This window comes from Xanthomonas boreopolis (assembly GCF_046529185.1).
GTDB lineage: Bacteria > Pseudomonadota > Gammaproteobacteria > Xanthomonadales > Xanthomonadaceae > Pseudomonas_S > Pseudomonas_S boreopolis.
On sequence record NZ_CP097162.1, the window covers coordinates 1,187,993 to 1,415,197 of the forward strand.

At 68.2% G+C, this 227,205-nt stretch carries 204 protein-coding genes, 2 tRNA genes, 2 pseudogenes and 1 riboswitch (2 of these 209 only partly in view); of the genes and pseudogenes, 125 read left to right on the forward strand and 83 right to left on the reverse strand.

Going from position 1 to position 227,205, the window contains the following annotated elements; genetic code table 11:
* Together M3M27_RS05245 and trmB are read right to left on the reverse strand one after the other, a co-directional pair.
* Positions 1–56 carry the beginning of an SLC13 family permease gene (locus M3M27_RS05245; RefSeq protein ID WP_140719365.1) on the reverse strand. Its footprint begins 1,807 nt before the window's first position, so only the first 56 of its 1,863 coding nucleotides appear in the window; the start codon lies at positions 54–56; its stop codon lies off the left edge, out of view.
* A gap of 107 nt (positions 57–163) precedes the next feature.
* Positions 164–901, reverse strand: coding sequence for a tRNA (guanosine(46)-N7)-methyltransferase TrmB (gene trmB / locus M3M27_RS05250; protein WP_434027384.1), 738 nt, complete (start codon positions 899–901; stop codon positions 164–166).
* Between the two features lie 222 nt (positions 902–1,123).
* On the opposite strand from trmB, the gene M3M27_RS05255 reads away from it, so the two are divergent.
* The 5 genes from M3M27_RS05255 to M3M27_RS05275 all read left to right on the forward strand — a co-directional run bounded on the left by M3M27_RS05255 (position 1,124) and on the right by M3M27_RS05275 (position 9,514).
* Positions 1,124–3,622 (forward strand): TonB-dependent receptor, encoded by a 2,499-nt coding sequence (locus M3M27_RS05255; protein WP_434027385.1) that lies wholly within the window; start codon positions 1,124–1,126, stop codon positions 3,620–3,622.
* Between the two features lie 11 nt (positions 3,623–3,633).
* Positions 3,634–5,100 carry a CehA/McbA family metallohydrolase gene (locus M3M27_RS05260; RefSeq protein ID WP_434027386.1) on the forward strand — a complete coding sequence of 489 codons (1,467 nt, stop codon included), beginning with the start codon at positions 3,634–3,636 and terminating at the stop codon, positions 5,098–5,100.
* A gap of 253 nt (positions 5,101–5,353) precedes the next feature.
* Positions 5,354–7,174, forward strand: a complete 1,821-nt coding sequence (locus M3M27_RS05265) for an autotransporter outer membrane beta-barrel domain-containing protein (protein ID WP_434027387.1) — start codon at positions 5,354–5,356, stop codon at positions 7,172–7,174.
* Between the two features lie 101 nt (positions 7,175–7,275).
* Positions 7,276–7,349 (forward strand) — tRNA-Gly (locus tag M3M27_RS05270).
* Positions 7,350–7,588: 239 nt separating this feature from the next.
* Complete coding sequence (locus tag M3M27_RS05275; RefSeq protein WP_434027388.1) at positions 7,589–9,514, forward strand: tyrosine-type recombinase/integrase; 1,926 nt, start codon at positions 7,589–7,591, stop codon at positions 9,512–9,514.
* A 27-nt stretch (positions 9,515–9,541) separates the two neighbouring features.
* Here M3M27_RS05275 and M3M27_RS05280 read toward each other — a convergent pair whose 3' ends face one another.
* Entirely contained in the window at positions 9,542–10,165 is a 624-nt protein-coding gene (locus tag M3M27_RS05280) for a LysR family substrate-binding domain-containing protein (RefSeq protein ID WP_032972513.1), read from the reverse strand.
* A gap of 104 nt (positions 10,166–10,269) precedes the next feature.
* On the opposite strand from M3M27_RS05280, the gene M3M27_RS05285 reads away from it, so the two are divergent.
* The 4 genes from M3M27_RS05285 to M3M27_RS05300 all read left to right on the forward strand — a co-directional run bounded on the left by M3M27_RS05285 (position 10,270) and on the right by M3M27_RS05300 (position 12,730).
* Positions 10,270–10,569 (forward strand): helix-turn-helix domain-containing protein, encoded by a 300-nt coding sequence (locus tag M3M27_RS05285; protein ID WP_434027958.1) that lies wholly within the window; start codon positions 10,270–10,272, stop codon positions 10,567–10,569.
* A 120-nt stretch (positions 10,570–10,689) separates the two neighbouring features.
* Positions 10,690–11,139, forward strand: a complete 450-nt coding sequence (locus M3M27_RS05290; protein ID WP_032972743.1) for an Rrf2 family transcriptional regulator — start codon at positions 10,690–10,692, stop codon at positions 11,137–11,139.
* The gene (locus tag M3M27_RS05295; RefSeq protein ID WP_032958332.1) at positions 11,136–12,059 is read left to right on the forward strand and encodes an NAD(P)/FAD-dependent oxidoreductase; all 924 of its coding nucleotides are present in this window, start codon (positions 11,136–11,138) and stop codon (positions 12,057–12,059) included. Before M3M27_RS05290 ends, M3M27_RS05295 begins: the two co-directional genes overlap by 4 nt.
* The gene (locus tag M3M27_RS05300) at positions 12,056–12,730 is read left to right on the forward strand and encodes a class I SAM-dependent methyltransferase (protein ID WP_044061254.1); all 675 of its coding nucleotides are present in this window, start codon (positions 12,056–12,058) and stop codon (positions 12,728–12,730) included. The genes M3M27_RS05295 and M3M27_RS05300 overlap by 4 nt, the downstream gene beginning before the upstream one ends.
* Positions 12,731–12,795: 65 nt before the next feature.
* Here the strand turns inward: M3M27_RS05300 and mobH are convergent, their stop codons facing one another.
* Positions 12,796–14,592, reverse strand: coding sequence for a MobH family relaxase (gene mobH, locus M3M27_RS05305; RefSeq protein ID WP_032958330.1), 1,797 nt, complete (start codon positions 14,590–14,592; stop codon positions 12,796–12,798).
* Positions 14,593–14,926: 334 nt separating this feature from the next.
* On the opposite strand from mobH, the gene M3M27_RS05310 reads away from it, so the two are divergent.
* Genes M3M27_RS05310 through M3M27_RS05320 form a run of 3 tightly spaced genes read left to right on the forward strand, consistent with a single transcriptional unit; the run spans position 14,927 to position 15,992 of the window.
* Positions 14,927–15,145: an AbrB/MazE/SpoVT family DNA-binding domain-containing protein gene (locus tag M3M27_RS05310; protein WP_006489017.1), complete on the forward strand. Its 219-nt coding sequence runs from the start codon at positions 14,927–14,929 to the stop codon at positions 15,143–15,145.
* Positions 15,146–15,156: 11 nt separating this feature from the next.
* Positions 15,157–15,558 carry a putative toxin-antitoxin system toxin component, PIN family gene (locus tag M3M27_RS05315; protein WP_434027389.1) on the forward strand — a complete coding sequence of 134 codons (402 nt, stop codon included), beginning with the start codon at positions 15,157–15,159 and terminating at the stop codon, positions 15,556–15,558.
* Between the two features lie 56 nt (positions 15,559–15,614).
* Positions 15,615–15,992, forward strand: coding sequence for a DUF3742 family protein (locus M3M27_RS05320; protein ID WP_062737770.1), 378 nt, complete (start codon positions 15,615–15,617; stop codon positions 15,990–15,992).
* 17 nt (positions 15,993–16,009) lie between these two features.
* Here the strand turns inward: M3M27_RS05320 and M3M27_RS05325 are convergent, their stop codons facing one another.
* From M3M27_RS05325 to M3M27_RS05355, 7 genes are all read right to left on the reverse strand, one after another.
* Positions 16,010–17,527 carry a conjugal transfer protein TraG N-terminal domain-containing protein gene (locus M3M27_RS05325; protein ID WP_434027390.1) on the reverse strand — a complete coding sequence of 506 codons (1,518 nt, stop codon included), beginning with the start codon at positions 17,525–17,527 and terminating at the stop codon, positions 16,010–16,012.
* A 13-nt stretch (positions 17,528–17,540) separates the two neighbouring features.
* On the reverse strand, positions 17,541–17,891 hold the full coding sequence (locus M3M27_RS05330; RefSeq protein WP_043223422.1) for a hypothetical protein: 351 nt from the start codon (positions 17,889–17,891) through the stop codon (positions 17,541–17,543).
* Positions 17,888–19,285 (reverse strand): integrating conjugative element protein, encoded by a 1,398-nt coding sequence (locus tag M3M27_RS05335; RefSeq protein WP_434027959.1) that lies wholly within the window; start codon positions 19,283–19,285, stop codon positions 17,888–17,890. Before M3M27_RS05335 ends, M3M27_RS05330 begins: the two co-directional genes overlap by 4 nt.
* An 11-nt stretch (positions 19,286–19,296) precedes the next feature.
* A complete protein-coding gene (locus M3M27_RS05340) occupies positions 19,297–20,247 on the reverse strand; it encodes a TIGR03756 family integrating conjugative element protein (protein ID WP_434027391.1) in 951 nt (316 codons plus the stop codon).
* Complete coding sequence (locus M3M27_RS05345; RefSeq protein WP_434027392.1) at positions 20,244–20,681, reverse strand: TIGR03757 family integrating conjugative element protein; 438 nt, start codon at positions 20,679–20,681, stop codon at positions 20,244–20,246. The genes M3M27_RS05340 and M3M27_RS05345 overlap by 4 nt, the downstream gene beginning before the upstream one ends.
* A gap of 311 nt (positions 20,682–20,992) precedes the next feature.
* Positions 20,993–21,145, reverse strand: a complete 153-nt coding sequence (locus M3M27_RS05350) for a hypothetical protein (protein ID WP_155271661.1) — start codon at positions 21,143–21,145, stop codon at positions 20,993–20,995.
* Between the two features lie 136 nt (positions 21,146–21,281).
* Positions 21,282–22,202, reverse strand: coding sequence for a sulfite exporter TauE/SafE family protein (locus M3M27_RS05355; RefSeq protein ID WP_434027393.1), 921 nt, complete (start codon positions 22,200–22,202; stop codon positions 21,282–21,284).
* A 34-nt stretch (positions 22,203–22,236) separates the two neighbouring features.
* On the opposite strand from M3M27_RS05355, the gene M3M27_RS05360 reads away from it, so the two are divergent.
* Positions 22,237–22,977: an AraC family transcriptional regulator gene (locus M3M27_RS05360; RefSeq protein ID WP_434027394.1), complete on the forward strand. Its 741-nt coding sequence runs from the start codon at positions 22,237–22,239 to the stop codon at positions 22,975–22,977.
* Between the two features lie 102 nt (positions 22,978–23,079).
* Here the strand turns inward: M3M27_RS05360 and leuD are convergent, their stop codons facing one another.
* Genes leuD through M3M27_RS05375 form a run of 3 tightly spaced genes read right to left on the reverse strand, consistent with a single transcriptional unit; the run spans position 23,080 to position 26,093 of the window.
* Entirely contained in the window at positions 23,080–23,781 is a 702-nt protein-coding gene (leuD, locus tag M3M27_RS05365; protein WP_223850484.1) for a 3-isopropylmalate dehydratase small subunit, read from the reverse strand.
* A complete protein-coding gene (leuC, locus tag M3M27_RS05370) occupies positions 23,778–25,196 on the reverse strand; it encodes a 3-isopropylmalate dehydratase large subunit (RefSeq protein ID WP_043223483.1) in 1,419 nt (472 codons plus the stop codon). The genes leuD and leuC overlap by 4 nt, the downstream gene beginning before the upstream one ends.
* An 18-nt stretch (positions 25,197–25,214) precedes the next feature.
* On the reverse strand, positions 25,215–26,093 hold the full coding sequence (locus tag M3M27_RS05375) for an alpha/beta fold hydrolase (protein WP_062737774.1): 879 nt from the start codon (positions 26,091–26,093) through the stop codon (positions 25,215–25,217).
* A gap of 103 nt (positions 26,094–26,196) precedes the next feature.
* Here M3M27_RS05375 and M3M27_RS05380 point away from each other — a divergent pair, with 103 nt between their 5' ends.
* From M3M27_RS05380 to M3M27_RS05390, 3 genes are all read left to right on the forward strand, one after another.
* Positions 26,197–27,090, forward strand: a complete 894-nt coding sequence (locus M3M27_RS05380; RefSeq protein ID WP_434027395.1) for a LysR family transcriptional regulator — start codon at positions 26,197–26,199, stop codon at positions 27,088–27,090.
* A gap of 504 nt (positions 27,091–27,594) precedes the next feature.
* Positions 27,595–28,284, forward strand: a complete 690-nt coding sequence (locus M3M27_RS05385) for a glutathione S-transferase (protein WP_009618127.1) — start codon at positions 27,595–27,597, stop codon at positions 28,282–28,284.
* A gap of 83 nt (positions 28,285–28,367) precedes the next feature.
* Entirely contained in the window at positions 28,368–28,943 is a 576-nt protein-coding gene (locus M3M27_RS05390; protein ID WP_434027396.1) for a TetR/AcrR family transcriptional regulator, read from the forward strand.
* A gap of 141 nt (positions 28,944–29,084) precedes the next feature.
* Here M3M27_RS05390 and M3M27_RS05395 read toward each other — a convergent pair whose 3' ends face one another.
* The gene (locus tag M3M27_RS05395) at positions 29,085–29,993 is read right to left on the reverse strand and encodes a LysR family transcriptional regulator (RefSeq protein WP_434027397.1); all 909 of its coding nucleotides are present in this window, start codon (positions 29,991–29,993) and stop codon (positions 29,085–29,087) included.
* Positions 29,994–30,140: 147 nt separating this feature from the next.
* On the opposite strand from M3M27_RS05395, the gene M3M27_RS05400 reads away from it, so the two are divergent.
* Positions 30,141–30,929 (forward strand): alpha/beta fold hydrolase, encoded by a 789-nt coding sequence (locus M3M27_RS05400; RefSeq protein WP_434027398.1) that lies wholly within the window; start codon positions 30,141–30,143, stop codon positions 30,927–30,929.
* A gap of 102 nt (positions 30,930–31,031) precedes the next feature.
* A complete protein-coding gene (locus M3M27_RS05405) occupies positions 31,032–31,274 on the forward strand; it encodes a hypothetical protein (RefSeq protein ID WP_052754977.1) in 243 nt (80 codons plus the stop codon).
* Between the two features lie 128 nt (positions 31,275–31,402).
* Here M3M27_RS05405 and map read toward each other — a convergent pair whose 3' ends face one another.
* The 3 genes from map to M3M27_RS05420 all read right to left on the reverse strand — a co-directional run bounded on the left by map (position 31,403) and on the right by M3M27_RS05420 (position 33,014).
* Positions 31,403–32,170 (reverse strand): type I methionyl aminopeptidase, encoded by a 768-nt coding sequence (gene map / locus M3M27_RS05410; protein ID WP_001554377.1) that lies wholly within the window; start codon positions 32,168–32,170, stop codon positions 31,403–31,405.
* Positions 32,167–32,379, reverse strand: a complete 213-nt coding sequence (locus M3M27_RS05415; RefSeq protein ID WP_001554376.1) for a ParD-like family protein — start codon at positions 32,377–32,379, stop codon at positions 32,167–32,169. The genes map and M3M27_RS05415 overlap by 4 nt, the downstream gene beginning before the upstream one ends.
* Before the next feature lie 242 nt (positions 32,380–32,621).
* The gene (locus M3M27_RS05420; RefSeq protein ID WP_001554375.1) at positions 32,622–33,014 is read right to left on the reverse strand and encodes a nuclear transport factor 2 family protein; all 393 of its coding nucleotides are present in this window, start codon (positions 33,012–33,014) and stop codon (positions 32,622–32,624) included.
* 99 nt (positions 33,015–33,113) lie between these two features.
* On the opposite strand from M3M27_RS05420, the gene M3M27_RS05425 reads away from it, so the two are divergent.
* From M3M27_RS05425 to M3M27_RS05445, 5 genes are all read left to right on the forward strand, one after another.
* On the forward strand, positions 33,114–34,013 hold the full coding sequence (locus M3M27_RS05425) for a LysR family transcriptional regulator (RefSeq protein ID WP_230589615.1): 900 nt from the start codon (positions 33,114–33,116) through the stop codon (positions 34,011–34,013).
* Positions 34,014–34,365: 352 nt separating this feature from the next.
* A protein-coding gene (locus tag M3M27_RS05430) for an IS5 family transposase (protein WP_130531530.1) occupies positions 34,366–35,171 on the forward strand; the annotation gives its coding sequence in 2 pieces (ribosomal slippage) (positions 34,366–34,696 and positions 34,696–35,171; 807 coding nt in all).
* Positions 35,172–35,235: 64 nt separating this feature from the next.
* Positions 35,236–36,041 (forward strand): IS5 family transposase gene (locus M3M27_RS05435; protein WP_130531530.1). Its coding sequence is split into 2 segments (ribosomal slippage): positions 35,236–35,566 and positions 35,566–36,041, totalling 807 coding nucleotides; the frame shifts between segments, so codons are not numbered across the junction.
* A 67-nt stretch (positions 36,042–36,108) separates the two neighbouring features.
* Positions 36,109–36,717, forward strand: coding sequence for a hypothetical protein (locus tag M3M27_RS05440; protein WP_434027399.1), 609 nt, complete (start codon positions 36,109–36,111; stop codon positions 36,715–36,717).
* A complete protein-coding gene (locus M3M27_RS05445; protein ID WP_434027400.1) occupies positions 36,717–38,423 on the forward strand; it encodes a UvrD-helicase domain-containing protein in 1,707 nt (568 codons plus the stop codon). The genes M3M27_RS05440 and M3M27_RS05445 overlap by 1 nt, the downstream gene beginning before the upstream one ends.
* A 99-nt stretch (positions 38,424–38,522) precedes the next feature.
* On the opposite strand, the gene M3M27_RS05450 is transcribed toward M3M27_RS05445, so the two are convergent.
* From M3M27_RS05450 to M3M27_RS05510, 13 genes are all read right to left on the reverse strand, one after another.
* A complete protein-coding gene (locus tag M3M27_RS05450) occupies positions 38,523–38,924 on the reverse strand; it encodes a single-stranded DNA-binding protein (protein WP_032963659.1) in 402 nt (133 codons plus the stop codon).
* A complete protein-coding gene (locus tag M3M27_RS05455) occupies positions 38,921–39,460 on the reverse strand; it encodes a DUF3158 family protein (protein ID WP_044061217.1) in 540 nt (179 codons plus the stop codon). Before M3M27_RS05455 ends, M3M27_RS05450 begins: the two co-directional genes overlap by 4 nt.
* Positions 39,457–40,233: a PFL_4669 family integrating conjugative element protein gene (locus tag M3M27_RS05460; RefSeq protein ID WP_434027401.1), complete on the reverse strand. Its 777-nt coding sequence runs from the start codon at positions 40,231–40,233 to the stop codon at positions 39,457–39,459. The genes M3M27_RS05455 and M3M27_RS05460 overlap by 4 nt, the downstream gene beginning before the upstream one ends.
* Positions 40,234–40,356: 123 nt before the next feature.
* Entirely contained in the window at positions 40,357–40,548 is a 192-nt protein-coding gene (locus M3M27_RS05465; protein WP_009618207.1) for a hypothetical protein, read from the reverse strand.
* 28 nt (positions 40,549–40,576) lie between these two features.
* Entirely contained in the window at positions 40,577–40,864 is a 288-nt protein-coding gene (locus M3M27_RS05470) for a type II toxin-antitoxin system RelE/ParE family toxin (RefSeq protein WP_241286820.1), read from the reverse strand.
* Positions 40,851–41,150 (reverse strand): type II toxin-antitoxin system RelB family antitoxin, encoded by a 300-nt coding sequence (gene relB, locus M3M27_RS05475; RefSeq protein ID WP_009618210.1) that lies wholly within the window; start codon positions 41,148–41,150, stop codon positions 40,851–40,853. The genes M3M27_RS05470 and relB overlap by 14 nt, the downstream gene beginning before the upstream one ends.
* A gap of 127 nt (positions 41,151–41,277) precedes the next feature.
* Entirely contained in the window at positions 41,278–42,471 is a 1,194-nt protein-coding gene (locus tag M3M27_RS05480; RefSeq protein WP_434027402.1) for an STY4528 family pathogenicity island replication protein, read from the reverse strand.
* Positions 42,472–42,473: 2 nt separating this feature from the next.
* Positions 42,474–43,034 (reverse strand): DUF2857 domain-containing protein, encoded by a 561-nt coding sequence (locus M3M27_RS05485; RefSeq protein WP_004255086.1) that lies wholly within the window; start codon positions 43,032–43,034, stop codon positions 42,474–42,476.
* A 17-nt stretch (positions 43,035–43,051) separates the two neighbouring features.
* Positions 43,052–44,710 carry a ParB family protein gene (locus M3M27_RS05490; protein WP_434027403.1) on the reverse strand — a complete coding sequence of 553 codons (1,659 nt, stop codon included), beginning with the start codon at positions 44,708–44,710 and terminating at the stop codon, positions 43,052–43,054.
* Positions 44,703–44,951 (reverse strand): hypothetical protein, encoded by a 249-nt coding sequence (locus M3M27_RS05495; RefSeq protein ID WP_434027404.1) that lies wholly within the window; start codon positions 44,949–44,951, stop codon positions 44,703–44,705. The genes M3M27_RS05490 and M3M27_RS05495 overlap by 8 nt, the downstream gene beginning before the upstream one ends.
* On the reverse strand, positions 44,935–45,801 hold the full coding sequence (locus M3M27_RS05500; protein ID WP_062737801.1) for a ParA family protein: 867 nt from the start codon (positions 45,799–45,801) through the stop codon (positions 44,935–44,937). Before M3M27_RS05500 ends, M3M27_RS05495 begins: the two co-directional genes overlap by 17 nt.
* 41 nt (positions 45,802–45,842) lie before the next feature.
* Complete coding sequence (locus tag M3M27_RS05505) at positions 45,843–46,061, reverse strand: AlpA family transcriptional regulator (RefSeq protein ID WP_009461157.1); 219 nt, start codon at positions 46,059–46,061, stop codon at positions 45,843–45,845.
* A 110-nt stretch (positions 46,062–46,171) separates the two neighbouring features.
* Positions 46,172–46,933, reverse strand: coding sequence for an ATP-binding protein (locus tag M3M27_RS05510; RefSeq protein WP_434027405.1), 762 nt, complete (start codon positions 46,931–46,933; stop codon positions 46,172–46,174).
* Between the two features lie 704 nt (positions 46,934–47,637).
* On the opposite strand from M3M27_RS05510, the gene M3M27_RS05515 reads away from it, so the two are divergent.
* Complete coding sequence (locus tag M3M27_RS05515) at positions 47,638–48,048, forward strand: helix-turn-helix domain-containing protein (RefSeq protein WP_434027406.1); 411 nt, start codon at positions 47,638–47,640, stop codon at positions 48,046–48,048.
* Entirely contained in the window at positions 48,048–49,292 is a 1,245-nt protein-coding gene (locus tag M3M27_RS05520) for a type II toxin-antitoxin system HipA family toxin (protein ID WP_434027407.1), read from the forward strand. Before M3M27_RS05515 ends, M3M27_RS05520 begins: the two co-directional genes overlap by 1 nt.
* Before the next feature lie 21 nt (positions 49,293–49,313).
* Here M3M27_RS05520 and M3M27_RS05525 read toward each other — a convergent pair whose 3' ends face one another.
* From M3M27_RS05525 to M3M27_RS05545, 5 genes are all read right to left on the reverse strand, one after another.
* Complete coding sequence (locus tag M3M27_RS05525; RefSeq protein ID WP_434027409.1) at positions 49,314–50,519, reverse strand: DUF3322 domain-containing protein; 1,206 nt, start codon at positions 50,517–50,519, stop codon at positions 49,314–49,316.
* The gene (locus M3M27_RS05530) at positions 50,516–53,893 is read right to left on the reverse strand and encodes an ATP-binding protein (protein WP_251864626.1); all 3,378 of its coding nucleotides are present in this window, start codon (positions 53,891–53,893) and stop codon (positions 50,516–50,518) included. Before M3M27_RS05530 ends, M3M27_RS05525 begins: the two co-directional genes overlap by 4 nt.
* Positions 53,890–54,564: a DUF4194 domain-containing protein gene (locus M3M27_RS05535; RefSeq protein ID WP_040436294.1), complete on the reverse strand. Its 675-nt coding sequence runs from the start codon at positions 54,562–54,564 to the stop codon at positions 53,890–53,892. Before M3M27_RS05535 ends, M3M27_RS05530 begins: the two co-directional genes overlap by 4 nt.
* Positions 54,565–54,595: 31 nt before the next feature.
* A complete protein-coding gene (locus M3M27_RS05540; protein ID WP_434027960.1) occupies positions 54,596–56,065 on the reverse strand; it encodes a DUF3375 domain-containing protein in 1,470 nt (489 codons plus the stop codon).
* Between the two features lie 101 nt (positions 56,066–56,166).
* Positions 56,167–56,778, reverse strand: a complete 612-nt coding sequence (locus M3M27_RS05545; RefSeq protein WP_048939786.1) for a type IV toxin-antitoxin system AbiEi family antitoxin domain-containing protein — start codon at positions 56,776–56,778, stop codon at positions 56,167–56,169.
* 321 nt (positions 56,779–57,099) lie between these two features.
* On the opposite strand from M3M27_RS05545, the gene rimK reads away from it, so the two are divergent.
* The 4 genes from rimK to M3M27_RS05565 all read left to right on the forward strand — a co-directional run bounded on the left by rimK (position 57,100) and on the right by M3M27_RS05565 (position 60,696).
* Positions 57,100–58,008, forward strand: coding sequence for a 30S ribosomal protein S6--L-glutamate ligase (gene rimK, locus M3M27_RS05550; protein ID WP_434027410.1), 909 nt, complete (start codon positions 57,100–57,102; stop codon positions 58,006–58,008).
* A 155-nt stretch (positions 58,009–58,163) separates the two neighbouring features.
* A complete protein-coding gene (locus M3M27_RS05555) occupies positions 58,164–58,637 on the forward strand; it encodes a hypothetical protein (RefSeq protein ID WP_434027411.1) in 474 nt (157 codons plus the stop codon).
* Positions 58,638–58,661: 24 nt separating this feature from the next.
* Positions 58,662–59,339 carry a response regulator transcription factor gene (locus M3M27_RS05560; RefSeq protein WP_140719353.1) on the forward strand — a complete coding sequence of 226 codons (678 nt, stop codon included), beginning with the start codon at positions 58,662–58,664 and terminating at the stop codon, positions 59,337–59,339.
* Entirely contained in the window at positions 59,332–60,696 is a 1,365-nt protein-coding gene (locus M3M27_RS05565) for a sensor histidine kinase (protein WP_140719351.1), read from the forward strand. Before M3M27_RS05560 ends, M3M27_RS05565 begins: the two co-directional genes overlap by 8 nt.
* 44 nt (positions 60,697–60,740) lie before the next feature.
* Here M3M27_RS05565 and coaE read toward each other — a convergent pair whose 3' ends face one another.
* The 3 genes from coaE to M3M27_RS05580 are packed head-to-tail and all read right to left on the reverse strand — an operon-like array spanning position 60,741 to position 63,503.
* Complete coding sequence (gene coaE, locus M3M27_RS05570; protein ID WP_434027412.1) at positions 60,741–61,361, reverse strand: dephospho-CoA kinase; 621 nt, start codon at positions 61,359–61,361, stop codon at positions 60,741–60,743.
* 12 nt (positions 61,362–61,373) lie between these two features.
* Complete coding sequence (locus tag M3M27_RS05575) at positions 61,374–62,237, reverse strand: prepilin peptidase (RefSeq protein ID WP_434027413.1); 864 nt, start codon at positions 62,235–62,237, stop codon at positions 61,374–61,376.
* Positions 62,238–62,243: 6 nt separating this feature from the next.
* On the reverse strand, positions 62,244–63,503 hold the full coding sequence (locus M3M27_RS05580; RefSeq protein WP_434027414.1) for a type II secretion system F family protein: 1,260 nt from the start codon (positions 63,501–63,503) through the stop codon (positions 62,244–62,246).
* Between the two features lie 365 nt (positions 63,504–63,868).
* On the opposite strand from M3M27_RS05580, the gene M3M27_RS05585 reads away from it, so the two are divergent.
* From M3M27_RS05585 to pilB, 5 genes are all read left to right on the forward strand, one after another.
* Complete coding sequence (locus M3M27_RS05585; protein WP_434027415.1) at positions 63,869–64,333, forward strand: pilin; 465 nt, start codon at positions 63,869–63,871, stop codon at positions 64,331–64,333.
* A gap of 74 nt (positions 64,334–64,407) precedes the next feature.
* The gene (locus M3M27_RS05590) at positions 64,408–64,821 is read left to right on the forward strand and encodes a pilin (protein WP_434027416.1); all 414 of its coding nucleotides are present in this window, start codon (positions 64,408–64,410) and stop codon (positions 64,819–64,821) included.
* A 115-nt stretch (positions 64,822–64,936) separates the two neighbouring features.
* On the forward strand, positions 64,937–66,046 hold the full coding sequence (locus tag M3M27_RS05595) for an isoprenylcysteine carboxylmethyltransferase family protein (RefSeq protein WP_434027417.1): 1,110 nt from the start codon (positions 64,937–64,939) through the stop codon (positions 66,044–66,046).
* Between the two features lie 154 nt (positions 66,047–66,200).
* Positions 66,201–66,959: a serine hydrolase domain-containing protein gene (locus M3M27_RS05600; protein ID WP_434027418.1), complete on the forward strand. Its 759-nt coding sequence runs from the start codon at positions 66,201–66,203 to the stop codon at positions 66,957–66,959.
* Positions 66,960–67,017: 58 nt separating this feature from the next.
* The gene (pilB, locus tag M3M27_RS05605) at positions 67,018–68,727 is read left to right on the forward strand and encodes a type IV-A pilus assembly ATPase PilB (protein ID WP_434027961.1); all 1,710 of its coding nucleotides are present in this window, start codon (positions 67,018–67,020) and stop codon (positions 68,725–68,727) included.
* Between the two features lie 75 nt (positions 68,728–68,802).
* Here the strand turns inward: pilB and M3M27_RS05610 are convergent, their stop codons facing one another.
* Positions 68,803–70,185: a sigma-54-dependent transcriptional regulator gene (locus M3M27_RS05610; RefSeq protein WP_434027419.1), complete on the reverse strand. Its 1,383-nt coding sequence runs from the start codon at positions 70,183–70,185 to the stop codon at positions 68,803–68,805.
* A gap of 88 nt (positions 70,186–70,273) precedes the next feature.
* On the reverse strand, positions 70,274–71,887 hold the full coding sequence (locus tag M3M27_RS05615) for a sensor histidine kinase (RefSeq protein ID WP_434027420.1): 1,614 nt from the start codon (positions 71,885–71,887) through the stop codon (positions 70,274–70,276).
* Between the two features lie 280 nt (positions 71,888–72,167).
* Between M3M27_RS05615 and sucC the strand changes: the two genes are divergently transcribed.
* The 4 genes from sucC (at position 72,168) to M3M27_RS05635 (ending at position 76,996) form a co-directional block, all read left to right on the forward strand.
* The gene (gene sucC / locus M3M27_RS05620) at positions 72,168–73,340 is read left to right on the forward strand and encodes an ADP-forming succinate--CoA ligase subunit beta (protein ID WP_434027421.1); all 1,173 of its coding nucleotides are present in this window, start codon (positions 72,168–72,170) and stop codon (positions 73,338–73,340) included.
* Positions 73,341–73,520: 180 nt separating this feature from the next.
* On the forward strand, positions 73,521–74,396 hold the full coding sequence (gene sucD / locus M3M27_RS05625) for a succinate--CoA ligase subunit alpha (RefSeq protein ID WP_140719331.1): 876 nt from the start codon (positions 73,521–73,523) through the stop codon (positions 74,394–74,396).
* A gap of 565 nt (positions 74,397–74,961) precedes the next feature.
* Complete coding sequence (locus M3M27_RS05630) at positions 74,962–75,342, forward strand: endonuclease domain-containing protein (protein ID WP_434027422.1); 381 nt, start codon at positions 74,962–74,964, stop codon at positions 75,340–75,342.
* A gap of 13 nt (positions 75,343–75,355) precedes the next feature.
* Positions 75,356–76,996: an NAD+ synthase gene (locus M3M27_RS05635; RefSeq protein WP_140719327.1), complete on the forward strand. Its 1,641-nt coding sequence runs from the start codon at positions 75,356–75,358 to the stop codon at positions 76,994–76,996.
* Positions 76,997–77,371: 375 nt separating this feature from the next.
* On the opposite strand, the gene M3M27_RS05640 is transcribed toward M3M27_RS05635, so the two are convergent.
* Positions 77,372–78,250 carry an outer membrane protein assembly factor BamD gene (locus M3M27_RS05640; RefSeq protein ID WP_140719325.1) on the reverse strand — a complete coding sequence of 293 codons (879 nt, stop codon included), beginning with the start codon at positions 78,248–78,250 and terminating at the stop codon, positions 77,372–77,374.
* Between the two features lie 115 nt (positions 78,251–78,365).
* On the opposite strand from M3M27_RS05640, the gene rluD reads away from it, so the two are divergent.
* Together rluD and pgeF are read left to right on the forward strand one after the other, a co-directional pair.
* Complete coding sequence (gene rluD, locus M3M27_RS05645; RefSeq protein WP_434027423.1) at positions 78,366–79,349, forward strand: 23S rRNA pseudouridine(1911/1915/1917) synthase RluD; 984 nt, start codon at positions 78,366–78,368, stop codon at positions 79,347–79,349.
* A gap of 1 nt (position 79,350) precedes the next feature.
* Positions 79,351–80,127 carry a peptidoglycan editing factor PgeF gene (gene pgeF, locus M3M27_RS05650; protein ID WP_434027424.1) on the forward strand — a complete coding sequence of 259 codons (777 nt, stop codon included), beginning with the start codon at positions 79,351–79,353 and terminating at the stop codon, positions 80,125–80,127.
* Between the two features lie 278 nt (positions 80,128–80,405).
* On the opposite strand, the gene mqo is transcribed toward pgeF, so the two are convergent.
* From mqo to M3M27_RS05675, 5 genes are all read right to left on the reverse strand, one after another.
* Entirely contained in the window at positions 80,406–82,100 is a 1,695-nt protein-coding gene (mqo, locus tag M3M27_RS05655) for a malate dehydrogenase (quinone) (RefSeq protein ID WP_434027425.1), read from the reverse strand.
* 143 nt (positions 82,101–82,243) lie between these two features.
* The gene (gene otsA, locus M3M27_RS05660; protein WP_434027427.1) at positions 82,244–83,614 is read right to left on the reverse strand and encodes an alpha,alpha-trehalose-phosphate synthase (UDP-forming); all 1,371 of its coding nucleotides are present in this window, start codon (positions 83,612–83,614) and stop codon (positions 82,244–82,246) included.
* On the reverse strand, positions 83,611–85,407 hold the full coding sequence (locus tag M3M27_RS05665) for a glycoside hydrolase family 15 protein (RefSeq protein WP_434027428.1): 1,797 nt from the start codon (positions 85,405–85,407) through the stop codon (positions 83,611–83,613). The genes otsA and M3M27_RS05665 overlap by 4 nt, the downstream gene beginning before the upstream one ends.
* A 14-nt stretch (positions 85,408–85,421) precedes the next feature.
* Positions 85,422–86,174 carry a trehalose-phosphatase gene (gene otsB / locus M3M27_RS05670; RefSeq protein WP_434027429.1) on the reverse strand — a complete coding sequence of 251 codons (753 nt, stop codon included), beginning with the start codon at positions 86,172–86,174 and terminating at the stop codon, positions 85,422–85,424.
* Positions 86,175–86,527: 353 nt separating this feature from the next.
* Positions 86,528–88,948 carry a TonB-dependent receptor plug domain-containing protein gene (locus M3M27_RS05675; RefSeq protein WP_434027430.1) on the reverse strand — a complete coding sequence of 807 codons (2,421 nt, stop codon included), beginning with the start codon at positions 88,946–88,948 and terminating at the stop codon, positions 86,528–86,530.
* Between the two features lie 278 nt (positions 88,949–89,226).
* Between M3M27_RS05675 and M3M27_RS05680 the strand changes: the two genes are divergently transcribed.
* From M3M27_RS05680 to M3M27_RS05705, 6 genes are all read left to right on the forward strand, one after another.
* Complete coding sequence (locus M3M27_RS05680; protein ID WP_434027431.1) at positions 89,227–89,706, forward strand: DUF3574 domain-containing protein; 480 nt, start codon at positions 89,227–89,229, stop codon at positions 89,704–89,706.
* Between the two features lie 11 nt (positions 89,707–89,717).
* Positions 89,718–90,200 (forward strand): GNAT family N-acetyltransferase, encoded by a 483-nt coding sequence (locus M3M27_RS05685; RefSeq protein WP_434027432.1) that lies wholly within the window; start codon positions 89,718–89,720, stop codon positions 90,198–90,200.
* The gene (locus M3M27_RS05690) at positions 90,197–91,051 is read left to right on the forward strand and encodes an XAC2610-related protein (RefSeq protein WP_177497539.1); all 855 of its coding nucleotides are present in this window, start codon (positions 90,197–90,199) and stop codon (positions 91,049–91,051) included. The genes M3M27_RS05685 and M3M27_RS05690 overlap by 4 nt, the downstream gene beginning before the upstream one ends.
* A 130-nt stretch (positions 91,052–91,181) precedes the next feature.
* The gene (locus tag M3M27_RS05695; RefSeq protein ID WP_434027433.1) at positions 91,182–91,874 is read left to right on the forward strand and encodes a class I SAM-dependent methyltransferase; all 693 of its coding nucleotides are present in this window, start codon (positions 91,182–91,184) and stop codon (positions 91,872–91,874) included.
* Positions 91,875–91,996: 122 nt separating this feature from the next.
* Positions 91,997–93,613, forward strand: a complete 1,617-nt coding sequence (locus tag M3M27_RS05700; RefSeq protein WP_434027434.1) for a hypothetical protein — start codon at positions 91,997–91,999, stop codon at positions 93,611–93,613.
* A 214-nt stretch (positions 93,614–93,827) separates the two neighbouring features.
* Positions 93,828–94,640, forward strand: a complete 813-nt coding sequence (locus M3M27_RS05705; RefSeq protein ID WP_140719296.1) for a DUF3014 domain-containing protein — start codon at positions 93,828–93,830, stop codon at positions 94,638–94,640.
* A 25-nt stretch (positions 94,641–94,665) separates the two neighbouring features.
* Here M3M27_RS05705 and M3M27_RS05710 read toward each other — a convergent pair whose 3' ends face one another.
* Positions 94,666–94,953 (reverse strand): GIY-YIG nuclease family protein, encoded by a 288-nt coding sequence (locus M3M27_RS05710; protein ID WP_140719294.1) that lies wholly within the window; start codon positions 94,951–94,953, stop codon positions 94,666–94,668.
* Positions 94,954–95,375: 422 nt separating this feature from the next.
* Between M3M27_RS05710 and clpB the strand changes: the two genes are divergently transcribed.
* Positions 95,376–97,961, forward strand: a complete 2,586-nt coding sequence (clpB, locus tag M3M27_RS05715; RefSeq protein ID WP_434027435.1) for an ATP-dependent chaperone ClpB — start codon at positions 95,376–95,378, stop codon at positions 97,959–97,961.
* Between the two features lie 52 nt (positions 97,962–98,013).
* On the opposite strand, the gene M3M27_RS05720 is transcribed toward clpB, so the two are convergent.
* Positions 98,014–98,451 carry an Lrp/AsnC family transcriptional regulator gene (locus M3M27_RS05720; RefSeq protein ID WP_434027436.1) on the reverse strand — a complete coding sequence of 146 codons (438 nt, stop codon included), beginning with the start codon at positions 98,449–98,451 and terminating at the stop codon, positions 98,014–98,016.
* A 122-nt stretch (positions 98,452–98,573) separates the two neighbouring features.
* Here M3M27_RS05720 and M3M27_RS05725 point away from each other — a divergent pair, with 122 nt between their 5' ends.
* The 6 genes from M3M27_RS05725 (at position 98,574) to cbiB (ending at position 105,158) form a co-directional block, all read left to right on the forward strand.
* Positions 98,574–99,476, forward strand: coding sequence for a DMT family transporter (locus M3M27_RS05725; protein ID WP_434027437.1), 903 nt, complete (start codon positions 98,574–98,576; stop codon positions 99,474–99,476).
* A 122-nt stretch (positions 99,477–99,598) separates the two neighbouring features.
* Complete coding sequence (locus tag M3M27_RS05730) at positions 99,599–100,651, forward strand: sterol desaturase family protein (RefSeq protein ID WP_434027438.1); 1,053 nt, start codon at positions 99,599–99,601, stop codon at positions 100,649–100,651.
* A gap of 105 nt (positions 100,652–100,756) precedes the next feature.
* Positions 100,757–100,978, forward strand: a riboswitch (cobalamin riboswitch).
* Between the two features lie 115 nt (positions 100,979–101,093).
* Positions 101,094–102,971 (forward strand): TonB-dependent vitamin B12 receptor, encoded by a 1,878-nt coding sequence (gene btuB, locus M3M27_RS05735; protein WP_434027439.1) that lies wholly within the window; start codon positions 101,094–101,096, stop codon positions 102,969–102,971.
* Positions 102,972–103,045: 74 nt separating this feature from the next.
* On the forward strand, positions 103,046–103,630 hold the full coding sequence (locus M3M27_RS05740; RefSeq protein ID WP_434027441.1) for a hypothetical protein: 585 nt from the start codon (positions 103,046–103,048) through the stop codon (positions 103,628–103,630).
* Positions 103,627–104,238, forward strand: coding sequence for a cob(I)yrinic acid a,c-diamide adenosyltransferase (gene cobO, locus M3M27_RS05745; RefSeq protein WP_140719279.1), 612 nt, complete (start codon positions 103,627–103,629; stop codon positions 104,236–104,238). Before M3M27_RS05740 ends, cobO begins: the two co-directional genes overlap by 4 nt.
* Before the next feature lie 5 nt (positions 104,239–104,243).
* A complete protein-coding gene (cbiB, locus tag M3M27_RS05750; RefSeq protein ID WP_434027442.1) occupies positions 104,244–105,158 on the forward strand; it encodes an adenosylcobinamide-phosphate synthase CbiB in 915 nt (304 codons plus the stop codon).
* Positions 105,159–105,160: 2 nt separating this feature from the next.
* Here the strand turns inward: cbiB and M3M27_RS05755 are convergent, their stop codons facing one another.
* Positions 105,161–105,466 carry a PsiF family protein gene (locus M3M27_RS05755; protein ID WP_434027443.1) on the reverse strand — a complete coding sequence of 102 codons (306 nt, stop codon included), beginning with the start codon at positions 105,464–105,466 and terminating at the stop codon, positions 105,161–105,163.
* A 125-nt stretch (positions 105,467–105,591) separates the two neighbouring features.
* On the opposite strand from M3M27_RS05755, the pseudogene cobD reads away from it, so the two are divergent.
* The 6 genes and pseudogenes from cobD to M3M27_RS05785 all read left to right on the forward strand — a co-directional run.
* Positions 105,592–106,569, forward strand: a pseudogene (gene cobD / locus M3M27_RS05760) (threonine-phosphate decarboxylase CobD); the annotation flags it as partial.
* A gap of 141 nt (positions 106,570–106,710) precedes the next feature.
* Entirely contained in the window at positions 106,711–108,177 is a 1,467-nt protein-coding gene (locus tag M3M27_RS05765; protein WP_434027962.1) for a cobyric acid synthase, read from the forward strand.
* Positions 108,165–108,686: a bifunctional adenosylcobinamide kinase/adenosylcobinamide-phosphate guanylyltransferase gene (cobU, locus tag M3M27_RS05770; protein ID WP_434027444.1), complete on the forward strand. Its 522-nt coding sequence runs from the start codon at positions 108,165–108,167 to the stop codon at positions 108,684–108,686. Before M3M27_RS05765 ends, cobU begins: the two co-directional genes overlap by 13 nt.
* Positions 108,683–109,765 (forward strand): nicotinate-nucleotide--dimethylbenzimidazole phosphoribosyltransferase, encoded by a 1,083-nt coding sequence (gene cobT, locus M3M27_RS05775; RefSeq protein ID WP_434027445.1) that lies wholly within the window; start codon positions 108,683–108,685, stop codon positions 109,763–109,765. Before cobU ends, cobT begins: the two co-directional genes overlap by 4 nt.
* A 5-nt stretch (positions 109,766–109,770) precedes the next feature.
* Positions 109,771–110,331 (forward strand): histidine phosphatase family protein, encoded by a 561-nt coding sequence (locus tag M3M27_RS05780; RefSeq protein ID WP_218569469.1) that lies wholly within the window; start codon positions 109,771–109,773, stop codon positions 110,329–110,331.
* Entirely contained in the window at positions 110,328–111,053 is a 726-nt protein-coding gene (locus M3M27_RS05785) for an adenosylcobinamide-GDP ribazoletransferase (RefSeq protein ID WP_434027963.1), read from the forward strand. Before M3M27_RS05780 ends, M3M27_RS05785 begins: the two co-directional genes overlap by 4 nt.
* 165 nt (positions 111,054–111,218) lie before the next feature.
* Here the strand turns inward: M3M27_RS05785 and M3M27_RS05790 are convergent, their stop codons facing one another.
* Complete coding sequence (locus M3M27_RS05790) at positions 111,219–112,019, reverse strand: AraC family transcriptional regulator (protein WP_140719265.1); 801 nt, start codon at positions 112,017–112,019, stop codon at positions 111,219–111,221.
* Between the two features lie 76 nt (positions 112,020–112,095).
* Between M3M27_RS05790 and M3M27_RS05795 the strand changes: the two genes are divergently transcribed.
* Complete coding sequence (locus tag M3M27_RS05795) at positions 112,096–113,298, forward strand: MFS transporter (protein WP_434027446.1); 1,203 nt, start codon at positions 112,096–112,098, stop codon at positions 113,296–113,298.
* Between the two features lie 77 nt (positions 113,299–113,375).
* Positions 113,376–114,254, forward strand: a complete 879-nt coding sequence (locus M3M27_RS05800) for an AraC family transcriptional regulator (protein ID WP_434027447.1) — start codon at positions 113,376–113,378, stop codon at positions 114,252–114,254.
* Between the two features lie 91 nt (positions 114,255–114,345).
* On the opposite strand, the gene ybaL is transcribed toward M3M27_RS05800, so the two are convergent.
* From ybaL to M3M27_RS05825, 5 genes are all read right to left on the reverse strand, one after another.
* A complete protein-coding gene (ybaL, locus tag M3M27_RS05805; protein WP_140719259.1) occupies positions 114,346–116,019 on the reverse strand; it encodes a YbaL family putative K(+) efflux transporter in 1,674 nt (557 codons plus the stop codon).
* Between the two features lie 508 nt (positions 116,020–116,527).
* Positions 116,528–118,897 (reverse strand): TonB-dependent receptor plug domain-containing protein, encoded by a 2,370-nt coding sequence (locus M3M27_RS05810; RefSeq protein WP_434027448.1) that lies wholly within the window; start codon positions 118,895–118,897, stop codon positions 116,528–116,530.
* Between the two features lie 201 nt (positions 118,898–119,098).
* Positions 119,099–120,010, reverse strand: a complete 912-nt coding sequence (locus tag M3M27_RS05815; RefSeq protein WP_434027449.1) for an alpha/beta fold hydrolase — start codon at positions 120,008–120,010, stop codon at positions 119,099–119,101.
* Positions 120,011–120,028: 18 nt separating this feature from the next.
* Positions 120,029–120,418, reverse strand: a complete 390-nt coding sequence (locus tag M3M27_RS05820; protein WP_140719253.1) for a tautomerase family protein — start codon at positions 120,416–120,418, stop codon at positions 120,029–120,031.
* A gap of 32 nt (positions 120,419–120,450) precedes the next feature.
* Positions 120,451–121,509 (reverse strand): NAD(P)H-dependent flavin oxidoreductase, encoded by a 1,059-nt coding sequence (locus M3M27_RS05825; protein WP_434027450.1) that lies wholly within the window; start codon positions 121,507–121,509, stop codon positions 120,451–120,453.
* A 100-nt stretch (positions 121,510–121,609) separates the two neighbouring features.
* Here M3M27_RS05825 and M3M27_RS05830 point away from each other — a divergent pair, with 100 nt between their 5' ends.
* On the forward strand, positions 121,610–122,515 hold the full coding sequence (locus M3M27_RS05830; protein ID WP_140719249.1) for a LysR substrate-binding domain-containing protein: 906 nt from the start codon (positions 121,610–121,612) through the stop codon (positions 122,513–122,515).
* A gap of 60 nt (positions 122,516–122,575) precedes the next feature.
* Here the strand turns inward: M3M27_RS05830 and M3M27_RS05835 are convergent, their stop codons facing one another.
* Positions 122,576–124,975 carry a TonB-dependent receptor plug domain-containing protein gene (locus M3M27_RS05835; RefSeq protein ID WP_140719247.1) on the reverse strand — a complete coding sequence of 800 codons (2,400 nt, stop codon included), beginning with the start codon at positions 124,973–124,975 and terminating at the stop codon, positions 122,576–122,578.
* A gap of 270 nt (positions 124,976–125,245) precedes the next feature.
* Here M3M27_RS05835 and abc-f point away from each other — a divergent pair, with 270 nt between their 5' ends.
* The 5 genes from abc-f to M3M27_RS05860 all read left to right on the forward strand — a co-directional run bounded on the left by abc-f (position 125,246) and on the right by M3M27_RS05860 (position 130,379).
* Positions 125,246–127,192, forward strand: coding sequence for a ribosomal protection-like ABC-F family protein (abc-f, locus tag M3M27_RS05840; RefSeq protein ID WP_434027451.1), 1,947 nt, complete (start codon positions 125,246–125,248; stop codon positions 127,190–127,192).
* 78 nt (positions 127,193–127,270) lie between these two features.
* Positions 127,271–128,068: a MipA/OmpV family protein gene (locus tag M3M27_RS05845; RefSeq protein ID WP_434027452.1), complete on the forward strand. Its 798-nt coding sequence runs from the start codon at positions 127,271–127,273 to the stop codon at positions 128,066–128,068.
* 58 nt (positions 128,069–128,126) lie between these two features.
* A complete protein-coding gene (locus M3M27_RS05850; RefSeq protein WP_434027453.1) occupies positions 128,127–128,813 on the forward strand; it encodes a response regulator transcription factor in 687 nt (228 codons plus the stop codon).
* Positions 128,776–130,167, forward strand: a complete 1,392-nt coding sequence (locus M3M27_RS05855; RefSeq protein WP_434027454.1) for a HAMP domain-containing sensor histidine kinase — start codon at positions 128,776–128,778, stop codon at positions 130,165–130,167. The genes M3M27_RS05850 and M3M27_RS05855 overlap by 38 nt, the downstream gene beginning before the upstream one ends.
* Positions 130,164–130,379, forward strand: coding sequence for a hypothetical protein (locus tag M3M27_RS05860; RefSeq protein ID WP_434027455.1), 216 nt, complete (start codon positions 130,164–130,166; stop codon positions 130,377–130,379). The genes M3M27_RS05855 and M3M27_RS05860 overlap by 4 nt, the downstream gene beginning before the upstream one ends.
* Before the next feature lie 5 nt (positions 130,380–130,384).
* Here M3M27_RS05860 and ampR read toward each other — a convergent pair whose 3' ends face one another.
* Positions 130,385–131,254: a LysR family transcriptional regulator AmpR gene (gene ampR, locus M3M27_RS05865; protein WP_434027456.1), complete on the reverse strand. Its 870-nt coding sequence runs from the start codon at positions 131,252–131,254 to the stop codon at positions 130,385–130,387.
* A gap of 97 nt (positions 131,255–131,351) precedes the next feature.
* On the opposite strand from ampR, the gene bla reads away from it, so the two are divergent.
* A complete protein-coding gene (gene bla / locus M3M27_RS05870; protein WP_434027457.1) occupies positions 131,352–132,251 on the forward strand; it encodes a class A beta-lactamase in 900 nt (299 codons plus the stop codon).
* Positions 132,252–132,261: 10 nt separating this feature from the next.
* On the opposite strand, the gene M3M27_RS05875 is transcribed toward bla, so the two are convergent.
* Positions 132,262–133,149: a LysR family transcriptional regulator ArgP gene (locus M3M27_RS05875; protein ID WP_434027458.1), complete on the reverse strand. Its 888-nt coding sequence runs from the start codon at positions 133,147–133,149 to the stop codon at positions 132,262–132,264.
* Between the two features lie 227 nt (positions 133,150–133,376).
* Between M3M27_RS05875 and M3M27_RS05880 the strand changes: the two genes are divergently transcribed.
* The 3 genes from M3M27_RS05880 to M3M27_RS05890 all read left to right on the forward strand — a co-directional run bounded on the left by M3M27_RS05880 (position 133,377) and on the right by M3M27_RS05890 (position 135,614).
* Entirely contained in the window at positions 133,377–133,979 is a 603-nt protein-coding gene (locus M3M27_RS05880; RefSeq protein ID WP_140719230.1) for a LysE/ArgO family amino acid transporter, read from the forward strand.
* A 61-nt stretch (positions 133,980–134,040) separates the two neighbouring features.
* The gene (locus M3M27_RS05885; RefSeq protein WP_434027459.1) at positions 134,041–135,300 is read left to right on the forward strand and encodes a cation:proton antiporter; all 1,260 of its coding nucleotides are present in this window, start codon (positions 134,041–134,043) and stop codon (positions 135,298–135,300) included.
* Positions 135,301–135,332: 32 nt separating this feature from the next.
* Positions 135,333–135,614, forward strand: a complete 282-nt coding sequence (locus tag M3M27_RS05890) for an FmdB family zinc ribbon protein (protein ID WP_434027460.1) — start codon at positions 135,333–135,335, stop codon at positions 135,612–135,614.
* Between the two features lie 105 nt (positions 135,615–135,719).
* Here the strand turns inward: M3M27_RS05890 and M3M27_RS05895 are convergent, their stop codons facing one another.
* Positions 135,720–136,472 (reverse strand): DUF3011 domain-containing protein, encoded by a 753-nt coding sequence (locus tag M3M27_RS05895; RefSeq protein WP_434027461.1) that lies wholly within the window; start codon positions 136,470–136,472, stop codon positions 135,720–135,722.
* Positions 136,473–136,628: 156 nt separating this feature from the next.
* On the opposite strand from M3M27_RS05895, the gene aspS reads away from it, so the two are divergent.
* From aspS to M3M27_RS05910, 3 genes are read left to right on the forward strand one after another with little or no spacing between them, the layout of a single operon-like run.
* Positions 136,629–138,380, forward strand: a complete 1,752-nt coding sequence (aspS, locus tag M3M27_RS05900; RefSeq protein WP_434027462.1) for an aspartate--tRNA ligase — start codon at positions 136,629–136,631, stop codon at positions 138,378–138,380.
* Between the two features lie 48 nt (positions 138,381–138,428).
* Entirely contained in the window at positions 138,429–138,680 is a 252-nt protein-coding gene (locus M3M27_RS05905) for a DNA primase (protein ID WP_434027463.1), read from the forward strand.
* 3 nt (positions 138,681–138,683) lie between these two features.
* Positions 138,684–139,196, forward strand: a complete 513-nt coding sequence (locus M3M27_RS05910; RefSeq protein WP_140719218.1) for a GNAT family N-acetyltransferase — start codon at positions 138,684–138,686, stop codon at positions 139,194–139,196.
* A gap of 201 nt (positions 139,197–139,397) precedes the next feature.
* On the opposite strand, the gene M3M27_RS05915 is transcribed toward M3M27_RS05910, so the two are convergent.
* A complete protein-coding gene (locus M3M27_RS05915; RefSeq protein WP_434027464.1) occupies positions 139,398–140,339 on the reverse strand; it encodes a DMT family transporter in 942 nt (313 codons plus the stop codon).
* Between the two features lie 95 nt (positions 140,340–140,434).
* Here M3M27_RS05915 and M3M27_RS05920 point away from each other — a divergent pair, with 95 nt between their 5' ends.
* The gene (locus M3M27_RS05920; protein WP_140719214.1) at positions 140,435–141,286 is read left to right on the forward strand and encodes a LysR family transcriptional regulator; all 852 of its coding nucleotides are present in this window, start codon (positions 140,435–140,437) and stop codon (positions 141,284–141,286) included.
* A gap of 244 nt (positions 141,287–141,530) precedes the next feature.
* Here the strand turns inward: M3M27_RS05920 and M3M27_RS05925 are convergent, their stop codons facing one another.
* Complete coding sequence (locus tag M3M27_RS05925) at positions 141,531–142,475, reverse strand: AraC family transcriptional regulator (RefSeq protein ID WP_140719212.1); 945 nt, start codon at positions 142,473–142,475, stop codon at positions 141,531–141,533.
* A gap of 252 nt (positions 142,476–142,727) precedes the next feature.
* On the opposite strand from M3M27_RS05925, the gene M3M27_RS05930 reads away from it, so the two are divergent.
* The 19 genes from M3M27_RS05930 (at position 142,728) to M3M27_RS06020 (ending at position 160,773) form a co-directional block, all read left to right on the forward strand.
* Positions 142,728–145,928: an efflux RND transporter permease subunit gene (locus tag M3M27_RS05930; RefSeq protein WP_140719210.1), complete on the forward strand. Its 3,201-nt coding sequence runs from the start codon at positions 142,728–142,730 to the stop codon at positions 145,926–145,928.
* The gene (locus tag M3M27_RS05935) at positions 145,925–147,055 is read left to right on the forward strand and encodes an efflux RND transporter periplasmic adaptor subunit (RefSeq protein WP_434027465.1); all 1,131 of its coding nucleotides are present in this window, start codon (positions 145,925–145,927) and stop codon (positions 147,053–147,055) included. The genes M3M27_RS05930 and M3M27_RS05935 overlap by 4 nt, the downstream gene beginning before the upstream one ends.
* A gap of 63 nt (positions 147,056–147,118) precedes the next feature.
* Positions 147,119–147,766 carry an esterase/lipase family protein gene (locus tag M3M27_RS05940; RefSeq protein ID WP_434027466.1) on the forward strand — a complete coding sequence of 216 codons (648 nt, stop codon included), beginning with the start codon at positions 147,119–147,121 and terminating at the stop codon, positions 147,764–147,766.
* A 38-nt stretch (positions 147,767–147,804) separates the two neighbouring features.
* A complete protein-coding gene (locus M3M27_RS05945) occupies positions 147,805–148,536 on the forward strand; it encodes a YebC/PmpR family DNA-binding transcriptional regulator (RefSeq protein WP_434027467.1) in 732 nt (243 codons plus the stop codon).
* A gap of 111 nt (positions 148,537–148,647) precedes the next feature.
* Positions 148,648–149,169 (forward strand): crossover junction endodeoxyribonuclease RuvC, encoded by a 522-nt coding sequence (gene ruvC / locus M3M27_RS05950; protein ID WP_140719202.1) that lies wholly within the window; start codon positions 148,648–148,650, stop codon positions 149,167–149,169.
* 55 nt (positions 149,170–149,224) lie between these two features.
* Positions 149,225–149,812, forward strand: coding sequence for a Holliday junction branch migration protein RuvA (gene ruvA, locus M3M27_RS05955; protein WP_434027468.1), 588 nt, complete (start codon positions 149,225–149,227; stop codon positions 149,810–149,812).
* 59 nt (positions 149,813–149,871) lie between these two features.
* Positions 149,872–151,791: a potassium transporter Kup gene (locus M3M27_RS05960; RefSeq protein WP_140719198.1), complete on the forward strand. Its 1,920-nt coding sequence runs from the start codon at positions 149,872–149,874 to the stop codon at positions 151,789–151,791.
* A gap of 151 nt (positions 151,792–151,942) precedes the next feature.
* Positions 151,943–152,968: a Holliday junction branch migration DNA helicase RuvB gene (gene ruvB / locus M3M27_RS05965; RefSeq protein ID WP_434027469.1), complete on the forward strand. Its 1,026-nt coding sequence runs from the start codon at positions 151,943–151,945 to the stop codon at positions 152,966–152,968.
* A 43-nt stretch (positions 152,969–153,011) separates the two neighbouring features.
* A complete protein-coding gene (ybgC, locus tag M3M27_RS05970) occupies positions 153,012–153,470 on the forward strand; it encodes a tol-pal system-associated acyl-CoA thioesterase (protein WP_140719194.1) in 459 nt (152 codons plus the stop codon).
* Between the two features lie 10 nt (positions 153,471–153,480).
* Positions 153,481–154,257 (forward strand): protein TolQ, encoded by a 777-nt coding sequence (gene tolQ / locus M3M27_RS05975; protein WP_140719192.1) that lies wholly within the window; start codon positions 153,481–153,483, stop codon positions 154,255–154,257.
* Positions 154,258–154,367: 110 nt separating this feature from the next.
* A complete protein-coding gene (gene tolR, locus M3M27_RS05980; RefSeq protein ID WP_140719190.1) occupies positions 154,368–154,805 on the forward strand; it encodes a protein TolR in 438 nt (145 codons plus the stop codon).
* Entirely contained in the window at positions 154,795–155,859 is a 1,065-nt protein-coding gene (gene tolA / locus M3M27_RS05985) for a cell envelope integrity protein TolA (protein WP_434027470.1), read from the forward strand. Before tolR ends, tolA begins: the two co-directional genes overlap by 11 nt.
* Positions 155,860–155,863: 4 nt before the next feature.
* Positions 155,864–156,283 carry a cell envelope integrity protein TolA gene (locus tag M3M27_RS05990; protein ID WP_434027471.1) on the forward strand — a complete coding sequence of 140 codons (420 nt, stop codon included), beginning with the start codon at positions 155,864–155,866 and terminating at the stop codon, positions 156,281–156,283.
* Between the two features lie 125 nt (positions 156,284–156,408).
* Positions 156,409–157,728, forward strand: coding sequence for a Tol-Pal system beta propeller repeat protein TolB (gene tolB, locus M3M27_RS05995; protein WP_434027472.1), 1,320 nt, complete (start codon positions 156,409–156,411; stop codon positions 157,726–157,728).
* A gap of 60 nt (positions 157,729–157,788) precedes the next feature.
* Positions 157,789–158,304, forward strand: coding sequence for a peptidoglycan-associated lipoprotein Pal (pal, locus tag M3M27_RS06000; RefSeq protein ID WP_434027473.1), 516 nt, complete (start codon positions 157,789–157,791; stop codon positions 158,302–158,304).
* 6 nt (positions 158,305–158,310) lie between these two features.
* Complete coding sequence (gene ybgF / locus M3M27_RS06005; protein WP_434027474.1) at positions 158,311–159,123, forward strand: tol-pal system protein YbgF; 813 nt, start codon at positions 158,311–158,313, stop codon at positions 159,121–159,123.
* Between the two features lie 48 nt (positions 159,124–159,171).
* Complete coding sequence (queE, locus tag M3M27_RS06010; RefSeq protein ID WP_140719177.1) at positions 159,172–159,861, forward strand: 7-carboxy-7-deazaguanine synthase QueE; 690 nt, start codon at positions 159,172–159,174, stop codon at positions 159,859–159,861.
* A 108-nt stretch (positions 159,862–159,969) separates the two neighbouring features.
* Positions 159,970–160,644 (forward strand): 7-cyano-7-deazaguanine synthase QueC, encoded by a 675-nt coding sequence (gene queC / locus M3M27_RS06015; protein ID WP_434027475.1) that lies wholly within the window; start codon positions 159,970–159,972, stop codon positions 160,642–160,644.
* Between the two features lie 53 nt (positions 160,645–160,697).
* Positions 160,698–160,773, forward strand: a tRNA-Lys gene (locus tag M3M27_RS06020).
* Positions 160,774–160,993: 220 nt separating this feature from the next.
* Here the strand turns inward: M3M27_RS06020 and M3M27_RS06025 are convergent.
* The 4 genes from M3M27_RS06025 to M3M27_RS06040 all read right to left on the reverse strand — a co-directional run bounded on the left by M3M27_RS06025 (position 160,994) and on the right by M3M27_RS06040 (position 165,168).
* Positions 160,994–161,926, reverse strand: a complete 933-nt coding sequence (locus tag M3M27_RS06025; protein ID WP_434027476.1) for a cyclase family protein — start codon at positions 161,924–161,926, stop codon at positions 160,994–160,996.
* Positions 161,927–162,041: 115 nt separating this feature from the next.
* A complete protein-coding gene (locus M3M27_RS06030; protein ID WP_140719171.1) occupies positions 162,042–162,506 on the reverse strand; it encodes a hypothetical protein in 465 nt (154 codons plus the stop codon).
* 119 nt (positions 162,507–162,625) lie between these two features.
* Positions 162,626–164,431 (reverse strand): DNA helicase RecQ, encoded by a 1,806-nt coding sequence (gene recQ, locus M3M27_RS06035; protein ID WP_434027477.1) that lies wholly within the window; start codon positions 164,429–164,431, stop codon positions 162,626–162,628.
* A gap of 191 nt (positions 164,432–164,622) precedes the next feature.
* Complete coding sequence (locus M3M27_RS06040) at positions 164,623–165,168, reverse strand: Dps family protein (protein WP_140719167.1); 546 nt, start codon at positions 165,166–165,168, stop codon at positions 164,623–164,625.
* 86 nt (positions 165,169–165,254) lie between these two features.
* Here M3M27_RS06040 and hrpA point away from each other — a divergent pair, with 86 nt between their 5' ends.
* A complete protein-coding gene (gene hrpA, locus M3M27_RS06045) occupies positions 165,255–169,370 on the forward strand; it encodes an ATP-dependent RNA helicase HrpA (protein ID WP_434027478.1) in 4,116 nt (1,371 codons plus the stop codon).
* 57 nt (positions 169,371–169,427) lie between these two features.
* On the opposite strand, the gene M3M27_RS06050 is transcribed toward hrpA, so the two are convergent.
* Together M3M27_RS06050 and M3M27_RS06055 are read right to left on the reverse strand one after the other, a co-directional pair.
* A complete protein-coding gene (locus M3M27_RS06050; RefSeq protein WP_434027479.1) occupies positions 169,428–171,197 on the reverse strand; it encodes a chloride channel protein in 1,770 nt (589 codons plus the stop codon).
* A 6-nt stretch (positions 171,198–171,203) separates the two neighbouring features.
* Positions 171,204–171,713: a hypothetical protein gene (locus tag M3M27_RS06055; RefSeq protein WP_140719161.1), complete on the reverse strand. Its 510-nt coding sequence runs from the start codon at positions 171,711–171,713 to the stop codon at positions 171,204–171,206.
* 250 nt (positions 171,714–171,963) lie between these two features.
* Between M3M27_RS06055 and M3M27_RS06060 the strand changes: the two genes are divergently transcribed.
* Positions 171,964–174,102 carry a RelA/SpoT family protein gene (locus M3M27_RS06060; protein ID WP_434027964.1) on the forward strand — a complete coding sequence of 713 codons (2,139 nt, stop codon included), beginning with the start codon at positions 171,964–171,966 and terminating at the stop codon, positions 174,100–174,102.
* Positions 174,103–174,300: 198 nt separating this feature from the next.
* Positions 174,301–175,716, forward strand: coding sequence for a hypothetical protein (locus M3M27_RS06065; protein WP_434027965.1), 1,416 nt, complete (start codon positions 174,301–174,303; stop codon positions 175,714–175,716).
* Positions 175,717–175,727: 11 nt separating this feature from the next.
* Here M3M27_RS06065 and M3M27_RS06070 read toward each other — a convergent pair whose 3' ends face one another.
* The gene (locus tag M3M27_RS06070; RefSeq protein WP_434027480.1) at positions 175,728–177,827 is read right to left on the reverse strand and encodes a glycosyltransferase; all 2,100 of its coding nucleotides are present in this window, start codon (positions 177,825–177,827) and stop codon (positions 175,728–175,730) included.
* Between the two features lie 174 nt (positions 177,828–178,001).
* Between M3M27_RS06070 and mrcB the strand changes: the two genes are divergently transcribed.
* From mrcB to tsaB, 4 genes are all read left to right on the forward strand, one after another.
* Entirely contained in the window at positions 178,002–180,416 is a 2,415-nt protein-coding gene (mrcB, locus tag M3M27_RS06075; protein ID WP_434027481.1) for a penicillin-binding protein 1B, read from the forward strand.
* 3 nt (positions 180,417–180,419) lie between these two features.
* On the forward strand, positions 180,420–180,938 hold the full coding sequence (locus tag M3M27_RS06080; RefSeq protein WP_434027482.1) for a tetratricopeptide repeat protein: 519 nt from the start codon (positions 180,420–180,422) through the stop codon (positions 180,936–180,938).
* 401 nt (positions 180,939–181,339) lie between these two features.
* A complete protein-coding gene (locus tag M3M27_RS06085; RefSeq protein ID WP_434027483.1) occupies positions 181,340–183,400 on the forward strand; it encodes an ATP-dependent DNA helicase in 2,061 nt (686 codons plus the stop codon).
* Positions 183,401–183,490: 90 nt separating this feature from the next.
* Positions 183,491–184,210 (forward strand): tRNA (adenosine(37)-N6)-threonylcarbamoyltransferase complex dimerization subunit type 1 TsaB, encoded by a 720-nt coding sequence (tsaB, locus tag M3M27_RS06090; RefSeq protein ID WP_140719149.1) that lies wholly within the window; start codon positions 183,491–183,493, stop codon positions 184,208–184,210.
* A 55-nt stretch (positions 184,211–184,265) separates the two neighbouring features.
* Here the strand turns inward: tsaB and M3M27_RS06095 are convergent, their stop codons facing one another.
* Positions 184,266–185,141 carry an energy transducer TonB family protein gene (locus M3M27_RS06095; RefSeq protein WP_140719147.1) on the reverse strand — a complete coding sequence of 292 codons (876 nt, stop codon included), beginning with the start codon at positions 185,139–185,141 and terminating at the stop codon, positions 184,266–184,268.
* The gene (gshB, locus tag M3M27_RS06100) at positions 185,138–186,088 is read right to left on the reverse strand and encodes a glutathione synthase (RefSeq protein ID WP_140719145.1); all 951 of its coding nucleotides are present in this window, start codon (positions 186,086–186,088) and stop codon (positions 185,138–185,140) included. The genes M3M27_RS06095 and gshB overlap by 4 nt, the downstream gene beginning before the upstream one ends.
* Positions 186,089–186,316: 228 nt before the next feature.
* On the opposite strand from gshB, the gene pilG reads away from it, so the two are divergent.
* The 7 genes from pilG (at position 186,317) to M3M27_RS06135 (ending at position 197,720) form a co-directional block, all read left to right on the forward strand.
* Positions 186,317–186,718, forward strand: coding sequence for a twitching motility response regulator PilG (pilG, locus tag M3M27_RS06105; RefSeq protein ID WP_057646033.1), 402 nt, complete (start codon positions 186,317–186,319; stop codon positions 186,716–186,718).
* 21 nt (positions 186,719–186,739) lie between these two features.
* Positions 186,740–187,102, forward strand: a complete 363-nt coding sequence (locus M3M27_RS06110) for a response regulator (protein WP_140719143.1) — start codon at positions 186,740–186,742, stop codon at positions 187,100–187,102.
* Positions 187,102–187,632, forward strand: coding sequence for a chemotaxis protein CheW (locus M3M27_RS06115; protein ID WP_140719141.1), 531 nt, complete (start codon positions 187,102–187,104; stop codon positions 187,630–187,632). The genes M3M27_RS06110 and M3M27_RS06115 overlap by 1 nt, the downstream gene beginning before the upstream one ends.
* Before the next feature lie 34 nt (positions 187,633–187,666).
* Positions 187,667–189,706, forward strand: a complete 2,040-nt coding sequence (locus tag M3M27_RS06120) for a methyl-accepting chemotaxis protein (protein WP_140719138.1) — start codon at positions 187,667–187,669, stop codon at positions 189,704–189,706.
* A 97-nt stretch (positions 189,707–189,803) separates the two neighbouring features.
* Positions 189,804–196,022 (forward strand): Hpt domain-containing protein, encoded by a 6,219-nt coding sequence (locus tag M3M27_RS06125; RefSeq protein WP_434027484.1) that lies wholly within the window; start codon positions 189,804–189,806, stop codon positions 196,020–196,022.
* Complete coding sequence (locus M3M27_RS06130) at positions 196,009–197,235, forward strand: chemotaxis protein CheB (protein WP_434027485.1); 1,227 nt, start codon at positions 196,009–196,011, stop codon at positions 197,233–197,235. Before M3M27_RS06125 ends, M3M27_RS06130 begins: the two co-directional genes overlap by 14 nt.
* A 14-nt stretch (positions 197,236–197,249) precedes the next feature.
* Entirely contained in the window at positions 197,250–197,720 is a 471-nt protein-coding gene (locus M3M27_RS06135) for a chemotaxis protein CheW (RefSeq protein ID WP_140719134.1), read from the forward strand.
* A 115-nt stretch (positions 197,721–197,835) separates the two neighbouring features.
* Here M3M27_RS06135 and M3M27_RS06140 read toward each other — a convergent pair whose 3' ends face one another.
* Positions 197,836–198,567: a 16S rRNA (uracil(1498)-N(3))-methyltransferase gene (locus tag M3M27_RS06140; protein ID WP_434027486.1), complete on the reverse strand. Its 732-nt coding sequence runs from the start codon at positions 198,565–198,567 to the stop codon at positions 197,836–197,838.
* Positions 198,558–199,976 carry an adenosylmethionine--8-amino-7-oxononanoate transaminase gene (gene bioA, locus M3M27_RS06145; protein WP_140719130.1) on the reverse strand — a complete coding sequence of 473 codons (1,419 nt, stop codon included), beginning with the start codon at positions 199,974–199,976 and terminating at the stop codon, positions 198,558–198,560. The genes M3M27_RS06140 and bioA overlap by 10 nt, the downstream gene beginning before the upstream one ends.
* A gap of 50 nt (positions 199,977–200,026) precedes the next feature.
* Here bioA and nudE point away from each other — a divergent pair, with 50 nt between their 5' ends.
* From nudE to M3M27_RS06200, 11 genes and pseudogenes are all read left to right on the forward strand, one after another.
* Positions 200,027–200,575, forward strand: a complete 549-nt coding sequence (gene nudE / locus M3M27_RS06150; RefSeq protein ID WP_140719128.1) for an ADP compounds hydrolase NudE — start codon at positions 200,027–200,029, stop codon at positions 200,573–200,575.
* Positions 200,572–201,378: a 3'(2'),5'-bisphosphate nucleotidase CysQ gene (gene cysQ / locus M3M27_RS06155; RefSeq protein ID WP_434027487.1), complete on the forward strand. Its 807-nt coding sequence runs from the start codon at positions 200,572–200,574 to the stop codon at positions 201,376–201,378. The genes nudE and cysQ overlap by 4 nt, the downstream gene beginning before the upstream one ends.
* A 275-nt stretch (positions 201,379–201,653) precedes the next feature.
* Positions 201,654–202,487 (forward strand): annotated as a pseudogene (gene mazG, locus M3M27_RS06160) (nucleoside triphosphate pyrophosphohydrolase); the annotation flags it as partial.
* Positions 202,488–202,495: 8 nt separating this feature from the next.
* Positions 202,496–202,819, forward strand: a complete 324-nt coding sequence (locus tag M3M27_RS06165; protein WP_140719122.1) for a YnfA family protein — start codon at positions 202,496–202,498, stop codon at positions 202,817–202,819.
* A 48-nt stretch (positions 202,820–202,867) separates the two neighbouring features.
* Entirely contained in the window at positions 202,868–203,128 is a 261-nt protein-coding gene (locus M3M27_RS06170) for an Mpo1-like protein (RefSeq protein ID WP_434027488.1), read from the forward strand.
* 96 nt (positions 203,129–203,224) lie between these two features.
* Positions 203,225–204,190, forward strand: a complete 966-nt coding sequence (locus M3M27_RS06175) for an SPFH domain-containing protein (protein ID WP_140719118.1) — start codon at positions 203,225–203,227, stop codon at positions 204,188–204,190.
* Between the two features lie 3 nt (positions 204,191–204,193).
* Positions 204,194–204,625 carry an NfeD family protein gene (locus tag M3M27_RS06180; RefSeq protein WP_140719116.1) on the forward strand — a complete coding sequence of 144 codons (432 nt, stop codon included), beginning with the start codon at positions 204,194–204,196 and terminating at the stop codon, positions 204,623–204,625.
* Positions 204,626–204,896: 271 nt separating this feature from the next.
* The gene (gcvT, locus tag M3M27_RS06185; protein WP_434027489.1) at positions 204,897–206,003 is read left to right on the forward strand and encodes a glycine cleavage system aminomethyltransferase GcvT; all 1,107 of its coding nucleotides are present in this window, start codon (positions 204,897–204,899) and stop codon (positions 206,001–206,003) included.
* A 142-nt stretch (positions 206,004–206,145) separates the two neighbouring features.
* The gene (gcvH, locus tag M3M27_RS06190) at positions 206,146–206,541 is read left to right on the forward strand and encodes a glycine cleavage system protein GcvH (RefSeq protein WP_434027490.1); all 396 of its coding nucleotides are present in this window, start codon (positions 206,146–206,148) and stop codon (positions 206,539–206,541) included.
* 105 nt (positions 206,542–206,646) lie between these two features.
* Positions 206,647–207,042, forward strand: coding sequence for a hypothetical protein (locus tag M3M27_RS06195; protein WP_434027491.1), 396 nt, complete (start codon positions 206,647–206,649; stop codon positions 207,040–207,042).
* 315 nt (positions 207,043–207,357) lie between these two features.
* Positions 207,358–207,747, forward strand: a complete 390-nt coding sequence (locus M3M27_RS06200) for a hypothetical protein (RefSeq protein WP_177497529.1) — start codon at positions 207,358–207,360, stop codon at positions 207,745–207,747.
* 151 nt (positions 207,748–207,898) lie between these two features.
* Here M3M27_RS06200 and M3M27_RS06205 read toward each other — a convergent pair whose 3' ends face one another.
* Positions 207,899–209,275, reverse strand: coding sequence for a serine hydrolase domain-containing protein (locus tag M3M27_RS06205; protein WP_140719110.1), 1,377 nt, complete (start codon positions 209,273–209,275; stop codon positions 207,899–207,901).
* A gap of 328 nt (positions 209,276–209,603) precedes the next feature.
* Here M3M27_RS06205 and M3M27_RS06210 point away from each other — a divergent pair, with 328 nt between their 5' ends.
* Both M3M27_RS06210 and M3M27_RS06215 read left to right on the forward strand, forming a co-directional pair.
* On the forward strand, positions 209,604–210,947 hold the full coding sequence (locus M3M27_RS06210; protein WP_434027492.1) for an NTP/NDP exchange transporter: 1,344 nt from the start codon (positions 209,604–209,606) through the stop codon (positions 210,945–210,947).
* Between the two features lie 19 nt (positions 210,948–210,966).
* Positions 210,967–211,320 (forward strand): DUF1304 domain-containing protein, encoded by a 354-nt coding sequence (locus M3M27_RS06215; protein ID WP_434027493.1) that lies wholly within the window; start codon positions 210,967–210,969, stop codon positions 211,318–211,320.
* A gap of 10 nt (positions 211,321–211,330) precedes the next feature.
* On the opposite strand, the gene M3M27_RS06220 is transcribed toward M3M27_RS06215, so the two are convergent.
* The 3 genes from M3M27_RS06220 to M3M27_RS06230 form a co-directional block, all read right to left on the reverse strand.
* The gene (locus M3M27_RS06220; protein ID WP_434027494.1) at positions 211,331–211,807 is read right to left on the reverse strand and encodes a hotdog fold domain-containing protein; all 477 of its coding nucleotides are present in this window, start codon (positions 211,805–211,807) and stop codon (positions 211,331–211,333) included.
* A 64-nt stretch (positions 211,808–211,871) separates the two neighbouring features.
* Positions 211,872–214,346 carry an acyl-CoA dehydrogenase gene (locus M3M27_RS06225; RefSeq protein ID WP_140719106.1) on the reverse strand — a complete coding sequence of 825 codons (2,475 nt, stop codon included), beginning with the start codon at positions 214,344–214,346 and terminating at the stop codon, positions 211,872–211,874.
* Positions 214,343–215,200, reverse strand: coding sequence for an alpha/beta fold hydrolase (locus tag M3M27_RS06230; protein WP_434027495.1), 858 nt, complete (start codon positions 215,198–215,200; stop codon positions 214,343–214,345). The genes M3M27_RS06225 and M3M27_RS06230 overlap by 4 nt, the downstream gene beginning before the upstream one ends.
* Before the next feature lie 201 nt (positions 215,201–215,401).
* Between M3M27_RS06230 and M3M27_RS06235 the strand changes: the two genes are divergently transcribed.
* Positions 215,402–216,010 carry a TetR/AcrR family transcriptional regulator gene (locus M3M27_RS06235; RefSeq protein WP_434027496.1) on the forward strand — a complete coding sequence of 203 codons (609 nt, stop codon included), beginning with the start codon at positions 215,402–215,404 and terminating at the stop codon, positions 216,008–216,010.
* Between the two features lie 156 nt (positions 216,011–216,166).
* On the opposite strand, the gene M3M27_RS06240 is transcribed toward M3M27_RS06235, so the two are convergent.
* The 3 genes from M3M27_RS06240 to M3M27_RS06250 all read right to left on the reverse strand — a co-directional run bounded on the left by M3M27_RS06240 (position 216,167) and on the right by M3M27_RS06250 (position 221,246).
* On the reverse strand, positions 216,167–219,055 hold the full coding sequence (locus M3M27_RS06240) for a TonB-dependent receptor plug domain-containing protein (RefSeq protein ID WP_434027497.1): 2,889 nt from the start codon (positions 219,053–219,055) through the stop codon (positions 216,167–216,169).
* Positions 219,056–219,326: 271 nt separating this feature from the next.
* Positions 219,327–220,175, reverse strand: a complete 849-nt coding sequence (locus tag M3M27_RS06245; RefSeq protein WP_140719102.1) for a hypothetical protein — start codon at positions 220,173–220,175, stop codon at positions 219,327–219,329.
* Between the two features lie 168 nt (positions 220,176–220,343).
* Positions 220,344–221,246, reverse strand: coding sequence for an Hsp33 family molecular chaperone HslO (locus M3M27_RS06250; protein ID WP_434027498.1), 903 nt, complete (start codon positions 221,244–221,246; stop codon positions 220,344–220,346).
* Positions 221,247–221,408: 162 nt separating this feature from the next.
* Here M3M27_RS06250 and mtgA point away from each other — a divergent pair, with 162 nt between their 5' ends.
* From mtgA to M3M27_RS06265, 3 genes are read left to right on the forward strand one after another with little or no spacing between them, the layout of a single operon-like run.
* Positions 221,409–222,140: a monofunctional biosynthetic peptidoglycan transglycosylase gene (gene mtgA, locus M3M27_RS06255; RefSeq protein ID WP_434027499.1), complete on the forward strand. Its 732-nt coding sequence runs from the start codon at positions 221,409–221,411 to the stop codon at positions 222,138–222,140.
* Entirely contained in the window at positions 222,137–223,165 is a 1,029-nt protein-coding gene (locus M3M27_RS06260; protein WP_140719099.1) for a glycosyltransferase family 2 protein, read from the forward strand. Before mtgA ends, M3M27_RS06260 begins: the two co-directional genes overlap by 4 nt.
* Entirely contained in the window at positions 223,122–223,553 is a 432-nt protein-coding gene (locus M3M27_RS06265) for a CBS domain-containing protein (RefSeq protein ID WP_140719098.1), read from the forward strand. Before M3M27_RS06260 ends, M3M27_RS06265 begins: the two co-directional genes overlap by 44 nt.
* A 6-nt stretch (positions 223,554–223,559) precedes the next feature.
* Here the strand turns inward: M3M27_RS06265 and M3M27_RS06270 are convergent, their stop codons facing one another.
* The 3 genes from M3M27_RS06270 to M3M27_RS06280 all read right to left on the reverse strand — a co-directional run.
* Positions 223,560–225,509 (reverse strand): AsmA family protein, encoded by a 1,950-nt coding sequence (locus tag M3M27_RS06270; RefSeq protein ID WP_434027500.1) that lies wholly within the window; start codon positions 225,507–225,509, stop codon positions 223,560–223,562.
* A gap of 54 nt (positions 225,510–225,563) precedes the next feature.
* Positions 225,564–226,208, reverse strand: a complete 645-nt coding sequence (gene trhA / locus M3M27_RS06275; RefSeq protein ID WP_140719096.1) for a PAQR family membrane homeostasis protein TrhA — start codon at positions 226,206–226,208, stop codon at positions 225,564–225,566.
* A gap of 129 nt (positions 226,209–226,337) precedes the next feature.
* Positions 226,338–227,205 carry the 3' portion of a peptide chain release factor 3 gene (locus M3M27_RS06280; protein ID WP_140719095.1) on the reverse strand. 737 nt of this gene lie beyond the right edge of the window, so 868 of the gene's 1,605 nt are visible here — the last part of the coding sequence; the start codon falls outside the window, past its right edge; the stop codon is at positions 226,338–226,340.

A 227,205-nucleotide genomic window follows, 5' to 3' on the forward strand; every position in this document is an offset into this window, starting at 1 on the left:
CCGACCAGCCCGAGCACGAGCTTCATGTCGTTGGTCAGCGTCAGCGCGGTATCCATGAGTGGCCGTGATTGGTGATTGGTGATTCGTGATTCGTCAGAAGCGGGGAGGCGGCGGATCATGCATCCGGAGCGGTGATGCGCTGTTGCGAATCACCAGTCACGAATCACGAATCACGGTCGTAGAGCAGGTCCCACACGCCATGGCCCAGCTTCTGCCCGCGCGTCTCGAAGTGCGTCTGCGGGCGCCATTCCGGCCGCGGCACATGGCCGCGCGGGCCGGCCCGGTTGACCAGCCCCGGGGTTGCGTCGAGCACGTCCCACATCTGCTCGGCATAGTGCTCCCAGTCGGTGGCGGCATGCAGGCGGCCGCCCGGGCGCAGCTTGCGCACCAGCAGCCGGGCGAACTCCGGCTGGATCAGGCGGCGCTTGTTGTGGCGCTTCTTGTGCCAAGGATCGGGAAAGTAGATGCGGACTTCGTCGAGCGCGCCATCGGCGATCTCGTTGCGCAGCACCTCGACGGCGTCGTGGTGGTACAGGCGCACGTGGCGGGCGTCGTCCTCGGCCAGCGCATTGAGCAGGCGGCCGACGCCGGGCGCGTGCACTTCCACGCCGATGTAGTCGCGCGACGGGTCCTGCTGCGCGGCGAAGCGCAACGCGGCGCCGTTGCCGAAGCCGATCTCGAGCACCTTGGGCGCATCGCGGCCGAACAGCGCGTCCAGGTCGCGCCGCTGGCCCGTGTAGTCCACGCCGAAGCGCGGCCAGCGCTCGTCGAACGCGCGCTGCTGGGCAGGGGTGAAGCGCCCCTGGCGCAGCACGAAGCTGCGGACCGCGCGGTGGCCTTCGGTGACGGTGAAGGGCTTGGGCGGCACCTTGGCGCCGTCGCTGTTGAAAGGATCGGTCATGCGGCGGCAACCCCGCCGGAACGGCCGCCGGGGGGCCTGCGCGGCCCGGTGGGAATGAAGGTCTTCATGGCGGAATTATGGCCTCTTACGGCCACGCGCGGGGAGCAGTCACGGGCCGGGCGAGCGCGGAGTCACGGAAATGGAACATTGCTGCGCCAGCATGCGCGGCTGTCGTTGCCAGGGGAGGTGGCGAACCGTTTCCATCATTTCGAGGTACTTGCGATGCTCATTGCGCTCCCGTGCGGCCGGAACCGGCTGCATCTCGCCCTGCGGCTGGTCCTGGCTGCCGCGCTCGCCCCCACCGCCGCCCTGGCCCAGCAAGCGCCCGCGCCCGGCCGCAGCCAGGTCCAGGACCTGGACAGCATCGTGGTCACCGGCCGCGCCGGCACCGGCGTGCGCACCAAGGCCGAGACCAGCTACTCGGTCACCAACATCGAGGAAGAAAACCTGCGCCTGCAGGCGCCGACCAGCGTCACCGAGGCGATGAAATCGGTGCCGGGCTTCTGGGTCGAGGCCTCCGGCGGCGAGGCCAGCGGCAACATCCGGGCGCGCGGCGTGCCGGTGGACGGCTTCGGCTCGGTGCAATTGCTCGAGGACGGCATGCCGGTGCAACACGATCCCGCGCTGGGCTACCTCAATGCCGACCAGGCGTTCCGGCTCGACGAGACCATCGAGCGCATCGAGGTGGTGCGCGGCGGCCCGGCGCCGGTGTTCTATTCCAACGCGCCGGCCGGCGCGATCAACTTCATCCCGCGCCAGGTGGGCGACAGTGCGGAAGGCCTGGTCAAGCTGACCGTCGGCCGCGACGACCTGTACCGCACCGACTTCTGGTACGGCACGCCGGTGGGCGATGGCGCCTGGAAGCTCGGCGTGGGCGGCTTCTACCGCAGCGAGGACGGCGTGCGCGACCTCGGCTTCACCGGCAACCAGGGCGGCCAGCTGCGGCTCAACCTGGCCCGCGAGCTGGAGAACGGCCGCATCAGCTTCGACGTCAAGCGCCTGGACGACAAGGTCGCGTTCTACACCGGCATCCCGATGCGCACCGATCGCGACGGCGAGATCCGCGCGGTGCCCGGCTTCGACGGCCACTACGGCACCGTGGCCGGCCCGGAGACCGCGCACGTGCGCATGGTCACCGGCGGCGGCGGCGACTACGACTTCGACAACACGCTCGGCACGCAGGTCAAGCGCACCCAGTTCAGCGCAGGGGCGCAGTTCGAGCTGGGCGACGGCTGGCAGCTCAACGACCGGCTGCGCTACAGCGACACCGAGACCCAGCGCAACGGCGTGTACCCCAATACCCTGCAGAGTGCGAGCAGCTTCCTGGCCAGCCGCGCCGCCGACCTGGCCTCGGTGCCGGGCGCCAGCGCCCTGCAACTGCGCTACGTGACCTCGCCCGGGCAGGTCTACGACGTCGCCAACCAGAACGGCAACGGCCTGGTCATCCTCGGCGGCCTGCGCGGCATCACCATGCCGGTGAAGGAACTGGCCAACGACCTGCAGTTCTCGCGCGTGTTCGAGGCCGGCAGCCAGCGCCACAACGTCACCTTCGGCTACTACTACGCACACATCGAGGAGGACTTCGACCGCTACTCCTCCATCGCCCTGCTCGACGTGCAGGACAACGCGCGGCTGCTGGACCTGGTGGCGGTGGATGCCGCCGGCAACGTGCTCAGGCAGTTCACCGACGATGGCATCACCCGCTACGGCTACGAATGGGAGCATGCGGCGGGCAAGCAGACCACGCACGCGCTGTACCTGGCCGACGAATGGCAGATCGACGATGCCCTGCGCATCGACGCGGGCCTGCGCTGGGAACGCATGAACACCCACGGCTGGGTCGAGCAGAAGAAGACCGTCAATCTCGGCACGCCGGCGACCTCCAACATCCTCACCGGCAACGGCACCTACGCCGACTACGACGACACCTTCAGCCGCGTGGCCTGGACGGTGGGCGCCAACTGGCAGTTCAGCCGCAGCCAGGGCCTGTTCGCGCGCTACACCTCCGGCAACCGCCTGCCCAGCCTGGGCAACTACATCACCAACGCCGGCGCCACGCCGTACGTGCAGACCATGGACCTGGCCGAGATCGGCTACAAGTACTCGCAGCCGCTGCTGGACGTGTTCGCCACGCTGTTCTGGACCAAGTACGACAACGTCTCCTTCAGCAACTACGTGTTCAATGCCGACGGCGCGACGGTGGAGGAACCGCACTTCGCCAGCACCCGGACCTTCGGCCTGGAACTGGAGACCGCGCTGCGGCCGGTCGACTGGTTCGACGTCAGCGCGACCGTGACCTTGCAGGACCCGGAGTACCGCGGCCTGACCTACCTCGACAAGACCGGCACGCTCAACGACTACGACGGCAACCAGTTGATCCGCGTGCCCAAGACCAGCGTGCGCCTGGTGCCGGGCGTGAACCTGATGCAGGGCCGGCTGCGCCTGCAGGCCGCCTGGGAGTACCAGGGCAAGCGCTACGTCGACACCGCCAACTCGGTGCGCCTGCCGTCCTACGACGCGGTCAACTTCAGCGCGCGCTACGAGGTCAACGACCGCCTGTCGCTGTACGGCTACGTCGACAACCTCACCAACTCGCTCGGCCTGACCGAAGGCAATCCGCGCGCCGGCGAACTGGCCAGCGCCGACCGCGGCGCTAACACCTTCATCGCGCGGCCGCTGCTCGGGCGCAACTACCGCCTGGCGTTGATGTACAAGTTCTGATGGGGCGGGATATGCGCAAGACGATGTGGTACGCATGCCTGGGCCTGTTGCTGTGGCCGCTGTGGGCCGCCGCGCAGCAGGCCGTGGTCGTCGAGGGAACGCTCGACGACCACGATCGCCAGCATTACGTGCAGGTGCCGTTCGACGTCCCGGCGGGCACTGCCCGGATCAGCGTGGACTTCGATTACGACGACCAGGGCAGGGCCGTGGTGGTCGACCTGGGGTTGCAGGGTCCGGCCGGATTCCGCGGCTGGAGCGGCGGCAACAAGCGCAGCTTCACCGTATCGGCCAGCGACGCCACGCCGTCGTACCTGCCCGGGGCGATCGAGCCGGGCAAGTGGCACCTGCTGCTGGGCGTGCCGCACCTGCGCCCCGGCACTCGCGCCCCTTATCGCGCCCGCATCGAGTTCACGCCGGTCGAGCGGGCGGACGCCTTGCCGGCGTCGCGGCAGGTACGCCTGGACGGCGCCGCGCGCTGGTATCGCGGCGACCTGCACATGCACAGCGGCCACAGCGACGGTACCTGCGCCGCGCAATCCGGCGCGCGCGTTCCCTGCCCGTTGTTCATGACGCTGCAGGCGGCGGCCGACGCCGGACTGGACTTCATCGCCGTGACCGAGCACAACACGATTTCGCACGTGCAGGAACTGGTGGCCGCGCAGCCGTACTTCGATCGCCTGCTGCTGATCCCGGGCATGGAGATCACCACGTTCCAGGGCCATGGCAACGTGTTCGGCCTGCGCGCGCCGTTGGACTTCCGCGCCGGCGACGGCACCGACTGGGCGGCGATCGCCCGCGAGGCGCATCGCCGCGGCCTGCTGTTGTCGGCCAACCATCCCGGCAATCCTTCCGACGAAACCTGCATGGGCTGCGGCTGGACGCCGGCCGTGCCGCTGCCGCCGGGCAGCCTGGCGGCCGTGGAAGCGGTCAACGGGCTCGACGCCGATACCCCGACCTCGGGCATCCCGTACTGGGAATCGCTGCTGGCGGCCGGCGAGCGCGTGACCGCGATCGGCGGCAGCGACAACCACGACGGCACCCTGCGGGCCGGCGTGCGCGGGCGCAGCCGGATCGGGGTCCCGACCACCGTGGTGCACGCCACCGGGCTGAGCGAGCGCGAGATCCTCGACGGCATCCGCGCCGGCCGTGTGTTCGTCGATGCCGAGGGCAGTCGCGACCGACTGCTCGACCTGAGCGCCCGGGCCGGCGACCAGCAGGCGAACATGGGCGGCGGGTTGGCCGCGCCGAACGGTACCCCGGTCCGGATCGGCGTGGACGTGGCCGCGCCTGCCGGCTCGCGGCTCGTGCTGAAGCTCGACGGCAAGCCGTTGCCCGCATGGACGGCGCCGCTGGGCGCGGCCCGCGAGCGGCGTGATTGGACCTGGACCAGCGATGGCGCCCGGCATTGGCTGCGTGCCGAAGTGCGCGCGCCGGATGGCCGCTTGCTGCTGCTCGGCAACCCGGTCTATCTCAACTGACCTTCCCGATCGGGTCGTGCCGGCGCTCGCCGCGACGTGGCCCGGTGGGCGCCGCACTGCCACGCCATGCCGGCTTCGTGACATCATGTCCGCATTGCGCGCCGAGGGCGCGCGATTTGTTTGGGCAAGGCACCGCGTGTGCCTTGCCGCAATGCAGCGTGAGCGGTCCGACCGGTGGTGGAAAGATGTGACCATTCGCCGGCGTACGCCGGCGTCGGCATTTGTTCCCATCCTCCACAAGGGAAGTAATCCCATGGCTTCTTCGATCCGCCCGATCCGTTCCCTGATGGCCGTCGCCATCGCCCTGGCCGCCGCGCCGGCGATGGCCGAGTCGGCCTACGACCAGACCGTCTTCTTCGGCGACAGCCTGACCGACAGTGGCTATTTCCGTCCGCTGCTGCCGGCCTCGGCGCAGGCCGTGACCGGCCGCTTCACCACCAACCCGGGCTGGACCTGGGCCGAGTACGTCGCCGATTACTACGGCACCAACGCCTCGGCCCATGGCAATGGCCAGACCGGCGACAACTACGCCGTCGGCGGCGCTCGGGTCGCCGTCGACGCCACCAATGCCCAGCTCGGCGGCGTCGCGGTGCCGTCGCTGGCGACCCAGGTCAACGGCTACCTGTCCAGCAATGGCGGCAAGGCCAATCCCAATGCGCTCTATACCGTATGGGGCGGCGCCAACGACCTGTTCGCCGCCGCGGCGGCGCCGGCCCAGGCACAGAGCATCATCGGCAGCGCGGTGACCGCGCAGGTCGGCATCGTCGGCACGCTGGAGAATGCCGGTGCGCGCTACGTGCTGGTGCCCACCATTCCCGATGTCGGCCTGACCCCCAGCTTCAACGGCAGCGCGGCTACCAGCGCGCAGGCCACGGCATTGGCCGCGGCCTACAACAACGCGCTGTTCTCCGGGCTGAAGAGCGCCGGCCTGCGCGTGATCCCGGTGGATACCTTCCACCTGCTGCAGGAAGTGGTCGCCAACCCATCGGCGTACGGCTTCGTCAACGCCACCAACGCCGCGTGCACCACCAGCTCCTCGCTGACCTGCAACCCGACCAGCCTGGTCGCCGCCAATGCCGCCAACACCTACGTGTTCGCCGATGGCGTGCACCCGACCAGCGCCACCCACCAGGTGATGGGCCAGTACGCGCTGTCGATCCTGGAAGCGCCGCGCCTGCAGCAGGTGCTGACGCACTCCGCGCAGGTGGTCGGGCGCGCCCGTGCCGACCAGGTCGCCTGGCACATCGGCGGCAAGCCCGAGACGGACGGCCTGCGCTGGTGGGGCAGCGTGCGCGGCGACATGCAGCGCTACGACCATGCCGACCTGTACGACGGCACCTCGCCCGCCGGCCTGTTCGGCGTGGACTGGACCCGCGGCGACCTGGTGTTCGGCGGCTTCGCCGGCTACGGCCGCCTGGACGCCGATTTCGGCAACAGCCGCGGCAGCTTCAAGCAGACCGACACCACGCTCGGCGGCTTCTTCGGCTGGTACACCGGCCCGGTCTGGGTCAACGCCCAGGTCAGCTACACCTGGCTCGGCTACGACGTGGACCGCAAGGTCCAGCTGGGCGCCGCCACGCGCACCCACAGCGGCTCGCCGGACGGCAGCAACCTGACCGCGGCGATCAATGCCGGCTACGAGCTGGGCCAGGGCGCGATCAAGCACGGTCCGGTGGTCGGCCTGACCTGGCAGAAGATCAAGCTCGATGGCTACGAGGAAAGCAACGAGAGTTCCAGCGCACTGGGCTACGGCGACCAGGACATCGACTCGCTGGTCGGCCGCGTCGGCTGGCAGGTGCGCCTCGACGGCGCGGCGGTCAAGCCGTACCTGCAGGTCACCTACGACCACGAGTTCGAGGACCCGAAGGAAGCCAGCGCCTGGCTGCAGTCCATGCCGGAGGTCGGTACCTATCGTGTGCCGGGCCTGGACCTGGACCGCAACTACGCCACGGTGGTGCTCGGCGCCCGTACCGGGGTGTGGGGCCTGCAGAGCAACTTCGGCATCACCGGCACCACTGCGCAGAAGGGTGCGCGCGACGCCACGCTGTTCGTCAACTTCAGCGGCAGCTTCTGAGATGCCGCGGCAGCGAGGGGCCGGTGCGCCGGTCCCTCGCCCGGCCGCCGGCACCTCTCTTCTCAAAGGGCATGACTCGCTCTAGACTTGCCCCACGCCGCGCGGGCGTAGCTCAATGGTAGAGCTGTAGCTTCCCAAGCTACTGACGTGGGTTCGATTCCCATCGCCCGCTCCACTTCAACTTTCCACGGTGTTCCAAGGACCTCCATGGAGTGTTGCAAGTCATTGTCACGGTTCGATTTTTCCAGAAAATCCGTTCCAGTGACGTCCAGCGAAATCTACTGACAGCCGGTCAAAACCGGTACATTAAGTGGTACATCTCAATGCGGAGCTTCCCGATTCCGCATTGTTGCTGGGGGAGCCGGGGCTCGATGGGAAACATGGCACTCAACTCGCTTTCAAGGAGTTGGGATCATGCTTTCGGACCTCACGGTTCGCCAAGCCAAGGCGACCGGCAAACCGTACACCCTGGCCGACACAGACGGCCTTTCCCTCTTTGTTTCAGCCACCGGTGCAAAGGCGTGGCACTTCCGCTTCTCGTGGGGCGGCAAGCGCGACCGCATGTCCTTTGGCACGTATCCAGCGCTCTCGCTGAAGGACGCCCGCGCGCTGCGCGATGAAGCCCGCTCGCTGCTCGCCAAGGGCGTCAATCCCCACAGCGAACGCAAGCGCAAGCGGCACGCGATCGTCCTGGCCGGCGAGCACACCTTCATGGCCGTCTACGAGCAATGGCTGGCCCATCGCCGTCTCTCGCTGGAGGAAGGACGGCAGACCAGCCTGGAGCAGATCGGGCGCGTCTTCAAGAAAGACGTGTTCCCGTCGCTGCGGCACCTGACCATCTACGAGATCACCCGCGCGCACCTGCTGGACATCATCGGCAGGGTGGAAAAGCGCGGCTCGCTGTCCGTGGCCGAGAAGCTGCGGACCTGGTTTACCCAGTTGTTCACCTACGCCACGGTGGCGATTCCCAACATGGGCGAGAACCCGTCCAGGGACCTGGAAGTGGTCGCGCTGCCATTGCCGCCGGTCGAACACAACCCGTTCCTGCGCATGCACGAGCTGCCAGTCATGCTGCAGACGCTGCGCAAGTACCGCGGTCGCCTGAACACGCAATTGGGCTTGCGGTTGCTGATGCTCACCGGTGTGCGCACTGGCGAGTTGCGCTTCGCCACGCCCGATCAGTTCGATCTCGACCGGGGCCTGTGGATCATCCCCGTGGCCAGGCTCAAGCAGCGCAAGCTGCTCACCAGGAAGAAGCGCAAGCGCCTGATCGACATCCCGCCCTACATCGTGCCGCTGTCGGTGCAGGCGCAGGAGATCGTTCGCCACCTGTTGGACCAATGCAAGCCTGCCCAGGTCCATCTCATCCCAGGCGACTGGTGCCTGAAGAACCCGATCAGCGAGAACACGCTCAACGCCGCGCTCAAGCGCATGGGCTACGAGGACCAGCTCACGGGGCATGGCATCCGGGCGACGATCTCGACGGCGCTGAACGAACTCGGCTACCCGAAGAAATGGGTGGATGCCCAGCTATCGCATGCCGATCCAGACAAGATCAGCGCGACCTACAACCATGCCGAATACGTCGAGCAACGCCGCGTCATGATGCAGGACTGGGCTGATCGCCTGGACCTGTTCGAGCAGAACCAGGTCGAGGTTGCCAGCCGGCATCTGACCATCACGCTCCAGGGCCTGCCGACCATCGCCGGCCAGGCGGCCGTGCAGTCTCCGGTGGTCGACCTCACTGCGCCGCAACTGATCGTGACCGCGCCAACGCCCGACCAACTTGAAGCGCCGGCATCGGTGCAGCGGCTGTCGGCCGTGCGCATGCCCGAGTACGCACGGCCGCGCCTGTCGGAGGCGCAGCGCGAACGCCTGCAAGTGCTGGAGACCTTCGAGGCACCACACAACCTCTCGGTGGCGGACTACGCCAAGCTCGCGGGCAAGTCGCGCCGCTGGATCACCTACGAGATCCAGGCCGGCAACCTGCTGTCGATCCACATGGGGCATCGCGGGCAGCGGGTGCCGGACTGGCAACTCGATCCGCTCAAGCGCAGGCTGGTCCAGTCCGTCCTGAAGCAACTGCCACGGGGTATCGACACCTGGGACATCTACCACGCTCTTCTGCGCTCGTACGAGGCTCTCGGGACACGGCCGGCCATCGAAGCCGTCAATCCAACGAACCTGCACCTTGCCGCGCGGCTGGTGGCCGCACAGTGCACGCAGGCGAGCGAGCCAGCCGTGACGACCGAGTTCCCTGAGCCGGTCCGGCAAAGCGTGCAGCGGCTGGTGCGCGAAGCCGTCGCTGCCGATGCCGCCGAAGCGACGGCCGGAGATTGATCAAGCCAGGGTCGCGCCGAGGTTCGGTCAGGCGCTTGCCTGGAGCGCTTGGAAAAACGGCTCCAGGTGGGTGCTGTCCGTACTACGACGGCTCAGGAAGTACGTGGTGAGCGTCAGCGCGCCCTCTTGCAAGGGACGCTGGACAACGCCAAGGGAACGATGACCCTCGATGCGGGCGGCGGGTGCGAGGCAGACGCCGTAGCCGGCGGCCACCAAGGTCATCATCAACCCGAACGATGTGGCCGTCGTGACGGCCGAGGGAACGACGCCGGCCGCCGTCAGCAGTGAGTCGATCTGCCCGCAGTAGCCCACACAGCCGCGCCCATCCAGGGCGATCCAAGGGTGGTCAGCCGCCTGCTCCAGGGACACTGACGCGAAGGCCAGCAAGGGGTGATGGGCCGACACGGCCAATGCCAGCGTGTCGCGCCAGACGGGGCGCACATCGATGCCTTCCGGTGCTGCGGGCGACTGGCAGAGGCCTGCCTCGAAGGCCCCCGCGAGCAGTCCTCGATGCAGATCCACCAGGCGTTCTTCATGAAGGCGAATGGGGTGGTCCGGATGGCGCCGGCGATGTTCCGCCATCGGCACCGACAACCGGGGATAGGCCAGGCAGTCCGACAGGGCAATGTTCAAGGGATCGGGAGCGATCATCGTGTCACCTGCACAACGCCGACACTGGGAAAAACCGGGCGCGACCGGTCGATGAGATAAGTTTAACGTGGTTTAGATTCGCTTTGCGCGTGACGCTTCTGTTGATGCAGAAGCGATCGGTGCAACGCGGGAGACCCGCAGGGACAAGAACCTATGAAAGCGAGCCAGCGCGCGCTTTCGGCGTTGCCGTGCGCGAGGCCCGGTCCGCGCAGGGGCTGGCGCAGGAGGTGCTCGCGGAACAGGCGGGCATCGCCCGGTCGCACATGGGCAAGATCGAGCGCGGCGAGCACATGCCCACGCTGGTGTTGATCCTGCGGATCGCGAAGGGGCTGGGGTGCTCGGCCGCGGCACTGATGGCCGCGACCGAGGCGCAACTGTCCGAGGAAGAGAGCGGCACCGAATAGCCATGCCGTCATGGCGGTGAGGTGTCAACAACGTTCTTGTACGTCAAGGCTGTGACTTGCCAGGTGTTCATTGCCACCTCGCATTTGACACGCGGCCTTTTTCGTAACATCATTTGTTTCATGAAAAGAGACAGCCGCCTCTCGTCTGTCCTGCATGCGCTGCTGCACATGGCCGAGCAGGATGGACCCGTTACCTCGGAAACCTTGGCGCTGTGCCTGGGCACCAACCCGGTCGTCGTTCGGCGCACGATGGGATACCTGCGGCAAGCGGGAATCGTCACCTCCGAACGAGGCCACGCAGGAGGATGGCGTATCCACGCCGACCTTGGCAGCGTCACCCTGCGTCAGTTGCACGAAGCCCTGGGAGAGCCGGCGACGTTTGCCATCGGCAACCGCAACGAGACACCGGAGTGTCTGGTCGAGCAGACGGTCAATGCGGCACTCGAAGGCACGTTTGCCGAAGCCGAGGCGCTGCTGCTCACGCGGTTTTCGGAAATCACCCTTGCCGATCTGGCCTCTGACTTCGCACGCCGGCATGCGGCCTTACGACACTCAAGGAATAAATCATGAATCACGACGTGATCGTCGTCGGCGGAAGCTACTCAGGCATGGCCGCGACCCTGCAACTGGTGCGCGCACGCAGGTCAGTGCTGGTGATCGATGCGGGCCAGCGGCGCAACCGCTTCGCCAGCCATTCACACGGATTTCTCGGCCAGGATGGTGTGCCGCCAGGTGAAATCGCTGCAAACGCACGCCGCCAGCTCGAGGCCTATCCAACGCTGACCTGGCTTGAAGGTCGGGTGGAAGCGGTCGCCGGGCAGGCGGACGAATTCACCGTCACGACGGCCGATGGCGAGTCGCACCTGGGGCGACGCATTCTATTGGCGACGGGGGTGACCGACCAGCTTCCAGCCATCGACGGACTCGCGCAACGCTGGGGGAAGACGGTTTTTCACTGCCCGTACTGCCATGGCTATGAACTTGGACAGGGACGCATCGGCATCGTCGGTGCCAGCCCGATGTCCATCCATCAGGCTGAGCTGCTGACGGATTGGGGGGATGTCACCTTGCTCGTCAACGGTGCATTGGAACTCAACGAGGAAATCAGGTCCACTTTGGAACGCCGAGGCGTGGTCATCGACGAGGCCCGCATCGACAGGATCGAGGGACATGCCGACGTGACGATGGTGGATGGGAGGCGACTGAGCTTTGCGGGCCTGTTTGTTGTAACGCGAACCGCCCCCTCCAGCCCTTTGGCCGAGACAATCGGTTGTGCACTGGAAGAAACGCCCATGGGCATCCAGATCCGCACGGATGCCGAGAGCAAGACCTCGGTGCCTGGGGTCTTTGCCTGCGGCGACGCGGCACGGTTTCCTCATTCGGTGTCGCTGGCCGTGGGCAACGGGGCCATGACGGGATTTCACATTCACCGGTCACTGCTTTGGCCCGAGACGATCGAGCCAGCGCAAGCGGAAAGCCGCGCTCTATGACGTCGTTCTCCGACCCGGCGGCTGTATCGGGCTATGCGGAAAGAACCGCGAGGATCGTGCCGGGCCTGTGCGACCTGCACCGGATGGCGGGCGTGCTGCTGGCCGAACGCGCACCGGCCGACGCGCGCATCCTGGTGCTCGGCGCCGGCGGCGGGCTGGAACTGAAGGCCCTCGCTGAAATGCAGCCCGGCTGGCAGTTCGACGGCGTCGATCCTTCCGCAGAGATGCTCGAACTCGCCCGCACGATCCTGGGCCCGATGGCGCCTCACGTGCGCTTGCACGAGGGCTATATCGACAGCGCCCCCAAGGGGCCCTTCGATGGCGCGACCTGCCTGCTGACATTGCATTTCCTGCCTCCAGCCGAGCGCCTGAAGACGCTGCAGCAGATGCACCTGCGACTCAAGCCCGGTGCGCCCCTTGTCGTCGCGCATCACAGCTTTCCCGGCGAAGATCCCGGTCGGGACAGATGGCTCTCGCGCAATGCGGTGTTCGCGGCTATTTCCGGCGTACCCGTGCGTCAAGCCGAAGGCAGCATCGCGGCGATCAAGGAACGGCTGCCCGTGCTTTCGCCCGTGCAGGATGTCGATCTGCTCCGCGAGGCTGGATTCACGGACATCGACCTTTTCTATTGCGCGTTCACCTTCAAGGGTTGGGTCGCCCATCGAGCATGAGGGGGTATCGACGATGCAAGACATAGGGTCGGCAGGTGCGCTGCCCGTGTGTGGCGAGGAGACTCCTAGCCGCGCGCCAGGGACAGGTAGGGGTTGTCCGGCGGGACTTCCGCGAACAATGCCGAAGGCGCCGCCAACAGATAGCCGTGCAACCGCCGCGACTTGCGCGGTCCTGTGACATCGCAGGTCCAGATGTTCAGGCCGCTGTCCTGTTTGCGGTGCAGCCCCAGCTTCTCGAAGCGCTTCTGCACCCATTGCCAGTCGTGCAGATCGTCCTGTCGGGCCAGCGCCTGGATCTCCGGATGTTCCTGCACGTAGCGCTGGAAGACGCCGGGGCTGACCAGGTACGCCGTGCCATCGACGGTATGCACCAGTGCCTTCGCATCGTTGATGATGAGCTTGCGCGACTCGATGCCTTGCCTGAGCCAGGCGATGAAGGCTTCCCCGGACGGCGTGGCCTTCGCGGGAGCCGGCATCGTGGCAGGACCGGTCAGCGCCGAATGGGTCACTGTCACAGTTGCTCCGGCGGATGGTGACGGCGGTTCCGCGCCGGCGGACGATGCACCGGCGGTGGCTGCGCCGGATGCATCGAGCATCGACAGCAGATCGGAGACCGGGTCCGCGAGCCCGGCCGGGGAATCCGCCACCCCAGGGGGCGGTGAGGTGGCCGGGATGCCGTCGGAGCCCGGCGCTGCCTCATCGCCAGGGAGGGGCTCTTCCGTCGTGACCGTGCCGGCGAACGGTGCGGGACGCTCGCCCGACTCCCAGATCAAGGCCGGCGACAGGCGCAGGAAGGTAAAGCTGTGCGACCAGCCGGTGCCGCTCGTGACGGTCGCCCGCCAGATCGCCTTTCCATCCGGGGCGGGCTGCACGATGCCATGGTCCTGGAGCACCGAGAAGACGGCGGTGTTGTTCGATGGGATGCCTTCGATGCCCTGCGACAGGAGATGCGCGCGCAGTTTGTCGCTGACCGTCTTGCTGACGAGCCAGAGTGCGTCCTGGGTCAGCCATCCATCCGACGGGCCGCCGGGCTGGTTCAGCTTGAACTCCTCGCGCAGCAGGTAGCGCAGGCCATCCAGCAGCTTGCGCTGCAGCGCATGCTTCGGCGCCGCCATGGCCCTGGCCGGATCACCGCCGAGCGCCAGGGCCACCGATGCCTGGTCGGCCTTGACGACCAGCTCGCCCAGCGTGCCGGCATGCTCGTACTGGCCCGCCAGGACGTAGAGCAGCGCCGACCATAGATCGTGGTAGTCGCTCAGCCAGTCGAGGATGCCGGCATCGAGCACACGGGTGTAGAGCAGCCCAGTGGCGGCGCCATGCAGCCGGTACTCGCGATCCGTCCGGTAACGAAAGCGGTACGGCTGCCGCAGCGGCCCGTGCCAGGGGTGCCAGACCAGGCCATCGGCCTGCTCGACGTGCAGGTCGACCGCGATCTTGCCAATGTCGTGCAGCAGCGCGGCGTAGGCGGTACCGGCGGTCCAGGCCTCGGCTTGCGCGGCCTGGGCCTCGGGCGAGGCGCCGGCCGGGAGCAAGTGGGACTGCCTCAGTTTGAGCGCGTAGGCCACGATCTCCAGGCCGTGGTCCAGCATGCCGCCCGGCCAGGCATGGTGATGCGCCTCCGAGGCCGGGAACTGCTGGACCAGCTCGGCGTAGCGCTCCAGTGGCGCCAGGTACAGCGAGCGGAACTGCCGACGCGACAGCGAGGTGCGCTGCCAGATGTGTTCCAGCAATCGCTGCCGGCGCGGCTCCGCCAGCAGCGATGTGGCCGACTGCGGCCGGGTCAACCCTTTGGCAGGCTCGACGGGAGGCGGCGCCGCGGCGTTGGCCAGCGGCACCCGTTTGCGCTGGAACAGCGAAAGCATGGCGACATCCTGGTGATGGGCTGGCCGGAGGAGCCTTTTGGCCTTTTCGGGTAGGGCCTTTCCCGTTGAGGCCATTCCCTTGCCCCTTCCCCAGCCCTTTGGCCTTCGACAAGCCCTTTGGTATAGGGGCAGTTGGCTTCGTGTGCCGCAATCAATGCGGAGCCCATGCGCTCCAGGATTGGGGATCGGAACAGGCGCTGTGTTTTCACCGGATCAGGCCGCTTCAACCGGCGCTGAAAGCACGGCAGGTCCTGAAATCCATGCGCCCGAAGGCATGCTTGTCGGGAATGAAGTAAGGAAGTAAGATTTCCTTTGAAACTTACGGAGGCTTCCCATGCTTGCCAAGCTCACTTCGAAAAACCAGATCACGCTGCCCAAGGCGGCCGTGTCCGGCGTGGATGCGGCGGAGTACTTCGACGTGACCGTCGAAGGCGGTCGGATCGTCCTGACCCCCGTGCGGGTCCAGAAGGCCCAGGCCGTGCGCGAGAAGCTGGAGCAACTCGGGATCACCGAGCAGGACGTCGAGGATGCCGTGGCCTGGGCGCGGCGCTGATGCGCAGGGTCGTGCTCGACACCAACATCGTGCTGTCGGCGCTGGTCTTCAATGCAGGACGCCTGGCCTGGATACGCCATGCCTGGCAGCAACAGCAGTTGCAGCCGCTGGTCTGCCGGGAGACGGCCAGTGAACTCCTGCGCGTCCTGGCCTTTCCCAAGTTCAAGCTGTCGACCTCGGAACAGCAGGAGTTGCTGGCGGACTTTCTGCCCTACGCCGATGTGGTGGAACTGCCGGCGCCATGGCCAGACCTGCCGGCCTGCCGCGACGAGAAGGACCAGGTGTTCCTGGTGCTCGCGCATGTCGGCAAGGCGGATGCATTGATCACAGGCGATGCGGACATTCTCGCCATGCGAGAGGACTTTCCCGGCTTGATCATGACCGCCGAAGCATTCGCGGCGCGGCAGGCATGAAGGAGAACGGCACCGCCTAGCCCAACGACCGTGGAACGACCATGAGGTAGCCAACCATGAAGCACACCGCACGCATGACCACCGCAGCGCGACTCGGCCGCTGGCTGGGCGGTGTATGGGGCGTTTGCCTGCGCGCGGAGCGTCGGGCGCATCGGTGGCTGGTGGCGCAGGCACTGCCGGCGGGCGGTGCAGCGGTGCTGATCTGGGTGATCAAGCTGGCGGTCCTCGGGGTGTTGCTGTACGTCGCATTCTGGGTGGCGCTGATACTGGTCGCTCTCGTTGTGGCAGCCAGGATGGCGGAGCAGACGCCGGGGGGCGACGACGATTTTGACCTGCAATTTCCTGCGAGTCTGGATGAACTACGTCAAACGCCTGGCTACGATCCAAACCTTTACAACGACACCTCTCACGTGATGTACAGCGAAGAAGATTGAAGCCGTTCATCGCTGAATCATTTCAGCTTCCTCGACATGACGCCTAGCCCCTTGCCGCCCGCGTTGCCCGCGTCTTTGGTGCCTGCCGAGAAAGCATTTGCGACAGTTCCGGCCCTAATCCCAGCCCAAGTCAATGCGCCAATCCAGAATGCCGGGAGCACTAGGAACATCGTCGCCATCACGAAGTTCAGCAGCATGTCTCCGAAGGTGTTGTTGAGGCCCACCAGCGGATCGAAGTTCGTGTGCGGCCGGTTCCAGCCCCACCCCCAGCCGTAGAGCGCATCCAGGATCGTCGAGTCGATCCAGCGGGCGAGCTGAAACCAGAATTCGGTGAAGAACAGCGCGAACTGCACCACGCTCACCGTGACCATGGTCTTGAGGTCATAGGTGCCGATTAGCAGCACCAGCGGGATGCAGATGACCAGCGCCATCTTGAGCAGCGACAGCACCATCGGCAGCGCCTGCCGCACCACGTCCATCGCCGGGAAATAGCCCAGTGATCCGACGGTCAGCCCCACGTCGCTGGCGGCGCGGGTGACGATGTTGGGCAGCGTCATGTCGATCTGGCCACCGTAGTCCGTGTAGACCGCCCCCCGGTTGAGCTTCTGTTGCCGAGGGCTCGCGACGGCGCGGATCACCGAGTCGTTGACCTCGGCCTGGCTCAGGAAGCCCGCCCAGCCGGCCAGTCGCGTCAGCAGGTTGGGATCGACCTGGGCCAGCAGTCGTGCCCGCAGGCCCTGGCCGCCGTCGGACCACCACTGCCGGCAGGTCGGGTAGCCGCCCCCGCCGGGCACCTGGGCCAGGCCGGCGTCGCGCGTGGCGTCGAACGGCCAGGCATCGCGCGGTGTCCTGGAGCGGTAGCTGTCGTAGAAGCCGGCCGTGTCGACGAAGTAGCTGGAGCCGATCCAGGTGACGTCGTGCATCTGCTCCTCGCTCAGGCTGGGCCGGGTCATGAACAGCTTGGCGCGGGCGGGGCCATAGCAGTCGCGGGTGAAATCGCTGACCTCCTGGGCCAGCACCGGGTCGTCGATGCGGGTCGCGTCGATGTCCATGCGGATCTGCCGCAGGTCGGTGCCGCAGGGAATGGCCGCGACCGAGGCGCCGGTGATCGCGCGCGAGATCGCGTGCATGGCGAACCACCACACCGGCACCTTGGCCGACTGGTTGTTGATCGTGCTGAACGATTGCGACCAGCCGGTATCGGTCGGCTCCGGGACGCTTACCTGGCATTGCGTCGAGCGCGAATGGTCGTAGCGGATAGTGTTGAGATCGACATCGATGAAGGGAATGCCCGCGAACATGATCACCACGATGGCGACGAAGACGCGGCTCTCGATGCGAGCCGAGGACAGCACGCCCTTGTTGCCTTCGTCCGCGCCTTCCGCGCGGGCTTTCAACCATTCCTGGATGACGATCGCCAGGAACGGGACGGCGAACATGCCGCTGGCGACCAGCACCGACCAGATGCCGTTGTGGACCACCCAGGACACCAGCGTCAGGTAGTACTCCAGGTAGTCGGTGGTGTACAGCGTCATGGCGAACCCCGCGCTACCGTGCCTGCATCAGCAGGCTGGCTTCCAGCACGATCACGGCGACGATGGCCGCAATCTCCGCGTGCAGCAGCCGCTGCCCGGCAGCGTGCTCCGGTTCCCGTGCGCGCAGGCGACGTCGCATCCAGAGCCAACCCCAGGCGGTGGCGGCGTAGAGCAACAACCGCCAGGCCAGGAAGGCTCCGGATTGCGCTGCCATCCATGCTTGCCAGCCGTCGATGCCGCCTGCGATGCGGATGCCGACTGCATTCACGACGGTCGCGGCGATCAGCAGCAGCAATGCCCACAACAACGCCACGCCGACACGCCGGCTGGACAGCCAGCGCAGGCGCCACTTGCCGGCGTTCATGGATGGCTTCCGCCGGACGGCGGCCGCTGGAGTTCATCGACGCGGTTGCGCACCGGATCGCCCTCGTAGATGCCGCGCGAACCCGCCGCTCGGGTGCTGTGCCGCTGGATGATCGCCATCGGCGAGTTGCTGGCCAGTTCGCGGCGCAGTTCCAGTTCGGTCTTCAGGTTGTGAATCTCGCGATCGAGGATGTCGCTTTCATGGGTGACGGCCTTCTGGGCCAGTTCGTTGGCGGCCACGTTGGGCTCCTTGCGCCCGGTCAGCAGCGTGCGTTGCAGCAGCAGCGCCTTCTCCAGCACGCTGGCCAGCGCAACCTCCGAGGCCAGGCGCCGAGCCAGGATGTCCTGGTCCGTCTCGTCGCGCAGCGCCTCGATCACGCCACGGGTGATGGGCAGCGACGCGCTGCCCGCAGCCTGCAGGTTCTGCGCCGTGGTTGGACGGCTGCCGGCGACCAACTCCTGCAGGGCCTGCAGCTTGTCCTCGTATTCCTCCTGGATCAGCGGGGTCAGGCCAACGCCCGGCGTGGTGACGGTCTTGGTGCATGCATCGCAGGTGCGCTGTTCCTGCTCGCCCAGCACGCGAACGGCCCAGGCCGCGGCGGCATCGGGCGAACTCCAGGTCTGGCAGGCCATGTTGCCGCCGCAACTGGCTTGCGGAATCGAACTGGCATCGCCGACGCCACGGCCATTGAGCAGGTTGTAGCCGGCGCGGGTCACGTCGCCGACCACACGCACCGGGCGTTGGCCCGCGCCGCCGGCGTTGTCTCCGCCGACCCACGGAACGCCATTGTTGCCACGGTTCGCCTCGGCGTCGTCGATCGCCGAGACCGCATCGGTGCTCGCGAGGGCCTGCTTCAGCGCCATGCCTTCGGCAAGCTGGTCCCAGCCGAGTTGCCCACCCGCCATGTCGGCCATGCGATTGGCGATGGCACGGCAGGTCAGCTTGCTGCGATCGAAATCCAGCCTGGCTTGCAGCACCCCATTCGTCAGCAGGTTGTACAGCCCTGGGTCGGCGCGCTGGATGATCAAGGCGGGCAGCGACGCCACGGCAGCGGTGGCGTTCTGGATCACCGAGGACATGATGGCCTGGAAGCCGTTGGTGATGCCGTTCAACTGGTTCTGCAGCGTGGTGGTGATGCTCATGTCGCCACAGATCAGGTTGCTGTTCCAGCCGACGCCAACACCGATGGAGTGCATGCTGGCCGCACCGCTCATGGACACCGCGCGGCCGCCTCCAATGCTGTAGAGCACGTCATCGCCGATCACGCTGCCCTGATGCTGGACGCCGTACTCATTGACGCTGGTCTGTGCCCCGGCGCTGGAGCAGCACAGCGATGCGACAACGGCCAATGCGACGTGCAGAAATCGACGGGCGTTCGGAAATGAAGTCGTCATGGCATCGGGCCTCACAGGAAATCGACGCTGCCGAGGAATATCTGGCCGCGGCGCTGGCAGCAGCTATAAGGACGCCACAATGCCCAGGCGTAGTCGCCTTGCCGGGCCTGCACCTTGGCATTGCCGTGGGGGAATACCGCGCAACTGCGGGACAGCGTGGGGGTCAGCTCCTGCCACTTGCCCGTGGCGGCATCGGTTTCCATCAGGGCACCGGCCGGCCAGTAGCCATCGCGCGAACTGGCGAGCAGCGGTTGGTAGACGTGGATCTGGTTGCGGCGCGTCACGATGTCACCCGCGCGCTGGGCGACTACGGCTGCGGCCTTGTGGTCATCCACCTGGTGCAGGAAGCCGCCACGCGGATAGACGTTGCCCCAGAGATTCATGGCCGTGCGCGTGCCGATCTCGCGCCGGCCGGGAATCAGTGCTTCCGGATACAGCGCCTCGGGGATGTTGTAGCGCCATGCCATCGTGTCGAGCGTGCTCAGCAGATAGGGCATGAAGGCGGTGCCGGCGCCCTCGCAGGTGTAGCCGGAGGCGCTGGCGAACTGGCTGAACACATGGCCACCGGGATGGCCTATGACGTCGGCGTTCTTGAACTTCGCCAGGTTGTTCTCGTGATCCTCGTTGGTGGTGCCGTCGCCGCCGGCCTTCGCGGTCGGGTTCGGCAGGCTCATCGCCCGCACCTCGACCCAAGGGTTCTCGCCGGTGTTCGAGTAGCTCGACACCACGGCATCCGGGATGTAGTGGTGCACCTTGATCGAGGTGCGCACGGTGCATCCGGTCCAGGTGCAATAGAGCCAGTAGCAGATGCCGGTGACGCGGTACTCCAGGCAATCCGGCGACAGGGTGGAGGCCACGATGGTGGCGGTGTTCAGTGCGAAGGACGATGCGGAACACCCCAGCAGCAGCGCTGCGATGGCCAACCGCTGGCGCCGGGATGGCGCGAAGGGACGCCTCGTCATGGCTGCGTCCTCCGGTATTGGTCGATGCGGGCTACCGCATGGCCCACGTCCGTCTCGCCATAAACCACGTATCGGCGATCCACCACGATGGCCGGAACCTTGGTGACGCCAAGGCTCCAGGCGTCGGCAATGCCCTGGTAGGCGGTGCCGATCCTTCGCTGCAGGTCTGTAGCGCCCAGCTTCAGGCGTTGCTGGACGATGGCGCTGGCGCGCTCAGGATCGGTGGGCAGGTTGTCGGCCAGCTCCGCTTCGAGCACCGCGGCCGCGTCCAGGATGAGGTGTCGGTCAGCCTGGCCAAGGACCGGATGATGCGAGTCGGTAACGACCCAGACTTCCGCCGCGGCGGCGCGGGTGGCCAATGTCAGAATGGCGATGGCCGTAGCAATCAATGCTGGGCGAGCGCGAGCGGCATGAGGAACAGCGCAAGAGTTCATGGGACAACACCGGAGGGAAGCCAATCCGGTGGCAGTCGAACCGAAACCAGTCCTCGACGCGACAAACAAAGCGGAGACCACCTCGCCCCGTTTTCACCATCCTTGTCTGCCCCGACTCGCTGATCCGGACCTACGCGCGTGCCATGAGCTGACTGTGTGCAGTGGATGGGTATGGGCCGATCCGGCCCCGTGGCCCAAGCTGTTCACATCGGACGCCGATGTGGCTTGATTGCTGGCCGAGATTGATATCGGCGATGACAACGGCCACGTATCTGGTTGTTGCGACTTGAGCCTAGACGATGTCCCCAGTCCTACTGGATGTCCTCGGCGGAAGGAATGCCGCGGCAGACCACATGGTCGCGGGAGGCGTTGAGCGCATAGACGTACCCGTACTGCCCTTTGCTGGCCGGGAACGCTTTGAGCTCGTGGGCGATGAGGCCAACGATCAGATCGTTGACCTGCATTGTGGACTAGTTGTGATCTCTCAGTAGGTTGTTCATCCGGGGCATCTCTGGAAGATGGGGGTTACGAAGCCAAACCAGCCCCCAGGAGCCCCGGATGAACAACCTACTGAGAGATCACAGCTAGAGGCAGAGAAGACTAAGCCACCAGCATCACCAGCAGAACGACGCACAGCAGCGTGATGTATGCCTTGGCGTGAATGGTATCGGGAATCCGGCCAATCCACCTCGATGTGGCCCGGATACCCAGCCATGAACCAACCGCCAAGACCGCGCAAGCGCGCAAGTCGATGTAACCCGCGTGCCATGCACCCAGCGGTGCATCGTTCCACGCCAGCAGCGCATAAGTCGCCGAGCCGACCACGGCCATTGGCAGCGACAGTGGGTTGGCCGCTGCTGTCGCAGCGGTCATGCTGGCGCCGCGGCGGCGCATCAGCGGCACGGTCATCACGCTGCCGCCCACGCCCAGGAAGGCGGCGATCGCACCAATCGCCGTGCCTGCGGCAGCGGTCATCCACCGTCCCCATGGACGAATCCGCGCAGCCGTTTCCTGGGTGAAGCCCGGCCGCAGGATGCTGTCGAGGATCGTCAACCCCAGGTAGAAGATGAAGGCCCAGCGTACCCAGTCCCCGCTCAATGCCAATGCGGCAGCCGCGCCCGGTATTGCGCCCACGGCGATGTAGCCCAGTAGCGGGCGCACCTGATCCCACGGCACCGTGCCAGCTTTGTGATGGCGCATCGTCGCCAGCCCCGCACCGAAGATCATCACGCAGGTGGACGTGGCAACGGCCACGTGCATGGCGGCGTCGCCCACGGCGCTGCCGCCATGCGTAGCCAGGAGCACGGAATACAGCACGGGCACGACGACGAAGCCACCGCCGAAGCCGAACAGCACGGTCGTTATCCCGGCGAGGAAACCAAAGAACAAAAGCAGGAAGTACATGGCGGAAACCGCATCGTGAGAGGACGAAACTTCACGATAGGGTGCGCCGAATTGGCTGTCTCTCGCTGATTGGTCAATAATCCTTTTGTTTAGGCCATCCATTGCCATGCGCAACATACCGCTGGACTCCGTGGATGCCGTGGCGCGCCCCGTGCTGGCCATCGGCACCGATTACCCGCCGGGCACCTTGCTCGACACCCATACGCACCGGCGCGCCCAGGTGCTGTACGGCATGAGCGGGGTGATGGAAGTGGAAACGGACGATGGCGCATGGGCCATTCCACCGTACAGCGGCGTGTGGATTCCCGCCGGCAAACCCCACCGCGTGCGGATGCAGGGTGTGAGTACGCGCAGCCTCTACATCGAGCCGGCTGCCGCGCCGCGCCCGGCAGATCACTGCGAGGCGCTGGTCATCTCCCCTCTGCTGCACCAGTTGCTGCTGGCCTCGGCGGACATGCCCGCGCTGTACGACGAGGACGGGCGCGACGGTGCGCTGGCGCAGTTGCTGCTGCACGAAGTGCGCCAGACGCAGACGATGCCCCTGTTCGCGCCGATCCCCCAAGACCGCCAGCTTGCACGGCTGTGCAAGGCGTTCCTGAAGTCGCCCAGCATCCAGGCCACGCCGCAGATGTGGGCGCAACGGCTGCACAAGAGCCTGCGCACTTTCACCCGGTTCTTTCACCAGCAGACGGGCATGAGTTTCGGGGCATGGCGGCAGCAAGCCTGCCTGCTGGCGGCGCTGCCCCGGCTATCGGCTGGGCAGTCCGTCACGCAGGTGGCGCTGGATCTGGGCTACGACAGCCCCAGCGCGTTTTCCACCATGTTCAAACGGCGGCTCGGCAAGACGCCGATGAACTTCATCAGCGAATCCGACACGGCCGCATCTCGGTAGGGGGTTCCGTGTCCCTGTCGTGAAATACACATCGCCCAGCCGCCGCAAGCAGGCAGTGGCTGAACGTTAACCATCCGTTCCCCATGATCGCCATGTTCATCGCTACCTTTCCTTTTCGGAGGACAAGGCCTGTCCTTGGCTGCGTACGGAATTCAAGCCCGCACCGCGTTTTCTTGCCCGCGTCCTGGCGATATCGACACGGCACCAGGGACGTACCTGCCAATGCTCAGCTTCGAACCGGTCGATGGCTGCTGCATCGCGCAAGGTCATGCCGATCATGTCCAAGCCATCGACCAGCATCCGCTTCTGCCTGGGTTGCAAATCGAAGGGATATTCATCGCCCTGCGGCGTGGAAACGATTTGCTTCTCCACGTCGATGGTCAGGCGCTTTTCCTGGCCATGCGCCACGCTGTCCATCAACGCCTGGACCTGCTCCGGCGGCAAGGTGACAAGCAGCAGGCGATTGTTCATCGCATTGAAATAGAAGATCTCTCCGTAACTCGGCGCGACGACAGCATCGAACCCGGCCTGCTGCAATCCCCATACCGCGTGCTCCCGGCTCGATCCGCAGCCGAAGTTCGCCCCGCCCAACAGAATGCGCGCGCCGCGATATTCCGGACGGTTGAGCACGAAGTCCGGGCGAAGCCGACCTTCGGTGTCGAAACGCAGGTCATGCAGCAGTCCGTCTGCCAATCCGCTCTTGTCGATCCCCAGCAGGAACTGCTTGGGCATGATCTGGTCGGTGTCCAGGTTGCCGATTGGCAATGGCGCCGCCACGCCTGTGATACGGTGCGTTTCGCTCATGCACGGAACTCCTTGCGAATGTCGACGATGCGTCCGGCGATTGCGGCAGCGGCAGCCATGGCCGGACTCATCAGATGCGTGCGGCTGCCCCGGCCCTGCCGACCCTCGAAGTTGCGGTTGGTCGTAGAGGCGCAACGCTCGCCCGGCGCGAGTACGTCGTCGTTCATCGCCAGGCACATCGAACAGCCCGGCTGTCGCCATTCGAACCCTGCCTCGACCAGCACCTGCGCGATCCCTTCGCGTTCGGCCTGGTCACGGACCAGCCCGGAGCCAGGCACCACCATCGCCCGCACGCTTGGTGCAACCTTGCGCCCCTGCACCACCCGCGCCACCTCGCGCAGGTCCTCGATGCGGGCATTCGTACACGAACCGATGAACACGCGGTCGATCGGAATACCTTCGATCGGCGTGCCAGGCGCCAAGCCGATGTAATCCAGCGCCTTGTGCCAAGTTGCCTTCTCGATATCACCCGAGGCGTCGCTCAATGGCGGCACGGTGCCATTCACCGGCAGCGCCTGGTCGGGACTGGTCCCCCAGGTGACATAGGGGGCGACCTCGGAAGCATCGAAGCGATGCTCGGCATCGAAACGCGCCGATGCGTCCGTGCGGAGTTGCTTCCATGCCGTGTGCGCGGCCGCCAGCGCAGCGTCGTCCATATCGCAGATCCGCTCGGACACGTAGTCGGATGTGATCGCGTCAGGCGCGATCAGCGCCGCGCGGGCACCGGCTTCCACGGTCATGTTGCACAAGGTCATGCGCGCCTCGGCGGACAGTGCGGCGATAGCTTCGCCGACATACTCGACCGCATAGCCACGCGCGCCTTGTGCTCCGATCTTGGCGATGATGTGCAAGATCAGGTCCTTGGACGTCGTCCCCAGAGGCAGTCGACCATCGACTTGGATTCGCATGTCCTTGGCCACGCGGTACACCAGAGTCTGCGTGGCAAGCACATGCTCCACTTCCGACGTGCCGATCCCGAACCCGAGTGCCCCGAGGGCACCGTAGGTCGTGGTATGGCTGTCGCCGCATAATACGACCATGCCGGGACGGATCAGGCCAAGTTCCGGCGCGACGACATGCTCGATTCCTTGCATCGGATCACGCACGTCGAACAGCTCAATCCCCTGCTCAGCACAGTTGGCGGCAAAGTTCGCCGCTTGCCGTGCGGCGGGGGCGATGTCGATCGTACGCGCCGCGATCGGCACCGGGCGCGTGGGGATGACGTGATCGACCACGCCCATTTGCTGGTGTGGGCGCCGCACCCGCAATCCACGTTGCGCCAGTCCTGCAAAAGCTTGTGGGCTGGTGTATTCGTTCATGATGTGCAGGTCGACATATAGCAGCACGTTGTCGACATCCAGGCGTTCGACGGTGTGCGAATCGACCAGTTTTCGGTAAAGCGTCGTCGCTGGCATGGGCAGGCTCGAGGACATTCATGAAGGCAGGAAGGCGAGGACGTGATCGAGCAACACCTCGGGTGCTTCCTCCGGGATGTAGTGGCCGCAGGGCAGCGCCATACCCTTTACGCCGGGATTCCAGCGGCGCCACTCGGCCAGAGGGTCGAAGCACCGTTCGATCACGCCATCGCGTCCCCACAATGCCAGGAAGGGACATTGGATCTGCTTGCCCGCGGCAAGATCGGCCTGATCGTGTTCGAGGTCGATACCTACCGAGGCACGGTAGTCCTCGCAGATGCCATGTGCGGTTGCCGGATCGGACAGGCAACGCAGATAGGCAGCATAGGCCTCCGGCGCGAAAGGCTTCAGGCCGGCACTGCGGGCTCCCATGGTCTGCTTCAGGTAGAGATCCGGGTCGGCCCGGATCAACGTCTCTGGGAAAGGCGACGGTCGCACGAGGAAGAACCAGTGCCAGTAGGCGTGCGCGAATTCGAATGAGGTCTGCTGGTACATCGCCAGCGTGGGTGCCACATCCAGCGTGACCAGGCGGGATACCACATCTGGATGATCCAGCGCCATCCGCGCCGCGACCCGACCACCCCGGTCATGACCGATCACCGCGAACGTCGGCAGGCCCAGCGCCTGCATTAATCGCACTTGGTCCAAGGCCATCCGACGCTTGGCATAGTTGGCGTGGTCTGGCTCGCCTGGCGGCTTCCCGCTGTCGCCATAGCCGCGCAGGTCCGCAACGACAACCGTGAATTGCCGCGCCAGCGTCGGAGCCACCTTGTGCCAGATCGCGTGTGTCTGAGGGTGTCCATGCAGCAGAAGCAGCGCCGGCCCGGTGCCGGCCATCAACGCATGAATCTTGATGCCATCGACCGTGGCGGATACGTCGGAAAAGCCTTCGAACATCCCTTGCCTCCATGTTCCGACGGCCATTCTATTCCTGCATCAGAACGGCGTTATTGAATTATATTTATTCAATTCATAACTTATAAGAACGAATTGGAGCATCATGTCCGAGTTCTCCGACATCCGCCTTTTCACCCTAGTGGCGCGCCATCGCAGCTCGGCTGCGGCCGCGCGCGAACTTGGCGTCACCCCGCCAGCGGTCAGCAAGCGCCTGGCGCATTTGGAAAAGCGGCTCGGCGTGCGCCTGACCCATCGCACGACACGACGCCTGACACTCACGCCGGAGGGCGAACGCTACCTGGCCGAGGGATCACGCCTGCTCGGGGAATTGCAGGAACTTGAGCAAGTGCTGATCCGCGGCCATGCCGAACCGGCCGGACTGCTCCGTGTCAATGCCTCATACGGTTTCGGTCGTGCGCGGGTGGCACCGGCCATTTCGGCGTTCGTTGCCCGCTATCCCGCCATACGGGTGCAACTGCAATTGACCGACCAGCCCTTGAACCTGCGCGAACACGGTTATGACATCGGCATCCGCTTCGGCGATCCCCCCAGCACCCGGATCAATGCAAGGTTGTTGCTGCGCAATCACCGTCTTTTATGCGCTTCGCCGGCCTATGTTGCCCAGAACGGTAAGCCGAACGTTCCGCACGACTTGGTGCGTCACGCCTGCTTGATCGTTCGGGAAAACGATGCGGCCTACGGCGCTTGGCATTTCCGCCGCGGAAAGTCCACCGAGACGGTCAAAGTCGACAATGTGCTATCGAGCAACGATGGCAACGCCGTGCTGCGCTGGACGCTGGACGGCCATGGCATCGCCATCCGCTCAGCATGGGAAATCGCACCCTACCTGGCCCGGGGCGAACTGATTCCATTGCTGGGGGATTGGAAGCTACCCAACGCCGACATCTACGCGACCTACCTGGAACGCAGCGAGGTGTCGTCCGCCAAAGTGCGCGCGTTTCTTGACTTCACGGCAAAATACTTGGCGACGAGTTGAAACGCCATCAAAAGGCAGCAATAAGCATTTCCAGGGGAGGAGTCATCGTGACGCCAAAGGCGATCACGCACTCGAGAGGCCGATGCCAGGCGGATCACACATCGGCACTGTTGCAATGCCCCATCAACAACGCCGATTCCACCATCCCCGGCAGCAGACTGCGCTGGGCGAGATCGCGCTTGAGCCCTCGCCGAGGTTGCGCCGCCAGAGTCCAGCAACAGCCGCGGCAGCGGACTTCAGTGCTTCATTTGTGATGCGCACAATCTCGTTGACGAACCTCATCCCGGCGCGCTTGGTCACGCATGAATGCAACCCAGCGGTCGGAGGCGAATGAGGTGTCGCTGGGGAGTGCAAACGATCACATGGCTTGACCGGCAGGTGCGACGGCGATGCAGTTGACATCGCCATTGCTACGGAATAGCATTCTAACTAACGATCGTTAGGTATTCTCGGATCGTTATCGGTTGTTGACCGATACGAATTCACCACATGGAGAGTTCTCGAATGAGTGCGGTTGCAGGACCAGTCGATGGTGAGGCGGGATTTCCGCTGAAGATCTACGACTTCCCTCGGGGCCCTTACCCGACGCGTGTCCGGATCGCCCTAGCAGAAAAAAACCTCCAGTCACGCGTGGAGTTCGTGATGGTTGATCTCCGCAAGGGGGAGCACAAGGATCCCAGGTTCATCTCGGATAAAAACTACTCCGGAACGGTTCCGGTGCTTGAGCTTGCGGATGGAACGTGCATTGCCGAGTGCACCGCCATCACGGAGTATCTCGATGCGCTTGTCGGCGGTCCGGTTTTGACGGGCTCCACAGCGTTCGAGAGGGGAATGATTCACATGATGAGCAAGCGCGCCGAACTGGAGCTGCTTGACGCCATCAGTGTTTACTTCCACCATGGAACGCCGGGTTTGGGGCCACTGGTGGAGCAATACCAGAACAGGGAATGGGGACTCAGGCAGCGCGACAAGGCCTTGCGAGGCATGCATTATTTCGACGATGTGCTTCGCAAGCGAGCTTATGTTGCCGGCGACGCGTTCTCCATGGCCGACATTACGGTCATCGCCGGACTGATATTCGCTGATATCGTCGACTTGGCGGTACCCGCCGAATGCACGGCGCTCTTGGCATGGTACGAAAGGATGAAAATGCGCCCCAGCGTAAAGAGCCAACCCGCATTTGCTCGCAGGTAGGCCGTTCGACGTACTCGTAACCAGACGGTCGCAAGACAAGATACCGCAGTGGAGCGTCATTACACAAGTCGAGGGCGACAGCCGTGGAGAGTCAGAGAAACACGAACTCCAGTGACAAGATCTTGTCCATTGCAACACGAATCGCCCAGGCGCACGGTTACGGTGGCTTGAGCGTTCGCCGCTTGGCCGAAGAAGTCGGTGTCAAACCTGCAAGTCTTTACCATCATTTCCCGAGCAAGGCGGCTCTTGCTGCTGCAGTTGCCAGACGATACTGGGAAAATTCGTCGACGCAATTGGAAGAACTGTTGAATCGGTTTCCGGACCCCACAGATTGCTTGCGCAGATATCCCAATATGTTCAGGAAGGCGCTGGAGAACGACAACCGCATCTGCCTGTGCAGTTTCATGACGGCTGAATACGATGACCTTCCCGAGAATGTGAGGCAAGAAGTTCGAACATTCTCTGATGTGCATATCACATGGCTGGCTAAGGTTTTGGCGAGCGCCGGGATTGTCAATCCGAACATCGCGAAAGAACGCGCGCAGGCCATCTATGCTGCAATCACAGGAGCGCAGCTGATGGCACGTGGGCGTTCCGACTTAAGTCTTTTCGATACGTTGATCACGAGCTACAGGGCAACCGGGCTTCTGCCGGCCTAGAGGCGAGGCCAGCGGACGCACCACGAAGACAAGCGCTCGACTGCTGTTTGAGCAAGGCAACCGCCACGCTACGTTTGGGGCGCGTCCAACGCCCGGCATTCTCAGGGCTGGGGCTATGCATTCCAGGGCTCAGGGGCAACCTCAAGCCGTAGTGCTCCTATGCATGAGATCCCATGGCTGCGTGTCGCCGAAGCTCATGCTCAGATGCTCGATGAAGCGGCGAACTTTCAACGACACATGCCGCTTGCTCGGATAGATGGCATGAATCGCCAAATCAGTTGTTTTGTGGTCGGCCAGCAGGACACGAAGCGCACCGCTGGCGATGGACTGCTCGAACACGAAGCTGGGGCCGTAGACCACCCCCGCCCCTGTCAGCGCTGCCGCTAGCAGCATCTGCATGTTGTTTGCAGCGAGCCGGATCGCACCATCAATGTGATGGGTCTGGCCGTTAGCATCCGTGACGCTCCAGTCTCCGGCTGAAACCGCCTGGGAGAAAGCGAGCCGAGGTGCCTGGCGGAGCTGTTCGACGGTTTTCGGCTCGCCATGTCGTGCCAAAAAGGATGGCGCTGCGCAGAACATCATGCGACACGAGGCGAGCCGCCGAGCAACGAGATCGGAGTCTTGCAGACGGCCGATGCGGATAGCAATGTCGATGCCATCTGCCAGTAGATCGACATAGCGATCGCTCAGCGTGGTCTCGATCGAGACATCGGGGTATTCAGCCAGATAATTCGATACAACGCGACCAAGATGCAGTGCCCCAAAGGTTGTCGGCGCAGCCACGCGCAACATTCCACGCACACTCTGTTGCGCGTCCTGGGCTTCGCGATTCGCGTCCTCGTACTCTTCCAGTAAGCGCTTGCATCGCGTGTAGTAGGACCTTCCTACATCCGTTAGCGTCAACTTGCGCGTGCTGCGTTGAAGCAACCGAACTTTCAGCTGTTCCTCGATCGCGGAAACGTGCTTGCCCGCCATCGAGGGTGACAGGCCAAACCGTCGAGCGGCGCTTACCAAGCTGCCTTCTTCGACTGCGGAGACGAACACCGCCATGCTGAGCAATCTATCCATACCACCTCATTCGATATCCTGATTATCAGGTGGTGATAAATCTAGGCCTATTATCGTCCGAATGGAATGGGTCTAGCCTAGCACTGTAGCCAGCCGATCCCCGGTGGGCTTTAGCAAAAGGATGTTCCAATGAAGATCGAATCGAACAGCATAGAGATCCATGTCGAGGAGCAAGGGCAAGGCGATCCGTCACTCGTTTTTCTGCATTACTGGGGCGGCTCCTCCCGCACTTGGAAGCACGTCTGCTCCAGGCTGGCGCCGAACTTCCATACGCTTGCTCTCGATCATCGCGGCTGGGGTCAATCCGACGCGCCTTCGATGGGCTACGGGCTGGCAGACCTTGCAGCCGATGCAGAGGGCGTGATTGCAGCGCTGCACCCGAAGCGCTACGTTCTGATCGGTCACTCGATGGGGGGCAAGGTCGCTCAGCTTATGGCGTCGCGGCGGCCTGCCGGACTGGCCGGGTTGGTTCTCGTCGCTCCTTCACCGCCATCGCCAATGATCTTGCCGAAAGAGGCACGCGAAATGATGGCAGGAGCCTACGCAAACCGTGAAACAGTGGAGGCGACTATCGATAACGTGCTGACGGCCCTCCCGCTGTCAGCGGAGGATCGCGAACAAGTGATCGCGGACAGCTTGCGTGGCGCGCCAGCGGCCAAGCTAGCTTGGCCCAGAGCGACCAGCTTGGAAGACATCACTGGACAGGTAGGTGCCATCGACGTACCTACGCTTGTTATTGCAGGCGAGCGGGATCGCGTGGATTCGCCCGAGGTACTGAGGAAAGAATTACTTCCCCGCGTATCGCAAGCCGTCATGACCGTAGTACCAGATGCAGGGCATTTGCCTATGTTAGAAACACCGGATGCATTGACTCCATTGATTGAGAATTTCTGCCGTTCACTGCCAGGGAAGGGGTGAAGCGGACATCGCGGCGGTGCGCAATCGAAGCGCCTCGCAGCTAATACGCGGCGAAAAGCTCGCCCCCCGAAGGGCGTTGCACGGACGTGGGCGGCGCAGTTCGTGCACTGGTACAACCACGAGCACCTGCACAGCGGGCTGCGCTTCGTGGCCCCGGCCGTTCGCCATGCCGGTCAGGATGAGGTCCAGTTGCAGGCACGCAGATGGGTATACGAGCTTGCCCGCCAGCGTCATCCGCAGCGCAGGACCGGACCGACCCGCAACTGGAGCCGCGTTGGCGCCGTCACCCTCAATCCCGACCGCGATGCGGGCGCGCCGAGGCAAAGCCGACAGCATGACAAGTAACCGATTAGCTGCATGAGATCAGGCGACAACTACCTTGACACGCACCGAGAGCACGCCGGCAACGGCGTGTTCTTACCCGAAGGCAAAGTCAGGTCCTGAGCGAAAGTCCGTATCGCTACCACACTGGATCAGTGCAACGCCTTTTCGCCCGGGCGCAGCGTCAAGACACGCACACCGTTCCCGGTGACAGCAACGGTATGCTCGAACTGAGCCGACAATTGCCCATCGCGCGTAACCACCGTCCAGCCGTCGTCCTCAGTTCGAATGGCACGTCGTCCTTGGTTCACCATCGGCTCTATGGTGAAAACCATGCCTTCGCGCAGTACTAGCCCCGTTCGCGGCTTGCCCCAGTGCAAAACCTGGGGGTCCTCGTGCATTTCACGACCGATACCGTGCCCACAGTATTCCCGGACGATCGAATAACCATTCCTGCGGGCATGCCGCTCGATGGCGTGGCCCACGTCACCGAGCGTGGCACCTGGGCGGACAGCCTGGATGCCTTTCCACATCGCTTCATAAGCCACTTGCACGAGCCGCCGTGCCGGCTGCGACACCTGGCCCACCAGATAGGTCTTGCTGGAATCGGCGATGTAGCCATTCTTCTCCAGCGTGATGTCGAAATTGACGATGTCCCCGTCCTGCAGGATGTCCTCGGCGGAAGGAACGCCGTGGCAGACCACATGGTTGCGGGAGGCGTTTAGCGCGTAGGCGTAACCGTATTGCCCTTTGCTGGCCGGGCGTGCGTTGAATTCATGGACGATGAGGTCATCGACCAGATCATTGACCTGCATCGTGGACATGCCAATCAGATTCAGCCGATCAAGATGGCTGAACACCTGTGCCAAAAGCTGGCCTGACTCCGCCATCAGCGCGATTTCTTCTGGCCGTTTGGTCATGACGCCCCCATCTTGATGGGTTGCGCCACAACGCCCGCGGCCCGCAGTTCACGAGCAACGATATCGTTGAAGCTTTGCGTTGGATTCATTTCACACAGCATGCCGATCCTGATCCAGAAGGCTGCCTGTGCGTTGATCGACCGGCACGATACTGCGCTGGCCTTGCGCAGTTGGTCATGCAGATCGTCGTCGATGTTCACGATACCCATGTGTCTAGTTGTATATGAAACGTATACGAATCATATAGGCGTCATGGCCGTAGCGCAAGTGAACTGCGCTGACGTGACCAAGTCGACGCCATGATGGTTTCCTAGGAGCCGGTAGCGCAGGCCTGACTCGGCGCGATAGCAATGGCGGGCCGAGTTCGCCGATCGGGCTATGACGGCATGGGCATCGGCAAGCTCGGCCAAGCTCCACTCTCGACCGAGGGCGTCGCCTTGACCTCGAACCTTCAGTCCCTGGCAAAAAAGGCATTCATGCCCGGCAGGTCGGACAGGTAGGTCTCGATAGCAGCGATCTTGCCATCGCGCAAGGTGCAGACCGTAGCCAGATGCTCGTCCAGTACGAGGTCATTCCGGCGTGCAGTGTTATGCAGCGAGAGCGCGACATTATCCCGGCTTACCAGAATGTGCTTGAGCTCGAAATTCAGGCCGAAGCTGGCAATTAGCTCAGCTCTGGCAACGACTGCTTCCGCACCGACCGCTGGACCAGAGATCTGATTGTCTCCGGGCAGAACCCAGGTGGCATCGTCGGTAAGAAGCTTACGGATCGCCTGCCAGTCGCGGCGGGTCAGTGCGGCATGAAACTGCTTGGCCAAAGCAAGCTTTGTTTCGTAGGTATGCATGACTATTCTCCTGTAGCAGGGTGTACAGCGAGATTAGACAGCGCCAGGAATGGATCTGTAAAATTGATATTTGATAGTAGCTAGCAATAGATTAAAGTTATGAAGAAGCACGACATGGGTCTACTGGTGTCGTTGGATGTTCTGCTTGAAGAGGCCAACGTCACTCGTGCAGCACGACGCTTAGCCATCAGCCAGCCTGCACTCTCAGCCCAATTGGCCCGCTTGCGGCAGGTGCTTGATGATCCTTTGCTGGTGCCGGCCGAGCGCGGCCGAGGTATGCGGTTGACGCCACGTGCAGCGCAGCTGAAATCACCCCTGCATGAGTTGCTGACACGGCTTGAGGATCTTGTCGAGGCGCCCTACGCTTTCGATCCCAGCACGGCCAAGCGCGATTTCACGATCGCCCTCAATGACAATGCCGCGATGACGATTGGACTGGATCTCATCGAGTGCATTCGGAAGCAGTCGTATGCAGGCATTAGATTGGCCATGCTCCAGATACCCCGGGATGAGGTCCTGGATCTTGCAGCTCGCGGCCGCATCGACCTGGTGATCGGCACCCGAGCCTTCATGCCCCCTGGTTTGCGCACCCATGATCTGGTCGACGACAGGTTTCAGGTGGCCCAACGCAAAGGGCATCCTCGCGGCACGGCTGCAATGACGCTGGAGCAATACTGCGCTTATGAGCATGTGCTGGTGTCTACCAATGGCAGTTATCACAGTGGGATCGATGATTTTCTTGCAGAGCTGGGGCATTATCGACACACCACGGTATCCGTGCAGTACTACACAGCGGTGCCACCGATACTTGAGCGCACGAACTGCCTGGCGACGTTGCCTGAGCGCTTCCTACACCGCTTTGATCACATGATCGACCGCTTCGACCTCCCATTCGCATTCGATCCGTTCCAGCTGCAGGTCGGTTGGCATCCGCGCTTTGACGAAGATTTAGGACATCAGTGGCTGCGTGAACAGCTGATTGCGGTGAGGCCCTTCTAACGCATGAAATGACGGGTACTCAAGGGGCTCGAAGCCCACGGGTAGTTGAGTTTCGCATCGGCCGAGTTTGCAGGCAGGAAACCGTGACCCGATGGAAAGCATTCCTGGGGCGTATGCAGGAAATTGTGCCGTGGAAGCTGCTGGCGAGTGTGATCGAGCCGTTCCAACGGAGGGCTGTTGAGTTCCATGCAGGGCATCGTCCCATTGGCTGGAGCGGATGCTTCTCATGGGCGCAACTACGTCCACCGCAGTCAATTCTTGCCGGAATAATAGCCGGAGGCAGTCGCGTGCAAGTTAGAGCGGCTAACAAAACCGCCTTGTACACCTGAGCGGTGATGACAAAATCGCCTGCATGGCACGTCGCAAAGAGATTCCCGCCGCGCTGTGGAAGCGCATCGAACCTTTGATCCCGCCCGTGAAGCCCTCGCCCAAGGGAGGGCGACCGCGCGTGAGCGACCAACAAGCCCTCAACGGTATCGTCTATGTCCTGCGCACCGGCATCCCGTGGGAGGAGTTGCCCCAGGAACTGGGCTACGGCAGCGGCATGACCTGCTGGCGGCGGTTGCGCGACTGGCAAGCCGCCGGGGTCTGGCATCGTCTGCATCAGGTCCTGTTGGCCGAACTGCGCCGGGCCGACAAGCTGGACCTGAGTCGAGCCAGCCTGGACGCGGCCAGTGTGGCCGCCCCCCGGGGGGCGCCTACACCGGGCCGAACCCGACCGATCGCGGTAAGCTCGGTAGCAAGCGGCACCTGATCACCGACTGCAACGGCATTCCCTTGGCGTTCTGTGTCACCGGAGCCCACCGGCACGACTCGGTGGTATTCGAGGAGTTGGTTGATGCACTGCCCCCGATCGCTGGCAAGCCGGGGCGTCCGCAACGCTGGCCGGGCAAGCTGCACGCCGACAAGGCCTACGACATCGACCGCTGCCGCGATCACCTCAACCAGCGAGGTATCACCCCGCGTATCGCCCGCAAGGGGATAGAACGCAACGATAGGCTGGGACGCTATCGTTGGGTAGTCGAGCGCACTCATGCTTGGTTCGCGGGCATGGGCAAGCTGCGCATCCGTTTCGAACGCCGGATCGATATCCATCTGGCCCTGCTGTCTCTCGCCTGCTCGGTCATCTGTCTTCGCCATCTTCCCGGGTTTTGTTAGCCGCTCTAAGAGCGGCTAACAAAACCGCCTTGTACACCTGAGCGGTGATGACAAAATCGCCTGCATGGCACGTCGCAAAGAGATTCCCGCCGCGCTGTGGAAGCGCATCGAACCTTTGATCCCGCCCGTGAAGCCCTCGCCCAAGGGAGGGCGACCGCGCGTGAGCGACCAACAAGCCCTCAACGGTATCGTCTATGTCCTGCGCACCGGCATCCCGTGGGAGGAGTTGCCCCAGGAACTGGGCTACGGCAGCGGCATGACCTGCTGGCGGCGGTTGCGCGACTGGCAAGCCGCCGGGGTCTGGCATCGTCTGCATCAGGTCCTGTTGGCCGAACTGCGCCGGGCCGACAAGCTGGACCTGAGTCGAGCCAGCCTGGACGCGGCCAGTGTGGCCGCCCCCCGGGGGGCGCCTACACCGGGCCGAACCCGACCGATCGCGGTAAGCTCGGTAGCAAGCGGCACCTGATCACCGACTGCAACGGCATTCCCTTGGCGTTCTGTGTCACCGGAGCCCACCGGCACGACTCGGTGGTATTCGAGGAGTTGGTTGATGCACTGCCCCCGATCGCTGGCAAGCCGGGGCGTCCGCAACGCTGGCCGGGCAAGCTGCACGCCGACAAGGCCTACGACATCGACCGCTGCCGCGATCACCTCAACCAGCGAGGTATCACCCCGCGTATCGCCCGCAAGGGGATAGAACGCAACGATAGGCTGGGACGCTATCGTTGGGTAGTCGAGCGCACTCATGCTTGGTTCGCGGGCATGGGCAAGCTGCGCATCCGTTTCGAACGCCGGATCGATATCCATCTGGCCCTGCTGTCTCTCGCCTGCTCGGTCATCTGTCTTCGCCATCTTCCCGGGTTTTGTTAGCCGCTCTAAGTCCAAGACGTTCCGCGTCGAACGGCGTCAATTCGCCGAGGCAATTCTGAGCCGGGCGGTGCTGGTCGTGGAGGGATCGACGGAGGCAGCCCTATTTCCGGTAGCTTCGTCGATCATGGAGGCGTCCCTCAATCCGGAGGACTACACCCACCTCGATCTGGCTGGCGTCAGCATTTTCAATGCCGGCGGGGATGGCTCGGTACCGCGTCATGGTCCGGTGTTTTCGGCGCTCGGAAAGCTCGCCTTCGGTTTCTACGACAAACCCAACGCCCCGCTGAACCAGGATGCGATGGACAAGCTGAAGAGCTATACGCAGGTTTGGGAGTCCCCCGAGAAGGGCATTGAGGAGCTGCTCGTAAAGGAGACGCCCATCGCAGTTGTGAGGCGGTTTCTCAATGAGGTGAAGGATCGACCCGACTATCCCAGTGTCGGCGTCTATGATCCGGCGGCGGGCGATGGTGAGGTAACTGCATTGGCGACGAAGGTTTTGAAGGCGCGCAAGGGCGACGCTTACGGCTATGCCGCCATGATGATCAGCCAGTGCCAGCACGCCGACCAGCTACCGGCGACGATCCGAGAAATCCTTGAAACCATCCACAAGGCGCTGAGCGCCGTTTCCGAAGATGTCGCAGCACCGCCGCCGGACGACTTGGAGGATCTCTTCTAATGAAGCTGGAGCTGTGCGAAAAACGCAAGGCGGTCATCGCACAAGGCGGACACCTTTTGGTCCTCGGCGGGCCCGGCTCCGGCAAGACCACGATCGCCCTGCTGAAGGCCCAGCGCCAGTCTGCGACGCTCAAGCCAGGACAGGGAATCCTCTTTCTCAGCTTCTCGCGCGCTGCCATCCGCCAGGTTCTCCTGCGCTGCAAGGAGATCCTGACGCCAGCCGAACGGCGGGCCGTCACCGTCCAGACCTATCACGCCTTTTGCATGGAGATTCTGGAAGCCCACGGCCGCCTCCTGCACGGCCGGCCGATCCGCTTTCTCTACCACGGGGAGGAACGTCTTCAGAAATCGGCGTTCGATGGGGATTGGATGGTCGAGCGACGACGTCTGGCATCGGAGCAAGGGCTCTACTGCTTCGATCTCTTCGCAGCGGGCGCGGCAGACCTACTGGAGGGATGCGCGGCGCTGCGCGACCTCATTGCCGATCGGTTTCCGATGATCATCGTCGACGAGTTCCAGGACACCGACGACAACCAGTGGCGGATCGTTCGCGCTCTGGCTGAAGTCACGGACGTGTTCTGCCTTGCCGATCCAGAACAGCGGATCTTTGATTACCGGGATGATATCGATCCGCGCCGGCTGGATATTCTCCGAGAGGATATCCAGGTCACCGAGTTCGATCTGGGCGGGGAAAACCACAGAAGCCCAAACGCGGGAATCCTTCAGTTCGCCGACGCAGTACTGCACAACCACAGTCCGCTGCCGGCCACCCCAGACATCAAACAGGTTTCGTACTGGCAGAACACGTTTGCCGCAACGGTCCATGCAGCGGTGATATGGACCTTCAGCGCGTTGCGGAAGAAGGGGGTCGAGCATCCGAGCGTGGCGGTGCTGTCGAGAAGCAATTCGCTCATCGCCGACCTTTCGGTGATCCTGTCGGAGACGCACACTTACAACAAGCAGACCCTACCCGTCATCGAACATGATGTCGTTTGGGATGCTGAGCTTTCCGCGGCGGCGGCGGTGGTCGTGGCGTCAATCCTAGAATGGCCGACCGGCCCGGCCGAAGAGACCCTTGCGCGGACGCTCCGGGTCATTGCTGGATATTACAAGCTGAAGAACGCGGAGGAGCCGACCAACGCCGCGGCGGAGCACGCACGTAAGTATGACGAGGCGGCAGCCAAGGTGGCGACGGGCGAAGGACCGCGCATCAATGCCGCGAAAGCCCTCGTCGCGGTCTACAAGGCTGGCATCGATCTGGTCGGAGAACCTGTCGCGGACTGGAAAGCGGCGCGCTGGGTGCTTCACGATATTCCAGCGCTGAATGAGCTGTTCCGCGAGGCCCGGCTAGTGCGGCTGTTCAGGGCGACCGACGCTCTGGCCTCCGGACTCGGCGAGCGTTGGCTCGCCTTGAGCAGCTATGCAGGTGCGAGCGAACTAGTCAAACGTATCCTCGAGCAGGAGCGGCTCGTGGCAGCCGAGCGCGACCCCCAAGGCTGCATCCTGATGAATATGCACAAGGCCAAGGGAAAGGAGTTCGATGGGGTCGTTCTCGTGGAAGGCGCTTTCAAGTCGAGCTTCTTCGATGAGAGGAATGAGCAGCCGCCGTTTGAACGTAGCCGCCGGCTGCTGCGGGTCGGCCTGACGCGGGCTAGGACGCTAGTGACGATCGTGCGACCGCAGAATGCCCGGCCGCTGGTCGATTGAGCGGATCGGTGGCCAGTCTGACGAACAAGGCGACCGATGACGCGACCGTCCTCGTCATCAAGCTGAACGGGAACAGCCGTGGGGATCCTGCTTGGCTGGTCAGGATTGCGGCGCACCACTATCAGATGCAGAGGGCTTCGCACCCAACGTCACCGCCTCAATGCGATACGGCAGAATGCCCACGCGCCGCGCTTCGATCTTGAAGGTCACCCGTTCGTTCTCGTCGGCGTCCTCCCATTCGTCGCGCACGGTGCGGCCCTCGACCAGCACCCGCATACCTTTCTGGTACAGCGTCTTCCAGTGCTCGGCGTCGCGGTGCCACAGCTCCACGGGCGCCCAGAAGCCGCCGCGATCTTCGTACTCGCCGTCCTTCTTCGGGATCGGGTTGTCGAAGTAGACGTTCAGGCGAAGCAGCCGGCGCGGCTCGTCGTTGCCGTTCGGAAATTCGCGGTAGTCCGGCGCAGAACCGATGTTGCCCTCGCCGACGAAGTGCGTGCTCATGGTGACTCCTTGGTGGTGGGTGGAACGGACGCGGTATGCCCGTGGACGCGCCGCAGGTAAGCCGCTTCGGCCTGCGCGGCCTTGTTGGCGCATTCCAGGGCTTGGCGAGCGATGCTGTGGGTCAGGCTGATCTGCATGTTCAGCACGATGCGCTGCAGTTCGATCGCGTACAGCTCGTCGATCAGCGAGGCCGGCGTCGCGGGGTTGGCCAGCAGGGCCTCCCACAACGCCACGCCCATGGAGGAACGGTCGAGGTTGCGCCAGCGCAGGAAGGTCGTCCCTGCACCAGTGGCCTGCTGGGCCAGTTGCACGTCGAGCAGGCTGAAGGGGTAGGCGCGCGCCTGGGGCAGCACGCGCCGCTGCGCCAGGCCAATCACGTCGTCGCGCAGCGCTGCGCACTGGTTGGCCCAGGTCTCCAGACTCCCCTTACCCTTAAAAGGCTGTAAAAGGCCTTTTAGGTAGCCTGCGTGTTCCAGCCGCTGGAAGTCCGCCTGTTCCAGCGGAACGAAGCGCGCGGAAGGAGTCAATGCCGTCATGCCGCGGCATCCTCGTCTGGTGCCCCATCGGCTGCGCCATCTTTCGGTGCCAGCTTCACCGCATCGGCGGCAGGCGCCGCAGCCGGCGCACCGGGCCGGTTCGCCCGCCGTGCGATGGGTGGCGCAAAGCGGGAGCGGCGCGTGCCTTCCAGCACGTCCTGCGGCAACTCGCCGAACTTCTCCAGCGCCGCTCGCGCCGCGGCGTTCTTCGCCGCGAAGTCGTCGCGCGTCGTGCCCGAGTAGCGGTACTGCTGGGCCAGCGAGAACAGGCTGCGCAGCGCGTGCGCGCCGTCATTGAGCCAGCGCTCCAAGGTGCTGCGGTCGATCAGCGCCGTGTGGTGCGCCAGGATGAGTTTGCGTGCCAGGTCGTCGTAGTCGGCCAGCAAATACACCGCCATGAAGCCGAGTTGGGCATTCACGAACAGCGGCAGCTTCACCGGCTGCACGTTCATGTTCTCGCCCAGCGACAGCGCCGGGGGTACACCGGCCAGCGCCTGGTCCACCTGCTCGCGCAGCGCCTGCAGCGTGCTCTTGGTCTGCTCCAGCTTGTCTTCGATACGCAGCATCCAGAAATCGGAGTACGGATCGTCCTGTTCGGCGCCGCGCTTCATCTTGTTCATGGCGCTGATGAAGCCGTTGAGACCGATGATGCCGGCGCGTCCCTCGGTCGGCGCCCGGCCGTGCCAGATGCGCGAAGCGTGATGAGTGTGCAGCGTCAGCGACATCGCGCTGCGCAGCGAGCCGAGATTCAGTTGCAGGGGTTCATTGGCCATGGGTGACGACTCGCATTAACGGAACGAGTCGCCAGCATCGGCACCGACCGGAAGGCCGTCAGTCAACAAACCGCAATCGGCGTGCGCCCGGTTTGTCCGTGGCGGGAAGGCTGGCTGTCCCAGCTATCCCCTGGGGATAGCCTCGCGGCGGGTAGCGACGGCAAGCGCCGCCTGCTGTCCCAACTGTGCAATGAAACCTTCGAGTTGGCCGTCGGCGACATCGGCATGGCGGCCGGCGGTGATGTCGGCCCAGCCCATGCAAGCTGCTTCCTGCAGCGCCTTGAGTTTGGCTGCTTCAGGCTCCTTGGCATTCATGGTGAATCTCCACTGATGAAAACCGCCTTCACTCCCGTGCTGGCGGCCACTGCTGCGCGGCGTGCAACACGCGCAGGATGGACACCGCGCGGGTGTCCTCCATGTAGATCACCACGTAGTTCGCACGCACGACCATCTCCCGCGTGCCGGCCACGCGGCCAGGCCGGTAGAGCTTCGGGCGCTCCGGCAGCTTTGCGGCCTTGGCCTCGATGTCGTCCTTCAACCGCTGCGCGGCATCGGGGTTGTCGTCCGAGATGTAGTCAACAATCGCCAGCAGGTCGGCGCGGGCAGCTTCCCGCCACTCAAGTACGCGCACGCCGCTTCCTGTCGATCAGGGCCTGCGCCTCGTCCATGACCTGCTGGTGCGGCACCGGCGGCCGTGTGTCGGCCAGCGCCTCCTGGACCTTCGCCCGGAACCAGGCATCGTAGGCCTCCGGGTCGGCCGTGAGGCCAGCCGGCAGCGCGCCTTCCTTGACCACACGGGTCAGCAGGATGCGCACGGCGTCCGAAACGGTGAGGCCGACCCCGGCGAGCTTCTCGGCGGCATCGGCCTTGAGCTTGTCGTCCACACGGATGTGCAGCATCGAAGTCTGTGCGGCCATCGTTGCTTCTCCTGTTATGCATTAGTCCCTATTTTGTATCTCAATTGAGACCTTGGCAAGGATGTAGCCGGATTGACCCGCCGGAAGGCTCCCTGTCCCAGCTATCCCCTGGGGATAGCTCGGCCGGTCACGGGTCGCGCAGAGCCGCCCGCAGCCGCGCCAGGTGGGCGCGCGCCACTTCGGGGGATACCGGCGGTGCCGATGGCGCCGGTGCCGGTGCGGGTGGACGGGAAGCAGGCGGCACCGTGGCGCTGTCGCCCGCCCAGGCCTTGAACTCCCCACGGATCGCCTTCTGGATGATGCCGAACAGGTAGCCAGCCGGGTTGCGCACCGCGCTGTTGCAGCAGCGCGCCTCCCATTCGTCCAGCACCGCCTGCCGCAGGGCTTCGTCCACCTGCCGCAAGGCCACCAGCGCGCCGGACTGCTGCTCGTGCTTCAAACGCTGGAAGCGGTCTGGCAGCCGCAGGTTCTGCAAGGCCCTCGCGCGCGGTACTGTACGTACTTCATTCATACGATCATTACGTACTGTACGGTCCTGCTTCGGAATCCGAAGATGGCCGTCCTGCGCGGGTTCCAGCCCTGCTTCGGATTCCGAAGCAGGGCGCACGCCATTCCGAAGAAGGGCTTCCTGGCCTTCTTCGGATTCGTGGTCGGCACCCTCCTGTGGATAATCTGGCGTCGTCCAGCCATGCCGCGCCATGCGCTGCGCCAGCACCTGCAATCGGGTCGGCAGCGTTCGGCCGCTGAGCAGCGGGTCTTCGGCAATCTCCTTGAGCGTGTTCATGCCCACGATCTGCACCGCCTTGGCGGCATGGGTCAGCGCCTGGCTGACCAGGCCGAGGTAGTCGGCATCGAGCTGCATCGCCTCGAAGGGCGACAGCGGTTCGTCGTGCAGCACATAGAGGTTGCCTTGGATGCGGCCGGTCTTCGGGTCGCGCCGCCGCCGCACCAGGCTCAGCCAGCGCGTCAGCCGCAGCAGCGTCAGGGCGCGCGCCACGGTCTCGTGCGATGCCTGCGCCGCGCAGGGCATCGAGGCCAGGTAGGGGCGCAATTGGTCGTAGGTGGGAAAGGCGGTCACGCCGTCGTCGCTGAGCTGCAGGCGGAACACCTGCCAGGCGTTGCGCTCCAGCGGCGTCAGGCGCCGGTCGAGGAACAGTCGGCGCGGCACGCTCTCATGGCGGTTGCCGCTGTAGAGGAAACCGTCCTGGTTCGGCGCCGTGCCCTGCGCCAGTTCCTTCGGCTCAAGGTGCCGCAGCGCCTCGTCGAACAACGCCGACAGCGCAACCGGGCCATCGCGCCGTGGTGCGCCGCACGTGGCCATGGCTACACCAGCCCCTGGTCGATCCAGTTCCGTATCGCCGACCAGATCACCGACATGGGCAGGGTCATGGCCTCGGCCAGGTCCATGGTCAGCGCCAGCATCGCCATGTCGTCGGTCAAGGCGATATGGCGCTCGGCGACGCCGGCCTTCCAGCGTTCCCACAAGGCCACGTCCTGCGCCTCGTCGAGCACCGGATGCCGGCCCTTGCGCTTGGGCAGCCCGAGGATGTCGCGGCGCAGCGCCACTTCCTGATGCGTGAGGCCGTAGAACTTGCTGACCATCTCCGTGCTCGCCCCCAGGCGCAGCATGCGGTCCACCGTGGCGATCTCCCGCTCCACGTCGTGCACCTGGCTCAGCAGCCGCTTCAACACTTCCCGGTTCACCGACACCGAACACCACGACACCGTGGCATTCACCAGCATGCTCACGAGTTCGGGGTGCTTCAGCGCATCCAGTTCCTCCTCGCCGAAGCCCATGGCCTTGCAGCGGCGCAACTGGCCGTTGCGCAGGTCATGCAGGGCCTGGGCGATCACGGCCTGGTTGAGCGGGTGCGGTGCCGACATGCGGGAGCCTCCTGCGCTCAGGAATCCTGGCTCGCTACGCCGGCTTCCAGATCCAGCAGCCGGCGCGCCAGGCGCAGCAGACGGAACAGCTTCACCAGCGCAGCATCGCTCAGGCGTGTGGCCGAGCCGCCATGGCCATGGAGCAGCGCCGCCAACTCATCGGCCAGCCGCGCGCGGTCCAAGCCGTTCGCGGCGGGTGGCGCCGAACTCAGCGCATCCAGCAGGGTCAGCACCGCCCGCGCGAATGCCGGCAGCGCCTTCGCCTGGCCGACGGCCGGCGCCACGCAGACGAAGCCGATGCCGCTGACGCTGGCCTCGATGTGGTCGGCGACCGCCGCTTCCTCGCCGATCTCGCGCGCGAACTGCGCGATGTGCACGCGCAGGCGATCCGGCACGTCCAAGCTCGGCTCGATGTACCAGACGTCCGAGATGGGATAGAGCCCGCCGACCTGCACGGGGATCGCACGCAGCGCATCGGCCTCGAAGTCGGGCAACTTGTCGCCGAGCTGGTCCGCGACCATCCGTTGTATGGACTGCAGGCGCTCGGTGGTCGGTGCCGGTGTCACGATGTGCCCTTGCAGGCGATCGTCGTGTGGTCCGTGCTGGTCCTCCAGCGCTTCGGACGATGCAGGCGATGTCGCTGCTGGCGCCGAAGGCGCGACCGGCGTGGTGTCGCGCGGTACGGACGACCCGGGTGGCTGCTGAGGCGCGGAGACCGGTGCGGAAGTAGCAGCAGGCACGATAGGCGCTGCCGGAGGCGTTAGCGCCGCCGGTTCGCTGGTCAGCGCACGCTGGCGGTTTTCGCTGTCGTCGATCTCCAGCGCCAGCGTGTCGTAGTCCGTCTCCAGCAGTTCGGCCATCTGGCCCACCAGTTCGTCCTGCACCCGCTGCGGCGAGAAGTCATCCGGCTGCGTGTCGAACTGCGTCAGCACATCCTGAAACAGCGTGGCGAAGTCCACGGCCACCGTGCGGCCCAGCGTACGCCGCTCCCAGGTGCGCTCGCACGCCTTGCGCAGTACCGCGATCCGTTCCACCTGATGTCGTCCCAGGCCGCCGTAGAGCAGGTTCGGTATCGCCGGCAGCAGGTAGCGCACCGCATCGTTCATGCGGCTGATGTGTGACTGCGGCACCGGATAGCCGTCGGCCGTCAGCCGCCGTGCGAGTTCGCTCTGTGACAGCGCCTGGCCGCTTTCTTGCTCGTAGAACTCGCGCGCCTTCTCGATGCCCAGGGCGCGCTCGATGAAGGTCAGCCCACCGCGCAGTTCGTTCTCGGCCAGGTGCCCGGTCAACGCCACGATTTCGCCGCGCGCCGGCCACGGGCGGAACAGGCACGCGATCCGGAAGAAGCGGTCTTCCTTGGTTTCGCTCCACAGTTCGCGCAGGATGGCGAGCCGCGTATTGCCACCGTTCCTGATGATGTAGTGCGCCTCGCCCGGCCGGCGGGTGATCGCGGGCGGTGCGTCCAGCCCGCGCTCGCGGATCGAGGCCTTGATTTCCTCGTAGGCCGGGTTGCGCGTCACGCGTGGGTCATGTTCATAGGGACGCAACTCGTCCAGCGTCACCACCATCGGCGTATCGGCGATGGGGTCGGTCAGGGCAGCGGCCGAAGGACCGCTGCGTTCGAAGCCGGTGGCCAGCAGCTTGGCGGCCATGTCCTGCGGCGTCGACTCAGCCATCGCTGCTCTCCCGAGATGCCACCGGTGCCTGTCGATCGGCGCGGCGAAGCTGCGCGCGAGCGTTGCGGCTGGCGCGGTGATCGCTCGCGGTCGAACTGGTGTAGATCGCGGCGCAGCCGGGCTTGGTGAACATCAGGTGCCCGCCGCGCGTGCGTTTCACGTGCCAGCCTTCGCCCAGCGCGAACTCGATCAGCGCGCGCAGCCGCGCATGGCCGCGGGCCAGTTCATGCGCGTTCGGCATGACTGGTTCCCCCTGCGCGGCCTCTGCCGGTAACGCACGCGAAGCGCTCCCGCCATGCCGGGAACAACTCGCCAGCCAGCGCACGCATCGTCTCCAACGCCGCAGGGGCAGTACGGCCCACTGGTTGCCGGTACTCGACGCGATGCACCGGCAGTCCTCGTGTTGCGGCACGTGGGTAGGCTTCGATGGCCGGGATGTCGGTGTTCAGGACCTGTATGCCAGCGTGCGCCTGGAACACTTGTCGCAGGGCCTGCTGGATCAGTCGGGCGTTCGACGAAACCGGATGCACGCGGTTGATGAGCAAGCGCAGCGGCGGTGGCTCGATGCCGAGGTGCCGATACGGAGCGATGTCCTCGATCAGTTGCAGCGTGCCGCGCCTCAGCTCACGCGCCGCCAGGATTTCCGGTGTCACCGGCGACAGCGCCAGGCTGGAGGCCAGTACCGCCATCTCCAGCAGCACACTGCGCGCTCCCTGGGTATCGATCAGCAGCAGGTCGTAGTGCGATGACAGCGCGGGGAGCAGGTGACGCAGGCGCAGCCGGCCGTCGGGTGCGTGCAGCAGCAATGTGTTCAGTTCGCCGCGGTGGTCGTTCGACACCACCAGGTCGAGACCTGCCACAGCGGTCTGCGAAGCCAATTGCTCGATACGCTGCTCGTTGAAGGCCAGCATCTCGTAGATACCGGCAGGCGCATGCGTGCCGAGCGTGAAGTAGCTCGACAAGGTGGGCTGTACGTCCAGGTCCAGCAGCAGCACGCGCAGCCCTGCATCGGCGATGAAGCCGCCCAGGTTCGCCGCGGTGGTCGTCTTGCCGACGCCACCCTTGGTCGAAATGATGGATACCACCTGCATGGCGCGACTCCTCGTGGAAGGGATTCCGACGGAGCGCGGGCTCACGCCCGTTCCCTGAGTCGATCGGTGATCCACTGATCGATCTCCACCGAATCCCAGCCGATGGCGCGTACCCCGAGGCGCAGGGGCTTGGGAAACTTGCCCTCCTTGATCAGGTTGTAAATGTGGGCGCGCTTGAAGCCGGTCTTGGCCTCGACTTCCGCGCGGCGCAGGATGCGGTGTTCGTTCGGCGTCGCGGTGGCGATGGTCTGGGCAGTCACGAGGGGCACTCCTTGGCGCTGTGTAGCGGCGGTGATGGACGTGCCCCGTATTCAATAGCGCGGTTCCCGCGCAGTCACCGCAAGTGCAGGCTCGGCGTCTGCACTTGCAGTCAGCGGTCCTGGGTGGCGAGATGACGCTTGGCTGCCGAAAACTTCGCCCACAGCGTTCGCTCGCTGATCCCGGACTTGTCGCCGTAATGGGCAACCAGCGCACTGATGACCGATTCCAGCGTCTCGAAGGACGAATAGGGAACGCCATTGGGCGACTTGCCCAGCAGCAGGGTCAGAAGACCGCCAACGATGTTCAGGTAGGTGGACTCACTGCGGGCGCCCGGCACCCCGGAACGCTTCTCGCGCTCCGTGCGCGCCTGGTGCTCCTGGCTGAGCGCCTGGAACTGGGCATAGAGCGCATCCCAGGCTTGCACCCTGTCGGCAAGCTGGAGCTTCAACGCCTCGCGATCCATGACCAGTGCCTGCACCGCATCGACACTGACGGCCGGGTGCAGGTGACGCTCGAAGGCATCGAACAGGAAGGCCGGTCGCTGGTCGGGATAGAAACGGATCATCCAGGCCTTCAGATCGACGTGGCGAATTGTGAGGCTGGGGTCATCGAGCAAGGCGGGGTCGTTGCTCGTGATGCCGTCCTTGCCGTAGGGAAGGTCGAGATGCACCAGTGCGTCGTAGATCCGTTCCGCGTTCAAGCGAAGCTGTGGCCAGCGTGCCAGTTCGGGGTGCTCCGGCAAGCGGTTCATCCCCTTGGTGACATCGAGGATGCGGCGCTCGAAACGCGACAGTCCCGCCCACTGGATGGCCGCCTCGATCGGACGGTAGAAGACTTTGGCTTGGACGTCGGATGAAGGTGGCTTTCGCATGGCTGCTCCCTGGTAACAGGATTCAGGACATCTGTTTCCTCTCGTTGATTGGAATCGCTGCCGGGACGCGCCTTCACGGCGCGAGACGGTGGCGGCTTGGCTTGTGGGAAAGGCCGGGATGACGGATGTGCACCAGAGCAGCCGCCTGTCGATATGGCGCTTGTCCACCAGCACCGAGCCTCTGCGTGGCGGTATGCTTCAAGCGGTTGACTGCACATGGCAGGATGGCTCGATAGCGAGGTTTTGCTACAGACGCCATCGCGGCGAAAGACGGATTCGGTCTTCTCGCGTTCGAGCCAGGGCGATACCGGCGTGCAAGACAGCGACGGTCTATCAGCAGACGCAGTGCAGGCGGAAACAGGTGTGGCGATGCCGCCTCGACGGGGTGCGGCGAGGTTTGGGGCAAGACGCGAGGGGTCTTCCCCCAGATCGACAAAGCATGACGCCCCGTTTCTCTCACGTGCGTAGGAGCCGTTTGGTGGCTCCTGCGAACAATCGAGCGGTGACGAGGTGAGATCACCTGCCGGATTTCATCGGGAGTTGGCAGCCCGGTGACACCTCTCACGAACAGGACGGCTGGCAATGGCGCAGCGCGGTCACCAGAACTGCAAGGGCAGACATGGACTGGGTTGACTGACCCCCATTTTTGCATTCAAATATGAATGCTTATTTCGAGAATAACTTCATATTTGAGGCCCTAAAAGATGTCTTCTTCCGAGCAAAAGCGCTCCGGTGCGCAGGTGGCGATGCCGCAGCCCGTCGCGCGTGCGCTGCGCCGCCTGGGACAGGACATCTCGGCGGCGCGGCGCATGCGCCGCCTGAGCCAGGAAGACCTTGCTCAGCGCATCGGCACGTCCCTGAGCACCGTCAGGCGCATGGAAGATGGCTATCCCGGCACCGCGCTGCACACCTTCCTCCGCGCGCTGCATGTGCTGGGCCGGCTCGATGACCTGGCCCAGGCGATGGCCCTGGAGAACGATGCGCTCGGCATGGAACTGGTGCGGGAGCAACTGCCGCAGCGGGTACGCACCTCTGCCGGCAGGAAGCGGCAGGCAGCACCCGTCGTTGACAAAGGCGATGCGCCCGCGCCTGCCGATGACCTGGAGGGCTTCTGATGGCAACGCCTCGGCCCACACGACGTCCGGACCTCGAAGTCCACCTGGGGGCGAGCGGCTTGGTCGTGGGGCGCCTGCATCTTGGCAGCGGCCGGCGCAGCGCGTTCAGCTACGACGAAGACTGGCTGCGGGATGCCCGTTTCTTCACGCTGTCGCCCGATCTCCAGCCGGTGGCCGGCGTGCAGCATCCCCGTCAAGTGTTCTTTCTCGCGCTGGAGGACACCGCGCCCGACGCCTGGGGCGAGCGCGTGATCCGGCGCGCCCATGCCAGGTTGCGGCAGGAAGACCGCGACACGCCCGCATTGGACCCGGTGGACTTCGTGATGTGGGTGGACGACGAGGCGCGTGTCGGCGCGCTGCGCCTGTTCGATCCGCAATCTGGCGCGTACCTGCGTGCCGGTGGAGCGAACCGGCATGTACCGCCCCTGGTGGAACTGGAGAAGGTGCTCCACGCAGCCCGCGCCCTGGAAGACGGAACGGAAAGCGCGCAGGACCTGCGCTACCTGCTGGGGCAAGGCACGTCGCTGGGTGGTGCCAGGCCGAAGTCCACGGTGCGGGACACCGATGGACGCTTGGCGGTCGGCAAGTTTCCCAGCCAAGCTGATCGGCGCGACGTGATCCGGGGCGAAGTGCTGGCCATGCAACTGGCGGCCAAGGCCGGCATCCGCGCGGCGGCGGCCCGCGTGGAAGTGATCGGCGGCACGGAGGTCGCCATCATCCGGCGTTTCGACCGCACCGACGATGGCGGCCGCATCCCTTACGTGTCGGCCGCGACGATGCTACAGTCCGATGGCCGCGACGCGACGCATGCCTACACGGAACTGGTGGATGTGCTGCTTCAGTCGGGCGCCGATCCGATCGCCGACATCCATGAGTTGTGGCGCAGGCTGGTCTTCAACTTCATGATCTGCAACACCGACGACCACCTGCGCAACACCGGCTTCCTGTACGACGCACGCCAACGAGGCTGGCGCTTGTCGCCGGCCTTCGACCTGAACCCGATGCCGGGCGACCGCCGGGAGAGCAAGACCTGGCTGACCGAGGACACAGGCGTCATCGACAGCCGTGACATGCTGATGAGTGCTGCGCCGTATTTCAGGCTGGATGCTGCGCAAGCGCAGGCGATCTGGAGCGAAGTGGCCCAGGCCGTGGCGGGCTGGCGTGCATTGGCCCGGGGATTGGGCATGCGCGGTACCGACCTGCTGGATTTCGAGCCGGCGTTCGTCGAATCGACCACGCCCTGACGACATCGGCAGGACATACCGCTACGGCCGAGAATCGTCCTGGGCTGTTGTCGCCAACGCCGCGCATAGCCAGCGATAGCCGATGCGTTCCTGTTCCAGCCGCAGCTGTGGCCGGATTCGGTCATTACGCAAGTCGTCGTAGAGAGCTGCCTCCTCATCGACCAGTCGGGGCAAGGGCAACATATGGCGTTTGTCGAGGGGCTCCTCACCCCATTGGAGTGCGTGGGCCATCAGGGTAGAGCGGTCCATGAGGAACGAAGCGGCTAGCGGGAAATACTTGCGCAGGCTGTCCAGAATGGCAAAGCCATGGGTATCGATGTCTCCCCAATAGTGCAGAGAGGCGCGATGCAGCCAGTTGGCTCGGGCAAGTGCTCCCCAGCCATAGCCGGCACCGAACACGACGATGGCACCGGAGACCGGTGGGAACGCCAGGAAGTTCACCTCGTTTTCGGTGATGAAAACACGCTGCGCAGGCAGGGCGAGCGTGGCGAAGCTGTCCTCATCCAGGGTGATGTCGGTCAGTCCCGTGCAGCCGGGAAGCTGGAGCAGCTGCGGATCGAGCAAGCGCAGGCGGATGCGAACGGGCTTCTCCAGAAAGCCGTAGCGACGGGCAAACCCGGCCATCCCGGTTGCAGCAGGCTCGATGGCTTCAGTCGGCAAGGCCAGGTCCAGCCATTGGCCCAGTATGCCGCGATGCGCTTCGATGAACTTGCTGTCCACGCCCGGCGCGTCGACCTGCCGAAGATAGACGCCTGGGCGCGGATGGGCCTGCACCCAGGCTACCACGGCCAGCAGGCGCGGCCAGTGTTCGGCCAGTGCCAGGGTCTGCAACGGTGATCTGTGCAGCCATGGCAGCAGTGCGGGTTGCGCTTCGGCAGTTTGCTGCCAGAGTGCCTGGAACCGGCGGCCATCTCCGGTCTTGCCGATCATCGCCAGCGCGTCTTCCAGCGTATCGATCCAGAGCGTGTCCGGCAGGCGTTGCCGGCCCTGTACCCGGTGCGTCCACTCGCGCCACTCGATGCGCACGCGTGGCATGGCGCTGATATCGCGCACCCAGCCGCGCACGGCATCGAAACGGTTGCTGAGATCGGCAGCGGAAGGCGACTTGAGCGACAGCCGCAACGGCCAGCCCAGCGCGCCGTCATCGACCACGGCACGCAGCAACTCGCCGCGCTGCCACAGCCGTTCGATTTGCGCGCGAAGGTCGGCGGGCCGGCTCCATGTCATGCAGCGCCTCCCGTGGCGGCAGCCTTCTGTGCCCGGTATTCCTCGATGCTCAGGCTGCGCAGCCGCGACTCGCGGCCGCTTTCGTTGTGCACGAAGCCGACGCTGGACACGTAGGGCTCGATGATGTGGATCTTCTGCAGTGGCGTGATGATCAGCAGTTGCAGGTTGAGCTGGCGGAACAGTTCCAGCCCATACTGGGCCGACTCATCCGAGCCGCGCCCGAAGGCTTCGTCGATCACGACGAAACGGAACGAGCGCGAGCGCACCGCCCCCCATTCCAGGCCGAACTGGTAGGCCAGGCTGGCGGCCAGCACGGTATAGGCCAGCTTCTCCTTCTGCCCGCCGGATTTGCCGCCGGAGTCGGAATAGTGTTCGTGTTCGGCATCGTCCTCGCGCCAGCGCTCGCTGGCGGAAAACAGGAAGCCGTTGCGCACGTCGGTCACCTTCTGCATCCAGCGCCGGTCGACCTCGGCCAGCCCCTCGCGGCCGCGGAAGCGGTCGATGATGGCCTTGACCTGCAGGAACTTGGCCTCGGAATACTGCTCGTCTTCCGAGCCGCTCAGCGCGCCTTCGGTGCAGGCACGCAGATCCTGCAGGAAGTCGCGGATCTCCGCATCGGGGCTGGGTTGCGCCAGCAACCGGATGTAGCGTCCGGGGTTGTAGTCGATCACCTGCAAGGATTGGTTGATGGCATCGACCCGCTCCTTGATCGTTTCCCGCTCGCGCGCGAGCTGGGCGTTGAAGTTGGCGATCTCGTTGATGGTATTGACGTTGAGCAGCTCCTTGAAACGCGCCTCGAAGCGCGGCAGGTCGTCGCGCTGCAACTCGTTCATCAGGCGCTCGAACTCGGGCAGCGCGGCCAGGCTGATGTCGATCTCGGCGGTCTCTGCCTTGAAGGTCTCCTTGAAACCGCGCATGGCGTTGATGATGCGTTCGGTCAGGCGTGTCAGACGCTTGTCTTCGGCATCGATGCGCGCCTGCAAGCCGTTGCGCACGTCCTGTTCGCGGTTGTCGCAGGATTCCACCGTGAGCTGGTGGTCGCCCAGGACTTCGGCGCGCCAGCCCTCAAGGGTTTGCAGCAACTTGTCGTCAAGTGCGGCTTGCGCCTGGATTTCGAGAGCCTGTGCGTGCTGTGCCAAGGCAGTTTCGTGCTTGCTGCGGATTTCTCCGCGCTTGCCTTGGGCCTCGCCAAGATCGCCTTCGATCTCCTTCAGGCGTTCGACGACCTGCGCCAGTTGGCTTTCCAGTTCCCGCAGGGTATCGGAGGCCGCCTTGAGGCGGTCGCGTTCCTCGGTCAGGCGGGCCATCTCGCGCGCCGGCGCCTGCCAGTCGATCTCGCTGTAGCGGGTGAAGACTTCGAGCTTGGCCAAGGCTTCCAGTTGCGCCTGGCATTGCCCGCGCAATCGCTGCGCGTCGGCAATGCGCAGACCGATATCGCCCATTCGCTGTTCCAGGCCCTCGCGTTCGTCACGCAAGGTGCGCAACTTGTCGGCGTTGCTCCAGCCCAGCACGTAGCGGCTGCGATCGTCGATGCGGCGGCGGTCGTCCTTTTCGTGGCGCCCGCTCGGGTCCTTGATCTGTCCGGCGCGGGTGATGGCGCGGGTCTCGCGGCGGAACTGCTCGGTGCTGTCGCAGCAGGCCAGGTCGAAGCGATGGTGCAGTTCGCGTTCCAGCCAGTCGTAGTGCGGCGTGTCGGGCTTGATGAGCAGCTTGCGCACCAGCGACTGGGGGTGCAGGCTGACGGCCTGCGTGGACTTGCGTGCACGCACGTGGAAGTACACCAGTCGCGTGCCAAGGTGCTGGCGCTCCACCCAATCGGCCACGTCCTTGTAGTGCGCATCCGGCACCAGCAGGGACAGGCCGAAGCCATGCAGCAGGCGTTCGGCCGCGCCCTCCCAGTCGCGCTCGTCCTCGCGCACCTGGATCAGTTCACCGGCAAAGGGCAGGTCTTCCTCGGCGATGGACAAAGCGGCGCACAGGGCTTCGCGGATGCGCACCTGCGCCGCATCGATATTGCTTTTGCGACGCGCAAGGCTGTCGATCTCGTCGCTGAGCGCTTTGTGTTCTTCCTGACCCCGTCGCAGCGCATATCCGTCTTCATTGATCTGCGTATCGTGGTCCGCAATGCTTGTGCGCAGCGCTTCGGCGTGTTCTCCGATGGTGGATCTTTGTGTCATGAAAGCAGCTTCGTCTCCCGGCGCTGCTTCTCCAATGCGCGTCAATAGCGTGGTGTAGGCGTCCGCTTTCTCCTGCCGTTGCTGTTTCTCTGCCTCCTGCTGCTGAATGGCGGCAGCGAGTTGTTGCAGTCGGTCGCCGCCGTTCTCGCGCAGTGCGCCTTCGAGCTTCCCCTGCTCGATTCGGGCGTTGTCTCGTTGCTCTCCCAGTTGCTTGATGCGGGCATCCCAGCGCATCGCATCCTGGGTCAACAATTCCAGGCGCCTCTCCAGCAATGCTGCCTTCAAGCCGGCGAAGTATGGGCGCAGTGCATCGCGTCCTTCGCGCAGCGCCTGGATCTCGGCAGCTATCTGCCCGTGGCGACGGCCATCCTCCACCAGCGGCGTCAACAGCTCGATCTGGCGCTTGGCCTTGAGTACCGACTGGTGGGCGCGGTCGAGGTCATCGAAATGGCCGAGCAGTGCCTCGACTCGGCTGCCCACGTCGAACGGTTCGAGCATGTGGCTGCGCACGAAGTCGGTCAGGTTGCCAACCGATTTCATGGAAACCGTCTGATGGAACAGTTCCAGCGCCTGCTCGTGCTCGATGCCGAAGCGGCGGCGGAACCAGGCGCCGTAGGGCGGGAAGCTGTCGTTCAGTTCGCAGCCCATCGCGCGCAACTTCTTGCGCAGGCCGTTGATGTCGCTGCCGAATCCGGAAAAGTGCTCGGTGATGGACAGTTCCCGCTCTACAGTCACGAACAAGCGCGCGGGCTGGCCCTGTGGTTCGCGAAACCAGAAGACTTGCGCCAACGTGACCGCCTGGCCGTAGCCTTCGTTGCGGAAGACACCCAGGATCACGCTGTAGCTGGTGGTGTCGCGCAGCGCCACCGGGCGGGCGCTGCCGGTGGCTTCGTTGCGCTCGCTCTTGTAGTGGCCCAGCACGTAGGATCGCAATGATCGCTCACGCGTTTCGGCGCCCGCGGCCTTGTTGTAGGCGATGCGGTGCGCTGGCACCAGCAGCGTGGTGACGGCATCGACCAGGGTGGATTTGCCCGAACCGATGTCGCCAGTGAGCAGGCCGTTGCGCCCATCGAGTTCATAGCGCCAGACGCGCCGGTCGAATGTGCCCCAGTTCAGGACTTCCAGCCGCTGCAGGCGAAAGCCGACGCGGCTGTCGTCGGCCACGAAATCGAGCTGCTGTGGCGAAAAATCGTTCATCGGCCGGCTTCCTTGTCGCGATCGCCACCTGACAACGCGGTGCGATAACCCTCCAGGCGCGCATCGAAGTCGGCCAGCCACTGCGCATCGACGAACGCCTTGAGGATGCGCCGCACCTCGTAGCGGGGTGCCTGCTGACTTGCACCGGCAGCGGGCTTGAGCTTGCGCAGATAGCCCAGTTCCACCACCTTGGTGATGGTCGAATCGACCTGGTCGATGAGGCGCGCCTCGTTGGTGCCGTCCGGCAGGAACACGCGCATCAGTTCGGCGATCTCCTCGCGCGACAGCACCAGCCGGGTATCGCCGCCGCCGGCGTCGGATTCGGCCAGGCGCTTGCGCAGCAAGGCCAGCATCAGGCTGACCGGATAGGACAGCGGCCGTCGTGCGATCAGGCGTGGCAGGCGAGGTGTGGCGTCCGCATGCTCCGGCTCCGGCTGGCTTTTGAGGAAGGCGTAGCCCTCGGCTTCGTCCAGCACCAGATCCAGCAACAACACCGCCGCCTGCTCCCGTACACGCGCCTGCAGGTTCAGCAGACTGGCCCATAGGCGCTCGTCGTCCTGGCGGTACAACACGCCTTTGAGCAAATGCACCATCAGTTGCGAGAGTTCCGCTACCACGGGCGGGCGCGATTCGGCACTGCCTTCTGGATCATCCTGATGCATATCGTTCATGGGTCTTTGCTCTGTCCGTCGCAGCTTGCATTCAGCGCGTAAAGATCACGCGCGGCATTCGCGCCCGCCGTCGTACCGTCGAGCCATCGCTGTCCTGCATGGCCCATTCGACGATCTCCTGCGCATCGTCATCCACCGTGGCCCTGAGGCCATCCAGCCCGCGGTTTCCCGCGTGGGCCAGTTCCAGCCAGGTGACCAGTTCGGCCAATCCCTGTTGCAGCGGCTGAGTCTCCAGCAACGCGCGCAAGCTGATCTGCGACTGTTGCCGCAATGCCTGCCGCAGGGCCTCACGCAAGCGGGCCTTGTCCACGACGTGCTGGTCGAACAGGCGTGCGGTGTCGATGTCGTCGTCCTCGCCGGATTCAAGTATCAGTTCCGCCAGGCGTGGCTTGGCATGGAGCGCAAACAGGGGGCGTTCCTGCGGCAAGGCGATGTCCGCGCCCATCTCGTCGAGGAGCATCACTTCGCCGGCCGGTGGCGTGTCGCGCAATGCAAGCGCCTTGATCTCGATGCTGCGCAACAGTTCGAGGATGCGACGGTTTTCCTGGAAGGCCCGGTCATCCAGGAAGCGGCGCAGTTGCTGCGACAACTGCGCCACCGTGCGTTGGGTATGTTCGCCCGCTTCCAGCCAATCGTGGTGAACCCGGCGGGTGCGCGGCTCCGGCTTGAGCGCGGCCACGGCAGGCAGGCCGAGGACTTGGTCGAGCCGTGCGGACAGTTCTTCCTGGCGACGGCTGGACATCAGGAAATCCCAGAACGCACGGAAGCTGCGCCCCTGGTCGGAATCTCCGATGGCATCGCGCTCGCCCATGACTTCGTCGAGCAAAGCCCCCTTGCTGCCGTCCCACAACGCGATTTTCTCGCGGACGCTGCGGTCGAGCTGGCGGAAATTGTGCTCCACCTGACGGAAGTCGCTCAGCAGTTCGCGCGCCAGTTGCTGAAATTGCAGGAAGCGATCCTTGATGGCCGTGTCATCCATGAGCGGCACATCGCCGGACAGGACGCGTCCGATCTCGGCATCGATCTCGTCGCGCTTGCGGCGCAGTTCCTCCAGGCGCCTGGCTGGATCAGCCTGGCTTCCGGTGCTGATCTGCTCCAGCAGCGCGAACAAGGTCAGCAGGCGCGATTCGGTACCGACGAAAGGCCGCTCAGTCAGCGACACCAGCCAGGCGATGGCCTTTTCGGTGGCAGGGGTAAGGTCGAACTGGGCCTCGTCGGTGCCGGGCTTGTAGAACTTGCGCAGCCAGCCCTTGTCTGGCGCGCACCAGTCATTCAGGTATTCGGTTGCGGCTTTCGGATACACCTCGGCGCCGAGGGCTTCGCGCAGGGCAAACAACTCGTCTTCCAGCATCTCGGCCAGATCCGCTTCGCTCGTCACCCGCACGTTCGGCGCGACGAACACCCGGTACAGGAAGCTTGCCACCAATGGCGCATGTGGCGAGGCCAGCAATCGCCATGCAGGATGCCGATCGCGGTATGTCGTGAGTGTGAGGTGGTCCAGTGCCATGATGGGCTGCCTATTCGAGCCGTTCGCTGACAACGACGTCTCGATCCAAATGCACGGATCGGCTCGCCCAGAAAGCGCGAATCAAGGCGGCGTGGTCACTCATGCGAAACCGCCTCCAGGTAAGGGCGCATGACATTTGCGACCCGGCAGACCTTGGCATGGCGCCATAGGTCATCGGCTGAAGCCTTGCGTGTCTTCCAGGCAGCCTTCAGCGCCTCGATGGCCACGTCCAGGCCGATCCGGTTGCGGTGCTTGAAGCAGTCCGCCACGGTTTTTGCGGCACTGTAGACCCGCAGTCTGGCGCCATCGCGTTCGTGCTCATCGATGCCCGAGGCATAGGCATCACCCGCCATCTGCACCATCTTGATCAGCGGGTGCTCGATACGCGGGGTGTGGCTGCCACGAGGCATGGCAATCCAGACCTGGCGAGGCCGTTGCGTGGTCAGTTCGTGGAACTGGAGTGCCGTCAGCAAGCAGAACACGGCCTTGGGAACCTTGACTGCAATCGTGGCGAGGTCCTCGTGCGCGGACATGGGGTTGCCCGGCAAACGGTAGAGGCCGCGCCCGACACGCTCCAATTGCCCGGATGTGGACAGACGTGTCAGCACCACCCGCGGCGCGCCGATGGTGTCCAAGTCGCTGGTGCGCAGGAAGCCCTGCTCGTGGAGCAGGGCAAGAGCGCGATGGGCATGTGAGGATCTTTCCATCGCTCCAAAGATGTTCCTTGATTTCGTTGATCTTATACATCAAACGATAGAATGAAACACGTCTGCCTGGAGCGCGTGTTGATGACGGACCGTGAATGTCAGCAAACAAATGCGGACAGGATCTGGTTGCCGACGCGGTACGCCCGGTACATAATCTGGCCTGATTCCGTAGCGCCAACGGAATAAACCTGTTATCAATCAACGATTTGAGTGCGGCGTGATGTTCCCTTCACCCGCTCCATCTTCCAGCCCCGGCACGGGGCTGAGGCAGCCGCCACCGGCCCGGGCAAGATGCACCAGGCTGCTCCGCGCGAACCCGCGATGAAGCTCGCCATCCTTTCCCGCAACAGCAAGCTCTATTCCACCCGCAGGCTGGTGGAGGCCGCGCGCGCGCGCGGGCACACGGTACGCATTCTCGACCCGCTGCGCTGCTACATGCGCATCGCGGCCGACGGCTTCTCCATGCACTACAAGGGCAAGCCGATCACCGGCTACGACGCGGTGATCCCGCGCATCGGCGCCTCGATCACCCGCTACGGCACGGCGGTGCTGCGCCAGTTCGAGATGATGGGGACGTACACCCCCAACCCGTCCGACGCGATCCTGCGCTCGCGCGACAAGCTGCGCGCCCACCAACTGCTGGCCGCGCAGGGCATCGACATGCCGGTGACCGTGTTCGGCGACAACCCGGACGATACCCAGGACCTGCTCTCGATGCTCGGCCCGCCGCCGCACGTGGTGAAGCTCAACGAGGGCGCGCAGGGCGCCGGCGTGATCCTCACCGAGAAGGCCAGCGCCTCGCGAGGGCTGGTCGAGGCCCTGCGGGGCCTGTACGCCAACTTCCTCGTCCAGGAATTCATCGGCGAGGCCGCCGGTGCCGATCTGCGCTGTTTCGTGGTGGGCGACAAGGTGGTGGCCGCCATGCGCCGCCAGGCCGCCGAGGGCGACTTCCGTTCCAACCTACACCTGGGCGGGACCGCGGCCGCGGCCGAAGCGAGCCCGCAGGAGCAGGCCGTGGCAGTGCGTTCGGCCCAGGCGCTGGGACTGTCCGTGGCCGGCGTGGACCTGATCCGTTCCTCGCGCGGGCCGTTGGTCCTGGAGGTGAACTCGACGCCGGGGCTGGAGGGGATCGAGGCGGTCTGCGGCGTGGACGTGGCCGGGGCCATCGTCCACCAACTGGAGCGGTTGACCAGGAAAGCAGGCCCCCCTTCTCGTCATCCGGTCGCTTGATAATTATTTAATACCGGCGTTTTTCGACCTTAACAGGACGGCCGGCCAGGGGCGGGTGCGGCCGTTCCCGTGTTTCCTTGCGCATGGTCGAGGAGTTGGTCAACATGGGGACTCATGGCGTGCCGACGCAGGATTTCTAAGGAGGGAGAAGGGAAATGCGTAGTTTCGTTCTTGTGCTGTTTCTGGGCCTGATGGCGTCTTCTTCGGCATTCGCTCAGGCTCAGAAGGGTAAGTTGCCGCTGGACCTGGGCAAGCCCGGCCCCGATGTCGCAGGGCAGATCCAGCAGATCCGCGCCGACCTCGCGGAAGGCGAGCTCTATTCGGAGATCGAGGCGGCCAAGCGGGCCGAAGTGGTGCAGGCGCTGGACCGTATATCCGCAACGATAGACCGTAACCAGGGTCGTGAACTTTCCAGGGCCGATCAGGTCTCACTTTCCAACGACCAGGAGCTCGTCAACGTCATCCTGACGCGTGCGAAGGAAGACAGCCGGATGGTATGCCGGCGGGAACGAGCGATCGGCAGCAACATGATCACGTCCCAGTGCATGACCGTGGCGCAGCGAAGGGAAGCCCAGCGCCGCAGTCAGCAGGACATGAACGACGTACAGCGCAGGTCGCGGCTGGATTAGGTCAAGGCAAATCACGAGGCTCAAGTGCGTATTCTGGTAATCGAAGACAACAGCGACATCGCCGCCAACCTGGGCGACTACCTCGAGGACCGGGGCCATACCGTCGACTTCGCGGCCGACGGCGTGACCGGCTTGCACCTGGCGGTCGTCCACGAATTCGATGCCATCGTGCTCGACCTCAACCTGCCGGGCATGGACGGTATCGAGGTCTGCCGCAAGCTGCGCAACGAGGCGCGCAAGCAGACCCCGGTCCTGATGCTCACCGCGCGCGACTCGCTGGACAACAAGCTGGCGGGCTTCGACTCGGGCGCGGACGATTACCTGATCAAGCCGTTCGCGCTGCAGGAAGTCGAGGTCCGGCTCAACGCGCTGGCCCGGCGCGGCAAGGGCGTGCATACGCGGGTGCTGGAGACCGGCGATCTCGAGTACAACCTGGACACGCTGGAAGTGCGCCGCCGCGGCAAGCTGCTGCAGCTCAACCCCACCGCGCTGAAGATCCTGCAGGCGCTGATGGAAGCCGCTCCCGCCGTGGTCACGCGCCAGGAACTCGAAACCCGCGTCTGGGGCGAGGAACTGCCCGATTCGGATTCCCTGCGGGTGCATATCCACGGCCTGCGCTCGGTGGTGGACAAGCCGTTCGACGTGCCGTTGATCCAGACCCGCCACGGCATTGGCTATCGCATCGCGGCACCCGATGCCTGACGGCGGTAGCTCTCCGGCCGGTACGCCCGAGCGTCGCCGCGGGCGTTACCGGCGGCGGCTGCGCAGCCGCATCATCCTGTCCTTCGTCCTGCTGGGCACCGGCCTGACGGCGCTGTTCGCCTACCTGACCGACTACGCGCGGCAGCGCGTGGAAAACCAGCTCGTCGAAGACGTGATGAACAAGAACATCGACGAGTACGCGCGGCGTTTCTACCTGGACCCGTCGCGCAGCCCCGACATGCCCGTGCAGCAGATGATCGCGCGGGTGGTGAAGAGCGACAAGTTCGAGGAACTGCGCCGGGAGGAGCCGGACTGGTACGAGCTGCCGAACGGCATCCACAGCATTTCCGGCGTGGACGAGAAGGGCAAGCCGTTCGCCTACAAGCTGGCGGTGCGCAAGACGCCCAACGAATGGTTCTTCTTCGCCTACGACGTGACCCAGAGCATCAAGGGCGAACAGCAGCTCAAGCGCGCGCTGTACATCTCGGTGATGCTGTTCAGCGGGCTGTCGCTGCTGATCGGCTGGTGGTCGGCCTCGAAGGTGATGCGGCCGGTGTCGGACCTGGCCGCCCGGCTGCGGGCGTACCGCGGCGGCACCAGCGAGTTCAAGCCGCTGGCGCCGCACTTTCCCGACGACGAGGTCGGCCAGCTGGCCGAGGCATTGGACGATTACTCCGTCCGGCTGACCGAAGTGGTGCAGCGCGACCGCGAGTTCAACGCGGACGTGAGCCATGAGCTGCGCACGCCGCTGGCGGTCATCCGCGGCGCCACCGAGCTCCTGCTGACCCGGCCGAACCTCGACCCGAAAGTCCTGCAGCGGCTGCAACGCATCCAGCGCGCCGAACAGCAATGCAGCGACCTGATCGGCGCATTGCTGCTGCTGTCGCGCAACGAGCGCGGGCAGGGCAGCAGCAACGTCGCCAAGGTGGCCGAGCAACTGCTTGAGGCGCATCGCGCCCAGTTGGGCGGCAAGCCGCTGGAGCTTGTGCTGGAAGGCGAGCGTGGCCTGGTCATCGACGCGCCGGAGTCGGCCCTGTCCGTCGCGCTGGGCAACCTCATCGGCAACGCCGTCAAGTACACGCAGGATGGGCAGGTCTGCGTAAGGGTGACGAACGATGCCGTCGAGGTCACCGATACCGGCCCGGGCCTGAGCGAAGAGGATGCGGCCAAGCTGTTCCAGCGCGGGTACCGCGGTACGCATGCCGGGCACTCCCAGGGCGGCGGCATCGGCCTGTCGATCGTCAGCCGGCTCTGCGACCTGTACGGATGGCAGGTGAGCGTCCGCCCCGGCAAGGAGCGCGGCGTGGTGGCGACGCTGCGTTTCGGTCAGGCGCGTGGAGCGACCCCTGCGGCTTGAGATGCCGTCGCGGCGGCGATCCCCGGCCAAGGCCGGGATCGCGCCTATCCGGCGGTCTTGGATGCGGCGAGTCCTCGATAGCGGCCGTCCAACGCCGCGACGAGCCGTCCAAGCGCTTCGGCATCGCCGTCGTTGACGATGACGTCGTCGGCCAGGGCAAGCCGTTGTTCGCGGCTGGCCTGGGCGGCGATCATGCGGTCGGCCAGGGACGCATCGATGTTGTCCCGGAGCATCAGGCGCTGGCGCTGGAGCGCCATGGGGGCATCGACCACCAGGATGCGATCGAGCCAGGGATAGCCGGTGCGCCCGCCGGCTTCGGCAAGCAGCGGGATCGCGGCGATGGCGTAGGGGCCGATGGCGGCCTCGCAAGCCTGCCGCAGGCGCAGGCGGATCTCGGGGTGGGTGATCGCTTCCAGCGCCCGGCGAAGCTCCGGGTCGGCGAATACCAGCTCGCGCAAGGCGCGCCGGTCCAGGCGCCCGTCGATTTGCAGGATGCCAGGGCCGAAGCGTTCGGCGATCCGCGACAGCGTCGGGCCGGGTTCGACGACCTCGCGTGCCACCGCATCGGCGTCGACGACCGTTATGCCGAGCGCCTCGAAGCGGCGCCCGGCCTCGCTCTTGCCCGAGGCGATTCCACCGGTAAGGCCGACGATGAAGTCGCTCATGCCGGTCGCGGATCAGGCCAGGCCGGCGAGCCGCAGGTAGCCGTCGATGATCTGGTCGCCCCAGAAGAACACGATCCAGCCCGCGATCGCCAGGTACGGCCCGAACGGGATGGGGGTGGCGCGGTCGCGGCCCTTGGCCGCCAGCCAGATCGACCCCAGCAGCGCCCCGACCAGCGAGGAGATCAGGATGATCGGCAGGATGCCCTTCAGGCCGCACCACGCACCGAGCGCGGCCAGCAGCTTGAAATCGCCGTGCCCCATGCCTTCCTTGCCGGTGAGCTGCTTGAACAGCCACCAGACCATCCAGAGCGAGACGTAACCCACCGCCGCGCCCAGCAGGGCAGGCTTGGCGTGCATGTACAGGTTGTCCATGGACCCGACCAGGCCCAGCCACATCAGCGGCAGGGTCAGCTGGTCGGGCAGCAACCGGGTCCGCAGGTCGATGCCGGACAGCGCGACCAGGAAGCAACTGAGCACGATCGCGCCGAATCCCTGCCAGCCGAAGCCGAAGCGCCACACGCTGGCGACCACCAGCAGCGACGTGAGCAACTCCACCAGCGGGTACTGGAGCGAGATCGGCGCATGGCAGTGCCGGCACTTGCCGCCCTGGATCACCCAGCTGACCAGCGGGATGTTCTCGTACCAGCTGAGCCGGTGCTTGCAGTGCGGACAGTGCGAGGGCTCCACCACGATCCCGGGCGGCGGCGGCTCGTAGATGTCCGGCTCGCCCAGGATCTCGCGCGCGTCGCGCTTCCACTGCCACTCCATCCGGCGCGGCAGCCGCAGGATCACCACGTTGAGGAAACTGCCCAGCAGCAGTCCCAGCCCGGCCGCGGCGGGAAAGCCAAGTCCGGGATGCTGGTCGAGAAATGCCATTACCTGTTATCCGACGACGGCGCCAAGTTTGAAGATGGGCAGGTACATGCCGATGACCATGCCGCCCACGATGGTACCAATGAACACCATGATCATGGGTTCCAGCAGGCTGCTCAGGGCGTCCACCGCGTTGTTCACTTCCTGCTCGTAGTACTCGGCCACCTTGAACAGCATCGCGTCCAGGGCGCCGGCCTCCTCGCCGATGGCGGTCATCTGCACGACCATATGGGGGAACAGGTTGACCTGCTTCATCGCCATGTTGACAGGATAGCCGACCGACACGTCGTCGCGCATGCGAAGCACGGATTCCTCGTAGATCTTGTTGCCGGTGGCGCCCGCGACGATGCCCAGCGCCTCCACCAGCGGCACGCCGGCCTTGAACGTCACCGCCGTGGTACGGGCGAAGCGGGCGATCGAGCTGTTGTGCATGATCTGGCCGATCATCGGTACCTTCAGGATCAGCCGGTCCATGCCGTGCTGCATGCGTGGCGATCGTTTGTAGGCGAAGATGAAGCCAAAAATGGAGCCGACGGCTACGAGCAGCATCAGCCACCAGTAGCTGACCATGAAGCGCGATGCAGCCACGATCATCTGGGTGAATGCCGGCAACTCGGCGCCGAAGCCCTTGAACACCTCCTCGAACTGCGGGACCACGAAAATCAACAGGATCGCGCTGACGATGATCGCCACGGCGATGACCATCGCCGGGTAGAACAGCGCCTTCTTGATCTTGCCCTTGAGCCCCTCGATGTTTTCCTTGTAGGTGGCGATGGTGTCGAGTACGGTCTCGAGCACGCCAGCGCCTTCGCCAGCGCGCACCAGGTTCCGGTACAGTTCGTCGAACTGGACGGGATGCTTGCTGATGGCCTCGTATAGCGAAGAGCCGCCCTCGATGTCGCCACGGATATCGCCCACCAACTTCTTCATGCGTGGATTCTTGTGGCCGCTGCCGATGATTTCCAGAGCCGCGACGATCGGTACGCCGGATTTCATCATGGTCGCCATCTGGCGGCTGAAGAAGGCGATATCCTTGGGCTTGATAGCCGCGCCGGCGCTGCCGAACAGCGGCTTGGGCTTGGGCTTGACCACGCTGGGCGTGATGCCTTGCTTGCGCAGCTCGGCCCTGAGCAGGTTGGCATTGCGGGCGGCCTGTTCCCCCTTCATCTTGACGCCGCGCTTGTCGGTGCCCTCCCAGACGAAGGGCTGAAGCTGGCTGGCACTGCGGTTTACGGGCTCTTTCTTGACGGCGCTACGCGCTATGGACATATGGATTCCCCGGGTCCGGCCATCCCCAGGCCGGAAGTATGTGGATGGTACTGGGTTCCGGCCTGACAGGCATCGGGAACAGCTACAAGCGTGGAGACGGTCACGGTGGCCGGGGAAGGCACGATGCCGGAAAGGGATGGTGGCAAAAAGTGACGTTCTGCGTCACATCGAAGTTTTTGTCGCAAATGCAGTAGAAGGGGGCTTCCAATTGCCGTGCAGGCTGCCATCATTGCGCCGGGGAGTTGTACCGGAAAGATGCAGGGAAGTTGGCATGCTATCTGCGATAAGCAAGCTTGCGTGCCGATTCGCTCGATAGACTCAGCCCGGTAGGCGCCTTCAATCAACCAACCTCTAGGGGATGACACATGAAGAAGCAGCAGGGCTTTACCCTGATCGAACTGATGATCGTTGTGGCGATCATCGCCATTTTGGCTGCTATCGCGCTGCCAGCCTATCAGGACTACACGATCCGCGCTCGCGTGTCGGAGGCGGCAGTCCTAGCCTCCGGTGCGAAGACCACCGTGGCCGAGAACATCGCCAACAATGGTGGTCAGATCGCTGCCGGTGCTTGTGCTGGTGTTGATACGACGGCTCCGGGTACCACCAATGTCGCTTCCTTTACCTGTACCGATGATACTGGCGTGATTGGTGTGACCACGACTGCTAAGGCGGGTTCGGTGACCCTGACCTTTACTCCGACTGCTGGCGCTGGTGTCGCTGGCACTAAGTGGGCTTGCTCGGCCACGGGCGGCAAGCCCGCCTACTATCCGGCCGAGTGCCGCACCGCTGCCGCCGGCGGCAGCACCGGCGGCGGCAGCACCGGCGGCTAATAGCTGCTGGTGCGATGAGAAGCCCCGCTCCGGCGGGGCTTTTTTACTGAGACTTGAAGAATTCGGAGGGGGGGATGCGTCGAAATGAGGGGTTTACCCTGATCGAATTGATGATCGTCTTGGCGATAATTGCAATCCTGGCTGCCATCGCTTTGCCTGCGTACCAAGACTATACCATTCGCGCGCGGGTGTCCGAAGCCGTTGTCCTTTTGAGCGGCGCCAAGGCCCTTGTGACAGAAAACATCAATAACGAAAACTCGCTCAGCTCGACGGCATGCAATGGCGTTTCAGGCGTTGCGCCCGTTAGTGCCAACGTTACGTCCTTTTCATGCCAGGGCAATGGCGTACTGACAGTGACGACCGCGCCCAAGGCGGGCAGCGTGACGCTGACATTGGTGCCAACCTATGTCCAGGAAGAGCCGGTTAAATGGCGCTGCGTACGCACGGCGGGCGAGAATAAGCATGTGCCCCCGGAATGCCGTGCCTGATCTAGAGCCCTCGCGACCGGATCAAGGTGGGGGGGCGGCTCCAGTTGCGTTGCCTTCTAGTGCTGTGCCTATCCGCGTAGCTTTAATTGGCGCCGCAGGCGCGATCATTGCGTTCTTGGTTAGCTGGTTCGGCCATCTTGGCCCGCTATCTGCATTGTGGCTGTTGATCGTGGCCGCGGCTGTGCCCATGTGGCTTCTTGAACGCAAACGCTTTGGCGGTAGCGAGCTTCCAATGCGCTCGAGATGCTCTGGAGTGGCTTGGTGGACCGGGGCTTTGGCAGTTGTTGGCCTTTTCCTTCTGAGCTTCATGCTGCAGGTGAGGTTAGGTGGTCCCCGAGCCTTTTCATTCCCGGAAATATTGTCCTCTCTTCTTGCAATTCTGGGGGTGATCTTCTTCCTCTCGTTGCGAGATTATCTTGATGGTCTGGTGGAGCCCGTCTCCCAGTTCGGCAAGGTATTGCTTCGTGACTGGGACGCCGAAGCCGGGCGCGCATCCGTTGTGCTGGGGTGGGTGGTCAAGGCTTTTTTCCTGCCGCTCATGTTGGGGTGGTGCTACACATGGCTGGAAAGTGCGTTAGCTGCCGATATGAAATCGGCTTCCTCAGCAGTATTCGTGTTGATATTCGCGCTTCTGTATGCGGTCGATTGCGCGTTCGCCATTATTGGTTATGTATATAGCAGCACAAGGATTGGGGCAGAGATCCGTTCAGTAGATCGAACATGGCTGGGTTGGTTGTCAGTGCTTGTTTGCTACCCGCCATTGGCAGTGTTTGTCATTGACGGCTGGCTGCTCTATCGGAGTGCGGAAGATTGGCGGCATTGGTTGGGTGGATCGTCACTGCTGGGGCCTATCTGGGCCGCCGGGATCTTGGCTCTGACGGCTATCTATACTTCTGCGACGATGGCATTTGGGCCGCGATTTTCTAATCTGACACATCGTGGGGTCATCACTTCTGGTCCCTATCGCTTTGTCAGGCATCCGGCCTACATAAGCAAGAATCTCAGCTGGTGGATGATATCTATGCCGTTCTTTTCGGTGCATGGCTATGGAACAGCTATATTCAACTCACTGGCTTTGTTGTGCGTTAACGGGATATATGCGCTACGCGCCTACACGGAGGAGCGACATCTGCGATCCGACCCCGAATACCTGCGCTATGTACACTGGATCGAGCATCACGGCCTCGTCGCGCGGATTTTTGGAATGTTTCGCCGTGTGGTGTAGGTATCGTTTGGTAGCTGTCGCGCTCGGCGCTTTCATTCTGGTCGGCTGTTCGGATGGCCCAGAGGAGCAGTGTTTGCGCGATGCTATGTCGCACACAGGACTGGCGCGTGGGGTCCTGTTTGCTGATCTTGCGGCAGGGCCGAAGCAGGTCTCAATGGAATGGATGGATTCCCTTATGCCTTCCGGCTGGCGCACCTATTCAGCGGCGAGCCTGACGAAGCCAATCGTGGCGAGCCAGGTGGCTAAGCTGATCGATGCCGGTAGCATTAGCCTTGATGCGTCAGTGGCCTCGCTCTTCCCCGAACTCCACGGTGCAAAAAATTACCCTGAGATCCAAGTTCGAAACCTGATCCAGCATACCGGAGGGTTCGATCGCGATTCATCTGGTGATCCCTTATGGGACGGCGATCAGGTGCGCCCGTGCCCCGTTGCGGCACAGATCGCCCTCTCGCGACCACTGGATTTTGTTCCTGGACAGAAGATCTCATACTCAAATGTCGGATACTGCTTGCTCGGTATGCTAGTGCAGAAGAGCCTGCCGCAGGCCGACGAGGCATTGCTAGAGGCGTTGCAGTCTCCTTTGGGTGCGGCCGGTGGATGGCAGTCTTCGTTGCCTGAGTTGCATTCGCGTCTCAAGGCTACGCTGCCCGTGCGTGATCTTCCGCCGACGGTGGTCCTTGATGACGGCTCATACTACGCCTATGGCTGGCGACACTGGCCTACGAAGGACCCAGACCTGGCTTGGACGCATTTTGGGCGGCTGCCCGGAATGCTGTCGGTAGCTTTCACCGATGGCCGGTCAAACATGTTGGTGGCGTATTTCGAAGGGGATCCGCGCAACTATAATGCAACTGGGCTGGCCTTCAGCCGCGAGGCATGGCGCTGCCTTTCCGCCTGGGAGAGGGCAAGGTAATGAAAGGCCATCGGGCGCAGATGAGGGGACTATGAACGCAGCAGTCACTGCTAATCTTGTGGGAGTCACTGGCATTGCCCGCCGCCTCGTCCAGGACGGCGTGCTGGACGAGTCCGCCGCCCGCGCGGCCATGGACCAGGCCGCGGTCGCCAAGGTCCCGCTACCGCAGTGGTTCGCCGAGAAGAAGCTGGCCACCGCGGCCCAGTTGGCGGCGGCCAACTCGGTCGAGTTCGGCATGCCCTTGCTCGACGTGTCGGCCTTCGATGCCAGCCAGAGCGCGATGAAGCTGGTCAGCGAGGAGTTGCTGCAGCAGCACCAGGTGTTGCCGCTGTTCAAGCGGGGCAACAGGTTGTTCGTGGGGGTCAGCAATCCGACCCAGACCCGCGCGCTGGACGACATCAAGTTCCACACCAACCTGGCGGTGGAGCCGATCCTGGTCGACGAGGACCAGATCCGGCGCGCGCTGGAGCAGTGGCAGTCGAGCAACGGCGTCCTGGGGGCGGCGCTCGGCGAGGACGACGAGGGCATCGACAATCTCGACGTCGCGGTCGGCGACGAGGACGTGGGGGCCGGCGGCGATGCCGGCATCGACGCGAAGGGCGACGACACGCCCGTCGTGAAGTTCGTCAACAAGGTGCTGGTGGATGCGATCCGCCGCGGGGCTTCGGACATCCATTTCGAGCCTTACGAGGACGACTATCGCGTCCGCTTCCGCATCGATGGCCTGCTCAAGCAGGTGGCCAGGGCGCCGGTCAAGTTGAAGGAGCGCATCGCGGCGCGCCTGAAGGTGATGTCGCAGCTGGACATCGCCGAGAAGCGCGTGCCGCAGGACGGCCGCATCAAGCTCAACCTGTCCAAGACCAAGCAGATCGATTTCCGCGTCAGCACGCTGCCGACCCTGTTCGGCGAGAAGATCGTGCTGCGCATCCTGGACGGCAGCGCGGCCAAGCTGGGCATCGACAAGCTGGGCTACGAGCCGGACCAGCAGAAGCTGTTCCTGGAGGCCATCCACAAGCCGTACGGCATGGTGCTGGTGACCGGCCCGACCGGATCGGGCAAGACGGTGTCGCTGTACACGGCGCTGGGCATCCTCAACGACGAGACCCGCAACATTTCGACGGCCGAGGATCCGGTCGAAATCCGCCTTCCCGGCGTGAACCAGGTCCAGCAGAACAACAAGCGCGGCATGACGTTCGCCGCCGCGTTGCGCTCGTTCCTGCGCCAGGACCCGGACGTGATCATGGTCGGCGAGATCCGCGACCTGGAGACGGCGGAAATCGCGATCAAGGCGGCGCAGACCGGCCACATGGTGCTGTCGACGCTGCATACCAACGATGCGCCGCAGACCATCGCGCGCTTGATGAACATGGGCATCGCGCCCTACAACATCACCTCGTCGGTGACGCTGGTGATCGCCCAGCGCCTGGCGCGCCGCCTGTGCCCGCATTGCAAGCGCAAGACGGAACTGCCGGCCAACGCACTGCTGGCCGAGGGGTTCACGCTGGAGCAGATCGAAGCCGGCTTCGACCTGTACGAGCCGGTCGGTTGCGACGAGTGCACCGAAGGCTACAAGGGCCGCACCGGCATCTACCAGGTGATGCCCATGACCGACGAGATCGCCGCGATCGTGCTGGCGGGAGGCAATGCGCTGCAGATCGCCGAGGCGGCGCAGAAGCTCGGGGTGAGGGACCTGCGCCAGTCGGCGCTGCTGAAGGTGGTGCAGGGGGTGACCGGACTGGCCGAGATCAACCGGGTGACGAAGGATTGAGGCGGGCCAGTCCTGCCCTCATCCGGCGCTTCGCGCCACCTTCTCCCGCCGCGCGGGAGAAGGGATGGCTGTTCCCTACTCCATCCCCAGCTTCTTCAGCTTGTAGCGCAGGGCTCGGAAGGTGATGCCGAGCTGGGCCGCGGTGCGGGTCTTGTTCCAGCGGTTTTCTTCCAGCGCCTTCTGGATCGCCGCGCGTTCGAGCTGTTCGATGTAGGAGGGCAGGGCGGCCTTCGCCGGGTCGATGTCGACGACGGCTTCGGCGGGCTCTGCCGATGCGCCGGGCAGGCGCGGCGCGTTGTGCTGGGGCAGGCGCAGGTCGCTGGCGCTGATCTGGTCGTCTTCGGCCAGGGCCAACGCCCGTTCGAGGATGTTCTCCAGCTCGCGCACGTTGCCGGGAAAACCGTAGTGCCCGAGCGCGTCCAGCGCGGAAGGCGAGAGCAGGGGCATCGGCCGCCCCTGGCTGCGTGCCAGGCGGGCCAGGATCGAGGCCGCGAGATGGGGCAGGTCGTCGCCGCGCTCGCGCAGCGGCGGCACGCGCAGTTCGATCACGTTGATACGGTAGTACAGGTCGTGGCGGAAGCGGCCGTCGGCGACCAGCTCGCCGAGATCCTTGTGCGTGGCCGACAGGATGCGCACGTCCACCGGGACCTCGGCGGACGCGCCGACCGGGCGCACGGATTTTTCCTGGATCGCGCGCAGCAGCTTGACCTGCATCTGCAAAGGCAGTTCGGCGACCTCGTCGAGGAACAGGGTGCCGCCGCTGGCGGCCTGGAACAGGCCGGGCTTGTCGGCGTGGGCGCCGGTGAAGCTACCCTTCTTGTGGCCGAAGAACTCGCTTTCCATCAGCTCGGCGGGGATCGCGCCGCAGTTCACCGGGACGAACGGGCCGGCGGCGCGCGCGCCCTGCTCGTGGATCGTGCGCGCAACGAGTTCCTTGCCCACGCCGGATTCGCCGAGGATGTAGACCGGCGCCTGGCTGCGCGCGACCTTGGCGATGGTGGCGCGCAGCGCGCTCATCGCCGGGGAGTCGCCCAGCAGGCGGCTGGCCTGCTCCGGCGGCGGAGGTGGCGGGGCCGGGCGCTCGCTGTTGTTCAATTCCAGCGCGTGCTTGACCATGCGGCGCAACACATGGATGTCGACCGGCTTGCTGACGAAATCGAAGGCGCCGGCCTTCAGCGCTTCCACCGCGAGGTCCATGCTGCCGAACGCGGTGATCATCGCCACCGGCGTGTGCGGATGGTGGCGGGCGATCTCGGTGACCAGCTCGATGCCGTTGCCGTCGGGCAGGCGCATGTCGGTGATGCACAGGTCGAAGCGGTTGCTGCCCAGCAGTTCGCGCGCTTCGGCGAGGTTGGCGGCGGTACTGACGCGCAGGCCCATGCGTCCGAGCGTGAGGACCAGCAGTTCGCGGATGTCGCGTTCGTCGTCGACGACGAGGGCACTTCGGCTTTCGTTCATGGGGGACAAAGATAGATCGGCGCGAACGATGACGACAAATTCTGCCGGAATATGCCGCGCGGCGTCGTTTCGGGGCTGTTCGTCGAAATCATGGCGGCGCCAGTGTATGCGGCCCGGGCAGGACCACCCGGAAGCAGGCGCCGCCCGCGGGAACCGCCACGTACTCGAGCCGGGCCTGGTTGGCGCGGCAGAGCTCGCGGGCGATGTACAGGCCAAGCCCGGTACCGTGCTCGGAAGTGGTGAAGAACGGGCGGAACAGCTGCGCGGCGACCGCGTCGGGAATCCCGGGGCCGCGATCCATCACGTCGACCACCGCGCTGCGGTCCTGTGCAGCCACGCGCAACCTGACGCGCGCGGGCTCGTCCATCGTGCGCCCGTACTTGAGAGCGTTGTGCACCAGGGCGGTAAGGATCTGGTGCAGGTGCTTGGGGTCGACCAGCGCCTGCACGGTGGCTTGGCTGGTGATGGCTTCCAGGCTGTCGGTCTCGATCGACAGGGTCTGCCGGTACTCCAGCACGAAGCGGCGCACGAACGCGGAGAGGTTGAGGTTCTCGGGATTGGCGCGCTCGCGCCTGGCCAGGCCGAGCACGCTTTCGACGATGCCGTTGGTGCGCAGGCACTGCTGGTGGATGATCTGCAGCAGGCGGCGGTCGGCATCGCCGATCGCGGTCGATTCTTCCAGCAACTGTGCGGCATAGTTGATCGCCGCCAGCGGATTGCGGATCTCATGGGCCAGGCTCGCGGAGAAGCGGCCCATCGCCGACAGGGTCAGCGATTCGGCGCGCCGCGACACAACGGTGGCGTCATCAAGGAAGACCAGGGTGAGGTCGCTGTCGGCCAGCAGCCGGGCGAAGCGCGGTTGGACTTCCGGCTGGTCGGGGGAAAGCTGCAGCGGCGCCTCGTCCTGGGTCCAGCCGTTGCGCCAGCGCTGCAGGCGCCGGGCCAGCTCCGGCGCGGCGCTGGCCAGTTCGAGTTGGCCAGCGCCTGCGTAGCCGTCGGCGTCGCCGAGCAGGGCGGCGGCGGCCTCGTTCGCGAGCGCGACGCGATTGCGCGCGTCCACCACCAGCACGCCGGTGCGCATGCGGCGGATGATCAATTCGTTGATCTCGTAGAGGTTGGCGACCTGGGCGCCGCGCCGTTCGGCCAGGGCCTGGTTGTTGCGGGCGCGCTGGCCGATCTGGTGGCAGATGTAGGCCAATGCCAGGTAGCTGGTGACGAACATCGCGAGCTCGGCCAAGGTCCGGTTGCTGGCGTCGCCGTCGAGCTGGGTCCAGGCGTACTCGAGCACGGTGGCGATGCCGGCGAACACCGCGATGCCCAGGCCGTAGCGCAGCGGCAGCAGCATCGCCGCCGCCGCGACGTTGAACAGCAGCATCATCGCGATGCCGGCGCTGGCGCTGGGCAAGGCATGGATCGCCAGCGTCGCTGCGAGGATGTCCGCCGCGGTGCTGCAGGCCACGATCGGCGTCAGCCAGCGATCGTTGCGGCCCCAGAACAGCAACAGCATGGCCAGCAGCAGGTAGGCGGTGGTGACGCCTTGTGCCAGGCCGGGATGCAGCGGCTTGCCGACCAGCATGGACAACGGGCTGAAGACGAGCGCGGCCAGCAGGCCGGCGACCAGCACCCGGTACAGGGCGAAGAAATAGAGCTCGCGCCGGGGTACGGACTCGATCCGGTCGATGAGCGAGGTGCTGGGTGACAAGCCGGAACTCCCCTTCTGGCTGGCAGGAGCCGGAGTATAGGGGCGTGTCGATGGCGTGGTTTGCCGGGCCAGGCCGTTATGGGCGGTGCCTGGGCCCGATGCGCTGGCGCTGGCGCCCGCCGGGCCCGAACTCGCTCGCGCAAAGTCGCCGGGAATGCCCGATTTTGCGCCGCAGCCGCTCGTCGGCGACAATAGGCGGCCCGCCCGAGCACGTCAGGCAGCCCTGCAAGGCAGGGTCGCCGTGGTACCGGACGGTCGTTTCCTTTTCCCACGGTGACGCATGAATTTCCACGAATACCAGGCAAAACAATTGCTTGCCGAATACGGCATCCCGGTCCCGGCCGGCAAGGTCGCGGCGACTCCGGATGAAGCGGTCGAAGCCGCCAAGTCGTTGGGCGCCGGCCCCTGGATGGTCAAGGCGCAGATCCATGCGGGCGGCCGCGGCAAGGCCGGCGGCGTCAAGTTCTGCAAGACCGTCGACGACGTGAAGGCCGCGGCGGCCAAGATGCTCGGCACCAAGATGGCCACCTACCAGACCGCCGGCGTCGAGCTGCCGATCAACCTGGTGCTGGTGACCACCGCCGGCGAGATCGTCAAGGAACTGTACCTGTCGGTGCTGGTCGACCGCGGTACCAAGACCATCACCTACATCGCCTCGTCCGAGGGCGGCGTCGAGATCGAGCAGGTCGCCGCCGAGACCCCGGAGAAGATCCACACCCTGAACGTGGACTTCGTCGAGGGCGTGCAGGGCTACCATGGCCGCGACATCGGCTTCAAGCTGGGCCTGACCGCCAAGCAGGCCGGCCAGTTCGCCAACATCATGGTGAACCTGTACCGCATCTTCAACGAGAAGGACCTGGCGCTGGTCGAGATCAACCCGCTGGCGATCCTGGACGACGGCAACCTGTATGCGCTGGACGGCAAGTTCAACAGCGACGACAACGCCAACTTCCGCCACAAGGAACTGGTCGCCATGCGCGACAAGTCCCAGGAAGACCCGACCGAGGTGATCGCCTCGGAGCTGGACATCAACTACGTCACCATGGACGGCAACATCGGCTGCATGGTGAACGGCGCCGGCCTGGCCATGGCCACCATGGACGTCATCAAGCTCAACGGCGGCGAGCCGGCGAACTTCCTGGACGTGGGCGGCGGCGCGAACAAGCAGCGCGTGGTCGAGGCGTTCAAGCTGATCCTGTCCTCGGACAAGGTCGAAGGCATCTTCGTCAACATCTTCGGCGGCATCGTCCGTTGCGACATGATTGCCGAGGGCATCATCGCCGCGGTCAAGGAAGTGGGCGTCAAGGTGCCGGTCGTGGTGCGCCTGGAAGGCACCAACGTGGAAGAGGGCAAGCAGCTGCTGCGCGACAGCGGCATGGCCATCATCCCGGCCGACAACATCAACGACGGCGCCAAGAAGGTCGTCGAAGCGGTCAAGAAAGCCGCCGCCTGATCATTCCTGTTTCGGGGCACCGGGCTGCGCTTCTCCAGCCCCCTTGAGTCAAGGGGGCGACATCGCCGCGAAGCGGCGATGTGGGGGATGTGGAGGCATGTCTGAGTGATGTTCCGCATGGCGAAACATCACGTGGTTCCGAAGCCGATAAACAGCCAGAGATTCAGAGGACTCAAACGAATGTCCGTTTTGATCAACAAGAACACCAAGGTGATCGTGCAGGGCTTCACCGGCCAGCAGGGCACCTTCCACGCCACCCAGATGATCGAGTACGGCACCCAGGTCGTCGGCGGCGTCACCCCGGGCAAGGGCGGCACCACCCACCTCGAGCTGCCGGTGTTCAACACCGTGGCCGATGCCGTGCAGAACACCGGCGCCGACGCGTCGGTCATCTACGTCCCGCCGCCGTTCGCGGCCGACGCGATCCTGGAGGCCGCTGCGGCCGGCATCAAGGTCATCGTCTGCATCACCGAGGGCATCCCGGTGCTGGACATGCTGCGCGTGAAGAACGTGCTGACCCGTTCGTACCCGGACACCGTGCTGATCGGGCCGAACTGCCCCGGCGTGATCACCCCGGGCGAGTGCAAGATCGGCATCATGCCGGGCCACATCCACAAGCCGGGCAAGATCGGTATCGTCTCGCGCTCGGGCACGCTGACCTATGAAGCGGTCAAGCAGACCACCGAGGTCGGCCTGGGCCAGTCCACCTGCATCGGCATCGGTGGCGACCCGATCAACGGCCTGAACTTCGTCGACTGCCTGAAGCTGTTCAACGAAGACCCGCAGACCGAAGGCATCATCATGGTCGGCGAGATCGGCGGCGACGCCGAGGAAGCCGGTGCCGAGTACATCAAGAACCACGTGAAGAAGCCGGTCGTCGGCTTCATCGCCGGTGCCTCGGCGCCGGCCGGCAAGCGCATGGGCCATGCCGGTGCGATCGCCTCGGGCGGCAAGGGTACGGCCGAAGGCAAGTTCGCCGCGATGGAAGCGGCGGGCGTCAAGACCGTCCGCTCGCCGGGCGACCTGGGAGCGGCGATCGCTGCGCTGGTGAAGTAAGCCGGCGCTGCATTGCAGCTTTTTGGAAGGCCGCCCTCCGGGCGGCCTTTTTTCATGGGGCGAAGGCGGTGGCCCTCATCCGCCCTTCGGGCACCTTCTCCCGCGAGCGGGAGAAGGAAATCGCGAGCTTTCACTTTCCACGAAGGAGGAAGGAGCCGCGGGTTTTCCCCTTCCCGCGAGGGAAGGAGGTAGCGAGTTTTTTCTTCCAGCGGGGAGTAGGTAGCGAGTTTTTCCTTCCAGCGGGGAGTAGGAAGTCGCGAGTTTTGAGGTGAGAAGGAGCCTGCGAGCTTTTCCCTTCCAGCAAGGGCGAGAAGGAGCCGTGAGCTTTTCACTTCCGGCAAGGGGAAAAGAAGCCGCGAGCTTTTCCCCAGCAAGAGGAAGAAGGAGTCGGCGAGGTCCCACCCCCAGCAAGAGGGAGCAGGAGCCGGCGAGCTTTTCCCCTCTCCCGCTTGCGGGAGAGGGGTAGGGGTGAGGGCGCTTCCCTACATCAAATTCCCGCCTCCTCCGATCCCGCGCCTTGGCTCGCCGTTCGATCCTCATGCCTCTCCTGCAAGGAAAGGGCGGGATGCGCAACGGACAGAAAACCTCATCCGCCAGAGCTCTCCGCGGCCGGATGACCGACGCCGAGCGTCGGCTCTGGTACAGGCTGCGCGACCGCCGCCTGTTCGGCTGCAAGTTCCGCCGCCAATGCCCGATCGGTCCGTACGTGGTCGATTTCGCTTGTCTGGAACGGCGGCTCGTGATCGAACTCGACGGTAGCCAGCACCTCGATTGCCAGGCGGATTCCCGGCGCGACGCTTTCCTGGCGGGCGAGGGCTTCGCGGTCCTGCGGTTCTGGAATAATGAGGCGTTGGCGACTACCGACACGGTCTGCGGCGAGATCGCACGATGGTTGGCGGAACATCGCCCGATCCCATATCGGCCGCCGCACGGCGGCATCCCGTGAAAGGCTGCCCGACATGTCCAAGACCCTTCGCATCGCCCTGGCCCAGTTCGATTTCCCGGTAGGCGCCGTCGCGCAGAATACCGACCGCATCATCGAGATGATCGGCCACGCGCGCGACGAGTTCGGCGCCGACGTGGTGCTGTTTCCCGAACTGGCGGTCAGCGGCTATCCGCCGGAGGACCTGCTGCTGAGGCCGGGGTTCCTGGCGCACTGCGCGGAGGCGATCGAGCGCATCGCCGCGGCCGCGAAGGGCATCGTCGCGGTGGTCGGCTGGCCGCAGAGCGCGGGCGCGGTGGTCTACAACGCGGCCAGCGTGCTGCGCGAAGGCCGTATCGCGCAGACCTACCGCAAGCGCGAACTGCCCAACTACGCGGTGTTCGACGAGCGCCGCTACTTCGACGTGGATCCGGATGGCGGCAGCTGCGTGTTCGAGGTCAAGGACGTGCCGGTCGGCCTGGTGATCTGCGAGGACCTGTGGTTCTCCGAGCCGCTGGCGGATACCGTGCGCAACGGCGCCGAACTGGTGCTGGTGCCGAACGCATCGCCGTTCGAGCGAGGCAAGCATGCGCAGCGCGACGCGCTGCTCGCCGAGCGCACGCGCGAGAGCGGTGCGGCGATCGCCTACCTCAACGTGGTCGGCGGGCAGGACGCGCTGGTGTTCGACGGCGCGTCGGTGGTCGCCGACGGCGACGGCACCGTGCATCCGGCCGCGGCGGCGTTCACCGACCAATGGCTGGTGGTGGACTACGCCGCCGGCGAGCGCCGCTTCGCGCCGGTGGTGTGGATGGACGACGGCGACGAGAGCATGGACGCGCTGGCCTGGCGCGCGGTGGTGCGCGGGGTGCAGGACTACTGCCGCAAGAATGGATTTTCGAAGGTGTGGCTGGGCCTGTCCGGCGGCATCGATTCGGCGCTGGTGCTGGCGATCGCGGTCGATGCGCTGGGGGCGGACAACGTCACCGCGGTGCGGCTGCCGTCGCGCTACACCGCCGGGCTGTCCAACGACCTGGCCGAGGAACAGTGCCGCGCGCTGGGGGTGAGGCTGGAGACCGTGCAGATCGAGCCGGCCTTCAAGGGGTTGCTGGAATCGCTGGGGCCGCTGTTCGCCGGCACCGAGCCGGACATCACCGAGGAGAACCTGCAGTCGCGCAGCCGCGGCGTGATCCTGATGGCGCTGTCCAACAAGTTCGGCGGGCTGCTGCTGACCACCGGCAACAAGAGCGAATACGCGGTCGGCTACGCGACGATCTATGGCGACATGTGCGGCGGCTATGCGCCATTGAAGGACCTCTACAAGACCGAGGTGTTCGGGCTGGCGAAGTGGCGCAACACGGTGGGCGGCGCGCCGGTGATCCCGCCGGCGGTGATCGCGCGCCCGCCCTCGGCCGAACTGCGCGAGAACCAGAAGGACCAGGACTCGCTGCCGCCCTACGACGTGCTCGACGGCATCCTGTACCGCTACGTGGACCAGGAGCAGTCGCGCGAGGACATCGTCGCCGCCGGGTATGCCGCCGAGACCGTGGACCACGTGCTGCGCCTGGTGCGGATCAACGAATGGAAGCGCCACCAGGCCGCTCCGGGGCCGAAGGTGTCGCGGCGGGCGTTCGGGCGCGAACGGCGCTATCCGATCACCAACGGCTATCGCGGGCAGTAAAGATGGGGCGAAAGCCCCTTCTTCTGGGGGACTGCCAGTGCCGGGTGATGCTCCTGCGGGAGGGACTTCAGTCCGCGCCGCAGAAAAGCCAGTGAGCTATAGGGCTTGGCGCGCCGCCGCGCGAGGCGATGTCACCGTTGGGGGCTGTCCCGTGGGAGGGACTTCAGTCCCGACGCTTGGCCAGAGGATTTCGAATCGAGCGACAGCCCAGTCGATGGCCGTAGGCGCGGCTTCGGCCGGAAGCTCCCTCGGGAAGGCCTCGTCGCGGCTGAAGCCGCTCCTACAGGAGACAGGATCCGTAGGCGCTGAATGAAGATCCGCGACAAGAAAGGGGCCCTGGAGGCCCCTTTCATGGTTGCGTGGATTCCGCTTTTGCTAGTTGCGATTCATCTTGGCGTTGGCCTGGCCGGTAGCGGCCGACTTCTCGCCCGCGAACGGGTTCAGCTTGCGGATCGCCCACGGGTACTTGGGCCAGTCGCCGGTCAGCCAGGGGTGCTTCGGATCGTTCATCTCGAGCACGCGGCGGGCATCGTCGGCGAGCTGCTTGTTGCCCAGGTGGGTATAGGCCTCGGCCAGCACCGCCACGGCGTCGTACTGGAACGCGCTCTGCGGGTAGGTCTCGAGGATGTAGTTGGCGCGGCCGGCGGCCGACACCCAGGCGGTGCGGCGCAGGTAGTACAGCGCGTTGTCCAGCTCGTACTGCGCGAACGTGTCGCGCAGCGCGATCATGCGCAGGCGGGCGTCGGCGGCGTAGCGGCTGTTCGGGTAGCGGTCGGCGACGGTGTTGAAGTCGTTGTAGGCCTGCTGTGGGGTGGACAGGTCGCGGCGGCTCGGGTCGAGCGACCACACCTTGCGCAGGAACACCGTGTCGCGGTTGCTGTTGGCCAGGCCGCGCAGGTAGTACAGGTAGGCGATGTTGCGGTGGGTCGGGTAGGTGCGGATGAAGCGGTCGATGCTGGAGACCGCGTCCTCGTTCTTGCCGGCCTTGTACTGGGCGTAGGCGCTCTCGATCATCGCCTGCTCGGTGTACGGGCCGTACGGGTACTGGGCGATCAGGCGCTTGAAGCTGGCCTCCGCACCGGCCCAGTTGCCCTTTTCCATCAGGCCGTGGGCCTTCTCATAGATCTGCTCGACGGGCGCGCCCTCGTCGGGGTTCTTCTTGGCGCCGCGGTGACAGCCCGTGGCGACCACCACCAGGGCGAGCAGCAGGGCGGCGATGCGGACGGGCGCGTGGAGCTTGGAGCGTCGGATCATGGGTCGAGGGCAGGACGCGTCAGGAATACGAAAGGGCGATAATAGCCTAGTGGCCTGTCCGGCGACTGACTTCGGCCGGCCAGGCCCCGATTTCTCTTCACTTTCCCGGTTCCCCATGTCCGACAACCTCCCCGAATCCCCGCGCCAGGCCGTCGTGCCGGACCAGGCCGCGGGCCGCCGCTTCGATGCCGTGCTGGCCGAGCTGTTTCCTGAATTCTCGCGCTCGCGGCTGGCCGAATGGATCAAGTCGGGCGACGTGCTGCTGGACGGCGAGCCGGCCCGGCCGCGCGACCCGGTCCGCGGCGGCGAGACCGTGCGGTTGCAGGCGGTGCTGGAAACCCAGACCCACGCCGAGCCCCAGGACATCCCGCTGGACATCCTGTACCAGGACGACCAGGTGTTCGTGGTGAACAAGCCGGCCGGGCTGGTGGTCCATCCCGGCGCCGGCAACCCGGACGGCACCCTGGTCAACGCCCTGCTGTTCCGCGACCCGGCGCTGTCGGCGCTGCCGCGCGCCGGCGTGGTGCACCGGCTCGACAAGGACACCAGCGGGGTGATGGTGGTGGCGCGCACGCTCCAGGCGCAGACCGCGCTGGTGGAGCAGCTGTCCGCGCGCGAGGTGCACCGGCAGTACCTGGCGGTGGTGGTGGGGGCGCTGGTGTCCGGCGGCACCGCCAATGCCGCGATCGAGCGCCACCCGCGCGACCGGTTGCGGATGGCGGTGCGCGAGGACGGCAAGGAGGCGGTGACCCATTACCGGCTGCGCGAGCGGTTCCGCGCGCACACCGCGCTGGAGTGCCGGCTGGAAACCGGGCGCACCCACCAGATCCGCGTGCACATGGCGCACCTGAAGCACCCGATCGTCGGCGATCCGCTCTACGGCGGCCCGCTCAAGCTGCCCAAGGGCGCGACCGAGGACCTGGTCGCCGGGCTGCGCGGCTTCAAGCGCCAGGCGTTGCATGCGGAGACGCTGGAGTTCGCGCATCCGGCCAGCGGCGAGCCGGTCCGTGCCGTCGCGCCGGTGCCGGCGGACATGCAGCGGTTGCTGGCGGTGCTGCGCGAGGATTCCGCGCTGGCCGCCGAGCGGGAGCGGCGCTGACATGGCGGGCGTGCCGCTGCTGTGGGCGGATTGGCCGGCGCCTCCCGGCGTACGGGCGTTCACCACGCTGCGGCACGGGGCGGGCGGCTCGCAGCCACCGTTCGATCATTTCAACCAGGGCAACCGCTACGCGGCCGATGGCGACGACCCGGCCCAGGTCCAGCGCAATCGCGACGAACTGGCGGCCCTGGCCGGGCTGCCGTCGCCGCCGCACTGGCTGCGACAGGTGCACGGCACCGGCGTGCTGCGTTTCGAGGCGCCCCCGGCGGCGCAGGGGATCGAGGCCGAACCGACCGCCGATGCGGCGGTGACCGCGGTGCCGGGCGTGGTGCTGGCGATCCTGACCGCCGACTGCCTGCCGGTGGTCTTCGCCGCCGCGGACGGCAGCGAGGTCGGCGCGGCGCATGCCGGCTGGCGCGGGCTGGCCGACGGGGTGCTGGAGCGCACCGTCGCCGCACTGCGGACCGCGCCCGGGCGCCTGCGGGCCTGGCTGGGCCCGGCAGCGGGGCCGCAGGCCTACGAGGTCGGCGAGGACGTGTTCCACGCCTTCGTCGATGCCGATCCGGGAGCGCGGGCGGCTTTCGCCGCGACCCGGCTCGGGCACTGGAAGGTCGACCTGTACGCATTGGCCCGGCGGCGACTGGCGGCGGCAGGGGTTCCGGCCGACGCGATCCATGGCGGCGGCCTGTGCACGATTTCCGACCCCCAGCGGTTCTTCTCGCATCGCCGCGATCGCCGCAGCGGCCGCATGGCGACCCTGGCCTGGATCGCGCGCTGACCTCGCCCTTGTTCGAGGAAGATGCGGCGGTGGAGGTCGCGCTACCCCAGGTTCGGTCGGCACGGCGCCTGCCTGGCGCCGGACGTGCCGCTGCGCGGGCGGTCCCTCTCGGCTAGATCCGGAAGGGCTGGGCGACAGGTTGGCGGGAGGGACTTCAGTCCCGATGCTTGCCGCCAAAGCCCGCCGGGACTGAAGTCCATCCCGCAAGATCACAGGGAGCATGAAAAAAACCGGCCATCTTGCGATGGCCGGTCCGATTCCCGGAGCTGCGCTGCGACTTACAGCGATTGCATCTCCGGATTGGCATTGCGGTTCTTCTCCTTCTCGGCCGGCTTGGCCGCCGGAGCCGGTGCTGGCGCGCCATCCGCCTGCGCGACCGGCACTTCCAGGTAGGGCAGGTGCAGCGCCTGGCTGGTCATGCCGCGGATCTCGTTGGTCAGGGCCGCGCTGTCGTTGAGCTTGCGCCCGTAGGACGGGATGATGTCCTTCAGGCGCGCCTGCCAGCCGGCGGCCATTTCCTTCGGGAACGCCTTGGCCATCAGGTCCAGCATGATCGGCGGCGAGGTCGAGGCGCCGGGCGAGGCGCCCAGCAGCGCGGCGATGGTCTTGTCCTTGTCGGTCACGATCTCGGTGCCGAACTGCAGGATCGCGCCCTTTTCCGGGTCGCGCTTGATGATCTGCACGCGCTGGCCGGCGGTGATCAGCTTCCAGTCCTCGCGCTTGGCGTTGGGGTAGTACTTGAGCAGTTCGGCCTGGCGGTCCGCGTCGGTCAGCTCGGCCTGCTGCATCAGGTACTTCACCAGGTCGAGGTTGTCCTTGCCGACCTTCAGCATGTCGACCACGTTGTCGTGGTTGACCGAGGAGTACAGGTCGAACCAGGAGCCGTCCTTCAGGAACTTGGTGCTGTACAGCGCGAACGGCCCGAACAGCACCACCGGCTTGCCGTCGAGCTTGCGCGCGTCGATGTGCGGCACCGACATCGGCGGCGAGCCGGTCTCGGCCATGCCGTAGACCTTGACCTTGTGGCGCTCGGCGATGGCCGGCGCCTCGAAGGCCAGGAACTGCCCGCCGACCGGGAAGCCGGCGTAGTCCTTGGCCTCCGGGATGCCCGACAGCTGCAGCAGCTTGAGCGCGGCGCCGCCGGCGCCGATGAAGACGAAGCGGGACTTGACCGTGTGTTCCTGGCCGCTCTTGAGGTCCTTGACGGTGACGTTCCAGGTCTTGTCGTCGTTCTGGCGCAAGGCGGTGACTTCATGTTGCAGCTGCAGCTTGAAGTTGGGATTGCGTTGCAGGGCGCGGGTCAGCTCGTTGGTGATCACGCCGAAATTGACGTCGGTGCCCAGCGGCATGTAGGTCGCGGCCACCTTCTGGTTGGGATCGCGGCCTTCCATCACCAGCGGCGCCCATTGCTTGATCTGCTCCGGGTCGGTGGAGAACTGCATGCCGTAGAACAGCGGGTTCTTGACCAGGGCGTCGTGGCGCTTGCGCAGGTACTCGATGCGGTCGTCGCCCCAGACGAAGCTCATGTGCGGGGTCGGGTTGATGAACTCCGACGGTTCCGGCAGCCGGCCCTGCTTGACCTGGTAGGACCAGAACTGGCGCGAGATCTCGAACTGCTCGGCGATGCCGACCGCACGCTTGGTCTCGATCGAGCCGTCCGGCAGCTCCGGCGTGTAGTTGAGCTCGGCGAAGGCGGAGTGGCCGGTGCCGGCGTTGTTCCAGCCGTTGGAGCTTTCCAGGGCCACGCCGTCCAGGCGCTCGAACAGTTCCAGGCGCCAGTCGGGCTGCAGTTCCTGCAGGTAGGTGGCCAGCGTGACGCTCATGATGCCGCCGCCGACGAGCACGACGTCCACGGGCTTGTCGTTCTCGGCGGGCGGCACCGAGCGCTCGTGGAGCGGCCAATAGAGGAACAGCACGCCCGCCAGTAGCAGCAGCACTACGACGCCTGCCAGGACCTTGATGAATTTCTTCATTGGATACTCGGGATGGGAGAGGGGGAGCCGTGCCATCGGAGCTGGATGCGGACGCGACGGGGCGCGTGCGTCGGGCAGGCACGAAGGTCGATTTTACTGCAATGCAGCATAATGGCCTCCCGGCGCCGGCAGGGCCCGCTGGATCAGCCGCCCGCCTGCAGGGCCCGAAGATAGCACCGCCGCCAGTGGTTGATGTCGTTGCGGCGTAAATGCTCCATCATCGCCTGCCAGCGCTCGACCCGCTTGGGCCGGGCGAGGGTGGCGGCGGTGGCGATCGCGTCGGCGACCCCGTCCAGGTCGTGCGGGTTGACCAGCAGCGCCTCCTTCATCTCGTCGGCGGCGCCGGCCAGCAGCGACAGCACCAGCACGCCGGGATTGTCCGGGTCCTGCGCCGCCACGTACTCCTTGGCGACCAGGTTCATGCCGTCGCGCAGCGGGGTCACCAGGCCGACCGCGGCCGTGCGGTAGAAGCCGGTGAGGGTGGCGTGGGTGAAGTTCTGGTTGACGTAGCGCAGCGGCGTCCAGTCCGGCTCGGCGTGGCTGCCGTTGATGTGCCCGGCGATCTGTTCGAGCTGGTTGCGCAGTTGGCGGTACTCGGCGACGTCGCCGCGCGAGACCGGGGCGATCTGCAGGTAGGTCAGGCTGCCGCGCTGGTCGGGATGGCGGTCGAGATAGCGCTCGAAGCCGAGGAAGCGCTCGGGCAGGCCCTTGGAGTAGTCGAGCCGGTCGACGCCGATCGCGAGCTGGCGCCCGCTCAGGCTGGTGCGCAGGTCGCGCACGGCCTGCTTGGACATCGCCACCTTGGCCTGCCGGGCGATCTGCTCGGTGTCGATGCCGATCGGGAACGCGGCGGCGCGGAAGCGGCGCCCGCCCGGGGCTTCCACCAGGTCGCCGTCGAGCAGCCGGCCGCCGCCGAACAGGCGCACGTACGACTTGAACCGGTCCACGTCGCGCTGGGTCTGGAAACCGACCAGGTCGTAGGCATACAGGCTGGGGAAGAAGCGCGCATGGTCCGGCATGGCCTGCACCAGGTCGGCCGAAGGCATGGGCACGTGCAGGAAGAAGCCGATCCGCCCGCCGAAGCCGCGCTCGCGCAACAGCGCGCCGAGGGGGATCAGGTGGTAGTCGTGGATCCAGACGACGTCGCTGTCGCGCAGCATCGGTGCGAGCTTTTCGGCGAACAGCGCGTTGACCCGGCGATAGCCGTCGCGGGTGGCGCGGTCGTAGTCGACCAGGTCCAGCCGGAAGTGCAGCAGCGGCCACAGCGTTCGGTTGGCGAACCCGTTGTAGTAGGCGTCGATGTCGCGCTTGTTGAGGTCCATGGTGACGAAGCGGATGTCGCCATCCTGGTGCTCATGCAGGGCGCCGCTGTCGCCGCGCACGGTCTTGCCGCTCCAGCCGAACCAGATGCCGCCCTGCTCCTTGAGCGCGGCCAGCAGGCCGACGGCGAGGCCGCCGGCGCGGCTTTCGCCGGGCACCGCGACGCGGTTGGATACCACCACCAGTCGGCTCATGACGCTTCCCTCCAGCTGCGCGACAGCCGCATCGCCGCGATGATCAGGCCGACGTGCGAATAGGTCTGCGGAAAATTGCCCCAGGCTTCCCCGTCCTCGAAGGCCAGGTCTTCCGACAGCAGGCCCAGGTGGTTGCGGCGCGCCAGCACGCTTTCGAACAGCTGCCGTGCCTCGTCCATGCGGCCGATGGCCGCCAGCGCGTCGATGTACCAGAAGGTGCAGATGGTGAAGCTGGTCTCCGGCTCGCCGAAGTCGTCGGGCGCGATGTAGCGGTACAGCGAGTCGCCGTGCTTGAGGGTGCGGCCGATCGCCTCGACCGTGGCGATGAAGCGCGGGTCGTCGCTGGCGACGATGCCGATGTCGGCCAGCAGCAGCAGGGACGCATCCAGGCGGTGGCCGCCGAGCGTGTCGGTGAAATGGTTGCGCTCTTCGCTCCAGGCGTCCTGCAGCACGCGCTGGCGGATCGTGTCGGCGCGCTCGCGCCAGTAGCCGATGCGTTCGTCCAGGCCGAGCCGGTGGGCGATCTTGGACAGCCGGTCGCACGCGGCCCAGCACATCGCCGCCGTGTAGGTATGCACCTCGGCGCGCCCGCGGAACTCCCACAGTCCGGCATCGGGCACGTCGTGCAGCGCGTAGGCGCGCTCGCCGAGCGGCTCCAGCCGGCGGAAGGTGTGCTCGTCGCCGGGGTCCTTCAGGCGCTGGTCGAAGAACAGCTGGGTGGAGGCGAGCACCACGCTGCCGTAGACGTCGTGCTGTTTCTGGATCCAGGCCAGGTTGCCGCGCCGCACCGGGCCCATGCCGCGATAGCCGGCCAGCGAGTCGACCTCGTGTTCTTCCAGCTGCGACTCGAAGCCGATGCCGTACAGCGGCTGCAGCGTGCCGTCGCTGGTGGCGATGTTGAAGATGTAGGCGATGAACTGCTCCATCGTGCGGGTCGCGCCGAGCCGGTTGAGCGCGCGCACCACGAAGGCGGCGTCGCGCAGCCAGCAGTAGCGGTAGTCCCAGTTGCGCGGCGTGTTGGGAGCCTCCGGGATCGAGGTGGTCATCGCGGCGATGATGGCGCCGCTGTCCTCGTACTGGCACAGCTTGAGGGTGATCGCGCTGCGGATCACCGCATCCTGCCAGTCGAGGCGGATGGACAGGTAGCGCACCCATTCGCGCCAGTAGTCCTCGGTGCGCTCCTGCGCCTCCTGCACGTAGCCGGTGAGGGAGCGGTTGAGCGACTCGTCCACGCCCAGCACCAGGTTGACCGGGTGGTTGAGCACGAACGGCAGCCCGTCGCGGATGAAGCGCACCGGCACGTCGGTGGTCAGGCGCAGGGTGAAGTCCGGCAGCAGCCAGCGGATGTGGTTGCTGCCCCAGGTCGATTCCGGCTTGCGCGAGCCCCAGTCCGCCAGCGGGCGGGCGCGTACGACGATGCGCGGGTTGCCGGACAGCGGGCGGATCTGGCGGATGATGCTGACCGGGCGGTAGAACCGCCCGTTGTTGCGCCAGCGCGGCGCGAAGTCGATCACCTCGATCGCGCCGCCCTTGTCGTCGCGCAGCACCGTGCGCAGGATCGCGGTGTTGGTGATGTAGCTCTGCTCGCTGCCGACCAGGCCTTCCAGCTCGACGGCGAAATCGCCGCCGGGCTGCTCGCGCGGCGAAAGCAGCGCGCAGAAGGCGGGGTCGCCGTCGAACGCGGGCATGCAGCTCCACACGACGCGCGCCTGCTTGTCGATCAGCGCGCCGAAGCTGCAGTTGCCGATCACGCCCAGGTCGAGATTGGGGACGCTTGGAACCGGTGAGTTCATGGAGTGTCTTCCGTTCACGGCCGTGCGTTGTCGTGCAGCCATGCGTGCACGGCGGGAATGTCGGGCAGGGCGTAGCGCGCCTGGGTGCCGGTGCGCCGGCCGACCAGCACGCTCCAGCCGCCGAGGCGGTTGGCGGCGGCGAAGCCGAACTCGTCGGTCAGGTCGTCGCCGACGAACACGGGGCGGCGGCCGGCGAACGGGGGCTGCCGCATCAGTCGTTCGACCGCGCCGCCCTTGTCGCTGCCTTCCGGCACGAACTCGACGACGTGGTCGCCGGGCTGCAGGCGATAGCCCGGCAAGCCCGCGATCTCGGCCTGGGCGAAATCGAGCACCGAAGCGCCGGCGTGCGGTGCCGAGCGCCAATGCAGCGCCAGGCTCACGCCCTTGTCCTCGACGAGCACGCCGGGATGGGCCTGCGCCATGTGCGCGGCGCGCCGGTGCAGTTCGTGCAGGAAGCCGGAGGTGTCGTCGGGAATGGCCACGCGCGCCTGGGCATCGCTGCGCAGTTCGTGGCCGTGCAGGCCGGCGGCGGGCAGTCGCAAGGGCTCGAACAGCGAGTCGAGTTGCGCGAGCGGCCGGCCGCTGACCAGCGCCACCGCGCCGAGCAGTCGGTCGCCGATGCGGCCTATGGTTTCGCGCACGTCGGGCAGCAGGCGGACCTGGTCGGGCTGCTCGGAGAAGGCGATCAAGGTGCCATCGACGTCCAGGAACAACGCGCAGGCGTCGTCCAGCGATGGCGGGGTAGGGAGTGGAGGGACCTCAGCCATTGGGGCATTGTGCCGGAAGTGGGTGTGAGCTTCCGGTTATGGCGGCTGGGCGAATGCCGGATCCTCGTTACTTCGTGCAGGAGGGATTTCGGTCCCGATGGGCTCTACCGAATTCGCTGGGTGGTCGCGGCCTCCTTCCATCGGGATGAAGGCGTGTTGCTTGCGAGTCGTTGGTTCGCAAGCGCCCGGACGCCTGGCGCGCCGGCGCCAGGCCGGGGCGCGCAGCGAAGTGCGCGATAGGCGGATGAGGGCGGGCGAAGCCTGCAACGACCCGTCACGAGCCGCGCGTACATGCCTCGGTATGACCCGGGCGGCATCTGCGGCCCGGGTCCCCGTGCGATCGGCATCGCCGGTCAGAACGTGTAACGCACCCGTCCGTACCAGTACGCGCCGTTGCTGCCGATCGGCGAGAGCACGTCGTACGGGAGGTTGCCGTAGTAGTTGGTCTCGCTGTTGGACAGGTCGGGATAGCTGTCGGTGACGTTCTGGCCGCCGATGGCCACGGTCCATTGCGGGGTGATGCGGTACTCGGCTTCCACGTCCAACTGCAGTTCCGCGCCGTAGGTCTGCGGGGCCGAGGCCCAGCCGAAGACGCGGGTGACGCTGCCGTAGCGCGACAGCCGCGAGGACAGCGTCCAGCGGTCGTTGCTCCAGTTGCCCGCCAGCGAGGCGCGCGTCTTGGGCGTGGCGGTGGTGAGCGTGTTGGTTTCCTCCACGCCGAACAGCACGTAGTCCGGGTCCAGCGCCAGCAGCTGCGACGGCGTGGCCAGCACGTTCTTCAGCGTGGTCTTGGCGTAGCTGTAGGTGCCGGTCAGCAGCAGGTTGCCGCCGAACGCCTCGCCGCGCCAGTTCGCCACCAGCTCGGCGCCGCGGGTGCGGGTGTCGGCGGCGTTGACGAAGAAGCTTGCACTCTGCAGGCCGGCGACGCCGAAGTTGCCCGCGACGTAGTCGGTGAGCGCGTCGCCGGTGATGCTCTCCGACAGCGCGATGCGGTCGTCGATGTCGATCTGGAAGAAGTCCAGCGACAGGTCGACGTGCTGGCCGAGGCGGCTGGTGAAGCCGAGGCTGTAGTTGACCGACTTCTCCGGCTTGAGGTCGGTCGCGCCCAACGCGCGCGCGATCGGGTTGTTGACCGACAGCACGCGGCTCTGCACCAGCTGGCCGTCCGAACCGTAGCCCGTCGAGGTGGATTCGAAGCCGATCTGGCTCAGCGACGGGGCGCGGAAGTTGTTGGAGATCGCGCCGCGCAGGGCGAATTCCGGCGCGAACTCGTAGCGCGCGGCGAGCTTGCCGGTCCACTGGCTGCCGAAGTCCTGGTAATGCTCGTAGCGGCCGGCCAGGTCGGTCGAGAGCCTCTCGCCGAACTGGCTGGACAGGCTGGCGTAGGCGCTGGCGACGTTGCGCGACAGGTCGGCCGCGTCTTCCGGGGTCAACCCGCCGCCGGCCTGTGCGCCCGTCGGGCGATCGCTGTACGGGCCGGCCGCGTAGCTGGCCGGGTCGCCCGCGTAGGTGCGGAACTGCTCGCGGCGGAATTCCACGCCGGTGCCGAAGGTATGGCTGGCGCCGGCGGCCTCGAAGCCGCGGGTCAGGTCGAGGTTGGCCACGGTCGCGTCGAAGACGTAGCGGCCGACCTTGAACGAGGTCGGGCTGTCCGGGCCGAGCGAGGCGTTGAGCGAATCGCGCAGCTTGTAGGTGAAATCGTTGCGGCCGTAGTCGAGGCTGGCGTCGTAGTCCCAGTCGCCCCATTGCCCGCGCGCGCCGACCACGCCCTGGTAGTCGCGGTTGTAGCCGAGCGAGACGGGCCGGTAGCCGTTCGGGTAGACCTCCGGCCAGTTGGCGCCGTCGGTGTCGTCCGGATAACGGAAGTAGTTGGCGCCCTGGGTGTCGCGATGGCTGTAGGTGCCGAAGGCGTAGAAGCGGCCGGTCCGGCCGAACGGCAGTTCGCCGTTGAACCAGGCGTTGATGTCGCGCGATTTGCCGTCGCCCAGCTGGTAGTTGCGCTTGCCCTGCAGCGCGAGGTTGGCCTCGTTCTGCTGCCAGTCCGGGATCTGGTCGAAACCGGCGCGGTTGGTCGGCGAGCGGCGCTTGTATTCCAGGCCGGCCTTGATGAAGCCTTCCTCGCCGAGGCGGGTGCCGGCCTTGGCGGTGACCTCGCCGGTCTGGCCGTCGGTCACTTCGCTGTGGATCGGCTTGAGATCGGTGTGGTGCGCGCCCCAGGTGGCTTCGACCTCGCCGTGGTCCGGATCGTCGTCGAGGATCACGTTGATGACGCCGGCGATCGCGTCCGAGCCGTATTGCGCGCCGGCGCCGTCGCGCAGCACTTCGATGCGCTTGATCGCGCTGACCGGGATCGAGTTGAAGTCCACCGGCGTGGTGCCCTTGCCGATCTTGCTGTCGGTGTTGACCAGCGCGGAGGTGTGGCGGCGCTTGCCGTTGACCAGCACCAGCACCTGGTCGGGCGACAGGCCGCGCAGCTGCGCGGCGCGCACGTGGTCGGCGCCGCCGGAATTGGACTGGCGCGGGAAGTTGAACGACGGCAGCAGCGCCTGCAGCGCGCTGCCCAGCTCGCCGTTGACGATGCCGGCCTTGCGGAGGTCCTCGGCGCTGAGCACGTCGACCGGGGCGGTGGATTCGAGCACGGTGCGGCCGCTGGCGCGGGTGCCGGTGACGATCACGGTATCCAGCGTGGCGGCGTCGGACTGCTGGGCATGAACCGGGGCGGACAGGGCCAGTGCCACGGCCAGGCCGAGCAGGGTGGGGATGGGGCGCGACATGGGGGGAGGGTCTCCTACGAACTGCGGGGATCGCGGCGATGGTTGCGATCGATATCAACATCCATCCGGATGAAGCGATATATTAACGGGCCGTTGACGCCGGCGCGAGGGGCCATCGGCCGTCCGCCGGCATCAGCTCATCACGGATACTTATTTGCGAGTCCTTCGCGGAAGCGGCGCATATCCCCATGCGCGGACGCTTCCGCGAACCCGTCGCAAGGCACGGCGCACCCCACGGGCGCCCCGGGCCTTGTTCTTTCGTTGTCCCTGGAGAACCCATGAAATTGCTGCGCACTTCCCTGCTGGCCGCCGCCTTCGCCCTGTCGGCGTGTTCGACGCTGGCCCCGACCGCGCCGGACACCAGCGGTACCACCGCCACCTTGCAGGGCGACGCGGCCCGCCCGGCCGACGCGCACGGCTGGGTGCGCAGCGAGCTGTATTTCGGCGTCGGCGAGGAGACCGGCCCGGCCGAGCGGCCGCAGACCGAGAAGATCAGCGAGGCGCAGTGGCGCGCCTTCCTCGACAAGGAGGTGACGCCGCGTTTTCCCGACGGCCTGACCGTGTTCGACGCCTACGGCCAGTGGTTGTTCCGCGGTGCCAAGGAGCCGAACCGGCTGGCCACCAAGGTGCTGGTGATCCTGCACGAGGACACGCCGCAGCGCCGCGCCGACATCGAGGCGATCCGGTTGGCATGGAAGCGGGCCACCGGGCACCAGTCGGTGCTGTGGTCGCGCCAGGCCGTGGACGTGTCGTTCTGAGCGCGGCGCGGATGACCGGCCCGGGTTACGCGATCCGCGAGGACGACCTTGGTGGCGAGGCGGTCCGCGCGCTGTTGGCATTGCACCTGCGGGGCATGCATGCGCAGTCGCCGCCGGGCAGCGTCTACGCGCTGGACCTGTCCGGCCTGCAACGGCCGGACGTGGCCGTCTGGAGCGCCTGGCGCGGCGATGCGCTGGCCTCGATCGGCGCGTTGCGGACGCTCGGCGATGGCCACGGCGAGCTGAAGTCGATGCGCACGCATCCGGCCTTCCTGCGCCAGGGCGCGGCCGCGGCGTTGCTGGACCACATCATCGGCGTCGCGCTCAAGCGCGGCCTGCACCGGCTGAGCCTGGAAACCGGCAGCGGGCCGGCGTTCGAACCGGCACTGGCGCTGTACCGGCGGCGCGGCTTCGTCGAGGGCCCCGCGTTCGGCGATTACGCGGCCAGCGATTTCAACCGGTTCCTGCACCTGGACCTGCGGGAAGGCGTATGACGCCCATGGCGAAATGGATGTTGGCCGCAAGCGCGTTCGCGGTGTCCGTGCCGGCGGCGGCAGGGAATCCGTTGGAGTTCCAGGTTGCGGCAGGCGTGCATGCCCGGGTCGATGCAGCAGGCGACGGTTCTTTTCAGGTCAAACTGCTGCCGAGCGGCATCGTGCAGCAGTTGCAGGGAGCCAGCAATGAGGACGGTGAGTCCAGCATCGATCATGCCGACTACAACTTCGATGGCTACGAGGACCTGGTGTCGTCGGCAAGGATGGGGCAGGTCAACGACGTCAATATCGTGTACCTGTTCGATCCCGGAAGCGGACGTTTTACCGAGCTGAAGCTGCCTGCGAACGCACCCAAGAGTTGCGAAGGTTTTTGGGATCTCGTGCCCGAGCCAAGAACCAGGCAGCTCTTCAGCAGTTGCCGTGGTGGCCCGATGTGGTACACGGACGTGTATCGCTACGACGTGCAAGGGCGGCTTTATGTGTATCGATCGGAGCGGGTGGTCGATCCCGCGGTGAGCGCAATGCTGGACCTCACGCCGGATGACGGCGCCCCTGTGGCGGTATGGTCGACTTACGACCCTGCGGGACGAGTGACGGAGCGGGCCGTCGGACTTGGGCTCGTGACCCCGCCCGAAGGCCCGCTAGTGCCATTGCAGGGCGTCGTCTCCGCGGAGCGCTTGCCGTTGCATGCCAAACCGATCGACGGAGCCGCCGCTCGCTACCTGGTGAAGCGGGATCGCTTCGAGGCGCTGGACATCAGCGAGGACGGGCAGTGGCTCAAGGTCCGCTACCGCAATCCGGACAAAGGCGCCGTCGTCGGTTGGGTGCATGTACCGCAGGATGCCTTATGAGCGTACGAGCCCGATGCGGCACAACGCTGTCGATGGCCCCGCATTCGGCGATTACGCGGCCAGCGATTTCAACCGGTTCCTGCACCTGGACCTGCGGGAAGGCGAAGCGGGATAGCGAAAGGGAGCCGACATGCCCTCGATGTACGACATCTATGCGCGCCATGCCGATCGATACGACGAGCTGGTCTCGCGCGAGGACTGGCAGGGGAATCTTGGCCGGTACCTGCTCGGCACCTTCGATTTCGAGGGCAAGCGGGTGCTCGAGTTCGGGACGGGGACCGGCCGGGTCACCGCGTTGTACGCCGGCCTCGCCGCGCAGGTCGTGTGCTTCGACCGGTCCGCGCACATGCTGGAGCGCGCTCGGCGCCGCCTGCGGGCGCACGAGCACAAGCTGGCGTTCCGCCTGCTCGACAACGCCGACATCGCCACCCTGGCGGAGCAGGCGGACGTGGTGATCGAAGGCTGGAGCTTCGGGCACCGGGCGCTGGACATGGACGACCCGGCGGCGGCGGCCGACGAGCTGGTGGAGGCCTGCCTGGCGCAGCTGCGTCCCGGCGGCACGCTGGTCCTGATCGAGACCCTGGGCTCCAACGTCGATGCTCCGGCCGCCCCGCTTCCCGGACTCGAGACGTTCTATCGCGCTCTGGAGCGGCGCCATGGCCTGCGCCGCGATGTCGTGGCGACCGACTACCGCTTCGACAGCCCGGCCGATGCGGCGCGGGCGTTCGGCTTCTTCTTCGGCGAGGATGCCGCGGCGGGCATCGAGCAGCGCCACGATGGCGTGATTCCCGAGTACACCGGCGTATGGTCCAGGCGGAAGTAGCCGTCCGCCCCGGTCCCGTGCGCAATGCAGTATCCCGCCGCGGTCGTCCTTCCGGAGGGGCGCGGGGATTATTCTCCGCTCCCTTGCCCCGTCTTCCTCCTCCCACGTCCCTTTAACCACGCATGAGCACATCCCCCTCCAAGTCGCCGCGCTGGTTCGTCGCGGCCGACCTCAACGGCTTCTTCGGCCTGGTGGTCGACAACCTGTCGATCCTGGGCTTCATCGCGATGGCCCTGGTCGGCATGTTCCAGTTCCCGGCGGACGTGGTGTTCGGCCGGATGTTCCCGGGCACCGCGTTCGGCGTGCTGGTCGGCAACCTGCTGTACACGCTGATGGCGCGGCGGCTGGCCGCCCGCACCGGGCGCGACGACGTCACCGCGATGCCCCTGGGCCTGGATGCGCCGACCAGCATCGGCATGGCGTTGCTGGTGCTCGGCCCGGCGTTCGTGGCGTTCAAGGCGCAAGGCCTGGACCCGCACGCGGCGGCACTGGCGACCTGGAAGCTGGGCATGGCCTCGCTGATCGTGATGGGCCTGCTCAAACTGGTGCTGTCGTTCTTCGGCGAGGCGGTGACGCGGGCCTTGCCGCGCGCGGCGCTGCTCGGCTCGATCGCCGGCATCGCGCTGGTGCTGATGGGGCTGCTGCCGCTGCTGGAGACGCTGCGCTCGCCGATCGCAGGCTTCACCACGCTCGGCCTGCTGCTGTACGTGCTGGTCGCCAAGGGGCGCCTGCCGGTGAAACTGCCGGGCGTGCTGGTCGCGTTCGTGTTCGGCACGTTGCTGTACTACGGGCTCGGGTTGGCCGGGCTCGGCGCGCCGGGCTTCGCCTTGCCGCAGTGGACGCCGCCGCAGGTGGTGCTGCCGTGGCCGACGCTGGGCTTCGTCGAGGGCCTGCCGAACACCGTGCCGTACCTGCCGCTGCTGCTGCCGTTCGGCCTGCTGATGGTGGTCGGCGGCATCAACGTCAGCGAGAGCGCGCGCGCCGCCGGCGACGACTACCGCACCCGCGACATCCTGCTGGTGGAAGCGTTCGCCACGCTGGTCGCCGGCGTCTGTGGCGGCGTCGCGCAGACCACGCCGTACATCGGCCAGCCGGCCTACAAGCACATGGGCGCGCGCAGCGGCTACACGCTGCTGACCGGCCTGTTCGTGGGCATCGGCGGCATGCTCGGGATCGTCTCCGGGCTGGTGCAGTGGCTGCCGCTGGCGGTGCTCTCGCCGATCATCGTCTACGTCGCGATCGACATCACCACGCAGGCGTTCCAGGCCACGCCGAAACAGCACGCCGGCGCGATGGTGCTGGGCTTCCTGCCGTCGGCCGCCTACCTGCTGGCGATCAAGGCGCCCGGCTGGATCCCGCCGGAGCAGCTCGCCGCGCTGACCACCCGCGTGGATGGCCACGGCCTGCCGGAGCTGGCGGTGATCTTCACCCTGGGCAACGGCTTCATCATCACCGCGATGCTGTGGACGGCCGCGGTCGTGGCGATGATCGACGGACGCCTGCTGCGCGCCGCCGGATTCCTGCTGGTCGCGGCCGGCCTGGCCCTGTTCGGCCTGATCCACTCGGTCGACCCGCGCGGCGGCATCTACCTGCCGTGGCAGCTGGAAGGCCTGGCGCGCACGATCAGCTGGCAGTTCGTCGGTGCCTACGTCGCCCTGGCGGCGTTGCTCGGGTTGTTGTCGTTGCAGCAGGGGAAGGAAGCGGCCGGCACCGGGGGCGCAAGGGATACCGGGCACTAACCGGCGCAAGCGGTCTTTTTTGCTCGGCCACTGCGCGGACTGGCAATCGCGGCATGGTGCGTGGTTGGAGCAGGCAGGCAGTGCGTACGGAGAATCGCTCCGTTCGCGCGGTCCCGGGACCGTGACGCCGGGGAGCTGAAGGCGCGGCCCGCGGGATGGAACCTCGCTGCGGTACCGCGGTCCGACGTAGGTGTTCCTACGTTGGAGTGTTCGCATGCAGAACAAGACCGCGCTCTGGCCCTGGCTCACCGGGGCGATCCTGGTCGCCGGCATCGGCTGGTGGCTGTTCCGCCCCGACACGACCACGCACACCACGGCCTCGCCGCCGGCCTTCCCCTCGCGCACCGAACCGCCGGTCCAGGCGCCGCCCTCCGCGAGCGCCGCGGCGCCCGGGGGGCCGCAGCATCCGGTCGAGAGCCCGGCGGCCGCGGATCCGGCCATTCCGGCGCTGGCGGACAGCGATGCGGCGGCGTGGGAGGCGCTCTCCAACCTGGCCGGCGATGCGTCCGTGCTGGACGTGCTGTTGCGCGACCACCTGATCCAGCGGCTGGTCACGATGGTCGACAACCTGCCGCGGCGCAGCGCCACCCGCCAGTCGCTCGCGCTGCGCCCGCTGCCGGGCGAACTGCAGCTGCGGCAGGACGAGGCCGGCGCGACGCTGGCTCCCGCCAATGCCGAACGCTATGCGCCGTACGTGAAGGCCTTCGCCGCCGTCGATCCGCAGGCGCTCGCGCGCGCCTACCGGCGTTTCTACCCGCTGTTCCAGCAGGCCTACGTGGAGCTGGGCTATCCCGACGGCTACTTCAACGATCGCCTGGTGCAGGTGATCGACCATCTGCTGCAGGCGCCGGAACCGGCGCAGCCGCCGCTCGTCGAACCCAACGGACGCGGCAAGTACCGCTTCGTCGACCCGGCGCTGGAATCGCTGTCGGTCGGACAGAAGGCGCTGGTGCGGCTGGGCCCGGGACAGGAGGCGGCGGTGAAGCGCCAGTTGCGCGCGATCCGGGCGGCGTTGACGCGCTCCTGAGCGGCAAGGCGGGACGGAGGAAGGATCAGGCCGGATCCGTTCGCGCGGGTTCGTCCTGTCCCGCCAGCAGCCAGGCCAGCTTGCGCGCGCGCGGCTGCCGCTTGAGCTGCCACTCCGCGCGCGAGGCGGAAGCGCGATCGGGGTAGGGCCGGCTGCCGAGCAACTGCAGCGGCGGATTCGCCCGGGTATAGCGTGCGCCCTTGCCGGCCAGGTGCGCTTGGTAGCGCGCCTGCAGGTCGTTGGTGATGCCGGCGTAGTAGCTGCCGTCGCGGCACAGCAGCAGGTAGAGATACCAGGGCTTGGGCGGTTGCATGGCGCGCATTATCGGCCTGCGTCGGGGGCGAGGGGGCGGAGGGCGTGCTTGGCCTGGCGCGGATGCTCGACAGGTAGGCGTTCCGGGTAGCGTGGCTGTCCTCGCCGGGGATTTCCGGCCGGCCAGTCCATCGGTATCGGTGGCGACGAATGCGATGTCCCCGGCGCCGCGCTCGAGGAGGCGAGTTCGGGCATCGGCACCGGGCCGGGATGTGAGAGTGACTTCAGCCGCGATGGGGGCGGTCATGCAGGCCCCTCTGCAAAACCCCGCACGTCCATGTGCGAGGGCCAAATGGAGGGGCCCCATCGCGGCTGAAGCGGCTCCCGCAGGGACCCTGGCCGAGCTCTTGAAACCGCCGCGTCGAGCCGCATCTGCTTGATATCGCCGGGTTTCCCGGCCCTTCACTGTTCCGAGGATTCCCCATGCGGATGGACAAGCTCACCTCGCGTTTCCAGCAGGCGCTGGCCGACGCGCAGTCGCTGGCCGTGGGCCGCGACCACAACATCATCGAGCCGGTGCACGTGCTGACCGCGCTGCTCGACCAGCAGGGCGGCAGCACGCGGCCGCTGCTGGCCCAGGCCGGCGTCAACGTGCCGGTGCTGCGCGAGCGCCTGGGCGAGGCGCTGGACAAGTTGCCCAAGGTCTCCGGCCAGGCCGGCAGCCTGTCGATCGGCAACGATCTCAACCGCCTGCTCAACCAGACCGACAAGCTCGCCCAGCAGCACGGCGACGCCTTCATCGCCAGCGAGTGGTTCGTGCTGGCGGCCGTGGACGATGGGGGCGCGCTCGGCGTCGCGCTGCGCGCGGCCGGCGCCGACAGGGGCCGGATCGAGGCCGCGATCGAGAAGGTGCGCGGCGGCGAGACCGTGCAGAGCGAGAACGCCGAGGACCAGCGCCAGGCGCTGGAGAAGTACACCATCGACCTGACCGCGCGCGCCGAGAGCGGCAAGCTCGATCCGGTGATCGGCCGCGACGAGGAAATCCGCCGCACCATCCAGGTCCTGCAGCGCCGCACCAAGAACAATCCGGTGCTGATCGGCGAGCCGGGCGTGGGCAAGACCGCGATCGTCGAGGGCCTGGCCCAGCGCATCGTCAACGGCGAAGTGCCGGAAGGCCTGCGCGGCAAGCGCGTGCTCTCGCTCGACATGGGCGCGCTGATCGCCGGCGCCAAGTTCCGCGGCGAGTTCGAGGAGCGCCTGAAGGGCGTGCTCAACGACCTGGCCAAGAACGAGGGCCAGATCATCCTGTTCATCGACGAGCTGCACACCATGGTCGGTGCCGGCAAGGCCGATGGCGCGATGGACGCCGGCAACATGCTCAAGCCGGCGCTGGCGCGTGGCGAGCTGCACTGCATCGGCGCGACCACGCTTGATGAGTACCGCAAGTACATCGAGAAGGACGCCGCGCTGGAGCGGCGCTTCCAGAAGGTGTTCGTCGGCGAGCCGACCGTGGAGGACACCATCGCGATCCTGCGCGGGCTCAAGGAGCGCTACGCGGTCCATCACGGCGTGGAAATCACCGACCCGGCGATCGTCGCCGCGGCCACGCTGTCCAACCGCTACATCACCGACCGCCAGCTGCCGGACAAGGCCATCGACCTGATGGACGAGGCCGCCTCGCGCATCCGCATGGAGATCGATTCCAAGCCGGAGGAACTGGACCGCCTGGAGCGGCGCCTGATCCAGCTCAAGATCCAGCGCGAGATGCTGAAGAAGGAGAAGGACGAGGCGTCCAGGCAGCGGCTCGCGGACCTGGAGAACGACATCGACAAGCTCGAGCGCGAATTCTCCGACCTCAACGAAGTGTGGAAGTCGGAGAAGGCGGCGCTGCAGGGCGCGACCAAGATCAAGGAGCAGATCGAGCAGGCCAAGATCGAGCTGGAAGCGGCGCAGCGCCGCCAGGACTTCGCCAAGATGAGCGAGATCCAGTACGGCGTGCTGCCGCAGCTGGAGAAGCAGCTGGCCGCGGCCAACGAGGCCGAGCAGCACGAGTTCAAGCTGGTGCAGGACCGCGTCACCGCCGAGGAGATCGCCGAAGTGGTGTCGCGCTGGACCGGCATCCCGGTCAACAAGATGCTGGAGGGCGAGCGCGACAAGCTGCTGCGCATGGAAGATGTGCTGCACGAGCGCGTGGTCGGGCAGGAGGAGGCGATCAAGGTCGTGTCCGACGCGGTGCGCCGTTCGCGGGCGGGCCTGTCCGATCCGAACCGGCCGAGCGGCTCGTTCCTGTTCCTCGGCCCGACCGGCGTGGGCAAGACCGAGCTGTGCAAGGCGCTGGCCGAGTTCCTGTTCGACAGCAGCGACGCGATGGTGCGCATCGACATGAGCGAGTTCATGGAGAAGCACTCGGTCGCCCGGCTGATCGGCGCGCCTCCGGGCTACGTCGGCTACGAGGAAGGCGGCTACCTGACCGAGGCGGTGCGACGCCGCCCGTATTCGCTGATCCTGCTCGACGAGGTGGAGAAGGCGCATGCCGACGTCTTCAACATCCTGCTGCAGGTGCTCGACGACGGCCGCCTGACCGACGGCCAGGGCCGGACGGTGGATTTCCGCAACACCGTCATCGTGATGACCTCCAACCTCGGCTCGCACCAGATCCAGGAGCTGAGCGGCGACGATTCCCCGGAGGCCTACACCCAGATGAAGGCGGCGGTGATGGGCGTGGTGCAGGCGCACTTCCGTCCGGAGTTCATCAACCGGCTCGACGACATCGTGGTGTTCCATCCGCTCGACAAGCGGCAGATCAAGCAGATCGCCAAGATCCAGATGCATGGGCTGGAGAAGCGGTTGGCCGAGCGCGGCTTGAAGATCGAGGTCTCGGACAAGGCGTTCGAACTGCTCGGCAACGTCGGCTTCGACCCGGTGTACGGCGCGCGTCCGCTCAAGCGCGCGATCCAGTCGCAGTTGGAGAACCCGCTGGCGCAGCGCATCCTGGCCGGCGATTTCCTCGGCGGCGACACCGTGAAGGTGGATGCCGAGGGCGGGCAGTTGGTGTTCGCCAAGGGCTGAGCCCGGCACCGGGGCGGGACTCCGGTCCCGCCCTGGCTGGCCCATGGGGGCGCTAGAACGGCGGCAGCCGGCGCTTGACGGGTTGCGACTTCACGATCGAGGTACTGGTTTCGGCCATTTCGGCGATGCGATCGAGGATGAAGTCCAGGTGCTCGATGGAGCGCAGATAGAGACGGCCGATGAAACAGTCTTCGCCGGTGACCTTGTCGCATTCGGCGAACTCCGGGATGGCTTCGATCAGCGCCTGCACGGCCTTGAGTTTTCCGGGCATGGGCCGGATGCGGACGATGGCCTGCATCGGATAGCCCAGGGCGCGCGGTTCGGCCTGCACGGTGAAGCCCTGGATCACGCCGCGGTCCTCCAGGCGGCGCAGCCGGTCGGCGGTGCCCGGGGCGGACAGGCCGATCCGTTCGGCCAGGGCCTTGGTGGGCATCCGGGCGTCCTGTTGCAGCAAGGCCAGGATGTGGCGATCGGTTTCGTCGAGCGACATGAGAAATATCCTGGGTCTTTCCTTTCAAGGAAAGATTTTCTTGTGGGTTCGCCTTTCTTTCGAAAGGAAAGATCGCCTGGCCGTCTGTAGATTGCAAGCCCACGATTGAAGAGGGCGTTGCAATGACGGAACGTACCCGGGGTGTGCTGGAAATGGTCGCGGCGATGGCGATCTCCGGGACCATCGGCTGGCTGGTGGTGGTGTCCGGGCAGCCGGTGGCCAGCGTCGTGTTCTGGCGCTGCCTGTTCGGGGCGCTCACGCTGATACCGGTGTGCCTGATGCGCGGCTATTTCAGGTCCGGCACGATCACGCCGCGGCAGGCCGGGGTGGCGGTGCTGGGCGGCATCGCGCTGGTGGCGAACTGGCTGCTGCTGTTCGCGGCGTATTCCGGCGCTTCCATCTCGATCGCCACCGCGGTCTACAACACGCAGCCGTTCATGCTGGTCGGGCTCGGCGCCCTGTTCCTGGGCGAGCGGCCGACGCTGCGCAAGCTGGGGTGGCTGGCGCTGGCGTTCGGGGGCGTGCTGTTGATCGTCCAGGCGCGGCCGGGGCAGGGCAGCGGCACGCACTACCTGGCGGGCGTGTTGCTCGCGCTCGGCGCGGCCTTCTGCTACGCGCTGGCGGCGCTGTTCGCGAAACGGCTCAAGGGCGTACCGCCGCACCTGATCGCCTTGGTCCAGGTGTCGGTCGGGGTGGCCGCGCTGTGGCCGTTGGCGAGCTTGCCGGAAGCGACCGGTGCGGCCGCCGCCTGGACGACGCTGGCGACGATGGGCGTGGTGCATACCGGGTTGATGTACATCCTGCTGTATGGCGCGATCCAGAAGCTGCCGACGCCCGTGACCGGCGCGTTGTCCTTCATCTATCCGATCGTCGCGATCGCCGTGGACAGGCTCGCGTTCGGCCATGCGTTGCAGCCGGTGCAGATCGCCGGTGCCGTGATGGTGCTGTTGGCGGCGGCCGGCATGACGCTGGGCTGGCCATGGCGCAGGCCAGCGCCGGCAGCCGCGTCGCAGGCGACGCGTTGACGGCCGGCCCGGCGCTCGCGCAGCACGGGAGGCAGCCGAAAGCTGGGCGAAAGCCGCGCCGGCCAGCCTGGTGCCGGGCCTGCTTCCTCCCTCCCCGCATGCAGGCCGAGGAGCTGCCTGCGATGCCGTCCATCCCGCATGTCTGGGCCTTGCTGGTCGAAAGCCTGGCCGACCGGGTGGTGGCGCCTGCGCTGGCCGCGCTGCACCTGACCGGACTGAGCGACGATCCCCGCGACATCGCGGCCTCGCTGCTGATCGCGACGTTGCAGTTGTGCATCATCGGCTTGGTGTTCCGGCCGCTGGAAAGCCTGTGGCCGGCCGAACGCTGGGAGCACCGGCGGCTCGCCCGCATCGATTTCCACTACACCTGGACGATGCTGGTCGGCGTGTTCCCGCTGTTCTCGTTCCTGGTCCTGGCGCCGCTGGCCAACCTGCTCGGAGGCGGCCAGGGCGGCGAGGATGCCCGCGTCGGCCTGCGCTATGCGTGGCCCTGGCTGGACCGGCATCCGCTGGCGCTGTTCGCGCTGTACTACCTCGCCTACGACTTCACCTACTACTGGATGCACCGCGTGCAGCACTGGATGCCGTGGTGGTGGGCGATGCATAGCATGCACCACAGCCAGCGCCAGCTCAGCTGCTGGGCCAACGACCGCAGCAACTATCTCGATGGCGCACTGCAATCGTTCGTGCTGGCCGGGGTCGGCGTGGCGTTCGGCATCGCCGCCGACGAGTTCGCCTGGCTGATGCTGCTGGGCGAACTGGTGCAGAACTTCTCGCACGCCAACGTGCGCATCGGTTTCGGGCCGGTGCTGGAAAAGCTCTTCGTCGATCCGAAGTTCCACCGCCTGCACCACATGGTGGTCGACCCGGAACGCCCGGACCTGCACAACTGCAACTTCGGCCAGGTGTTCGCGATCTGGGACGTGCTGTTCGGCACCGCGCTGTACGGCGAGCCGGTACGGCCCACGGGCGTGGCCGACCCGATGGTGGACCGCGACAACGCGCTCGGCTTCGTGGCCTTGCAGGTCGAAGGGCTCAGGCGTTTCTGGGGGGCGGTACGCCGTCGCGAGGGGTGGACCCCGGGCGAGGTCGCCTTTGGCGAGGACTATCGGCCGATCCCGGTGCGGCATGTGCCGGTGCCGCGGCTGGAGGAGACCGAGGCCGATCCGTCGTAAGGGCTTCGAGCGCGTTTCGAGAGCGGCGGCGACGCCTTGCGTGACGTCGTGGAGAGCCCGGGCCGCTTCCGCGATGCGCGCCAGGTGGCCTGGCCGTCTTCCTGCTACCATGCGCGGCCCTGAGGTGACTGCCGGGATGCCGGCGGTTTAAACGGGAATCCGGTGCGTCGGCCGTCCATGCCGGCAATTCCGGAGCTGCCCCCGCAACGGTGGGCGAGTACACGTTCCGCATGCAACGCCACTGTGCCGCCGGCATGGGAAGGCGCGGGACGGAAGGCGCAGCCTTCGCTCGCGAGCCCGGAGACCGGCCCCAGGATCGACCCGGCGCGCGGTGGGCGTGGCCATGGTGCCGGCGCGAACGCCGGCGCCATCTCCTGCTGCCTGCATGCCGGCTTTACCCAGATGTCCGCGCGGGAAGGCGCGGCTGCAGGAGCCACCCACGATGTCGTTGTCCCCGATCGTTTCCCCACGCCGCGCCGCGCTTGCGCTGGCGCTGTCCCTGGCCGCCGCTCCGGCGCTCGCGGCCGATGCCACCGACCTGGACCAGGTCGTGGTCACCGCGAGCCGTACCGCGCAGACCCAGGACCAGGCCCTGGCCCCGGTCGCCGTGATCGATCGCGCCGAGATCGAGCGCCGCCAGGCGCGCTCGCTGCCGGAACTGCTGCGCGGCGAGCTGGGCGTGTCGATCGTCAACAACGGCGGGCCGGGCAAGACCACTTCGCTGTTCCTGCGCGGCAGCGAATCCGACCACGTGCTGGTGCTGGTCGACGGCGTGCGGATCGGGTCGGCCACCCTCGGCGGCGCGTCGCTGCAGGACATCCCGGTCGAGCAGGTCGAGCGCGTGGAGATCGTGCGCGGGCCGTTCTCCAGCCTGTACGGCTCGGAGGCGATCGGCGGCGTCATCCAGATCTTCACGCGCAAGCCGCAGGGCGCGTTCGTACCGACCTTCAGCGTCGCGACGGGCAGCGACAACGCGCGCCGCTACGGCGCCGGCGTGGCCGGGCGCAGCCAGGGCGACCTCGGCGAGCGCGGCGGCTGGTACTCGGTCAATGCGGTGCACGACGAGACCGACGGCATCAACGCCTACCTCGATACCGCCAACAGCGCCTACGATCCGGACCGCGACGGCTACCGCAACGATTCGCTGAGCGTGAAGGGCGGCTGGCGCTTCAACCGCCAGTGGGATGCGGACGTGCAGGCCCTGCGCGCCGAGAGCCGCAACGAATACGACGGCACGATCTACGGCGGCAACCTCTCCAAGGGCGTCCAGCAGGTGGCGGGCGGCCGCGTCCGCTACGCGCCGAGCGAGGCGTTGAAGCTCACCGCCAGCCTCGGCGCCAGCCAGGACCTGAGCGATGCGTACTACGACGGCAGCTACGTCTCCACGTTCGACACGCGCCGCGCGCTCGGCTCGCTGCAGGCCGACCTCGATGCCGGCCCGGGCCTGCTGACGCTGGGCTTCGACTGGCAGCGCGACCGCATCGCCAGCAACGAAAGCTACGACGAGGACCAGCGCATCAACCGCGGCGCGTTCGCGCAATGGCAGCAGACCTTCGGCACGCAGTCGCTGCAGGCCAGCGTGCGCCGCGACGACAACAGCCAGTTCGGCGGCAAGAACACCGGCAGCCTGCTGTGGGGCTGGAACTTCGCCGAGCACCTGCGCCTGACCGCCAGCTACGGCACCGCGTTCAAGGCGCCGACCTACAACGAGCTGTACTACCCGGGCTACGGCAATCCGAACCTGGGGCCGGAGACTTCGCGCAGCGTGGAGCTGGGGCTGCGCGGCGAACACGACTGGGGCACCTGGACGCTCAACGCCTACCAGACCCGCGTCGACGACATGATCGCCTACGACGCCGCGCTGGTGGACGCGGCGCATCCGTTCGGCCAGCCCAACAACATCGACAAGGCGCGCATCCGCGGCGTCGAGGCCGGCTACGACACCACGCTGGCCGGCTGGACGGTGGCGACCCGCCTGACCTGGCAGGACCCCAAGGCCGACGGCGCCGTCAACCACGGCAACTGGCTGCCGCGGCGCGCGCGCCAGAGCGGCAGGATCGATGCCGACCGGCGTTTCGGCGCGTTCTCGGTGGGCGGCAGCGTGTACGCCTCGGGCGAGCGCTACGACGAACTGGCCAATGCCACGCGGCTGGGCGGCTACGGCCTGCTCGACCTGCGCGTGGGCTGCGCGGTCGGCCGCGACTGGAACCTGGCGTTGAGCGCGAACAACGTGTTCGACCGCGACTACCAGACCGCGGCCTGGTACGCGCAGCCCGGCCGCAACTACCAACTGACCCTGCGCTACCATCCGGCGCAGTGACGGCGCGGCGTCGTGGTCCCTCCCGCGAGTTCGCCCGTCCCCGGCAGTCCCGTCCCTTCTCCAGGAAAGCCCCGATGAAATCCCTGTCCCGCCCCGCAGAAACCGGCCTGTTCGTCGCGCTGATGGTGGCCATGGTGGCCACGCGCTTCAATCACGTGGGCGATTGGCTGCACCTGCCGGACGCGTCGATGGCGGTGTTCTTCCTGGGCGGGCTGTACCTGCGCCGGCACTGGCAGTTCGCGGCGCTGCTGGGGCTGGCGTTCGCGGTGGACTGGGCGGCGATCGAGCTGGCCGGCGTCAGCGATTTCTGCGTCACCGCGGCGTATGCGCTGCTGCCGGTCGCGTACGGCGTGCTCTGGTACGCCGGCCGCGCCTTCGCCGCGCGGCTGAGCGAGCGGGTGGGTTCGCTGGCGCTGGCCTGGCTGGTCGGCGTGGTCGCGGCGGCGCTGTCGTTCCTGGTGTCCAACGGCGCCTTCTACTGGCTCGGCGGCCGCTACGCCGAACCGCACATGGCCGAGTACCTGGCGCGCGCCTGGCAGTGGGGGCCGCTGTTCGTGCGCACCACGGCATGCTACGTGGCGGCGGGATTGGCGCTGCACGGCGCGATCGCCAGGGTCGCGGCGACGCGGCGCGTGGACGCGGCCGGGCGGGCGGCATGAGCGGGATCGAGCGCGACGACGCCTACTACCGCGAGCGCGCGCAACGGCAGAAGGAACTGGTCGACCGGCGCATCGCGCGGGCGACGATCGACCGCGGCGTGCTGGTAGTCAACACCGGCAACGGCAAGGGCAAGAGTTCCTCCGGCTTCGGCATGCTGGCGCGGTCGCTCGGGCACGGCCTGCGCTGCGGCGTGGTGCAGTTCATCAAGGGCAGCTATTCGACCGGCGAGGAGGCGTTCTTCCGACGCTTCCCGGAGCAGCTCGACTACCACGTGATGGGCGAGGGCTTCACCTGGGAAACCCAGGACCGCGGCCGCGACATCGAGGTGGCCATGGCGGCATGGGCGCTGTGCAAACGGATGCTGTCCGATCCCGGCTACGACTTCGTGCTGCTGGACGAGCTCAACATCGTGCTGGCCAAGGAGTACGTGCCGCTGGACGACGTGCTCGCCGCACTGGCCGCGCGCCCGCCGCGCCAGCACGTGGTGATCACCGGGCGCGGGGCGCCGGATGCGCTGGTGGAAGCCGCCGATACCGTCACCGAGATGCGCGTGGTCAAGCATGCGTTCAAGGCCGGCATCAAGGCGCAGAAGGGCATCGAGCTCTGAGCGCGATGGCCGTGGCGATCGCGCTCGCGGCGGTCGTGCTGGACCTGGCGCTGGGGGAGCCGCGCCGCGCGCATCCGCTGGTGCTGTTCGGGCGCTGGGCGGGCTGGATCGAATCGCGCTGCCATCGCGACCGCCGCCGTGCCGGGGCGCTGGCCTGGTGCCTGGCGGTGCTGCCGTGGGTGGCGCTGGCCGCGCTGTCGCAATGGCTGTTGTGGCGATGGTCGCCATGGGCGGGCGCGGCGTTCTCGGCCATCGTGCTGTATGCCGCGCTCGGCCTGCGCAGCCTGGGCGAACACGCGCTGCCGGTGGCGCGGGCATTGGAAACGCACGACCTGCCGGCCGCCCGCGCCGCGGTGGGGCGCATCGTCAGCCGCGATGCCGCCGCGCTCGACGCGGAGCAGGTCGCCGTGGCCGCCACCGAATCGGTACTGGAGAACGGCAGCGATGCGGTGTTCGCCGCGCTGTTCTGGGGCGGGCTGCTGGGCGCGCCGGGCGCGGTGCTGTACCGGTTGGCGAACACCCTGGACGCGATGTGGGGTTACCGCACGCCACGATGGCTGCGGTTCGGCTGGGCGGCGGCGCGCATCGACGACGTGCTGAACCTCATCCCGGCGCGGCTGACCGCGCTGACCTATGCCGCGCTCGGCCACACGCGCACCGCGCTGGACTGCTGGCGCCGACAGGCGAAGAGCTGGAAAAGCCCGAACGCCGGCCCGGTGATGGCCTCCGGCGCGGGCGCATTGCGGGTCGCCTTGGGCGGGCCCGCGCCTTACCACGGGCAATGGCAGGCGCGTCCGGCGCTCGGCCTGGGCCGCACGCCGGATGCGCAAGGCATCCGCCGCGCCCTGTGGCTGGTGCGCGGCGGGGTGGCGCTGTGGCTGTCGTTGGCGGCGTTGCTGGCCGCCGGGAGCCCGTGGTGATGTCAGTGGGTCTTCAGGCAACCGCTGACGAAGGTCTTGCGGGCATCGCCGGTCAATTGCTTGGCGGTGGCCTCGGCATTGCAGTCCTTCATGCGCTGCTGCGGCGAGACCTTGGCGTTGCTCGCGCTCTTGCCGCCGCCCAAGCAGGCTTTCTGCGCGGCCTTGTAGTCCTCGCCGGTCTTGCCCTTGTTCTGCGCCGAACACTTCGCCATCAGCTCCTGCTGGGCGGTCTTGGGGGCGGCGGTGGCGAGCAACGGGGTGGCGGCCAGTGCAAGGACCAGGAGGGGAACGAAGCGATGGGCAGGCATGAGGATGGCTCCGGGGAAAGTGGCCACATGCTGCGCCCGCGTGGTGACGGCGAATATGTCGGCGCCGCCACAATCGCGGGTGCCGCTCAGCCGGCGGTCGGCCGTGCCGGCGCGGGGGCGGGATGATGCTGGAGCACGGGGGGCGGTTGCTGCGTGCGGCGCAACGCTACGGCATTCCGGCCGAGCGCTGGCTGGACCTCTCGACCGGGGTCAGCCCGTTCCGTTGGCCGGTACCGCCATTGCCGGCGGCCGCCTGGCATCGCCTGCCGGAGGACGAGGACGGCCTGGTCGAGGCGGCGCGGGCGTACTACGGCGCCCCGGCGCTGTTGCCGGTGGCCGGGTCGCAGGCCGCGATCCAGGCCTTGCCGCTGCTGCGCGCGCCGTGCCGGGCCGGCGTGATCGCGCCTGGGTATGCCGAGCACGCGCATGCATGGCGGCGCGCCGGGCACGCGGTGCACGTGCTTCCGGCGGAAGACCTGCTCCGGCGCGCGGACGCGTTCGACGCGATCATGCTGATCCATCCCAACAATCCCGGCGGCGACCGGTTCGACGTTCCCGCATTGCTCGACCTGCACGCGCGGCTGGCGGTGCGAGGGGGCTGGCTGGTGGTGGACGAGGCGTTCATGGATGCGACGCCGGAGGCCAGCCTGTGCCCCCACGCCGATCGCGAGGGACTGGTGGTGCTGCGTTCGGTGGGCAAGTTCTTCGGCATGGCGGGCGCGCGCGCCGGTTTCGCGTGCGCAGCGCCGGCGTTGCTGGAGGCGTTGCGCGAGCGGCTCGGGCCCTGGACGCTGGCCGGTCCCACGCGCTGGGCATTGCGCCAGGCATTGGCCGACCGCACCTGGCAGCGGCAGGCGATCCCGCGCCTGCACGAGGCCAGTGCGGCCCTGGCGGCGGTGCTGCGCCGGCATGGCCTGGAGCCCAGCGCCGGCACGGCTTTCTTCCAATGGTGCCGGCACGCGGACGCGGCCGGGGTGCACGAAGCGTTGGCCCGGCGCGGCATCCTGGTGCGGTTGTTCGACGCGCCGGCGAGCCTGCGCTTCGGCTTGCCGGCGGATGCTGAAGAACTGACGCGGCTGGATGCGGCGCTGAGCGAAGTAATGCCCCCCGCCCCGCGGGAGAGGGGGGAGAGTACGGAGCGAAGCCCTCGTGTGGCTCAATTGCACGAGACTTCGCTCGTACCCTCATCCGCCCCTTCGGGGTGCCTTGTCCAGGGGGGAGAAGGAAGGAATGCCGCGACTTTGATGGTCCAAGGCTGCACCTCCGACGCCGGCAAGAGCACGCTGGTGGCGGCGCTGTGCCGTTGGCTGCAGCGGCGTGGCGTGGCGGTGGCGCCGTTCAAGCCGCAGAACATGGCGCTGAACTCGGCGGTGACCGCGGACGGCGGCGAGATCGGGCGCGCGCAGGCGGTGCAGGCGCAGGCCTGCGGGCTGGAGCCGCATACCGACTTCAATCCGGTGCTGCTCAAGCCCAACAGCGATACCGGCGCGCAGGTGATCGTGCACGGCCGCGCCATCGGCAACCTCGATGCGGTCGCCTACCACGCCTACAAGCGCACCGCGCGCGAGGCGGTGCTGGCCTCGCATGCGCGCCTGCGCGAGCGCTTCCGGGTGGTGATGGTGGAAGGCGCCGGCAGCCCGGCCGAGATCAACCTGCGCGAGGGCGACATCGCCAACATGGGGTTCGCCGAGGCGGTGGACTGCCCGGTGCTCCTGGTGGCCGACATCGACCGCGGCGGCGTGTTCGCGCACCTGGTCGGCACGCTGGCGCTGCTGTCGCCGAGCGAGCGCGCACGCGTGGCCGGCTTCGTCATCAACCGCTTCCGTGGCGATCTCGCCTTGCTGCAGCCCGGCCTGGACTGGCTGCAGCGCGAGACCGGCAAGCCGGTGCTCGGCGTGCTGCCGTACCTGCACGGCCTGCAGCTGGAAGCGGAAGACGCGCTGCCGCATGCCCGGCCCGACAAGCCGAGCGCGCAACTGCGGGTCGCCGTGCCGGCGCTGCCGCGGATCAGCAACCACACCGATCTCGACGCGCTCGCCGCGCACCCCCAGGTGGCGCTGCATTTCGTCGGGCCGGGCGAAGCCGTGCCCGCCTGCGACCTGATCGTCCTGCCCGGCAGCAAGTCGACCCGCGCCGACCTGGCCTGGTTGCGCGCGCAGGGCTGGGAGGCGGCCATCGCCCGGCACCTGCGCCATGGCGGCAAGCTGGCCGGCATCTGCGGCGGTTTCCAGATGCTGGGCCGGCGCGTGCACGACCCGCACGGCATCGAGGGCGAGGCGGGCAGCAGCGAGGGGCTCGGCTGGCTGGACCTGGAGACCACATTGGAACCGGAGAAACAGCTGCGGCGCAGGGCCGGCACGCTGCACCTGGGCGGAGCCGCGGCGCCCGTGCACGGCTACGAGATCCACTGCGGGGCCAGCGACGGCCCGGCATTGCGGCGGCCGTTGCTGCACTTCGCGGAAGGCGGCGCCGACGGCGCGGTCTCCGACGAGGGGCACGTGATCGGTTGCTACCTGCACGGCCTGTTCGACGCGCCGCAGGCCTTGGCCGCGTTGCTGGAATGGGCCGGGCTGCGCGAGGCGCAACCGCTGGACATCGCCGCGTTGCGCGAGGCCACGCTGGACCGGCTGGCCGACGCGGTCGAACGGCACCTGGACACGCGCGCGCTGGCGCGCCTCACCGGCACGGAGGACCTGGCATGCGCGAACTGATCCTGGGCGGCGCGCGTTCCGGCAAGAGCGCGCTGGCCGAACGCATCGCCGCCGGCAGCGGCGAGGACGTGGTCTACGTCGCCACCGCGCAGGCGCTCGACGACGAAATGGCCGCGCGCATCGCGCACCATCGCGCACAGCGCCCCGCGCACTGGCGCTGCATCGAGGAACCCCTGGCATTGGCCGACGTCTTGCGTGCGCATGCCGCCGGCGGCCGCTGCCTGCTGGTGGATTGCCTGACGCTGTGGCTGAGCAACCTGCTCGCGGGCGAAGACCGCGGGCGCCTCGCGCGCGAGCGCCAGGCCTTGCTCGACACGCTGCCGCGTCTGCCCGGCCGGATCGTGCTGGTGAGCAACGAGGTCGGCCAGGGCATCGTGCCGCTGGGCGAACTGACGCGCCGTTTCGTCGACGAGGCCGGTCGCCTGCACCAGGCGCTGGCCGCGCGCTGCGAGCGCGTGGTGTTCGTCGTCGCCGGCCTTCCCATGGTGTTGAAAGGAGACCCGCTGTGAACCTGGACTGGATCCATGCCCCGTGCGCGGTGCCGGACGCGCAAGCCCGCGAGGCCGCCGCCGCGCGCCAGCGCCAGCTGACCAAGCCGCCCGGCTCGCTGGGCATGCTGGAGCGGCTGGCGCTGGACCTGGCCGCCTGGCAGGGGCGCGAACGGCCGCGCCTGGACAACGTATGGATCGCGGTCTACGCCGGCGACCACGGCATCGCCGCCGAGGGCGTGTCGGCCTTCCCGCAGGCGGTGACCGGCGAGATGGTGCGCAACTTCGCCACCGGCGGCGCGGCGATCGCGGTGCTGGCGCGCACGCTGGGGGCGACGCTGGAAGTGGTCGACCTGGGCACGGTCAACGACCCGGGCGAGGTGCCCGGCGTGCGCCGCGCGATCATTGCGCCGTCCACCGCCAATGCCTGCGAGGCCCCGGCGATGACCGAGGCGCAACTCGCCGCCGCGCTCGCGGCCGGCGCCGAGAGCGTGGCGCAGGCGCGTGCCGAGCAGGCCGGGCTGTTCGTCGCCGGCGAAATGGGCATCGCCAACACCGCTTCGGCCGCCGCGCTCGCCTGCGCGTTGCTGGCGCGGGAGCCGGAGGCCATGACCGGCGCGGGCACCGGCCTGGACGCCATCGGCATCGCGCACAAGGTCGCGGCGGTGGCGCGCGCGCTCGCCCGCCATGCCGGCGCCGATACGCCGCTGGAAAAGTTGCGCTGCCTGGGCGGCTTCGAGATCGCGGCGATGAGCGGCGCCTATCTCGCCGCGGCGCAGGCCGGCCTGCCGGCGCTGGTGGACGGCTTCATCGCCAGCACCGCGGCGCTGGCCGCGGTGCGGATCAACCCCGGCGTGCGCGACTGGCTGCTGTTCGCGCACCGCTCGCCCGAACGCGGCCACGCCGCGGTGCTCGAAGCGCTGCAGGCCCGGCCGCTGCTGGACCTCGGCATGCGCCTGGGCGAGGCCAGCGGTGCGGCGGTCGCGGTACCGCTGTTGCGCCTGGCCTGCGCGCTGCATGACGGGATGGCGACGTTCGACGAGGCGGGCGTGTCGGAAGCCGGGTCCCGGCAGCCCGGGGCCGGACAGGCGAAGGCATGAAGGCGGTGAAACTTCCGCTCCCGGCTTCGATCGAGCTGCTCCGCCACGGCGACACCGGCCAGCGCAGCTATCGCGGCCAACTCGACGATCCGCTCAGCGAACTCGGCTGGCGCCAGCTGCGCGAAGCCACGGCGAACGGGGAGTGGGACGCGGTGGTGTCCTCGACCCTGCAGCGCTGCGCGCGCTTCGCCGAAGAGTTGGCCGCCGCGCGCGGGCTGCCGCTGCGGCTGGACGCGCGCCTGCAGGAGTACCACTTCGGCGACTGGCAGGGCGTGCCGATCGCCGACATCGACCGCGACCACGGCGAGGCGCTGGGACGCTACTGGGCCGATCCGGCGAACCATCCGCCGCCGAACGCCGAGCCCTTCGCCGCATTCCGCCAGCGCCTGTCCGACGCGCTCGACGCCATCGTCGCCGAGCATCCGGGCCGGCGCGTGCTGGTGGTGACCCATGGCGGGGCGATCAAGCTGATCCGCAGCCTCGTAGAAGGCCGCGCGTTCGGCGGCATGGTCGAACTGCACGTGCCGCACGCCTCGCTGCATCCGGTCGCGTGGCCGCCGGCATGATCGACGGCCTGCTCGCCGCGCTCGGCCTGCTGACCCGCATCCCGGTCCCGGCGCGGGTCTGGCAGGCGCCGGGCGTGCAGGCGCGTTCGCTGCCGTGGTATCCGCTGGTGGGGATGCTGCTCGGCGCCTTGCTGGCGGCGCTGGCGTGGTGCTTGCGCGATGCCTCGCCGTTGCTGATGGCGGCGATGCTGGTCGCGGCGTGGGCGTGGCTGACCGGCGGCCTGCACCTGGATGGCCTGGCCGACAGCGCCGACGCCTGGGTCGGCGGCCTGGGCGACCGCGAGCGCACGCTGGCGATCATGAAGGACCCGCGCAGCGGCCCGGCCGGCGTCGTCGCGCTGGTGCTGGTGCTGCTACTGAAGACCGCCGCGCTCGCCAGCCTCGCCGCGTCGGCGTGGTGCGGGTTGTGGCTGGCGCCGCTGCTCGCGCGCGCGGCGCTGGTCGCGGCATTCCTGGCGTTGCCCTACGTGCGCGCCGGCGGCATGGGCGCGGGGCTGGCGGGTGCGGCGCGGCTGCCGTGCGCGGTCGCAGTGCTGGCGACGTTGCTTGCGGCGTTGCTGGCCGCGCGCATGCAGGGCGCGCTGGCCGTGCTGGCGGCCGGCGTGGTGTTCGCCTTGTGGTGGCGCGCCTGCCGCAAGCGCCTGGGCGGCATGACCGGCGATACCTGCGGCGCGCTGGTCGAACTGGTCGAGGTCGCAGTGCTGGTCGCGTTGGCGTTGTAGGGTTCTCGATCGGGAAGGCCGGCAGCGTTTCCGATCATGGACGTGCCCCTGTGGGAGCGGCTTCAGCCGCGGCGGGACTTACCGGGAAAGCCTGTCGCGACTGAAGCCGCTCCCACAGGGGCGCCGGCATGGAATGGACAGGAACATCAACGACGGGAGTGCCGCTCAACCGAAGAACCGGCTCGGCGGCAATCCGAACTGGCGCCGGAACATCGCGCTGAACGCGCTGGGGCTGTCGTAGCCGAGCGCGATCGCCACGTCGATGATCTTCTCGCCCGCGGCGAGCCGCTCCAGTCCCCGCAGCAGCCGTACCTGCTGCCGCCACTGGCCGAAGGTCATGCCGAGTTCGCGCTGGAACAGGCGCTGCACGGTCTTGCCGTCCAGGTGCAGCCGCGCCGCCCAGTCGTCCAGCGTCGAGGCGTCGGCCGGATCGGCCTGCAACGCGTCGCAGATGCGGCGCAGGCGGGCGTCGTCGGGCTCGGGCAGGTGCAGCGGCAGTTCCGGCAAGGCGTGCAGTTCGTCGAGGATCAGGCGCATCAGGCGGCCGTCGCGCGACTGCGCCGGATGGTCCCAGGGGATCGCCGCGGCGTGCCGGATCAGCTCGGCGAGCAACGGCCCGACCTCGACCACCGAGGGTTGCGCCGGCATCCCCGCGATCGCGCCGGTGCGTATGTACAGGCTGCGCATGCGCACCATGCCGATGCAGCGCACCGCGTGCACGGTGCCGCCGGGTATCCACAATGCGCGCGTGCTCGGCACCACCCAGCGGCCGTTGCCGGCCATCACCACCATCAGCCCTTGCATCGCATAGATCAACTGGTGGCGCTGGTGGTGGTGCGCGGCGATGAACGCGTCGGCCGGGTAGTCGGTCGCCCGGCAGACCACGTCGGCAGGGGCGCCGTCGGCGTCCTCGGGACGGGTCCGGCGGGCGGGTGGAATGTCCTTTTTGCGACGATGGATGACCATATCTCGCGAGAAGGTCGAGGGCGATCACCCTACCATGCGCCGCACCTTCCATCAGGTTCGCCAGGATCGCACCCCCATGTCCGTCTCGAGCGCTTCCCTTGCCGCCACACGCCGCCCGGTCGCGGTGGGCGTGCTGGCCGCGATCACCTCGTCCCACCTGATCAACGACATGATGCAGTCGCTGATCCTGGCGCTGTATCCGGTGCTCAAGGGCCAGTTCCAGCTCAGCTTCGCGCAGGTCGGCCTGATCACGCTGACCTACCAGCTCACCGCATCGCTGTTCCAGCCATTGATCGGCCTGCGCACCGACCGGCGGCCGGCGCCGTATTCGCTGCCGGTCGGCATGACCTCGACCCTGTTCGGCCTGTTGCTGCTGGCGTACGCGCCCAGCTTCGCCGCAGTGCTGCTGGCGGCGGCGATGGTCGGCATCGGCTCGGCGGTGTTCCATCCGGAGTCCTCGCGGATCGCGCGGCTGGCTTCCGGCGGCCGCCACGGGCTGGCGCAGTCGGTGTTCCAGGTCGGCGGCAACGCCGGCACCGCGCTCGGCCCGCTGATCGCGGCGGCGGTGATCGTGCCCAACGGGCGCCACAGCGTGGCCTGGTTCGGCGCCGCGGCGCTGCTGGGCATCGCGCTGCTGTCCTACGTCGGCCGCTGGTATGCGCTGCACCTGAGCCTGCGCGCGGCCACGCCGCGGCCGGCCGCCACCGCCGAGGCGGCGCCCTCGCGAGGGGTGGCCTGGATCGTCGCGATCCTGCTGGTGCTGATCTTTTCCAAGTACTTCTACATCGCCGGCATCAGCAGCTACTACACCTTCTACCTGATCCAGCGCTTCGGCATCTCGGTGCAGGAGGCGCAGCTGCACCTGTTCGCGTTCCTGCTGGCCTCGGCGCTGGGCACGCTGATCGGCGGCCCGGTCGGCGACCGGATCGGGCGCAAGCCGGTGATCTGGGTATCGATCCTGGGCGTGGCGCCGTTCGCGCTGGCGCTGCCCTACGTCGGCCTGCACACCACCACGTTGCTGGCGGTGTTGATCGGCTTCGTGCTGTCCTCGGCGTTCTCGGCGATCCTGGTCTATGCGCAGGAGCTGATGCCGGGCCGGATCGGCATGGTCTCCGGCCTGTTCTTCGGCTTCGCCTTCGGCATGGGCGGGCTGGGCGCGGCGGTGCTGGGCCTGTTCGCCGACCGGTTCGGCATCGTCGCGGTCTACAAGGCGATGGCCTACCTGCCGCTGCTCGGCATCGCCGCGGCCTTGCTGCCCGGACGGCGCACCCGCGGCTGAAGGGATCGAGCAAGATCGGGAACGCGCACCGGCCTGCGCGGTGACACACTGCGTCCCTGCCACGGAGGAGAGGGGACATGCGCAGCCGTACCGGCCATGCCTATCGGCGCGCGATCGAACGGGCGGTCGCGCACCTGCAGCGCCTCGTGCAAGCCAACGCACCGTTGCCGGACCTGGACGCGCTGGCGGCGGTCGCGCACCTGTCGCCGTTCCACTTCCATCGCATCTACCGCGCCCTGACCGGCGAGACCGTCGGCAACACCGTGGCGCGGCTGCGGATGCTGCGCGCCCTGCGACTGCTGGCGGAAGGCGACGCACCGGTCGCGCGGATCGCCCTGGACGTGGGTTACGGCACGCCCCAGGCGCTGGCCCGCGCCTTGCGCGCGGCGGTCGGCGCGTCGCCGAGCGAACTGCGTTCGACGCCGGGGCTGCTGCAGGCCAAGCAGCGCGTGCTGGCCGACCCGCCGGCGCCGGACAGGCCCGATGCGACGCCGTTGCAGGTGAGGGTGGACGTGCTGGCGCCGTTCGAGGTGGTGACGCTGCGCAAGCGCGGTGCCTTCGACGATCTGGATCGCGGTTTCGCGCGCCTGTTCGGTTGGGCGGTGCGGGAGGGCATCGCCGATCGCCTGCAATGCCTGGCCGGCATTCCGCACGGGGACCATCGCGATGTGCCGGCACGCGCGCTGGAGTTCGATTGCGCGATGGGCTTCGATGCGCCGGTGGCCCCGCCGTCTCCGTTCGCGACGCGCACGCTCGGCGGCGGCCGTTACGCGCTGCTGCGCCACGTCGGCCCCTACGACCGGCTGGAGGACGCGCTGGACCGGCTGCTCGCCGAGTGGCTGCCCGGTAGCGGCCACGCGCTGCGCGACGCGCCGGTCCACTACCTGTTCCTGGACGATCCGGAGGAGGTGCCGGCGGCGATCCTGCGGGCGGATGTCTGCGTGCCGCTGCGCTGATGGCATCGCGCAGCGGCAATACCGAGCCGGATCCACTTCCGCCGGGCATCGCGTCCAGGCCTCCTGGGCCTGGGCCGCATGGGGGTACGTCCTAGCCCCGCAAGGCCCGGTACGGCGGCGTGGACATCACCATCTCCGCCAGCGAGTAGGCCAGCTCGCGCTCGGCCAGCACCGCGCCGTCGGCGCCGTGTTCCAGCAGGTGCTTCACCTCGGCATCGCTGTGCGCGCGCGCCAGCAGCGTCAGCGCGGGGTTCATCGCGCGCAGCTTGGCCAGGGCTTCGCCGGCCTCCAGCGGCTGCGGGATGGCGAGGATCGCGATCTTGGCGCGTTCCGGGTGCGCCTCGGCCAGCACCAGGTCGGCCGCCGCGCTGCCGCGGATGCCGGGAATGCCTTCGTTGTGCGCGCGCTCGACATGGTCGCGGTTGTCGTCGATCACCAGCACCGGCACGCCGCGGTCGCGCAGCAGGTGCGCCAGCGCGCTGCCGACGCGGCCGTAGCCGATCACGATCGCGTGGTCGTGCAGGTCCAGCGACGGGCCGGGCGGGATGTCCGGTTCGGCCACCACGGGCGCCTGCTGCGCATGTCTGGCCTGCCAGCGGTCCAGCCAGTTGAACAGGAACGGGTTGGCGATGATCGACAGCAGCGCGCCTGCCAGGATCAGGTCGCGGCCGGTCTCGGGCAGGATCGCCAGGCCCACGCCCAGGCCGGCGAGGATGAAGGAGAACTCGCCGATCTGCGCCAGGCTCACCGAGATCGTCAGCGCGGTACCGGCCGGGTGCCCGAACGCGCGCACGATGAAGAACGCGGCCACCGACTTGCCGACGGTGATGGTCAGGAACGTCGCCAGCACCTGCCACGGGTGCTCGATCAGGATGTGCGGGTTGAACAGCATGCCGACCGAGACGAAGAACAGCACCGCGAACGCGTCGCGCAGCGGCAGCGAGTCGTTGGCGGCCTTGTGGCTCAGTTCGGATTCGTTGAGCAGCATGCCGGCGAAGAACGCGCCGAGCGCGAACGACACGCCGAACAGCGTGGCCGAGCCGAACGCCACGCCCAACGCGATCGCCAGCACCGACAGCGTGAACAGCTCGCGCGAACCGGTCGCGGCGATCTTCTCCAGGATCCAGGGGATCGCGCGGCGGCCGACGATCAGCATCACCGCGACGAACGCGGCCATCTTCAGCAAGGTCCAGCCCATCGCCGCCAGGATCGCGCCGGCGCCGCCGTCCTTGCCGCTGTCCAGTGCGCTGGCCAGGGCCGGCAGCAGCACCAGCGTCAGCACCATCGCCAGGTCCTCGACGATCAGCCAGCCGATCGCGATCCTGCCGCGCTGGGTTTCCAGCAGGCGGCGTTCCTCGAGCGCGCGCAGCAGCACCACGGTACTGGCCACCGACAGCGCCAGGCCGAACACCAGCCCGTGCAGCGCCGGCCAGCCCATGCTCCAGGCGAGGATCCAGCCGAGCGCGGTGGCGACCGCGATCTGCGCGACCGCGCCGGGGATCGCGATCCACTTCACTTCCAGCAGGTCTTCCAGCGAGAAGTGCAGGCCGACGCCGAACATCAGCAGCATCACGCCCAGCTCCGAGAGCTGGTTGGCCAGGTCCTGGTCGGCGACGAAGCCGGGCGTGAACGGTCCCACCACCATGCCGGCGATCAGGTAGCCCACCAGCGGCGACAACCGCAGTTTGTTGGCCAGCGCGCCCAATACGAAGGCGACCGCGAGGCCGACGGCGATGATGTCGATGAGGCTGGTGTCGTGATGCATCTAGCGCGTGTCTTCCATTCCAGGGAGTGAGGTGTCCAGGCGGCCGTCCGCGGCCCGGCGTGCGCCGGGGACCGACGCCCGGGCCCATGCGCGGCGCAAGGCGTCGGCATGGCGAAGACCAGGGGGGAGCCCTCATGGCAGGAGCATCATCGTCCAGCCATGGGAGCAGCCACGGCCTTGCGTTTACCCGATCCGGGCGGCACCAGAACGGCGGCCCCGTCTGGACGGACGACACGCCCCGGAACACGGGGGCAGGAGTCCCGAGTGTCGCCGATCTATGCGTCCCAGGGCAAACCGCGCGGGGAAACGGCGCTGTCCGCTTCCACGCGATTTCCGCCGCGGCTGGCCCGCCGTGTCCTCCGCCGTGGCGGGAAGGACTTCGGTCCCGGCGCCGGGCCGGGACCGCCCGTCGGGGCTGAAGTCGCTGCCGCAACATCGCTGCCGATGAGGGCGAATCGGAGCAGGAGCCCCGACGCCGAGTCGGGGCCCGGGGCGGCCGGCGCGGCGGTCACCACTTGTAGTTGACGTTGGCGTACGCGAACGCGCCGTTGAAGCCGAACGGCGAGGAGCCGCTGTACGGCAGGTAGGTGCGCGTGCCTTCGCCGACCCGCATGCGATCGGGGTACTCGTTGGTCACGTTGTCGCCGCCTAGCGTGAAGCTCCACCTGTCGAGCGTGTAGGTCGCGGCCAGGTCCAGCGTCCACTTCGCCGAATAGGTCTGCTGCACCGGCGCGCTGGTCGGCGAGTTGTAGACGGTGAACTCGCCCCAGCGCGTGGCGGTCGCGGTGAACGACCAGCCGTCCAGGTTCCACACGCCGCTCAGGAACGCCTTGTTGCGGGGCGCGCCTTCGGTGATGCGGACCAGCTCGGCCTGGCCGATGCGGACCGCGGTCGGGTCGATCGCCGCCAGCCGCGCCGGGTTGTCGGCGACGCGGGTCACCTCGGTCTTGTTGTAGTTGTAGCCGAGCGTCAGGTCGAGCGCGCTGCCGTCCAGTTGCCAGTGGTAGCTGCCGACCGCGTCCACGCCGGTGGTCTTGGTGTCCACCGCATTGGTGAAGTAGCGGCCGCCGCCGATGCCGGCATAGCCGTTGGCCTGCAGGTAGTTGCGCACCGCGGTGGAAGTCAGGTTCTCCGACAGCACGATGCGGTCGTCGATGTCGATGCGGTAGGCGTCGATGGTCACGTACAGCCCGTCCACCGGCTGCAGCACCAGGCCGAGCCCGTAGTTCCGGGATTCCTCGGCCTTGAGCGGCTCGGCGCCGAGCGCGACCGCGGCCGGGTTGTCGGTGCGGAACGTGCCGATGTCGTACGGCACGCCGCCGATGAAGTTGGTGGCGATCGACTGGAAGTACTGCTGCTGCAGCGACGGCGCGCGGAAACCCGTGGACGCGGTGGCGCGCAGCGCGACCTTGCCGGTGAAGGCGTAGCGCAGCGACAGCTTGCCGGTGGCGGTGTCGCCGAAGTCGCTGTAGTTCTCGTAGCGCCCGGCCAGGCCGGCCGAGAGCTTCTCGGTGAGATCGCCCTCCAGGTCCGCGTACAGCGAATAGCTGTTGCGGTCGTAGTGGCCGGCGTCGGTCGGCTTGAAACCGGCGAACACCTGCGCGCCCGGCAGCAGCGTGCCGGCGCTGGAGGGAATGCCGCCGTTGGCGTAGGACGCCACCTCGCCCGGCGATTCGTTGAACTTCTCGCCGCGCCACTCCGCGCCGAACGCCAGCGTCACCGGGTAGGCCAGGCCCCAGTCCAGCGACTTGCTGAAATCGGCGTTGAGCACGTTCTGGGTGACTTCCAGCGCGCCGGCGTAGAACTCGGTCGGGCTGTCCAGGCCGAGGCTGTTGTTGAGGCTGTGGCGGACGTCGAAGGTGAGGTGGTTCTGGCCGTAGTTGTAGCTGAGGTCGATGGCGAGCCCGCCGGCGGTGCTGGTCTTCAGCCCGCCGACCCAGCTCACGTCCTTGCTGACGTTGTAGATCTGCGGCAGGAAGCCGTCCGGGTAGATCTGCGGGCGGTTGCGCGGGTCGGTGGCCCAGCGGAAGTAGCCGTTGGACAGCGCCTCGCGGCGGCTGACCATGCCGAACGAGTAGAAGGTCAGGTAGTCGGTCGGGCTGTACTCGCCGTTGTAGGAGAACGCGCCCTGGTCGATCTCGGGATCGCCGTAGCGCTGTTCGACCACGCCGTTGTAGGGCTTGGCGCGATCGGTCTGGTCCTGGTGCCCGGCCTGCGCGGCGAAGTGGACCTTGCCGGTGCCGGCGAAGCTGAGGCCGGCATCGCCGGATAACTGGTACTGCTCGCCGTCGCCGGCGCTGTACTTGCCGTAGCGGCCGGCGATGCTGCCGCCTTCGCCGCTGCCCTTGAGCACCACGTTGATGACGCCGGCGATCGCATCGGAGCCGTACTGCGCGGACGCGCCGTCGCGCAGCACCTCGATGCGCTCGACCGCGGCGATCGGGATGGTGTTGATGTCGGCCGGCGAGGAGCCGCGGCCCTGGCTGCCGTTGAGGTTGATCAGCGCGGTGGTGTGGTAGCGCTTGCCGTTGACCAGCACCAGCACCTGGTCGGGCGCCAGGCCGCGCAGCTGCGCGGGGCGCACCGCATCGGTGCCGTCGGTGATCGCCGGACGCGGGAAGTTCAGCGAGGGCACCGCGCGCGACAGCGCGGTGGCCAGCTCGGTGGTGCCGGTGGCCTCGAGCGTCTGCGGCGAGATGATGTCGATCGGCGAGCTCGACTCGGCGACCGTGCGGTCGGCCACGCGGGTGCCGGTGACGATGATGGTGTCCAGGGTGCGGGCACCGCCGCCCTCGGACTGGGCCTGGGCGGAGGCGGAGAACGCGAGGGCGGCGGAGACGGCGAGGGCGAGAGGGCAGCACTTCGACTTGCGCTTCATGCAGGAACTCCGGGAATGGTTGAGGAAGCGCCGCGGCATTCCCCCCCGGGTCGCACGTTTCGTGTCGACAGCTGCGGTGCTGTGGCAACCAGTAACCCGAACCGGCAAGTTTCGTCAAATTTTTGTTAAGTTGCGATTGCAACCGTCATGCGCGCGGCAATGCGACGGCATGGCAGGACGTTGCCGGACGCCGCGCCTGGATCAAGGATCGGGTTGCAGCCGTGCCATGAAGTCCCGGGTCAGCCGCGCGACTTCTTCGGTCTTTTCGTCGAGGGCGAAATGGCCGGCATCGAGGACGTGCAACTCCGCTCCCGGGACGTCGCGCTTGTAGCCCTCGGCGCCCGGCGTGACGAACGAGGGATCGTAGCGCCCCCACATCACCAGCAGCGGAGGCTGGCGTTCGCGCAGCCAGGCCTGCCAGCGCGGATAGGAGGCGACGTTGGTGCGGTAGTCGTAGAGCAGCGCCGCTTGGATCGCGCGTTGCCCGGGCCGCGAAAGGAATGCGAATTCGTCGGACCAGGTATCGGGGTCGTAGCGCTCGGGGTGCGGGCTGTTGCCCAGGTGGCGCAGCCTGGTGCCTTCGAAACCGACGAAGGCATCGACTTGTTCGGGATGCGCTTCCGGAGCGGCCCAGTACTTGGCGATGTTCGCCCACTTGGCGCCCAGCCCTTCCTCGTAGGCGTTGGCGTTCTGGACGATCAAGGCCTGCACGCGCTCGGGTGCCGCCAGGGCGATGCGGAACCCGACCGGTCCGCCGTAGTCCTGCATGAACAGCGTGTAGCGCCCGATCCCCAGCTTTTCGAGCAGGTGCGAGGTGGTTTCGGCCAGGTGATCGAAGGTGTACCGATAACGCTCCGGGGGAGGCGCTTCGCTCCGGCCGAAGCCCGGGTAATCGGGGGCGACGACGTGGTAGCGGTCGGCGAGCAATGGAATCAGGCTGCTCCACATGCGCGAAGAGGACGGATAACCGTGCAGCAGCACGATCGCCGGTGCGGTCTTCGGCCCGGCTTCGCGGTAGAACAACCGTACCCCGTCCACGTCGGTCGTACGGTACTCGGTGGTGGCACTCGTATAAGGAACGGCAGGGCCACCACTCGCCAGTGCAATGGCCATGGTCATTTCCTTCAGCATCTAGAGTTCACCCGTCAGGAACTGGGCCTTGCCCAGGCCGAAGCTCCAGTCGGCATCGGTGTTCTCGATGCAGGAGACCATGACGTCCCCGGCGGCGATCCCGCAACGCTCGCCAAGGTTTTCCACCAGGAGCGCGTAGAAGCGCTCCTTCATGCCGCGCGATCTCGGGCGCGTCGTCATGTGGATGAGGACGCGGCGATCCGTCCGGTCGAAACCAAGACCGGTGTCTTCCATCACCAGATGGCCCGCCTCGTGCTCGTGGAGGATCTGGTAACGATCCCGGACCGGGACCTCGAACGCGGCGACCATGGCCTCGTGGATGGCCTGCAGCAGGACCGAGGTCTGCTGGGGCGTGCGTCCCTTGACCACGTGGATGTCGAGCAGGGGCATGGCGGTTTCCTCGGTGGGGATCGGGGGCGCGCTCAGGAACCGGCCGGCCACAGCTCCCGGGCGAGCTGCTGGACCAGCCGGGCGGCGGGCAGTTCGCGCGCCAAGGGCGCTCCCTGTCCTGCCCAATGGGCGGCGAACGCGTGGTCGCCCTGCGCCGCGGCGATGGCGTTGAGCCGCTTGGCCAGGTCGTAGGCGACCGGATAGGCCGGCGGTGGCGGGCTCCCCGCCGCTTCGCCGTATTCGATGAGGCGGTTGGCGATGCCCCGTGCCGGGCGGCCCGACAGGACGGCGGTCAGGCGCGTGGTCCCGGCGCGCGCGCTCCTGAGGTTTTCCCGGTAGCCGGCATTGGCCGCCGACTCCGGGCACAGCACGAAGGCGGTGCCCAGCTGCGCGGCGGCGGCACCCAGGTCGAGCGCGGCGCGGATGCCGCGGCCGTCCATGATTCCGCCGGCGGCGATCACGGGCAGCCTGGTCTTCGAGCGCAGCAGCCTCACGAGGACGGCCATGGGCAGCCTTTCGTCGGCCCGGTGCGGATCGAACAGGCCGCGATGCCCGCCCGCCTCGATGCCTTGCGCGACGATCCCCTCGACGCCTGCCGCCTCGATCGCCAGCGCCTCGTCCAGGTGGGTCGCGGTCGCCAGGGTGGCGATGCCGGCCTCGCGGAAGGCGTCGATCCACGCCCGCGGGGGCAGGCCGAAGTGGAAGCTGACCACGGCGGGGCGCGCTTCGAGCAGCATGCGGAAGACCGCTTCGCCCGAGAGGAAGCTCTCGTAGATTTCCTGCAGCTCGGCCGGCGGTTCGGCCTGGAACTCGGCGAACAGCGGGGCGAGGTGCTTCAGCCATGCGGCCTCGACCTGCGCATCGCGCCGCGCCGGCGCGTGGCAGAAGACGTTGACCTGGAACGGCCGGTCGGTCAGCGCGCGCGTGTCCTCGATCGCCTGGCGCGCCTGGGCCACGGTGCTCGCCCCGATCGCGATCGATCCCAGTGCGCCGGCATTGGAGACCGCGGCGGCGAGCGCAGGCGTCGACACGCCGGCCATCGGCGCCTGGATGAGAGGGAGGTTGATGCCGAGCCGGTCGAGCAGGTCCATGGGCGTGGGAATGGATGGCGAAGGGGCGGAGAACAGCGATCGACACTTGTTCCTGGATTGAGAATACACTTGCAGGAAAATTCTGCAATGGAGAATTGGTTTGGACCTCGCATCGTTGGGTGTGTTCCGTGCCGTGGCCCTGCAGCAGAGCATCACGCGGGCGGCCGAACTGCTCGGGCGCGTTCCCTCGAACGTCACCACCCGCATCCAGCAATTGGAGGCGGAGGTCGGCGTACCGCTTTTCCAGCGCGACCGGAAGCGCATGGAACTGACCCCGGAAGGCGTGGCCTTCCTGGACTACGCGGAGAAAATCCTGAATCTCGCCGACGAGGCCGTGCAGGTCGTCAACCCGGCCGGGCCGAGGGGCGTGCTTCGCGTGGGCTCGATGGAATCCGCCGTCGCCACGCGGCTGGCTTCGCCGCTGGCGCAGTTCAACGCGCGCTGGCCGGAGGTGGCGCTCGACCTCACGACGGGGCCGACGCGCCAGCTCGTCGACGCGCTGCTAGCGCGGCGGATCGATTGCGCCTTCGTCGCGGCGCCTTCCGAGGCATGGTGGGAGGCATCGGATGCGCTGGACAGGACGCCGGTGTTCCGGGAGGAACTGGTCCTGCTGTTGCCGCCGGGCCATCCGCGAGCGGCGCGCCCGGAACAGATCGGGCCGAGGGCCCTGGCGGCGTTCGCGCCGGGTTGCACCTATCGCATGCTGGCCGAGGACTGGATCGCCGGCTCCGCTTCCCGGCCCGTGGCGCTGCAGGTCCACGAAGTGAGGTCCTATCACGCCATGGTCGCGTGCACGGCCGCAGGCGCCTGTTTTTCCGTGCTGCCCAGGCGCGTGCTCGACCTGTTCCCGGATGCGGCCCGCTTCACCGTCGTTCCGCTGGTACGCGCCGACACCTGGCTGGTGTCCCGCCCGGGCTTCAAGACGCCTGCGTTCGAGGCGTTCCGGGACCTGGTGGTGGCGTCTTCCGACTTCGCCGGGGCGCGGCATGCCGCGACGAGCGCATAGCGCCGCGGCGGCCCGGGACCCGGCGATCGGCCGGGCCCGGAACGCCGGGTCGCCATTGGATCACCAGCGGTAGGCGATTCGCCCGTACACGTAGGCGCCGTTGAAGCCGAACGGCGAGTAGTTGCTGTACGGCATCATCCCGTAGGTGGAGTTCAGCGGGTTGACCACCTTGTCCGGGTAGGTGTCGAACAGGTTGTCCGCGCCCAGCGTCAGCGTCCACTGGCTGCTCGGCTTGTAGCTGACCGAGGCGTCCGCCAGCCACTTGGCCGCGTAGGTCTGGTCGCGCGCGGCGGTGGCCGAGTTGCGCACCGTGTAGCTGCCGTAGCGGGTGGCGGTCAGGCTCACGTCCCAGCGGTCGGACTTCCAGGTGCCGCCGAGGATGATCTTGTCCTTCGGGAAGCTGTCCTCGATGCGGCCGACCTCGTCGCGCGCCACCAGCGCCTGGGTGATGCCGAGCGTGCCCAGCACCGCCGGCGAATCGGCGACGCGGGTCACCTCGGTCTTGTTGTAGCTGTAGCTGGCGGTCAGGTCGAGCGAGCTGGCCGCGAACGGGATGGTGTAGGTGCCCACCACGTCCACGCCGCGGGTGCGGGTGTCCAGCGCGTTGGTGAAGTACGAGAACGCCGTGACCGGGGTGATGCCGAGGCCGCTCAGCAGGTTCTGGGCGGCGGCGGTCGTGGCCACGCTCGACGAGTAGATGATGCGGTCGTCGATCTCGATCTGGTACGCGTCCACGGTCACGTACAGCTGGTCCACCGGCTGCAGCACCAGGCCCAGGCTGTAGGAGGTGGACGTCTCCGGCTTGAGCGGGGTGGCGCCCAGCGCCTGCGCCGCGGCGCTGGTGGTCGGGAACGTGCCGCGGTCGTAGAACACGCCGTTGGTGGTGATGCTGGAGATCGCCTGGTAGCTCTGCTGCGCCAGCGACGGCGCGCGGAAGCCGGTGGAGGCGGTGGCGCGCAGCGCGACCTTGTCGGTGAACGCATAGCGCGCCGAGAGCTTGCCCGAGGTCTTGTCGCCGAAGTCCGAGTAGTCCTCGTAGCGGCCGGTCAGGCCGGCGGAGAACTTGTCGGTGAGGTCCGCTTCCAGCCCGGCGTAGACGGCGTAGTTGTGGCGGTCGGCGTGCACGGCGTTGGCCGGGGTGAAGCCCGGGAAGCCCTGCGCGCCGCTGCCGGTGTAGGAATTGGGCTCGCCTGGCGACTGGTTCCACTTCTCCTCGCGGTACTCGGCGCCGAACGACAGCGTCACCGGATACGCCAGGCCCCATTCCAGCGGCTGGGTGAAGTCGGCGTTGAAGATGTTCTGGGTGTACTCCAGCGCGCCGTCGTAGAAGCGGGTCGGGCTGCTGGCGCCGAGCGCGTAGTTGATGGTGTTGCGGGTGCCGTAGTCGATCTTGTTGTAGCCGTAGTTGTAGCTCACGTCCCAGGTGAAGCCGCCCTGGGTGGCGCCCTTCAGGCCGGCCACCAGCGAGCGGTCCTTCGAGTACTGGTTGATCTGCGGCACGTAGCCGTCCGGGTAGAACTGCGCCAGCAGCGCGCTCTGGCCGCTGTGGTTGGCCGAGCGGTAGAACGCGGAGGAGGTGATGTCGCGGTTGCTGGCGATGGCGGTCGCGTAGGCCGACACCGCATCGCTGAACTGGAAGCTGCCGTTGGCCGAGACCGCCTTGGCATCGACCTCCGGGTCGCCGACCACGAAGGTCTTCTCGCCGACGCCCGGGTAGTTGCCGGTGTCGGCCAGCGAGGCCGGGCCCTGGAACGGGCCGGCGCGGTTGGTGGCGTCCTGCTGGGTGACCTGGCCGGCCAGGTGCAGCGTGCCGCGGCCATCGGCGAAGGTCACGCCGGTATCGCCGGAGAGCTGGTACTTGGCGCCGTCGCCGGCCGAGTACCGGCCGTAGTCGGCCACCAGGCTGCCGCCCTGGCCGGAGCCCTTGAGCACGATGTTGATCACGCCGGCGATGGCGTCGGAGCCGTACTGCGCCGAAGCGCCGTCGCGCAGCACTTCCACGCGCTCGATCGCCGCGATCGGGATGGCGTTGAGGTCCACCGCGGTGGAGCCGCGGCCGATGGTGCCGTTGATGTTCAACTGCGCCGAGGTGTGGCGGCGCTTGCCGTTGACCAGCACCAGCACCTGGTCGGGCGACAGGCCGCGCAGCTGCGCGGGACGCACGCCGCTGGTGCCGTCGGTCAGCGCCGGGCGCGGGAAGTTCAGCGAGGGCAGGGCGCGCGACAGCGCGGTGGCCAGCTCGGAGGTGCCGGTGGCGTTGAGCTGCTCGGGCGAGATGATGTCGATCGGCGACTGCGACTCGGCGACCGTGCGGTCGCTGACATGGGTGCCGGTCACGATGACCGTGTCGAGGGTGTTGGGCGTGGCCGGGGTCGAGGACTGCGCCAGGACAGGCGCGGCGAAGGGGAGGCCGAGCGCAACGGCGACGGCGGCGGCGAGCGTGCTGGTCTTGCGGTTCATCAGGGTACGGCTCCGGTGGGGACAGACACGTCGCAGTGGCCGGCCGGCCGACGGCGCCGGGGCGACTACGAGGCGCGTCTGGGATTAACGCATTGCTAATCTTTGTGTCAAAACAGGTTTCGGCTGAAAGCGCGCCCGCGGGCGGCGCCGGTGCCATCGCCAGGGCGACGATGCGCCCCGGCGGTGTCAAGTATTCGTTAACGCTAGAATGGCGTCGCAGGAGTGCTGCTCATCTGCTCATTCCTTTCGGTTATATCGGATCGTCCCCACATGATTTCCCTGCGCAACTTCGCCATGCGCCGCGGCGAGCGGCTGCTGTTGTCCAACGTCGACCTGACGATGCATGCCGGCTACCGGGTCGGCGTGGTCGGCCGAAACGGCACCGGCAAGTCCAGCCTGTTCGCGGCGATCCGCGGCGAGCTGGAATCGGACAAGGGCGACGTGGAGCTGCCGGGCAAGGTGCGCATCGCCAGCGTCGCGCAGGAGACGCCGATGCTGCCGGACCCGGCGATCGAGTTCGTGCTCGGCGGCGACGACGTGATCGCCGCGGTGCTGCGCGAGGAAGCCGAGGCCAATGCCCGCGAGGACTGGGAGGCGGTGGCCGCCGCCCACCAGAAGCTGGCCGAGCTCAACGGCTACGACGCCGAGGCCCGCGCCGGGCGCCTGCTGCACGGCCTGGGCTTCCCGGCCGAGACCCACCACCGGCCGGTGTCCTCCTTCTCCGGCGGCTGGCGCGTGCGCCTGAACCTGGCGCGCGCGCTGATGATGCCGTCGGACCTGCTGCTGCTCGACGAGCCCACCAACCACCTCGACCTCGACGCGGTGTACTGGCTGGAGCAGTGGCTGCTCAAGTACCCGGGCACGCTGCTGCTGATCTCGCACGACCGCGAGTTCCTCGACAACGTCGCCACCCATACCCTGCACCTGCACGGCGGCAGCGCCAAGCTGTACGTGGGCGGCTACACCGATTTCGAGCGCCAGCGCGCCGAGCAGCTGCGCCAGCAGCAGATCGCGCACGAGAAGGAACAGGCCGAGCGCGCGCACCTGCAGAGCTTCATCGACCGCTTCAAGGCCAAGGCGTCCAAGGCCAAGCAGGCGCAGAGCCGGATGAAGCGCCTGGAGAAGCTGGCCGGCACCGAGGCGGTGCGCGCCGAGCGCGAGTTCCGCATCGAGTTCGCGCCGCCGAACAAGCTGCCGCATTCGCTGATCCGGCTGAACCACGTGCGGGCCGGCTATCCCGGCCAGGATTCGGGATTCAGGATCGGGGATTCGGAAAAGCGGGATTCCTCGGCTGTTGCTCTTGCGGATTCCCAATCCCCAATCCCCAATCCCGTCGTCGTCCTCGACGACGTGGGCTTCGGCCTGGAGGCCGGCGACCGCATCGGCCTGCTCGGCCCCAACGGCGCCGGCAAGACCACGCTGGTGCGGACCCTGGTGGGCGAGCTGGCGCCGCTGGCCGGCGAGCGCAGCGCACACCCGGACCTGCGTATCGGCTACTTCGCCCAGCACACGGTCGAATCGCTGCACGAGGGGCAATCGCCGATCGACCACTTCCGCGAGATCTCCCCGGACGCGCCCACGCAGTCGTTCCGCGATTTCCTCGGCAAGTGGAACTTCCCCGGCGACCGCGCCTTCGAGCCGGTCGACGGCTTCTCCGGCGGCGAGCGCGCGCGCCTGGCGCTGGCGCTGATCGCCTGGCAGCAGCCGAACGTGCTCTTGCTCGACGAACCGACCAACCACCTCGACCTGGAGATGCGCGAGGCGCTCGCCGAGGCGCTTTCGGACTTCGACGGCGCGATCGTGATGGTCAGCCACGACCGCCACCTGATCGGCCTGGTCTGCGATACCTATTGGCGCGTGGCCGACGGGGTGGTCGAACCGTTCGCCGGCGACCTCGACGCCTACGCGGCATGGTTGCGCGCCCGCCCGGGCGCGCAGGGCGCCAAGCAGCGGATGGCCGAGGCCGCGCCGGTCGCCAAGCCGCAACCGCAGCCGCCGGCGAAGAAGCCGGCCAATCCGCACAAGCTCGCCGCCGCCGAGAAGAAGGTGGGAGAGCTGGAAGCGTTGCTGGCCGAACTGGACCGCCAGCTCGGCGAGCCGGCCCATCGCGCCGACGGCGCGAAGCTGGCCGCGCTGGGACGCGAGCGCGAGGCGGCCGCGCAACGCCTGGCCGAGGCGGAAGCGGCGTGGCTGGAGCTGATGGAAGGCGCGTCCTGATCCGGCGCGGGACGCCGTAAGTGGCTCGTAAGCCTGGCGCTCGGATACTGGCCGGCATTCCCCCTGCCGGATCGGTACATGACCAGGTTGCCCGCGTTGTTCTTCCTGCTGTTCCCTTCGCTTGCGCTCGCCCAGTCCTCGGTGGTCGAGGACGTGGCTTCCACCAGTGCCCCGAAACGCTGGCAGCTCGGTGCGGGGGTCTCGGTCAACGACAGCCCCTACGTCGGCGAAGGGATGCGGATCCGTCCGTTCCCGTGGGTCAGCTACGAAGGCGAGCGCCTGTTCTGGCGGGGGCTGTCCGGCGGCGTGCACGTCTATAAATCGGACGGTTTCGTCTTCGACGCGATACTCGCCGGCAACTTCGACGGTTTCGACATCGACGACCTCAGCCGCAGCGGGCTCGAGCGCAACGGCCTGGACCCGGCGCGGCTGGAAGACCGCGACGACGGCGTCGATGCCGGCCTGGCCGCGACCTGGCGCGGGGCGGCAGGAGAGCTGAAGCTGCAGGCGTTGGCGGACGTGACCGACCGCAGCGGCGGCTACGAGCTCGGGCTCGACTACGGCTATCCGCGGCGATGGGGCAGGACCTTGCTGATCCCGAGCGTCGGCGTGCGCTGGTTGTCCAAGGACGTGGTGCGCTACTACTACGGCACCCTGGACGAGGAGGAGGCGCGCGGCGTCGCGCCGTACCGCCCGGATGCGGCGCTGGTGCCGCAGGTCAGGCTCGGCATCGTACGGCCGCTCGGCGGAAACTGGCGCCTGGTCGGTGCGCTGAGCTACCGCTTCCTGCCCAGCGAGATCGGCGACAGCCCGTTCCTGGAGCGTGGCAGCAACGGTACGGGCAGCCTGCAGCTCGGCTTCGTGCGGAGCTTCTGAGCCGGCGGCGGGACGCTCCCCTATGCTGTCGCCCGGCGTTGCCGGAGACGGAGGCTGAGTGAACAGGATCGCATTGGTCGAGGACCATCTGCGCCTGGCCGAACTGATCGGCCGCGGGCTGGAACCGGCAGGCATCGGCGCCGACGTGTACGGCAGCGTACAGGCGGCCTGGTCGGGCATTGCCGAGCGGGACTACGCCGCGATCGTGGTCGACCGCGGCTTGCCCGACGGCGATGGGCTGGCGCTGGTAAGGCGCCTGCGCGCCGCCGGCAGCCGCGTGCCGTGCCTGGTGTTGACCTCGCGCGACGCGCTGCGCGATCGCGTCGACGGGCTCGAGGCGGGCGCCGACGACTACCTGCCCAAGCCGTTCGCGCTGGAGGAACTGGTGGCGCGGGTGCGCGCGCTGATGCGGCGCGCGCCGGTGCTGCGCGACCTGCAGCCGTGCCACGCCGACCTGCGGGTGCTGCCCGAGGCCGGATGCATGAGCTGCGGCGAGGAGAGCGTCACCCTGTCGGCATCGGAACTGCAGATCATCATCTGCCTGGTCCGCGCCGAGGGCGGCATCGTCCGCCACGCCACGCTGGAGGCCGCGGCCTGGGGGCGCGGCGAAGGCGTCACCCCGAACGCCCTCGAGGTGGCCCTGCATCGCCTGCGCAGGAAGCTGGCCGCGATCGGCTCGGAGCTCTCGATCAGGAACATCCGCGGCCATGGCTTTGCCCTTTATCGAACGCATGTGGCCCCGTAGCCTGTCCGGCCGCCTGATGCTGGCGACCCTGGCGGGCATGGTCGCCGCGGCCGGCGTGGTGGCGGTCGCGATGCTGGCGGCGCGGCCTTCCGTCGCGTCGATGATGGCGCGCGAACTGGCCAAGGCCGCCGACCGGATCGACCAGGGGCTGCGCATCGACGCGGCCGGCGACGCATCCGTCCACCTGGATCGCCGCAAGAGCGACATCTACGACGCGATGCGGAAGGACGCGGCGTACCGGGTGGTCGATGCCGGTGGCCGCACCGTCGCATCGAGCGGCGAAGGCCCGCTGCTCGATGCGCTGCAGTCGATGCCGCTCGCGGTGAGGGAGTTCAGGATGCCCGCTCCCGACGGGGACATGGCGATCCTGGCCGACGCCCGCCCGGTCGTGCGCGACGGGCGCCGCTACACGGTGCAGGTCGCGCGCAGCGACCGCCTGGTGCTCACGCTCGACGAGTACGAGGGCCAGCTCTACCTGCAGGCCGGGCTGGCCAGCGCGGCCTGCGCGCTGGCGGTCTTCTGCCTGGTGGTGTTCCTGACGGTCAGGCGCATGCTCCGGCCATTGCATGAAGCATCGCTCGCCGCATCCCGGATCGAGCCGCGCAACCAGACCGCGCGCCTGCGCGTGGATGGCCTGCCCGGCGAGATCCGGCCGCTCGTGCAGGCCTTCAACGCCGCGCTGGAACGCCTGGAGGCCGGCTACCGGGTGCAGCAGGAATTCCTCGCCGCCGCCGCGCACGAGCTGAAGACGCCATTGGCGCTGCTGCGGACGGGGCTCGAGCTCGGCGACGCGGCGGACCGGAAGATGCTGCTGCGCGAGGCCGACCTGATGGCGCGGCACGTCCACCAGCTGCTGCACCTGGCGGAAGTGAGCGAGGTGCAGAACTATCGCTTCTCCTCGTTCCGGCCGGACAGCGTGGCGGCGGACGCCATCGACTACCTGGCGCGCATGGCCGCGAACAGATCGGTCGCGCTGGTGCTCCAGGGCGACGAGGCGGGCACCGGAACGATCGTCGCCGATGCCGGGGCGATGTTCGTGCTGATGAAGAACCTGCTGGAGAACGCGCTGAACCACTCGCCGGAGGGCGGCGTGGTGACGCTGGCGCTGGACGCGACCGGCTTCAGCGTCGCCGACGAAGGCCCCGGCATCGACGAAGCCGACCGGCCGCTGTTGTTCCAGCGGTTCTGGCGCGGCCCGCGGGCGGGCCACGAAGGCACGGGGCTGGGTCTCGCGATCTGCAGGGAGATCGCGCTGGCGCACGGCTGGCATATCGATGTGGCGGTGGCCGCGGGACGCAAGGGCGCGGTCTTCCGCGTGCACTTCGATGCGCGGCAGGGCGGCCTGCAGCCATGAAGACGACGGCCACGCGAGCGCCCGCACCGGACGCGGACATCCTGGAGGTCGCGAGCCTTATCCAGCGTTGCCGCCGCTGCGCGCTCGAGTGGTACCGGGACGAGGCGGTCGCCGCGTTCGGGGGGCTGACGGCCGAGCAGATGGTGGAACGCGGCGAAGGCGACAAGGTCCTGGTGTTCCTGTTCTCGATCGCGTGCGGCCATCGCGGCTGAAATCCCTAAAGACGGGCCTGGTCCTGCAGCCACTCCCGGAAACGCCGCGCCGCCTCGCTTTCCGGGCGCGAGCGCAGCCGGGCGAGCCAATAGCAGCCCGCGTCGATGTGCAGGTCGAACGGGCAGACCAGCCGGCCGGCGTCGAGGTCCTGCTCGAACATCCGCAGCGGCAGCAGCGCGACGCCGGCGCCGGCCGCGGCCGCGGCGGCGATCGCCAGCGAGGAATCGAACACCGGTCCGCGCGCGTCGATCGCCGGCAGCCCGGCCGCCTGGAACCAGCGCGGCCATTCGTCGGCGCGATACGAACGCAGCAGCGGAATGCCGGCCAGGTCGGCCGGCGCGGCGAGCCTGCGGGCCAGGGCCGGCGCGCAGACCGGCGCGAACGGCGCTTCCAGCACCGGCGTGCAGAGCTGGCCCTGCCAGTCGCCGTCGCCGAAGCGGATCGCCAGGTCCAGGCCCTCGCCGGCCAGGTCGATGCGGTTGTTGTGGGTGTGCAGCCGCAGGTCGATGGTCGGGTGCGCCGCGGCGAACGCCGGCAGGCGCGGCAGCAGCCAGCCGGTGGCGAACGTGCCCACCACGCCGATGCTCAGCACCTCGCGATAGTGGCCGCCGGCGAAGCGGTCGAGCGTGGCGGCGATGCGGTCGAACGCCTCGTTGAGCACCGGGTAGAGCGCCGCGCCCTCGTCGGTGAGCGCCACCCCGCGCGCGAGCCGATGGAACAGCACCACGCCCAGGCGCGACTCCAGCGCCTTGATCTGGTGGCTGAGCGCGGCCTGGCCGACGCACAGCTCGTCGGCGGCACGGGTCAGGTTCTGGTGGCGCGCGGCGGCTTCGAAGGCGCGCAGGGCGTTCAACGGCAGCTGGGGGCGGATCATCGCGAGGCATGAAATGGATCGATGGCTGGGATTGAATAACCTCGCTGGTGGTTCCCGGTCAACGTTCCAATAATCCAGCTTTCCCAGGAGGTGGACGATGATCGCGAGAAGGCGTTTCCTGCAGGTGTCCGGCTTGGCGCTGGCGTCGCTGGCGAGCGGCGGGGCATGGGCGAAAAGAGGCGTAATGAATGCCGCCGGCGACCTGGCGGGGCGCTGGGCCGCGATCGAGCGCGACAGCGGCGGGCGGCTTGGCGTGATGCTGCTGGACACCGCCGGCGGCCGGCGCGTCGGGCATCGGCAGGACGAGCGCTTCCCGATGTGCAGCACCTTCAAATTTCTATTGGCTGCCGCCGTGCTGAAGCAGGTCGACGCCGGCAAGGTCGGCCTGGACCGGCGCCTGCCGATCCAGGCGTCGGACCTGGTCGGCCACTCGCCGGCCACCGGGAAGCATGTCGGCCCGGACGGCCTGAGCGTGGCCGAGATGTGCCAGGCCACGCTGATCTGGAGCGACAACGCCGCCGCCAACCTGCTGTATCCGCTGGTCGGGGGGCCGGCCGGCCTGACCGCCTTCCTGCGCGGCATCGGCGATGCGACCACCCGCACCGACCGGCTCGAGCCGATGCTCAACGAGTTCGCGCCCGGCGATCCGCGCGACACCACCACCCCGGCGGCGATGGCCGGCACCCTGCAGCGGATCCTGCTCGGCGACATGCTGCGCCCGGCGTCGCGGCGCCGGCTCACCGACTGGCTGATCGACAACCGCACCGGCAACGCGCGCCTGCGTGCGGGCCTGCCGCCCGACTGGAAGATCGGCGACAAGACCGGCAGCAACGGCGAGGACACCGTCAACGACATCGCCATCCTCTGGCCGCCCGGCCGTCCGCCGCTGCTGCTGGCGGCCTATCTCAACGGCGCCAAGGTGGATGCCGCCGGCCAGGACGCCGCCTTGCGCGCGGTCGCGCAGGCGGTCGTGCTCGACCTGCAAGGGGCGAGGTAGGCCGTCCGTTTCATCGCAACAGCCAGCGTCCGGCGCTGGCGGCGAGGTGGTCGGTGAGCGCCTGCAGCGCGGCGCCGCCGCTGCGCCAGTAGTGCCAGTACAGCGGCACGTCGATGGGACGCCCCGGCGAGAGCTCGCGCAGCATGCCGCGCTCGAGCGCGTCGCGGCATTGCAGTTCCGGCAGCAGGCCCCAGCCGACGCCGGCCACGACCGTTTGCAGGAAACCCTCGGCCGAGGGGCAGAAGTGGTGCGGGAAGGCGCCCTCCAGGCCAAGCCCGGCGAGATAGCGATGCTGCAGGCGGTCGTCCGGGCCGAACACGATCGCCGGCGCGCGCGCGAACGCGCCGGCGTCGGTACCCGCCCCGAAGTGGCGCTCGCAGAACGCCGGGGCCGCCACGGCGAGATAGCGCATCGCGCCCAGCGCGAGCATGCGCGCCCCCGCGACGGGTCCCGGGCTGGCGCACAGGCAGGCGGCCACTTCGCCGGCGCGCATGCGGCGCAGGCCCACGTCCTGGTCCTCGACCACCATGTCCAGCAGCAAGGCGTCGGCGATCAGCCGCGGCGCCACCGCCGGCATCCACCAGGTCGCCAGGCTGTCGGCGTTGAGCGCCACCCGCAGCCGTTGCGGTCCTTCGTCTTCGCCCAGTTCCGGCACGGCGGCCTGCAGGTCGGTCTCCAGCAGGCGTACCTGCTGCACGTGGTGCAGCAGGCGCAGCCCGAGCGGGGTCGGGCGGGGCGGGGACGCACGCACCAGCACGGCCTGCCCGAGCCGCGCTTCCAGCAGCTTGATGCGCTGGGACACGGCCGACTGGGACAGCCGCAGCCGGCGTGCCGCGCGCTCGAAGCCGGCTTCTTCCACCACGGCGGCCAAGGCGGCCAGGAGCTTGTAGTCGATCATCAGGGAAGCTAATGACGCATTCGCATAATTCGTTTCCCTTATAGCGCGTTGGCGGACAGAGTGCCCTTCCAACTCGTGAGTCCCTCACGAAAGCGACGCACGTCCAGGCGCGCGAATCGAATCTTTCCCCCCACGGGAGCCCGGCACGCAGGCGCCGGTGCCCCTCTGCCGGAGCCGCCGATGCCGAAGTCCCTTTATTCCGCCGACCGCATCCATGGGAACGCGCGATGAGCGCCAGCTACCTGACCGGATTGCTGACCATGGCCAGCCTGATCGTCGCGCTGGGTGCGCAGAACGTATACGTGCTGGCGCAGGGCCTGCGTCGCGAGCATCACCTGGCGGTCGCGGCGTTCTGCACCGCCTGCGACATCGTGCTGGTGGGCGCGGGCGTGTTCGGCCTGTCGGCGCTGATCGGGTCGAGGCCGTGGCTGCTGGCGCTGTTGCGCTGGGGCGGGGTGGCTTTCCTGGTGTTGTATGCGGCGCAGGCGCTGTGGCGCGCCTGGCGGCCGCAGGCGCTCGGCACCCTGGCAGGCGCGCCGCGCCGCAGCCTCCGCCAGGCCTTGCTGGCCGCGGCCGGGGTGTCGCTGCTCAATCCGCATGTGTACCTCGATACGCTGCTGCTGGTCGGCTCGATCGGCGCGCGCGAGGACGCGCCGGCCGCCTTCGCCCTGGGCGCCGGCACCACTTCGACGCTGTGGTTCTTCGGCCTGTCGACGGGGGCGGCACGGTTGGCGCCATGGCTGGCGCGTCCGCGGGTCTGGCGGGTCCTGGACGTGCTGGTCGCGGGGGTGATGCTGTGGGTGGCGTGGCGGTTGGCGAGCGCCGGCTGAACTTGCCCCGGCGCGGCGCTTGCGGGGAGGATGCGGGCATCCAACGGAAGGCATCCCCCGCATGAGCCGAGAACTGGTCTACCTGCTGCTGATCTTCGCCTTGCTGGTGATCCCGCGCGCGCTGCAGCGCTTCAAGGTCCCCGCGCCGCTGACCTGCCTGCTGTTCGGCATCGGCGCGATGCTGGCGATGGGCGATAAGGTCCACGACGAGGTGATCGTCCTGCTCGGCACCCTCGGCATCTCCTCGCTGTTCCTGTTCGCCGGGCTGGAGGTCGACCTGCGCGCCTTGCGGCGCGGATTGTGGCCGTTGCTGGCGCACCTGGCGATCCGCTGCGCGGTCCTGGTCGGCGCCGCCTGGCTGGTGTGGCGCTACGCCGGGCTGTCGTGGCAGGCCGCCGGTTTGCTGGCGCTGGCGCTGCTGACGCCTTCCACCGGTTTCATCCTCGATTCGCTCGGCCGGCTCGGGCTGGCGGAGGACGAGCGGTTCTGGGTGACCAACAAGGCGATCGCCGGCGAGCTGCTGGCGTTGGCGGCGCTGTTCGTGATCCTGCAGGCGGGCGACCCGGTGCGGATGGGCGTGTCCAGCGCCGTGATGCTGGCCATGCTGGTCGGGCTGCCGCTGCTGTTCGTCGGCCTCGGGCGCTGGGTCGCGCCGCAGGCGCCGGGGTCGGAGTTCTCGCTGCTGGTGATGGTCGGGCTGATCGCCGCCTACGTCACCTACAAGCTCGGCGTGTACTACCTGGTGGGCGCGTTCGTCGCCGGCCTGGTCGCGCGCCTGCTGCGCCAGCGCATGCCGGCGCTGGCCTCGGACGAGAACCTGCACGCGGTGCGGCTGTTCGCCAGCTTCTTCGTGCCGTTCTATTTCTTCAAGGCGGGCACGCACGTGCCGGCCGGCGCGCTCAGCTTCGCGGCGCTCGGCCTGGGGCTGGCCATCACCCTGGTGGTGCTGCCGCTGCGCGTGGGCGTGATCTGGCTGCAGCGCCGCCTGATGTTCGGCGAGGACTTCCGGTCCAGCCTGCGGGTTTCCCTGGCGCTGGCCCCGACGCTGATCTTCACCCTGGTGCTGGCCGGCATCCTGCGCGACCGCTTCGCCATCCCCGAGGCGCTGTTCGGCGCGCTGCTGCTGTATGCGGCCCTGACCACGCTGTTGCCGTCGCTGGTGTTCCGGGCGCCGTTCGACGTCGATCCGGCCGAGCCCGAGGCCAACCTGCACCCGGAGGACCGCCTGGGCCGCCCGCCCGCGGAAGAGCCGGTACAGATGGATGCGCCGGTGGGCGATGCCGCGCCCGAGCCCTTGAACCCGGCCGGATCGCCACGATAATCCGCCCGGGTTTTTGCTTTCGATCTTCCCGTATGCCGATCTACGCCTTCCAGTGCGCCGCTTGCGGCCATGCCTTCGACCGCCTGCAGAAGCTTTCCGATCCCGACCCGACGACCTGCCCGGCCTGCGCCGCCGCGGCGGTGAAGCGCCAGGTCACCGCGCCGGCGTTCCGCCTGTCGGGGACCGGCTGGTACGAGACCGACTTCAAGTCCAAGGGCGAGAAGAAGAAAAACCTGGCCGACGCCGCGTCCGCCGGCGACAGCGCCGCAGCCGCGCCCGCGCCAACCAAGGCCGAGGCTCTCGCGGCGTCGTAAGCGCTCCGGGGCCGGCCCCATGAGTGTCCACCGGCCCTTCGCGAGCGAGGGGCCGGTGGGCGACCGGCATGCGGGCCGGCCGCTTGGGGGAAGCCGCGGTACGCCCTAGCGCGCGCCGAAGCGCGCCCGGCAGCCGTCGTCCACCCAGATCGTGTTGCCGCGGTAGCCCCAGGTGCGGCCTTCCACGCACGGCGTGCCGGAGAGCTGCTTCACCACGTAGGGACGGCCTTGCCGGCGATCCCAGTCGCAGGTGCGCTGGCGCTTGTCGTTGCTGCTGCAGGTGACGAAATAGTCGCTACCGCCGCCCGGGCCCCAGCCACCACCACCACCACCGCCGCCCCAGCCGCGGCCTTCGGCGAATTCGCCGCGGCAGCCGTCGTTGACCCAGACCGTGCCGTTGCGGCTGCCCCAGTTGCGGCCCTCGATGCAGCGCGTGCTCGACAGCTGGCGTACCAGGACCGCGCTGCGCCAGCCGGTATTGCAGACCCGCTGGCGCTGGTCGTTGCTCTCGCATCGGATGGTGCCGCGGTTGCCGCCGCTCCAGCCGCCATCGCCGCCCCAGCCGCCCCCGCGTGCCTCGACGAAGCGCCCGCGGCAGCCGCGGTCCACCCAGATGTAGCCGTTGCCGCTGCCCCAGTTGTGGCCTTCGATGCAGCGGGTGCCGGACAGGTTCTCCACCAGCGCCGCGCGCCCGCGGAACGGCGTGCTGCACTGGTTGCGGCGGTTGTCGTTGCTGGAGCAGGTGACCACGGGCCGCCCATCGTTCCAGCCGCGGTCCTGCGCCCGGGCGGGCGCGGCGGCGGTTCCGAGCAGCACGGCCAGGCCCAGGCCGGACAGGCACAGCAGATTGCGCAACATGGCTTCCCCCCGGTTGAGTGTCGATGCCGGGACTATCGAGCGGGCTTCCTTAATTCGCAGTGAGTCCCGCCGGGATTTGCCCCGGCCGGGGCGTCCCGCCAGAATATTCGGCTTTCCGGCGGGTCCCCCGCCGGCGTTCCCTCTCCGGAGTTTTCGATGCGTACCCACTTCTGCGGCCTGGTCGACGAGACCCTGATCGGCCAAACCGTCACCCTTGCCGGCTGGACCGACGTGGCCCGCAACCTGGGCGGGGTCTGCTTCATCGACCTGCGCGACCACGAGGGGATCGTGCAGGTGACGGTGGAGCCGGGCGACGCGGAGGTGTTCGCGGTCGCGGCTTCGCTGGGCTACGAGGACGTGCTGCAGGTCGAGGGCGTGGTGCGCGCGCGCCATGCGGTCAACGACCGGATCCGCACCGGCAAGGTCGAGGTGGTGGCGAGCAGGATCACCGTGCTCAACAAGGCCGCGCCGCTGCCGTTCCACGCGCACGAGAACCCATCCGAGGAAACCCGCCTGCGCTACCGCTACCTGGACCTGCGCCGCCCGGAGATGCAGCGCATGCAGCGCACCCGCATCAGGCTGGTGCAGGCGCTGCGCCGGCACCTGGACGCGCGCGGCTTCCAGGACATCGAGACCCCGATCCTGACCAAGGCCACGCCCGAGGGCGCGCGCGACTTCCTGGTGCCGGCGCGCATGCACCCGGGCGAGTTCTACGCGCTGCCGCAGTCGCCGCAGCTGTTCAAGCAGATCCTGATGGTGGCCGGCTTCGACCGCTACTACCAGATCGCGCGCTGCTTCCGCGACGAGGCGCTGCGCGCCGACCGCCAGCTGGAATTCACCCAGCTCGACATGGAGTTCGCTTTCGTGCGCGAGCGCGACGTGCAGGACTTCGTCGAGGAGATGATCCGCGCCATCTTCAAGGAGGTGGCCGATGTCGAGCTGGACGCGCAGTTCCCGCGCATGACCTGGGCCGAGGCGATGCGGCGCTACGGTTCGGACAAGCCGGACCTGCGCATCGGCCTTGAGCTGGTCGACGTGGCCGAGCTGGTCAAGGGCAGCGAGTTCAAGGTGTTCGCCGATGCCGCCGCCGATCCGGACGGGCGCGTCGCCGCGCTGCGCATCCCGGGCGGCGCCAGCCTGTCGCGCAAGCAGATCGACGAGTACGCCGCGCACGCCGCCAAGTACGGCGCCAAGGGCCTGGCCTACGTCAAGATCGCCGACAACGGCGAGATCAGCTCGCCGATCCAGAAGTTCTTCGGCGAGGACGCCTTCGCCGCGCTGGTCGCCCGCGTCGGCGCCGGCAACGGCGACATCGTGTTCTTCGGCGCCGGCGGCTACAACAGGGTCTCCGACTTCATGGGCGCGCTGCGCCTGAAGGCCGGCAAGGACTTCGGCCTGGTCGCCGAGGGCTGGCGCCCGCTGTGGGTCACCGACTTCCCGATGTTCGAATGGGACGAGGAGGAGCAGCGCTACGTCGCCTTGCACCATCCGTTCACCGCGCCGGCCGTGGACGACATCGCCGAGCTGCGCGCCCACGCCAGGACCGCGGTGTCGCGCGGCTACGACATGGTGCTCAACGGCAACGAGATCGGCGGCGGCTCGATCCGCATCCATCGCCCGGAGATGCAGAGCGCGGTGTTCGAGCTGCTCGGGATCGGCGAGGAGGAGGCGCGCGCCAAGTTCGGCTTCCTGCTCGACGCGCTGAACTACGGTGCGCCGCCGCACGGCGGCATCGCCTTCGGCATCGACCGCATCGCCGCGCTGATGGCGGGCACCGAGTCGATCCGCGACGTGATCCCGTTCCCGAAGACCACCGGCGCGCAGTGCCTGATGACCGGCGCGCCGTCGCCGATTCCCGACGCGCAACTGGCGGAAGTGCATATCCAGGTGCGCCCGCAGGCGAAGTAGGCGAACCTTTACCCCGACGCAACCCCAACGACAGACGGAGACAGCGCCATGAGTTCGGAAGTGCCTTTCAACCTGCAATGGGAAGCCCTGGGCAACGAAGGCGCGGAGGTCGGGACCACGCTGCGCGCGCGCGTGTTCGGCGGCTGGCTGGTGCGCGTGGGCGAGTCGCTGGCGTTCGTGGCGGACCCGGAAGGGCGCTGGGACGGCGAGGACTTCGGCGAGGACGACTACGAGTACGAGGACGAGGAAGAAGAGGACGAAGAGGACGAGGACGCCGACGAGGAAGAAGAGGAGGCGTGATCCATGCGGATCAGGCGCGCCACCCCGGACGATGCGGAGATCCTGTCGCCGCTGGCGGCGCGCACCTTCACCGAGACCTTCGGCCATCTCTACCCCGACGAGGACCTGCGGGGATTCCTCGCCGAGACCTACGCGGTGGAGCGCTCGCGCATCGTGCTCGCGCATCCTGACTATGCGATCTGGCTGCTCGAGCACGATGGCGAGGCGATCGGGCATGCCGCGGCCGGCCCGTGCGGGTTGCCGCACGCGGAGGTGTCGCCGGGCGACGGCGAACTCAAACGCCTGTACCTGCTGAAGGAACACCAGAACTGCGGCTGGGGCAGCCGCCTGTTCGAGACGGCATTGGAGTGGCTGGAGCGCGACGGCCCGCGCACCCTGTGGATCGGGGTGTGGTCGAAGAACTTCGGCGCGCAGCGCTTCTACGCGCGCTATGGATTCGAGAAGGTCGGCGACTACGAGTTCCCCGTCGGCCGGATCCGCGACCACGAATACATCCTGCGCCGGTCGCCGCGCTGAGAAGTCGCTTTACCTGTTTATCCGCAGGAGCGGCTTTTGTGGGAGCGGCTCCAGCCGCGATGGGGCTTTCTGCGCGTGGATCGCGGGCTCTTGCAGAGATCGCTATCTGCGTGAAAGCCCCATCGCGGCTGATGGCCCGGGGCCACGTAGGCCTGCTCCCATGGACAACACTGCGAACGTCAGTTGGATGCGCCGCCGCTCTCAGCCGGATTCCGCGCAGGTCGATTTCACTACGTGCCGGTCCGCAGGCACCACCGCGCGCCGGCCACGCGAAGCCAGCACCACGCCGCCGATCACGGCGACCACGCCCAGCAACTGGGCCGGCTGCGGCACGCGGCCACCGGCCAGCGACACCAGCAGAGTGAAGACCGGGACCAGGTTGAAGAAGGCCGCGGTACGGGCAGGGCCCAGGCGGCGGGTCGCGTCGAACCAGAACAGGTAGCCCAGCACGGAACTGCAGATCGCCAGGTACAGCAGGCCCCAGTGCACGCTGGCCGGCGCCTGCGCGGCGGCCTGCAGGGGGTGTTCGCGCCAGGCGCCGATCAACAGCATCACGATCGTGCCGAGCACGATCGACCAGGTGGTGGTCTGGCGCGCGTCCACGTCCGGCAGGAAGCGGCGCGAGATCACCGTGGCCAGCGCCCACGACAGCGCACCGGCGCAGACGATGGCGTCGCCCGGCGCCAGCCGCAGGTGCGCAAGCCGCTCCGGGTCGCCGCCGCTGATCACCAGCACCACGCCGGCCAGCCCGCTCGCCAGTCCGGCGCACCGCCAGCGGTCGATGCGCTCGCCCTCGACCAGCCCCGACAGCAGCATCGTCCACAACGGCGTGGTCGCCATGATCAGCGCGGCATTGAACGGCGTGGTCGAGCGCAGCCCGAAGAACATCGCCAGGTTGAAGCCGACGATGCCGAGCACGCCGATCGCGGACAGCGCGGGCAGGTGCGCGCGCAACAGCCGCAGGTCCAGGTTGCGGCCGGCGGCGAGCACGCCGAGCAGCACGATGCTGGCGATCGCGAAACGTTCCGCGCCGGCGCTGATCGGCGACATCCGGGCGATCACGTGGGCGCCGACGTTGAAGGCGCTGCCCCAGAAGAAGGTGGTCACCACCAGGGCGGCATAAGTGGGCAAATGAGAGCGCATGGGGGAAGCTCCTTTCCAAAGCGCGCATCCTGCGCGCACCGCCACCCCGGTAAAATTCCCAGAAACCGATGCCCCCATGTGAGGAAATTCCCAGGATGGATTGGGACGACCTGCGCCACTTCGTGGCTTTCGCCGATGCCGGCTCGCTGGCCGGCGCGGCGCGCCGGTTGCAGGTCGAGCACGCCACGGTCGCCCGGCGGATCGCCGCGCTGGAGGAGGCCTTGCAGCTGAAGCTGGTGGACCGGCGTACCCGCAGCTACGTGCTCACCGCCGATGGCGAGCGCATCGCCCGGTTGGGGCGCGACATGGAGGCCGGCGCGCAGGCGGTGCTGCGCGCCGCCGCGGCCGGGCAGCAGGAAGTGGCCGGCACGGTGTCGCTGAGCGCGCCGCCGGCGACGGCGACCACGTTGCTGACGCCGCACTTCGGCGAGCTGTACCGGCGCCATCCGGCGATCCGGCTCCGCGTGATCGCCGAGACCCGCATGGCGTCGCTGCGCAGCGAGGTCGACCTGGCGATCCGGCTCGGTCGGCCGGACGATCCCGAACTGGTGGTGCGCCGGCTGCAGCGGATGACGTTCTCCTACTATGCCGCGCCGTCCTACCTGGCGCGCACGGCGCCGGAGGACTACGTGTTCATCGGCTACGACGAGAGCCTGGACGAGAGCCCGCAGCAGCGGCAGATGCGCGCCTTCGCGGCCGGCCGCCCGCTGGTCCTGCGCAGCAACAGTTCCGACGTGCAGCGCGGGGCGGTGCGGGCGGGCGTCGGCGTGGCGCTGCTGGGCGACCTGCCGGGCAACGTCGACGATCCGGGGTTGGTGCCGTTGCCCGGCGGCGCCGGCGTGCTGGAACGCGAGTTGTGGCTGGTGGTGCACCGCGACCTGCGACGCGCGCCGGCAGTGCGCGCGGTCGCCGAGTTCCTGGTCCAGGCGCTGGCGGAGCCCGGCTAGGGCGGCGTTCCCGCCGCGCCCCGGAAGACGAGGATCTGAGGCCTCCTTGGAGCGGCTTCAGCCGCGACGGGGTTTTCATGCAGGTCCCTCTGGCAAGAGCCCGCGCATCCATGCGCGGGGATCCAAACGGGGAAAATCCCGTCGCGGCTGAAGCCGCTCCTACAGGTCGGGGCGGCGATTCGAGCGTTATAGGCAAGCCCGCCGGGACCGGAGTCCCTCCCACAAGCAATATAGGGGCCGAGTCTCACCGGCTGGCGGTACGCACCGCCATGACTTCCGCGCGCGGCGGTGCGCCGAACAGCCGCTTGTATTCGCGGCTGAACTGCGAGGGGCTCTCGTAGCCGACCCGGTGCGCCGCGGCCGCGGCTTCCAGCCCGTCCACCAGCATCAGCCGGCGCGCCTCGTGCAGCCGCAGCTGCTTCTGGTACTGCAGCGGCGACATCGATGTCGCCGCCTTGAAGCCGCGGTGCAGCGCGGACACGCTCATGTGCACCGTCCGCGCCAGCGCTTCCACCCGCAGCGGTTCCAGGTAATGCCGCCGCAGCAGCATCACCGCCTGCGCGACGCGCTGGTGCTGGCCGTCCTTGACCGCCAGGGCGCGCAGGCGCCCGCCGAGGTCGCCCTGCAGCACGCGGTAGAGGATCTCCCGGATCGCCAGCGGCGCGAGCACGCGCAGGTCCTCGGGGGCGTCGAGCAGGCGCATCAGCCGCAGCACCGCGTCCAGCAGCGGCGTGCCGACCCGCGCGGCATAGGCGGCGCAGGCACCGTCCTCGCCGGCTTCGTTGTCGCCGGCCCGCTCGGGGCCGTCCAGCAGCAGCCCGGCGATGTCTTCCGGCGCGAGGTCCAGGCGCAGGCACAGGTAGGGCTTTTCCGGGCTCGCCTCCACCACCTGGCCGATCATCGGCAGGGTCACCGACACGACCAGGTAATGCAGCGGGTCGTAGCGGTAGTGCTGTTCGCCCAGGATCGCCAGCTTGCTGCCCTGGACCACCAGGCACAGCCGCGGCTCGTAGACCGTCGGCATGCATGCGGTCGGCGCGTCGAACCGGATCAGGTGCAGCGCGGGCAAGGCCGTGCGGTGGAAGCCTTCGCCGCCGGCGGTCAGCCGGGCGATCCGGTCGGTCAGTTCCGCCAACGGCGCGGCGAGCGAGTGCTGGGCGATCAGCTCGGACGGGGACAGGGTATTCATGGACTTCGCGGGGCATGGCCTGCGGCGATACGCCGAAGAGTACCGGAGGCGGGGCGCACAGGTGAGGCCCGCGTGCAGGATCCGGCAATCTTGCGGCAGTAACGGGCAAACGCCGGCGCGGGCATTTCGGAGAGTCTGTTGCGGCCGCCGCACGGCAGTGTCCTGCCCGGGCCTGCTTGTGGCAATGGCCGTGCGACGCGCACTATCGATGTCCGCGAACCGCTCGCCCCCAGCCCCCACGGAGCCGTCCGCATGTGGATCGTCCAGTATGCGCTTTCGCGCCGCTACACCATTGGCGTGCTCGCCATCCTGATCCTGCTGTTCGGGATCCAGTCGGCGCGGCGCATGCCCACCGACATCCTGCCCGAGGTCGGCATCCCCTCGGTCAACCTGATCTGGACCTACGCCGGCCTGCCGGCGGCGGAGATGGCGGCCAAGCTGACCTCGTTCTCCGAGATCTCGGTGCTCAACACCGTCGACGACCTCAAGGAAGTGCGCTCGGAGAGCCTGAACGGCATCGGCATCGTGCGCGCCGACTTCCAGCCCGGGGTCAACCTGGAGCGCGCGCTGGCGCAGATGACCGCGGTCTCGCAGACCATCCTGCGGCGCATGCCGCCGGGCACCTCGCCGCCGCTGGTGGTGCGCAACAACCTGTCCAGCACGCCGGTGCTGCAGTTGGTGCTGTCGTCGGACTCGATGAGCGAGGCGCAGCTGTACGACTACGCGCGCCTGCAGCTGCGCTCGCAGATCCAGTCGATCCCCGGCATCCGCATGAGCCTGCCGTACGGCGGCGCGGCGCGCCAGGTCATGGTCGACCTGGACCCGGAGGCGCTGCAGACCTATGGCCTGACCCCGCAGGACGTGACCGGCGCGCTGGAGCGCGGCAGCCCGACGCTGCCTTCCGGCACGATCCGCGAAGGCGCGCGCGAGATGCAGATCTCGCTGGAGACCAGCCCGGAAAGCGCCGCCGGCTTCCTCGACCTGCCGGTCGCCAGCCGCGGCGGCAACGTGATCTACGTGCGCGACGTGGCCAGCGTGCGCGACGGCGGCGCGCTGCAGACCAACATCGCGCGCATGGACGGCGCCAGCGCGGTGTCGGTGGCGCTGATCAAGATGGGCGGCGCGTCGGCGGTGGAGATCGTGCGCCAGGTGCGCGAGCGCCTGCCGGAGATCGCCGCCTCGGCGCCGCCGGGCACGCGCATCGAGCCGATCTTCGACCAGTCGGTGTTCGTCGACAACGCGATCGGTTCGATCCGCCACGAGGCGATCCTGGTCGGCCTGCTGGTCGCGGCGGTGGTGCTGGTGTTCGTCGGTTCGTGGCGCTCGAGCCTGATCGTGCTCTCGGCGATCCCGCTGGCGCTGCTGGCCTCGGTGACCGCGCTGTACCTGCTCGGCTACACCTTCAACGTGATGACGCTGGGCGGGCTAGCGCTGGCGATCGGCATCCTGGTCGACAACGCGGTGGTCGACGTGGAGAACACCAACCGCCACATCGCGATGGGCAAGGACGTGCGCACCGCGATCCTGGACAGCGCCGGCGAGGTGGTGTTCCCGGAGTTCGTCTCCACGGTGTCGATCTGCATCGTGCTGACCCCGATCCTGCTGATGACCGGCCTGTCGGCCTGGGTGTTCACTCCGCTGGCGCTGGCGGTGATCTTCGCGATGCTGGCCTCGTTCCTGCTGTCGCGCACGCTGATCCCGGTGCTGTGCTACCTGCTGCTGCCGGCCGACATCCGCAGCCGCCAGCAGCCGCGCTGGGCCGCCGAGCGCGCGCTGCTGAACCTGCACCACCGCATGGAGCACGCGCTGGAGTGGTTGCGCGAGCGCCACCACGCGCTGCTGTACCGGCTCGGCCACCATGGCGGCGTGCTGGCGCTGGCGGCGTTGGTGCTGATGGCGCTGGGAGCGGGCAGCGCGGCGCTGCTGGGGCGCGAATACTTCCCGCAGGTCGATGCCGGGCAGTTGCGCCTGCAGGTGCGGCTGCCGTCCGGCACGCGCCTGGAACAGACCGCGCAGCGGATGGCGCAGATCCAGCGCGAGATCCGCCAGATCATCCCGGCCGGCGAACTGCAGACCGTCTACGAGCAGATCGGCGTTCCCGACGCCGTCAACCTGGCCTGGGTGGACAGCGCGGTGGTCGGCTCGTTCGAGGCCGAGCTGATGCTGCAGCTGCGCACGCCGCACGCGCCGACCGCCGGCTACCTGAAGGCGATCCGCGAGCGCATCGCCGAGCGCTTCCCCGACGTGCGCGTGTTCGAGCGCCCGCCGGACGCGACCGGCCGCACCCTGGCCGGCTCGGCGGTGGGCGCGCTGGAAGTGCGCTTCAACGGCCGAGATGCCGCCGGCAACCTGGCGCTGGCGCGCGAGCTGGTGCCGCAGCTGCAGCGGATCCCCGGCGCCACCGACGTGATGGTGCGGCAGGTGCTCGACCTGCCCGAGTACCACATCGCCATCGATCGCACCCGCGCCGCGCAGCTCGGCATCAGCGCCCAGGACGCCAGCCGCGCGGTGCTGGCGGTGCTCGGTTCGTCCGGCACCGTGACCCCGGTGTACTGGGTGGAGCAGGCCAGCGCCACGTCCTACACGGTGCAGCTGCAGGTGCTGCCCTCGGACCTGGCCGGCATCGATACGCTGCTCAACACGCCGCTGCGCATCGGCGCGAACGGCACCGTCCTGCTGCGCAACATCGCCAGCGTGACCCCGCGCGCGGTGCCGGCCAGCGTCGGCCGGGTGATGATGGCGCCGACCGTCAGCGTCATCGCCAACGTGCAGGGGCGCGACCTCGGCTCGGTGTACTCGGCCCTGGGCGGGCTGACCGAGCAGATGCGGCCGCGGCTCAAGCCGGGCAACCGCATCGAGATCGTCGGCCAGGCCGGCGAGATGCAGAACGCCTATGCCGAGCTGGCCTCCGGCCTGCTGATGGCCGCGGTGCTGGTGTTCCTGGTGCTGGTGGTGAACTTCCAGTCCTGGATCCAGCCGCTGGTGGCGATGTCGGGGCTGCCGCTGGCCATCGCTGGCGCGGCGGTGGCGCTGTTCGCCACCGGCACCCCGCTCAGCGTGCCGGCGCTGATGGGCGTGATGATGGTGATCGGCGTGTCCACCGCCAACAGCGTGCTGGTGACCAGCTTCGCTCGCAACCTGGTCGCCGCCGGCCACGATCCCGAGCAGGCCGCCTACGAGGCCGCGGCGGTGCGCCTGCGGCCGGTGCTGATGACCGCCAGCGCGATGGTGCTCGGCATCGTGCCGATGGCGCTGGGGCTGGGCGAGGGCGGCGAGCAGAACGCCCCGCTCGGCCGCGCCGTGATCGGCGGGCTGTTGTTCGGCACGCCCGCCACGCTGCTGCTGGTGCCCTCAATCCTGGCCGTGCTCGGCCGCCGCCACAACCGCCGCGTCGCCGCGGCTGCAACCACCGCCGAAGGCCTGCCGGCCGGCGGCGAAGGAGCCACTCGATGAACGTCCCCCACGTGTTGTCCCGCCCCGTTCCGTCCGCGGCGTTCGCCATGCCGCTGCTGATGGCCGCCTGCCTGCTGGCGGCCGGATGCGGCAACAGCCGCGCGGTGCCCGCGTCCGCCGAGGTGCCCGAGGTGTCGCTGGTGCAGGCGCGCGCGGCCGCGGCCGACTACGCGCTGGTGCTGCCGGCGCGCGCCCAGGCCGGGCAGAGCGCGCAGGTATTCGCGCGCGCCACCGGCCTGGTCGGCACGCGCCTGGTCGACATCGGCGATCGCGTCCGCGCCGGCCAGGTGCTGGCGACCATCGCCGCCCCGGAGATCGACCAGGCGGTGCGCCAGGCGCAGGCCGACCTGGCCCAGGCCGAGGCCGACCTGACCCTGGCCAGCGGCAACTACGAACGCGCCGCGGCGATGCTGCGCACCCAGCTGATCTCGCGCGAGGACTACAGCAGCCGCCTCGGCGCGCGCGACGCCGCCCAGGCGGCGCGCGACGCCGCGCGCGCGCAGCTGGCCAGCGCGCGCGAACGGCAGGGCTTCGCCAGCGTGCGCGCGCCGTTCGACGGCGTGGTCAGCGCGCGCAACGTCGACGTCGGCGACCGCGTGGTCGGCGACACCGCCTCGGCGACGGTGCCGATGTTCCGCATCGACGCGCTCGATCCGTTGCGGGTCGCGGTGGACGTCCCGCAGAGCGCTGCGCTGCAGGTGCGGCCGGGCCTGCGCGCGCAGGTCACGTTCCCGGAGCTGCCGGGCGAGCAGTTCGACGCGGAGGTGGTGCGCACCGCGCAGCGCATTTCCGAGGACGCCGGCGGCATGCGGGTGGAACTGCGGCTGCCCAATCCGGACAACCGCATCCCGGCCGGCATGGTCGGCCAGGTACGCCTGAGCGTCCCGCGCACCGTGCCGGCGGTGGTGCTGCCGCTGGCCACGGTGGTGCAGGACGGTGCGACGGCCAAGGTGGCGAAGGTGGGCGGCGACGGCCAGGTGCGTTTCGCCCAGGTCAGCCTGGGCCGCAATCTCGGCAACGAGATCGAGGTGTTGTCCGGCGTCGCCGCGGGCGACTCGGTGGTGCTGGCGCCCAACGCGCTGCTGGCGGACGGAACGCGGGTGCGCGGGCGGCCGCAGGCGCGATAGGCCCGCCCGCGCCGCGTTCAGGCCGGGCGCCGTAGCCTGGGCATCCGCCCCGAGGACGGTCGCATGCCATCGGTCGTGTTGCTGCATGGAATCTGGAACCCCGCCTGGTGGCTGCTGCCGCTGGCGAGGCGCCTGCGGCGCGAGGGCTTCGAGGTGCAGCTGTTCGGCTATAACGGGGCCCTGGCCGGGCCGGACGCCGCGGTGCAGGCGCTGGTGCGCTACCTCGGCCGGCTGGGCGGCGGGCCGGTCTCGCTGGTCGGCCACAGCCTCGGCGGGCTGGTCGCGCTGGAAGCGGCGCGACGCGGCGCGCCCGGCGTGGAAAAGATCGTGTGCCTCGGCAGCCCGCTGCTGGGCAGCGCGGCCGCGCGCGCCTTGTGCGGGCACCGCGGTTGCGCCTGGCTGCTGGGGCGGAGCCGCGCGTTGCTGCTGGAAGGCGTCGCGCCATGGACCGGGAAAGCCGCGGTCGGGATGATCGCCGGTCGCCGCGCCGCCGGCCTGGGGCGGCTGTTCGCCGACCTGGGCGAATCCGACGGCACGGTCGCGCTGGCGGAGACCCGGCTGCCTGGGTTGGCCGACCATTGCGTGGTGGATGCCAGCCATACCGGGCTGACGTTCTCCGCGGAGGCGGCGCGGCGGGTGGCGGGGTTCCTGCGCGAGGGGCGCTTCGATGCCGGGACGGCCCCGGGAGGGGCACCGCGGCCAATCGGGTAGAATCCGCGCCCTGTCATCCAAGCAAGACCGGTAACCCCATGGGTAGAGGCCCCTCGATCGAAGCCCGCAAGAACGCGTCCGACGCCAAGCGCGGCAAGGTTTTCACCAAGATCATCCGCGAGATCGGCGTGGCCGCGCGCGCCGGCGGCGGCGACCCTGCCAACAACCCGCGCCTGCGCGTGGCGGTGGACAAGGGCCTGGCCGCGAACATGTCCAAGGACGTGATCGAGCGCGCGATCAAGAAGGCCACCGGCGAGCTGGAAGGCGTCGAGTACGAGGAAGTGCGCTACGAGGGCTACGCCCCCGGCGGCGTGGCGGTGATCGTCGACTGCCTCACCGACAACCGCGTGCGCACCGTGGCCGACGTGCGCCATGCCTTCAGCAAGTGCGGCGGCAACATGGGCACCGAGGGCTCGGTGGCATTCATGTTCAAGCGCCTGGGCGTGCTCAGCTACGCGCCCGGCGCCGACGAGGACAAGGTCACCGAGGCGGCGATCGAGGCCGGCGCCGACGACGTGGTGGTCTACCCGGAGGACGGCGCGATCGACGTGCTGACCGCGCCGGAGGCGTTCTCGCAGGTCAAGGACGCGATGGTCGCGGCCGGCCTGGAGCCCGGCCATGCCGAGATCACCTTCCGCGCCGACAACGACATCGCCGTCGACGGCGACACCGCCGTGCAGGTGCGCAAGCTGCTGGACATGCTGGAAGACCTGGACGACGTGCAGGATGTGTATTCCAACGTCGACCAGGCTTCTTTGGGGAGCGCCTGACGGCGCTCCGGGATTGGTGATTCGTGATTTGTGATTCGCAAAAGCAATCGGCCTGCGGCGGAGCGCGCTTTCCCGAACCGCCAATCCCGAATCGCTAATCACGGCTCTTTCATGACCCGCATCCTCGGCATCGATCCCGGCTCGCAGCGCACCGGCATCGGCATCATCGACGTCGACGCGGCCGGGCGTGCCCGGTACGTGCACCACGTGCCGCTGGTGCTGCTCGGCGAGGGCGATTTCGCCCAGCGCCTGAAGCGCCTGCTGCACGGGCTGGCGGCGCTGATCGAGGAGTACCGGCCGGACGAAGTGGCGATCGAGCAGGTGTTCGTCGGCAAGAGCGCGGACTCGGCACTCAAGCTCGGCCAGGCGCGCGGCGCCGCGATCAGCGCGGTGGTGTTGCACGACCTGCCGGTGCACGAGTACGCGGCCAAGGAAATCAAGCTGGCGCTGGTCGGCAAGGGCAGCGCCGACAAGGTCCAGGTGCAGCACATGGTCGGCGTCATGCTGAACCTGAAGGGCAAGCTGCAGGCCGACGCCGCCGACGCGCTGGCCGTGGCGATCACCCACGCGCACGTGCGCACCACCGCGCAGCGGCTGGGCGTGAACACGAAGCAGGCTTGGAGCAGGAAATGAACGGACATCGGAGCGGGACCCGGGTCCCCGGTCCCGGCCTCAAAGGAGCCCACCCATGATCGGACGCCTGCGCGGCATCCTCGCCTACAAGCAACCGCCGTGGCTGGTGATCGACGTCGGTGGCGTCGGCTACGAGCTGGAGGCGCCGATGAGCACCTTCTACGACCTGCCCGACCTCGGCCGCGAGGTCACGCTGTTCACGCACTACGCGCAGAAGGAGGACAGCGTTTCGCTGTACGGCTTCCTGCGCGAGGGCGAGCGGCGGGTGTTCCGCGACGTGCAGCGGGTCTCGGGGATCGGCGCCAAGATCGCGCTGGCGGTGTTGTCGGGCGTGAGCGTGGACGAGTTCGCGCGCCTGGTCCAGACCGCCGACGTCACGGCGCTGACCCGCATTCCCGGCATCGGCAAGAAGACCGCCGAGCGCATGGTGGTCGAGCTCAAGGACCGCGCGGCCGACTTCGGCGGAGGCGGCGCGCCGATCGTCGGCCAGCTCGGCACCGATGCCGTATCCGAAGCCACGGTCGCGCTGCAGCAGCTCGGCTACAAGCCGGCCGAGGCCGCCAGGATGGCGCGCGATGCCGCGGCCGACGGCGACGACGTCGCCGGCGTGATCCGCAAGGCGCTCCAGGCCGCGCTGCGCTGAACCGCCTCTTCCCGATCCTTCACGTCCTCCACGCCATCCGGCGATAACCTCGGTCCGCCATGTCTTCATCCCCCTCAGCTTCCCACGGCCACGGCGGCAATGCGTCCCACGGTCCCGCGCAAGGCGGTTTCGCCCTGGTGCTGGCCGCGATCGGCGTGGTCTTCGGCGACATCGGCACCAGCCCGCTGTACACGCTGAAGGAGGCGTTCTCGCCGCACTACGGCCTCAACAGCGACCACGACACCGTGCTCGGCGTGCTGTCGCTGGCGTTCTGGGCGCTGATGATCACGGTCACGCTGAAGTACGTGACCATCATCATGCGCGCCGACAACGAGGGCGAGGGCGGCATCATGGCGCTGATGGCCCTGGCCCAGCGCACGCTGCGCAAGGGGTCGCGCTCGGCCTACGTGGTCGGCATCCTCGGCATCTTCGGCGCCTCGCTGTTCTTCGGCGACGGCGTGATCACCCCGGCCATCTCGGTGATGGGCGCGGTGGAGGGCCTGGAGGTCGCCGCGCCCAGCCTGCATCCGTTCATCGTGCCGATCACCGTGGCCGTGCTGGTGCTGGTGTTCATGGCGCAGCGCTTCGGCACCGCCAAGGTGGGCAAGGTGTTCGGCCCGATCACCTCGCTGTGGTTCCTGTCGATCGGCCTGATCGGCGCCTGGAACATCGTCGACGCGCCCGAGGTGCTCAAGGCGTTCAATCCGTGGTGGGGCGTGCGCTTCTTCATGGACCACGGCTGGCACGGCATCTTCATCCTCGGCGCGGTGGTGCTGGCGGTGACCGGCGGCGAGGCGCTGTACGCGGACATGGGCCACTTCGGCGCCAAGCCGATCCGCCACGCATGGTACTTCTTCGTGCTGCCGTGCCTGCTGCTGAACTACCTGGGGCAGGGCGCGCTGGTGCTGGTGCACCCGGCCGCGCTGAAGAACCCGTTCTTCGAAGCGGTGCCCGGCTGGGCGCTGTACCCGATGATCGTCCTGGCCACGCTGGCGGCGGTGATCGCCTCGCAGGCGGTGATCACCGGCGCCTACTCGGTGGCGCGCCAGGCCATGCAGCTCGGCTACATCCCGCGCATGCTGGTCAAGCACACCTCGCACGAGACCATCGGCCAGATCTACGTGCCCGGCATCAACTGGATGCTGGCGGCGATGGTGATCTCGCTGGTGCTGATCTTCCGCAGCTCCACCAACCTGGCGGTGGCCTACGGCATCTCGGTGTCGATGACCATGCTGATCGACACCCTGCTGCTGGCGCTGGTCGCGCGCGCGCTGTGGCCGCGCTGGCGGCGCTGGGTGCTGCCGCTGTGCGTGGTGTTCTTCCTCATCGAGCTGGCCTTCGTGATCGCCAACGGCGCCAAGCTGCTGCAGGGCGCCTGGTTCCCGCTGGTGCTGGGCATCGTGGTGTTCACGCTGATGCGCACCTGGCGGCGCGGCCGCGCGCTGCTGCGCGAGGAGATCCGCAAGGACGGCATCAAGATCGACAGCTTCCTGCCCGGGCTGATGCTGGCCCCCCCGGCGCGGGTGCCGGGCACCGCGGTGTTCCTGACCGCAGACCCGATGGTGGTGCCGCACGCGCTGATGCACAACCTCAAGCACAACAAGGTGCTGCACGAGCGCAACGTGTTCCTCAACGTGGAGACGCTGCCGATCCCGTACGCGCCGGCCGAGAAGCGGCTCAAGATCGAGTCGATCGGCGACGAGTTCTACCGCGTCTACGTGCGCTTCGGCTTCATGGAGACCCCGGACGTGCCGCTGGCGCTGATGCGCTCGTGCGACCACGGCGGGATCTACTTCGACCCGATGGACACCACCTTCTTCGCCAGCCGCGAGACCATCGTCGCCAGCGCCAACCGCGGCATGCCGATCTGGCGCGACAAGCTGTTCGCGCTGATGCACCGCAACGCGGCGCCGGCCACCGGCTTCTTCCGGATCCCGGGCAACCGGCTGGTCGAGCTGGGCGCGCAGATCGAGATATGAGGGGGCGGGGCCCGGGACACGAGACCGGGATCCCGCGGGCGCGTCAGACCCGCCCGGAGTTGCCTACAATGTGCGCCATGCCATATCGACCTCTTCGCACGCTCTCCTCGGCCTGCTCCGAATCCCGGGTCCCGGGTCCCGGGGGGCGCTGATGGACCGCATCATCGACGGCGGCGCCACCCGCGAAGACGCCGCGGCCGAGGCCAGCATCCGTCCCAAGCGCCTGGCCGACTATCTCGGGCAGGTGCCGGTGCGCGAGCAGCTGTCGATCTACATCGAGGCGGCCAAGAACCGTGGCGAGGCGCTGGACCACGTGCTGATCTTCGGGCCGCCGGGCCTGGGCAAGACCACGCTGAGCCACGTGATCGCCAACGAACTGGGCGTCAACCTGCGGGTGACCTCCGGTCCGGTGATCGAGAAGGCCGGCGACCTGGCGGCGCTGCTGACCAACCTGCAGCCGTTCGATGTGCTGTTCGTGGACGAGATCCACCGGCTGTCGCCGGTGGTCGAGGAAGTGCTGTACCCGGCGATGGAGGACTTCCAGATCGACATCATGATCGGCGAGGGCCCCGCCGCGCGCTCGATCAAGATCGACCTGCCGCCGTTCACCCTGATCGGCGCCACCACCCGCGCCGGCCTGCTGACCGCGCCGCTGCGCGACCGCTTCGGCATCGTCCAGCGCCTGGAGTTCTACTCGCCCGAGGAGCTGACCCGCATCGTGACCCGCTCGGCCTCGATCCTCGGCATCGACTGCACGGCCGAGGGCGCCGGCGAGGTCGCGCGGCGGTCGCGCGGCACCCCGCGCATCGCCAACCGGCTGCTGCGGCGGGTGCGCGACTACGCCCAGGTCAAGGCCGGCGGCCGCATCGACCGCGAGATCGCCCAGGCGGCGATGGGCATGCTCAAGGTGGACCCGGAGGGGTTCGACGAGCTCGACCGGCGCCTGCTGCACACCATCGTCGACCATTTCGATGGCGGACCGGTCGGCGTCGAGTCCCTGGCCGCCTCGTTGTCGGAGGAGCGCGGCACGCTCGAGGACGTGATCGAGCCGTACCTGATCCAGCAGGGCTTCCTGGTCCGCACCGCGCGCGGCCGCATGGCGACCCGGAAGGCCTACCTGCACCTGGGGCTGAAGCCCAAGGACCCGGGACCCGGAAATACGGGGGAACTGTTTTGACACGCGAGATGCACGGACCCTTCCCCGCGATGGCAGGGATCCCATGACGGCCGGGCCGCCGGTCCCGGGCCCTGGATCCCGGTTCCTATTCAGTTGGCCGACACGCGTCTATTGGGAAGATACCGACGCCGGTGGCGTGGTCTACCACGCGCGCTACGTCGCCTTCATGGAGCGGGCGCGCACCGAATGGATGCGCGCGCTGGGCTATGGCCAGGAGCGCCTGCGGCAGGAGCACGACCTCGTGTTCGTGGTGCGCTCGATGGAGCTGGACTTCCTCAAGCCCGCGCGGCTCGACGACGTCCTGGACGTGTCGGTGGCGCTGCGCCGCTGCAGGCGGGCCAGCCTGGAGTTCTTCCAGGCGATCCGCCGCGGCGAGGAGACCCTGGCCACCGCGCGCGTGCGGATCGCCGCGGTCGGTGCCGCGAATTTCCGTCCGCGCGGCATGGACGACGCGCTGCTCGACGAGTTGAAGACCCTGGAAAACCAAGAATCCGAAGACTGAGGAAAGACGGATGTCGATCGCATTGCTCCTGGCCCTGCAGGACACGGTGGTGGAAGCGCTGCCGCAGGAAGTCACCAGCGCCGCCGCGCAGGCCGCCACGGTCGCCCATACCGGCAGCATCAACTATCTCGAGCTGATGGTGCGCGCCAGCATCCCGGTGAAGATCATCGTGCTGCTGCTGCTGGTCGGCTCCTTCATCAGCTGGGTGATCATTTTCCGCAAGGCCCGCGCCTTCAAGCAGGCCGGCCGAGAGGCCGAGGACTTCGAGAACCGGTTCTGGTCCGGCGCCGACCTGGGCAAGCTCTACTCGGCCGCCACCGACCGCAACCGCAGCGTCACCGGCATGGAGGCGATCTTCGAGGCCGGCTACCGCGAGTTCGCGCGCCTGCGCGACCGCCGCCTGGACGGCCGCGTCCAGCTGGAAGGCGCCCAGCGCGCCATGCGCGTCACCTTCGCGCGCGAGGTGGACCAGCTCGAGCGCAACCTCGAGACGCTCGCCAACATCGGCTCGACCGCCCCGTACGTCGGCCTGGTCGGCACCGTGTTCGGCATCATGGTGACCATGCACGACATGATCAGCAGCGGCGAGCAGGCCGGCATCGCCTCGGTCGCGCCGGGCATCTCCGAGGCGCTGTTCGCCACCGCGATCGGCCTGTTCGTGGCGATCCCGGCGGTGTGGGCCTACAACCGCTTCACCAACCGCGTCGAGCGGCTGTCGGTGCGCTACGACACCTTCGCCGACGAGTTCAGCTCGATCCTGCAGCGCCAGGCCGGCGCCGACGAATGATGCGAGTCCCTCGCAAGAGCCCGCACGTCCACGTGCGGGAATTCAAGACGCGAGTCCCTCGCAAGAGCCCGCACATCCATGTGCGGGGATTCAATTAGGAAGCTACCGCGATGATGTCCGGCATTTCCCGCCGCAAGAAGCGCAAGCTCAAGTCAGAGATCAACGTCGTGCCGTACATCGACGTGATGCTGGTGCTGTTGATCATCTTCATGGTCACCGCGCCGCTGCTCACGCTGAGCACCGACGTCAACCTGCCGACCTCGCGCGCCAAGGCGCTGGAGAGCCGCAAGGACCCGGTCGTGGTGGTGGTATCCGCCGACGGCCAGCTCGCGCTGCAACTGCCCAAGGACAAGCCCAAGGCGATGGATGCGGCCACGCTGCAGGCGCAGCTGGCGGCCATCGTCGCCCAGGACAAGGAGGCGCGCGTGGTCGTCGCCGGCGACCGCGACGTGCCGTACCAGAAGATCATGGACGCGATCGATGCGATCAAGCAGGCCAAGGTCGAGAAGGTGGGCCTGATTTCCGATTCGGGTGGCAATGCACGCTGACGCGCTTCCGCCGCAGGCTCCGCGCGAGGGCGACTGGGCGCGCCCGGTCCTGCTCGCGCTGCTGGTCCATGTCCTGGTGCTGCTGGTGTTCACCGCGGCCTGGCTATGGTCGCCCGAGCGCACCCCCGAGGCGGCGGCGGGCGATCCGTCGCTGGAGGCGAGCCTGGACGTGTCCGCCGCCGACGCGCGCGTCGCCCGCCAGGCGTTGCAGGCCGAGGCCGAGCCGTTCACCCCGCCGCCGCAACCGGCCCCGCTGCCGGAGCCGGCGCCGGAAGACACCGTGCCGCCGCCGCAGCCCATCCCCGAGCCGCGGCCGCAGGACGCGCCGACCCCGCAGCAGGCCAATGCGCAGGAGCGCATCGCCCAGCCGGACAACATCGACCAGGAGCGCGTCAGCGCGATGGCCGAGTCCGAGGAGAAGGCCAGGCAGGAGCAGGAGGCCAAGCGCCGCCAGGAACAGATCGACCTGACCGAGCGCAAGCGCCAGGAAGAGGCCGAGCAGCAGCGCCGCCTGGCCAAGCAGCAACAGGAGGAGGCGGACAAGAAGAAGGCCGCCGAGCAGGCCCAGGCGCAGGCCGAGCGCGACAAGAAGCTGGCCGAGATCCGCAAGAAGCGCGAACAACTCGAAGCGCAGATGGCGCGCGACGCCAGGCAGGCCGAGCTGGCCGAGCAGAAGCTGCGCCAGCTGGCCGCCGCGCGCGCCCAGCAGGCGTCCTCGGGCGCGACCGCCGCCAGTGCGCCCGCCGCGCCCGGCGCCGGCGGCACCAGCAACGACCTGGCCGCCAGGTACGCCGCGGCGATCCAGCAGGCGGTGCTGGCGCAGTGGGTCCGGCCGGATTCGGTGCCGCTGGGGCAGAAGTGCACCATCCACATCCGGCAGGTGCCGGGCGGCAGCGTGATCCAGGCCGAGGTGGCGCCTAACTGCCCGTTCGACGAGGCCGGCAAGCGCTCGGTCGAGGCGGCCGTGCTGCGTGCCCAGCCGTTGCCGTACCGCGGCTTCGAGTCGGTGTTCGCGCGCGACCTCAACTTCAACTTCACCGCGCAGGACCGCTGAGGCGATGGCGGTCGCGCACCTGCGCCGATCCGGTGGCCTGCTGGGCCGCATGGCCCTGGCGTTCGGGGCGATGGCCGTGGCCGGCGCGGCGGTGGCCGAGGTCGCCCGCAGGCCGACGCTGGACAACGCGCCGCCCGTGGACAATCTGCGCGCCCGCTATGCCGCGGCCATCCAGGCGGTGGTGGTCGCGCATTGGCTGAGGCCGGACTCGGTCCAGCCCGGCCAGCATTGCGCCGTGCTCGTCCGCCAGTCGCCGGGCGGGCAGGTGCAGGGGGTCGACGTCGACGGCGACCGCTGCGACTACGACGAGGCCGGGCGGCGCTCGATCGAGGCGGCCGTGCGCCGCGCCGCCCCCTTGCCCTACCGGGGGTACGAGACGGTGTTCGATCCGGAACTGCGGCTGGTCTTCGCGATCGAATCCTGAGGCGGCCGGGCGTCCGGGCCGGACGGCATGCGACTTTCACACTGCTTTCGTTCACGATTGCGAATATGTTCACCCTCCACTTGCTATCCCTTGCCCACTTTCCCGTCAGACCGACCGAGCGATCCATGAAGAAATTGCCGCGCTGGCTAGCCGTGTTCACCGCCTTGCTGCTGCCGTTCGCCGCCTCCGCGCAGCAACAGGGCCTGACCATCGACATCGTCGGCGGCAGTGCCTCCGCCACGCCGATCACGGTGGTGCCGATGCCGTACCAGGGCTCGGGCGCCGCGCCGCAGACCGACGTCTCGCAGGTGGTGGGTGCCGACCTCGACCGCTCCGGGCAGTTCCGCACGCTTCCGGCGGCGCAGATCGTCGAGCGGCCCACCCGCGGCAGCGAGATCCAGTACCCCACCTGGCGCGCGCTGAAGCAGGACTACATCGTGGTCGGCCGCGTCCTGGATGCCGGCGAGGGCGCCTACCGGGTCGAGTACGAGCTGTTCGACGTCGCCAAGGGCGAGCGCCTGCTCGGGCTGGCGATGACCGCCCGCGCCAACGCGATGCGCGACGTCGCCCACCAGATGGCCGACGCGATCTACGAGAAGATCACCGGCGTGCGCGGCGCGTTCTGGACCCGCATCGCCTACGTCACCGCCACTGGCAAGGGCGGGGCCATGCGCTACGCGCTGATGGTGGCCGACTCGGACGGCTACAACCCGCAGACCATCGTGCGCTCGGCCGAGCCGCTGCTGTCGCCGAACTGGAGCCCGGACGGCCGCAAGCTGGCGTACGTGAGCTTCGAGCGCGGCAATTCCTCGATCTACGTGCAGGACATCGCCACCGGCGCGCGCGAGCTGGTGTCCAGCTTCCGCGGCATCAACAGCGCGCCGGCGTTCTCGCCGGACGGCCGCAAGCTGGCGCTGTCGCTCTCGCGCAGCGGCAACCCGGAGATCTACGTGATGGACCTGGGCAGCAAGCAGCTGACCCAGTTGACCAACCACTTCGGCATCGACACCGAGCCGACCTGGGCGGCCGACGGCCAGTCGCTCTACTTCACCTCCGACCGCAGCGGGCGCCCGCAGATCTACCAGGTGCCGGCCACCGGAGGCTCGGCCAGCCGGGTGACCTTCCAGGGCAACTACAACGCCAAGGCCAGCGTCTCCTATGACGGTAAGAAGCTCGTGACTGCCCAGGGCAGCGGCAATACCTACCGGATCGCGATGATGGACCGCAGCCTGGGTTCGCCGAGCTGGAGCACGCTGTCGCCGGGGTCGCTCGACGAGTCCCCGAGCTTCGCGCCGAACGCCAGCATGGTGCTGTACGCCGCCCGCGAGGGTGGCCGCGGCGTGCTGTATGCCGTTTCCGCCGACGCGCGCGTCCGCCAGCGCCTGGTGCTGGCCGATGGCGACGTAAGGGAACCTTCATGGGGGCCTTACCGTAGCGCGCATTAATGTTAATATTTCGCTGCGTTAAACCCACACCATTGGCTTAGGAGCCACAAAGGTATTGCCATGAACAAGTCCACTCGCGTCCTGCTTGTTTCTTTGATGTCCGTGGCCGTTCTGGCCGGCTGCTCGAAGAAGGTCAAGGAAACCCCCCCGTCCACCCCGGTCGATACCACCCCGACCGCCCCGACGGCTCCGACCACTTCGGGCCTGTACGGTCCGGACGACCTGGATACCGACGCCTGCCTGCGTCAGCGCGTCGTCTACTTCGATTTCGACCAGGACGCCGTGAAGCCGGAGTTCCAGGCCATCATGGCGTGCCACGCCAAGTACCTGCGTGACCGCCCGAGCGCCCGCATCACCCTGCAGGGCAATACCGACGAGCGCGGCACTCGCGCCTACAACCAGGCTCTGGGCGAGCGCCGCGGCAACGCCGTCAACTCGGCCCTGCAGGCCAACGGCGGTTCAGCCAGCCAGCTGACCGTGGTCTCGTACGGCGAAGAGCGTCCGACCTGCACCGAGTCGAACGAGAGCTGCTGGTCGCAGAACCGCCGCGTCGAGATCGTCTACACCGCGAAGTAATCGACGATGCGTCCCGGGGTAATCACCCTGTTCGTCGCGGCGGCCCTCGTGGCCGCCGCGCCGGCGTACGCCCAGCGCCAGAGCCTGGCCGACCGCGTCGCCGCGCTCGAGCAGCAGGCCGCCAATCCTCAGGCGAACCTGGACCTGCTGAACCAGATCAGCGCACTGCGCTCCCAGGTGCAGGACCTGCAGGGGACGGTGGAGCAGCTGCAGCACGAGAACGAACAGCTGAAGCAGCAGGCCAAGGACCAGTACCTCGACCTGGACGGCCGGCTGAACCGCCTCGAAGGCGGCGCCGCGCCAGCGTTGCCGGCCGCGCCTGCCAACGGCGCGCCTGCGCCTGCGGTTCCGGCCAAGCCCAGCACGGCGGCCACTTCCGAGCGGCCGCCTTCCGTGCACGGCGATCCGGGCACGCTGGCTTCGACCGGCGATGAGCGCACCGCCTACAACGTCGCGTTCGACGCGCTCAAGAACGGCAAGTACGACGATGCGTCGCAGCTGTTCCTGAGCTTCCTCGAGCTGTACCCGAACGGCGTCTATACCCCCAATGCCCTGTATTGGCTCGGGGAGAGCTATTACGCCACCCGCAATTTCCAGTTGGCCGAGGTCCAGTTCCGCGACCTGGTCAACCGCTATCCCACCCACGACAAGGCCGCCGGCGGCCTGTTGAAGCTGGGCCTCTCGCAGTACGGCGAGGGCAAGAGCCGCGATGCGCAGCAGACGCTGCAGCAGGTGATCTCCAAGTATCCCGGCAGCGATGCCGCGCGGGTGGCGCAGGACCGCCTGCAATCCATCCAGCTCGGCCAGCAGCTGCGCTGAGTCCTTCCCAGGCCCTGCCGCCGTGGTTGCGGGCCGTATGATCCCGCCATGACCACCGCCGCAGCCGCCACCCCCAGTGAGATCGTCCAGTCGCCGTTGCCGCGGTTGAAGATCACCGAGATCTTCCTGTCGCTGCAGGGCGAGGCCGAGGCGGCGGGCTGGCCGACGGTGTTCGTGCGCCTGACCGGCTGCCCGCTGCGCTGCCAGTATTGCGATACCGAGTACGCCTTCCATGGCGGGCAGTGGCGCGACATCGACGACATCGTCGCCGAGGTGGCGGGGCACGGGGTGCGCCACGTCTGCGTGACCGGCGGCGAGCCGCTGGCGCAGAAGCGCTGCCTGTCGCTGCTGCAAAAGCTGTGCGACGCCGGGCTGGACGTGTCGCTGGAGACTTCCGGCGCCCTGGACGTCTCGGCGGTCGATGCGCGCGTATCGCGCGTGGTGGACATCAAGACGCCGGGGTCCGGCGAGGTGCACCGCAACCGCTGGGACAACCTGCCGCTGCTGACCGCGCGCGACCAGGTCAAGTTCGTGCTGTGCGGTCGCGCCGATTACGAGTGGGCGCGCGAGGTCGTGCGCGAACGCGGGCTGGCCGCCCGCTGCACGGTATGGTTCTCGCCCAGCAAGAGCGAGCTGGACCCTCGCGAGCTGGCCGACTGGATCGTCGCCGACCGCCTGCCGGTGCGCTTCCAGCTGCAATTGCACAAGCTGCTCTGGAACGACGAGCCGGGGCGGTAGGACCGGACCGTGATTCGTGATTGGTGATTCGTGATTGGGAAAAGCGAGTCGCCATCCGATGCGGTAGCTTTGACGAATCACGAATCACGAATCACCAATCACGGTCATATGAAAAAAGCAGTCGTACTCCTCTCTGGCGGCATGGATTCCGCGGTCGTCGTCGCGATGGCGCGCGAGCAGGGCTTCGAGGTGCATGCGCTGAGCGTGCGCTATGGACAGCGGCACACGTCCGAACTGGCGGCCGCGGCGCGGGTGGCGCAGTCGCTGGGCGTGGCCGAGCACAAGGTGGTGGACGTCGACCTGCGCAGCATCGGCGGTTCGGCGCTGACCGCCGACATCGACGTGCCCGATGCGGGCGGCCCGGGCATCCCGGTTACCTACGTGCCGGCACGCAATACCATCATGTTGTCGATGGCGCTCGGCTGGGCCGAGGTGCTCGGCGCCAACGACCTGTTCTGCGGGGTCAACGCGGTGGACTATTCCGGCTATCCGGATTGCCGTCCCGAGTTCGTCGCCGCCTTCGAGGCGCTCGCCAACCTGGCGACCAAGGCCGGTGTCGAGGGCGCGGGGCTGCGTGTGCATGCGCCGCTGCAATACCTGAGCAAGGCCGAGATCGCGCGCGAAGGTGGCCGGCTCGGCGTGGATTTCGGCCTCACGGTGTCGTGTTACCGGGCCGACGGGGACGGTCGCGCCTGTGGGCATTGCGATGCGTGCAGGCTGCGTGCGGCCGGTTTCGCCGACGCCGGCATCGACGATCCGACCCGCTATTCGATTTCGCGTTGACGCCCCCTTGGGGTAGAATGCGCACCCCCGGCGCGAGCCGGATGTTCGTTTTTGGGCCGTTAGCTCAGTCGGTAGAGCATCGGACTTTTAATCCGCTGGTCGTTGGTTCGATTCCAACACGGCCCACCATTGACGACGAGGCTCCAGGCCCGGCCTGCCGCTCCGCAATCCTTGGCCCGCTCCGCGATTGCCGTGCGCGCGGCGTTCTTCCGCAATGCGGCCTTACGCCGAGACCCGGCCCGTTTCGAGGGGCCGCCAGACATGTCGCCGTTCCCGCCATGTCCGAGGGCCGGGCACCGGCCGGCCGCGTCCGTCCGGATCGCAGCCGCACGGGACTGGACGCGAAGCCTCAGGGCGTCGGCCGCAGCACGCCATCGGCGCCGCGTTTGAGCGGGTAGGGCTGCTCGGGCAGCGGGGCGCCAGGGGCCTGGTCGATGGTGACGCCGTGCGGCCAGTCCGGGGGCGCGATCGCGACGTAGCGCGCGAAGCCGCCCGTGCCGCCTTCCGGCTTGGCGTAACCGATCGCGATCAATGCGCCGGCCTCGGGGACCTGGTCGAGGTTGGCCACGCCTTCGGCCTGGGCGTAATTGTGGTGCAGCAGCCAGTGCTCGCCCTCGAGGTTGTCGGTGGCGTCGGTGTCCAGCGGCTCGTGCCCGTGGAACAGGATGCGACGCTGCAGGTGCAGGTACTTCAGCGCGTCCAGGGTGATGCCGGGGAACGGCTTGCGCGCGAAGCGCCCGGCGTCGTTCCAGCGCTTGGACCAGTCCGACCGGATCATCACCACTGAGCCTTCGGGGATGGGGCCATGCCGCTCTTCCCAGGCCTGGATGTCGGCCACGGTGGCGTGATAGCCGGGGTCGCGGGCGACCTTGTCGTGGACGTCGATCACCACGAGCGGGCGCACCGCGTAGGTCGGCGGCAGATCGCTGATGGTGGCTCCCTTGGGATTCCAGTGCGCCGGCGGGTCGAGCTGGGTGCCGTACTGGTCGGTGGTCAGGTCGTACGCGGTGGCGACGAAGCCGTGCTTGCCGTAGGTGAACTCGTCGCCGGGCTTGGCATAGTCGCCGAGGTCGTTGCCGGCGACCGCGGGCTTGAACCGCGCCGGCGCGAAGCCCGGCCAGACCGGCTGCCCGGGGGAGAACGCATGGGTCAGGTCGATGTACTTGGCGTGCCTGAGCGTCTGCTCGTAGCTGGTCCAGAGCGAGAGGTCGGCAGCGGCCCAGGCGGCAGGAAGCGGTGCCAGCAGCAGGACGAGGGCGAGCGGAACGCGGAGGGCGGGCATGGACGACACCGGCGGCGGAGGTCGAGCCATGGTAGTGGGCCGTGCCGGCGGAAGGGGGCGCCGGCGTGCTCATATCGATATGCCGGCCGTCGCGCCGGGAGCGCGGAGCCCGCGCTTACCAGATCGGGCCGTGGCCGTAGCCGTAGGGGTGCCCGAAGTAGCCGGGGCCTTCGCTGCGGCCGACGCTGATGCTGATGCCGACTTCGCGCGGGTTGCCGTCGTCGTCGTAGTAGGTCTTGCAGCTGTGCAGGTTGGCGCCCTGCCAGTTGCTGTTGCCGCCGCGGCTGGAATAGCCCACGCCGGCGGCGACGCTGCCGTGCAACTGGCCCTGGCACTGTTCGGCGCGCGCGGCGATCCGCTGCTGCTCGCGCACGGTGGCCGAGGCGGACTTGCCGCTCTTGTCGCCGTAGAAGGTGCCGGGCGGGTCCTTGGCGTAGGTCGGGTCGCTGCGGTACTGGATCGGGGCCTGGGGGACGCTCAGGTCGAGGTCGCTGGCCGACGTGCCCGCGCCGGCAGGCTCCTGGGCCATCGCGCTGGCGCAGGCGAGCAGGGCACCGAGGAGAAGGAGAGTGCGGTTCATTGGGCGAGGCTCTCGGAGGGCGGGCGTCCATGCCGGTGGCATGCCGTTGAAGCTAGCAACGCGAGATTGAATGTGCGCTGTCGATTTCCCGGATTTTTCTTGCAGGCTTGACACGGAGGCTAGCCCTGCTCGCGGATGATGTCGACCAGTTGCTGGCCGTAGCGGGCCAGTTTGCTGCCGCCGATGCCGCCGACCCGGGCCAGTGCGTCCAGGCTGGTGGGGCGCTGCTCGGCGATGTTGCGCAGGGTGCTGTCGTGGAAGATCACGAAGGCCGGCACGTTCTGCTCCTTGGCCAATTGGGCGCGCAAAGTGCGCAGCGCGTTGAACAGGCCCAGGTCCTCCGGTTGCACCGGCAGGCCGGTACGCGGGGTGCTGCTGCGGTCGCCGCGCTCGCGCGCGGCGGTCTGGTCGCGCCGCATCATCACCTGGCGCTGGCCCTTGAGCACCTGGCGGCTGGCGTCGGTCAGGCGCAGGCCGCCATGGCCCTCGCTGTCCACTTCCAGCAGGCTCGCGGCGACCAGCTGCCTGAACACGCTGCGCCAGGCGCGCGCGTCCAGGTCGCGGCCGATGCCGTAGGTGCTGAGCTGGTCGTGGCCGAACTGGCGGATCTTGTCGCTGTCCGCGCCGCGCAGGATGTCGATCAGGTGCCCGACGCCGAAGCGCTGGCCGCTGCGGTAGACGCAGCTGAGCGCCTTCTGGGCCGGGACGGTCGCGTCCCAGGCCGCGGCCGGGGCCAGGCAGTTGTCGCAATTGCCGCACGGCTGCGCGTAGGTCTCGCCGAAGCCGGCCAGCAGCACCTGGCGGCGGCACTGCATCGACTCGCAATAGCCGAGCAGGTGGTCGAGCTTGGCGCGCTCCAGCCGCTTGCGCTCCTCCGGCGCCTCGCCCTGCTCGATCATCTGCTTGAGCAGCACCACGTCGCCCAGGCCATAGCAGAGCCAGGCCTCGGACGCTTCGCCGTCGCGCCCGGCGCGACCGGTCTCCTGGTAGTAGCCTTCCATCGACTTGGGCAGATCGACGTGGGCGACGAAGCGCACGTCCGGTTTGTCGATGCCCATGCCGAAGGCGATGGTGGCGCACATCACGATGCCGTCCTCGCGCAGGAAGCGGCGCTGGTTCTCGGCGCGGACCTCGGCCGGCAGGCCGGCGTGGTAGGGCAGTGCGGTATAGCCCTGCGCCGCCAGGAATTCGGCCGTCTCCTCGACCTTGCGCCGCGACATCGCGTAGACGATGCCCGCCTCGCCGCGGTGGCGGCCGAGGAAGTCCAGCAGCTGCCGGCGCGCATTGTCCTTCTGCACGACGGTATAGCGGATGTTGGGACGGTCGAACGAGCTGATGAAATGCTCGGCGTGCTCCAGGTCCAGGCGCTCGGCGATCTCGCGCTGGGTCGGCGGATCGGCGGTGGCGGTCAGGGCGATGCGCGGGATGTGCGGCCAGCGCTCGTGCAGCACGGTGAGCTGGCGGTATTCCGGCCGGAAATCGTGGCCCCATTGCGACACGCAGTGCGCTTCGTCGATCGCGAACAGGGCGATGCGGCTGCGCGCCAGCAGCGAGAGGAAGCGCGGGGTCAGCAGCCGTTCGGGGGCGACGTAGAGCAGGTCGAGTTCGCCGGCCTGCAGGTCGCGCTCGACCCGCGCGGCGGTCTCGGCGTCCAGCGTGGAATTGAGGTACTCGGCGCGCACGCCGAGTTGCCGCAGCGCCTCGACCTGGTCCTGCATCAGCGCGATCAGCGGCGAGACGACGATGCCGGTGCCTTCGCGCAGCAGCGCCGGTACCTGGTAGCAGAGCGACTTGCCGCCGCCGGTGGGCATCAGCACCAGGGCATCGTTGCCGGCGGCGACGTGCTCGACGATGGCCTGCTGGTTGCCGCGGAAGGCGTCGTAGCCGAAGACGCGCTTCAGCAGTTCATGGGCGGGGGAAGACATGCGACTAGGATAGCGCGCAGGGTTCGGGCGTGGCCCGCCATGCGGGCTACGCCGCCCAGGATTGTGCTGCGCAAAACCCTGGGCCCCGCTTCCGGCTTCGCCTATCCCCGCGCCTTGCGCGCCCCCCTTAACAGAAGGGGGGCTTTCCTCCAGCAGGGTTCCTGAGGGTAACGCCCTCGGTGATTTGCCGTTTACGCCAGCAGCGAGCGCAGCATCCAGGCATATTTCTCGTGGGTCTGCAGGCGCTGGGTCATCAGGTCCGCGGTCGGATCGTCGCCGGCATCGTCGGCGGTGCTCAGCACCTTGCGGGCGGTGCGGCAGACCGCTTCGTTGCCGGCCACCAGCTGGCGTACCATCTCGCGCCAGTCCGCGCTGTCGGTCAGGCCCGGTTCTTCCGGGATCGAGGTCAGCGCAAGGTATTCCTTGTACGAGCCCGGCGCGTTGTAGCCCAGTGCGCGGATGCGCTCGGCGACCTCGTCGAGCGCGCCCCACTGTTCGGTGTACTGCGTTTCGAACATGGTGTGGAGCGAGTTGAACATCGGCCCGGTGACGTTCCAGTGGAAGTTGTGGGTCTTCAGGTAGAGCGTGAACGCGTCGGCCATGTAGTGCGACAGGCCGTCGGCGATCTTCTTGCGATCGCCGCTCTTGATCCCGATATCGATGTTCGGTGCGGACGCGGCCGCTTCGGCCAGGGTCCTGGTGCCGCTCTTCTTGCCGGTGCTCTTGCTCTTGGCCATGGGGATTTCCTTGCTCCGTTGATTGGACGTCACAATAGACGCGATATGCGATTTATTGAAATTCAATATTCATGGTCTAACAATTGATGTCACCTATTGAATCCGATTCCAGCGTTGGGCTCCGTGAAGGGCGCGCGGCGATCGAAGGCGGGTTGACCCGCGACCGCGGCCGCTTGCTGGGGCTATGGTCGCGCTGGCGCGGCCAGCCGGGCAACCCGAAGTTGCGCGAGAGCTTCGAGCAGGCCGTGCGGGCATCCGTCGCGCAGCGCGAGGCGCGGGCGGCGGAGCAGCCGGCGATCGTCCTGGACGAGCAACTGCCGATCGCGCGCGAGGCCGAGCGCATCGTCGAGCTGATCCGCGCGCATCCGGTGGTGGTGATCGCCGGCGAGACCGGCTCGGGCAAGACCACGCAGCTGCCCAAGCTGTGCCTGGCGGCCGGCCGCGGCATCGCCGGCATGATCGGCTGCACGCAGCCGCGCCGGATCGCCGCGCGCGCGGTGGCCACGCGCGTGGCCGAGGAACTGAAATCACCGCTGGGCACGACGGTCGGCTTCCAGGTGCGCTTCACCGACAAGGTCGGCGACGCCTCGCGCATCAAGTTCATGACCGACGGCATCCTGCTGGCGGAGATCGCCAGCGACCGCTGGCTGTCGGCCTACGACACGATCATCGTCGACGAGGCGCACGAGCGCAGCCTCAACATCGATTTCCTGCTCGGCTATCTCAAGCAACTGCTGAAGAAGCGTCCCGACCTGAAGGTGATCGTCACCTCGGCGACCATCGACACCGCGCGCTTCTCCAGGCACTTCGACGATGCCCCGGTGATCAGCGTCGAGGGACGGACCTATCCGGTGGAAGTGCGCTACCGCCCGCTCGAGGGCGAGGGCGACGCCGGCGGCGAGCCGCGCGAGGGCGACCGCACCGTCAACGACGCGATCGTGGCGGCGATCGACGAGATCACCCGCAGCGATCCGCGCGGCGACGTGCTGGTGTTCCTGCCCGGCGAGCGCGAGATCCGCGATGCGCACCACGCGCTCGAGCGGCGCAAGTACCGCGAGACCGAGGTGCTGCCGCTGTACGCGCGGCTGTCGGCCAACGACCAGGACCGGGTGTTCAACCCGGGGCCGAAGCGGCGCCTGGTGCTGGCCACCAACGTCGCCGAGACCTCGCTGACTGTGCCGCGGATCCGCTACGTGGTCGACCCCGGCTACGCGCGGGTGAAGCGCTACAGCCCGCGCCAGAAGCTCGACCGCCTGCACATCGAGCCGATCAGCCAGGCCAGCGCCAACCAGCGCACCGGCCGCTGCGGCCGCATCGCCGAGGGCATCTGCTACCGGCTCTATGCCGAGGCGGATTTCCTGGCGCGCCCGGAATTCACCGATCCGGAGATCCGGCGCTCGTCGCTGGCGGGCGTGATCCTGCGCATGCTGCAGCTCGGGCTCGGGCGGATCGAGGATTTCCCGTTCCTGGAGGCGCCGGACGAGCGCGCCATCGCCGACGGCTGGCAGCAGCTGGTCGAGCTCGGTGCGGTGGACGGCGAGCGCAAGCTGACCGCGATCGGCCGGCAGATGGCGCGGCTGCCGGTGGACGTGAAGCTGGCGCGGATGCTGGTCGCCGCGCACAAGCACGGCTGCCTGCGCGAGATGACGGTGATCGCCGCGTTCCTGGGCATCCAGGACCCGCGCGAGCGTCCGCCCGAGGCGCGCGAGGCGGCCGACAACGCGCACGCGAAGTTCGCCGACCCGCGCTCGGAGTTCGTCGGCATCCTGCGCCTGTGGGAGGCCTACCGGCAAGCGCACGAGGACCTGACCCAATCCAAGCTGCGCGACTGGTGCGAACGGCATTTCCTCGGCTTCCTGCGCATGCGCGAGTGGCGCGAGCTGCACCGCCAGTTGCGGTTGCTGTGCGAGGAATTGGGCTGGCAGGAATCCGGCGCCGGCCTGTCGCCGGCCTTGCTGGCCGGGCCCCCCGCCGCTGCCGGGCAGGGCGACGGCCCGGGCCGGCGCCCGAGCCGTGGCGAGTTGCACCGCGCCGCGCGCCTGGCGCGCGAAGGCAAGGCTGCACTTGTGGGTGGGACTTCGGTCCCGGCGGGTTCTGCCGGCGTAGCCCCCGCGGGACTGGAGTCGCTCCCGCAGGCGCCGCGCATCGGCGAACGCGAGCGCGCCTCGGCCTACCAGGCCCTGCACCGCGCCTTGCTCGCCGGCTTGCCGACGCAGGTCGGCCATCGCACCGAGAAAGGCGATTTCCAGGCGCCGCGCCAGCGCCGCTTCCTGCTGTTCCCCGGCTCGGCGCTGGCCAGGAAACCGCCGCCGTGGGTGCTCGCCGCCACGCTGCTGGATACCCAGAAGGTCTGGGGCCTGACCAACGCCGCGATCGAGCCGGACTGGGCCATCGCCGAGCTGGGCCACCTGCTGCTGCGCAAGCATTTCGACCCGCACTGGTCGCGCGCGCAGGGACAGGTGGTGGCCTCCGAGCAGATCAGCCTGTTCGGGCTGGTGCTGGCGCCGAAGAAACCGGTGCATTACGGGCGCATCGACCCGGCCGCCTCGCACGACATCTTCGTGCGCCAGGCGCTGGTGACCGGCGAGATCAACACGCGGGCCGGTTTCGTGGCCGACAACTTGAAGGTGCTGGAACAGGCGCGCGAGGAAGAGGCGAAGCTGCGCCGCGCCGGCCTGGTCGCCGACGAGGACTGGCAGGCGCGCTGGTATCTCGACCGGGTGCCGCCGGAGATCCATTCCGCCAGCGCGCTGGACGCCTGGTGGAAGACGCTGCCGGAGGACAAGCGACGCGGCCTGCATTGGACGCTGGCCGACCTGCTGCCCGGGGAAGGCAGCGAGGAGGACCGGTACCCGAAGTACTTCCCGCTCGGCGATGCGCGCCTGGCGCTGCACTACCGGTTCGAGCCGGGCGCGGGCGACGACGGCGTGACCCTGGAAGTGCCGCTGCACCTGCTCAATGCGCTCGATCCGGCGCGGCTGTCGTGGCTCGCCCCGGGCTTCGTCGCCGACAAGGCCTCGGCGCTGATCCGCTCGTTGCCCAAGGCGATGCGGCGCAACTACGTGCCGGCGCCGGATTTCGGCCGGGCGTTCTTCGAGGCGTTCCCGAAGCCTTCGGGGGACGACATCCGCGGCGAGCTGGCCCGCTTCCTCGGCAAAGCCACCGGCGCGCAGGTGGCCGCGATCGACTTCGACGAAGCCGCGCTGGAGCCGCACCTGCGCATGAACCTGCGCCTGCGCGACGAACGCGGCCAGGTACTGGCCGAATCGCGCGACCTGGACGCGCTGCGCGCCCGCTTCGGCGAGCGTGCCGGGCGGGCGTTCGCGGTACGCGCCGGGTGCGAGATGGCGGCGGAGGGCTTGCGGGAGTTCCCGGCGCAGGCCATCCCTGCGCAGGTGCCGGGCGAGGCCGGCGTGCCGGCGTATCCGGCGTTGGTGGATGCGGGGGAGACCGCATCGCTGCGCATCTTCGCCGATCGCGCCGAAGCGCTGGAGGCGCATCCGCGCGGCGTGCGCCGGCTGCTGGAGATCGCCCTGGCCGACAAGGTCAAGCAGGCGCGCAAGCAACTGCCGGTGTCGCCCAAGACCGGGCTGTTGTACGCGGCCATCGAATCGCAGGAGCGCCTCCGCGGCGACCTGGTCGACGCGGCGATGAACGCGGTCCTGGCGGAAGGGCTGGGCGACGTCCGCGACCGTGCCGCGTTCGACCGGCGCCGCGAGGACGCCGGCAAGCGCCTGTTCGGCGAGGCGATGGATCGGCTGAAGCTGGCCGAGTCGATCCTGGCGCTGGTGGGCGAGCTGAAGCCCTTGCTGGAGGCGCCGCTGATGGGCTGGGCGCGCGGCAACCTGGACGACATGGAACGGCAGCTGGCCGGGCTGGTCCACGCCGGCTTCCTGCGCGAGACCCCGGCCGATGCGCTGGCGCAGTACCCGCGCTATCTGCGGGCGATGATCCTGCGCACCGAGCGCGCCAAGCGCGATCCCTCGCGCGACCAGCAGCGCATGCTCGAGCTCAAGCCGTTCCTGGACGCGCTGGAGGACGCCGCCGCGCAAGGCCTGCAATCGCGTCCGCAATGGCAGGCGCTGCGCTGGGACATCGAGGAACTGCGCGTGTCCACGTTCGCACAGGAGCTGGGCGCCAAGCCGGGCATCTCGGCCAAGAAGCTCGCGCAACGGGTGGCGGCGCTGCAGGCCGGAGCATAGGAAAGCCCGCCGTCCGCCCCGTGCGGGGACGGCGGGGAGGTGGACGCGGCGGCGCGCCTATGCCTCGCCGTCCTCGACCCGCTCGCCCATCATCTCGCGCTGGCGCTTGTCGAGTTCCTCGGCATAGCGCTTGCGCACGAAGGCTTCCGACAGCACGCCGAGCAGGTGGCCCTCGGCATCGACCACCGCCATCTCGTCGCTCTGGGTCTCGTCGAAGCGGCGGATCACGGTCAGCACGTCGGCATCGGGCGGCAGCGCCATGTTGCGGTTGCCGGCGAAGGCCGCCAGGGTGGCGTCGGCCTTGACGCCGTCGGCATACACCGTGGCCACCGGCACGATGCCGGCGTAGCGCTGTTGCGCGTCCAGCAGGGCCACGCGCGTGCTGGAGCCGAGCGGGAAGCGGCGGCGGAACTCTTCCACGGAGGCGTCGGCGGCGATCGTGCCGGTGCCTTGGCGCATCATCTTGCCGGCGGTGAGCGCATGCACCCAGCCGACGTCGCGCGCGCTGGTGATCGTGCCGCCGCGCAGGTGCAGGCGCCAGGTCGAGAACGAGTAGCCGAACGCCTGCCGCACCACCGTGTTGGCGACCAGCACCGCGGCCATCACCGCGCTGGCGAGCACGAAGTCGTGGGTGCCTTCCAGCACCAGCATCGCCATCGTCATCGGCGCGCCGACCACCGCCGCGGCCAGCGCCGCCATGCCGGCCAGCGCGGCGGCGGTGCCGTCCACCAGCGCGCCACCGCCGGCGAGGTTGACCAGGCCGGCGAACAGAGCCCCCACCAGCGTGCCCATGAACAGCGAGGCGAAGAACAGGCCGCCGCGGAACCCGAAGCCCAGCGAGATGCCCGAGGCCAGGCACTTGGCCAGCAGCAGCCCGCCGATCCACAGCAGCGGCAGGTGCGTGGTGAGGTCCACGTGCAGCGCGCCATGCCCGGAGGACAGCACCTGCGGGGTCGCCATCGCCAGCGGGATCAGCAGCAGCCCGCCGATCACCGGCCGTCCCCAGCCCGGCAGCGGGCTGCGATTGACGCGCTGCTCGATGCCGGTGACCAGGCGCATGACGGCGATGCCGACCAGCGCGCAGACCAGGCCGAGCACCGCGAATATCGCGTAGTCGCGCGGATGCAGGCCGATCTCCGATGCCGCCGGCAGCATGTAGGGCGGCACGCCGGCAGCCTGGGCGATGAAGCTGCCGGCCAGCGCGGCCACCGCGACCGGCGCCAGCGCCGAGGGCGTGTAGGCGCCGATCACGATCTCGAACGCGTAGAACGCGCCGGCCAGCGGCGTGCCGAACGCGGCGGCGATGGCGCCGGCGGCGCCCGCGCCGACCAGCGTGCGGGTGTCCGAACGCCGCAGGCGCAGCGCCTTGGACAACTGCGAGCCGCTGCCGGCGCCCATCTGGGTATACGCCGCTTCCAGCCCGACCGAGGCGCCGAAGCCGTTCGACAGCAGCGTCTGCAGCGACACGATCAGGTTGTCGCGCATCGACATGCGGCCGCCGTGCAGCGCATTGGCTTCTACCGCGTCGAGCAGGCGCCGCTTGCGCAGCGTCGCGGCCAGGCTGACCAATCCGACCAGCAGGCCGCCGATCGGCAGCGCCAGCAACGCGGTGAATTCCACCCGCGCGCTGGAGCTCAGGCGCATGTCCTCGTCCAGGCCGTACAGCCAGGCCTGCAGCGCATGCGCCAATCCGCTCTGCAGCAGCGTGAGCAGGCCTGCGATCAGCCCGGCCAGCAGCGCGAGCACGATGAGCCAGCCATCGCCGGTGCGGAACCGCCTGCGTATCGCCTGCAGCATCCGCTGCATCGGGCCGGCCGGCGCGCTCATCGCGGATTACTTGACGCGGCGGACCTTGGCCTGGGTGTTGTAGTTGCCGACCTGCATGTACCACACGCCCATCATGCCCGGCTTGATCTTCACCTTGGGCGACTGCAGGCGCACGCCGGACAGGCTGGCCGGCTCGATCTGCTCCCATTCCTGGCCGTTGGCGAGCACGAAGGTCTTGCCCTTGCCGAAGCCGTTGAAGTCGCCCACCAGCGTGCTTTCGATCGGCTCCTTGGAACCGAAGTCGAAGAAGCCGCGGTTCTTGGTGATGACTTCCTGGCGGCCTTCTTCCTTGGCCTTCTCCAGGGCGACCTGGGTTTCCTTCTGGACCTTGCCCTGCAGCCAGCCGTTGAGCGCGGCCAGTTCGGCCGGGCTGAGCTTGTCCAGGCCGGCGGCCTTGAACTCGCTGGGCGTCATCTCGCTCTGCAGATCGCCCGAGACCGTGCGTTGGGCATGGGCGGGGGCGATGGCGGCGAGGGCCAGGCACAGGGCGACGGGAAGGGCGCGCGAGAGCGGCATCGGTGCGGTTCCGGAAGAGGGTGGCGCCTAGTGTAGCGCCGCGCCGGCGGGCCCCATCGGCCCGGATCGAAAGCCGCTGCCGCGATCGCGGGAAAGGCTCCGGTGCGGATCGGTGCGGCCGATCGCGGCCGGATCGTGCCAGGCGTTCGCACCGGCCCGTCCGCGCTGTTCGCCGCTGCGCCGGCGCGTTAACTTAGGTGCCATCTTCGATGGACGATCTGCTGCTGTGACGCTTTCTTCCTCCGACGGCATGGAGGCCTTGCTGCGACGCCCGGCGGCTTCGGTGCTGGCGCCGGCGCTGCGCGAGGCCCTGGCGCAGGCATGGCGCGCGCGTTCGCCCGCCACGGCGGAACCGGCGGTGGCCTGGCCGGTGCTGGCCGACACGCTGGATGCGCTGGCGCTGCTGTCGGCGGACGAGGCCACGCTGCTGGCCGCGCTGTTGTTCGACCTGCCGCCGCTGCGCGCGCAGCTGGCCGGATTGCCGTGGCCGGACGCGCAGCGTCGCGCGGCGGTGGAGGGCCTGCTGGACGGACAGGACGCCGCCGACCAGGTCTGGGCGCTGCATGCCGGGCGCGAGGCGGGCCGCAACAGCGAGGGACTGCGCAGGCTGCTGCTGGCGATCATCCACGATCTGCGGGTCGTGCCGATCCTGCTCGCGCGCCAGCTGGCGAAGATGCGCGCCGCCGTCGGCCTGGCCGACGGGGAACGCAGGGCGCTGGCGCAGCTGACCCGCGACATCCACGCGCCGCTGGCCAACCGGCTCGGCATCTGGCAGTTGAAGTGGGAGCTGGAGGACCTGGCGTTCCGCTATCTCGAACCGGACACCTACCGGCACATCGCGCGCGAGGTCGACGAGACCCGCCTGGAGCGCGAGCGCTACATCGATTCGGTCAAGCGCCAGCTTTCGCAGGCACTGGGCGAGCAAGGGCTGGAGGCCGAGGTCAGCGGCCGGCCGAAGCACATCTACAGCATCTGGCGGAAGATGCAGAGGAAGCACCTGGCCTACGACCAGCTCTACGACATCCGCGCGGTGCGGGTGATGGTCGACAGCGTGGCCGACTGCTACGCCGCGCTCGGCGTGGTGCATGCGCTGTGGGCGCCGGTGCCGAGCGAGTTCGACGACTACATCGCCCGCCCCAAGGCCAACGACTACCGCTCGCTGCACACCGCGGTGATCGGGCCGGAGGGACGCACCGTCGAGATCCAGATCCGCACCCACGAGATGCACCAGCAGGCCGAGCTGGGCGTGGCCGCGCACTGGAAGTACAAGGAGGGCGGACGCGGCGCGGAAAAGGCCTTCGAGCGCAAGATCACCTGGATGCGGCAGCTGCTGGAGCAGTCGCAGGAAGGCGAGCAGGGCGGCCTGGCCGGCGCGTTCGATGCCGAACTGGTCGAGGACCGGGTCTACGCGCTCACGCCCAGGGGCGAGGTGATCGACCTGCCGCAGGGCGCCACGCCGCTGGATTTCGCCTACCACGTGCACACGATGGTCGGGCACCGCTGCCGCGGCGCCAAGGTCAACAACCGGATCGTGCCGCTGACCTATCGCCTGCGCAGCGGCGACCGGGTCGAGGTGCTGACCGCCAAGGAACCCGATCCGCGCCGCGATTGGCTGCTGCCGGCCAACGGCTTCCTCGCCAGCGGGCGTTCGCGCGACAAGGTGCGCGCCTGGTTCCACAAGCTCGACCGCGCGCGCAACGTGCAGGCCGGCAAGGAACTGCTGGAACGCGAGCTGCGCCGGCTCGGCCTGTTGCAGGCGGACCTGGCGCCGATGGCGAAGAAGTTCCATGCCGACAGCGTGGAGGACCTCTACATCCAGGTCGCGCTGGGCGATACCGGGCCGAGCCAGGTCAGCCGCGCCCTGCTCGAGGCCGAGCGTGCCGCCGCGCAGCCGGCCGCGCCGCCGATGCCGCGCCCGACCGCGCGCCGCGACGACCTGGGCAAGTCCAAGTTCACCGTGCAGGGCGTGGGCAACCTGCTGGTGCAGCTGGCGCGCTGCTGCCACCCGGTCGCCGGCGAGCCGATCGTCGGCTATCTCACCCGCGGCCGCGGCGTCACCGTGCATCGCAGCGACTGCGCGGCGCTGGCGCGCCTGGCCGCCGCCCATCCGCAGCGGGTACTGCCGGTCGAGTGGGGCAAGCTCGGCGGCAGCTACGAGGTCGACGTGCTGATCCGCGCGGTGGACCGTCGCTGGCTGCTCAAGGACATCACCAACCTGATCGCCCAGGAGGATGCGCACGTGCTGGAGATCAACAGCGACAACACGCGCGACAGCGGGCGGGCGCAACTGCGGCTGCGCCTGAAGGTGGCCGACTACGGGCAACTGGCGACGCTGCTGGGCAAGCTCGACGCGCTGCCCGGGGTCAACGAGGTGCGCCGGCTGGGCTAGCGCCGGCAAGGAGCGTGCCGCCCTCGACGGCATCGTTATCGCCGGGACGCTACCATTCGCGCGTCAACGCGTCCGGTCCGGTCGCGCCCGGAATCACGCCGCCGCATGCCAAGCACATCGCGATGGGCCAGATCACGGCTGTGGTCGCCACTCAGGTCGCCCCGCTTCTGGTGGAGCGTGCTGGCCGTGGTGGTCGCGATGGCGCTGCTGGCGGTGGCGTTCCGGCGGCCGCTCTCGGACTGGATCTGGCCCGATACCCGGATCCAGCAGTTGCTTGGCCGCGCCGAAGGCGCGCTGGCGCGCGGGCACCTGAGCGCCGGCGATGGCAGCGGCGCGCGCGAACTGTTCGAGGCGGCCCTGGCGCTGGACACCGACCGCGACGAAGCCCGCGACGGACTCGCCCGCACCGGGCTGGCGGCGGTCGCGCAGGCGCAAGCGGCGCTGGCCGCCGGCCGCCTCGACGCGGCGGCGCAGGCGCTCTCGCTGGCGCAGGCCTTGCAGGTGCCGCGCGCGCAGGTCGGCCCGCTGCTCGACGATCTACGGCGGGAACGCGCCCGCAGCGCGGGGCTCGACGAACTGCTGGCCCGCGCCGCGCGAGCCCGCGCGGAAGGGCGCCTCGACGGCACGCCGGACAGCGCGTTGCCGCTGTATCAGCAGGTGCTGCAGCTGGCGCCCGAGCGCACCGAAGCGCTGGAAGGGCGCGAGGACGCGCTCTCGGACTTCATCCAGCAGGCCTGGGCCAGCTTGCGCAGGGACGACGTCGCCGCGGCGGCTCCGATCCTGGCGGCGGCGCGCCGCTACGATCCCGGCCATGCCGAACTGCCGGCCGCGCAGGCCGAGTTGAACCGCCTGCTGGAGCGGCATCGCCGCAATGGCGAGGTGCAGTTGCGGCGCGGCCGGCTCGATGCGGCGGCGCGCAGCTTCCAGGCGGTGGCGAAGGCGCAGCCGGACGATGCGCAGGCGCGCGCGGACCTGGCACGCGTGGCGGCGGCCTTGGCCGCGCAGGCCGCGCGCGAAGCGGCGGATTTCCGTTTCGACGCCGCCGGGGCGGCGCTGGCGGCCGCGCGCGACCTGGACCCGGGCAATCCCGCGATCGCCGCCGCCAGGGAGAGCGTCGAGCGTACCCGCCAGGCCCACGACGCGCGCCAGCCGAAGTTGTCGCCGGCCCAGCGCGAACGGCGCCTGCGTACCCTGATGCAGCAGGTGGAGCGGGCCGAGACCGCGCAGGACTGGCTGACGCCCCCGGGAGCCAGCGCCTACGACAAATTGCGCGAGGCGCAGGCGATCGCGCCGCAGGACAAGCGGGTGCTGCATGCGCTGCGCCGCATCGTCGAGGCGACGCGCGGCTGCTTCGAGGACGAACTGCGCGGCAACCGCCTGCGCGCCGCGCGCGTCTGCCTGGACGCCTGGGAAGCCACGGCGACGCGCGAGGCGGAACTGGCCGCCGCGCGCCGGCGGCTGGCGCAGCGATGGATCGCGGTGGGCAGCGAACGGTTGCGGGCGGCGGACGTGGCGTTCGCGCGCCAGGCGCTGGCCGAAGCGCGCGGCCTGGATCCGGCCACGCCGGAACTTCGCGACTTCGCCGGCCAGGTGGAAGCGGCGGCCCTGCGCTGAGCCCGGCGGCTTCAGCGCAGGAATACCCGTTCCACCGTCGCGCGCGCGGCATCCAGCGAGAAATGGCGCGCGATGTTGTCCAGTCCCTGGGTCGACAGCCGCCGCCATAGCGCCTCGTCCCGGTAAAGCCGGACCACGGCGTCTGCGAAGGCGGCGGTCCCGTCGGCGACGAGCACGTCCTCGCCGTCGCGCAGGTGCATGCCTTCCACCGCGCAGGTCGTGGCGACCACCGGCTGGCCGTGCGCCATGCTGAGGTTGACCTTGCCCTTGACGCCGGCGCCGAATCGCAATGGCGCGACCGCCACGCGCGCGCCTTCCATGTAGGGCACCAGATCCGGCACGTGGCCATGCAGGATCACGCCGGGGCGGGCGTTGGCCAGCGCCTGCAGTTCGTCGGGCACGTCGATGCCGATGCAGTGGAACGCCACGTCGGCAAGCGCCGCCCGGACCAACGGGAACACCTCGCCGATGAACCAGCGCATCGCATCCAGGTTCGGCGGGTGGCGGAAGCCGCCGACGAACACCAGGTCGCGGCGCTGCGCCCAGGGAAGGCCGGGGCCGGCGAGGTCGTGCAGGTTCGAGAGCAGTTCGGTATGCACTTGCGGCGCGTCCTGCCCCAGTTGCCGCTGTTCGGCCTCCGAGACCAGCAAGGTCACGTCGACGCGCGCCATCACCTGCAGCTCGCGCTCGCGGGTGCGCTCCGCCTCGCGAAGCAGGTTGGCATCGCCGGCGACCTCGGCGCCGCGGCGCTCGCGCAGGTAGTGCAGGTCGACGGTATCGAACACGGTGCGCGCCTGGGGCGCGAACGAAGCGAGCAGCGGCAGGCAGGCATGGGCGACGTGGTGGCGTACCAGCAGTACCACGTCGAAACGGCGGCCGTGCTCGCGCAGCCAGCTGCCGATGCCCTGCAGGTAGGGTGCGTACCACACCTCCACCCCGAGCTGCTGCAGCGCCGCGGTGTGGCGGCCGGCATGTTCGCGCAGGGTCGGCACGAACACGACGTGGACGCCGGCTTCGACCAGCATGCGGATCAGGTTGAACTGCCGCAGCGAGGCGGAGTCGCGGTCCGGTTGCGGGACCGCTTCGTCGAGGATCAGCACCTGGCGCTGGCGGCGATGCAGCAGCGCGGGCGAGGGCACTTCGCCGGGCGCGGGCTGCGCAGGCAGCAACCCGGCCCATTTCGCCGCGAACACGCCCTGGTTGCGTACCTGGTAGGCCTTCACGCCGCTGCCGGTATCGGTGCCGTTGCTGGTGCCCTCGTCGTGCACGACCACGCTGGCCGGCTGCACCCGCGCGCGATAGCCGGCGGCGCGCACCGCGAAGGCCAGGTCGGTGTCTTCGTAATAGGCCGGGGCGTAGCGCGCGTCCAGGCCGCCGAGCGTGGCCAACAGGGCGCGCGGCAGCATGATCGCCGCGCCCGAGCCGTAGTCGATCTCGCGCACGTAGCCGTAGCGCGGGTCCTGCGCGGATTCGAAACGGCCGTAGCTCCAGGCGCTCCCGTCGGCGAACACGACGGCGCCGGATTCCTGCAGCCGCCCGTCCGGGTACACCAGTTGCGCCGCCGCCAGGCCGGTATCGGGGTGGCGGGCGAACGTGCCGGCCAGGGCGTCCAGCCATCCGGGTTGCGGGATGGTGTCGTTGTTGAGCAGGACCACGTATTCGCCGCGGGCGAGCGCGATGCCGTCGTTGCAGGCGGCGATGAAGCCGCCGTTGGCGGTGCGACGGTGATAGCGCAGGCCGGCGACCTGGGGCAGCCATTGGGCGGTGGCGTCGCCGCTGCCGTCGTCGACGACGATCACCTCGCACGCGGCCTCGGGCGGGTGCGCGGCGATCGCGCGCAGGCAGGCCAGGGTATGTTCGACGTGGTTGTATACCGGGATCACCACCGATGCGCGCGGTGCCTCGGCCGCCGGCACCGCGAACGGCGCGAAGGGAGCGGCCTGCGGGAACCAGAGCGGCTCGCGCGGCAGCTCGGGCGCGCGCCGGGCATGCACGCGGATGCGCTCCCAGGTCGCGCGCCAGCCGCGGGTCCGCAGGCTGGCCAGACTGCGGCGGAACAGGCCGACGACACGGTTGAACAGATAGCGCGCGTCGGCCAGCGACATCGACATCTCCTTTGTGCGAGTCCTTCGCAGCAGCCCGCGCATCCATGCGCGGGGGTTCAATGGGGCGGGTCCCTTGCAGGCCGTGCATCACCTGTGCGGGGATTTAACGGGGATCGTGGCGGGTCCGCACGGCCGATGGGGCTGCGCTAGACTCGCCGGAATTTACATTCTCGCATCCCCGTGCCACGACGCTACGATTACGAAGACTCCGAGGAATTCGAGGACGACGGCCAGCCGCTCTGGCGGCGCCGCCTGATCGTGTGGGGCCTGGCGGCGCTGGCCCTGGCGCTGGGCTTTCTGATCCCCTACACGCTGTACCTGAACGGACAGGTCACCCAGCGCTTCGGCGAGCTGCGCTGGCAGATCCCCACCCGCGTGTATGCGCGGCCGCTGGTGCTGGTGCCGGGCAAGGCGCTCGACGCCAAGACGCTCAAGACCGAACTGGATGCGGCGTCCTACCGCGACGACGGGGTAGGCAAGCTTCCCGGCACCTACCAGCAGGACGGCGGCCGGTTCGTGATCTCCAGCCGGGGCTACGTCGACGTGGACGGGCGCGTGCCCGCGCGGCGCATCGAGGTCGGCGTGGGCGGCGGCAGCGTCGCCGGGTTGCGCGATGCCGACAGCCGCAAGAGCCTGAAGAGCGCGCGCCTGGACCCGGCGCGGATCGCCACGCTGTACGGGCAGAAGCAGGAGGAACGCCGGCTGGTGCGCCTGGAAGAGGTCCCCGAGCTGCTGGTCACCGGGCTGCAGGCGGTCGAGGACCGCGATTTCAACTACCACCACGGCATCGACCTGAGCGGCATGGTGCGCGCGCTGTGGGTGACGGTGCGCAGCGGCGGCCATACCCGGCAGGGCGCCAGCACCCTGACCCAGCAGCTGGCGCGCAGCGGCCTGCTGGGCATCGGCAAGGAGCAGACGCTCACCCGCAAGTTCAACGAGATCCTGTACGCGCTGATCATGGAGGCGCGCTACGACAAGCGCACCATCCTGGAGGCCTACCTCAACCAGGTCTACCTGGGCCAGCGCGGCGGCCAGGCGGTGCACGGCATGGCTTCCGGCGCCGAGTTCTGGTTCGGCCGCCAGCTGGGGTCGCTGACCACCGAACAGGTGGCGCTGCTGATCGGCCTGGTGAAGGGCCCGTCCTACTACGATCCGCGCCGCTATCCCGAGCGCGCCCTGGACCGGCGCAACTTCGTGCTGGAGAAGCTGCACGAGAACGGCCTGATCGACGACGCCGAGTACAAGCGCGCGCGGGCCGCGCCGCTGGGCGTGCCGGCCGAGCCGGGGCTGGTGGCCGCCAACCGCTTTCCGGCCTACATCGACCTGGTGCGCCGCCAGCTCGCCCACGACTACCCGGAAAGCGCGCTGCAGGGCGCGGGCCTGAGCGTGCTGACCGGCATGTCGCCGTCCGCCCAGGCCTATGCCGAGGGTGCGGTGATGCGCACGATCAAGTCGCTGGAGAACAAGAAGCGTCCGCCGCTGCAGGCCGGCCTGGTGGTGACCGACGTGCACAACGGCGACGTGCTGGCGGTGGTCGGCAGCCGCGACGTGTCCACGCCCGGGTTCAACCGTGCGCTCGAGGCGCAGCGGCCGGTGGGATCGCTGCTCAAGCCCTTCGTGTACCTGCTGGCGCTGGCCTCGCCGGACCGCTGGTCGCTGGCCAGTTGGGTCGACGATTCGCCGGTGACGGTGCAGCTCAGCCGCGGCCGTACCTGGTCGCCCGGCAACGCCGACAACCGCAGCCATGGCACGGTGCGGCTGGTCGATGCGCTGGCGAATTCCTACAACCAGGCGACGGTGCGGGTCGGCATGCAGGTCGGGCCCGAGCGGATCGCGCAGCTGATCAACGTGCTGGCGGGCCTGAAGGCCGACAGCAACCCGTCGCTGATCCTGGGCGCCACCGACCAGAGCCCGTATGCGATGGCGCAGCTGTACCAGTTCCTCGCTTCCGGTGGCGAGATCCAGCCGCTGCACGCGGTGCGCGGCGTGCTGGACCCGCAGGGCAAGCTGCTCAAGCGCTACGACAAGACCCCGGCGCCGGCGCAGGAGGGCGATTCGATCGCGGCCAACCTGATCGGCGTGGCGTTGCAGCAGGTGGTCAGCCATGGCACCGGCCGCGCATTGCTCGGCGACGGCCTGGGCCGGCTGTCGCCCGCCGGCAAGACCGGCACCTCCAACGACGGCCGCGACAGCTGGTATGCCGGCTATACCGGCGACCATCTGGCGGTGGTCTGGATGGGCAACGACCAGAACGCGCAGACCGGCCTGTATGGCGCCACCGGCGCGATGCGCGTGTGGGCGGGCATCTTCGCGCGCCTGCCGAGCGCGCCGCTGCGGGTCAACGGCAAGGGCCTGGACTGGCAATGGATCGAGCCGGCCGGTTCGGGCGCGACCGATCCGTCGTGTCCGGGGGCGCGCCAGTTCCCGTTCGTGGCCGGGTATGCTCCCGCCCATGTTCCGTGCAGCGCCGGGATGGCGCCGCCGGCGGAAGAAGCCCAGGGCGAGAGCGGCGGCGGTTGGCGCAGCTGGTTCGGCCTGGACAAGAAGGAGGCGCCGGCGCAGCCCGCCTCCGAAGCTCCCCCACGAGGCCAGTAGTCCATGTCCAAGCTGCGTTATGCCCTTGCCGTCGCCGTTTCCGCCGCGCTGGCGGCCTGCACCAGCACGCCGCCCCCGCCCCCCGCGCCGGTGGCCACCGTCACGCCGGCCCAGCGGATGGCCGAAATCGAAAAGATCGCCGGCGTCGACGATACCGAGCTGACCGTGCAGCCGCTACGCGACCCGCAGGTCGGCGATTTGCGCGATGCGGCCGAGGCCAAGCGCAACGCCGGCGATCTCGCCGGTGCCACCGCGGCGCTGGATCAGGCGTTGAAGCTGGTGCCGAACGACCCGGGCGTACTGCAGGAGCGTGCCGAAGTGGCATTGCTGCAACAGGACTACACGGGCGCCGAACGCTTCGCCAAGCAGGCCATCGATCTCGGTTCCAAGACCGGCCCGTTGTGCCGCCGGCATTGGGCGACGATCGAGCAATCGCGGCTGGCGCGCGGCGAGAAGGAGAACGCGGCATCGGCGCATGCGCAGATCGAAGGGTGTACGGTGCCTGGGATCAAGCGTTATTGACGATGCTGGGTTTCGGGACCGGGACCCGGGTCCCGGAAGAGCGACAAGCTCACTTCGGATCGCGTGCTGTTGTGGGAGGGACTTCAGTCCCGACAGGCTTTACCGGCCCTCTGTCGGGACTGAAGTCCCTCCCACAGAAAAAAAGCAAAAATCGGGGCAAAAAGCTTAAAAACACTTGACAGGTAATCGAGGCCAAAGATCCTGTTTTGGAGCCCCGAGCCCCGAGCCCCGAGCCCCGAGCCCCGAGCCCCGAGCCCCGAGCCCCGAGCCCCGAGCCCCGAGCCCCGAGCCCCGAGCCCCGAGCCCCGAGCCCCGAGCCCCGAGCCCCGAGCCCCGAGCCCCGAGCCCCGAGCCCCGAGCCCCGAGCCCCGAGCCCCGAGCCCCGAGCCCCGAGCCCTTGAATGTCGCAACTCGCCACCGCCAGCCGTGAAGCGCTCAGCGAAGGCGGTGCGCTCGCCAATCGTCTCGAGACGTTCGTCCCGCGCGCCGCGCAACTGCGCCTGACCGAGGCGATCGCCGATGCCTTCGACCAGCGCGACGTGCTGCTGGCCGAGGCGGGGACCGGCACCGGCAAGACCTTCGCCTACCTGGTGCCGGCGCTGCTCTCGGGGCTGAAGACCATCGTTTCCACCGGCACCCGCGCGCTGCAGGACCAGCTCTACCACCGCGACCTGCCGCGCGTGCGCGGGGCGCTCGGCGTCGGCCTGCAGACCGCGCTGCTGAAGGGGCGCGCCAATTACCTGTGCAAGTACCGGTTGCAACAGGCGCGCGGCGAGCCGCGCTTCGCCTCGCCGGAGCAGGTCGCGCAGTTCCAGCGCATCGTCGCCTGGAGCGGGCGCACCCGCGCCGGCGACATGGCCGAACTGGAGGCGCTGCCGGACGATTCGCCGTTGCTGCCGATGGTGACGTCCACCGTCGACAACTGCCTGGGGACCGATTGTCCGTTCTGGGACGAATGCTTCGTCGTGCAGGCGCGCCAGCGCGCCCAGGCGGCCGACCTGGTGGTGGTCAACCATCACCTGCTGCTGGCCGACCTGGCGCTCAAGCAGGAGGGGTTCGGCGAGATCCTGCCGGGGGCGCAGGCGTTCGTGATCGACGAGGCGCACCAGCTGCCGGAACTGGCGGCCAACTTCTTCGGCGAAGGCTTCGGCATGCGCCCCTGGCAGGAACTGGCGCGCGACTGCCTGGCCGAGGCACGGCTGGTGGCGGGCGCGCAGTCGGCGCTGCAGGAGCCGGTGCGCCTGCTCGACGAGGCGCTGCGCAGCCTGCGCACCGCGATGGAAGGCCTGCCTCCGCGCGGCACGCAGTGGCGGGCGCTGGCCAAGCCGGACGTGCGCGACGGCTTCGATACGGTGATGTCGGCGTTGGCGCAGTTGGGCGAGGCGTTGAAACCGCTGCGCGACGCCTCGCCCGGCCTGGATGGCTGCGCCGCGCGGGCGGTCGAGGCGCTCAATCGCCTGTCGCGCTGGTTGGGCGAAGAGCCGGGCCCGGTGGTCGAGAATCCGGGATGGGACATGCCCGCCGCGGATGGCGAGCCGGTTTCTCCGGAGTCCCAGGCTTCCGCCTCCGATGCCGATGTCTTCTGGTACGAGCTGACCCCGCGCGGCTTCCGTTGCCAGCGCACGCCGCTGGACGTCTCCGGGCCGCTGCGCGAACACCGCGAAAAGACCCACGCGGCCTGGGTGTTCACCTCGGCCACGCTGGCGGTGGACGGCGATTTCCAGCACATCGCCACGCGCCTGGGCCTGCACGATCCGATGACGCTGCTGCAGCCGAGCCCGTTCGACTGGGCGCGGCAGGCGTTGTGCTACCTGCCGCCGGGCCTGCCCGATCCGGCGGCGCGCGGGTTCGGCACCGCCCTGATCGCGACGTTGCGGCCGGTGCTGGAAGCGTCCGAAGGCCGCGCGTTCCTGCTGTTCGCCTCGCATCGTGCGTTGCGCGAGGCGGCCGAAGCGTTGCGTGGCGGGCCGTGGCCGCTGTTCGTGCAGGGCGAGGCCCCGCGCGCGACCTTGCTGGAACGCTTCCGCGCTTCCGGCAACGGCGTGCTGCTCGGCAGCGCCAGCTTCCGCGAAGGCGTGGACGTAGTCGGCGAGGCGCTGAGCGTGGTGGTGATCGACAAGCTGCCGTTCGCCGCGCCGGACGACCCGGTGTTCGAGGCCCGGCTGGACGCGATCCGGCGCGAAGGCGGCAACCCGTTCCGCGACGAACAGTTGCCGCAGGCGGTGATCGCGCTCAAGCAGGGCGTGGGGCGGTTGATCCGCAGCGAGCACGACCGCGGCGTGCTGGTGTTGTGCGATCCGCGCTTGCTGTCCAAGGGGTATGGGCGCAAGTTCCTGGACTCGCTGCCGCCGATGCCGCGGACCCGCGATATCGCCGAGGTGAGAGGGTTTTTCGGTTGGCAGGATGCGGGACAGGAGCCCCGGGACCCGGCCACGCCCCGGGACGGCGCGGACTTGCCGTAGGGCGCTTGGCGGGGACCGAGGCCAGCCGCGCCCGTCCCGGGGCCCGGGCCCTCGATGCTAAGCTTTGCCGCTTATTCGGATCCCGGCTCCATGAACGTCCTCGCCTTCGAAACTTCCACGGAAGCCTGTTCGGTCGCCCTCCATGCCGGCGGCCGGACGCTGGAGCGGTTCGAGGTCGCCCCGCGGCGCCATGCCGAGCTGGCATTGCCGTGGGCCGAGCAGCTGTTGGCCGAAGCCGGGCTCGCGCGCGCGCAGCTGGACGCGATCGCGGTCGGCCGGGGTCCCGGCGCGTTCACCGGGGTCAGGCTGGGGATCGGACTGGCGCAAGGCATCGCCCTGGCGCTCGACCTGCCGCTGCTGCCGGTGTCCACGCTCCAGGTGCTGGCACTGCGCGCGCCGGCCGATGCGCCGCGCGTGCTCGCCACCATCGACGCGCGCATGGGCGAGGTCTACGCGGCCGCGTACGAGCGCCGCGACGGCGTGCTCGTGGCGGCATCCGACGAGGTGGTGCGCGCGCCGGAGGCGGTGACGCTGCCCGGTGCGGACGATGGCTGGCATGCGGTCGGCACTGGCCTGGCCGCCGCCAACGGCGTGCTGGCCGAACGCCTGGCCGCGCGCCTGGCAGGCGTGGACGCACGGGCCTTGCCGCATGCGGCGGACCTGCTGGCATTGGCGCTGCCCGCCTTCGCCCGTGGCGAGACCGTGGCGCCGGAGAGCATCGAACCCGCCTACCTGCGCGACAACGTCGCGCTCACGCTGGAGCAGCAGCGGAAAAGCCGGGATTCGGGATCGGGGCTCCGGAATTCGTGAAAGCGGCATCCGCGAGGCTGCTGTTCCGCTTCCCCGAACCCCCCTCCCGGCTTCTTCAGCGGTCGTCGCGCAACTCGCCGCCGGGCAGGAACAGCCAGGTGCGGGTGACCTGCAGGATGTCGACGCCGTCCTCGGTCTTGGGCAGCGGCGGGAATGGCTGCGCCAGCTGCACGATGCGCAGGGCGGCCGAATCGAGCATCGGCGTGCCGCTCGAGACCAGCACGCGGCTGCTTTCGATGCTGCCGTCGCGGCGCACGCCGACGGTGATCACCACGCGCCCGCCGAGGCGGCGCCGGCGCGCTTCGTCCGGATAGTTGAGGTTGCCCACCCGCTCGGCGCGGTCCACCCAGGCGCGCAGGTAGTTGGCGTAGGCGTACTCGCGGGTGCTGGCCGAGACGAACTTGCGGTTGGGGCGCTTGGCATATTGCTCGGAGCGCAGGTGGACCTCGGCGGCCAGGCGCGCCATCTCCGCGTCGCGTCGTTCGCGCTCGGCATCGGCCGGCGTCGCCGGCCGCTCGGTTTGGGGGCGGGGCTGCGGCGCCGGCATCGATTCCTCGCCATGCCGGCTGCTCACCACGCGCGCCTGCGGCGCAGGCGCCTGCGCCGCGGTCGTGGCCTGCTGCGGCTGCGGCGCCAAGCCGGCGTGCGGCTGGGGGACCACGCCCGGCTGGCTGTCGCGCGGGCGCTGCGCCTTGTCGCTGTCGCCGCCGCCCTGCTGGTTGGCCTGGGCGAGGAAATCCGCCTGCCTGGGCGTCAGCGGCGTGCTGGTCTGGCTGAAGATCACGTCCAGCGTCGGCACCAGCGGCGCCTCGTCGCTGACCGCGAAGCCGACGCCGAGGATCAGCAGGCCATGCACCAGCAGCGACAGCGCCAGGGTCGCGATCAGGCGCTGGCTTGCATCGATGCGGGGCGCTGCGACCGCGGCGCTCATTGCGGACGGCCGGCCTCGATCGCGTCGAACAGCAGCCCGGCGATGTTCAGGCCGAACTGCGCGTCCAGTTCGCGCACGCAGGTCGGGCTGGTGACGTTGACCTCGGTCAGGTAGTCGCCGATCACGTCCAGGCCGACGAAGCGCATGCCGCGCCGCTTCAGTTCCGGACCGACCTGGGCGGCGATCCAGCGGTCGCGCTCGCTCAGCGGGCGGCCCTCGCCGCGGCCGCCGGCGGCGAGGTTGCCGCGGAACTCGTCGCCCTGCGGGATGCGGGCCAGGCAGTAGTCCACCGGCACGCCGTCGACCAGCAAGATGCGCTTGTCGCCGGCGCTGATGTCCGGGATGAAGCGCTGCGCCAGCGCGAGCTTGCGGCCGCCGTCGGTCAGCGTTTCCAGGATCACGTTCAGGTTGGGATCGCCGCCGCCGCTGCGGAAGATCGAGCGCCCGCCCATGCCGTCCAGCGGCTTGAGCACGGCTTGGCCGTGCTCGCGCACGAACGCCTTCAGCGCGGCGGCGTCGCGGCTGACCAGGGTCGGCGGGCAGCATTGCGGGAACAGCAGCGCCGCCAGCTTCTCGTTGTAGTCGCGCAGGCCCTGCGGGTCGTTGACCACCTCGGCGCCGGCGCGCTGCGCCACGGTCAGGACCTGGGTGTCGTAGATGAATTCGGGATCGACCGGCGGGTCCTTGCGCATCAGCACGACCTGGCCGGGGCCGAACGCCAGTTCGGCGAACTCGCCCAGGGCGAACCAGCCGGCCTTGTCGTCCTTGACCGACAGCGGCGCGACCTGGGCCACCGCCACGCCTTCGCGCAGCGCCAGTCCGCCGGGGCGGACGTAGTGCAGGCGGTGGCCGCGGCGCTGGGCCTCCAGCAGCATGGCGAAGGTGGTGTCCTTGGCGATCTTGATGCTGGCGATGGGGTCCATCACCACGATGACGTCGAGCGGCATGGGGGAAACCTGGCAGAGAGGCGCCGATGTTAACGGTTGCCGCGGCGGCGGTGCGATCCGGAGGGCCGCCGCCGCCGCCCGGAACCGCGAACCCGGTCGCAGCGGGAACCGCTTCCAGGTGCGACGTTCGTCACGCGCCCTTGACAGCATGCGCCGGTGCTGGGATATAGATGCCGTTTCGCAGTGGCGCCGGAGGGATGAAGCGCCACGCGCCCCGGGGATATTGGAATGACAGAAAACATTGCTGCGGGCGGGGAGCTCGCAGGACTCAGAGTGATGGTCATCGACGATTCGAAGACCATCCGCCGCACCGCCGAGACGTTGCTCAAGCGGGAAGGGTGCGAGGTGGTCACGGCGACGGACGGCTTCGAGGCGCTCGCCAAGATCGCCGACCAGCAGCCGCAGATCATCTTCGTCGACATCATGATGCCGCGGCTGGACGGATATCAGACCTGCGCGCTGATCAAGGGGAACCAGCTGTTCAAGTCGACGCCGGTGATCATGCTGTCATCCAAGGATGGTTTGTTCGACAAGGCGCGCGGCCGCATCGTCGGCTCCGAGCAGTACCTGACCAAGCCATTTACCCGTGAAGAACTGCTGAGCGCGATCCGCACATACGTCAACGCCTGACCAGGGGGGAAGGGCAACAACATGGCTCGAATCTTGTTGATCGAGGACTCGCCCACCGACAGGGCGGTCTTCAGTCAGTGGCTTGAAAAAGCCGGCCACCAGGTGGTGGCCACCGACAACGCCGAGGACGGCCTCGAGCTGGCGCGCGGGCAGGCACCGGACCTGGTGCTGATGGACGTCGTGCTGCCCGGCATGAGCGGTTTCCAGGCCACGCGCGCGATGGCGCGCGACGAGGCCACCCGCCACATCCCGGTGCTGATCGTCAGCACCAAGGGCATGGAGACCGACAAGGCCTGGGGCTTGCGCCAGGGGGCGGCGGACTACTTCGTCAAACCCCCGCGCGAGGAAGACCTGATCGCGCGGATCAAGGAATTGGTGGGCTGATGCGTTCCCCGTTCGAGATCCTGGAAGGCTACGAGCGGCGCAGCCTGGCGCACGCGGTGCAACTGCCCGAGAAGCAGTTCGCCGCCGACCTGTGGCGCGGCGTCGGCTACCGCGTCGGCACGCGCCGGCTGGTGTCCGACTTCCGCGAGGTGGTGGAAATCGTGCCGATGCCGCCGGTGACGCCGGTGCCCGGCGCGCAGCCGTGGCTGCTGGGCGTGGGCAACCTGCGCGGCAACCTGTTCCCGGTGGTCGACCTGAAGCAGTTCATGGAAGGCCGGCGCACCGTGCTGCACGAGGGCCAGCGCGTGCTGATCATGCGCCAGGCCGGCGGCGACGTCGCGCTGACCATCGACGAACTGTACGGGCAGCGCAGTTTCGAGCAGGCGCAGGCGATCGAGCCGGGCGAACTGGCCCAGGGCCGCTACGCGCACTTCATCGACCGCGCCTTCCGCAGCGACACGCAGGAGTGGGGCGTGTTCTCGCTCTCGCTGCTGTCGCGCACCCCCGAATTCCGGCAGGCCGCCGCCTGAGCGCGGCCGCCACGCATCCGACCGAGAGGTTCCCATGAGCACCCCCGCCCCGGCCGCCACCAAGAGCCACAAGCTTGGCAGCGCCAACACCGGTTTCTGGCTTGGCCTGCTGATCCTGTCGATGATCGTGTTCGGCGCCAACACCGGCGTTGCGACCTGGCAGGGCAGCCGCCTGGCCGGGGCCAGCACGGGCGCGGCCGACCTGCAGGTGCTCTCGCAGCAGATCGCCAACCAGGGCCGCGAGGCGGTCGGCGGCGACGCCAAGGCGTTCGCCGCGTTCAAGGACACCAAGTCGCGCATCGACAACACCGTCAGCGAGCTGGAAGGCCAATACGGCAACGAGGCCGGCGTGGCTTCGCCGATCCGCCAGCTCAAGGCGACCTGGACGCCGCTCGGCAAGAGTGCCGGGCAGGTGATCGCCTCCGAACCGGCCGTGCTGGCGCTGTCCGGCAACGCCGACCGCTTCAGCGCCAGCGTGCCGCAGCTGCAGGCGCAATTGAACGAAGTGGTGCGCGCGATGACGGTCAGCGGGGCGCCGGCCTCGCAGATCTACAACACGCTCCAGCAGGTGGTGGTCGCCGGCACCATGGCGCGGCGCGTGACCGAAATGCGCGCCGGCGGCGCCGGCGCCGCCGCTGCCGGCGACGCGCTGGCGCGCGACGCGGTGGTGTTCGGCCAGATGCTGGACGGCCTGCGCAACGGCAACGAGGAGCTCGGCATCGCCCCGGTGCGCAATGCCGCCGCGCTGTCTGCGCTGGAGCAGTCGCAGGCGCAGTGGACCTCGATGAAGACCGACCTGGACGCGATCCTGGCCAGCTCGCGCAGCCTGTTCGCCGCGCAGTCCTCGGCGGCGGCGCTGACCGCCGGCTCGGGCAAGATGCTCGAAGACAGCAAGAAGCTGTTCGACGCGTTCTCGGCGTTCGGCTCGACCCGCGACACCCGCATCTTCCCGAACTTCTGGCTGAGCGTGGCGTCCGGCCTGCTGCTGGTGCTCTCGCTGGCGATGTTCGTGTGGTCGACGGTGCGCGCGCGTTCGCGCGAGCAGGAAGTCCGCTACCAGACCCAGGTCGAGTTCAACAGCCGCAACCAGCAGGCGATCATGCGCCTGCTGGACGAGATCAGCTCGCTCGGCGAGGGCGACCTGACCGTGAAGGCCTCGGTGACCGAGGACATGACCGGCGCGATCGCCGACGCGATCAACTACGCCGTGGACGAACTGCGCCACCTGGTGACCACGATCAACGACACTTCGGCCAAGGTCGCCGTGTCGGCGCAGGAAACCCAGTCCACCGCGATGCAGCTGGCCGAGGCGGCCGGCCACCAGGCCAACCAGATCACCACCGCGTCCGAGCGCATCAACGAGATCGCCTCGAGCATCGAGCAGGTATCGCGCAACTCCACCGAATCGGCCGAGGTGGCGCAGCGCTCGGTGGTGATCGCCGCCGAAGGCGCCGGCGTGGTGCGCGAGACCATCCAGGGCATGGACCAGATCCGCGACCAGATCCAGGAAACCTCCAAGCGCATCAAGCGGCTGGGCGAGTCCTCGCAGGAGATCGGCTCGATCGTCGAGCTGATCAACGACATTTCCGAGCAGACCAACATCCTCGCGCTCAATGCGGCGGTGCAGGCCGCCTCGGCGGGCGAGGCCGGCCGCGGCTTCGCGGTCGTGGCCGACGAAGTGCAGCGCCTCGCCGAGCGCACCTCCAGCGCGACCCGGCGCATCGAGAGCCTGGTGCAGGCGATCCAGGCCGACACCAACGAGGCGGTCACCTCGATGGAGCAGACCACCTCCGAGGTGGTGTCGGGCGCGCGCCTGGCCGAGGACGCCGGCACCGCGCTGACCGAGATCGAGCGCGTGTCCAACGCGCTGAACAACCTCATCAAGAACATCTCGATCGCCGCCCACCAGCAGGCCGCGGCGGCGACCGACATCACCCAGACCATGAGCGTGATCCGGCAGATCACCGGCCAGACCTCGCAGGGCGCCGGCCAGACCGCCGAATCGATCGGCCGGCTGGCGCAACTGGCATCGGACCTGCGCCGGTCGGTTGCCGACTTCAAGCTGCCGGCATGACCGGCGCCGAGCTGGGGAAGGACACGCAGATGACGTACCGTGACACGCCGATGCAGCACGCGAGCGCCCGCCCGGCGCGCGCGCCGGGGAGCATGCGATGAGCGCGCTGGCCGATGCGATGAACCACGCGGCGCTGGGCTGGGTGAAGCCGGAGCTGGACGAGACCCTGCGCCAGGCGCGGGCCGAGATCGAGGCCTTCGCCGAGGCGCCTTCCGACACCGGCCGCATGCGCTTCTGCGCGGGCTACCTGCACCAGGTGCAAGGCACCTTGCGGATGGTGGAGCTGTACGCCCCGGCGATGGTCGCCGAGGAACTGGAACTGCTCGCCCAGGCCGTGCAGGCCGGCCGGATCGAGGACCGCGACGAGGCCTGCGCGATGCTGATGCGCGGCACGGTGCTGCTGCCGGACTACCTGGAGCGCCTGCAGAACGGCCATCGCGACATCCCGATCGTGCTGCTGCCGCTGCTCAACGAGATCCGCGCCGCGCGCGGCGAACCGGGGTTGAGCGAGAGCGTGCTGTTCGCGTTCAACCCGGACGCCGGCAACGCCACCCCGGCCGAGCTCGAGCATGCCCGCGGCAGCCTGAGCGGGCGCAATCGCGAACTGCTCGACACGGTCGGCAACGCGGTCAAGGAGGAACTGCTGCGGGTCAAGGACGCCCTGGACCTGCACCTGCGCACCGGCGGCGAGCCGGCCGAACTGCAGGCCCAGGTCGCCGAACTGGGCGCGGTTGCCGACACCCTGGGCATGATGGGGCTCGGCGTGGCCCGCAACGTGGTCGTGCAGCAGCGCGATGCGCTGCGCCGCATCGTCGACGGCCAGCAGGCGATCGACGAAGGCCTGCTGCTCGACATCGCCGGCGCGCTGCTCTACGTGGATGCCTCGCTGGACGACCAGGTCGCCAATCTCGGCGCCTATGCCGAGGGCGGCGACGACGCCGGCGCCAGCGCCAACGCGTCCGAAGTGCGCCGCACCGTGGAGGTGCTGGCGCACGAGGCGATCGCCAATTTCGCCGCCGCGCGCGAGCACTTCGTCGCGTTCATCGAGACCAACTGGGATCACGCGCGCCTGGCCGACGTGCCGGCGTTGCTCGACGAGGTCGGCGGCGCCATGCGCATCCTCGACCTGCCGCAGCCGGCCGACTACCTGGAAGGCGTGCGCCGCTATGTCCAGCACGAGCTGATCGACAAGCGGCGCATCCCGAGCGGGCGCCAGCTCGACACCCTCGCCGACGCGATGGCCAGCCTCGAGTACTACCTGGAGGCGCTGCGCGAGCGCCGCCCCGGGCGCGAAGAGATCCTCGACATCACCCGCAACAGCCTGGAGACCCTGCGCTACTGGCCATTGCCGGTGGCGACGGCGGCGGCCGAGCCGCAATGGCACCCGGCACCGGCAATGGCGGTGCCTGCCGTTGCCGCCCAAGCCGAAGCCACGCTGGCGATGGAGGCCTGGACGCTCGCCCCGGCGGAGCCGGAACGCGGTCCGGCCGACGTGGCCGCACCTGGCGATGCGCCTGCCGAGGCGGCGGGCAGCGCGTTCTCCTTCGATCCGGTGGCGGCGGAAGAAGCGCTGCACGGGCTCGATGGCTTGCCGCAGGCGCAGGTCGCGCCGATCGACCTGTCGGTCGACGGCGGCCAGGCCCCCGCGCACTGGCGCAACGATTTCGCCGGGCAGGGCGCGGCACCGTCGGCATTCGATCCGGTGGCGGCCGAATACGTGGAGCACCCGCCGGCCGGGGCGGAAGAGATCCGCTATACCTTCGATGCGGCGGCGCTCGACGACGTCCCGGCGCCGGCCGTGGCGGAGGCGCCGGCGAGGGCCTACGACGCGCTCGCGGAGCTGGCCGCGCCGGAGGCCGCCGCGATCACGCCGCCGTTCCTGGCCGAGGTGCCTGTCGATGCGGTGTTCGTCGGCGAGCCGCAAGCCGACGCGGCCGAACCTGACGAGGCCGTGCCCGTACCGGCACCGGCCGATGTCGCCGGCGCGGACGGCGAGGCCGTGCAGCCGCTGGCGATCGAGGAGGACAATCCGTTCGTCGAGCGGATCGAGGCCGTCCCGGTTCCCGACGCCGAGCCCGCGTTCTCCGCGGCGCAACCGGGCGTGCACGAGGCGGTGATCGGCAAGATCGAACTCGACGAGGCCGCGCGTGCGTTCCTTGCGGAGCTGGATGCGGCCGCGGCCGGGTTCTCGCTCGACGAACCCGAAGCGCCCGAGGAGGCCGAGCCCACGCCGGCCGAACCGGTCGCCTCGGCGCCGCTCGCGGTGCAGGGCGGATTCGAGGACAGCGGCGGCGAGATCGACGACGACATCCGCGAGGTGTTCCTCGAGGAGTTCGACGAGGAGCTCGCCAACCTGTCCCAACTGCTGCCGGTCTGGCTCGCCGCGCCCGGCAGCCTGGACAACCTGCGGCCGATCCGGCGCGTGTTCCACACGCTCAAGGGCAGCGGCCGCCTGGTCGGCGCGCGTACCCTCGGCGAGTTCAGCTGGAAGATCGAAGGCATGCTCAACCGCGTGCTCGACGGCACCCGTCCGCCCAGCCCGGCGGTGGTGGCGATGGTCGAGCGGGCCTATGCCGTGTTGCCGCAGCTCAATGCCGCCCTGCGCCACGGCACGCCGGTCCATGCCGACCTGATGGCGATGGAGGCGGTGGCCGACCGCATCGGCGCCGGCGAGGAAACCTTCTACGTCCCGCATGCCGACGCGGACCCCGTCGAACCCGTGCAGGCGGCGGAGGGCACCCCGGCGTCCGTGGACAGCGTGCTGCGCGAGATCCTCGAGGCCGAGGTCGCCACCCACCTGGAAACCGTGCACGCCTGGCTGCAGGCCTCGCAGGTCGAGCCGCAGCCGGCGACCGAGGCGCTGTTGCGCGCGGTGCACACGATGAGCGGCGCGTTCGCGATGACCGACGTGCCCGAGATCACCTCGGTGACCTTGCCGGCGGAAAGCTACGTCAAGCGCGCCCTGGCGGCGGGCGTGACGCCCTCGCACGAAGGCGTGGAGGGCCTCGGCGCGACCGCCTCCGCCATTTCCGCCACCATCGACGCGCTCCAGGCCGAGTCGCCGCGGGTGCCGTCGTTCGCGGCGCTGGCCACGCGCATGCGCGGATTGGCCGACAGCCTGCCCGAGGCGCAGTGGCCGTTGCAGCATTTCGACGAGGAAGCCGAGCTGGAAGCCGAGCCGCCGTCGGTCCCGGAGCAGCCCGGCGAGCTCACCGGCGTGGAGGACCTGAGCGCCTACCTCGACGAGTCGGCATTGGCGGCGGCGGAGATCCACGCGCCGTTGCCGGTCGAGCCGGCGGAAAGCGTCGAGCCGGCCGCTTCGCTGCCGGTGGAGCCGCTCGGGTTCCCGTCGGCCGGAGCCGAGGCTTTCCTCGACGCTCCGGAAGCGCCCGCCGAGATCGAAACCGAAGCCGAGACCGACGCCGAAGCGGCAGCCATCGGCGATGCGCCGGCCATGGCCCAGGCGGACGATGGTGCAAGCGACGCCGATCCCGCCGATGCGGATGCGTTCGGCGAAGTGGAAGACATCACGCTGGAAGCGCCCGAGTTCGTTGGATCGGAAGAACACGTGGCCGATGTGGCGTTCGATGCGTCGTCGATCGCAGGCGAACCGGCGAACGATGCCGATGGCGGGATCCCGTTCGACCGGGAAACCGCCGCGGCAGCGCCGGGAACGGTCATCCACGAAGACCAAGCCCAGGACGAACCGCATGCCGGGCTGCCGGCCGTCGCGGAGTTCGCCGGGCTGTCCGGCGTGGCCATCGAGCACGGCCAGGACGATGCGCCGGCCGATCTGCGGGAGCTGGCCGAAGTGGCCGAGGAAGCCCTCGCCGCCGAAGGCCACGAAGAGGCCAGCGACCTCGACGCGCATGCGGCATTCGACGTCGCCGAGCCGCCCGCGATCGACGCGCCGGCGGACATGCAGGCCGCGGTGGAAGCCGAGGCCGCGACCGCCGAGGCCGACCCGAACGACCTCGGCCCGCTCGACTTCCAGGAGCTGGACAGCGAGCTGGTGGACATCTTCGTCGAGGAGGGCAAGGACCTGCTCGACCATTGCGACAGCCTGCTCGCCGGCCTGCGCGAGACGCCGGACGAGCGCGAGCTCCTGATCGGGCTGCAGCGCGACCTGCACACGCTCAAGGGTGGCGCGCGCATGGCCGGCATCAATGCCATCGGCGACCTCGGCCACGGCATCGAGTCGCTGCTGGAAGCCGTCGCGGCGCAGCGCACCGCGCTGGCGCGCGAGGACGTGGGCCTGCTGGAACGCGGCTTCGACCGGCTGCACCGCCTGCTGGTGCTGACTGGCCAGCATCGCGCGGTGGCGATGCCGGTCGATCTGATCGAGGCATTCGAGGCGCGGACCCAGGGCCGCGGCGAGCCTGCCGTGGAGGCGCCCGTGGCGTTCGCCCGGCCCAGGCCGGCCGCCGAGCTGGTCGAACCGGCGCCGCTGTCCGCGCCGGTGCCGCTCGAGCCGCAGCCCGAGGAAGAACTGCTGCCGCGCGTGCAGCAAGAGCAGGTGCGCGTGCGCGCCGACCTGCTCGACAGCCTGGTCAACCATGCCGGCGAGGTGGCGATCTACCGCTCGCGCCTGGAACAGCAGCTGGGCGCGTTCCGCGGCGCGATGGCCGAACTCGACCGCACCAACGTCCGCCTGCGCGACCAGTTGCGCCGCCTGGACCTGGAGACCGAGGCGCAGATCGTCGCGCGCTACCAGCGCGAGCAGGAGCATGGCGACCGCGACTTCGATCCGCTGGAGCTGGACCGCTTTTCGACCCTGCAGCAGCTCAGCCGCGCGTTGAACGAATCGGCCGCCGACCTGGCCGGCCTGCAGGGCGTGCTCGACGACCTGGCGCGCCAGTACGACAGCCTGCTGCAACAGCAGTCGCGGGTCAGCTCGGAACTGCAGGAAGGCCTGATGCGCGCCCGCATGGTGCCGTTCGACGGCCTGGTGCCGCGCCTGCGCCGCGTGGTGCGGCAGGCCGCCGGCGAAACCGGCAAGCAGGTCCAATTGGTGCTCGACGGCACCCACGGCGAGCTCGACCGCAACGTGCTCGACCGCATGGTCGCGCCGCTGGAGCACATGCTGCGCAACGCGGTCGCGCACGGCCTGGAGGCGCCGCACGCGCGGCGGGCGGCCGGCAAGCCGGAGGAAGGGACCATCACCCTCAGGCTTCGCCGCGAGGGCTCGGAAATCGTGCTGGAAGTGGCCGACGACGGTGCCGGCCTCGACCGCGAGGCGATCCGCCGCCGCGGCGAGCAGCGTGGCCTGGTCGCGCCCGGCGAGGCGCTCGCCGACAGCGAACTGGACGAATTGATCTTCGCCTCCGGCTTCAGCACCTCCGAACAGGTCAGCCAGCTGGCCGGCCGCGGCGTCGGCATGGACGTGGTCCGCAACGAGGTGCGCCAGCTCGGCGGTTCGGTCGACATCCACTCGGTACGCGGCGAGGGCGTCACCTTCACCCTGCGCCTGCCGCAGACGCTGGCGGTCACGCAGGCGGTGTTCGTGCGCATCGGCGAGACCACCTTCGCCGTGCCGGTCGCCTCGGTCAGCGGTATCGGCCGCATCGCCCGCGCGCGCTACGACTCGGGCGAGGGCGGCTACCGCTACGGCGGCGAGGACTACACCCTGTACGACCTGGGCACGCTGGTCGGGCAGGCCGCGGCCACCGCCGACGGCGCCGCGCAGGTGCCGCTGCTGCTGGTGCGCTCGGGCGAACTGCGCGCGGCGGTGGCGATCGACCAGGTGCTCGGCAACCGCGAGATCGTGGTCAAGCCGGTCGGGCTGCAGATCGCCTCGGTGCCGGGCATCTACGGCGCCACCATCACCGGCGACGGCCGCGTGGTCGTCATCCTCGACGTCGCGCCGCTGGTGCGCCGCCATCTCGCCCAGCCGGCGCGCCCGGTGATCGAGGCCCCGGCCGAGGTGCAGCGCATCGCGCCGCTGGTGATGGTGGTGGACGACTCGCTGACCATGCGCAAGGTCACCGGCCGCGTGCTGGAGCGCCACAACCTGGAGGTGGTCACCGCGCGCGACGGCGTGGAAGCGCTGGAAAAGCTCGAAGAGCGCATCCCCGACCTGATGCTGCTGGACATCGAGATGCCGCGCATGGACGGCTACGAGCTGGCCACGGCGATGCGCGCGGACGCGCGCTTCAAGGCCGTGCCGATCGTGATGATCACCTCGCGCAGCGGCGACAAGCACCGCCAGCGTGCGTTCGAGATCGGCGTGCAGCGGTATCTGGGCAAGCCCTACCAGGAGTTGGATCTGATGCGAAACGTGTACGACCTGCTGGGGATCGCCCGTGTCCGCGAGTAATCCCGCAGGTGAAGCCAAGCCGGTCGCGCTGCTCGGGCGCGCCGGTCCCGCGCGCGAGCGCCTGCGCGAGGCGCTCGCGCTGGCCGGCGCGCATGTGGTGCTGGAAGACGAGCCGGCCGCGGTGGATGCGCAGGCCTTGCGCGATGCCGAACCGGTCGCGGTGCTGGTGGCGCTGGAGCCGGCCATCGAGGATGCGCTGGACGCGCTCGAACCGGCGCTGAGCGCGCCCGGGCTGACGGTGATCTTCGACGAGGCCGATCTCGCCGCCCGGCGCGAAGGCTGGGACGCGCAGCGCTGGGCCCGCCACCTGGCGGCCAAGCTGCACGGGCATGGCGACGTGCTGCCGCCCGGCGCGGAAGTCGAACCCGCCTTCCTGCCCGAGCCCGGCCTGCCGGTCACGCCGGCGCAACTGCATTCGCACCACCCGGTGGACGCGCACCTGGAAGCGGCGGCGTTCGAGCTCGACCGCGTGCCGGGCGATGCCCTGTTCGACCCGGTGGACGTGCCGGGCCCAGGCGCCGGCCCTGCCGGGGTCGCGGCCCCCGCGCCCATGCAGGCGTTGGGCGATTCCAGCACCTGGGGCCTGGTCGACGTGGCCGTGGACGAGACCCCGCGCGTCGCGCGCGATTTCTCCGACCTGGCGACCGGCGACCTGGCCCTGGTCGCGATCGAGGAGGAGGCAGGCTCGCCGGCCGGTGCGGTGCTGGTGATCGCCGGCATCGGCGGGCCGGATGCGATACGCCGCCTGCTGTCCGCGTTGCCTGCCGAGTTCCCGCGCGCCGTCCTGGTGCGGATGGCGTTGAACGGCGGCCAGTACGGCAACCTGGTGCGCCAGATGGGCCGCGTATCGACGCTGCCGGTCGAACTGGGCGAAGCCGGGTTGCCGATCCGGCCGGGCAAGGTCTACATCCTGTCCGATGGCGTGTCGGTGGCCGAGGCGGAGGGCGGATTGGCGTTCGTCGCCGGCGACGATGCCGCCGCGCTGGTCGCGTCGCTGCCGGCGGCGGACAGTGCCGTGCTGTTGCTCAGCGGCGCCAGCGAAACCCTGGTCGAAAGCGTGCTGGCGGCGGCGCAGGCCGGCGCCTGGGTGGCCGGGCAGTCGGTGGACGGCTGCTACGACCCGGCGGCGGCTTCGCGGCTGGCGCTGCACGGCCGGCCCACGGCCGACCCGTCCCAACTCGCGCAGGCGCTGGCCGAGCGCTGGCCGGCCTGACATCGGAGAGTGCAGTGAGCTACGCCAACAACGACGAAATCCGCGGCGTCCTGATCCAGGCCGGCCAGGAACGCCTGCTGCTGCCGAACGCGACCGTGGCCGAAGTGATGTCGCGCGTGCCGGTCGAGCCGCTGGCCGACGCGCCGCGCTGGCTGGTCGGCCGGATCGCCTGGCACGGCTGGAAGGTGCCGCTGCTGTCGCTGGTGCGTTTCAGCGGCCTCGGCGAGGAGCCGCCGGCGGTCAACAACAAGGTCATCGTGCTGAAGGCGCTGGGCGGGCATTCCTCGCTGCCGTACTTCGCCTTGCTGACCACGTCGTTCCCGCAGCTGATCTCGGTGCCGCGCGACGGCCTGCTGGTCGACGCGTCGGAGGACGCGCTGCCGCAGGGCGTGCACATGCGGGTGCTGCTCGGCGAGCAGAGCGCGTTGCTGCCGGACCTGGAAGCGATCGAGGCGCGCCTCTTGGAACCGTCAGCCGCGTTGTAGATAAACGCGTCGCCACGCGCCAGGGAGGGGGAACGATCAGGCTGTTGCCGTTCCCCCTTCCTGGCGCGTGGCGACGCGTTCGTCATGGCGTCGGCGCCGGGTCTCTCCTGGCGCCCTACAGATCCCCGAACCGCGCCTGCAACGCCGCGATCGCCGCCAGGCCCGCGGTCTCGGTGCGCAGGATGCGCGGCCCGAGTCGCAGCCCCTGGAATCCGGCCTGCGCCAGCACCTCGCGGTCGCGCGGCGACCAGCCGCCCTCCGGGCCGATCGCGACCACGACCTGCGCGGTGGCGACCGCCATCGACTTCAACGCGTGTTCGCCCTGCGGGTCGAGCGTCAGCCGCAACGCATCGGCGGGAAGCCGGGCCGCCAGCTGGTTCAGCGCGGCCGGCGGCGCCAGCGACGGCAGCGTCGCCCGCCCGGACTGCTCGCAGGCCGAGACGATCACGCTGTGCCAGTGCGCCACGCGTTTCTCGGCACGGGCGGCGTCGAGCTTGACCTCGGTGCGCTCGGCATTGACCGGGATCACCGCGGCCACGCCCAGCTCGGTGGCCTTCTGCAGGATCAGGTCCATCTTCTCGCCGCGCGCGATGCCCTGCACCAGCGTGATCCGCAGCGGCGACTCGTTCGCCACCGGCTGCGCCGATTCGATCCGCACCCGGGCATCGCGCTTGCCGGCGGCGGCGACGACGGCGGCGTAGTCCTGGCCGTCGCCGTTGAAGAGCACGCACGCATCGCCCTCGCGCAGCCGCAGCACGCGCAGCAGGTGGTTGGCGGCGTCTTCCGGCAGCGCGACCTCGCTGCCGGCCTGCAACGGCTGCCCGACATGGCAACGGGTCAGGCGCATGCGGCGGCCTCCTCGATCGCGGCCAGGGTGGTCTCGGCCAGCAGCGCCAGCTGGGACTCGTCGATGCAGTACGGCGGCATCCAGTACAGCACGTCGCCGAGCGGGCGCAGCACCACGCCCCGCTTGAGCGCCGCCCTGTAGGCGCGCAGGCCGACCCGGGCCGAGGCCGGGAACGGCGTGCGCCTGCCGCCGTCGCGCGCCAGTTCGAACGCCAGCACCATGCCGGCCTGGCGCACGTCGGCGACGTGGCGGTGGTCGCGGAACGGCATCGCCAGCTGGCGCATCGTCTCCGCGGTGGCGCGGTTGCGTTCGAGCACCTGGTCCTGCTCGAAGATGTCCAGCGTCGCCAGCGCCGCCGCGCACGCCAGCGGGTTGCCGGTATAGCTGTGCGAATGCAGGAAGGCGCGTTCGCGCGAATCGTCCAGGAAGGCGTCGTACAGCTCCTGCGTGGCCAGCACCGCCGCCAGCGGCAGGAAGCCGCCGGTCAAGCCCTTCGACAGGCACAACAGGTCCGGCACGACCTGGGCCTGCTCGCAGGCGAACATCGTGCCGGTGCGGCCGAAGCCGGTGGCGATCTCGTCGGCGATCAGGAAGGCCCCATGCGCGTCGCACAGCTCGCGCACACGCTTGATGTACACCGGGTCGTGCATGCGCATGCCGCCGGCGCATTGCAGGCGCGGTTCGAGGATCACCGCGCAGATCTCGCCCGGGTGCCGGTCGAACAGGTCGGCCAGCGCATCGGCGGCGTGCAGCGCACGCTCGGCGGCGGACTGCCCCGGCGCGGCCAGGTAGGCGTCGGGCGAGGGAGTGAACAGCGCCTCGGCCAGCAAGGGCGCGTACACGCGGCGGTACAGCGGGATGTCGCCGACCGCCAGCGCGCCGATGGTCTCGCCGTGGTAGCCGTTCTCCAGCGCGACGAAGCGCGTGCGGCGTTCCTCGCCGCGATTGCGGAAGTAGTGGAAGGCCATCTTCAGCGCCACTTCCACGCCCGCCGAGCCGTTGTCGGCGTAGAACACCTTGGCCAGCGGCGCGCGCCCGGGCTGCCGCGGCGCGATCGCCAGCAGGCGCTCGGCGAGCTGCACCGCCGGCTCGTGGGTGAAGCCGGCGAGCATCACCTGCTCCAGCTGCGTGGCCTGGCGCGCGATCGCCGCGCCGATGCGCGGCTCGGCATGGCCGAACAGGTTGGTCCACCAACTGCTGACCGCGTCCAGGTAATGGCGGCCGTCGTGGCCGATCAGCCAGGCGCCGTCGCCGCGCGCGACCGGCACCAGCGGCAGCGTGTCGGGGTGCTCGCGCATCTGCGTGCAAGGGTGCCAGACCACCTCGAGGTCGCGCTGGCGCCAGCGGGCCGACAGCCCTGCGTCGTTGGCGTCTGCTAGCATTCCGGGTTCATGAACATGTTTCTGCATCCGCGCATTCTATCGGCCCTGCCGGCCGCCCATCGTGGCGCGTGGTGGCCATGAGCCGTTCCTTGCCGACCATCCACAAGGTCACCGAGATCGCCGACGGCGGGTTCCGCCGCCAGCAGCTTGATCTCGAGTTTTCCAACGGCGAACGCCGCCTCTACCACCGCCAGGTCAGCCAGGGCCACGGCGCGGTGGTGGTGGTGCCGATGCTGGACAGGGAGACCGTGCTGCTGGTGCGCGAGTACGCCGCCGGCGTGCACCGCTACGAGCTCGGCCTGGTCAAGGGCCGGATCGATGCCGGCGAGACGCCGGAGCAGGCCGCCGACCGCGAGCTGAAGGAAGAGGCCGGCTACGGCGCCCGCGACCTGGTCGTGCTGCGCGCGATGACGCTGGTGCCGACCTACATGACCCACCAGTCGTGGCTGGTGGTGGCGCGCGACCTGTACCCGGAGCGCCTGCCGGGCGACGAGCCGGAGGAACTGGAAGTGGTGCCGTGGAAACTGGCGCGCCTGGACGAGCTGATGCTGCGCGAGGACTTCTCCGAAGGACGTTCGCTGGCCGCGCTTTTCATCGCGCGCGAGTGGCTGGGGCGTCAGGCATGATCCGCCTCACCGCCGACCTGCGCGAGACCGTGATCGCGATCGCCGCCGATGCCGGGGCCGCGATCATGGACGTGTACGCGCGCGACTTCGACGTCGAGACCAAGAGCGACCGCAGCCCCTTGACCGAAGCCGACCTGGCCGCGCACGGCGTCATCGTCCAGGGGCTGGCGCGGCTCACCCCGGAGTTGCCGATCCTCTCGGAGGAATCGGCCGCGGTGCCCTGGGCCGTGCGCCAGCAGTGGACCAGCTACTGGCTGGTCGATCCCCTGGACGGCACCCGCGAGTTCATCAAGCGCAATGGCGAATTCAGCGTCAACATCGCCCTGATCCACATGGGCACGCCGGTGTTCGGCGTGGTGCAGGCGCCGGTGGACGGCCGCGTCTGGCACGCGATGCGCGGCGAGCAGGCGTACCGTCGCGACGGGGCATACGACACCGCGCTGCGCGTGCGCAGTCCCGCGCATGCGCCGCTGCGCGTGGCGGCCAGCCGCTCGCACCGCGACGCCCGCACCGAGGCGGCGCTGGCGCGCATGGGCGAGATCGAACTGGTCGCGCAGGGCTCCTCGCTCAAGTTCTGCCGCATCGCCGAAGGCGAGCTGGACGTGTATCCGCGCTTCGGCCCCACCTCCGAGTGGGATACCGCCGCCGGGCAATGCGTGCTGCTGTCCGCCGGCGGCGCGCTGGTGTCCGCCGCGACCGGCAAGACCTTCCGCTACAACCGTCGCGAGAGCCTGCTCAACGGCGATTTCGTCGCGCTGGGCGATACCGCGCTGCCGTGGCGGGACTGGCTGGCACAGTCGTAGGCATCATGTGCCCTTCTCCCTTCGGGGGAGGGCGTGCTGTTTGCGAACCATGGGTTCGCACGCGCCTGGAGGCTTGGCGCGCTGCGCCAGGCCGGGGCGCGAAGCGCGGGGTCCCAAAGAGGCGGACGAGGGTACGAGCGAAGCCTCGCGTTGCTTGGTTGCATGAGGCTTCGCCCGTATCCTCGCCCCAACCCGCACCCTGGCCCCACGCCAGCGGCGCGCGTGCCTTATCGCCCCAGCGGGAGAAGGGCTTGCCAACTGGATTTTCAACGACTATGCGGAGCCACGGCGTGGACCAGCCGAGCAACCCCGGACAGCGCGACATCATCGAACTGCTGCGCATCATGGCGCGGCTGCGCGATCCCGACGGCGGATGCCCGTGGGACCTGGAGCAGACCTTCGCGAGCATCGCGCCCTATACCGTGGAGGAAGCCTACGAGGTCGCCGACGCCATCGACCGCAACGACCTGGCAGGACTGAAGGACGAACTGGGCGACCTGCTGCTGCAGGTCGTGTTCCATGCGCAGATGGCGTCCGAGCAGGGCGCGTTCGGGTTCGGCGACGTGGTCGCTGCGATCTGCGACAAGCTGGTCCGTCGCCATCCGCACGTGTTCGCCCGGACCGAGGTCGAGGACGCCGAGGCGGTGGCCGCCAACTGGGAGTCGATCAAGCGCCAGGAGCGCAAGGACGCCGGGCATGCCGACGACTCCGCGCTGGCCGGCATCTCGCGCGGCCTGCCGGAGTGGATGCGCGCCGCCAAGCTGCAGTCGCGGGCGGCGCGGGTCGGTTTCGACTGGCCCGGCCCGGAGCCGGTCATCGAAAAGCTGCTGGAAGAGATCGGCGAGGTGCGCGAGGAACTCGCGCGCGGGCCGGTCGAGGGCAACCACGCGCGCCTGCAGGACGAGATCGGCGACCTGCTGTTCGTCTGCGCCAATCTCGCCCGCCATGCCAAGGTCGATCCTGGCGCGGCGCTGCGCCACGCCAATCTCAAGTTCGAACGCCGGTTCCGCGCGATGGAGGCGGCGGCGGCCGCGGATGGCACCTCGCTGGCGCAGCTGCCGCTCGAAGAGCAGGAGCGCTACTGGCTGCGCGCTAAGCTGGCCGAGCGCGGCATCCCGTGAAGACGCTGCTGCTGTTCGTGCTCACGGCGCTGGCCGAGCTGGTCGGCTGCTACCTGCCGTACCTGTGGCTGCGCAGGCAGGGCAGCGCCTGGCTGCTGGTGCCGGCCGCATTCAGCCTGGCGCTGTTCGTCTGGCTGCTGACATTGCACCCGGCCGCCTCCGGCCGCGTCTATGCCGCCTACGGCGGGGTCTACATCGCCACCGCGCTGCTCTGGCTGTGGTGGGTTGACGCGATCGTGCCGACCCGCTGGGACCTGCTCGGCGCCGGCCTGTGCCTGCTCGGCATGGCCGTCATCATGTTCTCGCCCCGCCCGGCCTGATCGCCAGCGCCCATGGCGGGCGTATGCTGCCGGCGGGAGGGCAGGGCCATGAAGCGATTCCGGAATTTCTCCGAGTTCTATCCGTTCTACCTGAGCGAACACGCCAACCGCACCTCGCGCCGGCTGCATTTCGTAGGCAGCTGCGGGGTGCTGCTGCTGGTGCTGCTCGCCATCGTGCGCGGCCAGCCATGGTGGCTGCTGGCCGCGCTGGCCTGCGGCTACGGCTTCGCCTGGGTGGGGCACTTCTTCTTCGAGAAGAACCGGCCGGCCACGTTCCGGCACCCGTTCTACTCGTTCATGGGCGACTAGGTGATGTTCCGCGACATCCTGCTGCGGCGCATCCCGTTCTGACCCCGGGCTTCCGGCATACTGGATCCCGTTCGCGTAACCGAAAAGGAGAAGACGATGTTCTCAAATGGATTCCTGGCGCTGGTGGTGCTGGTCGCCGGCGTGATCGTGCTGTTCAAGACCGTGCGGATGGTGCCCCAGGGCTACGAATGGACGGTGGAGAAGTTCGGGCGCTACACCCACACCATGAGCCCCGGCCTGCACTTCCTGATCCCGATCGTGTACGGCGTCGGGCGCAAGGTGAACATGATGGAGCAGGTGCTGGACGTACCCAGCCAGGACGTCATCACCAAGGACAACGCGGTGGTGCGCGTGGACGGGGTGGTGTTCTTCCAGGTGCTGGACGCGGCCAAGGCGGCGTACGAAGTGGCCAACCTGGAGGTCGCCACGATCGCGCTGGTGCAGACCAACATCCGCACCGTGATCGGTTCGATGGACCTGGACGAGTCGCTGAGCCAGCGCGAGACCATCAACGCGCAGCTGCTGAGCGTGGTCGACCACGCGACCAACCCGTGGGGGATCAAGGTCACCCGTATCGAGATCCGCGACATCCAGCCGCCGCGCGACCTGGTCGACGCGATGGCGCGGCAGATGAAGGCCGAGCGCGAGAAACGCGCGCAGATCCTCGAGGCGGAGGGATCGCGCCAGTCCGAGATCCTGCGCGCCGACGGCGAGAAGCAGGCCGCGGTGCTGGAGGCCGAAGGCCGCAAGGAGGCCGCCTTCCGCGACGCCGAGGCGCGCGAGCGCCTGGCCGAGGCGGAGGCCAAGGCGACCCAGATGGTGTCCGACGCCATCGCCCAGGGCAACGTGCAGGCGATCAACTATTTCGTCGCGCAGAAGTACGTGGAGGCGTTCCGCGAGCTGGCCACCGCGCCCAACCAGAAGTTCGTGCTGATGCCGATGGAGTCCTCCGGCATCATCGGATCCATCGCCGGCATCGCCGACCTGGCCAAGGAAGCGCTGGGCAGGTCGAACGAAGCCGCCTCGCAACGGCCGCCGCAACCGCCTCGTTTCGGGAACTGAGCCATGCGCTGGGACGTGGTGGGATGGGCGGCGGTGGCCTTGCTGCTGTTCGCCGCCGAAGCGATGGCGCCGGGCGCCTTCATGCTGTGGATGGGGCTGGCCGCGGCGGTGGTGTTCGTCGGCGTGCTGCTGGTGCCGGGAACCTCGCTGCTGCTGCAGGTGGTGGCGTTCGTGCTGCTCAGCTTCGTCTCCATCCAGATCTACCGGACCTGGTTCCGCCACCGCGACCGCCCGAGCGATCGGCCCTTGTTGAACCGCCGCGCCGAGCAACTGGTCGGGCGCGTGGTCGTGCTCGACCAGCCGATCCGCGACGGGCAGGGGCGCGCCAAGGTCGACGATGCGTTCTGGGTAGTCGCCGGCCCGGAACTGCCGGCCGGCACTTCGGTCAGGGTCGTCGCCGTGGACGGGATGACGTTGAGGGTGGAGCGGGCCTGAGGCGGGAAGGCCGGGACCCGGGCATGGGAACTCGGGACTCGGCGAAGCGACAGCCTGCCCCGGATGGAATGCTGTTGCGGGAGGGACTTCAGTCCCGACGGGCTTTGCCGGCCTACCTGTAGGGACTGGAGTCCCTCCTGCGAAAAGCAAAAAAGCACCGGGTCGCCTGGCGCCGAACCCAGGCAAGGATGCTTGTCCCGAGTCCGAACCCTGGCCTCCCTGGGTCCGACCCCATGGGATAATGCCGGACTTTCCCTTACGGACTCCGGCCATGACCCAGAAGACGGTTCTCAACGACACCCACCGCGCGCTCGGCGCCAAGATGGTCGACTTCGGCGGCTGGGACATGCCCATCCATTACGGGTCGCAGATCGACGAGCACCACCAGGTGCGCCGCGACGCGGGCATGTTCGACGTCAGCCACATGACCGTGGTCGATCTGCATGGCGCGCGCGTGCGCGACTTCCTGCGCCGCCTGCTCGCCAATTCGGTCGACAAGCTCAAGGTGCCGGGCAAGGCGCTCTATAGCTGCATGCTCAATGCGCAGGGCGGGGTGATCGACGACTTGATCGTCTACTACCAGGCCGAGGACTTCTTCCGCCTGGTGGTCAACGCCGCCACCCGCGAGAAGGACCTGGCGTGGATCGGCGAGCAGGCGGCGGCGTTCGGCGTGCAGGTCCAGGAGCGCCCCGACTTCGCCATGATCGCCGTGCAGGGGCCGAACGCGCGCGCCAAGGTGATCGGCCTGCTGGTCGAGGGCGACCGCGCCGCCGCCGAGAAGCTCGGTCGCTTCGCCGCGCTGCAGGCCCGCTCGACCGACGGCGTGCCGCTGTTCGTCGCCCGCACCGGCTACACCGGCGAGGACGGCTTCGAGATCGTCCTGCCGGAAGACAAGGCGGTCGCGTTCTGGAACGCGTTGCTGCAGGCCGGCGTCAAGCCCGCCGGGCTCGGCGCGCGCGACACGCTGCGCCTGGAAGCCGGCATGAACCTCTACGGGCAGGACATGGACGAGCAGGTCTCGCCGTACGAGGCGGCGCTGGCCTGGACGGTCGCGCTGGACGAAGGCCGCGACTTCATCGGTCGCGGCGTGCTGGAGCAGCAGAAGGCCGCCGGCGCCCCGCGCCAGATGGTCGGGCTGGTGATGGACGAGAAGGGCGTGCTGCGCCATGGGCAGAAGGTGCTCACCGCCAACGGCGAGGGCGAGATCCTCTCCGGCACGTTCTCGCCGACCCTGGGCAAGGCGATCGCGTTCGCGCGCATTCCGGCCGGGGAACCGGGCCAGGTGCGGGTCGACATCCGCGGCAAGGAAGTGCCGGTGCGCGTGGTCAAGTTCCCGTTCGTGCGCGATGGCCAGGCGCAGCCCGGCGTGCTCGGCTGACGCCGGGCGCACACTTTATTTATATGTGCGCCATCCCCGATGCCGTGGATGCCCGCGCCTGCGCACGGGCGTCCGTCTAAAACGGCATGACACCCTCTAAACTATCTTCCTGTCACGAACCCTGTTTCCCCGGAGCATACCCATGAGCGAGATCCCAGGCGACCTCAAGTTCCTCAAGTCCCACGAGTGGGCACGTGTCGAAGGCAACGGCCGCGTCACCGTCGGCATTTCCGACCATGCGCAAGGCCTGCTGGGCGACCTGGTCTACGTCGAGTTGCCCAACGTCGGCGACACCGTCGAGGCGGGCGCCGGCGCGGCCGTGGTGGAGTCGGTCAAGGCGGCTTCGGACGTCTACAGCCCGGTCAGCGGCACTGTGGTCGAGGTGAACTCGGCGCTCAGCGACAAGCCGGAGACCATCAACGAGGATGCCTACGGCGACGGCTGGATCTTCGTGGTGGAAGTCAGCGACCCGGACCAGCTCAACGACCTGCTCTCGCCCGACGACTACGCCGAACTGCTCGCGGACGAGGACCACTGAGTCCACCCGCGATCCGACGACGTCGAGGACGGCCGCGCAAGCGGCCGTTTTCGTTTCCGGACGAGGTGCCGGTCGACGTGAGCGCCGCGTGAGTTGGCACGAGGAATGCGAACGGTCGGACATGCCGCGTCGAAGACCGTTTCCTGCTCCGGCAGGCACGAGGCGCGAGTCTTCGACGCGCCTCGGAGGTGTTCGAAGTTTGCGCATTTCCGCTTGTGCGACGCCGGAACGGCGCCTTCGGCGAAAAAAATTTTCAGGCGGCAGACAGACGCGGTTGCGCTTTCCGCCGAGGCGGGCGCGCGGCGGCGGCGATGCCTGGATGGCGTGCGCCTGCATGCGCGCGATGCGCGCGCGCAGCTGAAAACAAGCTTTTTTTTTCGATGCGTGGCGGCGGCGGTGCGCGCGTGCGGGCAAGGCCGGTGGCACTTCTTTCGCCACCGCCTGGCGCCGTGCCCGGCAGCGTCCGGGCGGGCCGGAAAAAAAATTGCGCGCGAGTGTTGACAGTAAAAAAAACCGTGATTAGGTTTCGCCCCAGCAGACGATGCTGCCGAAGAGAGTGAGCCGAATCGACATTCTGGCGACAAGCACAACCCACGCGTCCACCGGCAAACCTACGAGGGTGGAGTTGGGCCAGCTTCCCTCCAAGAAAAGCAGCATCGTCCCCGAGCAAGCACCCGCGTCGGCGCCTGATGCGGGTGTTTCTGTATCCGCCGAGCCACGCTTCGCGTGTTGGCGGTTCCCGCAGGCAGTCCATCGCCGCGGATTTGGTTCAACTGGGCGTTTTAACTTCATACTTCACTGACGAGGAGCCATCCCATGGCCACGAAGAAAGCTGCGAAGAAGAAACCTGCCGCCAAGAAGGCGGTGAAGAAGGTCGCTAAGAAGGCCACCGCCAAGAAGGCGGTGAAGAAGGTCGCCAAGAAGGCCACCAAGAAGACCGCCAAGAAGGCGGTGAAGAAGGTCGCCAAGAAGGCCACCGCCAAGAAGACGGCGAAGAAGGCTACCAAGAAGACCGCCAAGAAGGCGGTGAAGAAGGTCGCCAAGAAGGCCACCGCCAAGAAGGCGGCGAAGAAGGCCACCAAGAAGACTGCGAAGAAGGCTGCCAAGAAGCCGGCGAAGAAGGCTGCTGCCAAGAAGAAGCCTGCTGCCCGCAAGAAGAAGGCTGCTCCGGTTGCGCTGCCGGCGACCCCGGCTCCGCTGATCTGATCGATCCCGGTCGCACCCCATAAACTCTCTCCCCGGTGCCCAGCGGGGAGGGAGTTTTTTTATGCCCGGGCCAGGCGCGCGACGGGCCCGGCCGCGCAGGCACGAAAAAGGCGGCCGGAGCCGCCTTCCACGGTGGGACCGCAGGTGGCGCTCAGCGCGGCGAGGCCACCGACCTGCTGGACGAAGCTCCCTTCTTCTTCGGGTCGGGCTTGTCGGCCAGGATGTTGTCGCTGCCGAAGTCGCTGTCCACGTCGATGTCCAGCCAGCGCTGCGCCGGCAGGCCGAGCGCGCGGTCGAGGATGGTCGGCATCAGCCCCGAGGGCAGGCTGCTCTCGCCGTTCCACATGATGGCGATGCCCAGGTCGCGCTCGGGCAGCAATGCGACCAGGCCGCGATACCCCTGCACCGCGCCGGCATGGAAGACCACCTGGTGCCCGGCATAGTCGAACACGCGCCAGCCGAGCGCATAACCGGCCGAGTTGATGCGCTGATGGCGCCAGCCGGAGCGCATCTCGCCCGGCGTGGAAATCAGCGAGGCGTGCAGCGTGGCCAGCAGCGGGGCCGGGAGCACGTCGGGGCGATGCCCGGTATGCGCCAGCAGCCACTGCGCCATGTCGCTGGCGCTGGCGTTGACGCCGGCGGCGGGAGCCAGGCGGTAGTAGGTGGGCTTGGGCATCAGCGACACCCAGCCGTTGCGGCTGCGCACGTGCGGGCGCGCCCAGCGCGGACTGGCCTGGATGCCCGCCAGGCCGAGGCTGGCGTCGTTCATGCCGAGCGGCTTGAAGATCCTGCGCTCCACCGACTGCTCGTAGAAGCTGCCCGAGGCGGCGAACACCACGTCGCCGACCAGGCTGAAGGCGACGTTCTGGTAGGCGTAGCACTCGCCCGGCGCGCAGCGCAGCGGCGCCGAGGCGAGGCGATGGGTCAGGGTGTAGTAGTCGGCGTTGGATTCGATGTCGCGGTCGTAGGCGTTGCGGGTCAGGCCGACGCGATGGCTGAGCAGGTCGGCCACCGTGAGCTGGCGGGTCGCCTGGGGATCGCTGAGCTGGAAGCCCGGGACGTAGTCGGTGACCTTGCTGTCCCAGCGCAGGACGCCATCGTTGACCAGCAGGCCGGCCATCGTGCCGGCGAAGGCCTTGGACAGCGAGGCGAGCCGGAACACGGTATGCGCATCGACCGGTTCGGGGTTGTTGACGTTGGTGACGCCGTAGCCCTTGGCGCTGAGCACGCGGCCGCCCTGCACGATGGCCATGGCCATGCCGGGCACGCGCTGGCCGTAGGTGAGCTGCTCGGCCATCGCCTCGAAGTCGGCGACGTTGAAGCCGGCGGCAGGCGGCTGCACGTCGGCGGTGCCCAGCGTGGTGCGATAGGGAGCGGGTTGGGTCAGGGCGGCGCCGGCGACGGGCTGCAGGGACTGCGCGACCGGGGCAGGCGTCTGGGCGGTGGAAGACAATGCGAACGGGACCAGGATCCCGAGCAACCCCGATGCGACCGGCCGCATGCGCCGGTGCCTGCTCTTCTCTTTCATACGTCTGTCCGCCGAAGGCCCTACCTTCCCGGGATTCTAGCGCCGCATTTCTGAATTGCACAAACAAGGCAAGGATGAATGGGCATCGCATTGAAAACCCACGATTTACGGGATCAAAACGGCGTGAAGCGTGCCGCATGCGGCGGGGGGCGGGTGCAGGCGATGCTATCCGCCTGCCGGCTGCGATCGCTGGCACGTTTCTCTTGGTCCATCGTCCGCTAGCCCGCATCGCCGACGACGCAGCCGTGCTGTCGCCGGCTCCATGGGGCGAGCGGTCCTTGTTGCACCGCATCGTATACTGCCCGCCTCGTCGGGCAGGGCAAAGCGGATGCAGGTCGAACAGGCATCGGGGCGGGTTTCCACGGGAAGGGTCAAACAGGGGGAGTGGCGTGCCGTCGCCATTTCTTTCGTCTGTTTTTTCTGCGTGCTGGCTGCCTACTACGTAATCCGCCCGGTGCGCGAGCAATTGTCGGCCGCGGTCGGCTCGACCCAACTGCCTTGGTTCTACGCGGCCACCTTCATCGCCACGCTGGTGCTGACCCCGGTGTTCGCCGCGTTCGCCTCGCGCTGGCCAAGGCGCAAGCTGGTGCCTCTGGTGTACTTGTTCTTCATCGCGTGCCAGCTGGCTTTCATTCCTGCCTTCACCCATCTGGGGCTGCTCAGTCCGCGCATGCTGGGAATCGTGTTCTTCGTCTGGGTCAGCGTGTTCAATCTGTTCGTGGTGTCGGTGTTCTGGATATTCATGTCCGACATCTGGAGCCTGGAACAGTCCAAGCGTCTCTTCCCGATCATTGCCGTTGCCGGCACGCTCGGTGCGCTGGTGGGGCCAGCGCTGACCCGTTCGTTGGTCGAAGTGATCGACGTGGCGCCCTTGTTGGCGGTCTCCGCCACATTGCTGGGGATCGCCACGGTCTGCGTGGTGCTGCTGGGCCATTGGGCGAGCGCGCATGGCGCGCGCCGGCACGAGGCCGGCCACGAGGACGCGATCGGCGGCAGCATGTGGGACGGGTTGAAGCAGATCTTCACCGATCCGTTCATGCGTGGCATGGCGATCCTGCTGCTGCTGGCCGATGGGATCGGCACGGTCAACTACGCGCTGATGGTCGATTACTCGGGGGCGACTTTCGCCGACGCGGTGTCGCGCACCCGCTTCCATGCCGACGTCGACCTTGCCGGCAATCTGCTGACGGTGGTCGTCCAGCTCGGCGTGACCCGCTGGTTGCTGCCATGGAAGGGGCCCGGTGCATTGATCATGCTGTGGGCGTCGATCAGCATCGCCGTATTGCTGCTGGTGGTGTTCTCGCATGATCCGCACGCGCCCTTGTTTTCCTTGCCGATCCTGATCGGTCCGATAGCACCTACCGTGTTGGCCCTGGTGGTCAGCCGCGGCTTGGCCTACGGCATGGCCGAGCCGGCACGCCATAGCCTGTACACGCGGGTGCCACGCAGCGTGCGCTACAAGGGCCAGAATGCGGTCGACACCGCGGTATGGCGCTTCGGCGACGTGGCAATCGCCACCGGCATGAACGGGCTGAAGTCGCTCGGCATGGCGATCGGCGGATTCGCCGCCATCAGCGCCACGGCGGCCCTCCTGGCTGCCGGTATCGGCTGGCGGCTCTGGAAGCGGATCGAGTACGTGGGCGCTGCCGTATCATCGGCGGAACAGCGATGACGAGTGGACAGATGTAGCGATGCCGCCGATTGCGACGATCCTCACCGGCCTGGTAGCCGCGCTGCACCTGTACATCCTGGTGCTGGAGATGTTCCTGTGGACGCGCCCGCCGGGCCTGAAGGCGTTCCGCAACACGCTCGAGAAGGCGCAGGCCACGCGCGTGCTGGCGGCCAACCAGGGGCTCTACAACGGCTTCCTGGCAGCGGGGCTGGCCTGGGGCGCGATCGCCGGCCGCGCCGACGTGGCCGCGTTCTTCCTCGGCTGCGTGGCCGTGGCCGGGCTTTACGGCGCCTGGAGCGTCAGCCGGCGCATCCTGTTCGTGCAGGCAGTCCCCGCCGCACTGGGGTTGCTGTTGCTGTGGCTGGGGATCTGACCGGTCCGGCTTACCCGCCCGCGCGCTGGCGCGGCGATACCCACATCATGATCCGTGCCTGGAACACGGCCTCGCCGGCCGTGTTGCGCACCGCGACCTCCACCGGCAGGTCGTAGCCCTCGGCCGATTCGCGCAGTGCCACCGCCGGCGTGGCGTTGGCGTGCATCGTGCCGGTGGCCTTCTTCAGATAGTCCACCTGCATGCCCTTCGGGATCCAGCGCATCGACGGCGGCAGGCTGGCGTCGACCATCACCCCGGCGACCAGCTCCGCGAGATTGCACAGCGCGATCGCGTGCACCGTGCCGATATGGTTCTGCACGCGGCGGCGATGCGCGATGCGGGCTTCGCAGCGCCCGGGTTCGAGCAGGGTGATGCGCGGGGCGATCGTGGCGAAGTAGGGCGCCTTGAGGCAGATCGCGCGCGAGAACAGCCAGTGGCCGGCGGGCCAGCGGGCGAAGCGCCGATACAGCGAAAGCAGGTTCGTCATTTCGGGGGACCGGATGCGAGGACGGCGGACCTGGGTCCGCCGTCCTGGTGTCGATGGAATTGGATCAGGCCGCTTCGCGCGACGGCTTCGGCTGGTGCCGGTCGTAGTAGCTGGCCGCGCGCAGCTCATGCGGATCGAAATCGTCGACGGTGATGGTGTCCATCGTGAGTTCGCGCAGCTCCTCCAGCAGCTTGCGCTCCTCGCCGGTGATCACGCCCTCGGCCACGGCTTCGTCCAGCTGTGCCGGGAACTCCAGCGCCTCGATGCCCTTGGACTTCAGCGCCTTCAGGAACTTGCGCTCCACCGGCTCGGCCGCGACCGCCTTGGCCAGATAGCTGGCGATGCGCCCGCCCGGATTGTTCTCGCACGGGGTCAGGAACACGCCGCGGGCGAGGCTGTCGCGCGCCTCGTTCGGCGCCATCAGCAGCGCGGCGACGCGGCGCGACAGGCGGTCGCCGGGGGCTTCCGCGCGGCGGCCGAGCGGGAAGATCAACGCCCACATCAACCAGCCGACCGGGCGGATCGGGAAGTTGCGCAGCGCGGCCGACAGCGCCTCCTCGATCTTGTGCACGCTGTCGTGGAACGCCCAGGCCAGCAGCGGGCGCTCGGCCTGCGGCGCGCCTTCGTCGTGGTAGCGCTTGAGCATGGCGCTGGTCATGTAGATGTGGCTCAGGACGTCGCCGAGCCGGCCGGACAGCGATTCCTTGAACTTCAGCTTGCCGCCCAACATCATCATCGACACGTCCGCCATCAGCGCCAGGTTGGCCGAATAGCGGTCGAGCTTGCGGAAGTAGCGGCGGGTGTAGTCGTCGCCCGGCGCCGAACCGAACTTCGCCCCGGTCAGGCCGAACCAGAACGAGCGCACCGCATTGGAGATGCCGAAGCGGATGTGGCCGAACAGGCTCTGGTCGAATTCCTCCAGGCCGCGCGCGCTGTCGCTGTCCTGCGCCGCCTTCATCTCCTTCATCACCCACGGATGGCACAGGATCGCGCCCTGGCCGAAGATCAGCAGGCTGCGGGTCATGATGTTGGCGCCCTCGACGGTGATGCCGATCGGCGAGGCCTGCCAGGCGCGGCCGGCGAAGTTGCGCGGGCCGAGGATGATGCCCTTGCCGCCGATCACGTCCATCACGTCGCTGACGATCTCGCGCGCCATCGTGGTGCAGTGGTACTTGGCGATCGCCGACGGCACCGACGGCACGTCGCCGCGGTCCACCGCCGCGGCGGTGGCCTGCGACAGCGCGCTGCACACGTAGGCCTTGCCGCCGATGCGGGCCAGGGCCTCTTCCACGCCCTCGAAGCGGCCGACGGACAGGCCGAACTGCTTGCGGATGCGCGCGTAGGAACCGGTCACCACCGCGCCGAACTTGGCGCCGCCGCTGGAGGTGGAGGGCAGGGTGATCGAGCGCCCCACGGCCAGGCATTCGTTGAGCATGTTCCAGCCCTTGCCGACCATGTCCACGCCGCCGATCAGCTGGCTCAGCGGGATGAACACCTCGCGGCCGTGGATCGGCCCGTTCTGGAACGGCGAGTTAAGCGGGAAGTGGCGGCGGCCGATCTCCACCCCGGGGGTCTCGCGCGGCAGCAGCGCCAGCGTGATGCCGATGTCCCGGGTGTCGCCGATCAGGCCGTCCGGGTCGTACATGCGGAACGCCAGGCCGATGATCGTGGCCACCGGCGCCAGCGTGATGTAGCGCTTGTCGAAGGTGAGCTTGACGCCGAGCACGTTGGCGCCGTTCCACTCGCCCTTGCAGACGATGCCGTAGTCCGGGATCGACGTGGCGTCGGAGCCGGCGAACGGACCGGTCAGGCCGAAGCACGGGACCTCGATGCCCTGCGCCAGGCGCGGCAGGTAATGCTCCTTCTGCTCTTGGGTGCCGTAGTGCACCAGCAGCTCGCCGGGGCCCAGCGAGTTCGGCACGCCGACGGTGGAGCTGACCACGCTGCTGACCGAGGCCAGCTTCTGGATCACCTTGTGGTGCGCCAGCGCGGAGAAGCCCAGGCCGCCGTACTCCTTCGGGATGATCATGCCGAAGAACTTGTTCTTCTTGATGAAGTCCCACAGCTCCGGCGGCAGGTCGGCGTGGACGTGGTTGATCTCCCACTCGTTGACCATCTTGCACAGTTCTTCGACCGGGCCGTCCAGGAAGGCCTGCTCCTCGGCGGTCAACTGCGGCTTGGGATAGTTCAGCAGCTTCTGCCAGTCCGGGTCGCCGGTGAACAGTTCGCCCTCGAAGCCGACCGAACCGGTCTCCAGCGCGATGCGCTCGGTCTGCGACAGCGGCGGCAACACCTTGCGGAACACCTTGAGCAGCGGCGCGGTGATCAGCGGCTTGCGCAGGAACGGCAGCAGCACCGGCACCGACACCAGCAGCATGAGCACGGCGGCGACGGCCGTGGCGGTGGGATTGGCGCCCAGCAGCCAGCCCGCGACCAGCAGGGTCGCCGCGATGGCGACCCAGGCGGCCAGGCGCATGCGGTGGTAGGCGGCGAAACCGGCCGCTACCAGTACGAGGAGGAACGGCACAACGATGCTCATGATCTTGCTCCAGTGACGTGCTCGATGAGGTTGGACGTCGCGACGTTTGCCGGGGGCAGCGAGTCCAGATAATGCAGCACAGCCGCGGTAAACGCGGTGTTGTCGTCGCCGGCCACCATGTGGGTGGCATCCGGGAGCTGCACATGCTGCGCGTGCGGCACCAGCGACATGAATTCGGAAATCGTCTGCGGCGTGACCAGGTCGCTGCGCCCGCCGCTGACCAGCAGCACCGGGCAACGCACCTGCCTGGCCGCCTCGACCATCACCGCCTGCTGTTGCGCGGCATCGCCGCCGGCCAGCTCGGCGATCAGGCGCGGATCCCAGTGCCAATGCCAGCGGCCATGGGCATCGGGATGCAGCAGGCGACGCAATCCGTCCTCGGACTTGCGGGGACGATGCGGCAGGTAGGCGGAAATCGCGTCCGCCGCGGCTTGCAGCGAATCGAAGCCGTCCGGATGCGCGGTCATGAACGCCAGGATGCGCTCGACGCCGCGGGTATCCCAGCGCGGCGTGATGTCGACCAGCACCATCGCCCGGAACAACCCCGGCCAGCGCGCCTCCGCCAGCAGTCCGAACAGCCCGCCCATCGACGCCGCGACCAGCACCGGCGGCTCGCTCATCTCGCCGGCGATGACGATCAGGTCGTCGGTGAACTGCTCGCCGCTGTAGGGCGTGTCCTTGGCGTTCCAGTCCGATTCGCCATGTCCGCGCGCGTCGTAGGAGATCGCGCGGAAGCCTGCATCGGCCAATGCCTTCGCGGTGGATTCCCACGCACTGCGCGTCTGCCCGAAGCCATGGGCGAGCAGCACGGGCACGCCGTCGTCGGGACCATGGAAGCTCGCCTGCAGGCGCATCGCATCGGCCCCGACAAGCGGCCGCGCAGGAGGCATTGCAGGGAGGGAGGATGTCGTAACCATACCTAATGGTATGGATGGCTCTCCGCGAGTGTCAATACTGAGGGGTATGGCGATATAAGTGCCTGAACCGGGAGGATTCGAGGTGGGGATCGCGGTCCACATACTGCAACCGACTCCGGCGTATGGTTAAATCGGCCGATGAGCAATGACACCGATTCCAGTCCTGCCCAGGAACGCCCCGGCAACGGACGCAACTCCCGCCTCAGCGCGGAAGACTGGGCGCAGGCCGCTCTCGATCTGATCGCCGAACAAGGCGTCGGGGCCGTCGCCGTCGAGCCCCTGGCCCGGCGCCTGGGCGTGACCAAGGGCAGCTTCTATTGGCATTTCCCCTCCCGGGACGCCTTGCTGCAAGCGGCGCTGGAGCGCTGGGAACAGGTCGAGCAGGAACAGGTGTTCGGCAGCCTGGAGGAAGTGGCCGACCCGCGCGTGCGCCTGCGCGCGCTGTTCCAACTGGTCGCGCACGAGGTCAGGCCGCACGTCATCTACAGCGAACTGCTCAAGGCCCTGGACCACCCCGCGGTACGTCCCGTCATCGACCGGGTATCGCAAAGCCGCATGGACTACCTGGTCGCCTCGTTCCGCCAGGCCGGCCTGAGCTCAACCGATGCCCGCCATCGCGCCCGCCTGGCCTACGCCGCCTACGTCGGCTTCCTGCAACTCTCGCTGCAACTGCAGCAACCCAAGCAGGCGCGCGAGGATTTCGAGGCGTACGTGGAGCACGTGATCCTGACGTTGATCCCTGGGTGAGCGACGGATTCTAAATTCCGCCACAAAGGCAAAATGCCCTGCTCTCGGAGCGGGGTTTTTTTTATTGTCTGGATCGAACTTGCAAAGTAATGAGCGCATACAAAAGAAAAACCGGGCCATTTCTGGCCCGGTCTTGAGGTGTTGCAATTAGCAATATCAGAAGCGCTGGGTGTACTGCATGAACAGGTAGCGATCATAGTCCAGCATCGGGTCGAGGGCCGCGGTGCTGGAGTTGGTTACCGAGTAAGTGATCGGCGGCTTCTTGTCCCAGATGTTGCGAGCGCCGACGGTCACGGTGCCATTCCAAGGAGCGTTCCAGGAAATCGAGACATCCTGGAAGTTGATCGAGCCCTTCTTATTGGCTCCAATGCCGCCATCCCAGCCGGGATTCTGGGTCTGGTAGTTGGGTTCGTTGCACTCCACGTCGGTATCCCAGCAGTAATCCCTGAAACCACCGTAGTAGCGCAGATCCCAACTGACCGACAGATCACCCTTGGACCAATTCACGCCGAGGGTGCCGCGCACTCGGGGGAAGTTCCAGTAGCCGGCGTAATCGGCCCAGGTGGCGTCAGCGGTACTCTGGGTGCGGTAGTTCACCAGATAGTTGGTATCCAGGGTCACCACAAACTGACCGATGCCCAATTCCGGCAGGCGATAACGGGCGCCGAAGTTGTAGCCCTCGGTCTCCATCTTGCCCAGGTTGGTATTGCCACGCTGTAGCGACACGACCTGGCCGGTGGTGGCGTCACGCCCATACTGGTTGCAGTACTGCGCCGAGCCACCGGCATAGCACTGATTCAGCACGTAGTTGGCCGAAATCGCGGTGATGATGTTGGAGATCGAGATGCGGTACCAGTCCAGCGAAATGTCCAGGCCCTGCACATAGCTTGGGCTATATACGAGACCCAGGGTGCGGGTACGGCTGTACTCCGGCTCAAGGAACTCGTTACCCACGCCCGCTTGGAACGGCGCGATGCCCTGAGCGCCACCGGGGCCATCGATAGGATCACCTGCGTTGTCGGTCTGGCGGAAGGTGCTAGCCAGGCCCTCGGCCGTGCAACGTGCGTTCACCACGGGGTTGTCGCGCGAGCCGAATTGCGCGTCACACGGATCCACGAAGGTGTCGAACGACTGCGAACCACCGCCGAAGGTGTCATCCAGCGTCGGGGCCCGGAAGCCCTTGCCGTAGGTGCCGCGCACCAGCAAATCGTCGATCGGCTTCCAGGTGAAGCTGTACTTGGTATTGGTAGTGTTGCCGAAGCGGTCGTAGTTCGAGTAACGGCCAGCCACGTCGAACGACAGCTCCTTGGCAAACGGCACATCCTTAAGGACCGGAATCATGAACTCCAGGTACACTTCATTAGTTTGGTAACGGCCTTCGGTGGCCCAACTGGCCAGGTCGGTGGTGAAGCCGTTGCTCGAAGCCTGGTCCGGATAGTCGTAGCCCTTGACTTCGCGATGCTCCAAGCCGGCGGCGAAGGACAATTCGCCCGCGCCCCACGGCATGTCGAACAGGCCGCCGGTGATGTTGGCGGTCCAGATGCTGGTTTCGCTTTGCTGGGTGGACTGGCCGAGCGTGCTGATGTACTTCAACGCGTCGGCGGTCGAGGCGCTCGGGCCACCCAGCACGTTGAACGGCGTGCACTGGCCCAGGCCCAGGTTGGTGCCCAGCGGGAGCGGATTGGCTTCCGTTCCGCACTGCACGACGCCATCGGCGTTCAGGAACGACGGACCCAGCGCTTTCTGGAGTGCCAGCAGGTTGATATTGCCGGTGCTGATGTCGGTGACGTGGAACTTGTTGTAGTTGAAGCCGACATCCCAGTTCCAACCATGGGTACCGACGTCGAACGCGCCTTCCAGCGAAACGTCGAAGTGGGTGTTCTTGACCTTGTTCTCGGTAACGCGCGGCATCTCGATGGTGCGGCGGAAGAACGTCAAGTCGTTGCCCGGCAGCGGGTTGTAGTAGCTGTCCGCATCGATGTAGACCGGGAAGTTGGGTTGCGCCGTGGTGCTGAGCGGATAGCCCGCGATCTGGCGCTTGGAGTCGCGCTCGGAGTACATCGCCGTCGAAGTCAGCTTGATGTTGTCGGTGATGTCATAGGCGCCCGAAGCGAACAGCGACTTGTTGGTGTTGCTCTGGTTCCACATCATTTGGTTGATCGCGTTGAAACGATCATTGGTGGTGACGCCGCGGTGATAGTTGGCGATGTTGCGCGAATCGGCGCCAACGCCGTCACCGTCGTAGGAGCCGGTGTGGTTCAGCACCATCTGCGCACCGGTGTCGGGGTGGATGAAGCGGCCCCACGGACCAGTGGCGCTCAAGCCGGAGGTGGCGTGATTGGGACCGTAGGTGTAACGAGTCAGCTCGCGGTCCTTGGCCCAAACTGGATCTTCATCGGAGTAGGAGGCACCCAGCAGGATCGATGAGCGTTCGCCGGTCGCACCCATGGTCAGTGTGTACCGGGTCTTGGTGCCATCGCCATCCGAGTTCTGGCCGTACAGGACCGATGCTTCGGCGCCGTCGAAGCTCTTCTTCAGGATGATGTTGACCACGCCAGCCACGGCATCGGAACCGTAGATTGCCGAAGCGCCGTCCTTGAGGATCTCGATGCGCTCGATCAGCGAGCTCGGGATCGTGGACAGGTCGGTGAAGCCGGCCAAGCTGGTGGTCCAACGCTTGCCGTTGACCAGCACCAGAGTGCGCTGTTCACCAAGGTTGTACAAGTTGACGTACTGACCACCCTGCTCCGGATTGGAGGTCAGCACCGCCGCCTTACTGAAAGTCTGAGTGCCGGAGATGGACAGGTTCTGCAGGATGTCGCCAACGCTGATCAAGCCGGACTTCTGGATGTCCTCGCTGGAAACGGTGAAAACCGGCTGGGCAGTTTCCACATCCACCGAACGAATGCGCGAGCCGGTAACCTCGATGCGGTCGAGGTTGGTCGGGGAACCAGAATCCTGGGCGAACGCGGTGCCGGTGCCGGTCGCGCCCACGGCGAGCGCGAGCACAACTGCATCGCGCAGTGTGTTGGTCTTGCAATTCATTAGCTCTCTCTCCAAGTGAGATCTTGGGTACTGCCAAGGGTTTGCCCGAGGGCGGCTTCGAAAGAGCGAAGCCAAAGCCGTCAGGGTGAACCGATGGTATCTGCGTTCCGGAGAGAATTAAAGTCCCGTTAACAATGGATCAGGGGGTGGGGTGAAGGGGCAGGCCGTCCCGGTTTCTCCAGGGTTCGGCCTGACGCGGAAAGCGCCCCCTGCGCGGGAGCGCCTTGCTTTCGGGATATCGGTGAATGGGCCGCCGCGGAACGGGCGGGCCTCAGAGATCCTGCTCGTACCGAACGTACGGTACCGTGCTGTCGCTGTTGCTTTCGTTGTTGGGCGCGAACGGGTTCTTGCCGCGGGTGACGATGTTCTCGGCGCCTACGGTGAGCTGGCCGCTCCAGGGCGTGCGCCAGGTCAGGCCCAGGCCGAGGCCCTGCCACTTCTCGGGTTGGCCGGGGACGTCGACGACGCGGCCGATGATGTTGGCGCTGAAGGAGCCGTAGCCGCCGCCGACGCTGAGGGTCTTGCTGTCCCATTGGTCGACCAGGCCCGGCGCGGCTTCTGCCAGCGGGACCAGGCGCGCGCGCGCGAAGGTGCCGCCGATCGAGACGAAGCCTTCCTTGCCGATGTTCTTCTGTCCGAACACCGTCAGGTCGTTCTGCTCGACGCGGGCCGGCGGGGTCTTGGTGCCGGCGGTCAGCCAGCCGGGAAGGGTGTCGCGGCCGTTGCCCAGGCTCACGCCGACGCGGGTGCCGCCCCGGTTGAAGCCCAGGGTCGCCGATGCGTGCTTGCCGGTGACGTCGTCATCGTCGCCGAGGCTGGCGAGCAGGCAATGGCTCGCCAGGCCGCTGATGCTGGTGCCGCGGTTGCTGTTGCACAGCAGGCCGAGCGAATCGCCCGAGGACAGGCCGAAGGCGGCGTCCAGCGAGTTGCGGCCGAAGTGCCAGCGTGCGCCTGCCTTCTGCTCGCCGGTCGGTTCGAGGTAGAGCAAGGCCTCGACCTTGCCGCTGCCCTGGTTCCAGACCGGCAGGACCGTGCTGGAGGCCGCGTTCTGCGCGTGCACGCCCGTCGCCGCGGCAAGCGCGGTGGACAGGGCAAGCGACAGTCGCAGGAGGGCTCTCATGACGAACGATCAGACCGAGGGGCAGCCGTTAAGTTCCCGGGAAGGCAGGGTGAAAATGTTAGGAGGATTATGATTTCTTAACAAGTCTCAGTTCTCCCCAGAACTCAAACCTGGTGTATTCCCGACACGACGCCCGGCCCCGCGCCTCGAACCGCGCCGGCATCCGGGTCATTGAAGCCTTTCCGAGGCGGGGGCCTCGGCCGGCCGCTCGGCGAACAATATAGGCAATTCGGTCAACGGGAAGTGATACTCCCGCCCACAGAATTCGCATCTTACCTCGATCGCGCCGGTCGGTTCGGCCGCGGCGCGGGCTTCTTCCTCGCCCAGCGACTGCAGCATGGCGGCGACCCGTTCCCGCGAACATGAACAGGCGAAACCCAGGGGTTTTTCGCCCAGCAGCTCGGGGTTCTCCTCGTGGAACAGGCGGTGCAGGAGCTCGCGCCCGGGGGTTGCCAGCAGCTCGGGGGCGGCCAGGGTGTCGAACAGGGCGCCGCTGCGGGTCCAGCCGTCGTCGTCGCCCTGGTCGCCCGGCAGCTTCTGCAGCAGGAGGCCGGCCACGTGGTCCTGGCCGGCCGCGAGCAGCAGGCGGGTCGGCAATTGCTCCGATTGGCGGAAATAGCCTTCGAAGGCCTCGTCCAGGAACGGCACGTCGAGCGACACTAGGCTCTGGTAGCGCTGCGGTTCGCGCGGGTCCAGGCCCGGATTCTCGATGGTGATGGCCAGGACCGACTGCCCGCCCAGCCGGGTCAGGTCGTCGGGAGCGTCCTGGCCGTCTTCGAGGCGGACGATGCCGCGCAGGGTGCCGGCGGCGGTGCATTCGGCGAACAGGGTGCGCAGGCCGTGCTCGCCGCGCAGCTGGATCGAGAGCCGGCCATCGACCTTGGTGTGGCCGGTGAACAGCGCGGCGGCGGCGCAGGCCTGGCCGAGCAGCGCCTTGGCCCGCGGCGGGTAGTCCGAGTGGCCGGTGATGTCGTGCCATGCCTGGTCCAGGCGCACGTGGACGCCGCGCACGCCGGCGGCGGGCAGCAGGAAGCGGATCAGTTTGTCGTCTTGGACTTCGATGGAAGGCATGCGAGGTTCCTGTTGCCGGATAATGCAGCCAGGTAAATTGAAAAGGACACCGGCACAGGGATGTGCCGCGCTTTTGTGAGGGATTCACACCCAAGACACCGGCACGCGGGTGTGCCGTGCTCTTGCGAGGGACTCATAACAGACAGAGGGGATAGTGCAACGATGGGGGCGGAGCCGCAGGAGTACAAGACGGGGCATCGCCGTCGTCGCTGGGGGCGCTGGCTGTTGGCCTTGCCGCTGTTGTTCGCCGCGGCCAGCTTCCTGCAAGTGGCGGTGCTGCGTTTCGTCGATCCGCCGGTGAGCGCGGTGATGGTATGGCGCTGCGTCGAGGCCTGGGGCAGCGGCGACTGGGAGTTCCGGCTGCGCCATGAATGGCGCGACCTGGACCGGATGTCGCGGAGCCTGCCGATCTCGCTGGTGGCGGCCGAGGACCAGCGCTTTCCGCTGCACGATGGATTCGACCTGCAGGCGATCGAGAAGGCGCGCGACCACAATGCGCGCGGCGGCCGCCTGCGCGGCGCCAGTACGATCAGCCAGCAGGTGTCGAAGAACCTGTTCCTGTGGCAGGGCCGGAGCTGGGTGCGGAAGGGATTGGAGGCCTGGTATACGGTGCTGATCGAGCTGCTGTGGCCCAAGCGGCGCATCATCGAGATGTACGCGAACTTCGCCGAGTTCGGCGACGGCATCTACGGGGCGCAGGCGGCCGCGAAGACGTTCTGGGGCACGGATGCCGATCGGTTGACGCCGGCGCAATCGGCGCGGCTGGCCGCGGTGCTGCCGGCGCCGCGCCGCTACGACGCGCGCAATCCAGGTCCCTACGTGTCGCGCCGCGCCGCCTGGATCCAGCGCCAGGCGGCGCAGCTGGGCGGGCCTGCCTACTTGGAGGCGAGATGAGCCCCGCGCCGGCAACACGCCTGACGGTGGTGATCGCCGCCTACAACGAAGCGGCTTCGCTCCCGCTGTTGCATCCCCGGCTGCGCAAGGTGCTCGACGCGATGCCGGAGCTGCGGCCCCGGGTGCTGTACGTCGACGACGGCAGCACGGACCGGACCTGGGACGTGCTGGAAGAACTGGTCCGGACCGATCCCGGCGTCGGTGCGATCCGCCTGTCGCGCAACTTCGGCAAGGAGGCGGCGATCACGGCCGGCCTCGACCACGTCGAGGACGGGGCCGTGGTCCTGCTGGACGCGGACGGGCAGGACCCGCCGGAGCTGATCCCCCAGTTCGTCGAGCATTGGCGCGCCGGCTACGACAACGTGTTCGGCACGCGCGTCTATCGCGACGGCGAGGGCTGGCCGAGGCGGATCGCCGCGGCGGCGTTCTATCGCGTGATCGGCCGGCTGTCGCATACGCCGATTCCGGCGGATACGGGCGATTTCCGCTTGCTTTCGCCGCGGGCCTTGGCCGCACTGCGGCAGTTGCGCGAGCACAACCGGTTCATGAAGGGATTGTTCGGCTGGGTGGGGTTCCGGCAGGTGTCGGTGCCCTACCGGCGCGAGCCGAGGCTGTCGGGGCGCAGCAAGTTCACGTTGTGGAAGCTGTGGAACTTCGCGCTCGAGGGCATCACCAGCTTCTCCACGGCGCCGCTGCGCGCCGCGACCTACCTGGGGTTGCTGACGGCCGCGTTCGCGCTGGCGTTCGCCGTCTGGGTGGTGGCGAAGGCGGCGCTGTTCGGCGATCCGGTCGCGGGCTGGCCGACGATGATGGCGGTGATCCTGTTCCTGGGCGGCGTGCAACTGGTGGCCCTGGGCATGATCGGCGAATACCTGGGGCGGCTCTACGACGAGGCCAAGCACCGGCCGTTGTACTTCGTCGACATCCGGGCCGGGGCCGCGGAGGTATCCTCCGGGCACCAGTCCAGCGATGGAGCAGGCCATGCAAACCGTTCGGCAATTGTTGAAGGCGAAGAAGACGCCTGAGGTCTTTGCGGTAGGGAGCGATGCCGCGGTCATCGACGCGATCCGCCTGATGGCGGAGAAGAGCATCGGGGCGGTGCTGGTGATGCAGGGCGAGCGATTGGTCGGGATCCTGTCCGAGCGCGACTACGCCCGCAAGGTGGTGCTGCGCGACCGCTCCTCGGCCACGACGCAGGTCGGCGAGATCATGACCGCACAGGTGGTGACGGTGGCGCCGGCGGAAAGCGTCGAGCGCTGCATGCAGATCATGACCGAGCGCCGCATCCGCCACCTGCCGGTGACGGAGGACGGGCGCGTGGTCGGCGTGGTGTCGATCGGCGACCTGGTCAAGGCCGTGATCGAGGAGCAGCGGCGCGACATCGACCAACTGCAGCGCTATATCGCCGGTTGACCCGGCTCATCGGGCGTAGCGGCCGCCGCAGTCGCTGTCCTTGCCCGGGCCGGCCTCGATCGTGGCCAGCAGCGCCGCCGGCGGGGCGATGCTGCCCAGGGTGAGCGCGATCACGCCGCGTGCGCCGAGCGCCTTGGCGTCGGGCCGGAACGAGGGATCCTTGAACGTGCCGCCGATGCGCAGCGGCGAGCGGAAGGCGAGGATGCTGCGGTCCTTGGGGCGCGGCCGCAGCAGCAGATCGAGGGATTCGTCCTTCAGGTCGACGGTGCCTTCGCCGAGGATGATCGTGTCGGTGGTGTCGAAGGCGAACGCGCGCGATCGCATCCGCCCGTCGCGCACGCCGAAGTCGGCGAAGGCGCAGCGCAGCGGGATGCTGCGGTCCTTGCCGAGCAGGTACTTGAGGGTTTCGGCGACGTCCAGGCCCGCCAGTTCCATGACCAGGTTGCTGACGCGGCCGCGCCCCATCCCGATGGCGACGTTGCCGTCGGACGAGCCGAGCATCGCCGCGATCGAGTTGCCGTCGCCGGTGAGGTCGATTTCGCCGCCGATGGCCCCGGAAGCTTCCCGGGCCAGTTTCGCGTCCGGGAAGAGCCGGCCGAACTGCAGCTTGCGCAGGCTGGCCCGCAGCTGGGTGGTGATGGCCGCGCGCCGCGCATCCATGCTGACGTTCGCGCGGATGTCGCCGCCGGCCACGCCGAAGTCCAGCGGATCGAGTTCGAGCAGCCCGTTCTCGAGGGTGAGACGGACGTCCATGTCGTCCAGCGGCAGCGACGGCGCATCGATGCGGTGGGCTTTCCAATGCACCTTCGCGTCCATCGCGCGCAGCTTCGACAGGTTGTAGGGCGTATCCGGCAGGACGCGCGGCTTGGCGGCGCGCTCGGCGGCCAGCCGCCTCTGTTCGGGATTGGCGGCCTCGCCGGCATCGGTCCTGGGCGGTGCGCCGATGAATCCCGCGAGGTCGTCGAAATCCAGGCGCCGCGAAACCAGTTCGGCGGTGAGAAGGGGGCGCTCGCCGCCGGTGTCGATCCGTGCGGTGCCGGACAGGTCGCTGTCGCCGGCGCGCCCGCTGAAGCCCTCGTAGCGCCAGGTCTCGTTGTCGCGCTTGAGACGGCCTTCCAGGTGGTACGGCGGCGTCGGGGGGATCGCCACGCCGATGAGCGGATACAGGTCCTGCATGTCCTGGCCGTCCAGGGTCATCTGCAGGTCGAATACGCGGAACTGGAACGGGTTGGTCAGCGTGCCGCGCACGTGCGCGCGGGTCGGGCCCGCGTTGCCGCGCAGGTCGATTCGGAACGGATGGTCGGTCTGGCTCAGTTCCAGCGGCGAGGCGGTGCTGCCTTCCAGCGCGAACGGATTGCCCCGCCAGCGTCCTTGGCCGGCCACCGCGATCGGTGCGGCGGGATCGCGGCCTGCGGCCGGCAGGCTGTGGATGTCGACGTCGATGTCGGTGCGGCTGGCCGCATCGACGAAACGCAGGCGGCCTTGCTCTACCCGCAGCCGTCCCATGGCCGGCAACCGGCCGCCGCCGGCGCCCTGCCCGAAGACCCAGTTGCCCGGGTGGTCGCCATTGCCGGCTTCCAGCCACACCTCGGGACGGTCCAGGCGTATTTCCGGAATCCGCACTTCGCCCCGGAGCAGGGGCCAGGGGCGAAGGTCGATCTCGGCGCGCTTGGCGCGGGCCATCAGCGGTTGCCGCGACCAGGCGGCATTGGCGAGGGTGAGGTCGTCGCCGCGGATCGTGGCGACGCGGCCAAGATCGACGTCGAGCCGTCCTATCCGGAACTCGCGTCCGGTCCGCGCCTGGACCATGCGTTCGACCGGGCCGCGGAACCAGTTCCAGTCCCACAGCGCGACCAGCAGGGCCAGGAGGATCGCCAGCGCCGCGAGTACGGCGAGGAGGATCGGGCGGCGGCGCGATGGGCGCCTGGAAGAATCCGGGGCGGGCGCATCGTTCATGCGCCCATGGTTCTCAGCCGTGCGTGCAGGGGGCGCGAAACCCCGGCGGCGGCGTCACAGCACTTGTGAAGTCACCGCAACGAAGTGGCAGACGCTGCCCGCGAGCACGAACAGGTGCCAGATGGCGTGGAAATAGCGGATCGAATCGCGCTGGTAGAACCAGGTGCCCAGCGTGTAGAACAGGCCGCCGGCGAGCAGCCAGCCCAGCGTGAAACCGTCCAGCGCCTGCAGCAGCGGCTTGAGCGCCACCACCACCAGCCAGCCCATCGCGATGTAGATCAGGGTCGAGAGCAGGCGGAAGCGGCCGGTGTAGAAGAGCTTGAACACCACGCCGGCGATGGCCAGCGACCAGATCGCCGCGAACAGGCCCCAACCCCATGGCCCGCGCAGGCCGATCAACGTGAACGGGGTGTAGGTGCCGGCGATCAGCAGATAGATGCAGCAGTGGTCGAACACCTGCAGCCGCGCCTTGGCGCCGGGATGCGGGATCGCGTGGTAGAGCGTGGAGGCCACGTAGAGCAGGAGCAGGGTGGCGCTGAATACGATCGAGGTGCCCAGCTGCCATCCGTCGCCATAGATCGCCGCCAGGGTGATCAGGACCGCGCCGCCGGCCAGGGCGGCGATGGCGCCCAGGCCGTGGGTGAGCGCGCTGGCCAGTTCGTCGCGGAAATCGGTGGAGGGCGAGGCATCGGCGTTCATGGCCGCACGTTACCCTAATTGCGAGACATTCGCATTGCTGGGCATCGCAAGCACCTCGCCCCGCCTGCCCGCGTAGGCAGGCTGCGTCCGGCCCATGCCGGCGGGGAGAGGCCTAGTTGCGGCGGCCGATCAATCGACCGCCACGCTGTGGGCGTGCTCGCGGGTGGCATGGAACTTGACGCCGGGCGCGCGTTCCTGGGCGAGCTGCAGGTTGACCCGGGTCGGCGCGAGATAGACCAGCTCCCCGGCGGCGTCGATGGCCAGGTTCAGGGCGTTCTTCTCGCGGAACTCTTCCAGCTTCCTGGCATCGGCGCACTCGATCCAGCGCGCGGTGGTGACCGCGACCGGCTCGAAGGTGGCGTCCACGCCGTACTCGTCCTTCAGGCGGTAGGCGACCACGTCGAACTGCAGCACGCCGACCGCGCCGAGGATGAGGTCGTTGCTCATCAGGGGGCGGAAGAACTGGGTGGCGCCTTCCTCCGACAGCTGCGCCAGGCCCTTCTGCAGCTGCTTGAGCTTGAGCGGGTCGCGCAGGCGCGCGCGGCGGAACAGCTCCGGGGCGAAGTTGGGGATGCCGGTGAAGCCGAGCTGCTCGCCCTCGGTGAAGGTGTCGCCGATCGAGATCGTGCCGTGGTTGTGGATGCCGATCACGTCGCCCGGGTAGGCCTCGGCGGCGATCTCGCGGTCGGAGGCCATGAAGGTCAGCGCGTTGGCGAGCTTCACTTCCTTGCCGCTGCGCACGTGGAAGGCCTTCATGCCGGCGGAGAACCTGCCCGAGCACACGCGCATGAACGCGACGCGGTCGCGATGCTGCGGGTCCATGTTGGCCTGGATCTTGAAGACGAAGCCGGTCAGCTTTTCCTCGGTGGGCTGCACCCCGCGGCCGGTGGTGGCGCGCGGCTGCGGCGAGGGCGCGTGCTCGACGAAGAAGTCCAGCAGCGGCTGCACGCCGAAGTTGTTCACGCCCGAGCCGAAGAACACCGGGGTCTGCTTGCCG

Coding starts and splice junctions, on each gene's coding strand:
- trmB (WP_434027384.1), bottom strand. CDS start 901: ATGACCGATCCTTTCAACAGCGACGGCGCCAAGGTGCCGCCCAAGCCC.
- M3M27_RS05255 (WP_434027385.1), top strand. CDS start 1,124: ATGCTCATTGCGCTCCCGTGCGGCCGGAACCGGCTGCATCTCGCCCTG.
- M3M27_RS05260 (WP_434027386.1), top strand. CDS start 3,634: ATGCGCAAGACGATGTGGTACGCATGCCTGGGCCTGTTGCTGTGGCCG.
- M3M27_RS05265 (WP_434027387.1), top strand. CDS start 5,354: ATGGCTTCTTCGATCCGCCCGATCCGTTCCCTGATGGCCGTCGCCATC.
- M3M27_RS05275 (WP_434027388.1), top strand. CDS start 7,589: ATGCTTTCGGACCTCACGGTTCGCCAAGCCAAGGCGACCGGCAAACCG.
- M3M27_RS05280 (WP_032972513.1), bottom strand. CDS start 10,165: ATGATCGCTCCCGATCCCTTGAACATTGCCCTGTCGGACTGCCTGGCC.
- M3M27_RS05285 (WP_434027958.1), top strand. CDS start 10,270: ATGCAGAAGCGATCGGTGCAACGCGGGAGACCCGCAGGGACAAGAACC.
- M3M27_RS05290 (WP_032972743.1), top strand. CDS start 10,690: ATGAAAAGAGACAGCCGCCTCTCGTCTGTCCTGCATGCGCTGCTGCAC.
- M3M27_RS05295 (WP_032958332.1), top strand. CDS start 11,136: ATGAATCACGACGTGATCGTCGTCGGCGGAAGCTACTCAGGCATGGCC.
- M3M27_RS05300 (WP_044061254.1), top strand. CDS start 12,056: ATGACGTCGTTCTCCGACCCGGCGGCTGTATCGGGCTATGCGGAAAGA.
- mobH (WP_032958330.1), bottom strand. CDS start 14,592: ATGCTTTCGCTGTTCCAGCGCAAACGGGTGCCGCTGGCCAACGCCGCG.
- M3M27_RS05310 (WP_006489017.1), top strand. CDS start 14,927: ATGCTTGCCAAGCTCACTTCGAAAAACCAGATCACGCTGCCCAAGGCG.
- M3M27_RS05320 (WP_062737770.1), top strand. CDS start 15,615: ATGAAGCACACCGCACGCATGACCACCGCAGCGCGACTCGGCCGCTGG.
- M3M27_RS05325 (WP_434027390.1), bottom strand. CDS start 17,527: ATGACGCTGTACACCACCGACTACCTGGAGTACTACCTGACGCTGGTG.
- M3M27_RS05330 (WP_043223422.1), bottom strand. CDS start 17,891: ATGAACGCCGGCAAGTGGCGCCTGCGCTGGCTGTCCAGCCGGCGTGTC.
- M3M27_RS05335 (WP_434027959.1), bottom strand. CDS start 19,285: ATGACGACTTCATTTCCGAACGCCCGTCGATTTCTGCACGTCGCATTG.
- M3M27_RS05340 (WP_434027391.1), bottom strand. CDS start 20,247: ATGACGAGGCGTCCCTTCGCGCCATCCCGGCGCCAGCGGTTGGCCATC.
- M3M27_RS05345 (WP_434027392.1), bottom strand. CDS start 20,681: ATGAACTCTTGCGCTGTTCCTCATGCCGCTCGCGCTCGCCCAGCATTG.
- M3M27_RS05350 (WP_155271661.1), bottom strand. CDS start 21,145: ATGCAGGTCAACGATCTGATCGTTGGCCTCATCGCCCACGAGCTCAAA.
- M3M27_RS05355 (WP_434027393.1), bottom strand. CDS start 22,202: ATGTTGCGCATGGCAATGGATGGCCTAAACAAAAGGATTATTGACCAA.
- leuD (WP_223850484.1), bottom strand. CDS start 23,781: ATGAGCGAAACGCACCGTATCACAGGCGTGGCGGCGCCATTGCCAATC.
- leuC (WP_043223483.1), bottom strand. CDS start 25,196: ATGCCAGCGACGACGCTTTACCGAAAACTGGTCGATTCGCACACCGTC.
- M3M27_RS05375 (WP_062737774.1), bottom strand. CDS start 26,093: ATGTTCGAAGGCTTTTCCGACGTATCCGCCACGGTCGATGGCATCAAG.
- M3M27_RS05380 (WP_434027395.1), top strand. CDS start 26,197: ATGTCCGAGTTCTCCGACATCCGCCTTTTCACCCTAGTGGCGCGCCAT.
- M3M27_RS05385 (WP_009618127.1), top strand. CDS start 27,595: ATGAGTGCGGTTGCAGGACCAGTCGATGGTGAGGCGGGATTTCCGCTG.
- M3M27_RS05395 (WP_434027397.1), bottom strand. CDS start 29,993: ATGGCGGTGTTCGTCTCCGCAGTCGAAGAAGGCAGCTTGGTAAGCGCC.
- M3M27_RS05400 (WP_434027398.1), top strand. CDS start 30,141: ATGAAGATCGAATCGAACAGCATAGAGATCCATGTCGAGGAGCAAGGG.
- map (WP_001554377.1), bottom strand. CDS start 32,170: ATGACCAAACGGCCAGAAGAAATCGCGCTGATGGCGGAGTCAGGCCAG.
- M3M27_RS05415 (WP_001554376.1), bottom strand. CDS start 32,379: ATGGGTATCGTGAACATCGACGACGATCTGCATGACCAACTGCGCAAG.
- M3M27_RS05420 (WP_001554375.1), bottom strand. CDS start 33,014: ATGCATACCTACGAAACAAAGCTTGCTTTGGCCAAGCAGTTTCATGCC.
- M3M27_RS05425 (WP_230589615.1), top strand. CDS start 33,114: ATGAAGAAGCACGACATGGGTCTACTGGTGTCGTTGGATGTTCTGCTT.
- M3M27_RS05445 (WP_434027400.1), top strand. CDS start 36,717: ATGAAGCTGGAGCTGTGCGAAAAACGCAAGGCGGTCATCGCACAAGGC.
- M3M27_RS05450 (WP_032963659.1), bottom strand. CDS start 38,924: ATGAGCACGCACTTCGTCGGCGAGGGCAACATCGGTTCTGCGCCGGAC.
- M3M27_RS05455 (WP_044061217.1), bottom strand. CDS start 39,460: ATGACGGCATTGACTCCTTCCGCGCGCTTCGTTCCGCTGGAACAGGCG.
- M3M27_RS05460 (WP_434027401.1), bottom strand. CDS start 40,233: ATGGCCAATGAACCCCTGCAACTGAATCTCGGCTCGCTGCGCAGCGCG.
- M3M27_RS05465 (WP_009618207.1), bottom strand. CDS start 40,548: ATGAATGCCAAGGAGCCTGAAGCAGCCAAACTCAAGGCGCTGCAGGAA.
- relB (WP_009618210.1), bottom strand. CDS start 41,150: ATGGCCGCACAGACTTCGATGCTGCACATCCGTGTGGACGACAAGCTC.
- M3M27_RS05480 (WP_434027402.1), bottom strand. CDS start 42,471: ATGGCCACGTGCGGCGCACCACGGCGCGATGGCCCGGTTGCGCTGTCG.
- M3M27_RS05485 (WP_004255086.1), bottom strand. CDS start 43,034: ATGTCGGCACCGCACCCGCTCAACCAGGCCGTGATCGCCCAGGCCCTG.
- M3M27_RS05490 (WP_434027403.1), bottom strand. CDS start 44,710: ATGGCTGAGTCGACGCCGCAGGACATGGCCGCCAAGCTGCTGGCCACC.
- M3M27_RS05495 (WP_434027404.1), bottom strand. CDS start 44,951: ATGCCGAACGCGCATGAACTGGCCCGCGGCCATGCGCGGCTGCGCGCG.
- M3M27_RS05500 (WP_062737801.1), bottom strand. CDS start 45,801: ATGCAGGTGGTATCCATCATTTCGACCAAGGGTGGCGTCGGCAAGACG.
- M3M27_RS05510 (WP_434027405.1), bottom strand. CDS start 46,933: ATGCGAAAGCCACCTTCATCCGACGTCCAAGCCAAAGTCTTCTACCGT.
- M3M27_RS05515 (WP_434027406.1), top strand. CDS start 47,638: ATGTCTTCTTCCGAGCAAAAGCGCTCCGGTGCGCAGGTGGCGATGCCG.
- M3M27_RS05520 (WP_434027407.1), top strand. CDS start 48,048: ATGGCAACGCCTCGGCCCACACGACGTCCGGACCTCGAAGTCCACCTG.
- M3M27_RS05525 (WP_434027409.1), bottom strand. CDS start 50,519: ATGACATGGAGCCGGCCCGCCGACCTTCGCGCGCAAATCGAACGGCTG.
- M3M27_RS05530 (WP_251864626.1), bottom strand. CDS start 53,893: ATGAACGATTTTTCGCCACAGCAGCTCGATTTCGTGGCCGACGACAGC.
- M3M27_RS05535 (WP_040436294.1), bottom strand. CDS start 54,564: ATGAACGATATGCATCAGGATGATCCAGAAGGCAGTGCCGAATCGCGC.
- M3M27_RS05545 (WP_048939786.1), bottom strand. CDS start 56,778: ATGGAAAGATCCTCACATGCCCATCGCGCTCTTGCCCTGCTCCACGAG.
- rimK (WP_434027410.1), top strand. CDS start 57,100: ATGAAGCTCGCCATCCTTTCCCGCAACAGCAAGCTCTATTCCACCCGC.
- M3M27_RS05555 (WP_434027411.1), top strand. CDS start 58,164: ATGCGTAGTTTCGTTCTTGTGCTGTTTCTGGGCCTGATGGCGTCTTCT.
- M3M27_RS05565 (WP_140719351.1), top strand. CDS start 59,332: ATGCCTGACGGCGGTAGCTCTCCGGCCGGTACGCCCGAGCGTCGCCGC.
- coaE (WP_434027412.1), bottom strand. CDS start 61,361: ATGAGCGACTTCATCGTCGGCCTTACCGGTGGAATCGCCTCGGGCAAG.
- M3M27_RS05575 (WP_434027413.1), bottom strand. CDS start 62,237: ATGGCATTTCTCGACCAGCATCCCGGACTTGGCTTTCCCGCCGCGGCC.
- M3M27_RS05580 (WP_434027414.1), bottom strand. CDS start 63,503: ATGTCCATAGCGCGTAGCGCCGTCAAGAAAGAGCCCGTAAACCGCAGT.
- M3M27_RS05585 (WP_434027415.1), top strand. CDS start 63,869: ATGAAGAAGCAGCAGGGCTTTACCCTGATCGAACTGATGATCGTTGTG.
- M3M27_RS05590 (WP_434027416.1), top strand. CDS start 64,408: ATGCGTCGAAATGAGGGGTTTACCCTGATCGAATTGATGATCGTCTTG.
- M3M27_RS05600 (WP_434027418.1), top strand. CDS start 66,201: ATGGAATGGATGGATTCCCTTATGCCTTCCGGCTGGCGCACCTATTCA.
- M3M27_RS05610 (WP_434027419.1), bottom strand. CDS start 70,185: ATGAACGAAAGCCGAAGTGCCCTCGTCGTCGACGACGAACGCGACATC.
- sucC (WP_434027421.1), top strand. CDS start 72,168: ATGAATTTCCACGAATACCAGGCAAAACAATTGCTTGCCGAATACGGC.
- sucD (WP_140719331.1), top strand. CDS start 73,521: ATGTCCGTTTTGATCAACAAGAACACCAAGGTGATCGTGCAGGGCTTC.
- M3M27_RS05630 (WP_434027422.1), top strand. CDS start 74,962: ATGCGCAACGGACAGAAAACCTCATCCGCCAGAGCTCTCCGCGGCCGG.
- M3M27_RS05635 (WP_140719327.1), top strand. CDS start 75,356: ATGTCCAAGACCCTTCGCATCGCCCTGGCCCAGTTCGATTTCCCGGTA.
- M3M27_RS05640 (WP_140719325.1), bottom strand. CDS start 78,250: ATGATCCGACGCTCCAAGCTCCACGCGCCCGTCCGCATCGCCGCCCTG.
- rluD (WP_434027423.1), top strand. CDS start 78,366: ATGTCCGACAACCTCCCCGAATCCCCGCGCCAGGCCGTCGTGCCGGAC.
- pgeF (WP_434027424.1), top strand. CDS start 79,351: ATGGCGGGCGTGCCGCTGCTGTGGGCGGATTGGCCGGCGCCTCCCGGC.
- mqo (WP_434027425.1), bottom strand. CDS start 82,100: ATGAAGAAATTCATCAAGGTCCTGGCAGGCGTCGTAGTGCTGCTGCTA.
- otsA (WP_434027427.1), bottom strand. CDS start 83,614: ATGAGCCGACTGGTGGTGGTATCCAACCGCGTCGCGGTGCCCGGCGAA.
- M3M27_RS05665 (WP_434027428.1), bottom strand. CDS start 85,407: ATGAACTCACCGGTTCCAAGCGTCCCCAATCTCGACCTGGGCGTGATC.
- otsB (WP_434027429.1), bottom strand. CDS start 86,174: ATGGCTGAGGTCCCTCCACTCCCTACCCCGCCATCGCTGGACGACGCC.
- M3M27_RS05675 (WP_434027430.1), bottom strand. CDS start 88,948: ATGTCGCGCCCCATCCCCACCCTGCTCGGCCTGGCCGTGGCACTGGCC.
- M3M27_RS05680 (WP_434027431.1), top strand. CDS start 89,227: ATGAAATTGCTGCGCACTTCCCTGCTGGCCGCCGCCTTCGCCCTGTCG.
- M3M27_RS05685 (WP_434027432.1), top strand. CDS start 89,718: ATGACCGGCCCGGGTTACGCGATCCGCGAGGACGACCTTGGTGGCGAG.
- M3M27_RS05690 (WP_177497539.1), top strand. CDS start 90,197: ATGACGCCCATGGCGAAATGGATGTTGGCCGCAAGCGCGTTCGCGGTG.
- M3M27_RS05695 (WP_434027433.1), top strand. CDS start 91,182: ATGCCCTCGATGTACGACATCTATGCGCGCCATGCCGATCGATACGAC.
- M3M27_RS05700 (WP_434027434.1), top strand. CDS start 91,997: ATGAGCACATCCCCCTCCAAGTCGCCGCGCTGGTTCGTCGCGGCCGAC.
- M3M27_RS05705 (WP_140719296.1), top strand. CDS start 93,828: ATGCAGAACAAGACCGCGCTCTGGCCCTGGCTCACCGGGGCGATCCTG.
- M3M27_RS05710 (WP_140719294.1), bottom strand. CDS start 94,953: ATGCAACCGCCCAAGCCCTGGTATCTCTACCTGCTGCTGTGCCGCGAC.
- clpB (WP_434027435.1), top strand. CDS start 95,376: ATGCGGATGGACAAGCTCACCTCGCGTTTCCAGCAGGCGCTGGCCGAC.
- M3M27_RS05720 (WP_434027436.1), bottom strand. CDS start 98,451: ATGTCGCTCGACGAAACCGATCGCCACATCCTGGCCTTGCTGCAACAG.
- M3M27_RS05725 (WP_434027437.1), top strand. CDS start 98,574: ATGACGGAACGTACCCGGGGTGTGCTGGAAATGGTCGCGGCGATGGCG.
- M3M27_RS05730 (WP_434027438.1), top strand. CDS start 99,599: ATGCCGTCCATCCCGCATGTCTGGGCCTTGCTGGTCGAAAGCCTGGCC.
- btuB (WP_434027439.1), top strand. CDS start 101,094: ATGTCGTTGTCCCCGATCGTTTCCCCACGCCGCGCCGCGCTTGCGCTG.
- M3M27_RS05740 (WP_434027441.1), top strand. CDS start 103,046: ATGAAATCCCTGTCCCGCCCCGCAGAAACCGGCCTGTTCGTCGCGCTG.
- cobO (WP_140719279.1), top strand. CDS start 103,627: ATGAGCGGGATCGAGCGCGACGACGCCTACTACCGCGAGCGCGCGCAA.
- cbiB (WP_434027442.1), top strand. CDS start 104,244: ATGGCCGTGGCGATCGCGCTCGCGGCGGTCGTGCTGGACCTGGCGCTG.
- M3M27_RS05755 (WP_434027443.1), bottom strand. CDS start 105,466: ATGCCTGCCCATCGCTTCGTTCCCCTCCTGGTCCTTGCACTGGCCGCC.
- M3M27_RS05765 (WP_434027962.1), top strand. CDS start 106,711: ATGGTCCAAGGCTGCACCTCCGACGCCGGCAAGAGCACGCTGGTGGCG.
- cobU (WP_434027444.1), top strand. CDS start 108,165: ATGCGCGAACTGATCCTGGGCGGCGCGCGTTCCGGCAAGAGCGCGCTG.
- M3M27_RS05785 (WP_434027963.1), top strand. CDS start 110,328: ATGATCGACGGCCTGCTCGCCGCGCTCGGCCTGCTGACCCGCATCCCG.
- M3M27_RS05790 (WP_140719265.1), bottom strand. CDS start 112,019: ATGGTCATCCATCGTCGCAAAAAGGACATTCCACCCGCCCGCCGGACC.
- M3M27_RS05795 (WP_434027446.1), top strand. CDS start 112,096: ATGTCCGTCTCGAGCGCTTCCCTTGCCGCCACACGCCGCCCGGTCGCG.
- M3M27_RS05800 (WP_434027447.1), top strand. CDS start 113,376: ATGCGCAGCCGTACCGGCCATGCCTATCGGCGCGCGATCGAACGGGCG.
- ybaL (WP_140719259.1), bottom strand. CDS start 116,019: ATGCATCACGACACCAGCCTCATCGACATCATCGCCGTCGGCCTCGCG.
- M3M27_RS05810 (WP_434027448.1), bottom strand. CDS start 118,897: ATGAAGCGCAAGTCGAAGTGCTGCCCTCTCGCCCTCGCCGTCTCCGCC.
- M3M27_RS05815 (WP_434027449.1), bottom strand. CDS start 120,010: ATGGCCATTGCACTGGCGAGTGGTGGCCCTGCCGTTCCTTATACGAGT.
- M3M27_RS05820 (WP_140719253.1), bottom strand. CDS start 120,418: ATGCCCCTGCTCGACATCCACGTGGTCAAGGGACGCACGCCCCAGCAG.
- M3M27_RS05825 (WP_434027450.1), bottom strand. CDS start 121,509: ATGGACCTGCTCGACCGGCTCGGCATCAACCTCCCTCTCATCCAGGCG.
- M3M27_RS05835 (WP_140719247.1), bottom strand. CDS start 124,975: ATGAACCGCAAGACCAGCACGCTCGCCGCCGCCGTCGCCGTTGCGCTC.
- abc-f (WP_434027451.1), top strand. CDS start 125,246: ATGATTTCCCTGCGCAACTTCGCCATGCGCCGCGGCGAGCGGCTGCTG.
- M3M27_RS05845 (WP_434027452.1), top strand. CDS start 127,271: ATGACCAGGTTGCCCGCGTTGTTCTTCCTGCTGTTCCCTTCGCTTGCG.
- M3M27_RS05855 (WP_434027454.1), top strand. CDS start 128,776: ATGGCTTTGCCCTTTATCGAACGCATGTGGCCCCGTAGCCTGTCCGGC.
- M3M27_RS05860 (WP_434027455.1), top strand. CDS start 130,164: ATGAAGACGACGGCCACGCGAGCGCCCGCACCGGACGCGGACATCCTG.
- ampR (WP_434027456.1), bottom strand. CDS start 131,254: ATGATCCGCCCCCAGCTGCCGTTGAACGCCCTGCGCGCCTTCGAAGCC.
- bla (WP_434027457.1), top strand. CDS start 131,352: ATGATCGCGAGAAGGCGTTTCCTGCAGGTGTCCGGCTTGGCGCTGGCG.
- M3M27_RS05875 (WP_434027458.1), bottom strand. CDS start 133,149: ATGATCGACTACAAGCTCCTGGCCGCCTTGGCCGCCGTGGTGGAAGAA.
- M3M27_RS05880 (WP_140719230.1), top strand. CDS start 133,377: ATGAGCGCCAGCTACCTGACCGGATTGCTGACCATGGCCAGCCTGATC.
- M3M27_RS05885 (WP_434027459.1), top strand. CDS start 134,041: ATGAGCCGAGAACTGGTCTACCTGCTGCTGATCTTCGCCTTGCTGGTG.
- M3M27_RS05890 (WP_434027460.1), top strand. CDS start 135,333: ATGCCGATCTACGCCTTCCAGTGCGCCGCTTGCGGCCATGCCTTCGAC.
- M3M27_RS05895 (WP_434027461.1), bottom strand. CDS start 136,472: ATGTTGCGCAATCTGCTGTGCCTGTCCGGCCTGGGCCTGGCCGTGCTG.
- aspS (WP_434027462.1), top strand. CDS start 136,629: ATGCGTACCCACTTCTGCGGCCTGGTCGACGAGACCCTGATCGGCCAA.
- M3M27_RS05905 (WP_434027463.1), top strand. CDS start 138,429: ATGAGTTCGGAAGTGCCTTTCAACCTGCAATGGGAAGCCCTGGGCAAC.
- M3M27_RS05910 (WP_140719218.1), top strand. CDS start 138,684: ATGCGGATCAGGCGCGCCACCCCGGACGATGCGGAGATCCTGTCGCCG.
- M3M27_RS05915 (WP_434027464.1), bottom strand. CDS start 140,339: ATGCGCTCTCATTTGCCCACTTATGCCGCCCTGGTGGTGACCACCTTC.
- M3M27_RS05920 (WP_140719214.1), top strand. CDS start 140,435: ATGGATTGGGACGACCTGCGCCACTTCGTGGCTTTCGCCGATGCCGGC.
- M3M27_RS05925 (WP_140719212.1), bottom strand. CDS start 142,475: ATGAATACCCTGTCCCCGTCCGAGCTGATCGCCCAGCACTCGCTCGCC.
- M3M27_RS05930 (WP_140719210.1), top strand. CDS start 142,728: ATGTGGATCGTCCAGTATGCGCTTTCGCGCCGCTACACCATTGGCGTG.
- M3M27_RS05935 (WP_434027465.1), top strand. CDS start 145,925: ATGAACGTCCCCCACGTGTTGTCCCGCCCCGTTCCGTCCGCGGCGTTC.
- M3M27_RS05940 (WP_434027466.1), top strand. CDS start 147,119: ATGCCATCGGTCGTGTTGCTGCATGGAATCTGGAACCCCGCCTGGTGG.
- M3M27_RS05945 (WP_434027467.1), top strand. CDS start 147,805: ATGGGTAGAGGCCCCTCGATCGAAGCCCGCAAGAACGCGTCCGACGCC.
- ruvC (WP_140719202.1), top strand. CDS start 148,648: ATGACCCGCATCCTCGGCATCGATCCCGGCTCGCAGCGCACCGGCATC.
- ruvA (WP_434027468.1), top strand. CDS start 149,225: ATGATCGGACGCCTGCGCGGCATCCTCGCCTACAAGCAACCGCCGTGG.
- M3M27_RS05960 (WP_140719198.1), top strand. CDS start 149,872: ATGTCTTCATCCCCCTCAGCTTCCCACGGCCACGGCGGCAATGCGTCC.
- ruvB (WP_434027469.1), top strand. CDS start 151,943: ATGGACCGCATCATCGACGGCGGCGCCACCCGCGAAGACGCCGCGGCC.
- ybgC (WP_140719194.1), top strand. CDS start 153,012: ATGACGGCCGGGCCGCCGGTCCCGGGCCCTGGATCCCGGTTCCTATTC.
- tolQ (WP_140719192.1), top strand. CDS start 153,481: ATGTCGATCGCATTGCTCCTGGCCCTGCAGGACACGGTGGTGGAAGCG.
- tolR (WP_140719190.1), top strand. CDS start 154,368: ATGATGTCCGGCATTTCCCGCCGCAAGAAGCGCAAGCTCAAGTCAGAG.
- tolA (WP_434027470.1), top strand. CDS start 154,795: ATGCACGCTGACGCGCTTCCGCCGCAGGCTCCGCGCGAGGGCGACTGG.
- M3M27_RS05990 (WP_434027471.1), top strand. CDS start 155,864: ATGGCGGTCGCGCACCTGCGCCGATCCGGTGGCCTGCTGGGCCGCATG.
- tolB (WP_434027472.1), top strand. CDS start 156,409: ATGAAGAAATTGCCGCGCTGGCTAGCCGTGTTCACCGCCTTGCTGCTG.
- pal (WP_434027473.1), top strand. CDS start 157,789: ATGAACAAGTCCACTCGCGTCCTGCTTGTTTCTTTGATGTCCGTGGCC.
- ybgF (WP_434027474.1), top strand. CDS start 158,311: ATGCGTCCCGGGGTAATCACCCTGTTCGTCGCGGCGGCCCTCGTGGCC.
- queE (WP_140719177.1), top strand. CDS start 159,172: ATGACCACCGCCGCAGCCGCCACCCCCAGTGAGATCGTCCAGTCGCCG.
- queC (WP_434027475.1), top strand. CDS start 159,970: ATGAAAAAAGCAGTCGTACTCCTCTCTGGCGGCATGGATTCCGCGGTC.
- M3M27_RS06025 (WP_434027476.1), bottom strand. CDS start 161,926: ATGCCCGCCCTCCGCGTTCCGCTCGCCCTCGTCCTGCTGCTGGCACCG.
- M3M27_RS06030 (WP_140719171.1), bottom strand. CDS start 162,506: ATGAACCGCACTCTCCTTCTCCTCGGTGCCCTGCTCGCCTGCGCCAGC.
- recQ (WP_434027477.1), bottom strand. CDS start 164,431: ATGTCTTCCCCCGCCCATGAACTGCTGAAGCGCGTCTTCGGCTACGAC.
- M3M27_RS06040 (WP_140719167.1), bottom strand. CDS start 165,168: ATGGCCAAGAGCAAGAGCACCGGCAAGAAGAGCGGCACCAGGACCCTG.
- hrpA (WP_434027478.1), top strand. CDS start 165,255: ATGTCACCTATTGAATCCGATTCCAGCGTTGGGCTCCGTGAAGGGCGC.
- M3M27_RS06050 (WP_434027479.1), bottom strand. CDS start 171,197: ATGAGCGCGCCGGCCGGCCCGATGCAGCGGATGCTGCAGGCGATACGC.
- M3M27_RS06055 (WP_140719161.1), bottom strand. CDS start 171,713: ATGCCGCTCTCGCGCGCCCTTCCCGTCGCCCTGTGCCTGGCCCTCGCC.
- M3M27_RS06060 (WP_434027964.1), top strand. CDS start 171,964: ATGGAGGCCTTGCTGCGACGCCCGGCGGCTTCGGTGCTGGCGCCGGCG.
- M3M27_RS06065 (WP_434027965.1), top strand. CDS start 174,301: ATGGCGCTGCTGGCGGTGGCGTTCCGGCGGCCGCTCTCGGACTGGATC.
- M3M27_RS06070 (WP_434027480.1), bottom strand. CDS start 177,827: ATGTCGATGTCGCTGGCCGACGCGCGCTATCTGTTCAACCGTGTCGTC.
- M3M27_RS06080 (WP_434027482.1), top strand. CDS start 180,420: ATGTCCAAGCTGCGTTATGCCCTTGCCGTCGCCGTTTCCGCCGCGCTG.
- M3M27_RS06085 (WP_434027483.1), top strand. CDS start 181,340: ATGTCGCAACTCGCCACCGCCAGCCGTGAAGCGCTCAGCGAAGGCGGT.
- tsaB (WP_140719149.1), top strand. CDS start 183,491: ATGAACGTCCTCGCCTTCGAAACTTCCACGGAAGCCTGTTCGGTCGCC.
- M3M27_RS06095 (WP_140719147.1), bottom strand. CDS start 185,141: ATGAGCGCCGCGGTCGCAGCGCCCCGCATCGATGCAAGCCAGCGCCTG.
- gshB (WP_140719145.1), bottom strand. CDS start 186,088: ATGCCGCTCGACGTCATCGTGGTGATGGACCCCATCGCCAGCATCAAG.
- pilG (WP_057646033.1), top strand. CDS start 186,317: ATGACAGAAAACATTGCTGCGGGCGGGGAGCTCGCAGGACTCAGAGTG.
- M3M27_RS06110 (WP_140719143.1), top strand. CDS start 186,740: ATGGCTCGAATCTTGTTGATCGAGGACTCGCCCACCGACAGGGCGGTC.
- M3M27_RS06115 (WP_140719141.1), top strand. CDS start 187,102: ATGCGTTCCCCGTTCGAGATCCTGGAAGGCTACGAGCGGCGCAGCCTG.
- M3M27_RS06120 (WP_140719138.1), top strand. CDS start 187,667: ATGAGCACCCCCGCCCCGGCCGCCACCAAGAGCCACAAGCTTGGCAGC.
- M3M27_RS06125 (WP_434027484.1), top strand. CDS start 189,804: ATGAGCGCGCTGGCCGATGCGATGAACCACGCGGCGCTGGGCTGGGTG.
- M3M27_RS06140 (WP_434027486.1), bottom strand. CDS start 198,567: ATGCGCCTGACCCGTTGCCATGTCGGGCAGCCGTTGCAGGCCGGCAGC.
- bioA (WP_140719130.1), bottom strand. CDS start 199,976: ATGCAGAAACATGTTCATGAACCCGGAATGCTAGCAGACGCCAACGAC.
- nudE (WP_140719128.1), top strand. CDS start 200,027: ATGAGCCGTTCCTTGCCGACCATCCACAAGGTCACCGAGATCGCCGAC.
- cysQ (WP_434027487.1), top strand. CDS start 200,572: ATGATCCGCCTCACCGCCGACCTGCGCGAGACCGTGATCGCGATCGCC.
- M3M27_RS06170 (WP_434027488.1), top strand. CDS start 202,868: ATGAAGCGATTCCGGAATTTCTCCGAGTTCTATCCGTTCTACCTGAGC.
- M3M27_RS06175 (WP_140719118.1), top strand. CDS start 203,225: ATGTTCTCAAATGGATTCCTGGCGCTGGTGGTGCTGGTCGCCGGCGTG.
- M3M27_RS06180 (WP_140719116.1), top strand. CDS start 204,194: ATGCGCTGGGACGTGGTGGGATGGGCGGCGGTGGCCTTGCTGCTGTTC.
- gcvT (WP_434027489.1), top strand. CDS start 204,897: ATGACCCAGAAGACGGTTCTCAACGACACCCACCGCGCGCTCGGCGCC.
- gcvH (WP_434027490.1), top strand. CDS start 206,146: ATGAGCGAGATCCCAGGCGACCTCAAGTTCCTCAAGTCCCACGAGTGG.
- M3M27_RS06195 (WP_434027491.1), top strand. CDS start 206,647: ATGCGAACGGTCGGACATGCCGCGTCGAAGACCGTTTCCTGCTCCGGC.
- M3M27_RS06200 (WP_177497529.1), top strand. CDS start 207,358: ATGGCCACGAAGAAAGCTGCGAAGAAGAAACCTGCCGCCAAGAAGGCG.
- M3M27_RS06205 (WP_140719110.1), bottom strand. CDS start 209,275: ATGAAAGAGAAGAGCAGGCACCGGCGCATGCGGCCGGTCGCATCGGGG.
- M3M27_RS06210 (WP_434027492.1), top strand. CDS start 209,604: ATGCAGGTCGAACAGGCATCGGGGCGGGTTTCCACGGGAAGGGTCAAA.
- M3M27_RS06215 (WP_434027493.1), top strand. CDS start 210,967: ATGCCGCCGATTGCGACGATCCTCACCGGCCTGGTAGCCGCGCTGCAC.
- M3M27_RS06220 (WP_434027494.1), bottom strand. CDS start 211,807: ATGACGAACCTGCTTTCGCTGTATCGGCGCTTCGCCCGCTGGCCCGCC.
- M3M27_RS06225 (WP_140719106.1), bottom strand. CDS start 214,346: ATGAGCATCGTTGTGCCGTTCCTCCTCGTACTGGTAGCGGCCGGTTTC.
- M3M27_RS06230 (WP_434027495.1), bottom strand. CDS start 215,200: ATGCGCCTGCAGGCGAGCTTCCATGGTCCCGACGACGGCGTGCCCGTG.
- M3M27_RS06235 (WP_434027496.1), top strand. CDS start 215,402: ATGAGCAATGACACCGATTCCAGTCCTGCCCAGGAACGCCCCGGCAAC.
- M3M27_RS06240 (WP_434027497.1), bottom strand. CDS start 219,055: ATGAATTGCAAGACCAACACACTGCGCGATGCAGTTGTGCTCGCGCTC.
- M3M27_RS06245 (WP_140719102.1), bottom strand. CDS start 220,175: ATGAGAGCCCTCCTGCGACTGTCGCTTGCCCTGTCCACCGCGCTTGCC.
- M3M27_RS06250 (WP_434027498.1), bottom strand. CDS start 221,246: ATGCCTTCCATCGAAGTCCAAGACGACAAACTGATCCGCTTCCTGCTG.
- mtgA (WP_434027499.1), top strand. CDS start 221,409: ATGGGGGCGGAGCCGCAGGAGTACAAGACGGGGCATCGCCGTCGTCGC.
- M3M27_RS06260 (WP_140719099.1), top strand. CDS start 222,137: ATGAGCCCCGCGCCGGCAACACGCCTGACGGTGGTGATCGCCGCCTAC.
- M3M27_RS06265 (WP_140719098.1), top strand. CDS start 223,122: ATGCAAACCGTTCGGCAATTGTTGAAGGCGAAGAAGACGCCTGAGGTC.
- M3M27_RS06270 (WP_434027500.1), bottom strand. CDS start 225,509: ATGAACGATGCGCCCGCCCCGGATTCTTCCAGGCGCCCATCGCGCCGC.
- trhA (WP_140719096.1), bottom strand. CDS start 226,208: ATGAACGCCGATGCCTCGCCCTCCACCGATTTCCGCGACGAACTGGCC.